Source organism: Pseudomonas sp. FP1762 (assembly GCF_030687105.1).
GTDB lineage: Bacteria > Pseudomonadota > Gammaproteobacteria > Pseudomonadales > Pseudomonadaceae > Aquipseudomonas > Aquipseudomonas siliginis.
Genome location: NZ_CP117458.1, coordinates 1,489,731 through 1,717,623, shown reverse-complemented (window position 1 = coordinate 1,717,623; position 227,893 = coordinate 1,489,731). Strand labels below are relative to the sequence as shown.

212 protein-coding genes, 1 tRNA gene and 2 pseudogenes (2 of these 215 only partly in view) are annotated in these 227,893 nt (G+C 60.3%); 70 read left to right on the top strand and 145 right to left on the bottom strand.

What is annotated here, in order from left to right; translation table 11 throughout:
- The 4 genes from ccmD to ccmA form a co-directional block, all read right to left on the bottom strand.
- Positions 1–38, bottom strand: partial view of a heme exporter protein CcmD gene (ccmD, locus tag PSH90_RS07560; protein WP_016771045.1) — the start only. Its footprint begins 139 nt before the window's first position; the window shows 38 of its 177 coding nt (coding positions 1–38); it begins with the start codon at positions 36–38; its stop codon lies off the left edge, out of view.
- On the bottom strand, positions 35–790 hold the full coding sequence (locus PSH90_RS07555) for a heme ABC transporter permease (protein ID WP_122506031.1): 756 nt from the start codon (positions 788–790) through the stop codon (positions 35–37). The genes ccmD and PSH90_RS07555 overlap by 4 nt, the downstream gene beginning before the upstream one ends.
- Before the next feature lie 97 nt (positions 791–887).
- On the bottom strand, positions 888–1,556 hold the full coding sequence (gene ccmB / locus PSH90_RS07550) for a heme exporter protein CcmB (protein ID WP_039763615.1): 669 nt from the start codon (positions 1,554–1,556) through the stop codon (positions 888–890).
- Positions 1,553–2,188 carry a cytochrome c biogenesis heme-transporting ATPase CcmA gene (gene ccmA / locus PSH90_RS07545; RefSeq protein ID WP_073472746.1) on the bottom strand — a complete coding sequence of 212 codons (636 nt, stop codon included), beginning with the start codon at positions 2,186–2,188 and terminating at the stop codon, positions 1,553–1,555. The genes ccmB and ccmA overlap by 4 nt, the downstream gene beginning before the upstream one ends.
- A gap of 196 nt (positions 2,189–2,384) precedes the next feature.
- Here ccmA and PSH90_RS07540 point away from each other — a divergent pair, with 196 nt between their 5' ends.
- Positions 2,385–3,959: a flagellar hook-length control protein FliK gene (locus PSH90_RS07540; RefSeq protein ID WP_305382453.1), complete on the top strand. Its 1,575-nt coding sequence runs from the start codon at positions 2,385–2,387 to the stop codon at positions 3,957–3,959.
- Entirely contained in the window at positions 3,956–4,285 is a 330-nt protein-coding gene (locus tag PSH90_RS07535) for an EscU/YscU/HrcU family type III secretion system export apparatus switch protein (protein ID WP_041479625.1), read from the top strand. The genes PSH90_RS07540 and PSH90_RS07535 overlap by 4 nt, the downstream gene beginning before the upstream one ends.
- Before the next feature lie 120 nt (positions 4,286–4,405).
- Here the strand turns inward: PSH90_RS07535 and PSH90_RS07530 are convergent, their stop codons facing one another.
- From PSH90_RS07530 to flhA, 14 genes are all read right to left on the bottom strand, one after another.
- The gene (locus PSH90_RS07530) at positions 4,406–4,801 is read right to left on the bottom strand and encodes a DUF2802 domain-containing protein (protein WP_042607551.1); all 396 of its coding nucleotides are present in this window, start codon (positions 4,799–4,801) and stop codon (positions 4,406–4,408) included.
- A 1-nt stretch (position 4,802) separates the two neighbouring features.
- On the bottom strand, positions 4,803–5,288 hold the full coding sequence (locus tag PSH90_RS07525) for a chemotaxis protein CheW (protein WP_016771050.1): 486 nt from the start codon (positions 5,286–5,288) through the stop codon (positions 4,803–4,805).
- Between the two features lie 90 nt (positions 5,289–5,378).
- Entirely contained in the window at positions 5,379–6,332 is a 954-nt protein-coding gene (locus tag PSH90_RS07520; protein ID WP_305382452.1) for a CheW domain-containing protein, read from the bottom strand.
- A 91-nt stretch (positions 6,333–6,423) separates the two neighbouring features.
- Entirely contained in the window at positions 6,424–7,212 is a 789-nt protein-coding gene (locus PSH90_RS07515; protein WP_024012121.1) for a ParA family protein, read from the bottom strand.
- 43 nt (positions 7,213–7,255) lie between these two features.
- Positions 7,256–8,146 carry a flagellar motor protein MotD gene (gene motD, locus PSH90_RS07510; protein ID WP_016771054.1) on the bottom strand — a complete coding sequence of 297 codons (891 nt, stop codon included), beginning with the start codon at positions 8,144–8,146 and terminating at the stop codon, positions 7,256–7,258.
- 12 nt (positions 8,147–8,158) lie between these two features.
- Positions 8,159–8,899: a flagellar motor protein gene (locus tag PSH90_RS07505; protein ID WP_016771055.1), complete on the bottom strand. Its 741-nt coding sequence runs from the start codon at positions 8,897–8,899 to the stop codon at positions 8,159–8,161.
- Complete coding sequence (locus PSH90_RS07500; protein WP_056783833.1) at positions 8,899–10,044, bottom strand: chemotaxis response regulator protein-glutamate methylesterase; 1,146 nt, start codon at positions 10,042–10,044, stop codon at positions 8,899–8,901. Before PSH90_RS07500 ends, PSH90_RS07505 begins: the two co-directional genes overlap by 1 nt.
- Positions 10,045–10,093: 49 nt before the next feature.
- Complete coding sequence (locus tag PSH90_RS07495) at positions 10,094–12,379, bottom strand: chemotaxis protein CheA (protein ID WP_305382451.1); 2,286 nt, start codon at positions 12,377–12,379, stop codon at positions 10,094–10,096.
- A 53-nt stretch (positions 12,380–12,432) separates the two neighbouring features.
- Complete coding sequence (locus PSH90_RS07490) at positions 12,433–13,221, bottom strand: protein phosphatase CheZ (protein ID WP_016771058.1); 789 nt, start codon at positions 13,219–13,221, stop codon at positions 12,433–12,435.
- Positions 13,222–13,239: 18 nt separating this feature from the next.
- Positions 13,240–13,611: a chemotaxis response regulator CheY gene (locus PSH90_RS07485; RefSeq protein WP_024012118.1), complete on the bottom strand. Its 372-nt coding sequence runs from the start codon at positions 13,609–13,611 to the stop codon at positions 13,240–13,242.
- A gap of 167 nt (positions 13,612–13,778) precedes the next feature.
- Positions 13,779–14,519, bottom strand: coding sequence for an RNA polymerase sigma factor FliA (gene fliA / locus PSH90_RS07480; RefSeq protein ID WP_016771059.1), 741 nt, complete (start codon positions 14,517–14,519; stop codon positions 13,779–13,781).
- A complete protein-coding gene (gene fleN / locus PSH90_RS07475; RefSeq protein ID WP_016771060.1) occupies positions 14,516–15,346 on the bottom strand; it encodes a flagellar synthesis regulator FleN in 831 nt (276 codons plus the stop codon). The genes fliA and fleN overlap by 4 nt, the downstream gene beginning before the upstream one ends.
- A 116-nt stretch (positions 15,347–15,462) precedes the next feature.
- Positions 15,463–16,803 carry a flagellar biosynthesis protein FlhF gene (flhF, locus tag PSH90_RS07470; protein WP_024012117.1) on the bottom strand — a complete coding sequence of 447 codons (1,341 nt, stop codon included), beginning with the start codon at positions 16,801–16,803 and terminating at the stop codon, positions 15,463–15,465.
- 11 nt (positions 16,804–16,814) lie between these two features.
- The gene (gene flhA / locus PSH90_RS07465) at positions 16,815–18,944 is read right to left on the bottom strand and encodes a flagellar biosynthesis protein FlhA (RefSeq protein WP_016771062.1); all 2,130 of its coding nucleotides are present in this window, start codon (positions 18,942–18,944) and stop codon (positions 16,815–16,817) included.
- 623 nt (positions 18,945–19,567) lie between these two features.
- On the opposite strand from flhA, the gene PSH90_RS07460 reads away from it, so the two are divergent.
- The 4 genes and pseudogenes from PSH90_RS07460 to PSH90_RS07445 form a co-directional block, all read left to right on the top strand.
- Positions 19,568–19,927 carry a DUF6124 family protein gene (locus tag PSH90_RS07460; protein ID WP_217850644.1) on the top strand — a complete coding sequence of 120 codons (360 nt, stop codon included), beginning with the start codon at positions 19,568–19,570 and terminating at the stop codon, positions 19,925–19,927.
- Between the two features lie 276 nt (positions 19,928–20,203).
- Positions 20,204–22,405: a hypothetical protein gene (locus PSH90_RS07455; RefSeq protein WP_305382450.1), complete on the top strand. Its 2,202-nt coding sequence runs from the start codon at positions 20,204–20,206 to the stop codon at positions 22,403–22,405.
- 193 nt (positions 22,406–22,598) lie between these two features.
- Positions 22,599–24,911 (top strand): Ig-like domain-containing protein, encoded by a 2,313-nt coding sequence (locus tag PSH90_RS07450; protein WP_305382449.1) that lies wholly within the window; start codon positions 22,599–22,601, stop codon positions 24,909–24,911.
- Between the two features lie 25 nt (positions 24,912–24,936).
- Positions 24,937–25,154: pseudogene (locus tag PSH90_RS07445) on the top strand (hypothetical protein); the annotation flags it as partial.
- Between the two features lie 237 nt (positions 25,155–25,391).
- Here PSH90_RS07445 and PSH90_RS07440 read toward each other — a convergent pair.
- The 52 genes from PSH90_RS07440 to PSH90_RS07185 form a co-directional block, all read right to left on the bottom strand.
- Positions 25,392–25,628 (bottom strand): hypothetical protein, encoded by a 237-nt coding sequence (locus PSH90_RS07440; protein WP_150636666.1) that lies wholly within the window; start codon positions 25,626–25,628, stop codon positions 25,392–25,394.
- A 139-nt stretch (positions 25,629–25,767) separates the two neighbouring features.
- Complete coding sequence (flhB, locus tag PSH90_RS07435; RefSeq protein WP_016771065.1) at positions 25,768–26,907, bottom strand: flagellar biosynthesis protein FlhB; 1,140 nt, start codon at positions 26,905–26,907, stop codon at positions 25,768–25,770.
- Between the two features lie 3 nt (positions 26,908–26,910).
- The gene (gene fliR / locus PSH90_RS07430; RefSeq protein WP_016771066.1) at positions 26,911–27,696 is read right to left on the bottom strand and encodes a flagellar biosynthetic protein FliR; all 786 of its coding nucleotides are present in this window, start codon (positions 27,694–27,696) and stop codon (positions 26,911–26,913) included.
- Positions 27,697–27,699: 3 nt separating this feature from the next.
- Positions 27,700–27,969, bottom strand: coding sequence for a flagellar biosynthesis protein FliQ (gene fliQ / locus PSH90_RS07425; RefSeq protein WP_016771067.1), 270 nt, complete (start codon positions 27,967–27,969; stop codon positions 27,700–27,702).
- Positions 27,966–28,724, bottom strand: coding sequence for a flagellar type III secretion system pore protein FliP (gene fliP, locus PSH90_RS07420; RefSeq protein ID WP_016771068.1), 759 nt, complete (start codon positions 28,722–28,724; stop codon positions 27,966–27,968). The genes fliQ and fliP overlap by 4 nt, the downstream gene beginning before the upstream one ends.
- Positions 28,724–29,176: a flagellar biosynthetic protein FliO gene (gene fliO / locus PSH90_RS07415; protein WP_305382448.1), complete on the bottom strand. Its 453-nt coding sequence runs from the start codon at positions 29,174–29,176 to the stop codon at positions 28,724–28,726. Before fliO ends, fliP begins: the two co-directional genes overlap by 1 nt.
- Positions 29,177–29,635, bottom strand: a complete 459-nt coding sequence (fliN, locus tag PSH90_RS07410; RefSeq protein ID WP_016771070.1) for a flagellar motor switch protein FliN — start codon at positions 29,633–29,635, stop codon at positions 29,177–29,179.
- Between the two features lie 55 nt (positions 29,636–29,690).
- Positions 29,691–30,659: a flagellar motor switch protein FliM gene (fliM, locus tag PSH90_RS07405; protein WP_003222890.1), complete on the bottom strand. Its 969-nt coding sequence runs from the start codon at positions 30,657–30,659 to the stop codon at positions 29,691–29,693.
- Positions 30,660–30,668: 9 nt separating this feature from the next.
- Positions 30,669–31,172 (bottom strand): flagellar basal body-associated protein FliL, encoded by a 504-nt coding sequence (fliL, locus tag PSH90_RS07400; RefSeq protein ID WP_016771071.1) that lies wholly within the window; start codon positions 31,170–31,172, stop codon positions 30,669–30,671.
- A gap of 338 nt (positions 31,173–31,510) precedes the next feature.
- The gene (locus PSH90_RS07395) at positions 31,511–32,875 is read right to left on the bottom strand and encodes a flagellar hook-length control protein FliK (protein WP_305382447.1); all 1,365 of its coding nucleotides are present in this window, start codon (positions 32,873–32,875) and stop codon (positions 31,511–31,513) included.
- 105 nt (positions 32,876–32,980) lie between these two features.
- Positions 32,981–33,328 carry an Hpt domain-containing protein gene (locus PSH90_RS07390; RefSeq protein ID WP_305382445.1) on the bottom strand — a complete coding sequence of 116 codons (348 nt, stop codon included), beginning with the start codon at positions 33,326–33,328 and terminating at the stop codon, positions 32,981–32,983.
- 30 nt (positions 33,329–33,358) lie between these two features.
- On the bottom strand, positions 33,359–35,062 hold the full coding sequence (locus PSH90_RS07385) for a fused response regulator/phosphatase (RefSeq protein ID WP_305382444.1): 1,704 nt from the start codon (positions 35,060–35,062) through the stop codon (positions 33,359–33,361).
- 5 nt (positions 35,063–35,067) lie between these two features.
- On the bottom strand, positions 35,068–35,373 hold the full coding sequence (locus tag PSH90_RS07380) for an STAS domain-containing protein (protein ID WP_016771075.1): 306 nt from the start codon (positions 35,371–35,373) through the stop codon (positions 35,068–35,070).
- A 190-nt stretch (positions 35,374–35,563) separates the two neighbouring features.
- Positions 35,564–36,013 (bottom strand): flagellar export protein FliJ, encoded by a 450-nt coding sequence (gene fliJ / locus PSH90_RS07375; protein ID WP_016771076.1) that lies wholly within the window; start codon positions 36,011–36,013, stop codon positions 35,564–35,566.
- 6 nt (positions 36,014–36,019) lie between these two features.
- The gene (gene fliI, locus PSH90_RS07370; protein WP_016771077.1) at positions 36,020–37,378 is read right to left on the bottom strand and encodes a flagellar protein export ATPase FliI; all 1,359 of its coding nucleotides are present in this window, start codon (positions 37,376–37,378) and stop codon (positions 36,020–36,022) included.
- Entirely contained in the window at positions 37,368–38,174 is an 807-nt protein-coding gene (fliH, locus tag PSH90_RS07365; protein WP_041479018.1) for a flagellar assembly protein FliH, read from the bottom strand. The genes fliI and fliH overlap by 11 nt, the downstream gene beginning before the upstream one ends.
- Positions 38,175–38,178: 4 nt before the next feature.
- On the bottom strand, positions 38,179–39,198 hold the full coding sequence (fliG, locus tag PSH90_RS07360; protein WP_016771079.1) for a flagellar motor switch protein FliG: 1,020 nt from the start codon (positions 39,196–39,198) through the stop codon (positions 38,179–38,181).
- Positions 39,191–40,978, bottom strand: a complete 1,788-nt coding sequence (gene fliF / locus PSH90_RS07355) for a flagellar basal-body MS-ring/collar protein FliF (RefSeq protein WP_041479017.1) — start codon at positions 40,976–40,978, stop codon at positions 39,191–39,193. The genes fliG and fliF overlap by 8 nt, the downstream gene beginning before the upstream one ends.
- A 14-nt stretch (positions 40,979–40,992) precedes the next feature.
- On the bottom strand, positions 40,993–41,322 hold the full coding sequence (fliE, locus tag PSH90_RS07350; RefSeq protein WP_016771081.1) for a flagellar hook-basal body complex protein FliE: 330 nt from the start codon (positions 41,320–41,322) through the stop codon (positions 40,993–40,995).
- A 125-nt stretch (positions 41,323–41,447) separates the two neighbouring features.
- Positions 41,448–42,830 (bottom strand): sigma-54 dependent transcriptional regulator, encoded by a 1,383-nt coding sequence (locus tag PSH90_RS07345; RefSeq protein ID WP_056783797.1) that lies wholly within the window; start codon positions 42,828–42,830, stop codon positions 41,448–41,450.
- Positions 42,831–42,835: 5 nt separating this feature from the next.
- Positions 42,836–44,047 carry a PAS domain-containing sensor histidine kinase gene (locus PSH90_RS07340; protein ID WP_305382443.1) on the bottom strand — a complete coding sequence of 404 codons (1,212 nt, stop codon included), beginning with the start codon at positions 44,045–44,047 and terminating at the stop codon, positions 42,836–42,838.
- 110 nt (positions 44,048–44,157) lie between these two features.
- Positions 44,158–45,633, bottom strand: a complete 1,476-nt coding sequence (locus tag PSH90_RS07335; protein WP_041479014.1) for a sigma-54 dependent transcriptional regulator — start codon at positions 45,631–45,633, stop codon at positions 44,158–44,160.
- Positions 45,634–45,805: 172 nt separating this feature from the next.
- The gene (locus tag PSH90_RS07330; RefSeq protein ID WP_016771085.1) at positions 45,806–46,102 is read right to left on the bottom strand and encodes a hypothetical protein; all 297 of its coding nucleotides are present in this window, start codon (positions 46,100–46,102) and stop codon (positions 45,806–45,808) included.
- Positions 46,103–46,113: 11 nt separating this feature from the next.
- On the bottom strand, positions 46,114–46,512 hold the full coding sequence (gene fliS / locus PSH90_RS07325) for a flagellar export chaperone FliS (protein WP_041479013.1): 399 nt from the start codon (positions 46,510–46,512) through the stop codon (positions 46,114–46,116).
- A gap of 129 nt (positions 46,513–46,641) precedes the next feature.
- On the bottom strand, positions 46,642–48,090 hold the full coding sequence (fliD, locus tag PSH90_RS07320; protein WP_095180716.1) for a flagellar filament capping protein FliD: 1,449 nt from the start codon (positions 48,088–48,090) through the stop codon (positions 46,642–46,644).
- Positions 48,091–48,172: 82 nt separating this feature from the next.
- Positions 48,173–48,529, bottom strand: coding sequence for a flagellar protein FlaG (locus tag PSH90_RS07315; protein WP_041479011.1), 357 nt, complete (start codon positions 48,527–48,529; stop codon positions 48,173–48,175).
- A gap of 72 nt (positions 48,530–48,601) precedes the next feature.
- The gene (locus PSH90_RS07310; protein WP_016771090.1) at positions 48,602–49,462 is read right to left on the bottom strand and encodes a flagellin domain-containing protein; all 861 of its coding nucleotides are present in this window, start codon (positions 49,460–49,462) and stop codon (positions 48,602–48,604) included.
- Between the two features lie 242 nt (positions 49,463–49,704).
- Positions 49,705–49,971, bottom strand: a complete 267-nt coding sequence (locus tag PSH90_RS07305; protein WP_252877687.1) for a hypothetical protein — start codon at positions 49,969–49,971, stop codon at positions 49,705–49,707.
- The gene (locus tag PSH90_RS07300) at positions 49,968–51,257 is read right to left on the bottom strand and encodes a motility associated factor glycosyltransferase family protein (protein WP_305382442.1); all 1,290 of its coding nucleotides are present in this window, start codon (positions 51,255–51,257) and stop codon (positions 49,968–49,970) included. Before PSH90_RS07300 ends, PSH90_RS07305 begins: the two co-directional genes overlap by 4 nt.
- 87 nt (positions 51,258–51,344) lie before the next feature.
- Positions 51,345–52,271, bottom strand: a complete 927-nt coding sequence (locus PSH90_RS07295) for a ketoacyl-ACP synthase III (protein WP_016771093.1) — start codon at positions 52,269–52,271, stop codon at positions 51,345–51,347.
- 227 nt (positions 52,272–52,498) lie between these two features.
- On the bottom strand, positions 52,499–53,551 hold the full coding sequence (pseI, locus tag PSH90_RS07290; protein WP_305382440.1) for a pseudaminic acid synthase: 1,053 nt from the start codon (positions 53,549–53,551) through the stop codon (positions 52,499–52,501).
- Positions 53,544–55,049 carry a UDP-2,4-diacetamido-2,4,6-trideoxy-beta-L-altropyranose hydrolase gene (gene pseG / locus PSH90_RS07285; protein WP_236167930.1) on the bottom strand — a complete coding sequence of 502 codons (1,506 nt, stop codon included), beginning with the start codon at positions 55,047–55,049 and terminating at the stop codon, positions 53,544–53,546. Before pseG ends, pseI begins: the two co-directional genes overlap by 8 nt.
- Positions 55,046–55,741 (bottom strand): pseudaminic acid cytidylyltransferase, encoded by a 696-nt coding sequence (gene pseF / locus PSH90_RS07280; RefSeq protein WP_150636646.1) that lies wholly within the window; start codon positions 55,739–55,741, stop codon positions 55,046–55,048. Before pseF ends, pseG begins: the two co-directional genes overlap by 4 nt.
- A 6-nt stretch (positions 55,742–55,747) precedes the next feature.
- Positions 55,748–56,911: a UDP-4-amino-4,6-dideoxy-N-acetyl-beta-L-altrosamine transaminase gene (gene pseC, locus PSH90_RS07275; RefSeq protein ID WP_150636644.1), complete on the bottom strand. Its 1,164-nt coding sequence runs from the start codon at positions 56,909–56,911 to the stop codon at positions 55,748–55,750.
- Positions 56,908–57,909 carry a UDP-N-acetylglucosamine 4,6-dehydratase (inverting) gene (gene pseB, locus PSH90_RS07270; protein ID WP_041479004.1) on the bottom strand — a complete coding sequence of 334 codons (1,002 nt, stop codon included), beginning with the start codon at positions 57,907–57,909 and terminating at the stop codon, positions 56,908–56,910. Before pseB ends, pseC begins: the two co-directional genes overlap by 4 nt.
- Before the next feature lie 28 nt (positions 57,910–57,937).
- Positions 57,938–60,850: a TIGR00180 family glycosyltransferase gene (locus tag PSH90_RS07265; protein WP_305382439.1), complete on the bottom strand. Its 2,913-nt coding sequence runs from the start codon at positions 60,848–60,850 to the stop codon at positions 57,938–57,940.
- 55 nt (positions 60,851–60,905) lie between these two features.
- Positions 60,906–61,643 (bottom strand): cephalosporin hydroxylase family protein, encoded by a 738-nt coding sequence (locus PSH90_RS07260; RefSeq protein ID WP_038860482.1) that lies wholly within the window; start codon positions 61,641–61,643, stop codon positions 60,906–60,908.
- A 17-nt stretch (positions 61,644–61,660) separates the two neighbouring features.
- Positions 61,661–62,731 (bottom strand): class I SAM-dependent methyltransferase, encoded by a 1,071-nt coding sequence (locus PSH90_RS07255; RefSeq protein ID WP_305382438.1) that lies wholly within the window; start codon positions 62,729–62,731, stop codon positions 61,661–61,663.
- Complete coding sequence (locus PSH90_RS07250) at positions 62,728–63,579, bottom strand: NAD(P)-dependent oxidoreductase (protein ID WP_305382437.1); 852 nt, start codon at positions 63,577–63,579, stop codon at positions 62,728–62,730. The genes PSH90_RS07255 and PSH90_RS07250 overlap by 4 nt, the downstream gene beginning before the upstream one ends.
- Positions 63,576–64,802, bottom strand: a complete 1,227-nt coding sequence (locus PSH90_RS07245; protein WP_258707775.1) for a class I SAM-dependent methyltransferase — start codon at positions 64,800–64,802, stop codon at positions 63,576–63,578. The genes PSH90_RS07250 and PSH90_RS07245 overlap by 4 nt, the downstream gene beginning before the upstream one ends.
- Positions 64,799–65,359 carry a dTDP-4-dehydrorhamnose 3,5-epimerase gene (rfbC, locus tag PSH90_RS07240; RefSeq protein ID WP_252877683.1) on the bottom strand — a complete coding sequence of 187 codons (561 nt, stop codon included), beginning with the start codon at positions 65,357–65,359 and terminating at the stop codon, positions 64,799–64,801. Before rfbC ends, PSH90_RS07245 begins: the two co-directional genes overlap by 4 nt.
- Positions 65,356–66,438, bottom strand: coding sequence for a CDP-glucose 4,6-dehydratase (rfbG, locus tag PSH90_RS07235; protein ID WP_252879641.1), 1,083 nt, complete (start codon positions 66,436–66,438; stop codon positions 65,356–65,358). The genes rfbC and rfbG overlap by 4 nt, the downstream gene beginning before the upstream one ends.
- Complete coding sequence (gene rfbF, locus PSH90_RS07230) at positions 66,420–67,193, bottom strand: glucose-1-phosphate cytidylyltransferase (RefSeq protein WP_041478997.1); 774 nt, start codon at positions 67,191–67,193, stop codon at positions 66,420–66,422. Before rfbF ends, rfbG begins: the two co-directional genes overlap by 19 nt.
- Positions 67,194–68,083: 890 nt before the next feature.
- A complete protein-coding gene (locus tag PSH90_RS07225) occupies positions 68,084–71,677 on the bottom strand; it encodes a glycosyltransferase (protein WP_305382436.1) in 3,594 nt (1,197 codons plus the stop codon).
- A gap of 109 nt (positions 71,678–71,786) precedes the next feature.
- Positions 71,787–73,355 carry a flagellar hook-associated protein 3 gene (locus tag PSH90_RS07220; protein ID WP_150636629.1) on the bottom strand — a complete coding sequence of 523 codons (1,569 nt, stop codon included), beginning with the start codon at positions 73,353–73,355 and terminating at the stop codon, positions 71,787–71,789.
- A 13-nt stretch (positions 73,356–73,368) separates the two neighbouring features.
- Positions 73,369–75,414, bottom strand: a complete 2,046-nt coding sequence (flgK, locus tag PSH90_RS07215; RefSeq protein WP_151550677.1) for a flagellar hook-associated protein FlgK — start codon at positions 75,412–75,414, stop codon at positions 73,369–73,371.
- Between the two features lie 25 nt (positions 75,415–75,439).
- Positions 75,440–76,747: a flagellar assembly peptidoglycan hydrolase FlgJ gene (flgJ, locus tag PSH90_RS07210; protein ID WP_305382435.1), complete on the bottom strand. Its 1,308-nt coding sequence runs from the start codon at positions 76,745–76,747 to the stop codon at positions 75,440–75,442.
- A gap of 11 nt (positions 76,748–76,758) precedes the next feature.
- Positions 76,759–77,847: a flagellar basal body P-ring protein FlgI gene (locus PSH90_RS07205; protein WP_024012083.1), complete on the bottom strand. Its 1,089-nt coding sequence runs from the start codon at positions 77,845–77,847 to the stop codon at positions 76,759–76,761.
- A 27-nt stretch (positions 77,848–77,874) separates the two neighbouring features.
- Positions 77,875–78,570 (bottom strand): flagellar basal body L-ring protein FlgH, encoded by a 696-nt coding sequence (flgH, locus tag PSH90_RS07200; protein WP_016771110.1) that lies wholly within the window; start codon positions 78,568–78,570, stop codon positions 77,875–77,877.
- A gap of 51 nt (positions 78,571–78,621) precedes the next feature.
- Positions 78,622–79,407, bottom strand: coding sequence for a flagellar basal-body rod protein FlgG (gene flgG / locus PSH90_RS07195; RefSeq protein WP_016771111.1), 786 nt, complete (start codon positions 79,405–79,407; stop codon positions 78,622–78,624).
- A 45-nt stretch (positions 79,408–79,452) separates the two neighbouring features.
- Positions 79,453–80,193 carry a flagellar basal body rod protein FlgF gene (locus PSH90_RS07190; RefSeq protein WP_016771112.1) on the bottom strand — a complete coding sequence of 247 codons (741 nt, stop codon included), beginning with the start codon at positions 80,191–80,193 and terminating at the stop codon, positions 79,453–79,455.
- Positions 80,194–80,536: 343 nt separating this feature from the next.
- On the bottom strand, positions 80,537–82,099 hold the full coding sequence (locus PSH90_RS07185) for a sigma-54-dependent phenylalanine hydroxylase transcriptional regulator PhhR (protein ID WP_016771113.1): 1,563 nt from the start codon (positions 82,097–82,099) through the stop codon (positions 80,537–80,539).
- Between the two features lie 393 nt (positions 82,100–82,492).
- On the opposite strand from PSH90_RS07185, the gene phhA reads away from it, so the two are divergent.
- The 6 genes from phhA to PSH90_RS07155 all read left to right on the top strand — a co-directional run bounded on the left by phhA (position 82,493) and on the right by PSH90_RS07155 (position 86,981).
- Complete coding sequence (gene phhA / locus PSH90_RS07180; protein WP_041478990.1) at positions 82,493–83,284, top strand: phenylalanine 4-monooxygenase; 792 nt, start codon at positions 82,493–82,495, stop codon at positions 83,282–83,284.
- A gap of 115 nt (positions 83,285–83,399) precedes the next feature.
- Entirely contained in the window at positions 83,400–83,756 is a 357-nt protein-coding gene (locus PSH90_RS07175) for a 4a-hydroxytetrahydrobiopterin dehydratase (protein ID WP_003222798.1), read from the top strand.
- The gene (locus PSH90_RS07170; RefSeq protein ID WP_252868994.1) at positions 83,756–84,949 is read left to right on the top strand and encodes an amino acid aminotransferase; all 1,194 of its coding nucleotides are present in this window, start codon (positions 83,756–83,758) and stop codon (positions 84,947–84,949) included. Before PSH90_RS07175 ends, PSH90_RS07170 begins: the two co-directional genes overlap by 1 nt.
- Before the next feature lie 347 nt (positions 84,950–85,296).
- Positions 85,297–85,428: a hypothetical protein gene (locus tag PSH90_RS07165; protein ID WP_016771117.1), complete on the top strand. Its 132-nt coding sequence runs from the start codon at positions 85,297–85,299 to the stop codon at positions 85,426–85,428.
- A 70-nt stretch (positions 85,429–85,498) separates the two neighbouring features.
- Positions 85,499–85,681 (top strand): hypothetical protein, encoded by a 183-nt coding sequence (locus PSH90_RS07160; RefSeq protein ID WP_039761215.1) that lies wholly within the window; start codon positions 85,499–85,501, stop codon positions 85,679–85,681.
- A 112-nt stretch (positions 85,682–85,793) separates the two neighbouring features.
- Complete coding sequence (locus PSH90_RS07155; protein ID WP_095180869.1) at positions 85,794–86,981, top strand: MFS transporter; 1,188 nt, start codon at positions 85,794–85,796, stop codon at positions 86,979–86,981.
- Here PSH90_RS07155 and arfB read toward each other — a convergent pair.
- Together arfB and PSH90_RS07145 are read right to left on the bottom strand one after the other, a co-directional pair.
- Complete coding sequence (gene arfB, locus PSH90_RS07150) at positions 86,978–87,391, bottom strand: alternative ribosome rescue aminoacyl-tRNA hydrolase ArfB (protein WP_016771119.1); 414 nt, start codon at positions 87,389–87,391, stop codon at positions 86,978–86,980. The two genes, PSH90_RS07155 and arfB, sit on opposite strands and share 4 nt — an antisense overlap.
- Positions 87,392–87,615: 224 nt before the next feature.
- Positions 87,616–89,028, bottom strand: coding sequence for an amino acid permease (locus PSH90_RS07145; protein WP_150742448.1), 1,413 nt, complete (start codon positions 89,026–89,028; stop codon positions 87,616–87,618).
- A gap of 891 nt (positions 89,029–89,919) precedes the next feature.
- Between PSH90_RS07145 and PSH90_RS07140 the strand changes: the two genes are divergently transcribed.
- Both PSH90_RS07140 and PSH90_RS07135 read left to right on the top strand, forming a co-directional pair.
- Complete coding sequence (locus tag PSH90_RS07140) at positions 89,920–90,057, top strand: hypothetical protein (protein ID WP_003222780.1); 138 nt, start codon at positions 89,920–89,922, stop codon at positions 90,055–90,057.
- Positions 90,058–90,128: 71 nt separating this feature from the next.
- Positions 90,129–91,094 carry a hypothetical protein gene (locus PSH90_RS07135; protein ID WP_024012077.1) on the top strand — a complete coding sequence of 322 codons (966 nt, stop codon included), beginning with the start codon at positions 90,129–90,131 and terminating at the stop codon, positions 91,092–91,094.
- Positions 91,095–91,290: 196 nt separating this feature from the next.
- Here PSH90_RS07135 and rluB read toward each other — a convergent pair whose 3' ends face one another.
- The 6 genes from rluB to PSH90_RS07105 form a co-directional block, all read right to left on the bottom strand.
- Complete coding sequence (rluB, locus tag PSH90_RS07130) at positions 91,291–92,511, bottom strand: 23S rRNA pseudouridine(2605) synthase RluB (protein WP_305382434.1); 1,221 nt, start codon at positions 92,509–92,511, stop codon at positions 91,291–91,293.
- Between the two features lie 142 nt (positions 92,512–92,653).
- Positions 92,654–92,845, bottom strand: a complete 192-nt coding sequence (locus PSH90_RS07125; RefSeq protein WP_016771121.1) for a DUF1289 domain-containing protein — start codon at positions 92,843–92,845, stop codon at positions 92,654–92,656.
- A gap of 126 nt (positions 92,846–92,971) precedes the next feature.
- A complete protein-coding gene (scpB, locus tag PSH90_RS07120) occupies positions 92,972–93,937 on the bottom strand; it encodes an SMC-Scp complex subunit ScpB (protein WP_252883364.1) in 966 nt (321 codons plus the stop codon).
- Positions 93,938–93,948: 11 nt separating this feature from the next.
- Positions 93,949–94,647, bottom strand: a complete 699-nt coding sequence (locus tag PSH90_RS07115) for a ScpA family protein (RefSeq protein WP_172828192.1) — start codon at positions 94,645–94,647, stop codon at positions 93,949–93,951.
- Between the two features lie 123 nt (positions 94,648–94,770).
- Positions 94,771–95,400, bottom strand: a complete 630-nt coding sequence (locus tag PSH90_RS07110; protein WP_041478985.1) for an L-threonylcarbamoyladenylate synthase — start codon at positions 95,398–95,400, stop codon at positions 94,771–94,773.
- A gap of 13 nt (positions 95,401–95,413) precedes the next feature.
- Positions 95,414–96,277, bottom strand: a complete 864-nt coding sequence (locus tag PSH90_RS07105; protein ID WP_039761090.1) for a PHP domain-containing protein — start codon at positions 96,275–96,277, stop codon at positions 95,414–95,416.
- 87 nt (positions 96,278–96,364) lie between these two features.
- Here PSH90_RS07105 and PSH90_RS07100 point away from each other — a divergent pair, with 87 nt between their 5' ends.
- The 6 genes from PSH90_RS07100 (at position 96,365) to PSH90_RS07075 (ending at position 100,693) form a co-directional block, all read left to right on the top strand.
- A complete protein-coding gene (locus PSH90_RS07100; RefSeq protein ID WP_024012071.1) occupies positions 96,365–96,961 on the top strand; it encodes a septation protein A in 597 nt (198 codons plus the stop codon).
- A gap of 1 nt (position 96,962) precedes the next feature.
- Positions 96,963–97,262 (top strand): YciI family protein, encoded by a 300-nt coding sequence (locus PSH90_RS07095; RefSeq protein ID WP_016771127.1) that lies wholly within the window; start codon positions 96,963–96,965, stop codon positions 97,260–97,262.
- A gap of 108 nt (positions 97,263–97,370) precedes the next feature.
- Positions 97,371–97,781 (top strand): translation initiation factor 2, encoded by a 411-nt coding sequence (locus PSH90_RS07090; RefSeq protein ID WP_305382433.1) that lies wholly within the window; start codon positions 97,371–97,373, stop codon positions 97,779–97,781.
- A 7-nt stretch (positions 97,782–97,788) separates the two neighbouring features.
- Positions 97,789–98,466: a response regulator transcription factor gene (locus PSH90_RS07085; RefSeq protein WP_016771129.1), complete on the top strand. Its 678-nt coding sequence runs from the start codon at positions 97,789–97,791 to the stop codon at positions 98,464–98,466.
- 259 nt (positions 98,467–98,725) lie between these two features.
- Complete coding sequence (locus PSH90_RS07080) at positions 98,726–99,178, top strand: Spy/CpxP family protein refolding chaperone (protein ID WP_305382431.1); 453 nt, start codon at positions 98,726–98,728, stop codon at positions 99,176–99,178.
- Positions 99,179–99,352: 174 nt separating this feature from the next.
- Positions 99,353–100,693, top strand: a complete 1,341-nt coding sequence (locus PSH90_RS07075) for a HAMP domain-containing sensor histidine kinase (protein ID WP_305382430.1) — start codon at positions 99,353–99,355, stop codon at positions 100,691–100,693.
- Between the two features lie 213 nt (positions 100,694–100,906).
- Here the strand turns inward: PSH90_RS07075 and PSH90_RS07070 are convergent, their stop codons facing one another.
- A complete protein-coding gene (locus PSH90_RS07070) occupies positions 100,907–101,473 on the bottom strand; it encodes a nitroreductase family protein (RefSeq protein WP_056783730.1) in 567 nt (188 codons plus the stop codon).
- 121 nt (positions 101,474–101,594) lie between these two features.
- Here PSH90_RS07070 and PSH90_RS07065 point away from each other — a divergent pair, with 121 nt between their 5' ends.
- On the top strand, positions 101,595–103,049 hold the full coding sequence (locus tag PSH90_RS07065) for a TrkH family potassium uptake protein (RefSeq protein WP_024012066.1): 1,455 nt from the start codon (positions 101,595–101,597) through the stop codon (positions 103,047–103,049).
- Here the strand turns inward: PSH90_RS07065 and PSH90_RS07060 are convergent.
- A complete protein-coding gene (locus PSH90_RS07060; RefSeq protein ID WP_202947690.1) occupies positions 103,006–104,067 on the bottom strand; it encodes an AraC family transcriptional regulator in 1,062 nt (353 codons plus the stop codon). The two genes, PSH90_RS07065 and PSH90_RS07060, sit on opposite strands and share 44 nt — an antisense overlap.
- 165 nt (positions 104,068–104,232) lie before the next feature.
- Between PSH90_RS07060 and PSH90_RS07055 the strand changes: the two genes are divergently transcribed.
- Together PSH90_RS07055 and PSH90_RS07050 are read left to right on the top strand one after the other, a co-directional pair.
- Positions 104,233–104,544 carry a DUF962 domain-containing protein gene (locus tag PSH90_RS07055; protein ID WP_095180692.1) on the top strand — a complete coding sequence of 104 codons (312 nt, stop codon included), beginning with the start codon at positions 104,233–104,235 and terminating at the stop codon, positions 104,542–104,544.
- A 14-nt stretch (positions 104,545–104,558) separates the two neighbouring features.
- Positions 104,559–105,149: an HD domain-containing protein gene (locus tag PSH90_RS07050; RefSeq protein WP_305382428.1), complete on the top strand. Its 591-nt coding sequence runs from the start codon at positions 104,559–104,561 to the stop codon at positions 105,147–105,149.
- Between the two features lie 110 nt (positions 105,150–105,259).
- On the opposite strand, the gene PSH90_RS07045 is transcribed toward PSH90_RS07050, so the two are convergent.
- Positions 105,260–106,075 (bottom strand): UDP-2,3-diacylglucosamine diphosphatase, encoded by an 816-nt coding sequence (locus tag PSH90_RS07045; RefSeq protein ID WP_197891284.1) that lies wholly within the window; start codon positions 106,073–106,075, stop codon positions 105,260–105,262.
- A 135-nt stretch (positions 106,076–106,210) separates the two neighbouring features.
- Here PSH90_RS07045 and PSH90_RS07040 point away from each other — a divergent pair, with 135 nt between their 5' ends.
- Entirely contained in the window at positions 106,211–106,975 is a 765-nt protein-coding gene (locus PSH90_RS07040) for an AraC family transcriptional regulator (RefSeq protein WP_305382426.1), read from the top strand.
- A gap of 72 nt (positions 106,976–107,047) precedes the next feature.
- Complete coding sequence (locus PSH90_RS07035) at positions 107,048–107,941, top strand: DMT family transporter (protein ID WP_305382424.1); 894 nt, start codon at positions 107,048–107,050, stop codon at positions 107,939–107,941.
- Here the strand turns inward: PSH90_RS07035 and PSH90_RS07030 are convergent.
- A complete protein-coding gene (locus tag PSH90_RS07030) occupies positions 107,935–108,222 on the bottom strand; it encodes a SelT/SelW/SelH family protein (protein WP_076566525.1) in 288 nt (95 codons plus the stop codon). The genes PSH90_RS07035 and PSH90_RS07030 overlap by 7 nt on opposite strands.
- A 71-nt stretch (positions 108,223–108,293) precedes the next feature.
- Here PSH90_RS07030 and PSH90_RS07025 point away from each other — a divergent pair, with 71 nt between their 5' ends.
- Entirely contained in the window at positions 108,294–110,483 is a 2,190-nt protein-coding gene (locus PSH90_RS07025) for a patatin-like phospholipase family protein (RefSeq protein WP_252885546.1), read from the top strand.
- 128 nt (positions 110,484–110,611) lie between these two features.
- Here PSH90_RS07025 and PSH90_RS07020 read toward each other — a convergent pair whose 3' ends face one another.
- From PSH90_RS07020 to recQ, 3 genes are all read right to left on the bottom strand, one after another.
- Entirely contained in the window at positions 110,612–112,420 is a 1,809-nt protein-coding gene (locus PSH90_RS07020) for a FimV/HubP family polar landmark protein (RefSeq protein ID WP_305382423.1), read from the bottom strand.
- A gap of 127 nt (positions 112,421–112,547) precedes the next feature.
- Positions 112,548–112,982: a MarR family transcriptional regulator gene (locus PSH90_RS07015; protein ID WP_016771142.1), complete on the bottom strand. Its 435-nt coding sequence runs from the start codon at positions 112,980–112,982 to the stop codon at positions 112,548–112,550.
- A gap of 132 nt (positions 112,983–113,114) precedes the next feature.
- A complete protein-coding gene (gene recQ / locus PSH90_RS07010) occupies positions 113,115–115,244 on the bottom strand; it encodes a DNA helicase RecQ (protein WP_024012058.1) in 2,130 nt (709 codons plus the stop codon).
- Between the two features lie 397 nt (positions 115,245–115,641).
- Between recQ and PSH90_RS07005 the strand changes: the two genes are divergently transcribed.
- The 3 genes from PSH90_RS07005 to PSH90_RS06995 all read left to right on the top strand — a co-directional run bounded on the left by PSH90_RS07005 (position 115,642) and on the right by PSH90_RS06995 (position 119,805).
- Positions 115,642–116,229, top strand: a complete 588-nt coding sequence (locus PSH90_RS07005) for a YecA family protein (protein ID WP_056783701.1) — start codon at positions 115,642–115,644, stop codon at positions 116,227–116,229.
- A gap of 10 nt (positions 116,230–116,239) precedes the next feature.
- Positions 116,240–116,635, top strand: a complete 396-nt coding sequence (locus PSH90_RS07000; RefSeq protein ID WP_056783699.1) for a YbaN family protein — start codon at positions 116,240–116,242, stop codon at positions 116,633–116,635.
- A gap of 149 nt (positions 116,636–116,784) precedes the next feature.
- Positions 116,785–119,805, top strand: coding sequence for an Ig-like domain-containing protein (locus tag PSH90_RS06995; RefSeq protein WP_305382422.1), 3,021 nt, complete (start codon positions 116,785–116,787; stop codon positions 119,803–119,805).
- A 167-nt stretch (positions 119,806–119,972) separates the two neighbouring features.
- Here the strand turns inward: PSH90_RS06995 and PSH90_RS06990 are convergent, their stop codons facing one another.
- A complete protein-coding gene (locus PSH90_RS06990; protein WP_305382420.1) occupies positions 119,973–127,820 on the bottom strand; it encodes a retention module-containing protein in 7,848 nt (2,615 codons plus the stop codon).
- Positions 127,821–128,352: 532 nt separating this feature from the next.
- Between PSH90_RS06990 and PSH90_RS06985 the strand changes: the two genes are divergently transcribed.
- The 3 genes from PSH90_RS06985 (at position 128,353) to PSH90_RS06975 (ending at position 133,404) form a co-directional block, all read left to right on the top strand.
- Entirely contained in the window at positions 128,353–129,711 is a 1,359-nt protein-coding gene (locus PSH90_RS06985; protein WP_016771146.1) for a TolC family outer membrane protein, read from the top strand.
- Between the two features lie 161 nt (positions 129,712–129,872).
- Positions 129,873–132,032, top strand: a complete 2,160-nt coding sequence (locus PSH90_RS06980) for a type I secretion system permease/ATPase (protein ID WP_252877675.1) — start codon at positions 129,873–129,875, stop codon at positions 132,030–132,032.
- A 10-nt stretch (positions 132,033–132,042) separates the two neighbouring features.
- A complete protein-coding gene (locus PSH90_RS06975) occupies positions 132,043–133,404 on the top strand; it encodes an HlyD family type I secretion periplasmic adaptor subunit (protein WP_039761043.1) in 1,362 nt (453 codons plus the stop codon).
- 118 nt (positions 133,405–133,522) lie between these two features.
- Here the strand turns inward: PSH90_RS06975 and PSH90_RS06970 are convergent, their stop codons facing one another.
- Together PSH90_RS06970 and PSH90_RS06965 are read right to left on the bottom strand one after the other, a co-directional pair.
- A complete protein-coding gene (locus tag PSH90_RS06970) occupies positions 133,523–134,119 on the bottom strand; it encodes a tRNA-uridine aminocarboxypropyltransferase (protein ID WP_305382418.1) in 597 nt (198 codons plus the stop codon).
- A 7-nt stretch (positions 134,120–134,126) separates the two neighbouring features.
- Positions 134,127–135,020, bottom strand: a complete 894-nt coding sequence (locus PSH90_RS06965) for a LysR family transcriptional regulator (RefSeq protein WP_095180681.1) — start codon at positions 135,018–135,020, stop codon at positions 134,127–134,129.
- Positions 135,021–135,416: 396 nt separating this feature from the next.
- Here PSH90_RS06965 and speB point away from each other — a divergent pair, with 396 nt between their 5' ends.
- The 4 genes from speB to PSH90_RS06945 all read left to right on the top strand — a co-directional run bounded on the left by speB (position 135,417) and on the right by PSH90_RS06945 (position 139,897).
- A complete protein-coding gene (gene speB, locus PSH90_RS06960; RefSeq protein WP_003222717.1) occupies positions 135,417–136,367 on the top strand; it encodes an agmatinase in 951 nt (316 codons plus the stop codon).
- 10 nt (positions 136,368–136,377) lie between these two features.
- Complete coding sequence (locus PSH90_RS06955; RefSeq protein ID WP_252877674.1) at positions 136,378–136,800, top strand: nuclear transport factor 2 family protein; 423 nt, start codon at positions 136,378–136,380, stop codon at positions 136,798–136,800.
- A gap of 51 nt (positions 136,801–136,851) precedes the next feature.
- Positions 136,852–138,354 carry a cytosine permease gene (locus PSH90_RS06950; RefSeq protein ID WP_056783681.1) on the top strand — a complete coding sequence of 501 codons (1,503 nt, stop codon included), beginning with the start codon at positions 136,852–136,854 and terminating at the stop codon, positions 138,352–138,354.
- Positions 138,355–138,517: 163 nt separating this feature from the next.
- Entirely contained in the window at positions 138,518–139,897 is a 1,380-nt protein-coding gene (locus PSH90_RS06945; RefSeq protein WP_041478965.1) for a sodium:solute symporter, read from the top strand.
- 161 nt (positions 139,898–140,058) lie between these two features.
- Here the strand turns inward: PSH90_RS06945 and PSH90_RS06940 are convergent, their stop codons facing one another.
- Positions 140,059–140,187: a PA1414 family protein gene (locus PSH90_RS06940; protein ID WP_003184145.1), complete on the bottom strand. Its 129-nt coding sequence runs from the start codon at positions 140,185–140,187 to the stop codon at positions 140,059–140,061.
- Positions 140,188–140,329: 142 nt separating this feature from the next.
- Positions 140,330–141,223 (bottom strand): LysR family transcriptional regulator, encoded by an 894-nt coding sequence (locus tag PSH90_RS06935; RefSeq protein ID WP_252887478.1) that lies wholly within the window; start codon positions 141,221–141,223, stop codon positions 140,330–140,332.
- 103 nt (positions 141,224–141,326) lie between these two features.
- On the opposite strand from PSH90_RS06935, the gene PSH90_RS06930 reads away from it, so the two are divergent.
- A complete protein-coding gene (locus PSH90_RS06930) occupies positions 141,327–142,508 on the top strand; it encodes an MFS transporter (protein ID WP_252868977.1) in 1,182 nt (393 codons plus the stop codon).
- On the opposite strand, the gene PSH90_RS06925 is transcribed toward PSH90_RS06930, so the two are convergent.
- The 3 genes from PSH90_RS06925 to PSH90_RS06915 form a co-directional block, all read right to left on the bottom strand.
- Positions 142,456–143,385 carry a DMT family transporter gene (locus PSH90_RS06925; RefSeq protein ID WP_041478962.1) on the bottom strand — a complete coding sequence of 310 codons (930 nt, stop codon included), beginning with the start codon at positions 143,383–143,385 and terminating at the stop codon, positions 142,456–142,458. The genes PSH90_RS06930 and PSH90_RS06925 overlap by 53 nt on opposite strands.
- A gap of 252 nt (positions 143,386–143,637) precedes the next feature.
- On the bottom strand, positions 143,638–144,030 hold the full coding sequence (locus tag PSH90_RS06920; protein ID WP_150636587.1) for a DUF2177 family protein: 393 nt from the start codon (positions 144,028–144,030) through the stop codon (positions 143,638–143,640).
- 96 nt (positions 144,031–144,126) lie between these two features.
- The gene (locus tag PSH90_RS06915) at positions 144,127–144,963 is read right to left on the bottom strand and encodes a S1 RNA-binding domain-containing protein (RefSeq protein ID WP_016771157.1); all 837 of its coding nucleotides are present in this window, start codon (positions 144,961–144,963) and stop codon (positions 144,127–144,129) included.
- 339 nt (positions 144,964–145,302) lie between these two features.
- On the opposite strand from PSH90_RS06915, the gene PSH90_RS06910 reads away from it, so the two are divergent.
- The 3 genes from PSH90_RS06910 to PSH90_RS06900 all read left to right on the top strand — a co-directional run bounded on the left by PSH90_RS06910 (position 145,303) and on the right by PSH90_RS06900 (position 147,358).
- Positions 145,303–145,491, top strand: a complete 189-nt coding sequence (locus PSH90_RS06910; protein WP_016985943.1) for a hypothetical protein — start codon at positions 145,303–145,305, stop codon at positions 145,489–145,491.
- 203 nt (positions 145,492–145,694) lie between these two features.
- Positions 145,695–146,411, top strand: a complete 717-nt coding sequence (locus PSH90_RS06905) for a TorF family putative porin (protein ID WP_095180675.1) — start codon at positions 145,695–145,697, stop codon at positions 146,409–146,411.
- Positions 146,412–146,488: 77 nt separating this feature from the next.
- Positions 146,489–147,358 (top strand): DUF6279 family lipoprotein, encoded by an 870-nt coding sequence (locus PSH90_RS06900; protein ID WP_056783661.1) that lies wholly within the window; start codon positions 146,489–146,491, stop codon positions 147,356–147,358.
- A gap of 120 nt (positions 147,359–147,478) precedes the next feature.
- On the opposite strand, the gene PSH90_RS06895 is transcribed toward PSH90_RS06900, so the two are convergent.
- Positions 147,479–147,871 (bottom strand): transcriptional regulator, encoded by a 393-nt coding sequence (locus tag PSH90_RS06895; RefSeq protein WP_095180673.1) that lies wholly within the window; start codon positions 147,869–147,871, stop codon positions 147,479–147,481.
- 174 nt (positions 147,872–148,045) lie between these two features.
- On the opposite strand from PSH90_RS06895, the gene PSH90_RS06890 reads away from it, so the two are divergent.
- From PSH90_RS06890 to PSH90_RS06880, 3 genes are all read left to right on the top strand, one after another.
- Complete coding sequence (locus tag PSH90_RS06890) at positions 148,046–148,789, top strand: thioredoxin family protein (RefSeq protein ID WP_305382416.1); 744 nt, start codon at positions 148,046–148,048, stop codon at positions 148,787–148,789.
- A 256-nt stretch (positions 148,790–149,045) separates the two neighbouring features.
- The gene (locus PSH90_RS06885) at positions 149,046–149,219 is read left to right on the top strand and encodes a YhfG family protein (RefSeq protein ID WP_110645024.1); all 174 of its coding nucleotides are present in this window, start codon (positions 149,046–149,048) and stop codon (positions 149,217–149,219) included.
- A 103-nt stretch (positions 149,220–149,322) separates the two neighbouring features.
- Positions 149,323–149,598: a hypothetical protein gene (locus tag PSH90_RS06880; protein WP_041478956.1), complete on the top strand. Its 276-nt coding sequence runs from the start codon at positions 149,323–149,325 to the stop codon at positions 149,596–149,598.
- 52 nt (positions 149,599–149,650) lie between these two features.
- Here the strand turns inward: PSH90_RS06880 and PSH90_RS06875 are convergent, their stop codons facing one another.
- Positions 149,651–150,991, bottom strand: a complete 1,341-nt coding sequence (locus PSH90_RS06875) for a DEAD/DEAH box helicase (protein WP_024012040.1) — start codon at positions 150,989–150,991, stop codon at positions 149,651–149,653.
- A 191-nt stretch (positions 150,992–151,182) separates the two neighbouring features.
- Here PSH90_RS06875 and PSH90_RS06870 point away from each other — a divergent pair, with 191 nt between their 5' ends.
- Positions 151,183–152,481 carry a mechanosensitive ion channel family protein gene (locus PSH90_RS06870; protein ID WP_056783642.1) on the top strand — a complete coding sequence of 433 codons (1,299 nt, stop codon included), beginning with the start codon at positions 151,183–151,185 and terminating at the stop codon, positions 152,479–152,481.
- A 106-nt stretch (positions 152,482–152,587) separates the two neighbouring features.
- On the opposite strand, the gene PSH90_RS06865 is transcribed toward PSH90_RS06870, so the two are convergent.
- The 3 genes from PSH90_RS06865 to PSH90_RS06855 form a co-directional block, all read right to left on the bottom strand.
- A complete protein-coding gene (locus PSH90_RS06865; RefSeq protein ID WP_217879511.1) occupies positions 152,588–153,454 on the bottom strand; it encodes a carboxylate/amino acid/amine transporter in 867 nt (288 codons plus the stop codon).
- A 619-nt stretch (positions 153,455–154,073) separates the two neighbouring features.
- On the bottom strand, positions 154,074–154,673 hold the full coding sequence (locus PSH90_RS06860) for an FMN-dependent NADH-azoreductase (protein ID WP_041478822.1): 600 nt from the start codon (positions 154,671–154,673) through the stop codon (positions 154,074–154,076).
- Between the two features lie 232 nt (positions 154,674–154,905).
- Positions 154,906–155,220, bottom strand: coding sequence for a hypothetical protein (locus PSH90_RS06855; RefSeq protein ID WP_016771198.1), 315 nt, complete (start codon positions 155,218–155,220; stop codon positions 154,906–154,908).
- A gap of 49 nt (positions 155,221–155,269) precedes the next feature.
- On the opposite strand from PSH90_RS06855, the gene PSH90_RS06850 reads away from it, so the two are divergent.
- The 4 genes from PSH90_RS06850 to PSH90_RS06835 all read left to right on the top strand — a co-directional run bounded on the left by PSH90_RS06850 (position 155,270) and on the right by PSH90_RS06835 (position 159,499).
- A complete protein-coding gene (locus PSH90_RS06850) occupies positions 155,270–156,193 on the top strand; it encodes a LysR family transcriptional regulator (protein WP_016771199.1) in 924 nt (307 codons plus the stop codon).
- A gap of 14 nt (positions 156,194–156,207) precedes the next feature.
- A complete protein-coding gene (locus PSH90_RS06845; RefSeq protein WP_252885531.1) occupies positions 156,208–157,011 on the top strand; it encodes an alpha/beta fold hydrolase in 804 nt (267 codons plus the stop codon).
- Between the two features lie 3 nt (positions 157,012–157,014).
- A complete protein-coding gene (locus tag PSH90_RS06840) occupies positions 157,015–157,578 on the top strand; it encodes a peptidylprolyl isomerase (RefSeq protein WP_305382414.1) in 564 nt (187 codons plus the stop codon).
- Positions 157,579–157,666: 88 nt separating this feature from the next.
- Entirely contained in the window at positions 157,667–159,499 is a 1,833-nt protein-coding gene (locus tag PSH90_RS06835; RefSeq protein ID WP_056783633.1) for an ABC transporter ATP-binding protein, read from the top strand.
- Positions 159,500–159,617: 118 nt separating this feature from the next.
- On the opposite strand, the gene PSH90_RS06830 is transcribed toward PSH90_RS06835, so the two are convergent.
- Positions 159,618–160,742 carry a GNAT family N-acetyltransferase gene (locus PSH90_RS06830; RefSeq protein ID WP_305382413.1) on the bottom strand — a complete coding sequence of 375 codons (1,125 nt, stop codon included), beginning with the start codon at positions 160,740–160,742 and terminating at the stop codon, positions 159,618–159,620.
- A 280-nt stretch (positions 160,743–161,022) separates the two neighbouring features.
- Here PSH90_RS06830 and PSH90_RS06825 point away from each other — a divergent pair, with 280 nt between their 5' ends.
- Positions 161,023–162,345: a putative porin gene (locus PSH90_RS06825; protein WP_305382412.1), complete on the top strand. Its 1,323-nt coding sequence runs from the start codon at positions 161,023–161,025 to the stop codon at positions 162,343–162,345.
- A 264-nt stretch (positions 162,346–162,609) separates the two neighbouring features.
- Here PSH90_RS06825 and PSH90_RS06820 read toward each other — a convergent pair whose 3' ends face one another.
- The 5 genes from PSH90_RS06820 to aceK form a co-directional block, all read right to left on the bottom strand.
- Positions 162,610–162,849 (bottom strand): anti-sigma factor, encoded by a 240-nt coding sequence (locus PSH90_RS06820; RefSeq protein ID WP_236167956.1) that lies wholly within the window; start codon positions 162,847–162,849, stop codon positions 162,610–162,612.
- Positions 162,843–163,454 carry an RNA polymerase sigma factor gene (locus tag PSH90_RS06815; protein ID WP_252885529.1) on the bottom strand — a complete coding sequence of 204 codons (612 nt, stop codon included), beginning with the start codon at positions 163,452–163,454 and terminating at the stop codon, positions 162,843–162,845. Before PSH90_RS06815 ends, PSH90_RS06820 begins: the two co-directional genes overlap by 7 nt.
- Positions 163,455–163,589: 135 nt before the next feature.
- Positions 163,590–164,711: a beta-ketoacyl-ACP synthase III gene (locus tag PSH90_RS06810; RefSeq protein ID WP_150636564.1), complete on the bottom strand. Its 1,122-nt coding sequence runs from the start codon at positions 164,709–164,711 to the stop codon at positions 163,590–163,592.
- 453 nt (positions 164,712–165,164) lie between these two features.
- Positions 165,165–169,076 carry an ATP-dependent RNA helicase HrpA gene (gene hrpA, locus PSH90_RS06805; RefSeq protein ID WP_305382411.1) on the bottom strand — a complete coding sequence of 1,304 codons (3,912 nt, stop codon included), beginning with the start codon at positions 169,074–169,076 and terminating at the stop codon, positions 165,165–165,167.
- 274 nt (positions 169,077–169,350) lie between these two features.
- Positions 169,351–171,072 carry a bifunctional isocitrate dehydrogenase kinase/phosphatase gene (gene aceK / locus PSH90_RS06800; protein ID WP_305382410.1) on the bottom strand — a complete coding sequence of 574 codons (1,722 nt, stop codon included), beginning with the start codon at positions 171,070–171,072 and terminating at the stop codon, positions 169,351–169,353.
- Positions 171,073–171,286: 214 nt separating this feature from the next.
- Between aceK and PSH90_RS06795 the strand changes: the two genes are divergently transcribed.
- Positions 171,287–172,195, top strand: a complete 909-nt coding sequence (locus PSH90_RS06795; RefSeq protein ID WP_236167958.1) for a DMT family transporter — start codon at positions 171,287–171,289, stop codon at positions 172,193–172,195.
- A gap of 113 nt (positions 172,196–172,308) precedes the next feature.
- On the opposite strand, the gene PSH90_RS06790 is transcribed toward PSH90_RS06795, so the two are convergent.
- Complete coding sequence (locus PSH90_RS06790; RefSeq protein WP_095180660.1) at positions 172,309–173,172, bottom strand: DMT family transporter; 864 nt, start codon at positions 173,170–173,172, stop codon at positions 172,309–172,311.
- 446 nt (positions 173,173–173,618) lie between these two features.
- Between PSH90_RS06790 and PSH90_RS06785 the strand changes: the two genes are divergently transcribed.
- Both PSH90_RS06785 and PSH90_RS06780 read left to right on the top strand, forming a co-directional pair.
- Positions 173,619–174,155, top strand: coding sequence for a hypothetical protein (locus tag PSH90_RS06785; RefSeq protein WP_056783608.1), 537 nt, complete (start codon positions 173,619–173,621; stop codon positions 174,153–174,155).
- Positions 174,156–174,198: 43 nt separating this feature from the next.
- Positions 174,199–174,375, top strand: a complete 177-nt coding sequence (locus PSH90_RS06780; RefSeq protein ID WP_191622380.1) for a hypothetical protein — start codon at positions 174,199–174,201, stop codon at positions 174,373–174,375.
- Between the two features lie 46 nt (positions 174,376–174,421).
- On the opposite strand, the gene PSH90_RS06775 is transcribed toward PSH90_RS06780, so the two are convergent.
- Both PSH90_RS06775 and cysK read right to left on the bottom strand, forming a co-directional pair.
- Positions 174,422–175,360 carry an aspartyl/asparaginyl beta-hydroxylase domain-containing protein gene (locus tag PSH90_RS06775; RefSeq protein ID WP_041478836.1) on the bottom strand — a complete coding sequence of 313 codons (939 nt, stop codon included), beginning with the start codon at positions 175,358–175,360 and terminating at the stop codon, positions 174,422–174,424.
- Positions 175,361–175,544: 184 nt separating this feature from the next.
- Entirely contained in the window at positions 175,545–176,519 is a 975-nt protein-coding gene (cysK, locus tag PSH90_RS06770) for a cysteine synthase A (protein ID WP_041478837.1), read from the bottom strand.
- Between the two features lie 141 nt (positions 176,520–176,660).
- Between cysK and PSH90_RS06765 the strand changes: the two genes are divergently transcribed.
- The gene (locus PSH90_RS06765) at positions 176,661–177,737 is read left to right on the top strand and encodes a DUF748 domain-containing protein (protein WP_056783605.1); all 1,077 of its coding nucleotides are present in this window, start codon (positions 176,661–176,663) and stop codon (positions 177,735–177,737) included.
- On the opposite strand, the gene PSH90_RS06760 is transcribed toward PSH90_RS06765, so the two are convergent.
- Both PSH90_RS06760 and PSH90_RS06755 read right to left on the bottom strand, forming a co-directional pair.
- A complete protein-coding gene (locus tag PSH90_RS06760; protein ID WP_305382409.1) occupies positions 177,734–178,231 on the bottom strand; it encodes a helix-turn-helix domain-containing protein in 498 nt (165 codons plus the stop codon). The genes PSH90_RS06765 and PSH90_RS06760 overlap by 4 nt on opposite strands.
- The gene (locus PSH90_RS06755) at positions 178,219–178,449 is read right to left on the bottom strand and encodes a DUF4160 domain-containing protein (protein ID WP_305382407.1); all 231 of its coding nucleotides are present in this window, start codon (positions 178,447–178,449) and stop codon (positions 178,219–178,221) included. The genes PSH90_RS06760 and PSH90_RS06755 overlap by 13 nt, the downstream gene beginning before the upstream one ends.
- Positions 178,450–178,647: 198 nt before the next feature.
- Here PSH90_RS06755 and PSH90_RS06750 point away from each other — a divergent pair, with 198 nt between their 5' ends.
- Both PSH90_RS06750 and PSH90_RS06745 read left to right on the top strand, forming a co-directional pair.
- Positions 178,648–179,493, top strand: coding sequence for a MoxR family ATPase (locus tag PSH90_RS06750; RefSeq protein ID WP_007911294.1), 846 nt, complete (start codon positions 178,648–178,650; stop codon positions 179,491–179,493).
- Positions 179,494–179,505: 12 nt separating this feature from the next.
- Complete coding sequence (locus PSH90_RS06745; protein ID WP_016771218.1) at positions 179,506–180,684, top strand: VWA domain-containing protein; 1,179 nt, start codon at positions 179,506–179,508, stop codon at positions 180,682–180,684.
- A 43-nt stretch (positions 180,685–180,727) separates the two neighbouring features.
- On the opposite strand, the gene PSH90_RS06740 is transcribed toward PSH90_RS06745, so the two are convergent.
- From PSH90_RS06740 to PSH90_RS06720, 5 genes are all read right to left on the bottom strand, one after another.
- Positions 180,728–181,258: a hypothetical protein gene (locus tag PSH90_RS06740; RefSeq protein WP_305382406.1), complete on the bottom strand. Its 531-nt coding sequence runs from the start codon at positions 181,256–181,258 to the stop codon at positions 180,728–180,730.
- A 118-nt stretch (positions 181,259–181,376) separates the two neighbouring features.
- On the bottom strand, positions 181,377–182,294 hold the full coding sequence (locus PSH90_RS06735; protein WP_305382405.1) for a biotin-dependent carboxyltransferase family protein: 918 nt from the start codon (positions 182,292–182,294) through the stop codon (positions 181,377–181,379).
- Entirely contained in the window at positions 182,291–182,995 is a 705-nt protein-coding gene (pxpB, locus tag PSH90_RS06730) for a 5-oxoprolinase subunit PxpB (protein ID WP_305382404.1), read from the bottom strand. The genes PSH90_RS06735 and pxpB overlap by 4 nt, the downstream gene beginning before the upstream one ends.
- Positions 182,992–183,744 carry a 5-oxoprolinase subunit PxpA gene (locus PSH90_RS06725; protein ID WP_305382403.1) on the bottom strand — a complete coding sequence of 251 codons (753 nt, stop codon included), beginning with the start codon at positions 183,742–183,744 and terminating at the stop codon, positions 182,992–182,994. Before PSH90_RS06725 ends, pxpB begins: the two co-directional genes overlap by 4 nt.
- A 62-nt stretch (positions 183,745–183,806) precedes the next feature.
- Entirely contained in the window at positions 183,807–185,093 is a 1,287-nt protein-coding gene (locus tag PSH90_RS06720; protein WP_016771221.1) for an MFS transporter, read from the bottom strand.
- 159 nt (positions 185,094–185,252) lie between these two features.
- Here PSH90_RS06720 and PSH90_RS06715 point away from each other — a divergent pair, with 159 nt between their 5' ends.
- Entirely contained in the window at positions 185,253–186,167 is a 915-nt protein-coding gene (locus PSH90_RS06715; RefSeq protein ID WP_305382402.1) for a LysR family transcriptional regulator, read from the top strand.
- A 285-nt stretch (positions 186,168–186,452) separates the two neighbouring features.
- On the opposite strand, the gene PSH90_RS06710 is transcribed toward PSH90_RS06715, so the two are convergent.
- From PSH90_RS06710 to PSH90_RS06700, 3 genes are read right to left on the bottom strand one after another with little or no spacing between them, the layout of a single operon-like run.
- Complete coding sequence (locus PSH90_RS06710) at positions 186,453–186,995, bottom strand: DUF2937 family protein (protein ID WP_024012023.1); 543 nt, start codon at positions 186,993–186,995, stop codon at positions 186,453–186,455.
- Between the two features lie 12 nt (positions 186,996–187,007).
- On the bottom strand, positions 187,008–187,784 hold the full coding sequence (locus tag PSH90_RS06705; protein WP_041478844.1) for a class II glutamine amidotransferase: 777 nt from the start codon (positions 187,782–187,784) through the stop codon (positions 187,008–187,010).
- Between the two features lie 15 nt (positions 187,785–187,799).
- Positions 187,800–188,297 (bottom strand): hypothetical protein, encoded by a 498-nt coding sequence (locus tag PSH90_RS06700; protein WP_041478845.1) that lies wholly within the window; start codon positions 188,295–188,297, stop codon positions 187,800–187,802.
- Positions 188,298–188,533: 236 nt separating this feature from the next.
- Here PSH90_RS06700 and PSH90_RS06695 point away from each other — a divergent pair, with 236 nt between their 5' ends.
- Together PSH90_RS06695 and PSH90_RS06690 are read left to right on the top strand one after the other, a co-directional pair.
- Positions 188,534–190,588: a S9 family peptidase gene (locus PSH90_RS06695; protein WP_305382401.1), complete on the top strand. Its 2,055-nt coding sequence runs from the start codon at positions 188,534–188,536 to the stop codon at positions 190,586–190,588.
- 200 nt (positions 190,589–190,788) lie between these two features.
- Entirely contained in the window at positions 190,789–191,262 is a 474-nt protein-coding gene (locus PSH90_RS06690) for a cyclic nucleotide-binding domain-containing protein (RefSeq protein ID WP_016771227.1), read from the top strand.
- On the opposite strand, the gene PSH90_RS06685 is transcribed toward PSH90_RS06690, so the two are convergent.
- Positions 191,259–191,543 carry a hypothetical protein gene (locus PSH90_RS06685; RefSeq protein WP_016771228.1) on the bottom strand — a complete coding sequence of 95 codons (285 nt, stop codon included), beginning with the start codon at positions 191,541–191,543 and terminating at the stop codon, positions 191,259–191,261. The two genes, PSH90_RS06690 and PSH90_RS06685, sit on opposite strands and share 4 nt — an antisense overlap.
- 80 nt (positions 191,544–191,623) lie before the next feature.
- On the opposite strand from PSH90_RS06685, the gene PSH90_RS06680 reads away from it, so the two are divergent.
- The 4 genes from PSH90_RS06680 to PSH90_RS06665 all read left to right on the top strand — a co-directional run bounded on the left by PSH90_RS06680 (position 191,624) and on the right by PSH90_RS06665 (position 193,841).
- Positions 191,624–192,310 carry a spermidine synthase gene (locus tag PSH90_RS06680; protein ID WP_056783581.1) on the top strand — a complete coding sequence of 229 codons (687 nt, stop codon included), beginning with the start codon at positions 191,624–191,626 and terminating at the stop codon, positions 192,308–192,310.
- A gap of 47 nt (positions 192,311–192,357) precedes the next feature.
- Positions 192,358–192,729: a YajD family HNH nuclease gene (locus tag PSH90_RS06675; protein WP_003222612.1), complete on the top strand. Its 372-nt coding sequence runs from the start codon at positions 192,358–192,360 to the stop codon at positions 192,727–192,729.
- A 182-nt stretch (positions 192,730–192,911) separates the two neighbouring features.
- On the top strand, positions 192,912–193,382 hold the full coding sequence (locus PSH90_RS06670) for an RNA methyltransferase (RefSeq protein ID WP_007911337.1): 471 nt from the start codon (positions 192,912–192,914) through the stop codon (positions 193,380–193,382).
- Positions 193,383–193,463: 81 nt separating this feature from the next.
- Complete coding sequence (locus tag PSH90_RS06665) at positions 193,464–193,841, top strand: DUF2892 domain-containing protein (protein WP_252877654.1); 378 nt, start codon at positions 193,464–193,466, stop codon at positions 193,839–193,841.
- Positions 193,842–193,962: 121 nt separating this feature from the next.
- On the opposite strand, the gene PSH90_RS06660 is transcribed toward PSH90_RS06665, so the two are convergent.
- The 5 genes from PSH90_RS06660 to PSH90_RS06640 form a co-directional block, all read right to left on the bottom strand.
- A complete protein-coding gene (locus PSH90_RS06660) occupies positions 193,963–194,412 on the bottom strand; it encodes a YcgN family cysteine cluster protein (RefSeq protein WP_016771232.1) in 450 nt (149 codons plus the stop codon).
- Between the two features lie 252 nt (positions 194,413–194,664).
- The gene (locus tag PSH90_RS06655) at positions 194,665–195,597 is read right to left on the bottom strand and encodes a D-2-hydroxyacid dehydrogenase (RefSeq protein WP_305382399.1); all 933 of its coding nucleotides are present in this window, start codon (positions 195,595–195,597) and stop codon (positions 194,665–194,667) included.
- Positions 195,598–195,702: 105 nt separating this feature from the next.
- Positions 195,703–195,996 (bottom strand): YcgL domain-containing protein, encoded by a 294-nt coding sequence (locus PSH90_RS06650; protein WP_041478850.1) that lies wholly within the window; start codon positions 195,994–195,996, stop codon positions 195,703–195,705.
- Complete coding sequence (gene rnd / locus PSH90_RS06645) at positions 195,993–197,126, bottom strand: ribonuclease D (RefSeq protein ID WP_305382398.1); 1,134 nt, start codon at positions 197,124–197,126, stop codon at positions 195,993–195,995. Before rnd ends, PSH90_RS06650 begins: the two co-directional genes overlap by 4 nt.
- Before the next feature lie 163 nt (positions 197,127–197,289).
- Complete coding sequence (locus PSH90_RS06640; RefSeq protein WP_041478852.1) at positions 197,290–198,939, bottom strand: phosphoethanolamine transferase; 1,650 nt, start codon at positions 198,937–198,939, stop codon at positions 197,290–197,292.
- Positions 198,940–199,342: 403 nt separating this feature from the next.
- Here PSH90_RS06640 and PSH90_RS06635 point away from each other — a divergent pair, with 403 nt between their 5' ends.
- Positions 199,343–200,515 (top strand): cyanate transporter, encoded by a 1,173-nt coding sequence (locus PSH90_RS06635; protein WP_305382397.1) that lies wholly within the window; start codon positions 199,343–199,345, stop codon positions 200,513–200,515.
- Positions 200,516–200,691: 176 nt separating this feature from the next.
- A complete protein-coding gene (locus PSH90_RS06630; RefSeq protein ID WP_056783567.1) occupies positions 200,692–201,627 on the top strand; it encodes a LysR family transcriptional regulator in 936 nt (311 codons plus the stop codon).
- A 3-nt stretch (positions 201,628–201,630) separates the two neighbouring features.
- Here PSH90_RS06630 and PSH90_RS06625 read toward each other — a convergent pair whose 3' ends face one another.
- From PSH90_RS06625 to PSH90_RS06600, 6 genes are all read right to left on the bottom strand, one after another.
- Positions 201,631–201,996 (bottom strand): 5-carboxymethyl-2-hydroxymuconate Delta-isomerase, encoded by a 366-nt coding sequence (locus tag PSH90_RS06625; RefSeq protein ID WP_041478855.1) that lies wholly within the window; start codon positions 201,994–201,996, stop codon positions 201,631–201,633.
- Positions 201,997–202,162: 166 nt separating this feature from the next.
- A complete protein-coding gene (locus PSH90_RS06620) occupies positions 202,163–203,083 on the bottom strand; it encodes a LysR substrate-binding domain-containing protein (protein ID WP_056783563.1) in 921 nt (306 codons plus the stop codon).
- A gap of 89 nt (positions 203,084–203,172) precedes the next feature.
- Positions 203,173–205,278: a DUF6311 domain-containing protein gene (locus PSH90_RS06615; RefSeq protein ID WP_305382396.1), complete on the bottom strand. Its 2,106-nt coding sequence runs from the start codon at positions 205,276–205,278 to the stop codon at positions 203,173–203,175.
- The gene (locus tag PSH90_RS06610; RefSeq protein WP_252877648.1) at positions 205,275–205,661 is read right to left on the bottom strand and encodes a GtrA family protein; all 387 of its coding nucleotides are present in this window, start codon (positions 205,659–205,661) and stop codon (positions 205,275–205,277) included. Before PSH90_RS06610 ends, PSH90_RS06615 begins: the two co-directional genes overlap by 4 nt.
- A complete protein-coding gene (locus tag PSH90_RS06605) occupies positions 205,658–206,368 on the bottom strand; it encodes a bifunctional 2-polyprenyl-6-hydroxyphenol methylase/3-demethylubiquinol 3-O-methyltransferase UbiG (protein WP_305382395.1) in 711 nt (236 codons plus the stop codon). The genes PSH90_RS06610 and PSH90_RS06605 overlap by 4 nt, the downstream gene beginning before the upstream one ends.
- A gap of 3 nt (positions 206,369–206,371) precedes the next feature.
- On the bottom strand, positions 206,372–207,337 hold the full coding sequence (locus PSH90_RS06600; RefSeq protein WP_150636528.1) for a glycosyltransferase family 2 protein: 966 nt from the start codon (positions 207,335–207,337) through the stop codon (positions 206,372–206,374).
- Positions 207,338–207,612: 275 nt separating this feature from the next.
- Here PSH90_RS06600 and PSH90_RS06595 point away from each other — a divergent pair, with 275 nt between their 5' ends.
- Positions 207,613–207,804, top strand: a complete 192-nt coding sequence (locus PSH90_RS06595; RefSeq protein WP_016771242.1) for a DUF1508 domain-containing protein — start codon at positions 207,613–207,615, stop codon at positions 207,802–207,804.
- A gap of 113 nt (positions 207,805–207,917) precedes the next feature.
- Here PSH90_RS06595 and PSH90_RS06590 read toward each other — a convergent pair whose 3' ends face one another.
- Together PSH90_RS06590 and PSH90_RS06585 are read right to left on the bottom strand one after the other, a co-directional pair.
- Positions 207,918–208,895, bottom strand: a complete 978-nt coding sequence (locus tag PSH90_RS06590; protein ID WP_041478857.1) for an SDR family oxidoreductase — start codon at positions 208,893–208,895, stop codon at positions 207,918–207,920.
- A gap of 152 nt (positions 208,896–209,047) precedes the next feature.
- Entirely contained in the window at positions 209,048–210,625 is a 1,578-nt protein-coding gene (locus PSH90_RS06585; RefSeq protein WP_305382394.1) for a histidine kinase famiy protein, read from the bottom strand.
- Between the two features lie 196 nt (positions 210,626–210,821).
- On the opposite strand from PSH90_RS06585, the gene PSH90_RS06580 reads away from it, so the two are divergent.
- Complete coding sequence (locus PSH90_RS06580) at positions 210,822–211,820, top strand: ribonuclease Z (protein ID WP_256809436.1); 999 nt, start codon at positions 210,822–210,824, stop codon at positions 211,818–211,820.
- A 23-nt stretch (positions 211,821–211,843) separates the two neighbouring features.
- On the opposite strand, the pseudogene PSH90_RS06575 reads toward PSH90_RS06580, so the two are convergent.
- From PSH90_RS06575 to dapA, 7 genes and pseudogenes are all read right to left on the bottom strand, one after another.
- A pseudogene (locus tag PSH90_RS06575) lies at positions 211,844–211,978 on the bottom strand (manganese catalase family protein); the annotation flags it as partial.
- Between the two features lie 40 nt (positions 211,979–212,018).
- A complete protein-coding gene (gene chrA / locus PSH90_RS06570; protein ID WP_305382393.1) occupies positions 212,019–213,374 on the bottom strand; it encodes a chromate efflux transporter in 1,356 nt (451 codons plus the stop codon).
- Positions 213,375–213,493: 119 nt separating this feature from the next.
- Positions 213,494–213,583, bottom strand: a tRNA-Ser gene (locus PSH90_RS06565).
- Positions 213,584–213,667: 84 nt separating this feature from the next.
- Complete coding sequence (gene purC, locus PSH90_RS06560; RefSeq protein WP_016771262.1) at positions 213,668–214,381, bottom strand: phosphoribosylaminoimidazolesuccinocarboxamide synthase; 714 nt, start codon at positions 214,379–214,381, stop codon at positions 213,668–213,670.
- A 28-nt stretch (positions 214,382–214,409) separates the two neighbouring features.
- Positions 214,410–215,171: an MBL fold metallo-hydrolase gene (locus tag PSH90_RS06555; protein WP_024012002.1), complete on the bottom strand. Its 762-nt coding sequence runs from the start codon at positions 215,169–215,171 to the stop codon at positions 214,410–214,412.
- A gap of 6 nt (positions 215,172–215,177) precedes the next feature.
- Positions 215,178–216,293, bottom strand: a complete 1,116-nt coding sequence (gene bamC / locus PSH90_RS06550; protein WP_016771264.1) for an outer membrane protein assembly factor BamC — start codon at positions 216,291–216,293, stop codon at positions 215,178–215,180.
- 17 nt (positions 216,294–216,310) lie between these two features.
- A complete protein-coding gene (gene dapA / locus PSH90_RS06545) occupies positions 216,311–217,189 on the bottom strand; it encodes a 4-hydroxy-tetrahydrodipicolinate synthase (protein ID WP_016771265.1) in 879 nt (292 codons plus the stop codon).
- A gap of 328 nt (positions 217,190–217,517) precedes the next feature.
- On the opposite strand from dapA, the gene PSH90_RS06540 reads away from it, so the two are divergent.
- Together PSH90_RS06540 and PSH90_RS06535 are read left to right on the top strand one after the other, a co-directional pair.
- Positions 217,518–218,078: a glycine cleavage system protein R gene (locus PSH90_RS06540; RefSeq protein ID WP_024012001.1), complete on the top strand. Its 561-nt coding sequence runs from the start codon at positions 217,518–217,520 to the stop codon at positions 218,076–218,078.
- A 10-nt stretch (positions 218,079–218,088) separates the two neighbouring features.
- Complete coding sequence (locus PSH90_RS06535) at positions 218,089–218,562, top strand: peroxiredoxin (protein ID WP_305382391.1); 474 nt, start codon at positions 218,089–218,091, stop codon at positions 218,560–218,562.
- Between the two features lie 119 nt (positions 218,563–218,681).
- On the opposite strand, the gene PSH90_RS06530 is transcribed toward PSH90_RS06535, so the two are convergent.
- Complete coding sequence (locus tag PSH90_RS06530; protein WP_016771268.1) at positions 218,682–219,752, bottom strand: AI-2E family transporter; 1,071 nt, start codon at positions 219,750–219,752, stop codon at positions 218,682–218,684.
- A gap of 32 nt (positions 219,753–219,784) precedes the next feature.
- Positions 219,785–220,024: a sulfurtransferase TusA family protein gene (locus tag PSH90_RS06525; protein WP_041478863.1), complete on the bottom strand. Its 240-nt coding sequence runs from the start codon at positions 220,022–220,024 to the stop codon at positions 219,785–219,787.
- 96 nt (positions 220,025–220,120) lie between these two features.
- On the opposite strand from PSH90_RS06525, the gene PSH90_RS06520 reads away from it, so the two are divergent.
- Positions 220,121–221,554 carry a M48 family metalloprotease gene (locus tag PSH90_RS06520; RefSeq protein WP_024011999.1) on the top strand — a complete coding sequence of 478 codons (1,434 nt, stop codon included), beginning with the start codon at positions 220,121–220,123 and terminating at the stop codon, positions 221,552–221,554.
- Positions 221,555–221,635: 81 nt separating this feature from the next.
- Here the strand turns inward: PSH90_RS06520 and PSH90_RS06515 are convergent, their stop codons facing one another.
- From PSH90_RS06515 to rpoE, 4 genes are all read right to left on the bottom strand, one after another.
- On the bottom strand, positions 221,636–223,069 hold the full coding sequence (locus PSH90_RS06515; RefSeq protein WP_150742398.1) for a DegQ family serine endoprotease: 1,434 nt from the start codon (positions 223,067–223,069) through the stop codon (positions 221,636–221,638).
- A 208-nt stretch (positions 223,070–223,277) separates the two neighbouring features.
- Positions 223,278–224,243 carry a MucB/RseB C-terminal domain-containing protein gene (locus PSH90_RS06510; protein ID WP_095180602.1) on the bottom strand — a complete coding sequence of 322 codons (966 nt, stop codon included), beginning with the start codon at positions 224,241–224,243 and terminating at the stop codon, positions 223,278–223,280.
- Positions 224,244–224,251: 8 nt separating this feature from the next.
- Complete coding sequence (locus tag PSH90_RS06505; RefSeq protein ID WP_008077804.1) at positions 224,252–224,839, bottom strand: sigma-E factor negative regulatory protein; 588 nt, start codon at positions 224,837–224,839, stop codon at positions 224,252–224,254.
- 30 nt (positions 224,840–224,869) lie between these two features.
- The gene (rpoE, locus tag PSH90_RS06500) at positions 224,870–225,451 is read right to left on the bottom strand and encodes an RNA polymerase sigma factor RpoE (RefSeq protein WP_003172477.1); all 582 of its coding nucleotides are present in this window, start codon (positions 225,449–225,451) and stop codon (positions 224,870–224,872) included.
- 557 nt (positions 225,452–226,008) lie between these two features.
- Here rpoE and nadB point away from each other — a divergent pair.
- On the top strand, positions 226,009–227,625 hold the full coding sequence (gene nadB / locus PSH90_RS06495; protein ID WP_305382390.1) for an L-aspartate oxidase: 1,617 nt from the start codon (positions 226,009–226,011) through the stop codon (positions 227,623–227,625).
- On the opposite strand, the gene PSH90_RS06490 is transcribed toward nadB, so the two are convergent.
- A protein-coding gene (locus tag PSH90_RS06490; protein WP_305382389.1) for a protein YgfX crosses the window boundary here: on the bottom strand, positions 227,594–227,893 show its 3' portion. It continues 153 nt past the right edge of the window; only the last 300 of its 453 coding nucleotides appear in the window; the start codon falls outside the window, past its right edge; the stop codon is at positions 227,594–227,596. The genes nadB and PSH90_RS06490 overlap by 32 nt on opposite strands.

The window sequence follows — 227,893 nt, the reverse complement described above, 5'->3', positions numbered from 1 at the left end:
CCCATGGCGAGAAAATCGCCGAATGAAGCAAAACTCATCGTGCCGCCTCCAGACTCTGCTGCACTTCGGCTTTCACCCAACTGGCGCGGGCCTCGCGCTTGAGTACTTCCAGACGCATGCGCAGCAACAGCACGGCGCCGAAGAAGCAGTAGAAACCCAGCACCGTCAGCAGCAGCGGCAGCCACATTTCCGCTGGCATCGCCGGTTTTTCCGTAAGTGTGAACGTCGCGCCCTGGTGCAGGGTGTTCCACCACTCCACCGAGTATTTGATGATCGGAATGTTGATCACGCCAACGATCGCCAGCACCGCGCAGGCCTTGGCGGCGCTGTCGCGGTTGCTGATGGCATTGCCCAGCGCGATCACACCGAAATACAGAAACAGCAGAATCAGCATCGAGGTCAGGCGCGCATCCCACACCCACCACGAGCCCCAGGTCGGCTTGCCCCAGATGGCCCCGGTGACCAGCGCCACGGCGGTCATCCACGCACCGATCGGTGCGGCGCATTGCAGGGCAACGTCGGCCAGCTTCATTTTCCACACCAGCCCGACTACGCCGCACACCGCGAGCATTACGTAGATCGACTGGGCGAGCATCGCCGCTGGCACGTGGATATAGATGATGCGAAAGCTGTTGCCTTGCTGGTAATCCGGCGGCGCGAAGGCCAGGCCCCAGACCACGCCAACGCCGATCAGCAGCAATGCTGCAATGCTCAACCACGGCAGGAACTTGCCGCTGATGCCGTAGAACCACTTGGGCGAGCCGAGCTTGTGAAACCAGGTCCAGTTCATACTGTTTCCATCACGGTTGCCGCTCATCATCGCGAGCTGGCAGAGGGTCATGCCTTTCTTCTGGAAGAAGTGGTCAATTTTTGACCAGGCCTCATTATTATTCGCCGACGCTGATCTTCAGGCCAGCGGCTATTGCAAAGGGTGTCAGGGTGATCGCCAGCGCTGTAAGGCTGGCCATCCACAACAGGTATCCGGTCGCCGGCATGCCTTGCAGCGCCGCTTGCAACGCGCCGCTGCCAAGGATCAACACCGGGATGTACAACGGCAGAATCAGCAGCGCGAGCAACAGCCCGCCGCGCTTCAGGCCGACCGTCAGCGCCGCCCCGACTGCACCGAGCAGGCTCAACACCGGCGTGCCCAACAGCAGCGACAACAGCAGCACCGGCAGGCACGCGGCCGGCAAACCGAGCATCAGCGCCAGCAACGGCGACAGCAGCACCAGCGCCAGACCGGAGAACAGCCAGTGTGCCAGCACCTTGGCCAAGACCAGAAGCGGCAGCGGGTGCGACGAAAGGACCCACTGTTCCAGCGAGCCGTCTTCGAAGTCACTGCGAAACAATCCGTCCAGCGACAGCAGGACCGACAACAACGCCGCCACCCAGACTAACCCCGGGGACAGGTTTTGCAAGACTTGAGTTTCCGGGCCGACGGCCAGCGGGAAAAGGGCAATGACGATGGCAAAGAAAATCAGCGGATTGGCCAGCTCCGCCGGGCGGCGGAACAGCAGTCGCGATTCGCGGGCAAGCAGCAGGCCGAAGACACTCATACCGCCCATTTCCCCAGATCGATATCGCGATAACCGGCCGGCATGCGGCTCAGGGTGTGGTGGGTGGTCAGCACCACCAGACCGCCGCGTTCGCAGTGGCCGGCCAGATGCTCTTCCAACTGAGCGACACCCTGCTTATCCAGCGCGGTGAAAGGTTCGTCGAGAATCCACAACGGCGGGCTGTCCAGATACAACCGCGCCAGCGCCACGCGGCGCTGTTGGCCGGCGGAAAGACTGTGGCAGGGAACGTCTTCGAAACCGCGCAATCCTACCGCTGCCAGCGCCTGCCAGATCGCCTCGCGTTCGGCGGGATGATGCAGGGCGCAGAGCCAGGAAAGGTTTTCTTCGGGAGTGAGCAGATCCTTGATCCCGGCGGCGTGGCCGATCCACAACAGGTTTCGCGCCAGTTCGCTGCGTTGCTCGGTCAGCGGCTGACCGTTGAGCAGCACCTGGCCGTCGGTGGGTTGCATCAAACCGGCGAGCAGACGTAAAAGGCTGGTCTTGCCGCTGCCGTTGGGGCCGCTGATCTGCACCATGTCACCACTGGCCAGGCGCAATTCGAGGTTTTCGAAAAGCAGCCTGAGGTCGCGTTCACACGCCAGGGCAACGGTTTGCAGGACAGGACTGGTCAAGGGATCACGGGCCTTATACGGTTCAAGTCGGCTCTAGAGCGGCCGTTAAAGAGATGCAGCATAGATGCTTTGATCGCTCGATCTGGCGAGCTGGATCAAACAATTGCCAGGTTTTTTGAACGAAGCGCACGACGCGCGGCATTATACATGCCGTGCCTACTCTCAAGAGCGCAATTTCCTCAGGTTGTGTCCGCGTATGACAGGCGAAATGAACATCCTCCCGCTGCCGCCCACCGTGCCGGCGAGCGCTCGCCCGCAGACGGGTGAACTGCTCAAGCTGCTGACGCCGGTCGAGGGCTTGATCGGCGCGGGGCAAAGCGCCAAGGCCGAGGTGTTGTCGCTCAAGCAGGCCGATCAGACCTTTGAATTGCTGTTGAAAGTGACCCTCGACAGCGGCCGTCAGACCACCGTGCAGGCCAGCAGCAACCTGCCGTTGCCACAGGGCACCAACCTGGCGATCACTCAGCCATCGGCCGGTAATCTGGCGATCACCGTACAGCAAGCGATCGCCAGCAGCGTCGCCACCCTCACCCGCATCGATACCGCGCAATTGCCCGCAGGCACCTTGCTGCAAGGCAAAGTCGTGACCTCGCAGGCCCTGCCGCAGACGCCGGGGCAAGCGGCGGTGTTTCGCTCGATGGTCACCCTGCTCAACACCGCATTGAGCGGCAGCACTTTGACCGTCGACAGCCCGCAACCGCTGCGCATCGGCACCTTGTTGTCGGCGCAGGTGCAGGATGCGCAAACCCTCAAATTCGTGCCGCTGAGCAGCCGTCAGGAGCAACTGGCGGTCAGTCAGCAATTGCTCGGTCAGCAAAGTCGTCAGGGCTCGCTCGATGGCCTGCTGAAGATGTTGCAGAACCTGCCGCCATCCAGCGATCAGACTTCGGCCGATCTGCGCGCGGTGGTCGACAAGCTGCTTGCCAGCCTGCCGGACCTGCAGCAAATGAGCACCGCCGAGGGCGTGGCGCTGGCATTGGCCAACAGCGGCGCGTTCCTCGAAGCGAAATTGCTCAGCGGACAAAACCCGACTCTCGCCCCGGACATGAAAGCCGACCTGCTCAAACTGATCGCGCAACTGACCCCGGGCCTGCCAAGCAACACCAATTTCAATGCAATCATCGCCGCCAATACCCTGGCCCAGGCACTGCCGAGTTTCGTCCGGAACGCCCTCGGCACCCTAGGCCAGGTCAGCGCCAAACCGGTGCCGAGCAGCTTCCCGTTGCCCGAACGACTGCTGGCGAAACTGGAAGGCGAAGGTGATCTCGAACAACTGCTGCGCCTCGCCGCCGCTGCGGTGTCGCGTCTCCAGAGCCACCAGCTGTCGAGCCTGGAACAGACCGGCGTCACCGACGATGGCCGCCTGCTCAGCACCTGGCAGCTGGAAATCCCCATGCGCAACCTGCAAGACATCGTGCCGTTGCAGGTCAAGTTTCAGCGTGAAGAAGCGCCAGAGCGCGAGCCGCAGCCCCACGAGCGCCGCGATGAGCGCGAAGCCAAACAGCAATTGTGGCGCGTCGATCTGGCCTTCGATCTGGAACCGCTCGGGCCAATGCAGATTCAGGCGCAATTGATCGCTGGCAGCCTGTCCAGTCAGCTGTGGGCCGAGCGGCCGTACACCGCGGACCTGATCGAGAACAACCTGTTCGCCCTGCGCCAGCGCTTGCTCGATTCCGGGCTCAACGTCGGCGACCTCGACTGCCACCACGGCACCCCGCCGCAAGGCAACCAAACCCGCCTCGAACACCGCTGGGTCGACGAAACCGCATGAACGATTCCACTGCCCCACGCCAGGCCATCGCCCTCAAATACGACGGCAACCACGCCCCGACGCTCACCGCCAAGGGCGACGAGGAACTGGCCGAAGAAATCCTGCGTATCGCTCGCGATTACGAAGTGCCGATCTACGAGAACGCCGAACTGGTGCGCCTGCTGGCGCGGATGGAACTGGGCGACAGCATTCCCGAAGAGCTCTATCGCACCATCGCCGAGATCATCGCGTTTGCCTGGAATCTGAAGGGCAAATTCCCCGAAGGACAAGACCCGAACGCGCCGATGGTCGAGAAGGACATCACCGCCCGTGGGGATGATTATTGAAGCCCAAAAGCAAAAGATCGCAGCCTTCGGCAGCTCCTACAGGGAAACGTGAATCCCGATGCAGGAGCTGCCGAAGGCTGCGATCTTTTGATCTTGCTTGAAGCTTGGAGCTTGAAACTCCTAGCTGCTCTTATGCAACTTGCGCATCAACTCCGCCTCAGCCTGGGTCAAGCCGCACGACTGAGTCAGTTCATCGACGCTGGCGCCCATGCCCACCAGTTTCGCCGCCTGGGCGAATGACAGGCTCGATGGGTCGCGTTGTTCCAGTGCAACGATCTTGTCCGGCAACGGACTCACCACCGCGCGCAACTCGTGCAGGGCTTCGCCCATGCGCACGTTGCCGTTCTGGTAGTCGTCGACGCGTTTGGCCAGTTCCTTGATGCGCTGATCACGCAGCGCATCGCCTTGGGCCTGCTGCGCAGCGATCACTCGCTGCGCCTTGATGTACGAGACGAACATCGCCAGCGTGCCGGCCCAGAACAGGAACAGAACAATTACCGCAACCTCGAGAATCAAATCAGATGCTCTCCAGTTCCGACCATTCTTCTTCGCTCATCATCTTGTCCAGCTCGACCAGAATCAGCAGTTCGTTGTTCTTGTTGCACACGCCCTGAATGAACTTGGCCGATTCTTCGTTACCGACGTTCGGTGCGGTTTCGATTTCCGACTGACGCAGGTAAACCACTTCGGCGACGCTGTCGACCATGATGCCGACGACTTGCTTGTCGGCTTCGATGATGACGATACGGGTGTTGTCGCTGATCTCGCCGCTGTGCAGGCCGAAGCGCTGACGGGTGTCGATCACGGTGACCACGTTACCGCGCAGGTTGATGATGCCCAGCACGTAGCTCGGTGCACCCGGCACCGGCGCGATCTCGGTGTAGCGCAGCACTTCCTGCACGCGCATCACGTTGATGCCGTAGGTTTCGTTATCCAGTTTGAAGGTCACCCATTGCAGGATCGGATCTTCAGAACCTTTTGCATTCGACGCCTGACTACTCATACCCTGACCCCTCGAAAAAACCGCCCCGGGCGGTGTGTGTTCTGTGTGGTGGCATTGGAAAATGCCATCGCCTGATTGTTATGTCGGCTGCTATGTCGGTTTATGTAGCGGCTTGTTGCCACTCAAGTGCTTTGCCCCGCCGCTGGCGATCAACTCGGCCAGTGCGGATACGTCAAGCAATGCACACATGTGCTCGATCACGGTGCCGGCGAGCCATGGCCGCTGACCCCGGTGACTTCTCCATTTGATTTCATTCGGGTCAAGGCGCAACGAGCGGCTGACCTGATGCACCGCCAGCCCCCACTCGTAACCTTGTACCGAAATCACGTATTGCAGGCCCTGCCGGAAGTCATCGCGGTAACGGTCCGGCATGACCCAGCGCGCGGTGTCCAAAACTTTCAGGTTGCCAGCCTGGCTCGGCAGAATGCCGAGGAACCACTCCGGCTGACCAAACAGCGGCGTCAGCTCGTGGCCGGCCAGCGAATAGATCGAGCCGAGGCACACCAGCGGCACCGCCAGGGTCAGCCCGGCAACGTCGAACAGCAAGCATTCGAAAGCATCGGCAGCCCAGGCCGGACGGCCATCGGGCTCGACCGGTGGCGGCGGGTTGTTCGGTGGCAGATGCACTTCGACCAGCGGCGGGACCAGCACCTTCGGCTCCGCAATCTGCGGCGCGGGTTCTGGCTCCGGCTCGGGTTCCGGCACGGTCAATAATTGCGTTTGCAGCAGCGGCGCCAAGGTCGACAGCGGCGCGCGCGGTTCGTCGATCAGCGCGACTGGCGCTTTGGCCACGGGGGCAGCAGCGGGCGCGGTAATCGGAGCGACGGATTTCTGCGCGTCGCGGGCCTGTTCTTCCAGCACGGCGGCCTGGAACTCGTCCATGGCCTCGGTGCTTTCCACCACTTCAGGCTGCGCCTGTTCGACGACTGGCGGCAGCGCTTCGACCGGCGCAGGCAAGTCCTCGGGCAGGTCGAGCAACAGGTCTTCCAGATAGGACTGCAAGGCCTGTTGCGGACGTGACGTGAGTTTCACTGGGCGGTTCATCGGTGATCAACGCCAGGCAGGGAAACCGCGTCGTCTGCTTCGCGAGCAGGCTCGCTCCCACAGGGTTCGGGCAAGCGAATAAAGATCATGCTCAGGCCACCTGCGGAACAAGTTGCTGCGCGAGCAGGTGCTTGAGCAGTGCGCGGTAGGCCAGCACGCCACGGCTCTTGCCGTCGAATTGCGAAGGCGTGACGCCCGCCCGGCTGGCGTCGCGCAGACGGGTATCGACCGGGATATAGCCGTGCCAGATGTCGTCGGGAAATTTGTCACGCAGCACACGCAAGGTGCCCATCGACGCCTGCGTGCGGCGGTCGAACAGGGTCGGCACGATGCTGAACGGCAGCGGTTGTTTGCGCGAGCGATTGATCATCGCCAGGGTGTTGACCATGCGCTCCAGACCTTTCACGGCCAAGTGCTCGGTCTGCACCGGGATCACCAGTTGCTGGCTCGCCGCGAGGGCGTTGACCATCAGCACACCGAGCAACGGCGGGCTGTCGATGATCGCGTAATCGAAGTCCTGCCACAGTTGCGCCAGACTCTTGGCGATCACCAGACCCAGGCCACTCTGCCCCGGCGACTGCCGCTCAAGGGTGGCCAGTGCGGTGCTCGACGGCAGCAGGGAAATGCGTTCGTCGCTGGTCGACAACAGCAACTGCCCGGGCAGGCCTTGCGGCACGCTGCCCTTGTGCAGAAACAGGTCGTAGTTGCTGTGTTCCAGGCTGTCGGGGTCGTAGCCGAAATAGCTGGTCATCGAGCCGTGCGGGTCCAGATCGACCACAACCACGCGCTTGCCCGCCTCGGCCAGCAATCCGGCTAAAGCGATGGAGGATGTGGTTTTACCAACACCACCCTTTTGATTGGCGACTGCCCAGACTCTCATTCAGTTCGTTCCTCCCGGCCAGGTTGATTGGCCGAGACATGCTTCAGCGTGTTAATGCGGGCGACGGAGAATTGACGGCACTCTCGCGTCCCGGCGTCTTGACCGGGGTCGGTGCAGTTTGTGTGCCAGCGCGCTTCAACGCCGCGTCCGGTTGCGCATTGGCGGTTCCGGTGCCCGTCAGGCTGCGGCGCACATCAAGATTGCGCGACACCACCAGCACCACGCGACGGTTCTTCGCCCGGCCTTCGACCGTGGCGTTGTTCGCCACTGGCTGGAATTCGCCGTAGCCCACCGACGCCAGTCGCCCAGGGTTTACGCCCTGCATGGCGAGCATGCGCACGATGCTCGCCGAGCGCGCCGAGGACAGTTCCCAGTTGGTCGGGTACTGCGCGGTGCGGATCGGTTGATCGTCGGTGAAGCCTTCGACGTGGATCGGGTTATCGAACGGTTTGAGGATCGCCGCGACCTTGTCGATGATGTTGAACGCGATGTCGCTCGGCATGGCATCGCCGCTACCAAACAACAGGCTGGAATTGAGCTCGATCTCGACCCACAACTCGTTGCCGCGCACGGTCATCTGGTTGGAGCTGATCAAATCACCGAAGGCGGCACTGATGTCATCGGCGATGCTTTTCAGTGGATCGCTGGCCCCGGAAATACCGGCGTCGACCTGTTCGGCATCCTTGACCAGCGGCTTGGCCGGAGTCACGGTTTTCGGTCGTTCGTCGCCGATCGGAATCGGTTTGAGCGAGCGGTCGGAGTCGGTAAACACGCCGATCAGCGCTTCGGAAATGACTTTGTACTTGCCTTCGTTGATCGACGAGATCGAGTACATCACCACGAAAAACGCGAACAGCAAAGTGATGAAATCCGCGTAGGACACGAGCCAGCGCTCGTGATTGACGTGTTCTTCCTGGTGGCGACGACGAGCCATGAGGTTATTCCCTTAGTCCATGAAGCCTTGCAGCTTCAACTCAATGGAACGAGGGTTTTCACCTTCGGCGATCGACAGAATTCCTTCCAGCAACATTTCGCGATAACGCGACTGCCGCAACGCGATGGACTTGAGCTTGGCCGCGACCGGCAAGAGGATCAGGTTGGCACTGGCCACGCCGTAGATGGTCGCGACGAACGCCACGGCAATCCCGTTACCCAGTTGCGACGGATCGGCGAGGTTGCCCATCACGTGGATCAGGCCCATCACCGCACCGATGATGCCGATGGTCGGCGCGTAGCCGCCCATGCTTTCGAACACCTTGGCCGCTTCGATATCGCGGGATTCCTGAGTGTAGAAATCCACTTCGAGAATGCTGCGAATGGCTTCCGGCTCGGCGCCGTCGACCAGCAGTTGCAGACCCTTGCGCGAATAGCTGTCAGGTTCGGCGTCGGCCACGCCTTCGAGGCCAAGCAAGCCTTCCTTGCGCGCCGTCAGGCTCCAATTGACCACGCGGTCGATGCCGCCGGCCAGGTCGACACGCGGCGGAAAGAAGATCCAGCCGAGAATCTGCATGGCGCGTTTGAACGCACTCATCGGCGATTGCAGCAGCGCAGCACCGACCGTGCCGCCCAGCACGATCAGCGCTGCCGGGCCGTTGGCCAGCGCGCCGAGGTGACCGCCTTCCAGGTAGTTGCCGCCGATGATGGCGACGAACGCCATGATGAGGCCGATTAGGCTGAGAACATCCATCAGATACACGCCTCGACGATGTGCTTGCCGATGTCGTCCAGACCATACACCGCGTCAGCCAGATCGGCTTTGACGATGGCCATCGGCATGCCGTAGATCACGCAGCTAGCTTCGTCCTGCGCCCACACCGAACTGCCGCCCTGCTTGAGCAGACGCGCGCCTTCGCGGCCGTCGGCGCCCATGCCCGTCAGCACCACTGCCAGAACTTTGTCGCCGTAAGACTTGGCTGCAGAACCGAAGGTAATGTCCACGCACGGCTTGTAATTCAAACGTTCGTCACCCGGCAGAATCTTCACCGCGCCACGGCCGTCGATCATCATCTGCTTGCCACCCGGCGCCAGCAGCGCCAGGCCCGGACGCAGGATGTCGCCATCCTCGGCTTCCTTGACGCTGATGCGGCAGAGCTTGTCGAGACGCTCGGCAAACGCCTTGGTGAACGCCGCCGGCATGTGCTGGATCAGCACGATCGGCGCCGGGAAGTTCGCCGGCAACTGCGTCAGTACGCGTTGCAGCGCGACCGGGCCACCCGTCGAGGTGCCGATGGCAACCAGTTTGTAGGCTTTGCGTTTCGGTGCCGGCGACGAAGCACTGGCAGCGGATGCACGGGCAGGCGCAGGCGCAGGTGCCGGACGTGCCGGGACAGGGCTGCTGTGGCTCGTGTGGCTGCCGTAGCTCGACGCTGCCGGAGCAGGCGTCGGCGCTGGCGCAGCGGCGGGAGCCGGCGCGCTGTAGGCACTGAAACGACGGTTACTGCGCGAGATGCTGTGGACTTTCTCACACAACAACTGCTTGACCTTTTCGGGGTTGCGCGAGATGTCTTCGAAATTCTTCGGCAGGAAATCCACCGCGCCGGCGTCCAGCGCATCGAGGGTTACCCGCGCGCCTTCATGCGTAAGCGAGGAGAACATCAACACCGGGGTCGGGCAGCGCTGCATGATGTGCCGCACTGCCGTGATGCCGTCCATCATCGGCATCTCGTAGTCCATGGTGATCACGTCAGGCTTGAGGGCCATGGCCTGATCGATCGCCTCTTTACCGTTGGTGGCCGTACCGACCACCTGGATGCTCGGATCCGCCGAAAGAATTTCCGAGACGCGGCGGCGGAAAAAACCCGAATCGTCCACCACCAGGACTTTGACTGCCATAAACACTCCATTAGGTGCAGCGGCGCGTCATCGCGCCGCCGCCCCGGATTCAAATACGCTTTGTGGCGTAACGCTTGAGCATGCTTGGAACATCGAGAATCAGCGCAATGCGGCCGTCACCGGTGATGGTGGCGCCGGACATGCCCGGAGTTCCCTGGAGCATTTTGCCCAGTGGCTTGATGACCACTTCTTCCTGGCCGACCAGTTGATCGACGACGAAGCCGATCCGCTGAGTGCCCACCGAAAGAATCACCACATGGCCTTCGCGCTGCTCTTCGTGAGCGGCGGAGCTGACCAGCCAGCGCTTGAGGTAGAACAATGGCAGCGCCTTGTCGCGCACGATCACCACTTCCTGACCGTCGACGACGTTGGTGGTCGACAGGTCGAGGTGGAAGATTTCGTTGACGTTGACCAGCGGGAACGCGAACGCCTGATTGCCCAGCATGACCATCAGCGTCGGCATGATCGCCAGGGTCAGCGGCACCTTGATGACGATCTTCGAACCCTGGCCCTTGGTCGAGTAGATGTTGATCGAACCGTTGAGCTGGGAAATCTTGGTCTTCACCACGTCCATGCCGACACCACGGCCGGACACGTCGGAGATTTCGGTCTTGGTCGAGAAACCCGGAGCGAAAATCAGGTTGTAGCACTCGGTATCGCTCAGGCGATCGGCGGCGTCCTTGTCCATCACACCGCGTTTTACCGCGATCGAACGCAGGACGTTCGGGTCCATGCCTTTGCCGTCGTCGGAGATCGACAGCAGGATATGGTCGCCTTCCTGCTCGGCCGCCAGCACCACGCGACCGCCACGGGCCTTGCCCGATGCTTCGCGTTCTTCCGGCGACTCGATGCCGTGGTCGACGGCGTTGCGCACCAAGTGGACCAGCGGGTCGGCGAGGGCCTCGACAAGGTTTTTGTCGAGGTCGGTTTCTTCGCCCACCAGTTCCAGGTTGATCTCTTTCTTGAGCTGACGTGCGAGGTCGCGAACCAGACGCGGGAAGCGCCCGAAGACCTTCTTGATCGGCTGCATCCGCGTTTTCATCACGGCGGTCTGCAGGTCAGCGGTGACCACGTCGAGGTTCGACACGGCCTTGGACATGGCTTCGTCGCCGCTGTTGAGGCCCAGGCGCACCAGACGGTTACGCACCAGCACCAGCTCGCCGACCATGTTCATGATCTCGTCGAGCCGCGCGGTGTCGACGCGCACGGTGGTTTCCGCTTCGCTGGCCGGCTTTTCTGCCGGGGCAGCAGCTGGCGCACGGGCCGCAGCCGGTGCAGCAGCGGCGGCCGGTTTCGGCGCCTCGGCTTTCGGTTCAGGCTTGGCGGCAGGTTTCGGCGCAGCAGCGGCAGCCGGAGCTTTCGCCGTTGGCGTGGCGACGCTCGACACGGAGCCGGCAGTCGCAGCGCTGGCGTCAAACTTGCCTTTGCCGTGCAATTCGTCGAGCAGCGATTCGAATTCGTGATCGCTGATCAGATCACTGCCGGCCGCAGCGGCTGCCGGTGCAGCAGGTGCTGACGGGGCCGAAGCGATGGCCGATTCCAGCGCGTCAACGGCGAAGTTGCCCTTGCCGTGCAACTGATCGAGCAAGGCTTCGAATTCGTCGTCGGTGATGTCCGAGCTGTCACCCGCAGCAGGCGCGGCCGGAGCAGCCGGCGCTGCTGGTGCCGCCGGAGCGACCGCATCGACAGCAAACTGGCCCTTGCCGTGCAGCTGATCGAGCAGCGATTCAAATTCGGCGTCGGTGATTTCATCGCTCGCCGCCGTGTCGGCAACCGGCGCGGGCGCCACAGCAGCGGCCGGAGCCTCGGCCTGGGCCTTGACGGCATTCAGCGAGTCCAGCAGTTGTTCGAATTCGTTATCGGTGATGTCGTCCGAGGAGTCGCTTTCAACGACCAGTTCTTCGATCATCTCGGCAACCGGCGAAGCCGGGGCTTCATCCGCCGATTGCGGTTCGGCCAGACGCGCCAGCGCGGCCAACAGTTCCGGCGTGGCAGCGGTGATCGGTGCACGCTCACGGACTTCGCTGAACATGCTGTTCACCGCGTCCAGTGCTTCGAGCACAACGTCCATCAGTTCTGCATCAACGCGACGCTCACCCTTGCGCAGGATGTCGAACACGTTTTCGGCGATGTGACAGCACTCCACCAGCTCATTGAGCTGAAGGAAGCCGGCGCCCCCTTTTACAGTGTGGAAACCGCGAAAAATTGCATTGAGCAGATCTGCATCATCCGGACGGCTTTCCAGCTCGACCAGTTGTTCGGACAGTTGCTCAAGAATCTCGCCGGCCTCAACCAGGAAATCCTGAAGGATCTCTTCATCGGCGCCGAAGCTCATTAATGGGGTGCTCCTACAGGTCTAAAAACCCAAAAAACCCGAATTCCGAAACTCTAGAATCCAAGGCTGGATAACAAATCGTCCACATCGTCCTGACCGGACACAACGTCTTCTCGTTTATCGGCATGAATCTGCGGACCTTCACCCTGCGAGAGATGTTTTTGTGGATCTTTTTCAGCAAGCATTGCGGCGCGGTCATGTTCGATGCCCGCAAAGCGGTCGACCTGACTGGCCATGAGCACGAGTTTGAGCAGATTGCTTTCGACTTCGGTGACCAGTTGGGTCACACGCTTGATCACCTGACCTGTGAGGTCCTGGTAATCCTGAGCCAGCAGGATGTCGTTTAGGTTGCTCGACACCGCACGGTTGTCCGTGCTGCTGCGTGACAGAAAACCGTCGACCCGGCGCGCCAGTTCACGGAACTCTTCAGCCCCGACCTCGCGACGCATGAAGCGGCCCCAATCGGCGCTCAACGTCTGCGCTTCATCAGCGAGACTGTTGACCACCGGCGTGGCGCTTTCCACCAGATCCATGGTGCGGTTGGCCGCGGCTTCCGTCAGCTTGACCACATAGCCCAGGCGTTCGGTGGCGTCGGTGATTTGCGACACTTCCTCGGCCTGCGGCATGTGCGGATCGATCTGGAAATTGACGATCGCACTGTGCAGTTCACGTGTGAGCTTGCCCACTTCCTGATACAGGCCGCGGTCACGGGTCTGATTGAGCTCATGGATCAGTTGCACCGCGTCGCCGAACTTGCCTTTTTCAAGGCTCTCGACCAGTTCGACCGCGTGTTTTTTCAGGGTCGATTCGAAATCGCCCTGTGATGATTCGTTATGCTCCATAGCTCCCCCGCGCATTCATCAGCCGATGCGTTCGAAAATCTTCTCGATTTTGTCTTTCAACGCTTGAGCCGTGAAAGGTTTGACCACGTAACCGTTCACACCGGCCTGAGCGGCCTCGATGATCTGCTCGCGCTTGGCTTCAGCAGTCACCATCAACACCGGGAGGTGCTTGAGTTTTTCATCGGCGCGCACGTGACGCAGCAGGTCGATACCGGTCATGCCCGGCATGTTCCAGTCCGTTACCAGAAAGTCGATGCTGCCGCTGTTGAGCACCGGAATGGCAGTGGTGCCATCGTCGGCCTCGACGGTGTTGGTGAACCCAAGATCGCGCAGCAGGTTCTTGATGATCCGCCGCATCGTTGAGAAGTCATCAACGATGAGGATTTTCATGTCTTTGTTCAATTCGACCTCCAAGCAGTCTTAAACGCGCCCAGCACCTGGACGCGCCACTTCAATCAATCGGCGCAGCACTTAAAGTTTGTCTGGAGCACAACGGATCGAGACCGGCGCCGCTTATCACCGCACCAGCCTCGTTTCGCAGTGTCCCCACACTGCCTTCAGCGCGCTCGCCACTCCCCCAAACGCCCCCGCAGACGGGCCGCGCACTGGCTGTGTAACTGGCTGACCCGCGATTCACTGACGCCAAGGACTTCACCGATTTCCTTGAGGTTCAGCTCTTCGTCGTAGTACAGCGCCAACACCAGTCGCTCACGCTCCGGCAAATTGGCAATCGCGTCCGCCAGCGCCGCCTGGAAGCGTTCATCTTCCAGATCGCGTGACGGCTCCATATGAGCACTGGCGCCATCCTCGTGCAGCCCTTCGTGTTCGCCGTCCTGCAACAGGTCGTCGAAACTGAACAGGCGACTGCCCAAGGTGTCATTCAGAATCCCGTAGTAATCGTCGAGACTCAATTGGAGTTCGGCCGCAACCTCGTGATCTTTAGCGTCACGGCCGGTTTTAGCTTCAATCGAGCGAATCGCGTCGCTGACCATCCTGGTATTACGGTGAACCGAGCGTGGTGCCCAATCCCCTTTGCGCACTTCATCGAGCATCGCGCCGCGGATTCGAATGCCCGCGTACGTTTCGAAACTGGCGCCTTTGCTGGCGTCGTATTTGGTCGAGACTTCCAGCAAACCGATCATCCCGGCCTGGATCAGGTCTTCGACCTGCACGCTGGCCGGCAGGCGCGCCAGCAAGTGATAGGCAATGCGCTTGACCAGTGGCGCGTAACGCTCGATCAATTCGTATTGCGCGTCACGCGCCGACTTTTTGTAAAGATTCATGCCACTGGCGGTCATATCACAGGCCCTGCGGTTTGCTGCACGAGACGCTCGACGAAAAATTCCAGATGCCCGCGCGGGTTGGCGGGCAGCGGCCAGGTATCGACCTTCTGGGCGATGGCCTTGAAGGCCAGTGCGCACTTGGAACGGGGAAAGGCTTCGTAGACGGCGCGCTGCTTCTGCACTGCCTTGCGCACGCTTTCGTCGTATGGCACGGCGCCGACATATTGTAGGGCGACGTCGAGGAAGCGATCCGTGACCTTGGTCAACTTGGCGAACAGGTTGCGCCCTTCTTGCGGGCTCTGCGCCATGTTGGCCAGCACGCGGAAGCGGTTCATGCCGTAGTCGCGGTTGAGCAACTTGATCAGCGCGTAAGCGTCGGTGATCGAAGTCGGCTCGTCGCAGACCACCAGCAACACCTCTTGCGCGGCACGAACGAAACTGACTACCGAGTCACCAATACCCGCAGCGGTGTCGATCACCAGCACGTCGAGATTGTCGCCGATGTCGCTGAACGCCTGGATCAGGCCGGCGTGTTGCGCCGGGCTCAAGTGCACCATGCTCTGCGTGCCGGAGGCCGCCGGCACGATGCGAATCCCGCCCGGGCCTTGCAACAGCACGTCGCGCAGTTCGCAACGGCCTTCGATAACGTCGGCCAGTGTGCGCTTGGGTGTCAGCCCCAGCAGAACGTCGACGTTCGCCAGGCCCAGGTCGGCGTCCAGCAGCATGACCCGACGGCCAAGCTCTGCCAGCGCCAGCGACAAGTTCACTGACACGTTAGTCTTGCCGACGCCACCTTTGCCGCCGGTCACCGCGATCACCTGTACGGGATGCATGCTGCCCATGTTATTTCTTTACCTTGTCTTGCATAGACGGAGGCCACATTACTGGCTGCGCGTTCCTGATCGGAACAATGCGTGGCAGACCATCGATGTAGGTACAAAAACTGTTCATGATTACCTCAGCCAACCTGCTTGGTCGGGCTGTGATAGATATCAGCGAACATGTCAGCCATGGCTTCTTCGCTGGGTTCTTCCTGCATTTGCACGCTGACGGCGCGGCTGACCAATTGATGACGACGCGGCAGATGCAGATCATCCGGAATCCGTGGGCCATCGGTCAGGTACGCGACCGGCAATTCATGACTGATCGCCAGGCTCAACACTTCGCCGAGACTGGCCGTTTCATCCAGTTTAGTCAGGATGCAGCCGGCCAGCCCGCAACGCTTGTAACTGTGATAAGCGGCGGTTAGAACCTGTTTCTGGCTGGTGGTTGCCAGGACCAGATAGTTTTTTGAGCGAATGCCACGCCCGGCCAGGCTCTCAAGCTGCATGCGCAACGCCGGATCACTGGCTTGCAGGCCGGCAGTATCGATCAAAACTACGCGTTTGCGTAGCAGTGGATCCAATGCCTGCACCAGCGACTGACCCGGATCGACGTGCGTTACCGGCACGTTGAGGATGCGCCCGAGGGTTTTCAATTGTTCCTGCGCGCCGATGCGGAAGCTGTCCATGCTTACCAGTGCAACGTTCTGCGCGCCGTACTTGAGCACATAACGCGCGGCGAGCTTGGCCAGCGTGGTGGTCTTACCCATGCCGGCGGGGCCGACCATGGCAATCACACCGCCCTCTTCCAGCGGCTCGACTTCCGGCACGGCAATCATCCGCGCCAGGTGGGCCAACAGCATGCGCCAAGCCTGACGGGGTTCTTCGATATCGGTGATCATCGCCAACAGATCGCGCGACAGCGGGCCGGACAGGCCGATGCGCTGCAGACGGCGATACAGATTGGCCTGGGCCGGACGGCTGCCTTGCAGCTGATTCCAGGCCAGGGTGCCGAGCTGCACTTCCATCAGCTCGCGCAAGCTGTTCAATTCAAAACGCATCGAATCCAGCGCACGCGGATCGACGCCCGCCGAGGCCTGCGCAGGCGCTGCGGCCGGGCGCGTCGGTGCGGCGTAGGTCGGCTCGCTCAGCGGTTCGGCAGCAGTCAGCGGCAGGCCTGCGGTCAACGGCAGCCCGGCGAACAACTGCTGATTGGTGTTGCCGTCGGCTTCGCCACGCAGGCTCAGCTCGGCCTGGGCAGTGACGATGCGCGACTGGGTCTTGCGCAGCTCGTCTTCGAGTTCCATGTTCGGAACCCGTGGCGCCAGCGCCGACAATTTGTAATCCAGAGCCGCCGTCAACTCGACGCCGCCGGCGATGCGGCGGTTGCCGATGATGGCGGCATCAGCGCCCAGCTCATCGCGAACCAGCTTCATGGCCTGACGCATATCGGCGGCGAAAAAACGCTTAACTTGCATAAACCACTACCTCAGCCGTTGGGCCCTACTGTCGCAACGATGGTCACTTGCTTGTTGTCCGGTACTTCCTGGTAGGCCAGTACATGCAGCCCTGGCACTGCGAGGCGGCCGAAACGCGAGAGCATCGCGCGAATCGGGCCTGCTACCAGCAGGATCACCGGTTGGCCTTGCATTTCCTGCCGCTGGGCCGCTTCGATCAACGAACGTTGCAGCTTCTCGGCCATGCTCGGCTCCAGCAGAACGCCCTCTTCCGAGCCTTGTCCTGCCTTCTGCAGACTATTGAGCAATATCTGTTCCAACCTTGGTTCCAATGTGATTACAGGCAGCTCGGACTCAGTGCCTACAATGCTTTGGACGATTGCACGGGATACGCCGACCCGCACAGCGGCGACCAGCGCGGCGGTATCTTGACTCTTCGCGGCGTTGTTCGCGATCGCTTCGGCGATGCTGCGAATGTCGCGCACCGGCACGTGCTCGGCGAGCAGCGCTTGCAGGACCTTGAGCAACTGCGACAGCGAAACCACGCCCGGCACCAGCTCTTCCGCCAGTTTCGGCGAGCTCTTGGCCAGCAATTGCATGAGTTGCTGCACTTCCTCGTGGCCGATCAGCTCACTGGAGTGCTTGTACAGAATCTGGTTCAAGTGCGTGGCGACCACGGTGCTGGCGTCAACCACGGTGTAGCCGAGCGATTGCGCCTGGGCGCGCTGGCTGATTTCGATCCACACCGCCTCCAGGCCGAAAGCCGGATCTTTGGCGTTGATCCCGTTGAGCGAGCCGTACACCTGGCCGGGGTTGATCGCCAGTTCGCGGTCCGGGTAGATCTCGGCCTCAGCGAGAATCACGCCCATCAGCGTCAAGCGATACGCGCTCGGCGCCAGATCAAGGTTGTCGCGGATGTGCACGGTCGGCATCAAAAAGCCCAGATCCTGCGAGAGCTTCTTGCGCACACCCTTGATCCGCGCGAGCAATTGCCCACCCTGATTGCGGTCCACCAGCGGAATCAGGCGATAGCCGACTTCGAGGCCGATCATGTCGATCGGCGTCACGTCGTCCCAGCCCAGCTCTTTGGTTTCCATGGCGCGGGCCGGCGACGGCAGCAGTTCCTGCTGACGCTTGACCTCTTCCAGCGCCACGACCTTGGCGACGTTCTGCTTCTTCCAGAACAGGTACGCGCCGCCTGCGGCCAGCGCGGCCATGCTCAGGAAGGAGAAGTGCGGCATGCCCGGCACCAGACCCATCACCGCCATCAAACCAGCGGCCACGGCCAGCGCTTTCGGCGAGGCGAACATCTGGCGGTTGATCTGCTTGCCCATGTCTTCCGAGCCGGAAGCACGGGTCACCATGATCGCCGCTGCTGTAGATAACAACAGTGATGGCAATTGCGCCACTAAACCGTCACCGATGGTCAGCAAAGCGTAAACCTTGCCCGCGTCGCCGAAGCTCATGCCGTGCTGGAAGATACCAACCGCCATGCCGCCAATGAGGTTGATGAACAGAATCAGCAGGCCGGCGATGGCGTCACCGCGGACGAACTTGCTGGCACCGTCCATCGAACCGTAGAACTCGGCCTCTTGGGCGACTTCCTGACGGCGCGACTTGGCCTGGTTCTGGTCGATCAGGCCGGCGTTGAGGTCGGCGTCGATCGCCATTTGTTTGCCGGGCATCGCATCGAGGGTGAAGCGCGCGCTCACCTCGGAAATCCGCCCGGCACCCTTGGTCACCACGACGAAGTTGATGATCATGAGGATAGCGAAGACCACGATACCGACCACGTAGTTACCGCCGATCACCACCTCACCAAAGGCCTGAATCACCTTACCGGCAGCGGCGTGGCCGTCCTGACCGTGGAGCATCACCACCCGCGTCGAGGCCACGTTCAAGGCCAGCCGCAGCAGCGTCGCCACCAGCAGAATGGTCGGGAACACGGCGAAATCCAGCGGCCGCAGCGCATACACGCAGACCAGCAGGACGACGATCGACAGAGCGATGTTGAAAGTAAAGAAGACGTCGAGCAGGAACGGCGGTACCGGCAACATCATCATCGCCAGCATGACCAGCAGCAACAACGGCACGCCCAGATTGCCTCGACTGAGGTCGGCAACGTTGGTGCGTGCTGTATTGAATAACTGAGTGCGATCCACCGGTTTTCCCCGTTCCTTTAAAGCAAACTTTTGACGCCCCGAACGGGCGCAGGGCGGCTACTGCAAGAAGCTTTCCAACTTTTGCCGGGGAATGAAATAGAGCGGTTTTACTTGGGATTTATCGGCTGATTGGGCTGGCCCCTTCGCGAGCAGGCTCGCTCCCACAGTTTGACATGCATTCCCAATCGGACATTTGGAATACGGCCCCTGTGGGAGCGAGCCTGCTCGCGAAGAGGCCTTCGAATGCGGCGCATTTTTTTCGATTTAAACGAAGCTGTTTACAAGACACCAGCAGACACGGTCTCAAGGCTACAAATCCTTGCGCCATTGCCTACAGCCAAGCCAGAATCCGCCGGCTTGTGCACCTGGGGGTCGGATTCTATTGTGGTCCGGTCGCTGACGAATCAGCGATCGGGTTTAGCGACTCGAACTCAAGTCAAAGGTGCATCAGCGTTCCAGGCTTCGTTGCGGATCTGTATTTTCGCGATTTCGTCATGGTGGCTGTATGCGGGAGACCTTCGGGTCTGCCGGGTGCCTTTGACCGGTTCGCTAACCCGCGTACAGCCGCCACCCTCCCTGTTTAGCGACAGGTTGTCGCGGCTCCATTTCAAAGGAGCTTCACCATGATCAAACCAACACCCAACCCGCCCGAATCCGACCCCACCTCCCCCTACGAATCCCTCGATTCAAAAAAACTCCACGAAGCCGCCGATCGCGCCCTCGACCACTACCTCTGCCCACCCGGCTCGACCCCACCACCCTTCAGCCCCCGCGCCATGTACGCCGTCACCGCCGACACAAAAAACGAAGACCTGCTGGCCAACGCCTGCGAAACCCTCGCCTCGGCCAAAACCATCGCCCAGGAATTCGCCGGGCTGGTCAAACCATCGCAGCGCCGAACGCTGATGGGGATTGCGCAACTGATCATGCTCGGGGAACTGGCGGTAAATCGGGTGCTGGATAATCTGGAGTTGCCTGGATGATGCGGTTCGGCTGAGTGATTCGAGTGAGAGAGCCGGCCTTTTGGCGAGCAAGCTCGCTCCCACATTTTGATCTTCTTGGATGCAAATCTTGCAGCGGCTGAAGATCCTGTCGAGTGCAGCTTGCGCGAGCTAGGCCTCTCGGCGGCGCAGGAGCGCCCACCCCTTCAGCGATACCATTGGTCGGATAACCGTCCCCACCTGTCAGATCTGACAGGTGACGGGCGCCTCGTTCTGCGTTGTGATGAACCTTGCCTGCCATTGTTCCTGGAGAACAGAATGAGCGTTCAAGTCCATTCAACCGAAGCCAACGCTGCCCTGGCCTTGTATCCCGTGTACCCCCCGCAATGGATAACACCGGTGCTGCCTCCAGGTACTGCTGATGGTGGCCTTCCTCTCTCGGCATTCACTCCATCTGGGGTCGAACTTGTCATCGACCCCATAACCGGCTTGCGGAATTGGGTCATGGCGGCTTATGACGTCGTGACTATTTTTGTCAACGGAGTCAACACCGGCATCAGCAAAACCATCTATCCCGGTGAGGAGCAGGAACGCATTCTTTTGCACGTGCCGGCGAGCTGGTTCACAAACGGTGTCAACGATGTCCGCTACAGAGTGACCCGAGCCAGCGGTAACGACGCTGACTCACCCACACTCAAGCTGCTCTACAACAACCCGGCGCCTACCGTCACCGTCAGCCATCCACCCAGCGTCGCACCGGGGCAGACGGCAGTCATCACGATCACCGTCGGTTACTCACGGCCTCACGACACGGTCACGCTCACCATAGGCACCTGGAGCATCACATTTCCCAACCCCACAAGCCCGCTCAACCACACCCTGACGGCTGCAGAATTGCAGTTGATAGGCGACGGCACCCATTCGGTCTTCGCCAGGGTGCGCGATCAATTGACCAACAACAATGAGTCGGCGACGACCCCGATCACTATCACCGCCAATCAGAAGGTGTACAACTCGCCGATAATCGCTGAGGCCGTGGACGGCATGCTCGACGTGGCCGCACTGAGGGGCCAGGACGCCACGCTACGAGCACGCAACTGGACGGGGATCCAGGTCGGTCAGCAGGTGTGGCTGAAGCTCACCGGCCAGAAACCCGACGGCTCGGCGCACGTCCTGCAATTCTGGAATGGTGACACCCACAAGGTGAATGCGACCTGGGTCAGTCAGGGGTTCTGGGATAAACCGCTGCTCATAGCTTTTCTGAAAGAATTGAAAGAAGGATCGCTGTTGAAACTGGAATTCTGGGTATCGGAGGACAAGAGCAATGACTTCGCTAGCGCCACGCGGTTTCCGGATCAGGTGTATACCGTCATTGGCCTGCAACTTGACCTGCCACCCCCGACCTTGAACCCGCCCACAGTGCCGATTGACGTTTTGGCTAATCCGGATGGAGTGAAGCTTCAGATAACAGGCTTCGCAGCAGAGAAAGACGATAAAGCTCAATTCGTCCAGGTGAACGCGCCGGCCGGTGCGCCGCCGTTTCCGGTGGTGGATTTTGTTGGTGGGATTGCAGAGATTTCATTGAGCGCTGCGTTTCTGGCGGCTTGGCATGGCAAGGCGATTGAGTTTCGGTGGGATTTGATTCGCGCTGGACAACCGGCCGGGGCATCAGCAATAGCCGGCTTTGATGTCAGGATTATCGCTGATGCAGATCCCCGCTTGCCAACGCCGAACGTGACCCAGGCACAGGATAATAAAACGTTAAACTTAAACAGCTTCACGGGCGATGCGGAAGTGACATTAGATCACTGGACTGGCATTTCGACGGATCAGATTATTAATCTACAGTGCATTGGAGTCGACAACTCTGGCACCCCCCATACAATCGAGCTTCTGACCAACCATCAAATCACTGCGGAAAATATCGAACACGGTTTTATAGAGAGCCTATCAAGAAGCGAGCTCAATAAACTTAAGGACAACGAAGAGATTCAAATTAAAGCATGGGTAGAATTTGCCTCAAGCAACGGCATTCCGACCATAATGCTTCCGACGTTAAGCCTCACTCTCATTATAATTCCAAACGAGATAATCATAAACTTTGATAATGAGCCGTCTCGAGCACTGTACACCGGGGAGTCACTCGAAACGCAGTATGTCACTATCACTAATATATCTTCGTCGCACCCCATATCAATATCGCCGGCAAGTGGCAGCGGTGACCCCCCATTACAAAACATTGAGAGGCAAGTAGTTTTTACATCACTGGGAACCTGCCAAATACACTTTAACTTTAAACATGCATTCACATACATCAGCTTTTATCAAGCCTGGGGAAACGTAACAAACAGGGCAAACTATTATGATTCAAAAGGATCTTTCCTAGGATATCAACTTCTGACTCCCACAGTAAAAGATCCCGCGCAACTTATCGAATTTAGAGGCACTGATGTTGCTCGAGTGGAAATAATCACAAATAATGACGCGATCGCCATCGACAATTTTAGATGTGTACGATAAGCCGCCCCGCACCTGAATCAATAAAAAAGGTTAATCCAAGCTCCGGAGTTCGCAAAAAAAACACACACAAAGCGATACCATTGGTCGGAAAACCGTCCCCACCTGTCAGATCTGACAGGTGACGGACGCCTCGTTCTGCGTTGTGATGAACCTTGCCCGCCATTGTTCATCACCAGTGTTCGAGGAGAACAGAATGAGCGTTCAAGTCTATTCAACCGAAGCCAACGCAGCCCTGGCCTTGTATCCCGTGTACCCCCCGCAATGGATAACACCGGTGCTGCCTCCAGGTACTGCCGACGGTGGCCTTCCTCTCTCGGCATTCACTCCATCTGGGGTAGAACTTGTCATCGACCCCATAACCGGCTTGCGGAATTGGGTCATGGCGGCTTATGACGTCGTGACTATTTTTGTCAACGGAGTCAACACCGGCATCAGCAAAACCATCTATCCCGGTGAGGAGCAGGAACGCATTCTTTTGCACGTGCCGGCGAGCTGGTTCACAAACGGTGTCAACGATGTCCGCTACAGAGTGACCCGAGCCAGCGGTAACGACGCTGACTCACCCACACTTAAGCTGCTCTACAACAACCCGGCGCCTACCGTCACCGTCAGCCATCCACCCAGCGTCGCACCGGGGCAGACGGCAGTCATCACGATCACCGTCGGTTACCCACGGCCTCACGACACGGTCACGCTCACCATAGGCACCTGGAGCATCACATTTCCCAACCCCACAAGCCCGATCAACCACACCCTGACGGCTGCAGAATTGCAGTTGATAGGCGACGGCACCCATTCGGTCTTCGCCAGGGTGCGCGATCAATTGACCAACAACAATGAGTCGGCGACGACCCCGATCACTATCACCGCCAATCAGAAGGTGTACAACTCGCCGATAATCGCTGAGGCCGTGGACGGCATGCTCGACGTGGCCGCACTGAGGGGCCAGGACGCCACGCTACGAGCACGCAACTGGACGGGAATCCAGGTCGGTCAGCAGGTGTGGCTGAAGCTCACCGGCCAGAAACCCGACGGCTCGGCGCACGTCCTGCAATTCTGGAATGGTGACACCCACAAGGTGAATGCGACCTGGGTCAGTCAGGGGTTCTGGGATAAACCGCTGCTCATAGCTTTTCTGAAAGAATTGAAAGAAGGATCGCTGTTGAAACTGGAATTCTGGGTATCGGAGGACAAGAGCAATGACTTCGCTAGCGCCACGCGGTTTCCTTATCAGGTGTATACCGTCATTGGCCTGCAATTTGTCCTGCCACCCCCAACCTTGACCCCGCCCACTGTGCCGATTGACGTTTTGGCTAATCTGGATGGAGTGAAGCTTCAGATAACAGGTTTCGCAGCAGAGAAAGACGATAAGGCTCAATTCGTCCAGGTGAACGCGCCGGCCGGTGCGCCGCCGTTTCCGGTGGTGGATTTTGTTGGTGGGATTGCAGAGATTTCATTGAGCGCTGCGTTTCTGGCGGCTTGGCATGGCAAGGCGATTGAGTTTCGGTGGGATTTGATTCGCGCTGGGGTACCAGCCTACGAATCACCATCTGCCAATTTTGATGTTATGAAAATCGCCGATGGAGACCCGCGTTTGCCGACGCCTGACATTGCCGGCAATACCGGCGACTTACTGAACACCACAGAACTCTCACCAGAAGCGCGGATTCTTGCGGCGCGATGGCCGCTGTTCGAACCAAGACAACCGATTTGGGTAACGTGTGCCGGCTTTGACAAGAATGGCAATGCCGTCAGCAAGCATGTGAGGTCGGGAGAGTTCAATGAATCAGCGAACGGCTTGTCAGTGGAAGCGCCAATTGAATGGCTCAAGGCTCTCAAGGACGGGACGAAGCAGACGACAACCGTGAAAGTAAACCTTGATGGGGTCGCCGATGCCGCTAAGGCGGTAGTTCTGCCGTCGCGTATTTATACCGTCAAGGCATTACATCCTTTCACCATAGAAACCGTCCTCATGGAGCTTAATGGTCTGAACATCAATGCTGACTTTCTTGCTCTGACCGGAACTCCAGCACCCGGAACAACCCAAACGCGCTCACCAACCTCTGGCGATGGTGACTATGCCTATTTCTCCAGTTCTACAGATGTAGCGACAGTCGACAGCAACGGACTGGTCAGCGGCTGCAAAAACGGCAGTGCGACTATTACGGTACGAGAAAACAGCACGCAACGAGAAGTTTCGTTCCCCGTCAGAGTGCAGAATGTTACTCGCCTTGTTATGACACCTACCCATACCTACAGCATCGGTGCAGCCATTAATTGGATGAATTCGATAGGTGGATCACCCGTTTCGAATGCAGCCATCGATGTTCTTAAAGTCAAATTCAGGCCACTGGTGTCCAGCGCAGGCGGCTGGTTATGCCGAACTGATGGATGCGGCGCTGGGCACTACCTTTCGGTAGTAACCAATAATCCAAATGCCTGGACAATTTCCTGCTTCACCGGCAACAACTCCCAAGCACATGGTTGGTGCTTGTTACCGGAATGAGTTTGACGCAGGAGCGGCGATCGCCTTGTATGCCGTTACCGCCGACGCCAAAAGTGAAGACCTGCTGGCCAACGGCTGCGACAGCCTTGCCTCGGCCAGAACCATCACCAATGACTTCGCCAACCTCAATCCGCATCACAGCGCAGAACCCTGCTGGGAATCGCGCAACTAATTGTGCTCGGCGAGCTGGCAGTGAGTCGGGCGGTGAGTCATGTGCTGGAGAATCTGGAGTTGCCGCAGTAGCAGGGATTTTTGACGAGCTTGAGTAAAGCGCTGTGGAGGCTGACGTCTTCACGAGCAGGCTCGCTCCCACAGAGATTGGCGTCGATCACAAACCTTTTGTCTAGACGACGGACCTGTGGGAGCGAGCCTGCTCGCGAAAGCGACCCGGTAGCCGATGCATGTCTTCAGGCATAAGAAAACGCCGCATCGTTGAATAAGGGCGGCGTTTTTTCGTTTCGGGGCTTTGCGATCGGTTGCTCAATACCGAAGGATTTTCACTTTCCCATTTTTGGTTCTGGGCAATTCGAACTCGACTTCGCCGCCCACTTTGATCTTCGCCTGCAAGGCCTCAGCCAATGGAACGCTGAATCGGTACTCTTTGGCAGTCAGAAAAAAACCCGTGGCTTCGGCAAAGGAAAGGCATCGTCCCGTCGGCTTCGGCGTGATGGTGCCTTTGCCGGTTTTTTCATCGTAGCTGCTGAAAATACCTTTCATCGTCGTGCTCCCTTGCACTCGCTCGCCTGACCGCGCCAGTACGCAGCTGCATCTTGCATCAAACTGCAAAATCACGGCGACTGCACCTGTCAGAGTTGACAGTAAAGGGGAATCTCAGACAAAAGGCTGCGCAGCAACGTCAGGAATCCCGACGCAAATCCGGCGGAATTGGCAGATCATCCTTCAACGGGTCCGGCCGCTTGCCCTTGCCCGCCTGGTGTTGGCGAATCTGATAGACGTAGGCCAATACCTGCGCCACTGCCAGATACAGCCCGCCAGGAATTTCCTGCTCAAGCTCAGTTGAGTAATAGATCGAGCGCGCCAGCGCAGGCGACTCGAGCAGCATGACGTTGTTGGCCACTGCGATTTCGCGGATTTTCAGGGCGATGAAGTCGCTGCCCTTGGCCAGCAGCACCGGTGCGCCGCCCTTCTCCGAGTCGTACTTGAGCGCGACCGCGTAGTGGGTCGGGTTGGTGATGACCACGTCGGCTTCGGGAATCGCCGCCATCATCCGTCGCTGGGACATTTCGCGCTGGGTCTGGCGAATGCGTTGCTTGACCTCCGGGCGGCCTTCCTGATCCTTGTGCTCGTCGCGCACTTCCTGCTTGGTCATCTTGAGCTTCTTCATGCTCTCCCAGATCTGCACCGGCACGTCGACGGCGGCGATGATGATCAGACCGCAGGCCAGCCACAGCGTGCTCCAGCCCACCAGCAAGACGCTGTGGATGATCGCCATGTCCAGTGGTTCGTGGGCGATGCGCAGCAAGTCGTCGACGTCGGCGGACAACACCAACAGCGCCACCCCCAAGGTAATCAGAAACTTGGCCAGGGCCTTGAGCAGTTCAACCACAGCCTTGAACGAGAACATCCGTTTGAGGCCGGCGGCCGGGTTCATCCGGCTGAATTTGGGTGCCAGCGAACTTGCCGCGAACAGCCAGCCACCCAGGGAGATTGGCCCGATGATGGCGGCGAGCAACAGGGTTATCATCACCGGCTGAATCGCCAGCAAGGCGATCAGGCCCGACTCCAGCAAAAACCGGCCCATGGCGCCCTGATCCATGACCACTTCGCGGGACAGGGTGAAGTTCAGGCGCATCACGTCCATCATTTCTTGCGCAAGCATGCCGCCGAAAATCAGCAGCGCAGAGGCGCCGGCCATCATCACGGCGAGGGTGTTGAGCTCTTTGGAACGGGCAATCTCACCCTTCTCACGGGAGTCCTTTTTGCGTTTCTCCGTGGGGTCTTCTGTCTTGTCCTGACCGCTCTCGCTCTCTGCCATGACTCAGCGCGCCCGTGCCAGTTCGCGTAGCAACTGCAAGGCCTCGCTGGCCAGCGGTTGATACTGGTTGAGAATATCCGCAAGGCCGACCCAGACGATGAACAGGCCGAGCACCAGGGTCAGCGGAAAACCGATCGAGAAGATGTTCAGTTGCGGCGCGGCGCGGGTCATCACGCCGAAGGCGATGTTGACCACCAACAGTGCGGTGACGGCCGGCAACACCAGCAGCAATGCGGCGCCGAGGACCCAGCCGAGTTTGCCGGCCAGTTCCCAGTAATGCGCAACCATCAAACCGCCGCCGACCGGCAGCGTGGTGAAACTTTCAGTGAGGACTTCGAATACCACCAGATGGCCGTTCATCGACAGGAACAGCAACGTCACCAGCATGGTGAAGAACTGCCCGATCACCGCCACCGAAACGCCGTTGGTAGGGTCGATCATCGAGGCGAAGCCCATGCCCATCTGGATCGCAACAATCTGCCCGGCGACGGCGAAAGCCTGGAAGAACAGTTGCAGGGAAAAGCCGAGTACGGCGCCCACCAGAATCTGCTCGCCGATCAGCAACAGGCCGCTGAGATCGAGTGGGCTGACGGCGGGCATCGGCGGCAGCGCCGGGGTGATGACCACGGTGATCGCCACGGCGAAATACAGGCGCACGCGGCGCGGGATCAGGGTGGTGCCGAACACCGGCATGACCATCAGCATCGACGCCACGCGAAACAACGGCAACATGAACGACGCCACCCAGGTGCTGATCTGGGTGTCGGTCAGCTGAAGCAGCGATTGCATGGCTTAGCCGATGACCATCGGAATGTTTTTGTACAGCTGGATGATGTATTCCATGAACGTCTGCACGATCCACGGACCGCCGATGATCAGGGTCACCAGCATCACCAGCAGACGCGGCAGGAAGCTCAGGGTCTGTTCGTTGATCTGCGTGGCGGCCTGGAACATCGACACCAGCAGGCCGACCAGAAGGCTCGGCACCACCAGGATGGCAACCATCATGGTGGTCAGCCACAGGGCTTCACGAAAGATATCGACCGCGACTTCCGGCGTCATGGCGAAACACCTCCAAAACTGCTGGCCAGAGTACCGATGATCAGCGCCCAGCCATCGACCAGCACGAACAGCATGATCTTGAACGGCAGCGAGATGATCAGCGGCGAGAGCATCATCATACCCATGGCCATCAGCACGCTCGCCACGACGAGGTCGATGATCAGGAACGGAATGAAGATCATGAAGCCGATCTGGAAGGCGGTTTTAAGCTCGGAAGTCACGAACGCCGGCACCAGAATGGTCAACGGCGCCTGATCCGGGCTGGCAATGTCGGTGCGCTTGGACAGGCGCATGAACAGCTCCAGATCGCTGGTGCGGGTCTGCGCGAGCATGAAGTCCTTGATCGGCACCTGAGCCTTTTCCACCGCTTGCTGGGCGGTGAGGGTTTCCGCCAGATACGGTTGCAGCGCGTCGTTGTTCACCCGGTCGAACACCGGCGCCATGATGAACAGCGTCAGGAACAGCGCCATGCCGGTGAGGATCTGGTTCGACGGCGTCTGTTGCAGGCCGAGGGCCTGACGCAATATCGAGAAGACGATGATGATCCGCGTGAAGCTGGTCATCAGGATGACCGCCGCTGGAATAAAGCTCAGCGCGGTCATGATCAGCAGGATCTGCAGACTGACCGAATATTCCTGCGCGCCGTCGGCATTGGTGCCCAGCGTGATCGCCGGGATCGACAACGGATCGGCGGCGAACGCCAGCGGCGCGGCCAGCAACAGGACCAGCGTCAAGACGATGCGGAGCGCACCCATTACTTCGTATCCTTTTGGTCCTTGCCAAGAATCTTCAGCAGATGCTGAGCAAATTCCGGCGTCGCTTTTTCACTGGCGGTGGGGACTTCGACCGGCTCTTTGAGCACGTGCAGCGCGGTGATGGTGCCGGGGCTGAGGCCGAGCAGAATCTGCTCGTTGCCGACCTGCACCAGCATCAAGCGGTCACGCGGACCGAGCGCGCGTGAGCCGATCAGCTCGATTACCTGGCCCTTGCCCGCTGGCCCCGCCTGCTGCACGCGGCGCAACAGCCAGGCGAGGAAGAAGATCAAACCCAGCACCAGCAGCAAACCGAACACCAGTTGCGTCAACTGACCGGCCACGCCGCTGTTGGCCATTGGCGCGGTGGCGGCAGGCGCGGCAGTGGTTGCGCCCGGCTCGGCAGCCAGCACGCTCAACGGCCATGCCAGCAGCACCCAGAGAAACCTTTTCACTCAGCGCAGCTTCTTGATGCGTTCGCTTGGGCTGATCACGTCGGTCAGGCGGATGCCGAACTTCTCGTTGACCACCACTACTTCGCCGTGGGCGATCAAGGTGCCGTTGACCAGCACGTCGAGCGGCTCACCGGCCAGACGATCAAGCTCGATCACCGAACCCTGGTTGAGTTGCAGCAGGTTGCGGATGTTGATGTCGGTACTGCCGACTTCCATCGAGATCGACACCGGAATGTCGAGGATCACGTCCAGGTTCGGACCGTCGAGGGTCACCGGATCGTTGTTCTTCGGCACGCTGCCGAACTCTTCCATCGGCAGACGGTTGGAGCTGGAAGTGCCGGCGTCGGCGGCCAGCAGTGCATCGATGTCAGCCTGGCCGGCATCACCGGTTTCTTCTAGGGCCGCAGCCCATTCATCGGCCAGTGCCTGGTCGTCCTGCGCGTTCATATCGTCGTTCATCATGTGTCCTCGGCGGGCAACAATTCGGTTAAATACGGGGGTGAAAAGCGCCGCCTCAGCGACGCTCGATCGGCTCGATCACCTGCAACGCGAGGTTGCCTTTGTGCGAGCCCATCTTGACCTTGAAGGCCGGCACGCCGTTGGCGCGCATGATCATGTCTTCCGGCATCTCGACCGGGATCACATCCCCCGGTTGCATGTGCAGGATGTCGCGCAGCTTCAACTGGCGGCGGGCTACGGTGGCACCGATCGGCACGTCGACATCGAGTACGTCCTGGCGCAGGGCGTTGACCCAGCGCTCGTCCTGATCGTCGAGGTCGGACTGGAAACCGGCGTCGAGCATCTCGCGCACCGGCTCGATCATCGAGTACGGCATGGTCACGTGCAGATCGCCGCCACCGCCATCGAGTTCGATGTGGAAGGTGGAGACCACAATCGCTTCGCTCGGGCCGACGATGTTGGCCATGGCCGGGTTCACTTCCGAGTTGATGTACTCGAAATTGACTTCCATGATCGCCTGCCAGGCTTCCTTCAGATCGACGAAAGCCTGCTCGAGCACCATGCGCACTACGCGCAGTTCGGTCGGGGTGAACTCACGCCCTTCGATCTTGGCGTGACGGCCGTCACCACCGAAGAAGTTGTCCACCAGCTTGAACACCAGTTTGGCGTCGAGGATGAACAGCGCGGTGCCGCGCAGCGGTTTGATCTTGACCAGGTTGAGGCTGGTCGGCACGTACAGCGAGTGCACGTATTCGCCGAACTTCATCACCTGCACGCCACCGACAGCCACGTCCGCCGAGCGGCGCAGCATGTTGAACATGCTGATGCGGGTGTAGCGGGCAAAGCGCTCGTTGATCATTTCCAGCGTCGGCATGCGTCCACGGACGATGCGATCCTGACTGGTCAAGTCGTAGCTTTTGACACTGCCGGGTTCGGCAGCATTATCGGTCTGTACCAGACCATCATCGACGCCATGCAGCAGCGCATCGATTTCATCCTGGGACAGCAGATCCTGCACGGCCATGTCGTGTTCCTACTGCAGTACGAAATTAGTGAAAAGCAACTGTTCGATGACCACTTTGCCCAGTTCTTTCTGCGCCACTTCCTGGACGCTGGCGGTGGCCTTCTGGCGCAACATCTCCTGGCCGACCGGGGTCGCCAGTGTGGCGAAATCCTGACCGGAGAAGAGCATTACCAGGTTGTTGCGGATAACCGGCATGTGCACTTTGAGCGCGTCCAGATCGGCCTGATTACGCGCCAGCATGGTGATGCTCACCTGCATGTAGCGCTGACGGCCGTTCTGGTTGTAGTTGGCCACGAAGGCCGGCGCCATCGGCTCGAAAATCGCCGCCTGCTTGCCGACCGGCGCTGCTTCAGCGGCCTCGGCAGGCTTGCTTTGCGCGCCGTGCATGAAGAACCAGGTCGCCCCGACGGATGCACCAATGGCCACCAGCAACGCCAGCACGATCACGATGATCAGCTTGAGTTTGCCTTTGGTTGCGGGGTCTTTTACTGCTGCAGCTTCGCTCTTCGCCATGCCAATAATCCGTCACTAATCGGGGGTTTCACAGTCGCACGGCAAGGCAAGAGCAAGTGTTATGCCAGAAGTGTCGGAGGTCGAGAACGACGCTAAAGTCAAAAGCACCCTCACCCCAGCCCTCTCCCGGAGGGAGAGGGGGCCGACCGAGATGTAATGGGGCTGGACATCGACCTGCACAACCGAGGTGATTGAAAGTTCAGAGCGGGAATCAACAGGCCGCCGAATGTCGAACGGATTCAGCGATGCTCGTTCAGGTCGGCGTAGTTCTTCAAGATTCCCCAATCGGTCCCCTCTCCCTCTGGGAGAGGGCTAGGGTGAGGGGGCTCTTGATTTGCTCAGGCGTAATAGTCGACCGCGCTGCTGCCAATCACGCTGGTAGTCTGCGCCGCCACTTCAGCGACAGTAGCCGGTGCCAATTCCTCATCCACCGAGTCAAGACGCCCACCCGCAGCACTGGTCCGGCCACTCTGCCCCTGCTGCGCCTGTTCCTGACCTTGCTGACCCTGCCAGCCACGGTTCTGGTCGGCGACGTTGACGTCGACCTGGCCCATGCCCTGCTGGTTGAACATGTCACGCAGGCGGTGCATCTGGCTGTCGAGCGCTTCACGCACGCTTGGGTGTGCGCTCATAAAGGTGACCTGGGTCTGCTGATCGGGAACCATGTTCACGCGGATATCCAGACGCCCCAGCTCCGCCGGCTGCAACTGAATGTCGGCGGCCTTCAGATTGACGCTGGACAGGTACATGACGCGGTTGACCACTTCTTCGGTCCAGCCGCTCTGGTGCATGGCGATCGGCTGATTCACCGGCAGCGCATTGGCGGTTTTCGGCGTAGCGGCCTGGGTCAGTGCCGCCAGACGGTTGGCGAAGTCATCGACGCGGGTGTCGCTGGTAGCCGATTTCAGATCCTTCAGACCATCGTCGATCAGCCCGCTGAAAGCTTGTTCGCCGCCCTGACTGGTGCTGTCCTTGTCGGCCTGCACGTCGAGCATGCTGGCCATGCCGGCGGCAAAGTTCTGCGCGGCGGTCAATTCACCGTCAGCCTGAGCTTGAGCAGGCGTGGCTTTCGGTTGCGCCTGACTGGCGGCGGAAATATGCCCGCCCTGCTCCATCGCCATGCGCACGGCCGGCATCGAGTCGAGCGGGTCGGCCGATGGATCGAAATCGCTGTCGGTTGCCGCCGGATCTTTGACCATGCCCGACACGACCGCCAATGCAGGCGTCTCGGTTTCCGGCTGGGCTGGCGTGGCGACTGTTGGCGTTTGCACCACAGGCGCTGCCACCAACGGCTGAACGACTTGCGCGAGGGCCGGATCCAGCGTCGGGTCTACAGGCGCGGCATCGGCCACAGGGGTTTGTACGGTTTCAGTGGTGTCATCGGCAGTCGCTGTCGCGTCGTCGCTCGCCGCCTTGTCGGCAGGCAACGCTTTGCCGCTATCGGCAACTGCTGGCTCGGGCGCGGCAGACTGCTCTTTGCCGATATCCTTTTTGCCGCTGCTGTCCGCGACCTTATCGCGTGCCGGCTTGACTGAATTGTCAGCGCTCACGGCGGGCTTGACCCGCGCCTGATCGGCAAACACTTTGGCGAAGCTGGAGGCCTTGTCCCCGGCGTCTGCGGCCATTGCCGACGATTTGGCAGCGGCGGCTTGCGCCTTGGCCTGAGCGGCGGTCTGAAGAAGAATGTTGGGGGTCGCAGGCATGACACGGTCTCCGCTGCACTGGGATCGTAGGTACAGTTGAGCAAGTTGACTGCAAGTGCCGGGCCAGTTTGGCCAGACACTTGCGAAAAGCGCCGGACGGCAGCTTCAGTGGATGTGGGCGTGGTGCTTTTCGCTTTCGTACACCGGACGTACTTCGGCGAATTCAGAATGGATATCGGCGACTAGCTGAGCGAGCGCTTCCGGGCTTTTGTCCTTCGCGTTCGACTCCAGGTCCTGGCACAACTCGGCCAGTCGGACCGCGCCCATGTTGCTGGCGCTGCCCTTGAAGCTATGCGCTACATCGGAAAGCGCTTTGGCGCTGGTGCTGTCCTGCAACTCGTGCAGACGGCTTTGCGAATCTGCCAGAAAAGTCTCCAGCAATTCCGTATAGCCGTCCTCCATCACCTCGCGCAAAGTATCGAGGACTTCGCGATTTACATGTCGGTCTGTCACTTGCTCACTCCTTGATCAAGAATGGGCGGATTATGCCTCAATCTCCCAGAAAAACTCCACGCTGGCACTACGACCCTGGTCTGACCAACTGGCGTTGCGCCCCAGTTGCCGGACCAGGCTGATGCCGCGTCCCGACAAGCGGACGTGATCCAGCGGGCGATCCATGACCCGCGCCACATCAAACCCCTTGCCGCTATCCTCGACGCGGATGACCAGCCGCCCACCCTCGCCTTGCGGCTGGACCTGCAAATGCACTCGCACGAAACCGTCTTGCAGCGCCTCCAACCGCGCCGCGCGCATTTCATAGTAGCGGGCGAAACCTGCCGCATCGCGTTTGAGGCTCGAGTCCAGCCCGAGCACGCCATGCTCCAGCCCATTGGAATACAACTCGGCGAGCACGCTGTACAGCGCCCCGCTTTGCGCGCGCAGGCCATGCACCTCAAGCAGCAACTGCAAGAGGAACGGCAATGGATTGAAGCGCCTGAGCGTGGCGCCGCGAAACTCGAAACTGGCCGACCAGTCCAGCGGGCACGACTGGCCGCTGTCGGAATACACCGGCGCTGCGCCGTGGGCCTGCGCCGACTCGAGCAGACTGACTTCGACCATGCTTACGTCATCACGGGCCTGTCCGCGAAAATCGCGCAACGCTTGCTCGATATCCTCGAATAACCGATCCGGCTCACGGTTCGCCGCAAACACCTGCTGCAAGCGTTCGACGCCGAACAACTGGTCATTGGCATCGCAGGTATCGATCACCCCGTCCGATAACAGAAACACTCGATCATCGACGGCCATCGGATACACATCCGTACGGTCATCGAAGGCTTGCGCGCTGAGAATCCCAAGGGGCAAATGCCGCGCCGGCAAGGGCACACGCTCGCCGCTGGCCATGCGGTGCAGGTAACCGTCGGGCATGCCACCATTCCACACCTCCACCGAACGGCTCTGGAAACTCAGACTGAGCAAGGTGGCACAGCAGAACATGTCCACCGGCAGGATGCGCTTGAGCTTGGCGTTCATCTCGCGCAGGGTTTCGGCCAGGCCATAGCCCTTGGCGGTCATCCCATAAAACACTTCGGCCAGCGGCATCGCCCCCACCGCTGCCGGCAAGCCATGCCCGGTGAAATCGCCGAGCATGACGTGCATGTCACCGGCAGGCGTGTACGCCGCCAGCAACAAGTCACCGTTGAACAGCGCATACGGCGATTGCAGGTACCGAATGTTCGGCGCACTCAGGCACCCGGAATGCGCGACCTTGTCGAACACCGCTTTGGCCACGCGTTGTTCGTTCAGTAGATAGTCATGATGTTTCGCGATCAGATCGCGCTGCTGCAGGACCGTGGCCTGAAGGCGACGCAAGCGATCCATCGCCTTGATTTTGGCGGCGAGTATCACCTGGTTGTACGGCTTCGCCAGAAAATCGTCACCGCCAGCCTCCAGACAACGGGCCAGCGCTTCACTCTCGGTCAGCGAGGTGAGGAAGATGATCGGCACCAACGCTTCACCCGCCAGCGCCTTGATCTGCCGCGCCGCTTCGAAGCCGTCCATCACCGGCATCAGCGCGTCCATCAATACCAGATCGGGTTGTTGCTGCTGGAAGCATTCGACCGCCTCCGCACCATTGGCCGCCGTCAGCACCTGATGACCTTGACGGCGGACAATGGTCGACAGCAGCAGCCGGTCGGCGGCACTGTCTTCGGCGATAAGGATAGTCAGCGACTCTTGCGCCTGCATGGGCGTCAACTGATGTCGAAGAGTTTGTCGAAGTTGGAAATCGCGAGGATTTTCTTCACATCGGAGCTGCTGTTGACGACGCGGATATCCGACTCGTCGCCACCGGCGTGATCACGCAGCAGAAGCAGCATGCCCAGCGCGGAGCTGTCGAGGTAAGTGGCCTCTTTGAGATCGACCACGATGGATTCGGGTTTGTGTGGGAGCCGTTCATACGACTCGCGAAATTCCTGATGGCGACCAAAATCGAACCGGCCTTTGACGGCGATCGTGAGCTTTTTCTGGTCTGGAGAGACTTCTGTAACGACTGACATTGACTGGCTTCCTTGTCATTGACGAACCTGTACAAGGTTTAGCACCTGGATAGGGTTGGGGCAAGGCGCAACAGTGGAACAAGTGTGGGAGCGAGCCTGCTCGCGAAAGCATTCTGTCAGTTGACTACAGGATTGACTGACACGGCGCTTTCGCGAGCAGGCTCGCTCCCACAGGGTTTGGCGGTGAGGTTTAGAAGGCATCACGCCGTGGCAGACGCTGCGACAGTTCATCGAGCAGCTTCTGCTCGCGCTTGTCTTCCAGGCGTTGCGCTTCATCACGATAGCGCTGCACCAGTTTGCGCAAACCCTCGACGCGGGCAAACGCCTGCTGCCATTCCTCACGCGCCTTGTCGAGCTTGTTCTGGTGCCAGACCAGGCTCTGCCGTTGCTGGTCGACGGCGGTGTCGAGTTGCGCCAGAAAGCCCTGAAAACCCAGCAGCCATTGCCCGGTCACGCCGGTGCTGCCGCGCACGATCCACTGCTGCGAGTAATCCAGACGAAAGGCATTGAGGTCGGCCAGTTTGCTTTCGGCAACTTTGACCTGGCCCTGAAAGTAGGCGAGGCGCTGCACGGCGGCTTTCTCGGCCTTCTCGGCCATGTCCACCACCGGTGCCAGGCGCGCGGCGCGGCTGACGGCCATGGCCGGTTACCCGCCCGCCGCAGGGGCGAACAGGGTTTCCAGATAGGCCTGGCTTTCACCCAGATTGATTTTGTCGTTGAGGCCCTGGCGCTGATACCTGACCAACTGCGGTTGCAGGGAAATCGCCAGATCGGTCTCGCGATCGCCACCGGCCACATAGGCACCGACGCTGATCAAATCACGGCTCTGCTGATAGCGCGACCAAAGCTGCTTGAAATACTGCGCGCGCTGCATGTGATCCGGCGAAACCACTGCTGGCATTACCCGGCTGATCGAGGCTTCGATGTCGATCGCCGGATAGTGGCCTTCCTCGGCGAGGCGCCGCGACAGGACGATGTGGCCGTCGAGCACGCCACGCGCCGAGTCGGCAATCGGGTCCTGCTGGTCGTCGCCCTCGGACAATACGGTGTAGAACGCCGTGATCGAACCGCCGCCCTTCTCCGCATTACCGGCGCGCTCCACCAGTTTCGGCAGTTTGGCGAACACCGAGGGCGGATAACCCTTGGTTGCTGGCGGTTCGCCGATGGCCAGCGCGATTTCCCGCTGGGCCTGGGCGAAACGGGTCAGCGAGTCCATCAGCAGCAGAACGTTCTTGCCCTTGTCGCGGAAATACTCGGCGATGCGCGTGCAATACATCGCCGCGCGCATACGCATCAGCGGTGCATCGTCCGCTGGCGAGGCAACCACTACCGAGCGTTTGAGGCCTTCTTCACCGAGGATGTGCTCGATGAATTCCTTAACTTCGCGACCACGCTCACCGATCAGGCCGACGACGATGATGTCGGCTTCGGTGAAGCGGGTCATCATGCCCAACAGCACCGATTTACCGACACCGGTACCGGCGAACAGACCCAGACGCTGGCCACGGCCGACCGTCAGCAAACCGTTGATGCAACGGATGCCGACATCCAGCGGTACGCTGATCGGATCACGGTTGAGCGGGTTGATGGTCGGGCCGTCCATCGGCACCCAGTCTTCGGCCTTCATGCCACCCTTGCCGTCCAGCGCGCGGCCGGCACCGTCAAGAACACGGCCGAGCATGCTCATGCCCATCGGCAAACGACCGGTATCGGCCAGCGGCACCACGCGCGCGCCCGGGGCAATGCCGGCGACGCTGCCGACCGGCATCAGAAAGACTTTGCTGCCGGAAAAACCCATGACTTCCGCTTCCACCTGAGACGGATGGTAGCTGTCGTCATTGATCACCATGCAGCGGGTGCCCATGGCGGCGCGCAGGCCTTCGGCTTCGAGGGTCAGGCCAACCATGCGCAGCAGCCGACCTTCAAGGATCGGCGCGCCGGCAATCTCGGTGGCCTCGGCGTAGGTGCTCAGGCGCTTGGCGAAACTGGTGCGTTCAAGGCGCATCGCTGGCGTCCGCGCGCGGCTCGTCAGAGTCGACAGCCGCTGGGGTGTCTTCAGGAATGTCCAGACTCAAGTCAGGCGCTGCCGGATGCAGAGCCTGCTCATGCAATTGGTCGAACAGCTTGGCCATGACCTGGGTCACCCGTGACTCGACGCTGGCGTCGATTCGGCTGTGCTCGGTTTCAACCCGGCAACCGCCCGGCAACAGCGACTCGTCCTCGACGATGCGCCAGGTTTCTTCGTGGCGTTCGCGCAGGGCTTTGACCTGGGCGAAATCCTGCGGATTAACGTACAGGCGCACGTTTTCCACGCCCAGCGGCAACAGCTTGAGGGCATCGCGCATGACGTGTTCGATCTGCGTTGAATCGATGGCCAGTTCGCGCTTGATCACCTGCTTGGTGATGTGCTGCACGAGGTCGACCAGCGACTTTTCAATCTGGGTGTCTTGCTCGGCGATCGGTTCGAACAGGTTGGCCATCAACAGCTCGAGGCTGGCGATTTTCGCCGCCAGCGCCGTTTCTGCTTCCTGACGCACCTTCAGCGTGGTGCTGTGAAAACCTTCCTTTTCACCAATGGCGAAGCCCTCGTTGTAAGCCTCCTGACGGATGCTTTCGAGTTCTTCCAGGGTCAGTGGCTGGACTTCTTCCAGCGGCACTTCTTCCATTTCCGGCGGTTCGGGCTCGGGTTCCGGCTCGGGTTCCGGTTTCGGCGGGTCGAAGCTGGGCAGCGCCCAGGATTCGAAACCACGAACATCGCGGGCGCGGATCAGATCCGTCACAGACTCGTCAGGCTTATCCATGGGCTTAGATCATTTCCTCGCCGCCCTTGCCACCGAGCACGATCTCGCCGGCTTCGGCCATACGACGGGCAATGGTGAGGATTTCCTTCTGCGCGGTTTCGACGTCGCTGACGCGCACCGGGCCTTTCGCCTCGAGGTCGTCGCGCAACAGTTCGGCGGCACGCTTGGACATGTTCTTGAAGATCTTTTCCTTGACGCCCTCGTCCGAGCCCTTGAGGGCCAGCACCAGCACATCGGAAGAGACTTCGCGCAACAGCGCCTGAATGCCACGGTCGTCGACGTCGGCAAGGTTGTTGAACACGAACATGAGGTCTTCGATCTGACCGGACAGGTCTTCGTCGACTTCGCGGATCGAGTCCATGAGCTGGCCTTCGATCGAGCTGTCGAGGAAGTTCATGATGTCGGCCGCACGCTTGATGCCACCCAAGGTGGTGCGCGAGGCATTCGAGTTGCCGGAGAACTGTTTCTCGAGAATCTGGTTGAGTTCTTTCAAGGCGGCCGGTTGCACGGTGTTCAACGACGAGACGCGCAGGATGATGTCCAGACGCACTTTATGGTCGAAGTTGCCGAGCACTTCACCGGCCTGATCCGGGTCGAGGTACGCGACCACGATTGCCTGGATCTGCGGGTGTTCGTAACGGATGACGTCAGCGACTGCGCGCGGCTCCATCCATTTCAGGCTGTCGAGGCCACTGGTGTTGCCGCCGAGCAGGATGCGGTCGATCAGGCCGTTGGCCTTGTCTTCGCCCAGGGCCTGGGTGAGCATCTTGCGTACGTAGTCGTCGGATCCGACGCCGAGGCTGGTCTGATCGCCGACGATGTCGACGAACTCGCTCATCACCTGCTCGACCTGTTCGCGATGGACGTTGCCCATCTGCGCCATGGCCACGCCGACGCGCTGAACCTCTTTGGGCCCCATGTGGCGCAACACTTGCGCAGCATCGGTCGAACCCAGGGACAGCAGCAGAATCGCGGCTTTGTCGACCTTGGTCAGTTTGACGGTGGCGGCTCGGTTATCACTCATCTGCGTTAATCCACTCTTTCACGACCTGAGCCACGCGACCCGGGTCTTCAGCTACCAGACTCTTGATTGCATTCAGTTGTGCGTCATAACCCTCGCTCGGGCTCGGCAACAGAATGCTCTGCGGACCACCGAGGCTCACGCGGTCGTTGGCCAGTTCGCCGTCCAGGCCGCCCATGCCACCGAGTTCCACGTCGCTGCCCAGACCGGCCAGCTCCTTGCCTTTGCCACCGCCGGTGATGTTGTTGAGCACCGGACGCAGCACACCAAACACCAGTACGAGGATGAACAGCACACCCAGCACTTGTTTGACGATGTCCCAGAACCATGGCTGGGAGTAGAACGGAATATCGGCAATCACTTCGCCGCGCTCGGCGGAGAACGGCATGTTGATCACGCTGACGCTGTCGCCACGGCTGGCGTCGAAACCGACGGCGTCCTGCACCAGACGGGTGAAGCGCGCCAATTCGTCGGCGCTCCACGGCGCACGGCTGGTTTCGCCGTTGGCCGGGTTGATCTTGACCTGATCGTCGACCACCACCGACACCGACAGGCGATTGAGACGGCCCTGCTGCTGCTTGGTGTGGCTGATCGAACGGTCGAGTTCGAAGTTCTTGGTCGATTGTTGACGCTTGTCGGCCGGGTACGGCGCGAGCATCGGCTGGCCGGTGGCCGGGTCCATGATCTGCTGGCCGTTGGCATCAACCAAAGGCTGACCTGGCTGAATCATCCCGGCCGGTGCGGCGGTGCCACCGGTGGTCTGCGGCGCCGAGGCTGGCGACGGCGGCTGGTTGCTCAGGGCACCCGGCACACCTTGCGGGCCATTGCTGGCGGTGCGTTGTTCGTTGACCGACTGCTCGCTGCGCAACGCCGGTTGGTCCGGGTTGAACTGCTCGGCGGTCGATTCGACGGCACTGAAATCGACGTCGGCGGAGACTTCAGCCTTGTAACGATCGTTGCCCAGTACCGGTTGCAGAATGTTGTGCACGCGCTGGGTGAGCATGCTTTCCATGCGGCGGCTGTAATCGAACTGCTTGCCGGCCATGGTCATTTCCGAGTTCTCCGCCTGATCGGAGAGCAGGTTGCCCTTCTGATCGACGACGGTGATCTGCGATTTGCTCAACTCGGGCACGGAAGTCGCGACCAGATTGATGATCGCCACCACCTGACCCGGCTCCAGCGAACGCCCGCTGTACAGCTCGACCAGTACCGAAGCGCTAGGCTTGCGCTCGTCACGGACGAACACCGAACTCTTCGGAATGGCCAGATGCACGCGGGCACCCTTGACGTTGTTCAAACTGGAAATGGTCCGCGCCAGTTCGCCTTCGAGGCCGCGACGATAACGGGTCGCTTCCATGAACTGGCTGGTGCCCAGACCCTGTTCCTTGTCGAGGATTTCGAAACCGATGTTGCCGTCGCTGGGAGTGACACCAGCGGCAGCGAGTTTCATCCGCGCACGGGACAGGTCGTCGGCCTTGACCAGCAAGGCGCCGGAATTGGGTTCTACGTTGTAGGGAATGTCAGCGGCGGCCAGGGTTTCCATGACCTGCTTGGCGTCCATGCCGGCAAGGCTGCCGTACAGTGGACGGTAATCCGGCTGCTGCGACCACAGCACCACGGCAAAGCCAATCGCCACGCTCGCCGCCAGACCGACCAACAGGCCGACCTGACGCAGCACGGTCATCTGGGAAAGGTTTTCCAGAAAGGACAGGCCGAACAGCGGCGGTTTGCCGTCGATCGGGGTGGCCTTGGCCGGAACGTTATCAGCGACTGCTTCTGCCATGACTTATTTCGCCCTTAAACCGGCATCTGCATGATGTCTTGGTAAGCCTGGACCAGCTTGTTGCGCACCTGGGTCAGAGCCTGGAACGACACGCTGGCTTTTTGCGACGCAATCATGACGTCAGTCAGGTCGACACCGCTCTTGCCGATCTCGAACGCGTTGGCCAGTTGAGTCGACGCCTGCTGGGTATCGCTGACTTTATTGATCGCCTGACCGAGCATGTCGGAAAAGCTGCTGCCCGCGATTTCAGGGACAGCGGCAGTCGATTTACGCGCAGACATGGCATCCACTTTCATGGCCTGCATGTCCATCATCAACCGATTAAATTCAATACCTTGGCTCATGGTCTACTCTCTTGGGCGGCCCGCAATTTTTTGACACTCACTCGGCGGGTACACAGGTATTAGCAACAAGGGTGCCAGCTGGGCACCCTCCTGAGAAAAGCATCTGGAATGTTTTGCAGCATCGATCAGGTGGCGAACAGATAACCTTCGACATCCATCCCGGCATCGCGCATTTGCGCCAGTTTGTAGCGCAGGGTGCGCGGGCTGATGCCGAGCTTTTCGGCAGCTTCCTTACGGCGGCCACGCTCGGCGCGCAGGGTGTCGATGATCATCTGAAACTCCCGGCGGCGCAGGTCATCGCCCAGCGCGCCGGAAGAATCCGCCTCGATTTCCACCTCGCGGATCACCGGTGCCGTGATCGGCAACGGCGCAAATGTCACCGCACCGCTCAGGCAGAAATCCTGCGGCTGAATCAAACCGCCCTGCTGCAGAATCAACGCGCGCTGAATGGCGTTGTCCAGCTCCCGCACGTTGCCCGGCCACGGGTACGCGGTCAGGCAAGCTTGAGCTTCGGGGGACAGCTTGGCTGCTGCGTGCTTCATTTTATTGACGTGTTTGGCCAACAATTTTTCCGCCAGCGGCAGGATATCGGCAGTGCGCTCGCGAAGTGGACGCCAGGCCAAGGGGAAAACCGACAAGCGGTAAAACAGGTCTTCGCGAAAACGCCCAGCCGCCACCTCGCCGGCCAGATCACGATTGGTCGTGGCGACCACGCGAATATCCAGACTGATCGGCTTGCGCGCGCCCACTCGCTCCACTTCACGCTCTTGCAGAACGCGCAGCAACTTGGCTTGCAGGGCCAGGGGCATTTCGGAAATTTCGTCGAGCAGAATGGTGCCGCCGTCCGCCTGCTCGAACTTGCCGGCCTGCGAAGCGATGGCGCCGGTGAACGAGCCCTTCTCATGGCCGAACAGTGTTGCTTCGAGCATGTTGTCGGGAATCGCCGCGCAGTTGATCGCAATAAACGGCTGGCTCGCCCGTCGCGATTGCTGGTGAATGTAGCGCGCCAGCACTTCTTTACCGGTGCCGGACTCGCCGGAGATCAACACAGTCGAGTCACTGCGCGCGACCCGTGCCGCCAGCTCAAGCAACTGCGCACTGGCCGGTTCAACGGCGACGGGGCCTTCCGCTTCGCCAGCATCAATGCAGCCCAGCGCATGCCGCGCCACCAGATCGAGCAATGCCTTGGGCTCAAACGGCTTGACCAGATAATCCGCCGCGCCTTGGCGCATCGCATCGACCGCACGCTCGACGGCGCCGTGGGCGGTCATCAATAGCACCGGCAATTGCGGCTGGCGTGCGCGCAGCAACGCAAGCAATTGATGACCGTCCATGCCCGGCATGTTGACGTCGCTGACCACCAGGCTGAAAGCTTGCTGCGCGACGGCCGTCAGCGCTTCTTCGGCGCTGCCGACGGCGTGATAGTCGTGGCCGGCGAGCAGCAGCGTATCGGCCAGCGCCTCGCGCAACGAACGGTCATCCTCGACCAGCAACACCTTGATGCCCATGACGTTTATTCAACTCCTTGTGCAGCGGAAAACAGCGGCAGACTGACCTGCGCGCAAGTGCCGCGCCCGACTCGCGAGCGCAGGGTCAATTCTCCCTGATGCGCACGCGCCACCGCTTTGACCACGGTCAGGCCGAGGCCGGTGCCGGTGACTTTGGTAGTAAAAAAAGGCTCGCCGAGGCGCGCCAAAACTGTCGGCTCAATGCCGCTGCCGCTGTCGCTGACACACAGACGCAGGGTGTTGCCTCTGGTGTAGCAATGCACTTTCAGGCGTGCTTCGCCGGCGCTGGCCTGAATGGCGTTTTCAATCAGATTCAGTAATGCCCCGACCAGTGTGTCGCGGTTGCACAGCAGCTCACCGGCATGGCTGTCGCACTGCCAGCGGATCGGCAGATCCTTCACATGGGTCAGCGCCGCTGCCTGCAGCGATTGCATCAAGGCATTGGGCGAAATGCGGTCGGTCAGCGGCAATTCACCGCGAGCGAACACCAGCATGTCGCGCACTTGATGTTCGAGTTCGTGCAGACGCTCTTTCAAGCGGCCGGCAAAGCGTTGCTGGGTTTCCACTGGCAGTTGCTGTTCAGTCAAATGACTGGCGTAGAGCAAAGCGGCGGACAGCGGCGTGCGAATCTGATGGGCCAGCGAGGCGACCATGCGCCCCAGCGATGACAAACGTTCGTGGCGCGCCAACTGGTCTTGCAGATGACGTGTTTCCGTCAAGTCGTTGAGCAGCACCAACTGCCCCGGCTCGGCATCCAGCGAGCGGGTGGAAATCGACAGGCGTCGACCGTTTTTCAAGGAGATTTCATGACCGTCGTCTTCACGCGGGGCGAAGCAGCGTGCAATCACATGGCGCCAGAGTTCGCCTTCGAGTGGCGAGCCGAGCAGATCGATGGCGGCCGGGTTGGCTTCGCGCACAAGACCGTGGCCGTCAATGACGATCACACCGCCGGGCAACAGGTCGAGGAGGTTTTGCAGGCGATTGGCCAGGCGTTCTTTTTCCGCCAGCTCCTGCATGCGCTGGGCGCTGACCACGGCCAGCTCACCCTTGAGTTCGGTGACCCGCGCTTCGAGCAGGCTGTAGGAGTCGGTCAGCTGGCTCGACATCTGGTTGAACAGCTGGAAGGCCTGCTCAAGTCCCTGACGACTTGCCTGCTCTACGGACGAGGGTTGCCCCACGATATTGGAGGCAGAAGAGATCTGGGCGGCTTGGGGCATTGGGCTCTCTCGCTTGGCTGACCGTCAGTGAAACGGAACGTTGCGAGGGCTATAGCAATACCCGTGCCTAAAAAAAACCGCTTATAAATGAAGCGCTTGAAAAACAGGCGTCAATCATCCGCCTGTTCATCTCCTCCGGCCCGGCTCATGCCGTACTTGCGCATCTTCTCGACCAAGGTTGTGCGACGGATGCGCAGACGCTCAGCGGCGCGGGCAACAATGCCATTGGCGTCGTCCAGCGCTTGCTGAATCAGGCCCTGCTCCAGGCCACCGAGGTAATCCTTGAGGTCGAGACCTTCAGGCGGCAGCAGTGCATTGGCGCTGAAGTCCGGCGTATGGCCGTTGATGGCCACGCGTTCTTCCAGATCGCTGCGCAGGCTGTCGACCATCTGCTCGTCTTCGTCGTCGACGTAGCGGAATTTCTTCGGCAACTCGACCACGCCAATCACCCCGTACGGGTGCATGATCGCCATGCGCTCGACCAGGTTGGCGAGTTCGCGGACGTTGCCCGGCCAGCCGTGACGGCACAGCGACATGATCGCCGCCGAGTTGAAACGGATCGAACCGCGCTTCTCGTGCTCCATGCGCGAGATCAGTTCGTTCATCAGCAGCGGGATGTCTTCGACGCGCTCACGCAGCGGCGCCATCTCGATCGGGAACACGTTCAGGCGATAGTAGAGGTCTTCGCGGAACGAGCCGATCTCGATCATGCTTTCGAGATTCTTGTGCGTTGCGGCAATGATGCGCACGTCGACGCTCTGGGTCTTGTTGCTGCCCACGCGTTCGAAGGTGCGCTCTTGCAATACGCGCAGCAGCTTGACCTGCATCGGCAGCGGCATGTCGCCGATTTCGTCGAGAAACAGCGTGCCGCCATTGGCCAGCTCAAAGCGCCCGGCACGGCTGGTGATCGCGCCAGTGAAGGCGCCCTTCTCGTGGCCGAACAGTTCGCTTTCCAGCAGCTCTGCAGGGATCGCCCCGCAGTTGACCGGCACGAATGGCGCGTCGCGGCGTTTGGAGTGATAGTGCAGGTTGCGCGCGACCACTTCCTTGCCGGTGCCGGACTCGCCGAGGATCAGCACGCTGGCGTCGGTGTCGGCCACTTGCTGCATCATCTGCCGGACGTGCTGAATCGCACGGCTGGTGCCGACAAGACTGCGGAAAAGATTGGGTTCGCGATGACGGCCGCGTTCGCGGGCCTGGTCGTACATTTCGCGATAGACCTGGGCGCGATGCAGCGAATCGAGCAATTTGCTGTAGCTGGGCGGCATTTCCAGGGTCGACAGCACGCGGCGACGCTGGTCTTCAGGCAGGTCAACGGAAGAATTATCGCCCATTAACAAAACCGGAAGGAACTCATCCCAGGTTGCGAGTGTCTTTAGCAAGCCCAAAAGCGCGCCAGGAGCATTAACGGTCCCGATCAGTACGCAAATGACTTCACGACTAGACGACAAAGAGCCGACTGCCTGCTGCCAGTCATGGCTGCCGCAGGGTAAATTTTCTTCGCCAAGAAAATTTAGAATCACCGCCAGGTCGCGGCGGCGGACGCTATCGTCATCGATCAGCAGAATTTTGGTTTCACGCCACATGCAATAGCAACTTCCCTAGTCAACTCAATGCCCGAAAAATGGGGCAAGCGAGACGCTTGCAGGACACCTTGTGCCTGTAGACGCCCTAAACCTGATAATAGCCACTAGTTAAGTCAAAAAACCGTGCACAGTCAAATTTATGGCGCACATCTCTGGTTCAACTGACGGTTAATCAACCAAACAGATGGTAAACCTTTGCAGCCTTTTGCGCTTGGGTGATCTGCGACATCTCGTTGGCTATCGCCTGCCGCTCGCCCATTGCCACCTCGAGAAGCTCTTTGTAGACGAATAGCAGCTCTTCAAGGTTATCGCGTAACGCAACTTCGTCCAGCGAAGCTTCCGCCATGACGTCTTCCATGCAGGAACGGCAAGCCAGATCCAGCTCGCCAATGGCTTCCCAGTTTCGCTCGGCCAATGCTCCGACCAACGCTTCACGGGTATCGGCAATTCGCTGCAATACAAGACTCATGGTGATCTCCTTCAGAACTGCGGAGCCGGCACGGGCGCGATGGCGTCCCAACCTTCTTTGACCGTGGTCAGCAGGCCGGCGACTTCGTCGAGTACACGGGGATCGCTGCTGATGTTCGCCTCGGCGAGGCGCTTCATCATGTAGATGTACAGGCCATCCAGATCGGCCAGTGCCTCTGCATTGTTTTCAAGGTCGAGACCTTCACGCAGGCCACTGACAATGCCGATGGCCTTGCTGATCGCCGTGCACTTGCCGGGAATATCCTTGCGCTCAATGGCGCCCTTGGCCTGCGCAATCCGGGCCAGGCCACCTTCCATCAACATTTGCACCAGGCGGTGCGGGCTCGCTTCGGACGTCTGCGCATGGGCGCCGACTTTCTGGTACTGCCGAAGGGCTAACATCGGGTTCATGTTCTACCTCATTGCCACGTTGACTCGTATAACCAGTGTATCGCCAACCGGCCCGAAAACTTTAGATCAAAAGACAAAAACCCGGCGCACGCCGATAAAGCGTAGCCGGGTTTTTGTCGTTACTGACTGTTACTTCGCCGACTGCTGAGCGTTCAGCGAGCTGAAGAACGACGTGATGTTGCTCGCCGTTGCCTTCATCTGCCCTACCAGCAAGTCCATGGCGTTGTACTTGGCGGTCAATGTCGACGTCAGGTTGGCAACCCGCAGATCCAGCGCCGCCTGCTGCTTCTGCAAGCCGCTCGTCAGACTCGCCAAGTTGGAGCTGCGCTGATCCAGCAGCCCACCGGTCTTGACGTACGGATCAACCGCCGCAGTCATACGCGCCAACAGACCATTCTTGGCGTCGGTGCCGCTGAAGAGCTGCTGAACCTGGCCAGCCATGCCTGGGATTTCCATACGCTTGTTGAACACTGCAGTATCGAGCGTCAGCAAACCGGTTTTACTGTCAGTCAACACACCCATCTGTGAAAGCACGGACAATTGGCCTGCTCCGCCCGCCCCTGGATCTGTCAACTGAGCGCGCACGTCCGCCATCAACGAACGCGGCAGAGCGTCACCAGTGAACGCCGCCGAAACGGTCAGATTGCCATCGGCATCCGGCGTTGCCTTGGACAACGTGTCGATGGTTTTCTTCAGGGTGTTATAGGAATCGATGAACGATTGCAGCGATGTCTGGATGCCGGCGGTATTGGTCGCAACCGATACAGTAGCCGGCGTTGGCACGCCGCCCACGACGGGACTCGCAGTGACCAGATTCAGCGTCATGCCGCTGATCGCACCGGTGACGGTGTTGGTCTTGCTGGTAACGGCCAGTCCGTCGATGGTCAGGCTCGCGTCCTTGGCCACATCACCGACCGCACCGGATGCCCCTGCCGCAGGACTGTCACCCATCTTCTGGGTGCCATCGATCTCGAGACCGGCGATACCGCTGACCTGCAGGTCCATGCCGGCGCCCGTCTTGTTGGAGCTCAGTACCAGACGCGAGGCGCCGGTACTGTCAGTCACGATGTTCGCGGAAATGCCATTGCTGGACTGCGCGGTGTTGATCGCATCGCGCGTGGACTGCAAGGTGGCATTGGCCGGAATCGCGACATTGTAATCAATGCCATTCTGACTGATTTTCAGAGTACCACTCGGAATGGCACTGGCGGCCCCGCCGGCAAAGGCGGCACTGGCAACTTTGGAGCCGGTGGCCAGGTTTTTCACGACTACGCTGTAAGTACCCGGCACGGCGGTTTTATCCGAAGTGGCACCGACGACAGTTGGCGTATCCGAGGTTGCAGTAAAACCGGCAAACGCCGGGCTTGTTGCCTTGTTCAGATCACCCATCGCTTTCTGATAGGCCGCCAGTGCACTTTTCAGCGAACCAACGCCGGAAATCTTCAGGCTGTTGCTTTTGGTCGCGGTATCGATCTGCGTCTGCTTGGCAGACTTGTCGGCGTTGACCAGCGCGGTCACGATCGCGCCGATGTCCAGGCCGGAACCCAGTCCGGAACCCGGTAAAATTGGACTTGCCATGTGCATCTCCCTTCAGATTGCTGCCATTCTTTTGACCGTTACACGCGTCCTGAGAACGAACAAACACTATTCATGCCATTTATCAGACCTTGGCGTCGAACAATACATGACTTGCATTGGCGAGGCTGTCGGCCAGTTTGAGGGCTTCGGCGGAAGGAATCTGTCGAACGACTTCACCCGTCTCGCTCGCGATCACCTTGACGATGACCTTGCCGGAATGCTCGTCAATCGAGAACTCCAGATTACGCTTGATCGACTGGACGAACTTTTCGATCTCTTGCACCGCCAGCTTCAACTTGGCGCCGTCCGAATCCTGATCCTTGGCAGCGACCGGTGCTTCAGTCTTTTGGACTTTAGGCAGCTCTGACGGTTTGTCAGCAACCGGTGTCACTGGCTTGGGAGCCGGATAAGACACGTTAAGCTTTACGCTCATGTCCATGCCCATCACCTCTTAACGTAAAAAAGCGAGAGAGCACGACAAGCGCACTCCCCCGCCTAAACTTGTTCCGGATTACTGAAGCAGCTTCAGTACAGCGGAAGGCAGTTGGTTGGCTTGAGCCAGTACGGAGGTCGAAGCTTGCTGCAGAGTCTGCTGCTTGGTCAGGTTAGCAGTTTCTGCGGCGAAGTCGGTGTCCTGTACACGACCCTGAGCAGCGGTGGTGTTTTCAGTGATGTTCTGCAGGTTGGAGATGGTGCTGGTCAGACGGTTTTGCGAAGCACCCAGGCTGGCACGGGTTGCACCGATTGCAGCGATAGCGGCGTCGATTGCAGTGATCGCGTTGTCGATGTTCTGCGAAGCAGAACCAGCACCAGTACCCGAAGTACCGGTCAGAACTACAGTACCGCTACCTACCGACAGGCTGACGGCGTCGAACTTGGAGCTCAGTACCAGGTCGATGTGGTTAGCCGAACCGGTGTTTGCGCCAACTTGCAGGGTCACAGTACCAGCCGAACCGTCCAGCAGGTTTTTGCCGTTCAGGTTGGTAGCAGCCGAGATACGGGTGATTTCGTCAGACATCTGAGCGAATTCAGCGTTGGTAGCGGTCTGGTCAGCGGTGCCGTTGGTACCGTTACGAGCTTTAACAGCCAGTTCACGCATACGCTGCAGGATGTCGGTCGAAGCTTGCAGAGCGCCTTCAGCGGTCTGGGCAACGGAGATACCGTCGTTGGCGTTCTGGATGGCCTGGGTGTTACCGCGGATCTGCGAGGACATACGGTTGGAGATCTGCAGGCCAGCGGCGTCGTCTTTGGCGCTGTTGATTTTCAGGCCGGAAGACAGGCGCTGCATCGAGGTGGACAGAGCGTCGGAAGCGCGGTTCAGGTTTTTCTGAACGTTCAACGATGTGGTGTTGGTGTTTACTGTTAAAGCCATGACGAATTCCTCGTTGGTTGGGTACTGCGGCTTCCGGCCCTGGCAACCGCCGGGTATGGCCTAGAGAACCTTCGTAATAGTTATCGTCGGGTTTGCAGGTTGCTTGAGGGCTTTTTGAAAAAATTTTGCCATCACCACGCCACCCCCGAGAAAACAAAGACTTAGCAGCACATCCAGCGCGAAAAAATGACGTCATAAAACCGCCTGTAACGCAAAGCCGCGGGCCAGCGCGGCGCAGCGGTTCAGCGCCTGGCACTTTCCAGCAATTCGACCAGTTCGTATTCCATATAGTCAGCCAGGCCCAACCAGTCCTGGCGCTCCTGACAGTCGAGCATTTGCGTGAGCACCTGTGCCCAGTCCTGCTGCACCTTCTCCGAGGCAGACGCCAGGCATAGTTGAGCCTGTTCGAATACATCGACCATCGTCAACGCCGCCTCGACATCACGCCCCAAGCGAAACAAAGCCGCGCACTGGCGGCACTGATGCTGACTCTGGTTCAGCGCACTCATTGCACGAACTCCGGATTGAAAGCGGTCCCGGCAATCGATGCACCGGCGCGGCTGCTGTTGAGAAACTCGACCTGCGGATGCGCAGCGATATAACGCTCAAGCACACATAGATAGCCGCGAAAATTTAGCTGAGTGCTGACGCGCTGACCATGACCATCGCGCACCCAGTGCCGCGCCTGGGCCAGCGGCGGGCCTAAATCGCCGTCGTCCCAACCGGCGTGGGTCTTGTTCATCGGGAAGGCGAAGTCGGCGCCGAACAGAGTGATTCGACTCGCGCCCATTTTTACCGCGAGATCCACCGCCGGATGGATCACGCTACCGCCGACATGCAGCTCACCGCGTGGATACTGTTCTCGCAGGTCGCTGTAGATCGGGCTGGCCGAATAGCCGCCATAACGCTTGCCCTTCCATGCCTTCAATACCTGCGGATCGCTCATCGGCAAGTACACCAGCGCAATGTTCTCGGACGCCTCGCACGGCAGATGCCGAAAGCCGATGCGCTGATCGATGCTCACCACCAGATCAGGCTCGATGCCGTGCTCACGCAATGGCCGATAGGCCGTATCAACGCAGATGAACAACGGCCGCTCAGCAAGCTGACGGATCGCCGCCAGACGTTCGAAATGCTGCTCCAGTGTCGGCCCGGTGGCGATCACGTAGACTTCGCGCCCGGCGCAGCTACCGAACAACTGCGCCACATCGGCATCGCCAAGCAACACCGGCAGACATTCCTGCAAGCGTTGCTGGATTTCTGGCGACTGCGGATCGAAATCGCGGTTGTTGAACGTCAGGTGCACTTCATTGATCAGCCGATCGCGGATCTTTGCATTGAAGTCATCGGCCAGCAGCATCTCGGCCGGCAAGGCAAAGAATGGCGTGAAGAAGTCAGGATGATCACCGGCGTAAAACAGCTCTACCCGAGGATCCTGCAGCCACTGGCGCTGATCGAGCAGTTGCAGCACCAGCGCGAACAGCGCACCGTTGAGGATGTGTACGTACAGGCGCTCGAGCCCCGCATGTTCAAGAAGCACGGCGGGCAAGTCGCCCAAGCCAGTGCCATAGACGTGAACATGCGGTTTTTCCGGCAGGCTCGCCGCCTGGATTTGCGCCTCATGCAGACGATCATGGCGACTGGTGAGCTGAATGCCATCGACGCTCAGCGTCGAGCCCAGTCCTTGCACGAGTTCGGCCTGCACGGACGCGCTGTCTTCAGCCATCAATCGCTCGAACAGCGCCGGCCAGCGCCGTTGCAATACCTCGGCATTGGCTTGGAAAAACTCGCTCATGGCGCCTCGCGCTCCTTCTCGGGCAAAAAAATAGCGTTCAAGGTTAACCTTGAACGCTATTTTTGTATCAGTGGTTTTTACTGCAGCTTACGGACGATAGATGATCGCCGAGCCCCACGACAGACCGACACCAAAACCGCTCAGCGCAACGCGCTGCCAGTCGGAATCGAGCACATGTTTTTCCAACAGCAGCGGAATGCTCGACGACACGGTGTTGCCGGTCTCGACCATGTCCTTGATGAACTTCTCCGGTTCGCCTTCAAAGCGTCGCGCCACGGCGTCGACAATCGCCGCGCTGCCCTGGTGAATGCAGAATGCGTCGATGTCATCAGCCTTGAGATTGGAATCGTCGAGCAGCTCGTGCAAGTGCGCCGGGACTTTCAGCAGAGCGAAGTTGAAGACCTGACGACCATTCATGAAGAACACGCCGTTGCTGACTTTCAAATGCGGTGCGCCGGAACCGTCGGTGCCGAACTTGGCCTTGCCCAGCGCCCAGGTCGGGTTTTCGCCCATCCAGGTGGCGGTGGCGGCATCGCCAAACAACATGGTGGTGTTGCGGTCTTCCGGGTCAACGATTTTCGAGTACGGGTCAGCGGTGATCAGCAGGCCATTCTTCAGGCCGGCGGCTTCCATGAAGCCCTTGATCGCGTAGATGCCGTATACATAACCGGAGCAGCCCAACGAGATATCGAACGCTGCGACATTGGTCGGCAGGCCGAGCTTGTCCTGGACGATTGCCGCTGTGTGCGGCAGGCCTTCTTCATCACCGTTCTGGGTGACGACAATCAGCGCGTCGATCGATTCACGCTTCAGTTCAGGATTGCTGGCAAACAGCGCATTGGCCGCTTCCACGCACAGGTCAGAAGTTTCCTGCTCAGCGTCTTTGCGCGGCAGGAACGCCGAACCGATCTTGCCCAGGATGAACTCTTCATCCTTTTCGAATTTTGCACCTTGTGCGTAATTGTCCACGCCGGCTACAGGAACGTAGCTCGCAATGCTTTTTATGCCAATCATTACGGCTTCCCAATAAAAAACAGCCCAAAACCACCGCTCGCAAGCATTCGAGGGGCGCCGACAAACAGAAAACGGCCGCCACAATGGGCAGCCACGGGAAGCGCAAAGGGCTATCACTGGAACCGCAAAACGGGCCAGGCGCCATCTCCCCGGTCAATACAATACAGTGAAGATGCGCGTTATGACTCGCAGGTCACGCTATTTTGCCGAATCGATGGCAGATTGGCCTATTCGACCAGCAACCAGTCCAGCGGCGTACCGCGCTTGATCGCGGTGCGCGCGCGGCGTCCGAGGACGGCATCGGTGTGCTTGGGCGGCAGGCCGAGGCCGGGACGAATGGCGCGCAGATTGTCCCCGGTAAAGGCTTCACCGGCAGCCATGTCAGCGGTGACATACAGCGAACGGCGATAGACCAGCGACTTGCGCTCGGCCTCGGTGACGCCGTAATGCACCTGGCCCATGGCCTGCCAGGCACGCTCTGTTTCGACGACCAGACTGGCCAGCTCCGCAGGCTCAAGGGAAAAACTCGCGTCGACACCACCGGCCGAACGATCAAGGGTGAAGTGTTTCTCCACCACCGTCGCGCCCAGCGCCACCGCCGCCACCGACACGCCAACGCCCATCGAATGATCTGACAGCCCCACCTCGCAACCAAACAGCTCGCGCAGATGCGGGATCGTGCGCACGTTGCTGTTGAGTGGCGTGGCCGGATAGGTGCTGGTGCACTTGAGCAACACCAGATCCTTGCAGCCGGCCTCGCGGGCGGCACGCACGGTTTCATCCAGTTCGGCGATGCTGGCCATGCCGGTGGAGATGATCAGTGGTTTGCCGGTCGCTGCCACTCGACGGATCAACGGCAGATCGGTGTTTTCAAAACTGGCAATCTTGTACGCCGGCACTTCAAGGCTTTCGAGAAAATCCACCGCGCTGTCATCGAACGGCGTCGAGAACGCGAGCATTCCCAACTCTTTGGCCCGAGCAAAAATCGGCGCGTGCCACTCCCACGGTGTGTGGGCTTTTTCGTAGAGATCGTAGAGCGACGTGCCGGCCCACAGACTGCCCGGATCCTTGATGAAGAATTCGCCTTCAGCCAAATCCAGGGTCATGGTTTCGGCGGTGTAGGTTTGCAGCTTCAAGGCATGCGCCCCGGCCTTGGCTGCCGCCTCGACGATTTGCAAAGCGACGTCGAGAGACTGGTTATGGTTGCCGCTCATCTCGGCAATGATGAACGGCGGCGCATCGGCACCGATGGTGTGGTGGCCAATCTTGAAACTAGACATGCGGGTGATCCTTCAAAACACGGCTGAACGCACAGGTTTCCTGGATGAATCCGGCGTCGCGGAAGACTTTCAATGAGGACTGATTGGCCGGCATGACCCGCGCAGTAATGCGCGTCAATTGCGGCCAGTGCGCAGCGACAAACGCTTCGCCACGGCTGAGCACTGCCCTGCCCCAACCGAGGCCGAAACGCCCCTCCAGCAGATAAATCGAGACTTCGGCTTCAAACCCGCGCAAGTCGTAACGCAGCACCCCGACCGGGCCGTCGTCCGCCTCGGCAATCAGTAGCAGTCGCTGCGGATTGCGCAGACTCGCCGTCAGCCAGTGCAGATGCTGCGCCCAATCGATAACGCCGGTTTCCAGCGACCAGCGCCGCACTGCTTCGGCATTGCGTCCATCGAACAGCAACTGCGCATCGTCCTGGGTCGCCGGGCGCAGTTTCAGCACCGCACCGGCCAGCGCCGCCGCCACACGCTCGGCACCGCGCCCGTCGACCAGTTGCCGCGAACGCTCGGCGAGGCTGCGGCGCAAAAAATGATTGTTCACGACGAAGCCGACCGCATCACGCAACTGCTCGACGCTGACCTGTTCCCGAGCACCCATGAACACATGCGCACCGGCAGCGGCCATGACTTCGCCGTTGGCCTGTTGATTGTTCGCCACGGCGATGCAGATGGTCGGCAAACCCAGCGCCGCGCGCTCCCAACTGGTGCCACCGCCAGCGCCGATAAACAGATCGGCCTCAGTCATGCGCTGATGGAAATCGCTGACGAAACTGTGCAGGCGCCAGTTCGGTCGCTTCTCGGCCAACGCTTGCATCTGCGTCCACGCCGGGTTGTCGGCGCCAGCGACGAAATCCACCTGCAACTCAGTGAAATCAGCCAGCGCCAGCATCGCGTGGTGAGTCTGCCTCGCCGCGTCGAAACCGCCGAAATTCACCAGCACGCGCCGGGCCTTCGGTTTGATCTCGATGGCATCGCAGTTGAATTCTTCGCGCAGCATGGCGTAGCGCGGGCCGAGCAAGGTGCGACAGCCTGGCGGCAGCAGCGCCGCGTAGTTTTCACTCAAGCCCGAGAGGTTCTGATTGAGCAGCAGATCGACGCTGTAACGCCGCGTGGCCAGATCATCCACGGCGGCGATTCGATGCGCCCAGCGCCGGGCAGCGGTTTGCCAGTGATGATCGAGGCCGTAATGGTCGACGATGATCCAGTCGAACGGTGCCTGCCCATCCAGCAGCAGGCCCAGTGCATCAATATCGAACTGCCACGGCAACATCGATTCGATAGCCTGCAGCGGGTCTTCGTCGCGATAGCGCTCGGGCAGTGCAAAGGTCTCGAAGCCTTCGGCACTCAAGGCTTCGAGTCGATGCCCCGGCAAACGCCGACAGGCAAACGCAACATGACTGCCCTGCCCGCGCAGCATCCGCGCCAGGGTCAGGCAGCGGGCAATGTGGCCGCTGCCGATGGTTGGCGAGGCGTCGGCGCGGATCAGCACTCTCATTGCAGTTCTCCGCCGGCTCTGAGTGCGGCGTACAGGTATTCGGCGCGTTGCCAGTCTTCGGGCGTGTCGATGTCCTGGACCAAATGACGCGGCAGGATCACCGGCAGACTCGCTGGCGAAAACAGCGTCTCGCCACGCAGCCACGCTTCGCTGCGCCCCCAGTAAAATTGCCCGGCATCCTGAAACGCTTCGGGCAGATCCTGCGAACGGGTGGTACGAAATTCGGGGTACATGGACATCAAAGCGCCCTCCTCGTCGAGGGTCAGTGCGCGCTGCACCGGGAAACCGAAACCGCACACCGAAAAGGCAAACGACTTGTGCGGATGCTGCTTGAGCAAATCCAGACCCTGACGCAGATAACGCGCCTGCAACAACGGCGCGGTCGCGTACACGCAGCAGGCGTAATCGAACGTCGGCAATTGCTGCAAAGCATGCACGATCACCGCAGCGGTACCGGTGAAATCATCGGCCAGATCGGCCGGTCGCATGAACGGCACTTCAGCGCCATGTGCTCGTGCGACGTCGGCGATTTCGTCATCGTCGGTGCTGACCACAACGCTCTCGAACAGCCCTGACTCCAGCGCCGTGCGAATCGTGCGGACGATCATCGGTACGCCGTCGAACGGTTTGAGATTCTTGCGCGGAATGCGCTTGCTGGCACCACGGGCGGGGATGATCGCGACGCAGCTCACGGTGCCTTACTCCTCAAGCAGCAGCCGACGCAGTTGCTCGACCACCTGATCCTGTTGTGCCTCACTGAGCAAAGGGAACAGCGGCAAGCTGAGCGCCTCGGCGTAATAGCGCTCGGCCTCGGGAAAATCGCCCTCGGCAAAGCCCAGCTCTCGATAGTAAGGCTGCAAGTGCACGGGAATGTAGTGCAGATTGACGCCGATGCCAGCGTTGCGCAAACCTTCGAACACTTGGCGATGACTGAGGTTGCAGCGCTCGGTCTGCAAGCGCACCACATACAGGTGCCACGCCGAATCGGCTTCCGGCTGCGCGCTCGGCAAGGTCAGCGGCAGGTAGGCGAGCAACTGATCGTAACGCGCGGCCAGTTCCCGGCGACGTGCGACAAACTCATCAAGTTTGCGTAGTTGCGACAGTCCCAGCGCCGCTTGCAGATCGGTGATCCGGTAATTGAAGCCCAGCTCGACTTGCTGGTAATACCACGCCCCGTGGCTCGGCTCGGTCATGTGCTCGGGATCGCGGGTCATGCCGTGGCTGCGCAGGCGTCGCAGACGTTCGGCCAGCACCGGGCGATTGGTCAGGACCATGCCGCCTTCGGCGCTGGTAATGATTTTCACCGGGTGAAAACTGAACACCGTCATTGCCGCAAACTCGCCACAACCGACCGGGCGGCCGGCGTAGCTCGCGCCCACTGCGTGGGAGGCGTCTTCGATCACGGTGAAGTTGTAGCGCACCGCCAGTTCGGCGATGCGCCGCATATCGCAGCTCTGCCCGGAGAACGCGACGGCGACGAGGACTTTCGGCAACGTGCCGTCGCGCTCGGCCTGTTCCAGCTTCGCTTCAAGGGCAAAGGCATCGAGGTTCCAGGTCAGCGGATCGATGTCGACGAAATCAACATCAGCGCCGCAATAACGCCCGCAATTGGCCGAGGCAAGAAAGGTGTTTGGCGAGGTCCACAAGCGATCGCCCGGCCCCAGGTCAGCAGCCAGACAGGCAATGTGCAGCGCCGCCGTGGCATTGCACACCGCTACGGCGAAATCCGCCTGACAGCGCTCGGCCATCGCCTGCTCGAAACGTTCTATGGTCGGCCCCTGGGTCAGCCAGTCCGATTGCAGGACTTCGACCACCGCGTCGATGTCCGCCTGATCAAGGCTCTGCCGACAGTAAGGGATCATACCGACAGCTTCGCGTGCAGATCGGCGATCTGCCCCACTGAAAGGAAATGCGGGTTGGTGTCCGAGCGATACTCGAAATCCTCGCCCACCGCACGGCCACGTTCACCGAGTTTATCGACGGCGAAATCGACGTCGACGCTGGTAAAACGAATCGACGGCTGAATCGTGTAGTGATCCTCGAACTCCAGGGTCATGCGCGCATCGTCCAGCGGCACCATCAGTTCATGCAGCTTTTCGCCCGGACGAATGCCGACGTTTTTGTGCGGCAGATGTTCAGCCATGCCGCGCGCCAGATCGACGATGCGGATCGACGGGATCTTCGGCACGAACACTTCGCCGCCGTGCATCCGCGCAAAGCTGTCGAGGACGAACTGCACGCCGTGGTCGAGGGTGATCCAGAACCGCGTCATGCGCTCGTCGGTGATCGGCAATTCTTGCGCGCCGTCAGCGATCAGCTTGCTGAAAAACGGCACCACCGAGCCGCGCGAGCCAGCGACGTTGCCGTAGCGCACCACGGCGAAACGGGTCTGCTGCTCGCCGGCAATGTTGTTGGCGGCGACGAACAATTTGTCCGAAAGCAACTTGGTCGCGCCGTACAGATTGATCGGGCTGGCCGCCTTGTCGGTGGACAGCGCGACGACTTTCTTTACGCCGTTATCGATCGCAGCGGCGATGATGTTTTCCGCGCCGTTGACGTTGGTACGGATGCATTCGGTCGGGTTGTATTCCGCCGCCGGCACCTGCTTTAGCGCGGCGGCATGCACCACGTAATCGATACCGCGCATGGCCTGACGCAAGCGGTCGGCGTCACGCACGTCACCGATGAAATAACGCATGCACGGCGCATTGAAGGTCTGCTGCATCTCGTACTGTTTCAGCTCGTCGCGGGAGAACACCACCACACGCTTGGGCTGGTATTGCTCCAGCAAGCGACGGATGAAGTTGCGCCCGAACGAGCCGGTGCCGCCGGAGATGAAGATCGATTTACCGTTGAACATTTTTTCAATTCCGTCCCTGTCGCCAGGCTTAAGCGAGCAACTGTGCCCAGTCCAGTGAAGCATTGTCATCGAGCACGAAGCCTTTGCCCTTCAGGCTCAGGTTCGCGTTGTAGGCCTGATCCTGAACGAATGCCGCCGGCCATTTTTCGCGCAGGGCCAGCAGCGCTTGCGGGGCGTCAGGCATACCGCCCTGATGGATGACTTGCACCGCCGGAGTCCATACCGTCAGATAACCGGCCTGCCCGGCGCTCAGGCACAGATCGACATCGCTGAAGCCTTCGGCAAATGTGCTTTCGTCCAGACCGCCGAGCGCCTCGTACAACTCTTTGCGGACCATCAGGCACACGCTCGATACCGCCGAGTAGTTCTGTTCCACCGCCAAGCGGTGCAGGTAACCGTCGGCATCGTGATCTTCACCGACGAAGGGCGAATCGACCCCGCCATTCATGCCCAGGATCAATCCCGCCTGGCTGATCTTGCGATCACGGTCGATCAGTTTTGGCCCGACCACGCCGACCTCCGGACGCAGAGCATGGTTGAGCAAAGAGTCGAGCCAGTTCGGATTGACCACTTCCGCATCGGCGGCGAGCAGCACCAGGTACTCGCCACGCGCCTGACGACTGCCCGCGTTGAATAATCCTGCTGCGCTCAACGTCCGATCAGTACGCAGCACCTGCACTCTGGAGTGCTTGTAAGTCCCGAGCCAGTCATTGATCTCAGCCGTCTGATCCGCAGTGGCGGCGATCAGCACTTCATAGTGATGGTAACGGGTACGCAGCAACACACCTTCAAGGCAACGTTGCAGCACCGCCAGATCGCTGCCCGCCGGAATAATGATCGACACCAGCGGACGATCACTGTGGTGGTAGTCGATCTGGTAAACCCCCGGAACCGCTGACGTCACTTTGCCCTTGTAACCGCGATTGCCCAAATGGCGCAGCAGCGCCAGGCGCTCATCAGCATTCTCGACCAGCTCTGGTGCCTGGCTGATCAATAGCGGCTCGTCGAGGTGAGCCAGGCTGTTGAGGCCGTGTTCTTCGATAAGACGCAGCAGCACATCGAGCTCCAGTGCCTGACTGAAATCAGCGCGATAGCCGCCGATTTCGACCAGCGCATCGCGCCGTACCAGCCAGTGCCGCGCCATCAGCGTTGGCAGGCTCAGCAGCAGATCAAGGTTGAAGCCCGGCCGGAACACGTCGGTCAGGGCACCGTTTTCCTGACGCTGGATTTCGTCGGTGGATACCGCGCGGCAATCGCCGGCGTTCATCAACTCCAGGCTGGCGCGCAACAATCCGCTGGCAGTGAACTCATCACCGGCTTCAGCCAACAGCAGCCAGTCACACGGCGATTGACGAGCGCTTTGATTGAGCTTGTCGATCAGATTGCCCGCGGTCACTCGGACAAAATGCAGGGTGTTCTGCGCCGTGGTCGCGGCGGGCGCTTCGCCGGTGGTGAACACGACAATGCGGAAGGCCTTGCACTGCCCTTCCAGCAAGCTGTCGAGAGACACCTGAAGCTTGTCGATGTCGTCGTCCAGATCCAGCAGAAAAATGCCGAACTGCGGCCCGCCGCCATTCACCGCCAGATGTTGGCCGATTGCCTCGAGGTGAGCGCCGGGCGCACGTGCGGCCAGCCAGTTGAGCAGGCGACCGGACTGCATCTTGTCCATGACCGCATGATGGTCATCGACGGTCAACGCTTCGAGACGCTCGATCCAGGCCTGCATCGCTTGCGCCTCTTCGGCTTGGCCCATCGCAGTCAGCTGAGCCGCCAGCCGCTTGATCACGGTGCGATTGAACGCATTGAGATCGTGAGCCTGCCACAAACGGTCGAGAACGCTTTCCGGCGTGTCGTTGTTGCGTGCTTGCAGCAAGTGCGCCTGACGGGTCCAGACGCCCTCCAGGCCTTCAAGCTGGATGCGCCCCGCCGGCATGGCGTGCAGCATGAATTCGAACTGCGCCAGGCGGTCGAAAAATGCCTCGTTGTAGAACGGCATTTCCACGTACTGCAAAGGCCCGAAACGACGATCCGGGTACTTGAGCTCCTGATTCCAGGTGGACTGGATGATCAGCTCCGCGGTCAGCGCTCGATTCGATTGCAGGCTGTCGACCATTGCCTCGAAGCTTTGCAGGGCAAGCGCTTTGCCCTGCTCGGCGTCCAGCCCTTTGATCTGGGTTGGCAGCGCGGCAAGGAACTCGGCAAAGGCTTCACGCTCGGCCACCGATTTGGCATCGACGTAGGTCAGCGAGTGATACACCTCGGTGCTGTGTTCGGAGGCACCGTAGTTGATCTCCCGAACCACATAAGGGATCGGCAGAATCCGTGCTTTGGCACTGGCCAGCAGGAAATAGACATGGCCGATTTCCTGCCACTGGAAGCTGGTGGCGGGTGGCAATGCCGAGTGCCAGGTCTTCATCAGATCAGTACGGGTCACCGCATAGAACGGCGGGATGTACTGGCTCATGTAATCGATGACCCGCTCCTGAGCCTGTTCAGAGCAGTAGTCTTCCTGGACCTTTTTGTCGCGGCGGTAGTAGCTGACGCCACCGGCCAGCGTCAGGTACATCAGGCAGTAGCCGTGGCACATGCCGTAATCCGGATTGGCCTGCAGGAAACCCACGGATTCGGCCAATGAATCATGCAGGATGAAGTCGTCATCGGCCGCCAGCACCATGTGCGGCGTGGTCAGTTGCTCGACACCATAGGCCAGTTTGGCCTGCATCCCCCAGTACGCGAATTGCGGCACATGATGGTAATCGACGGCGGAAAAATCGCCTTCCGGACGTTCCGGCGAGGAGTCGAGCACCATGATCTTGCAGGGCAAGTCGCTGTAATACTTCACAGCCCGACGCAGGAACGCCGGTCGGTTGTGGGTAATGAGCACCACCGTCAACAGCTCATCGAGCGGTAGCGTCAGTTCAGAACTGTACTTGCCTTGCATAACTTCTCTCCACAACCGGCGACTCGCCGAAACAACTCTGGGTAAATGTTGCGAATTAACGAACGCGACGCAGGTAGCCGTCCGGCGCCACGGTGATCAGCAGTTTGTTCTGCAATTGCTGGTCGATTTCGAAGTCCTGGTTCTCTTCCAGGTACTTCCACACGGCGGTTTTCGGGTTGTCGCCCGGGCCCCATGGACGATCCGGGAAGAAATCGGCCGGCATGTCTTCAACCACGGTGTCCATGACCACGCAATAGCTGTCGACCGACACCAGCGGCGCGTAGAGGCGCAGCTCTTCGAGCACGTGATCGTGGGTGTGATTGGAGTCGAGGACCAGAATGACTTTCTTGCCTTTGGCGGCGGCCTGCACCTGAGCGGCAATGGCCGGGTCGATGCTTGAGCCTTCGATCATCTTGATGCGCTTGGCCATCGGGTGGCTTTCGATGGCTTCACGGTTGTGCGGACGAATGTCGAGGTCGATGCCGAGCACTTCGCCGTGGCCTTGCAGCTCGAGCAGCGAGGCGTAGTAGATGATCGAACCGCCGTGGGCAATGCCGCACTCGATAACCAGGTCCGGCTTGACCTGCCAGATGATCTCCTGCATGGCCATCATGTCTTGCGGCAGCTGGATGATAGGGCGGCCCATCCACGAGAAGTGGTAGCTGTATTTGTGCTTGGCCGATTCGTTGAAGAAATCCCGGGCCAGGCCGGTCAGTTTCGGGTCGTCACCTTGCTGGGCGATCTGCTCGCGGCACTCGGCTTCGAAGGCTTGGTTGATGCTGTTGTCGGTCATGTTGGTCATCTCAAGGGTCACTGAAACGAAGCGCTGTCGACGGCGTGATAGACGTAGCGTCCACCGGTCATCCGCTTGATCTCTTCGAGGTAATTGGAATTCATCACAAACAGGTGCGCGCCTTCCGGCAGCGCATCCATGGCCTCTTGCGGCGAGGACACGCGCGCGCCGCTCAGCGGCAGATAACGCCCCTGCTTGGCCGGGTTGATATCGACTACGCGATCGACCGCAACGCCGGCGCGTTGCAGGTACAGCGAATAGATCACGCCTTTGGACGAAGCGCCCCAGATCGCTGAACCCTGCGCAGGCGCCGAGCGGATGATCTGCACGGCACGGTCGAGACTGGCGCTGAAATCTTCCGGCAGAGTCAGGCGCGGCACCGGTTGTTCGGGTATCAGGCGCAACGTCGACAGATCAGCGACGATGTACAGATATTGGCCGCCGAACAGATGCCCGGCCTCGTGCACCGTGCCGAACATCCGGCGCAGGTCATCGAGGCGGAAATAATTGACGTGTTCGTAGAACAGGTCGAACCAGGCCTTGTGCTCGAGGATCCAGTCCAGGCACGGCACTTCGATATAGATCTGCCCGCCCTGATTGGCCTCGGCGATCACGGCCAGAAAGCTCACCGGGTCTTCGATGTGCTCCAGCACATGACGCAGCACAATGGCATCTGCCGCCAGGCCGAGGCCGCGCGTAAACGGCGCCTTGATCACCTCGGAGTTTTCGCCTTCATAAGCCGGGTCGATGCCGGTAATCGAATAGCCGAGGCCTTTGAGCAGCTCGAGAAAGTAGCCCTTGCCGCAGCCGACCTCGATCAGCTCGCGGCCCTTGAAGTGCTTGCCGATGATGCCTTCGACATCGCGCAGGTGTTGCTGGAACTGGCCGGAGTGCGCCTGCTCGTTCTGATAGTCGGCGTCATAACTGAGCTTGTCGGCATCGAACGCGGCGTTGAAGACCAGACCGCTACGCTCGTCCTGAACAAGGACCATGTCGGCGCTGGCCGAGGCCCGCGCCGATTCGGCATCGGCGAAAGTGCGGTTCTGCAACACCGGCAGGCCGGTGGCCCGGTACAACTCGTGCCTCATGGCGACTCTCCCAATAACTGTTGCAAGCGCTCGGTGACGGCCCAGAACGCCAGCGGTTCGTGGGTCGGATACGGGTAATGGCCGAGGTTCAGATCCAGGGTTGCGCCACGCTCACGCAAGCGCTGTTCGACCAGCGCACGCACCGACACCGGATGGCCGCTGGCGCAGTTGATCACGCCACCAAAGTCGCGCTGATGGAGGATCGCGGCGAGATGACTCGCGGCGGTTTCAATCGCGAGGAAATCGCGCAACTGCTCACCGGCCGACATGTTGAACGACGCCTCGCCGCTATCGATGGCCCGATCCAGCGCGGCCAAAAGGCTGTTGGGGTTCTGCCCTTGACCATGCAGATAGAACAACCGCGCCCACTGCAATGTGAACGGTTGCTCCTGCTGCAGATTCTGCAGAAACAGGTGCAGCGTATGTTTGGCCAGACCGTATGGATTGCTCGGCCGTGGCTCGGTTGACTCGCTGAGCGGACCGCTCTGCATGCCGTATTCGAAGCAGGTGCCGGTCACCAGCACCTGCTGCACACCCGCCGCGACCGCGCATTTGATAAAGCGGTAATCCGCCATCAGGTTGTGCTCGAAATGAAACAGCGCCCGATAGTTCGGCAACCCCGGCCAGGCCAGATGCACGAGTGCGTCGATGCCTTCGGTCAGCGCGACGACATTCAGGTCGGCAGCGTGAATGTCTGCTGCGACGAATTCGACGTGGTTGATCCATGGCATGCCCTGCGCGGTTTCTGCGTTGCGCGCCACCGCGCGAACTTCGCAGCCGCGTTCAAGCAATGCAGCAACCAGATGCCGACCGACAAAGCCCGTGGCGCCAGTGACCAGAACTTTCACAGCACTTTCAACTCAGGCACGGCGATGACGAAGCGCCCGTCCCACTGACGCACCTGCGCCAGTTGCTGACTGACTTCGTGCAGCAGGTTCCAGGGCAGCACCAGCACGTAGTCCGGTTGCTCAATGTCGATCTGCGCTGGCGCAACAATCGGGATGCGACTGCCCGGCAAGAACTTGCCCTGTTTGTGCGGGTTGGCATCGGCCACCCAGGACAGCAGATCCGCTTTGACTCCGGCGTAGTTGAGCAAGGTATTGCCCTTGGCCGCCGCGCCGTAACCGACCACACGTTTGCCGTCGGCTTTGGCCTGCAACAGGAAGCGCAGCAGGTCATGTTTGATGCGTTCGGCAGCAGGCGCGAGGGTCGCGTAGAACTCGGCAGTTGTCACCCCGGCAGCGAGCTCGGCCTGCAGTTGTTGCTGAACTGCCGGGAGAACAGCGCGGCGCTGGCCGTCCTTGCGCTGCACGAATACGCGCAGCGAGCCGCCGTGAGTGCTCAACTGGCTGACGTCGAACACTTCCAGGCCATTGCGCTCGCACAGGGTCTGCACGGCGGTCAGCGACAGGTAGGAATAATGTTCGTGATACAGCGTGTCGAACTGCGCGCCAGCCATCAGCGTCAGCAGTTGCGGAAACTCGAAGGTGGCGACGCCGGTCGGCTTGAGCAACGTCGCGAAGCCGGCGAGGAAATCGTTGATGTCCGGCACATGCGCGAGCACGTTGTTGGCCGCCATCAGGTCGGCGCTCCAGCCTTCGTTGCGCAATTGCGTGGCGGTGTCGCAGCCGAAGAACAGCTCGCGAATTTCCAGGCCTTTCTCGCGTGCAGCCTGTGCGGTGCTGCGAGTCGGCTCGACGCCCAGGCATGGGATCCCGCGCGCGGCGACGTATTGCAGCAGGTAACCGTCATTGGCGGCGATCTCGACCACACGACTGTCGGCGTTAAGCCCGAAGCGCTCACTCATCTCGGCGACATAGCGCTCGGCGTGATTCAGCCAAGTGCTGGAGAACGAACTGAAGTAGGCGTACTCGGCATCGAACAGGCTGTCGGCACTGGTGTAGTCCTCGGTCTGCACCAGCCAGCATTGCTGGCACACCGCGACTTTGAGCGGGACCCATTGCTCGGCCTGTTCCAGACGATCGGCATGCACGTAGGCGTTGGACGGCGGCGAAGTACCGAGGTCGATCAGCGGCAGATTCAGCGGTGCAGCGCACCCACGGCAATTCATAGACGCACTCCAGCAAAGTGTTGATCGAGCGCAGGATGGCTGGAATCGCGCGCTGACAAATTATTGACAGGCAACGGCCAGGCAATCGCCAGCCGAGGATCGTTCACCGACAAGCCGCCCTCGTGCTCCGGCGCGTAATCGGCGCTGTGCAGATAGAGCAATTCGGCGTCGTCGGTGAGCGTCTGAAAGCCATGAGCGAAACCGGCCGGAATCAACAGGCTGCGGCCATCGCCCGCCTTCAAGTGCTCGGCGTGCCAGTGCAAAAAGGTTTCCGACTCAGGACGCAGATCCACCGCAACATCCCAGACTTCACCGCGCAGGCACGTGATCAGTTTGGCTTCCGGGGCGTTGGCATTCTGATAATGCAGGCCACGCACACTGCCCTTCTCGCGGGTGCAGGAGTGGTTGATCTGGCGGATATGAAATTCATTGCCGAACGCACTCAGGCTGCCCTCGCAGAACAACCGGGCGAAGTGCCCGCGCTGATCTTCGAAACGTTTGTGCTGAACGCTGAACAGACCGGCCAATGGCAACGCTTTCAGGGAAAACTCGCTCACAGCGCGCCTCGGTACAGATTCAATTGGCCCAGAGTTACAGCGCGCATGTCATCGCCGTTCTGCCACGCCAGATGCCAGTCGAGGGTCTGGGCCAGGCATTGCTGCAAGGTCCAGCGCGCTTGCCAACCCAGCAATTGCCGCGCACGGCTGCTGTCCAGGCGCAGCAGGCCGGCTTCATGCAGTTCGCTTTTTTCGATACGCAAACCAGGTGCCTGCGGCCAGCGGCTGGCGAGCAATTCGACGACTTCGCCGACGCTGCACATGTCCGCCTCACCGGGGCCGAAGTTCCACGCGCCGGCATACTCCGGACCTCGCTCATAAAGGCCTGCGGCCAATTGCAGGTAACCCGCCAGCGGTTCAAGGGCGTGCTGCCATGGGCGCACGGCTTGCGGGTAACGCAGGGTCACCGGCTCGTCGGCACTCCAAGCTTTGAGCACGTCGGGAATCAGTCGCTCCGGGGCAAAGTCACCGCCGCCCAGCACATTGCCGGCGCGTGCGGTCGCCAGGGCCAAACCATGTTCGGCATGTTTGTCCGCCGGGAAGAACGACGCGGCGTACGACTGCGCGAGCAACTCGCAGCAGGCCTTGCTGCTGCTGTAAGGATCGTGTCCACCAAGGGCTTCGTCTTCGCGGTACGGCCACAGCCATTCCTTGTTGGCGTAGACCTTGTCGGTAGTGACCAGCACGCAGGCGCGCACGCCGCCGACCTGACGAATCGCTTCGAGCAGGTTCAGCGTACCCATGACATTGCTTGAATAGGTGCCGAGCGGATCGCGATAGCCCTCGCGCACCAAGGGCTGCGCCGCCAGATGCAGGACGATCTCCGGTTCGGTCTCGGCGATGATTTCCAGCAAGGCGCCGAGGTCACGCAGGTCGCCGCGTTGATCTTTGATGCCTTCGTGCACGCGCGCCAGTTCGAACAGGCTCGGTTCAGTCGACGGATCCAGGGAAAAACCGCTGACTTGCGCACCAAGGCTTTGCAGCCAAAGGGTCAGCCAACTGCCTTTGAATCCAGTGTGTCCGGTGACCAAGACGCGCTTGCCACGCCAGAACTCCGCACTCAGGCCCATTGCTTCCATGGGGCCTCCCCGCTCTGCCACAGCGCTTCGAGATGGTTCTTGTCGCGAAGGGTGTCCATCGGATGCCAGAAACCTTCGTGCTCGAAGGCTTTCAGTTGTTCGTCCTGAGCCAGACGGGCCAACGGCTCGGCTTCCCAGGTGGTGCTGTCATCGCTGATGTAGGGCAGCACTTTTGGCGACAGCACGAAGAAACCGCCATTGATCCAGCCACCGTCACCACGGGGTTTTTCAGTGAAACCCAGCACTTGGTCACCTTGACGTTCAAGCGCGCCGTAACGACCTGGCGGCTGCACCGCAGTGACGGTCGCCAGGCGGCCGTGAGCCTTGTGATAGTCGACCAGCTCAGCAATATTGATGTCGGACACGCCGTCGCCATAGGTGAAGCAGAACGCCTCTTCATCCTTGAGATAACGCGCGGCACGCAACAGGCGGCCACCGGTCATGGTTTCCTCGCCGGTGTCGATGAGGGTCACACTCCACGGCTCGCTGTAGTTCTGATGGACGTCCATGCGGTTGTTGCGCATGTCGAAAGTGACGTCGGATGTATGCAGGAAGTAGTTGGCGAAGAAGTCCTTGATCGCGTAGCCCTTGTAGCCCAGGCAAATGACGAAGTCGTGGATCCCGTGGGCGGAATACTGCTTCATGATGTGCCAGAGAATTGGCTTGCCGCCAATCTCGATCATCGGCTTGGGCTTGAGGTGCGACTCTTCACTGATGCGCGTGCCGAGGCCACCCGCCAAAATTACTGCCTTCATCGTCTCCCCTCTCGTACGTCACCGGGCTGCGCACTGCTTTTTTGAGCGTCGCAGGCCTTCTGGCCAAACCTTCTGCCGCTACGGGCGCAGGAGGAAACACCGCGAGCGCTCGTTTTATGGCGATTTGCGGGGCACTTGCAGGAAACGCGCCAGCTCGTAGCCGGGTTTTGGGAGATAGCTGATAGAGGCTCGATGGAAGTGGCAACAGAATGACGGACGGGCTGAGGGCGTGGAGGGGCAAGAGATCAAAAGCCAAAGCAAAAGATCGTCCGATCGCAGCCCGAGCCTTCGCCAATTCCAACAGTTGGATCGCGTGCGTCCAGCAAGAAATGGGTCGGCGGTCAGGCCGCCTTCGCGAGCAGGCTCGCTCCCACAAAAGCAAGTGCAAAAGCAAGTGCAAAAGCAAGTGCAAAAGCAAGTGCAAAAGCAAAGCAAAGCAAATCAAATCAAAGCAGCGCAGCTGCCCGCGGCGAAGCCGCCCCACTCAACAATGAGCGCAAGCTCGAGTACCGCTTTTGATCTTGATCCACTGGCGACGTCGGAAGGCTGAGTGGAGGGATTGATCCGGGCGTGGGAGCGTAGCGACCGTTCGACGAAGTCGAACACAGCGGAAGGAGGTGCTGCGAAGCAAACCGGAGCCGCTGCGCCCGGATCAGTCCCGCAGCGAAGGAACCCGAGCCTGCGAGGGCCGAACGTAGGAGCAAGCCTTTTGGGTTACCTTTTTGGCGTTTGAAAAAGGTGACCCGCCGTAAGGGCGGAACCGTAATCAGCAACACCCGCAGAAACGGATCTACACCCAAAACCCCCAACAGCCTGGTCGGCCCAAAGGCCGCCAAGGCCGCCAAGGCCCCAAAAAAAAGGCAACCCCAAAAAGCCGCCTATATAAACGATCAATCCGCCAGCCAGCCATTCTCCCAATACCGCAGATTGTCACCACGCAACACATAATCGCGCATGACCACCTCGTGCAGCTCGTCACCCATGCGATAACTGGCGTCAGGGTCGGCCAGATGCATGCGAATCGCCTGCAGCCACTCATCAGTGCTGTTGGTCTTCACCCGCGTGCACGGCAGATAGCCCTGATAGGCTTCGGTGTCAGTGCAGATGACCGGGTAACCGCAGGCGCCGTATTCCAGCAAACGCAGATTGCTCTTGCAGTCATTGAAAATGTGAAACTCCAGCGGTGCCAGGGCCAGGTCGAGGTTCAGACTGGCCAGCTTGGCCGGATAGACGTCCAGAGGAATCACACCGTGGAACTCGTGCATGTACGGACGCAGGTCATCCGGGCACATGCCAAAGAATACCCAGTCGACTTCGTTGGCCAGCTCACGCACGACATCAGCAATCACCGCCAGATCGCCATGGTGGCTGGTGCCTCCGCCCCAACCCACGCGAGGTTTTTTCGAGGTGCGGCGCTGCCCCCGCAAACCGGTCCAGAGGTTTTGCGCGAGCATGTTGGGGACTACGCGAATGTCGTGGTGCATGTCCGACAGCGCATTGGCCAGTGGTTGAGTCGACACCACCACGCGGTCGCACAGGCTGATCGCCTGGCGCACCATCCGTTCCATTTCCTGCTTGCTGGGCATGTTGCGGATATGCGCATTGCGATGCGGAACATCAATCACATAGTCATCCAGCTCGAAGATGCGCCGGGCATGGCAGAACTTTTTCAGCGGCGGGATTTCATCGATCGCGCCCTGGGAATAGCGCCCTTGCAGGACGATGACATCCGGCGACTGACGCTCGATTTCAATGATCGACGGCAAGCCGTAACGAATACACCCTTCGGCCCGGTTCGCCGCTTCCAGCTCTATCAGCGGCTGACTCATGCGGTAATGGCCAATCGCTGAGGCATTGATCGGCACAGCGAGTACGTTGGGCAATTGCGGCCTGGAGAAAGCAGTCCACCCCGTACGCAGGCCCGGCTCAAGGCTGAAACTCGTCGCGCCGACGCCCTGCAAGGACAGGTTGACATTGAAGGCCGGATCGCGGGCAATGCGCGGCAGCCAGCGCTTGTAGAAGATCTCCTGCTCGTGCACATGTTGCTGGCCTTGCTCAGCTGTCGACTCGACAGTCGGGCGCACGCCCTGAGCCAGCAAGGCATAAGGCGTCCACACTACCAGGTAGCCTTCCTGGCCGATGCGCAGGCACAGATCCACCACGTTCAGCGCCTGCTTCAAATCCTCTTCATCAAGCCCTGCCACCGCCTCGAAAACCGTCTTGCGTACCATCAGGCAATCACCGCCGACCGCACTCAGATCGTGGGCGGCCTGGAGCCGGAACATATAACCGTCCGACTGCAGCGACTGTCCATAAAATGGCAGCCCGACCGCGCCCTGCATCCCCAGAATCATGCCGGCATGCAGCACATAACCATCCGGGTTGAACAACTTGGCGCCGACCACGCCGACTTCCGGGCGCTGCGCATGATTGAGCAGTTCGTCCAGCCAGTCGGCGTGGGTAATCACCGCAAAGGTATTGAGCAGCAGCACATATTCGCCACGAGCCTTGGTCACGGCAAAATTGTGCAGGGCAGCCATGTTGTCCGGCTGCGGGTACGTCAGCACGCGGATCCGGTCGCCACCCAATTGCGCGATGCCGTCCAGCCATGCTCTGGCCTCAGCGGTTTCGCTGCCGTTGTCGACCAGCAGCAGTTCGTATTCGGCGTAGGCAGTTTTTTCCAGCACGGTCTCGACACACCGCTGCAAGGCAGCGGTCTGATCCCGGGTGACGATGATGATCGACACAAGCGGACGGCGCGCGTGCCGATAGTCGACACGATTGAGCAATTGGCAACTGCCACGGCGGATTTCATGGGCAACGCCAATGCGTTGCAGATGCGCTTCGAGCACACGAGGGTTCTGTTCGATGACGCCTGGCTCGGCCAACCACCGCGACAGATCGAATGGCGACTCCAGCAGAACTTCGGCGACATGCCCGATCACTTGGGTGCCGTCGCTTTCGACCATGCGCCACAGCATGTCGTGAGGAGCCAGTTCGGTGAACGTCGTGTCAAAACCACCCAGCGCCAGAAAGCGTTCGCGCTTGAACGCCAAGGCGCGCCCGACATACGGGTAGCTGCGCATCAGATCAAGGTTGAAATCGGGTTTGAAGGCGGGTTCCACGGACTCACCATCGCGCAGACCGCCTTCATCGCTGTACACGCAACCGAGCGACGGCGAGTGCGCAATCCGGTCAGCCATGACCAGCAAGGCCGGCACCATCAGCCGGTCACCGGCCTGCAACAGGTAAAACCAGTCGGCGCCCTCCAGTTGGGGCAACAACGCGTTGATCTGACCCAGCCCGTCACCTTCCAGTGGCATGTGGAATACGCGGCCATCCAGCGTCGCCTCGTTACAGGAAGCGGACAGCACCAGAATCAGTTCAGGGGCATAGTCCTGCCGAGCAAGCGCCTCAAGCGTGCGCTCGACTCCATCGCGACTGCCCTGGGCATCAATGACGATCGGCACTATTCGCGGCTGTTGTGGCCAGGCGGCCAGAGTTTCCGGCAGTAACTTGCGCTGCCCTTCAGTGAGACTGCGGCACTGCAGCCAGTGCGCGTAGAGTTCGGCGAAGCTCCAGCTATCGATGCCGACGCACCACTCCTGGCGACTCTGCTTGGTACCCAGCGTTCGGCTCAGGGGCAGCTCTTCCCAGACGCGCGGCATTACGTCAGCCTTGGTCAGCGGGACATAGCGCACCCAACCCGGCGCTGGCGCCGACTCGCCGCTGCGCGCCTTGAGCATTTGCAGAATCCACTCGCGCTCGACCTCGACCGCGTCTTTCATCGGCTGCTGAGCACTCAAGCGCTCCGGATACAGCCGCTCGGCACTGAGCACGGTGTTCGACATCGCCAGATTGCCGCGCCGCAGCAGGCATACGTACAAGGCGAAATCCAGGGTGGCGACAAAGCAGTGGCCGTCCTGAGTCAGCGCCGGCAACAAGTCGACGAGGTCCGAACGACGAAACAAGGCGCTGGAGAAACCGCCCAGCACATTGACCGGAAATTTTTCGAAGATGCCCAGCAGGTCGTCACCCTTGAACAGACCGCTGGCCGGTGACAACGAAGTGTTTTCCAGGCGCGCCGGCAGAATGATGTCGTCGGCGTCCCAGAATAACCGCTGAGCCAGCACCAGGCTGACTTCCTCACGCAACATCTCGTGCGCCTGCTGCTCGATGCAGGCGGCATAGAGATGATCGTCGTCACACATGAACTTGACGAATTCACCCTGCGCCTGATCAAGGCACGCCTTGAGATTGCCGACCATGCCCAATGTGCGCGGGTTGCGCACATAGCGCACGGCAACACCCGAGCGCTCGGCCACAGCGCTGACAATCCCTTCGATCTCATGACCACGACTGTCGTCGCAGACAATGATCTCAAGAGGCGCGTATGTCTGGCTGACGGCGCTGTTCAATGCCCGCTCGAAAAAGCGCGGATTGAACGCAGGGATGGCAATGCTGACGAGGGGGAGTGAATTCACGGCGGGCTCACAGGCGGTACGAGCCCGCTCGCAAAAACGAGCCCTTGATACCGCAAAAAATCATTAACAGAGGGACAACGTTGGCGGGCGCGCACGCGCCCGCCAATCATCAGATCTTGTTGAACAGCCCCAACTGACTGATCTTGCTGAACGCCAGTTGCGCGGCTTGCAGCATGGTCTGTTGCAGGGTCAGACGGGTCATGACTTCAGCCGGATCGGAATCACGAATCGAACCCTGGGTCGTGCTGTTCGCCGTGGTCAGGCTGTCATTGGTGATGGTCTGCATGTCCAGCGCCTGGCCGCGGGCACCAATGGTGGTGACTGCGGTGCCGATCTGGTTGGAAGCGGCATCGATGTTGCCGAGGCCTGCCTCCATCGCGCCCTGCAATTTCTGCTTGGCAACCGGGTCACCGTCGACTGGCGTATTCAGCGCGGTGATCATCTGGCCCAGGGTGTCGAGCACGTTCTGGGTCTGATGATTGTTCGGCTGGATCGAGAACTGATCACCAGCGGCCGGCGCGCTGCCCAGGGCGAAAGTCACACCGGCAGCGGTGGCGTTACCGCCGGCAACCGTGCCCGAGGAAACCGGCTTGCTGTCGGCCGTCACCGGCGCGGCATACAGATCGAAATCGGTGGCGCTGGTGAACTTGAGCACTGCGCCGCCCTGCGGGAACGCTGCGGTGTAGGCTGCCTGATCGGTGATGGTCGAACCGGTGATCACGCTGGTCGACGGGTTACCCGGATTACGCGTGGTGGTGAACGAGTCCGGCGAGGCCGACAGCTGAAAACTGTGCCCTGCGATAACGGCGTCCGGATTGGTATCGCCAGCCTTCAGGTTGACGTTCAGCTTGAGGTCGACACCACGGAAGCTGACAGTCTGGTTGGCGCCGGTGCTGTTGCTGATCAGGCCATTCTGGCTGGCCTCGGCAGTCACATCGTTACCCAAGGCATCGGTGATTTTCAGCTGGGTGCTGCTGACGAAATCGATGGTATACGGCTGCCCGGCGGTGAACTTGGCGTCGTAGGTGGCGGCAGTGCCGACGGTGCCGTTGGACAGCACGACACGGCCGTCATCCACAGCTGGCGCAGTCATTTTGGTGTTGGTGCGGCCGGTGTTGATGGTCTGCTGGAACGCGTCCCAACCGGTGGTGTTGGTACCCACGGTCATGCCGTCGCCGATGCCCAGATCGATGGTGGTCTGGTCGCCGTTGTAGCTGAACGTGCCGTCAGAATTCTTGGAATACGGCGCGGTATCGGTTTTCGAACCGGAGAACAGGTAGTTGCCGTTGGCATCCTTGGCGTTCATCAGGCCCAGCACTTGCTGTTGGATCTCACCCAGTTCCGAGGCGTATGCCTGGCGGTCCTTGTCGGTGATGGTGCCGTTGTTCGCGGCCAAGGCCAGCTCTTTGGCTCGCGCCAACGCCGTGGTGATCGAATCCAGAGTGGACTCCTGCACGGTCAAGGCGCTTTTAGTGGTGTTGACGTTGGTCTTGTACTGATCGAGCATCGCCGCCTGCTGGCCCAGCTGCAGCAAGCGCCCGGCACCGATCGGATCATCGGCGGCGGTGTTGATGCGCTGCAGGCTGCTCGCCTCGCTCGCGGTGGCAACGGCCTTGTTGAAGTTACGCTGATAATCCGAAGCTTGCGTTCCGTAATACTGGGCGGTGGAAATGCGCATGAATTACGACTCCTTAAAGGCTGTTGATCAGCGTGGCGAAAGTTTCCTGCGCAGCTTTGATGATCTGCGAAGACGCTGTGTAGTACTGCTGGTACTTGACCAGGTTGCCGGTTTCTTCGTCCAGGTTGACCCCGGAAAGCGAATCGCGGGCACCCTTGGCGTTCTCCAGAATCGCCGTGGTCGCGGCGCTGTCGGACTTGCCTTGGGCGGTCTTGGTACCGACGTTGGTCACCAGGGTGTTGTAGGCGTCGGTCAGGCTGATGCCCTTGCTCGCCGAACCGGTGTCCACGGTCTGTTTGGTTTGCAACGCGACCAGTGCCTGGGCGTTGCGGTTGTCCGAAGACGCCGCACCGGTCAGGTTCATGGTGAAGGTCTCGCCGGTTTTCGGCGTGCCGCCCACGGTGGTCTGCACGGTGAAGGTCTTCTGCACGTTCGGCGTGACGGTAGTGTCCATCACCGGGTTGCCGCTGGCATCGACGATGCCGACTTTCAAATTCAGCGTGTTCGACTGGCCAGGCACGATGGTGCCGGTGCCGATGGTCGCGCCCTTGGCGTCGACCAGGTTGTACGACTGGCTGCCACCGCTGGCTGCACCGAATACCAGTTTGACCGGCGTTGAATTCTTCAGCGCCGCCTGCATGTCAGCCTGGGCGGTCGGGTTGTAGATGTCGATCTTGTCGCTGAGCGTCGGCTGAGTGTACGTGCCCAGACCGTTGGCGCTGGCGACGCCGGTCAGCGGACCTGCCGCAGCGATTTTCTTCGGATCACTGAGCACGGTCTGAATGCTCGCCGCCGCGTTGCGGGTCGGCGTGATTTTGAACGAGTCACCCGCGCTCAGCGCGCCGCCATTCAAGGCCAGGGTGAAACCGTCGATCACTGGCGGCGGATTGGTCGTGGTGCTGAATGCGCCCAGATCGGTGCCGTCGGAACGTTTGACGGTGTAATCGGTAGCGCTGGTGAAGGTCACCTGATAATCGCTGGTGGTCAGCTTGCCGGTGTCCTTGATGGTCACATCGAGGTTGCCCGAACCGGCGCTGTTGCCATCCTTCGCAATGCTGCGCTGACTGATCAGGGCGGCACTGTTGATGTTGTTGAAAATCGCCGCGCCGAAGTCACCGTTCTTGTCGATGCCCTGGGCTTGCTGGCTGTTGATCTGATCGGCAATCACCAGGGCCACGCGACCGAGCTCGTTGAGCGATGGGTCGAGGACTTCCTTGCGATAGGTCAGCAGACCGCCGATTTCGCCACCGCTGATCACCGAAGTGATGTCGATGGTGCTCGAACCGCGATCCATCTGGATCGACATGCGCGACGGGTCGGTCTTGCTCGCGACCATGCTCAGGCTGTTGGTGGTGTTGCCGATGACCAGCGGCTGGCCGCTGCCGACATAAATGTCGAAGCTGGTGCCGCGCTCGACGACTTGCGCACCGGTCAGCTCGGAGAGTTGACGCACGGCTTCGTTACGGCTGTCGAGCAGGTCGTTCGGCGCCCCGCCACTGGTGGAGATTTCGCCGATCTTCTGATTGAGATTGGCAATCGCCGTGGCGAGCTTGTTCACCTGGGCAGTCATGTCGCCGAGGCTGCCGTTGATCGTGGTGTTCTGATCGTTGAGCTGCTTGGCCAGGGTATTGAAACGGCTGGTCAGCGCCTGTGCACCGGTCAGCACCGACTGACGCGAAGTGTCATCGGTGGCCGACGTCGATACGCCCTGCATCGAGGTGAAGAATTTCTGCAGTACACCGGTCAGGCCAGTGTTGGTGTCCGACAGCATCGCGTCCAGCGGCGTCGCCTGCTTGAGGAAGGCAGCCGATTCGCTGTCCAGCGACGTCGCGGTGTGCAGCTGCGATTCCAGGTACGAGTTGTACACCCGGCGCACGTCGGCCAGGGTCGTGCCCGTACCGATGAAAACGCTGCCGTACTGCTGCGAGGACTTGGTGCCCTGCACGGTTTGCTGACGTGAATAACCGGCGGTGTCGACGTTGGCAATGTTGTTGCCTGTCGTAGCCAGAGAGGACTGGCTGGCCGACAGTCCCGACATCCCGATATTGAGCAAACTCATGGTTCAGACCTTATTACCTGGTGCCTTATAAAGGCGTGGTGGAGACACCCGCCGCAGCGTAGTTTTCAAAACTGTTCATCTGCTTGGCAATTTGCGAAATCTTCGTCGCGTAGTTCGGGTCGGTGGCGTAACCGGCCTTCTGCAACTCGCGTACAAACTGTTCTGGGTTATCGGCCGACTTCAGCACTTCTTGATAGCGATTGTTGCTCTGCAGCAACGTCACCAGATCGTGGAAGCTGTCCTTGTACGAGGCGTAGGAACGGAACTCGGCCGTCTCCTTGGCCATCGCGCCATTGCGGAACTCGCTGGTGATCGCGCGGGCCGAATCGCCCTTCCAGTTACTGCTCGCCTTGATGCCGAACAGGTTGTGGCTGCTGCTGCCATCCTGAGCGCGCATGACCGATTTGCCCCAACCGGTTTCCAGTGCCGCTTGCGCCACCAGATAACGCGGATCGACGCCGATGCGGTCGGCGGCTTCCTTGGCCATCGGCAGCATGGTATTGACGAATTCGTCGGCAGAACTGAAGGCTTTCTTCGCCGGTGCCAGCGGAATCTGCGCCATGGCGCGGCCGTAGACCTGCATCTGCCCGCCAGCGGCTTTCTGCTCTTCAGCACGGGCCAGCCAGTCACCGTTGTACAAGGCGCCTGAGCCTGTGACGGCGGTGGTCGCAGCCCGTTGTGGCAAGGCGTTGGTCGCTGCTGCTGCAGTGGCCACGCTCGGCGCCGACGGCACCAGACCGGCGAGCAAGCGATCGGCCAGTTTCGGCGGCAATGCCAGACGCCGCTGGTTGATCAGCGCCATGTCGTTGCGATGGGAAGTATCGGTGTTGTTCGGAGCATGCACCGAGCGCGATGCCCACAACGGACGCTCGCCGTTGACGCGGGACAGCGGACCGGTGGCGACGGTGCCAGCGGCAATCGGCGTCGGCACGGCGGCGGCCTTGGCCAGCGCTTCCTGCTGCTTGGCGGCGGACGCGGCGGCAGCCTCGCCCGGCGCCATCGGCTTGTTCTTGGACATCTGGCGGATCAGCACGTCGGCCAGGCCGATACCACCGCCCTCGCGGGACATCGAAACCGCCAGCTGCTGGTCGTACATTTCCTGATACTGCTTGGCCGCCGGCGTGTTCAGCGGGTTGTCCTGACCAAGCGCTTCGGTGGCCGAGCGCATCGACTTGAGCATTTCGCCGAGGAACAGCGACTCGAATTCCTGCGCAACCTTGCGCATGTTTTCGTCGCTGTTCTTGTCGCCGACCTTGAGCTGGTTCAGACGATTGAGGTCGGAGTAGGACCCCGAATCGCTGCTGCTGACCAGACCGCTTTTGCGCATATCCATGGTGGCTGGCCTCAGATCACGATCAGGTCGGCTTGCAATGCGCCGGCCTGCTTCAGAGCTTCGAGAATCGCCATCAGGTCACCCGGTGCTGCGCCGACCTGGTTCACCGCACGGACGATCTCGTCGAGGGTGGTGCCCGGGCCGAACTTGAACATCGGTTTGGCTTCCTGTTCGGCATTCACTCGCGAGCGCGGTACGACGGCGGTCTGGCCGTTGGATAGCGGGCCAGGCTGGCTGACGATCGGGTCTTCGGTGATGGTCACGGTCAGGCTGCCGTGGGTAACGGCGGCTGGCGACACTTTCACGTTCTGGCCGATGACGATGGTGCCGGTGCGCGAGTTGATGATGACTTTCGCCACCGCCTGACCCGGATCGATTTCGAGGTTTTCCAGAATCGACAGGTAGTCGACGCGCTGGCTCGGATCCAGTGGCGCAGTGACGCGCACCGATCCGCCGTCGATGGCTTGGGCGACGCCAGGGCCGAGCATGTCGTTGACCTTGTCGACGATGCGCTTGGCGGTGGTGAAGTCGGAACGGTTGAGGTTCAGCGTCAGGCTGTTGCCCTGGTTGAAACCGCTCGGCACCGCACGTTCCACCGAGGCACCGCCAGGGATGCGACCGGCCGACGGAACGTTGACGGTGATCTTCGAACCATCGCGGCCTTCAGCGTCGAAACCGCCAACCACGAGGTTGCCCTGAGCGATCGCATAGACGTTGCCGTCGATACCCTTGAGCGGCGTCAACAGCAAGGTGCCGCCGCGCAGGCTCTTGGAGTTACCGATCGAGGACACGGTGATGTCGACCTGCTGACCTGGCTTGGCAAACGCTGGCAGATCGGCACTCACCGACACCGCCGCGACGTTCTTCAACTGCACGTTGCCCGATCCCGGCGGTACCTTGATGCCGAACTGCGAGAGCATGTTGTTGAAGGTCTGCAGGGTGAACGGAGTCTGCGTCGTCTGGTCACCGGTGCCGTTAAGCCCGACCACCAGGCCGTAACCGATCAACTGGTTGGAGCGCACGCCGGAAATGCTGGCGATGTCTTTCAGCCGCTCGGCGTGTGCGGTGAACGCCGCAGACATCAACAACGCGGCCACCATAAGGCTTTTCAGATTCAACGTAGCCACCTAGAAAGGGAACAGCGGGCTGAGGAAGAAACGGTCGAACCAGCCTGGCTGACTCGTATCGGCAAACGCGCCGGTACCCGAGTAGGTGATGCGCGCATCGGCGACACGGGTCGACGACACGGTGTTGTCGGTCGCGATGTCATCAGCGCGGACCATACCGGCGATGCGCACCAGTTCGTCACCGGTGTTGAGCGTCAGCCACTTCTCGCCACGCACGGCGATGATGCCGTTGGGCAGCACGTCGGCCACGGTCACGGTGATCGAACCGGTCAGGCTGTTGCTCTGCCCGGACTTGGCGTCGCCCTTGGTCGAACGGTCGGCGCTGTAGCCGGCGTTGAGGCTCAGGTCACCGCCACCAATCGGGTTGTTGGTGGTCAGGCTGGAGCCGAACAACGAGGTCAGACCGATCGAGTTATCGCTGTTCTTGTCCATCTGCGAGTTGGCGTTCTTGCTCGCCTGGGTGCGCTCGTTCAGGGTGATGGTGATGATGTCACCGACCCGGAACGCCTTGCGGTCGCTGTACAGGTTCTGCTCGAAGCCGGCCTGATAGATCGAGCCGTTGTTGGCAGCCGCCGGCAACGGTGTGCGCGGCAACACCGGGGCGTAGTAAGGGTCATTGGGCTTGGGCGTCGGGGCGACGCAGCCCGCGAGCGAGACGACCCCACTCAATGCCAGAACAGATACAAAGCGCTTCATGACCCTACCTCACGGTGTTGCTGGCGACCTCAGGCCGCCCCAAAGACTGGATTACAGATTCTGCGTTACGAACGAGAGCATCTGGTCGGCGGTGGAGATCACCTTGGAGTTCATCTCGTAGGCGCGTTGAGTGGTGATCATGTTGACCATCTCTTCAACGGTGCTGACGTTCGAGGTTTCCAGGGTGTTCTGCAGCGTGGTACCGAAACCGTTCAGGCCCGGAGTGCCGATCTGCGGCGCGCCGGAAGCAGCGGTTTCCAGGAACAGGTTGTTGCCCACTGCTTGCAGACCGGCCGGGTTGATGAAGTCGGCGGTCTGCAGGTTGCCGATCACTTGCGAGGCCGGGTTGCCGGCGATGGTGATCGACACGGTGCCGTCACGGCCAACAGTGAAGGTCTGCGCATCGTTCGGGATGATGATCGCCGGTTCCAGCGCGAAACCGCTGGCGTTGACGATCTGGCCATTGGAGTCGAGGTGGAAAGTACCGTCACGGGTGTAGGACGTGGTGCCGTCCGGCTGCAGGATCTGGAAGAAACCGCGACCGTCGATGGCCATGTCCAGCGGCTGCTCGGTGGTTTGCAGGCTGCCGGCGGTGAAGTTTTTCTGGGTACCGACAATGCGCACACCGGTACCCACTTGCAGACCCGACGGCAGTTCGCTGTCCTGGGTCGACTGGGCGCCTGGCTGACGCTTGATCTGATAGAGCAAGTCCTGGAACTCGGCACGGTCACGTTTGAAACCCGTGGTCGAAACGTTCGCCAGGTTGTTGGAAATGGTGGTCAGGTTGGTGTCCTGGGCGGACAGACCGGTTTTGGCAACCCATAGAGCCGGAAGCATTCGATTCTCCTCGTGCGCCTGTTTTACGGCGCGACGTTCTGATAATTAGCTGATCTGCAAGACCCGAGCCATGGCCTGGTCGTCGTCTTTGGCGGTGTTCATCATCTTGACGTGCAACTCGAACTGCTTGGCCAGGGCCAGCACCGAAGTCATTTCTTCCACGGCATTGACGTTGCTCGACTCAAGGAAACCCGAGACCAGTTTGACGTTGGCGTCGGCTTGCGCCGGCTGGCCGTCCTTGGTGTAAATCGAACCGTCGAGGCCTTTGTTCATGTTCTTGATGTCCGGGTTGACCAGCTTGATCCGGTCGACTTCGGCCATGACGCGCGGACCTTCGCCCATTGCGCGAATGCTGATGGTGCCGTCTTCACCGACTTCGACCTGCTGCTCGGGCGGCACGGCGATCGGGCCGCCATTACCGATCACCGGCATGCCGTTGCCGGCGCGCAGTACTCCGAGGGCATCGATGTTGAGGCTGCCGGTACGCACGTAGCTTTCACCACCGCTGGGGTTTTGCACGGCGATGAAACCGTTGCCGGATACCGCGACGTCGAGTTCACGACCGGTCTGCACCAGCGAGCCCGGCGTGAAGTCGGTGGCAGGACGTTCGCTCATGGCAAACGCGCGCGCCGGAAAGCTGTCACCGAATACCGGCATCGAACGCGCCTGCTCGAGGTCGCGCTGGAAGCCGTTGGTGGAAATGTTCGCCAGGTTGTTGGCATGCGCCCGCTGCGCCAGTGCGTTCTGGCTGGCGCCGGTCATTGCCACATAAAGGTACTTGTCCACAGTGTTTCCTCTGCATGCCGGACGTTTGCCGCCCACCGCTGTACTGCTCAGCCATAAGCAATTTGCAGACCAACTTTTTATTGGCGGGCGAAGGCCCGGTAAACAGGGGACTTGGGGGGATCGGAGGGGGAATCTGAAATGGGTCGAAGACGAAAAACCGGCGGTGTCATGCCGGTTAGTGGCAATCCTGAGTTCGGCGGGGATGGCGATCCTGTGGCGAGGGGATTTATCCCCGTTCGGCTGCGCAGCAGTCGCCAAGCCTGCAAATGAGGTCGCAGTGAAGGAAAAGCGGGGCCGCTGCGCAGCCCATCGGGGATAAATCCCCTCGCCACAAAGGCTCTATTTAGCTTTCGGAGGTTTTGCCAACCTCATACTCACGCAACTTGTTGGCAATCGTCGTGTGCGACACACCGAGTCGCTTGCCCAACTGCCGACTGCTTGGATGCTCGGAATACAGCCGTTCCAGCACCGCTTTCTCGAAGCGCCCGACGATCTCGTCCAGACTGCCGTCGAGGGAAAAATCGCCAAGCGGCTGACGCACGCCGTAATCCGGCAGGCGAATATGTTCGGCCTTGACCGTGCCGCCGTCGCACAGGGAAACCGCCTGGAACAGCACGTTCTCCAGTTGCCGCACATTGCCCGGCCAGTGGTAATGGCTGAGGCGATCCATCGCCGCCGGGGCCAGTTTCGGCAGCGGACAGCCGATCTGCCGACTGGCCTGGTCGAGAAAGTGTTCAACCAGCGGCGTCAGGCCGTCGAGGCACTCGCGCAGCGGCGGGATGTGCAGCGACAGCACGTTCAAGCGGTGATAGAGATCCTGGCGAAACTCGCCGCGCGCGCACAATTCGGACAAGTCCACCTGCGTCGCGCAGATCACCCGCACGTCCAGATACACCTCTTCATCACTGCCGACGCGACGGAAGCAACCGTCCTGAAGAAAGCGCAGCAATTTGACCTGCAAACGCGGACTCATCTCGCCGACGCCATCGAGAAACAGCGTGCCGCCAGCGGTCAATTCGAGCAGGCCAAGCTTGCCTTCGGCCCGCGCACCTTCGAAGGCGCCGGGGCCGTAGCCGAACAACTCGGTCTCGGCCATCGACTCCGGCAGTCCGGCGCAGTTGAGCGCCATCAACGGTGACTGTCCGCGCGGGCTGGCGAGGTGGCAGGCGCGCGCCAGCAATTCCTTGCCGGTACCGGTTTCGCCTTCTATTAATAGCGGCGCATCCAGCGGCGCCATGCGCCGCGCTTCGCGGACCACGGCGGCCATGACTTTCGAACTTTGAAAGATGCTGTCGAACCCGCGCAGCTCTTGCTTGCGCACATTGTAGATTCGCTCGCCGACCCGATCGGCGCGGTGCAGGGTCAGTACGGCGCCGGCCATGGCCTCGCTGTCGTCGTGTTCCGATTGCAGCGGCGCGATGTCGGCGAGAAAGATGTCGCCCTTGACCTTGACCCGCATGCCGTTGATCCGCGATTTGTTGGCGCGCACCAATTCCGGCAAATCGAAATCCTCGGCGTAGCGCGACAGCGGAATCCCCGGCACCTCATCGACGCGCACCCCGAGCAACTGCGCCGCCGCGCGATTGGCCGCAACGATCGAACCGCCCATGTCGATCGACAGCACCGGAAATTCCAGCGCGCCGAGCAACGCATTCAGTTCCATGTGCCGGCGCTCGCTGGGCATCAGCCCGACGCGTTTGACCCCGAACACCCCGCCGATCGCCTCGAACTTGGGGCGCAACGCCTGGAACTGGATGTTGATCAGGTTCGGGCAGTGCAGGTAGATCGCATTGCCATGCTCACCACCCACCTCGCCGCGTGCGACGTTGATCCCGTACGCCACCAGCAGATTGAGGATGTCACGCAAGATGCCGATGCGATTCTGGCAGTGGACTTTGATGCGCATAGAAAAAGGTCCGACAGGTTTGAAAGATAAACACATGTCCTTGTGGGAGCGAGCCTGCTCGCGAAGGCGCCAGCACATCCAGTATCGATGTGTCAGACAGACCGCTTTCGCGAGCAGGCTCGCTCCCACAGGGTTCTCTGGCGCGCCCGGGGCAGATGTTTCTGTCGAGGCACGCAGATAGTTGTCAAGATTATGTGACAGCCCCGACCCTTTTCAAACCCGCCAATCACCGTAAATGCGCATTACCCGACAAAGCGTAACGATAACTTTACGAAATACGCAGAATTTTCCTACGCACACACCGGTCAACATGCTGCACGCCCTGTCACTCTCGGGTATTCCTTTAGCCATCGCTGGACATAACAAAAACGAATTTCCTAGCAGGAGAGCAGCATGAAGCAGACGCAATACGTGGCTCGCGAGCCCGATGCGCAAGGTTTTATCGACTACCCCGCCGAAGAACATGCGGTGTGGAACACGCTGATCACTCGCCAGTTGAAGGTGATTGAAGGTCGCGCGTGCCAGGAATATCTGGACGGTATCGAAAAACTCGGTCTGCCCCACGACCGCATCCCGCAACTGGCCGAGATCAACAAAGTCCTCGGCGAGACCACCGGCTGGCAGGTTGCCCGGGTGCCGGCGCTGATTCCTTTCCAGACGTTTTTCGAGTTGCTTGCCAGCAAGCAATTCCCCGTCGCCACCTTCATACGTACCCGCGAAGAACTCGACTATCTGCAAGAGCCGGACATCTTTCACGAGATCTTCGGCCACTGCCCGCTACTGACCAACCCCTACTTCGCTGAGTTCACTCACACCTATGGCAAGCTCGGCCTGCAGGCGACCAAGGAAGAGCGCGTGTATCTGGCCCGGTTGTACTGGATGACCATCGAATTCGGCCTGGTCGACACCCCGCACGGCAAGCGCATCTACGGCGGCGGGATTCTGTCTTCGCCGAAAGAAACCGTTTACTGCCTGTCGGACGAGCCTGAGCATCAGCTCTTCGATCCGCTGGAAGCCATGCGCACGCCGTATCGCATCGACATTCTGCAACCGCTGTACTTCGTCCTGCCCAATCTCAAGCGCCTGTTCGACGTGGCCCATGAAGACATCATGGCCATGGTCCGTCAGGGCATGCAGCTGGGCTTGCACGCGCCGAAATTTCCGCCGAAACCCAAAGCCGCCTGAACCGCGACTTTTGCTGACAATTGCGTCTGTCCGTGGCCGCCACTTTGCTTTAGCGTGACGGCATTGGCGGCACACGCGCTTTAATAAAAAACACACTCGTTTTCAGGAATCCACCATGTCGACTTTGAACCAAGCCCACTGCGAAGCCTGCCGCGCCGATGCGCCACAAGTCAGCGACGAAGAACTGCCGATCCTGATCAAGCAGATCCCTGACTGGAACATCGAAGTGCGTGACAGCATCATGCAGCTGGAAAAAGTTTTCCTGTTCAAGAACTTCAAGCACGCGCTGGCGTTCACCAACGCCGTCGGCGAAATCTCCGAGGCCGAAGGTCACCACCCGGGCCTGCTGACCGAGTGGGGCAAAGTCACCGTGACCTGGTGGAGCCATTCGATCAAAGGCCTGCACCGCAACGACTTCATCATGGCTGCGCGCACTGACGAAGTAGCGAAGACCGCAGAAGGACGCAAGTGATGCACTTCGACGCCATCGGCCGGGTTCCCGGCGACCCGATTCTCGGTTTGATGGAGGCCTATGCGCAGGATGCCAATCCGCGCAAGTTCGACCTTGGCGTTGGCGTCTACAAGGATGCCCAGGGCCTGACGCCGATTCCCGAAGCGGTGAAAATCGCCGAAGCGCGACTGGTCGAAAGTCAGGACACCAAAACCTACATCGGTGGCCACGGCAACCCGCTGTTCGGCAAGGTCATCAATGAGCTGGTGCTCGGTGCCGACTCACAACTGATCACCGAACAACGCGCCGGCGCCACCCAGACCCCGGGCGGCACCGGCGCCCTGCGTCTGGCTGCCGACTTCATCGCGCAATGCCTGCCGGGCAAAGGCGTGTGGTTGAGCAACCCGACCTGGCCGATTCACGAAACCATTTTCGCCGCCGCCAAGGTCAAGGTCAGTCACTACCCTTATGTGGGCAGTGACAATCGCCTCGACGTCGAAGCGATGCTCGCCGTGCTCAAGGAAGTGCCGAAGGGCGACGTGGTGCTGCTGCATGCGTGCTGCCACAACCCGACCGGTTTCGACCTGAGCCATGACGACTGGAAGCGCGTGCTTGAAGTGGTGCGCAGCCGCGATCTGCTGCCGCTGATCGACTTTGCTTATCAGGGTTTTGGCGATGGCCTGGAGCAGGACGCGTGGTCGACCCGGTTGTTCGCGGCGCAAGTGCCGGAGCTGCTGATCACCAGTTCCTGCTCGAAGAACTTCGGCCTGTATCGCGACCGCACCGGGGCACTGATCGTCTGCGCGACCAGCGCCGACAAGCTCATCGACATCCGCAGCCAACTGGCCAACATCGCCCGCAATCTGTGGTCGACGCCGCCGGATCACGGCGCGGCGGTGGTCGCGACCATCCTCGCCGATCCAGAGCTGAAAGCGCGCTGGGCCGATGAAGTGGAAGCGATGCGTCTGCGGATCGCCCAGCTGCGCAGCGGTCTGGTCGAAGCGCTGGAACCCCACGGTTTGCGCGAGCGTTTCGCACACATCGGTGTGCAACGCGGGATGTTCTCCTACACCGGCCTGTCGCCGGAACAGGTGAAAACCCTGCGCGAGCGGCACAGCGTGTACATGGTCAGCTCCGGCCGCGCGAACGTCGCCGGCATCGACGCCACCCGCCTCGCATCGCTCGCCGACGCCATCGCCGACGCCTGTAAATAATCCCCCCCGCCCGACTGATCGTTCCCACGCTCTGCGTGGGAATGCCTCTTCGGACGCTCTGCGTCCGCTTTGGGACGCAGAGCGTCCCCGGCTGCATTCCCACGCGGAGCGTGGGAACGATCAAATGCAGGGTCTGGGGCCGCTTCGCAGCCCATCGGGGATAAATCCCCTCGCCACGAAAGCCCACTCCCACATTTGGTTTTTGTGGTCGCCTCCCCTCCCTGCGGCCATCTGTCGCATTAATTTGAATTAAAAGTCTGATTGTCATTTTTCCTGCTGTATCCTGCGCAGGCTTTGTAAAGCGCGGAGCACCTGATCTATCAACAGACTTAGCGAGGAGCGCACCCATGCACGAGATTCCCAATCTCCCCTTCCCAAGCCTGCACGTACCTGAGCAGACGACCCCGCAACACGCCGGCGCTGAAAAGCCCGAGCCGCAGGAAGCCGCTGACAGCCGCAAAGCCGACAGCGAAGAGTAAGACCCGCCGTACAGACCGTGTGGAAAGCGCTAACATGCGCTTTCCACACTGCCTGAAACCCGAGCCCGCCATGACCGACGAATTCTCCGAAAGCCAAGCTGCCGTGCTGATCGGCGCCACCGAGAAGATGATCGAGATCTGGAATCGCCTCTCGCCCGAGAAGCAAGCTGCCCTGCTCGAACGTTTCGGCAGCGAAGAAAACGCCCTCGCCGCCCTCGTCACCACGCAACTGGTCGCCCCGGCGAAATCGTGAAAGCGCCGCCCGGCAAATAGTTTTACTTTTCCCCGCCCCTGAACGGTTCACGCCGGTATCATGAGCAGCCTATCTAATCTGCTGCTCCCGTGGATCGTTACCCATGTCGTCTATATCCGAGCCCCAGCGTCCGCTGGCGGTTACGCTGCAAGTAGTCTCCATCGTCCTCTTCACCTTTATCGGTTACCTGAACATCGGCATCCCGCTCGCCGTGTTGCCGGGCTATGTCCACAGTGACCTTGGTTTCGGCGCCGTGATCGCCGGGCTGGTGATCAGCGTGCAATACCTCGCCACCCTGCTCAGCCGCCCGTATGCCGGCAAGATCATCGACAACCAGGGCAGCAAACGCGCAGTGATGATTGGCCTCGCTGGTTGCGGCTTGAGCGGTGTGTTCATGCTGATTTCCGCGTGGACGCCGAACCTGCCGCTGCTCAGTCTGATCAGCCTCTTAATTGGCCGTCTGGTGCTGGGCAGCGCGGAAAGCCTGGTCGGTTCCGGTTCGATTGGCTGGGGCATCGGCCGGGTCGGCGCGGCGAATACGGCGAAAGTGATTTCCTGGAACGGCATCGCCAGTTATGGCGCCCTGGCGATCGGCGCGCCGTTCGGTGTGTGGCTGGTAAGCAGGTTGGGGCTGTGGAGCATGGGCGTGAGCATCATCCTCCTCGCTTTGCTCGGTCTGGCGCTGGCATGGCCGAAGACCGCCGCGCCGATCGTCGCCGGTGAACGCCTGCCGTTCATGCATGTGCTGGGCAAAGTCTTCCCCCACGGCTGCGGGCTCGCGCTGGGTTCGATCGGCTTCGGCACCATCGCCACTTTCATCACCCTGTACTACGCGACCCAGCACTGGGACAACGCGGTGCTGTGCCTGAGCCTGTTCGGCGCCAGCTTCATCGGCGCGCGGCTGCTGTTCGGCAACCTGATCAACCGCCTCGGCGGCTTCCGCGTGGCGATTGCCTGCCTGTCGGTGGAAACGTTGGGTTTGTTGTTGCTGTGGATCGCGCCGGATGCGCATTGGGCACTGGCGGGCGCGGCGCTGAGCGGTTTCGGCTTCTCGCTGGTGTTCCCGGCGCTGGGCGTGGAAGCAGTGAATCTGGTGCCGGCCTCGAGCCGTGGCGCGGCGGTCGGTGCCTATTCACTGTTCATTGATTTGTCGCTGGGGATCACCGGGCCGCTGGCCGGGGCGATCGCAGCAGGATTCGGTTTTGCTTCGATCTTCCTGTTCGCAGCCTTCGCTGCGTTGAGCGGACTTGGCTTGAGTGTCTATCTGTATAGGCACACGGCAAAATACCGCGAGGCTTAAAAATCCACTTTGCCGCGCCCGGCCTTGATACTGCCGCGCTTGGTTTTCGACTCCAGCCGACGCTTCTTCGAGCCGAGGGTCGGCTTGGTCGGGCGGCGTTTCTTTTCCACTTTGGTGGCGCTGAGAATCAGCTCGACCAGCCGCTCCAGCGCATCGGCGCGGTTGGCTTCCTGGGTGCGATATTGCTGCGCCTTGATGATCAGCACGCCGTCGCTGGTGATACGGCTGTCACGCAGCGCCAGCAGGCGTTCCTTGTAGAACTCCGGCAATGACGAGTTGGGAATGTCGAAGCGCAAGTGCATGGCGCTGGAGACCTTGTTGACGTTCTGCCCACCGGCGCCCTGCGCGCGGATGGCGGTCAATTCGATCTCGGCATCCGGCAGATGCACGTTGTTGGAAATCACCAGCATGGAAAAGCGTCCGTAATCAGAGCGTGCAGGATAACCCGATTCACTCAACCTCTGTGGGAGCGAGCATGCTCGCGAAGGCGGTGTGTCAGTCGATGCAGATGTTTCTGATGGACCACTTTCGCGAGCAGGCTCGCTCCCACAGGGTTCGGTGTGATGTCAGATTTTTCCATTTCAAAACAACAAACCCGGCACTCTGGCCGGGTTTGTCGTTTCTGCCTGCGAGGTTATTTCGCGGTCGTAGCCACCACCGGCTGCACACTGCGCTTGTTCTTGATCAGGTAGCAGACCCACATGAACACCACCCACACCGGAATCGCGTATACCGAGATCTGAATCCCCGGGATCAGCAGCATCACGCCGAGGATGAACACCACGAACGCCAGGCAGACGAAGTTGCCGTACGGATACCACAGCGCCTTGAACAGCGGCGTCTGTCTGGTCTGGTTCATGTGCTGGCGGAATTTGAAGTGCGAGTAGCTGATCATCGCCCAGTTGATCACCAGCGTCGCAACCACCAGCGACATCAGCAGTTCCAGCGCGTGCTGCGGGATCAGGTAGTTGAGCAACACGGCAACCAGCGTCACTGCCGCCGAAGCCAGAATCGAACGCACCGGCACGCCGCGCTTGTCGATCTTCGCCAGAGCTTTCGGCGCGTCACCCTGCTCGGCCATCCCCAGCAGCATACGGCTGTTGCAGTAGGTGCCGCTGTTGTACACCGACAGCGCGGCGGTCAGCACGACGAAGTTGAGGATGTGCGCGGCGGTGTTGCTGCCGAGCATCGAGAACACTTGTACGAACGGGCTGCCGCTGTAGGAATCGCCCGAGGCGTTGAGCGTTTCCAGCAGGCTGTCCCAAGGAGTCAGCGACAGCAGGATCACCAGCGCGCCGATGTAAAAAATCAGGATGCGGTAGATCACCTGGTTGATCGCTTTCGGAATCACGGTTTTCGGCTTGTCGGCTTCAGCGGCGGTGAAACCGAGCATTTCCAGACCGCCGAAGGAGAACATGATGATCGCCATGGCCATCACCAGACCACTCACCCCATTGGGGAAGAAACCGCCGTGGGACCACAGGTTGCTCACCGAGGCTTGCGGGCCGCCGTGGCCGCTGACCAGCAAGTAGCTGCCCAGGGCGATCATGCCGACGATGGCCACGACCTTGATGATCGCAAACCAGAATTCGGCCTCACCGAAGACTTTGACGTTGGCCAGGTTGATCGCGTTGATCAGCACGAAGAATGCAGCAGCGGAGACCCAGGTCGGGATGTCGGGCGCCCAGTAATGGATGTACTTGCCGACCGCTGTCAGCTCGGACATGCCCACCAGAATGTACAGAATCCAGCAGTTCCAGCCCGAGAGGAAACCGGCGAAACCGCCCCAGTATTTGTGCGCGAAGTGGCTGAAGGAACCGGCCACCGGCTCTTCGACGATCATTTCGCCGAGCTGGCGCATGATCATGAAGGCGATGAAGCCGCAAATGGCGTAGCCGAGGATCATCGACGGGCCGGCGGATTTCAGTACCCCGGCAGAACCGAGGAACAATCCGGTACCGATCGCGCCACCGAGGGCGATCAGTTGAATATGGCGATTTTTCAGGCCGCGTTTAAGCTCGCCTGATTGCGAGGGTTGTCCACTCATGAAAAGGTCTCACGCAAGGTTTGATGATGTTCAGTAGACGTTGCTGCAAGGTTGCGATTTCAGGCAGCCCCGATCAAACCCCAGCGCAGGCACCAGGAGTTCAGCTCATTTACAACGGTCATGCGTCACCTGTTTGTTTTTATCTGTGACGAAATCGAACCCGGCACGCTTGTGGCGCGGCGGAGTGAACAAGGCGGATAGCCTCGAGATTTTTGCGATTACGCAGAGGGTCACAGTTAAAACGCGGCGCATTGTACACCGCTAACCCCCTGCTGCCAGACCCGCCTGATCAGCGTGTCGGTTGCCGGGATTGCGCGTGTCCGCCTCGACAGTGCCGAGCGGCTGCAAAATATGAGTCAGGCCTTTGCAGGCCATCGACTGGGACGAGGAAAAAACCGTCCCACGGGGAGAAGTGGAAATCAGTCGCGGCGTACATTGCGCCTCCTTCTTGTTATTCGCCTGCACGACAGGCATGGGGCGCATAACACCCTGCCTGAAAGCTGGAAACAAGCGCGCCAGAGCCTTGCGCGGCAGCTGTTCTCCCGGCTTACGGAAGCTTTTCCTTACAACCGATGCGGAGGCGGGAAATCACCGCTCCGGCGGGGTCTATTCGTCACGTTTTGTTTACAACGTGTAACGAATATTTTCCGAATCAGAAATTTCCGAAGGATGTCTGCATATTGACGGTAGCTAGCTTGCTATCAATTTCGCCTGCCTAATTTTTTGTTTTCAAAAAAGAAAATCGATCCTGAAAAACAGAACAAAAAGTCTATTTAAAAATTAAATGGATAAAATTTTGCATTCGCAAAAAGCCTCAACTAGGTTTTTCACGTCTCACCGGCCACCTCGACCGGTCAGTCATAAACCGTGAAATTCTCTAGGAGATCGACCATGCAAGCACTGGAAAAAGACTTGGATACCGAACTGCAACTGGACGAATGGTTTGAAGCGCCAACCCATGAGGCCGCTGTGGAAATGATGCAAGCCGACGCGGTGGTTCCGTTCGGCACGGCGATGTGGCCTCTGTAAGACATCCCGGGCAGGCACGGTCCGGCCGGTCGTGCCTGCCGCTTCATTCCCCGGTCAGTCAGGGAGGATTCATGGACAAGCCCCGCGCCATCTCGCATTTCCTTTACTACCTCGAACATCACCCTGCCCTCGCCGGCCTCGACTCGGCGAAGGTCATGCTTGGCCACACCGCCGATTACGAAGCCCTGACCGGCGCCATTGCCGAACAGGCCGGCGAGCATCCGCGCTTTCAGTTCAGTGCCCGGCGTCTGGACCTGGAAAGCACCGCAGCGCTGTCCGAGGCAATTGCCGACAGCGATCTGTACATTTTCTTCTACGACTCTTCCACCCTGCCCAACCCACGCCCCGACGGCCCGGAATTCGTCCGCGCACTGCAAGCGGTGATGGCGGAAAACTGGAAGAAGTCGCTGCTGTTCAAGGATTACGGCGACTATTTCTACGACACCTTCAGCATCACCCCGCAACGCATCGCCGGACTCAACAGTCACTTGATCCAGCGCATGTCCCAGGCGACCACGCTGAGTTTCAAGGATGACCACGGCTCATGGTTCGAAACGCCGATGAGCAGCATCAAGAAGTGGACCGACATCAATGGCGTCGGCAACTTCGACCTCGCCCCCGGCGAAATCGCCACCCACAGCGAAGCCATCAATGGCCACGTGAAGTTCAAGGGCACCTTCCTCAGCACCATCCCGTTCGCGCGCAAGTACGGCGTGCTGGAATCACCGCTGGAGCTGTGGATCGAGAACTCGACCATCAGCCGCATCGCCACCGACGTGCCGGGGCTGGAACATGATTTCAACAAGTACCTGGATGCCAACCCGTCGAACCGGCGGATTGAGGAGTTGGGGATTGGCACAAACGAAGGCGTGAAGGATCTATATGCGCGCAATGCCGGGTTTGAGGAGCGGCATTGTGGGTTGCATCTTGGATTAGGCGGTGGCGCCAAGGGCAGTCATCACCTGGACCTGATTTTTTCTGGCGGGGTGTTGGCGCTGGATGACAAGCCGGTGTTTGACGGGCGGTTTGTGTTTTAGGCGACTGACGCCTTCGCGAGCAGGCTCGCTCCCACAGGGATTTATGTTCGACGCAACTCCAATGTGGGAGCGAGCCTGCTCGCGAAGAGGCCCAATCAGACGCTACATGAGTTTCGCCAGACGAAAAAAAACGCCAACCCTGAGGTTGGCGTTTTTGCTTCAGCTTGTAGCTTGCAGCTAGTAACTCACAGCTGCCTTATTCCGGTTTCTTGCGACCGAAACCCGGGCGCTGACCGGAACCAGCCGGTGCGCCGCGACGCTTGCCCGAGGGCTTGTCGCCGTCGACCAGTTTGATCCCCGGACGCTTTGGCGCCGGTTTGGCCGGGCGCTTGTTGGTGGTGTCGGCTGGACGATCCGCCACTGGCGTACCGCGACCGGCCGGTGCACGACCTTCGCCACGCTCAGTGCGACCGCTGGCCGGACGCGGTGCGCGCTCGCCGTCACGGGCAACTGGCTTGCGACCTGGACGCTCGCCTTCGATTTGCGGCTCGCGGCCCGGGCGTGGACCGGTCGGTGCGCCGGCGGCTGGACGCAGGGTACGTACGCGCTCGGTCTTGGCCATCGGCCGCGACGATTTGCGCTGCATGCGTTCGAGCTTGTCCTTGCTCTTGGCGTTCAGCTGCGGCATTGCCACCGGCGTCAGGCCGACTTCGGCGCTGAGGACGTCGACTTCGTACTGGCTCATTTCGCGCCAGCGGCCCATCGGCAGGTCGGAGTTGAGGAACACCGGACCGAAACGCACGCGCTTCAGACGGCTGACCACCAGACCCTGCGATTCCCACAGACGACGCACTTCACGGTTGCGCCCTTCCATGACCACGCAGTGGTACCAATGGTTGAAGCCTTCACCGCCCGGCGCCTGTTGAATGTCGGTGAAACGCGCCGGGCCGTCTTCCAGCACCACGCCGGCCTTCAGGCGTTCGATCATCTCGTCGTCGACTTCACCGCGTACACGCACGGCGTACTCGCGGTCCATCTCGTAGGACGGGTGCATCAGACGGTTGGCCAGCTCACCGTCAGTAGTGAACATCAGCAGACCGGTGGTGTTGATGTCGAGACGGCCGATGTTGATCCAGCGGCCTTCTTTCGGACGCGGCAGCTTGTCGAACACGGTCGGACGGCCTTCCGGGTCGTCACGGGTGCAGATTTCGCCGTCGGGCTTGTTGTACATGATCACGCGGCGCACCGATTCGGCGGCCTCTTCGCGTTTGATCACTTTGCCATCGATGGTGATGGCGTCGTGCATGTCGACGCGCAGGCCGAGGGTGGCGTCTTTGCCATTGACCTTGATCCGGCCCTGGCTGATCCAGGATTCCACGTCACGGCGCGAGCCGACGCCGATACGGGCGAGGACCTTCTGCAGCTTTTCGCCTGCTGGGCCGATTTCCTGGTCGTCTTTCTGACTGATGTCACTCATCTGGGCACCTCCCGGTGTGGTCTGTTCAGGCGGCGCCTGAAGTATTGAAAACTGGGTCCAGGCCGAAGGGATCGGCGAAGGGTCGCGAATCATACGCGGATGTGCGCCATCGCGCATCAGAGACTAGCTGATCGATTGCCGGTTATTTCTTTTTCCGCCGACCGGCACCACCGAGTTTGATCAGGCGCAGCGCGGCTTCGGCCAGCACCGTGCGTTTGTCGTCCTTGTCGAGCTTCTTCCAGGCCTTGATCTCGCGCTTGCTGCGACCGCAACCCAGGCAGATGTCGTCGGAGAATTTGCAGAGGCTGATACAGGGGTCTTTGGTTGAGCTCATCATCCTCTCCAGAAACACATCAAACCCTGTGGGAGCGGGCTTGCCCGCGATAGCGGAGTGTCAGTCAACATCATTGGATCTGACCCACGGCAATCGCGGGCAAGCCCGCTCCCACAAGGATCCGGATCAATCGTCGAACTCGCGCCGTTCGGCTTCGATCGCCTCGGCCAGTGCGCGGGCTTCGGCTTCTTCTTCGCTGAGTTCCGGTTCAGGCTGTTCGAGGGCGGCAACGGCGGCCAGGAGTTTCTCGCGGGCCTCGGCGACGCCCAGGACGTCCTCTTCCGGTTCGGCGTCAGGCGCCGCTTCAAGTTCAACTTCAGCTTCAACAACCGGCGCGATGATCTCAGGCTCAGACACCGGCGCTTCGCCATCCACCGCATCACGCAGCAAGTCGTCAAAGTCGGTTTTGATGCCTTCTTCCATGCTGTCCAGCTCCAGCAGCAGGGAATGGAAACTGGTTTCTTCCTTCTCCTCCTCCGGCTCGGCGCTGGCGTCGGCCAGTTCCTGCAGACTCTGCGGCACCGGCGCGTCGTCGAAGTCGAGCACCGGTTCGGCTTCCATCTCGCGCAGTTCGGCCAGCGGCGGCAGGTCTTCGAGGTTTTTCAGGTTGAAGTGGTCGAGAAACGCCTTGGTCGTGGCGAACATAGCCGGTTTGCCCGGCACGTCCCGATAGCCGACGACGCGGATCCACTCACGCTCGAGCAAGGTCTTGACGATGTTGCTGTTGACCGCCACGCCACGCACGTCTTCGATCTCGCCACGGGTGATCGGCTGGCGATAGGCGATCAGCGCGATGGTCTCCAGCAACGCACGGGAATAGCGCTGCGGGCGTTCTTCCCAGAGACGGCCGACCCACGGTGAAAACTTCTCGCGGATCTGCAAGCGATAGCCCGACGAGACTTCCTTGAGTTCAAAGGCGCGGCCCTCGCAGGACTTGCCGAGCAGGGTCAGGGCTTTCTTGAAGACCGCCGGCTCCGGCCGCTCGCCTTCTTCAAACAGTTCATACAGGCGCTCAAGGGATTGCGGCTTTCCCGAGGCCAACAGAAAGGCTTCAAGCAGGGACGCCAGCTCGCGGGGTTCAGTCAGGTTCATACAGGGACTCGTTATTCGGCTCGGGCTCGCACGTGGATCGCGGCGAACGGCTCATTCTGCACCAGCTCGACCAAGGATTCCTTGACCAGTTCAAGGATCGCCATGAAGGTCACCACCACACCCAGACGGCCTTCTTCGGCGGTGAACAGCTCGACAAACGGCACGAAGCCGCCGCCCTTGAGCCGTTCCAGCACATCGCTCATGCGTTCGCGGGTGGACAGCGCTTCGCGACTGACCTGGTGGCTTTCGAACATGTCGCCACGGCGCAGCACCTCGGCCATGCACATCAGAATCTCTTCCAGCGCGACGTCGGGCAACAGCTTGCGCGCCCGCGCTTCCGGGGCGTCGAGCTTGGGCACGATCACATCGCGACCGACCCGGCTCAGACCATCAATACCTTCGGCAGCGGCCTTGAAGCGCTCGTATTCCTGCAAGCGGCGGATCAGTTCGGCGCGTGGATCGTCTTCTTCATCTTCGACGGTTTCGGCGCGCGGCAGAAGCATGCGCGATTTGATCTCGGCGAGCATCGCCGCCATCACCAGGTATTCGGCGGCCAGCTCCAGACGCACCGATTGCATCAACTCGACGTAGCCCATGTACTGGCGGGTGATTTCCGCCACCGGAATGTCGAGGATATTGATATTCTGTTTGCGGATCAGGTACAGCAGCAGGTCGAGCGGACCTTCAAAGGCTTCAAGGAAGACTTCCAGCGCATCCGGCGGGATGTACAGGTCCAGCGGCATTTCCATGACCGCCTGGCCATAGACCATCGCGAACGGCAGTTCCTGCTGGGCGCCGGCCTGGGGATCGACCACGGTTTCCACTGCGGACATTCAGGCCTCGACCATGAACGGCGTCGGATCGCCGCAACCGACGCGGACCACTTCCGGGTCGTCGCCGGTCAGGTCAATCACCGTCGAGGCTTTGATGCCGCCGAAGCCGCCGTCGATGATCAGATCGACCTGGTGCTCGAGCAACTGGCGCATTTCGTAGGGATCGGTAAGTGGGTCTTCATCGCCGGGCATGATCAGCGTCACGCTCATCAGCGGCTCGCCGAGTTCGGCCAGCAGCGCCAGCGCAATCGGATGGCTCGGCACGCGCAGGCCGATCGTGCGTTTCTTCGGATGCAGCAACAGGCGCGGCACTTCGCGCGTGGCGTTGAGAATGAAAGTGTAAGGGCCGGGTAGATGCGCCTTGAGAATGCGGAAGGTGCCGGTGTCGATCTTGGCGTAATTGCCCAGTTGCGACAGGTCGCTGCAGATCAGCGCGAAGTTGTGCTTTTCATCGAGCTGACGCAGACGTCGCACACGCTCGATGGCGGTCTTGTCGCCGATCTGGCAACCAATGGCGTAGGACGAGTCCGTGGGATAAATCACCACCCCGCCTTTGCGGATGATCTCGACCGCCTGTTTGATCAGGCGCGCTTGCGGGTTTTCCGGATGTATCTGGAAAAATTGACTCACATTCTCTACCTGTTCAGACGGCGGCAATATCTGTGTCATGTTTGAACCGACACCACAGGGGTGGAAGGTCCTCGGGAACCGGCCGGTACTGGCCGATTTCGGACCAGCCGCCAGGGCCATGGAAGTCACTGCCGGCGCTGACCAGCAGACCGAACTCACGGGCAAGGATCGCCAGGCTGCCCACCTGTTCTGCGGGCTGATGGCCATTGACCACCTCGATAGCATGCCCGCCTGCTTGAATATAGTCGGCAATCAGCTTTCGGCGCTTGCTACGGGTGAAATCGTAGTGCCATGGATGCGCCAGGCTGACCCAGGCACCGGCGGCGCGCAGGGTGCCGACAGTGTCTTCCAGCGTCGGCCAGTGCAGTTTGACGTCGCCGAGTTTGCCGGCGCCGAGCCATTTGCGAAATGCCTCGGCGCGATCCTTTACATAACCTTCACGCACCATCCAGTCGGCGAAATGCGGCCGGGCCGGCGCGTTGCCGCTGTCGCCCAGTTCCTGCTGGATCTGCCGGGCGCCGTCGAGGGCACCGGGCATCCCCTTGAGGGCGAGCTTGCGGCTTATTTCTTCCGACCGCAGCCAGCGGCCATCGTGCAATTTGGCGATCGCTTCCACTAACGGCGCAGCGTTGACGTCGAAGCCGTAACCCAGCACGTGAATAGTCGCCCCGCCCCAGGTGCAGGACAATTCGACGCCATTGACCAGTTGCATGCCCAACTCGGTGGCGGCAGTACGCGCCTCGGCGAGCCCCTCAAGAGTGTCGTGGTCGGTCAACGCCAGGACTCGCACGCCGTTTTCGAACGCTCGCGCAACCAGAACCGCAGGCGCCAAGGCGCCGTCGGAGGCCGTGCTGTGGCAGTGCAAATCAACATTCACGGGGAGTTGTAACCTCAAATCAGCTGGCGCTATCGCGCGCCCATATGTTTGTTATTATGCCGCCACATCCAGCTTCTGGCTCTCACTGTGAAACAATTCATCGATTTCATCCCGCTTCTGCTGTTCTTCATCGTCTACAAACTTGATCCACGGGTCGTCGACATTGCCGGCCAGCAAGTGACCGTAGGCGGTATCTACAGCGCCACGGCGATGCTGATCATCAGTTCCCTGGTGGTGTACGGCGCGCTGTTCATCAAGCAGCGCAAGCTGGAAAAGAGCCAGTGGCTGACGCTGATCGCCTGCCTGGTATTCGGCAGCCTGACGCTGGCCTTCCACAGCGAAACCTTCCTGAAATGGAAAGCGCCGGTGGTCAACTGGCTGTTCGCTGCGGCGTTCATCGGTAGTCACTTCATCGGCGATCGCTTGCTGATCAAACGCATCATGGGTCACGCGCTGACCCTGCCCGACCCGGTCTGGACCCGCCTGAACATCGCCTGGATCGCGTTCTTCCTGTTCTGCGGCGCAGCCAACCTGTTCGTCGCTTTCACCTTCCAGAGCATCTGGGTCGACTTCAAGGTGTTCGGCAGCCTGGGCATGACCGTGCTGTTCCTGGTCGCACAGGGCGTCTACCTGTCGCGCCATCTGCATGACACCGATACCACAACGCCAAAAACCGAGGACTGACATGCTCTACGCCATCATTGCCACCGACGTTGCCAACTCGCTCGAAGCTCGCCTGTCCGCGCGCCCGGCGCATCTGGAACGCCTGCAAGCGCTCAAGGGCGAAGGCCGCATCGTGCTGGCCGGCCCGCACCCGGCCGTCGACAGCAATGATCCGGGCGCAGCGGGTTTCACCGGCAGCCTGATCGTCGCCGAGTTCGACTCCCTCAGCGCCGCACAGGCCTGGGCCGATGCCGATCCGTACATTGCCGCCGGCGTCTACGCCAATGTGATCGTCAAGCCGTTCAAGCAAGTCCTGCCTTAAGTCCTTCCACGCGATGAACCTTCTCGGTTCATCGCGCTCTCAATCGCTCATTATTCTCGTTTGCCTGCCGACAACCTGCCCAATATCCATTTGGAAACAGGTGTCGCGATGCGCAAGGGTCCGTTGTGTCTGATGTTGCTCACGTTGTCGATCATGGCCCCCGCCCATGGTGAGGAAACCACCGAAAGCGGCAGCTCCACGCCATTGTCATTGAGCGCCGGCAGCCAGATCACCGAGCTGCAACAGCGGCTCAAGACCAGTGAGCAGCAGCGCGAAGAACTGAACAAACAACTGCAAAATGCCGACAACACTCGCGAAAGCGCCCAGCTCGCCCGGCTGCGCCAGGAGAACCAGCGTCTGAAGCTGCAACTCAAGGAAGCCCAGGCCAGCCCGCTGCCGCGTTTGCTGACCGACCAACAGCAGTGGTTCGTCACTGGCGCCGGGGTAGCGCTATTGGCGCTGCTCTGCGGTATCTTTGCCAGTGGTGCAAGCCGAAAACGTCGGCAATGGCTAAATTGAGTGAGTCATGAGCGAGCTGTTACTGATTGATGATGACCAGGAGTTGTGCGAACTCCTGAGTAGCTGGTTGAGCCAGGAAGGCTTCCAGGTGCGCGCCTGCCACGACGGCCAGAGCGCCCGCAAGGCGTTGGCCGAAACCGCCCCGGCGGCGGTAGTGCTGGACGTGATGCTGCCCGACGGCAGCGGTCTGGAACTGCTCAAGCAGTTGCGCAACGACCACGCCGACCTGCCGGTGCTGATGCTGTCAGCGCGTGGCGAACCGCTGGACCGCATCCTCGGCCTCGAACTGGGCGCCGACGATTACCTGGCCAAACCCTGCGACCCCCGCGAACTGACCGCGCGCCTGCGCGCCGTGTTGCGCCGCAGCCATCCGGCCGCCGTATCGACGCAACTTGAGCTGGGTGATCTGAGTTTCAGCCCGGTGCGCGGCGTAGTCAGCATCGACGAAAAAGAACTGACCCTGACCGTCTCCGAAAGCCGCCTGCTCGAAGCCCTCCTCAAGCAGCCCGGCGAGCCGCTGGACAAACAGGAACTGGCGCAACTGGCCCTCGGCCGCAAGCTGACCCTGTACGACCGCAGCCTCGACATGCACGTCAGCAACCTGCGCAAAAAAATCGGCCCCCACCCCGACGGCCGCCCGCGCATCGTCGCGCTGCGTAGCCGTGGTTACTACTACAGCCTGTAAAACCATCTAGTTTCGTGTACGAGCTGCCCAAGGCGGCGATCTTCAGGCTGCAGGACGCAGAGCGTCCTCGGCTGCATTCCCACGCAGAGCATGGGAACGATCAGATCGCAGCCTTCAGCACCTCCTGCACTGGAAATGTGTAAGGCCGAGCGCGAAACGTCTTTACCGAAGCTTTACGCTGCGCTGACCGCCGCTGACCTTGATCTGCGTAATCTGCACTCATCCGGAACGTACCGGGAACGAGACAAGGAGATACACCATGCGCAAGACTCTTATCGCTCTGATGTTCGCTGCCGCTCTGCCAACCGTGGCCATGGCCATGCCGCAGGATGGCGGTCCGCTGGGTGGTCCGCTGGATGGCCCGCGCCACGGCGGTCAGATGCACGGTGGCATGCACGACAAAGGCCCGTACAGCCAGCTCGACCTGACCCGCGAACAGCGCGAGCAGATTCGCAAGATCATGGGCGAGCAGATGCACGAGCGTAAGCAGGTGGTCGACAAGTACCTGGAAAAACTCTCGCCGGCCGACCAGAAAGCCATGAAGGACGAGATCGCGGCCAACCACAAGAAAGCCGAGTCCGATGTCCGCGCACTGCTTAAGCCCGAGCAACAGAAGCAGTTCGACGAGATCCAGAAGAAACGCGCCGAACGCCGCGCCGAATGGGCCGAGTTCAAGGCCTGGAAAGCGCAGCAGGCACCAAAGGCGCAATAATGGCTTGACCCTGGGCCCGACGACTCACATCGTCGGGCCTGTTCCATTCAAATCGAATGTGGGAGCGAGCCTGCTCGCGAAGGCGGTGTATCAGCCAGCGATGAATTGACTGACACTGCCTTCGCGAGCAGGCTCGCTCCCACATTTGAACGGTGTAATTTTCGAGGAGTTTCTGTGCGTTCACTGTTCTGGCGGATTCTTGCGAGCTTCTGGCTGGCCATCGCTCTGGTAGCCGGGCTGTCGATTCTGCTCGGGCACATGCTCAATCAGGACGCATGGATTCTCAGCCGCCATCCCGGCCTCAACACGCTGGCGGCGGAATGGACGCAGACTTACGAAACCCAAGGCGAAGAAGCCGCCCAGGACATCCTCGAACAACGTAAACGCCAGTATCACATCGACGTTCAGGTGCTCAACGAAACCGGCGATCCGGTGGTGCGTGGCACCTTCCCGCGCCGGGCCGCCGCGTTCGAGGCGCGGCAGAACAACGACGATCGCCGTCTGCCGTGGCGCCGCCTGACCGACGAAATCACCAGCGAAAAAACCGGTGACACCTACCTGTTCATCTACCGCATCCCGCACCCGGAACTCGACGCCTGGCACCGCGAAAGTCTGCTCTGGCCACTGAGTGCGCTGGGTATTGCGCTGGTGGTGCTGACCCTGTTCAGTTTGCTCGTGACTTTCTCCATCACCCGCCCGCTCAGTCGCTTGCGCGGCGCGGTACATGATCTGGGGCAGACGACTTATCAGCAGAACAGTCTGGCGAAACTGGCCAACCGCCGTGACGAATTCGGCGTGCTGGCCACCGATTTCAACCGCATGGGCGCGCGCCTGCAAAGCCTCATCGGCAGTCAGCGCCAGTTGCTGCGCGATGTCTCCCACGAACTGCGCTCACCACTGGCGCGCCTGCGCATCGCGTTGGCTTTGGCCGAGCGTGCCAACCCTGAAGAGCGCGAAAAACTGTGGCCACGCCTGACCCGTGAATGCGACCGGCTGGAGGCGTTGATCAGTGAAATTCTGGTGCTGGCGCGAGTCGATGCCGACAATGCCAGCGCTGAAGAAGTGGACCTGAATGCGTTGCTCGCCACACTGCAAAAGGATGCGCAGCTCAGCTCCCCCGAGCAGACCGTGCGCCTGCAAGCTGAGTCACAAATGAATCTCAAAGGCTGGCCGACGATGATTGAGCGCGCCGTGGATAATCTGCTGCGCAACGCCCAGCGCTTCAACCCGAGCGATCAGCCGATCGAATTGCAGGCAGCGCGGCAGGGAGAGCGGATTGTCATCAGCGTGCGCGACCATGGGCCGGGGGTACAGGCGGAACATCTGAGCCAGTTGGCTGAACCGTTTTATCGCGCGCCGGGGCAGACCGCTGCCGGGCATGGCCTGGGGCTGGCGATCGCCAAACGCGCGGCAGAACGGCATGGCGGCACGCTGACGCTGGCCAATCATCCGCAGGGCGGCTTTGTGGCGAGTCTGGAATTGCCGCTGGTACCGGGAGTCGTGGTCCAGCCCTGAAAAAGCCCCTCACCCCAACCCTCTCCCGGAGGGAGAGGGTTGGGGTGAGTTGTCTGCCGTTGTGCATCGACCTTATGGATTCGCAGAAACCAGACGTCCGGTATCCCGACGCTGGATTCAGCGAAGGACGCTCAGGTCGGTGTAATTCCAAAGCATCCCCCAATCAGTCCCCTCTCCCTCTGGGAGAGGGTTAGGGTGAGGGGCTTTTGATCTTCAGACCTTACCTGGCCAGGCGCTGACGAACTCAGCCAGATCAACCTTCTCCGCCACGCGCGGCTCTTTCTGCGGCGTGCCGAGATAGAGGAACGCGATCACCTCCTCGCCTTCCACCAGCCCCAGGCCTTCGGCCACATGCTTGGAGTACGCCAGATCCCCGGTGCGCCACACCGCGCCAATTCCCTGCGCATACGCCGCGAGCAAAATCCCGTGGGCCGCACAGCCGGCCGTGAGCAGTTGCTCGGCCTTCGGATATTTCACGTGTTCCTGCAATTTCGCGATGACCACAACCACCAGCGGCGCGCGCAGTGGGCCGTTGCGCGCCTTGTCGATCATCGCGTCGGTGACTTCGCCGCCCTGCTGGCGGGCCGCCTCGGCCAGCAACTCGCCCATTTGCTCACGCGCCGCGCCTTCGACGGTCAAAAAGCGGTAAGGCTGCAAATGCCCGTGATCCGGGGCACGCAAGGCCGCGCCGAACAGGGCTTCGCGCTGCTCGGCAGTAGGGGCCGGTTCGACCAGGCGGGGAACGGAAACACGGTTGAGCAACGCGTCGAGAGCCTGCATCGGCCACCTCCTTTGAAAAATGTGCAGCTATTCTAGCTGCAACTGCGCAGCGCCTGCCGGTTTACATGCCTTGCCCCGCAGGTAGAATGGCGCCCTTGTTCAATCAGCCCGAGCGGATTTCATGGCGTTGCCGACCTTACGGATCATTGGTTTTATCATCGGCATCTTCCTGATAACCCTGGCTGTGGCCATGGTCGTGCCGATGGCCACGCTGGTGATTTTCGAGCGCACCAGCGATCTGCCGTCGTTCCTCTGGGCGAGCATGATCACCTTTGTCGCCGGCCTCGCTCTGGTGATACCCGGCAGACCGGAACACATTCACCTGCGCCCGCGCGACATGTATCTGCTGACGGTCAGCAGCTGGCTGGTAGTGTGCATTTTCGCCGCGCTGCCGTTTCTGCTGACCCAGCACATCAGCTACACCGACTCGTTCTTCGAAAGCATGTCCGGCATCACCGCCACCGGCTCCACCGTGCTCAACGGCCTGGACAACATGTCACCGGGGATTCTGATGTGGCGGTCGCTGCTGCACTGGATCGGCGGCATCGGCTTTATCGGCATGGCGGTGGCGATTCTGCCGCTGCTGCGCATCGGTGGCATGCGCCTGTTCCAGACCGAATCCTCCGACCGTTCGGAGAAGGTCATGCCGCGTTCGCACATGGTGGCGCGGTTGATTGTGGCGGCCTACGTCGGTATCACCATTCTGGGCAGCCTGGCGTTCTGGTGGGCGGGGATGAGCCCGTTTGATGCGATCAATCATGCGATGTCGGCGATTTCCACCGGTGGTTTTTCGACCTCTGACCAGTCGTTGGCCAAGTGGACACAACCGGCAGTGCACTGGGTGGCAATCGTCATCATGATTCTCGGCAGCCTGCCGTTCACCCTCTACGTGGCGACGCTGCGCGGCAATCGCCGTGCGTTGATCAGGGATCAACAGGTGCAGGGTTTGCTGGCGATGTTGCTGGTGACCTGGCTGGTGCTCGGCACCTGGTATTGGTGGACCACCAAGCTGCATTGGCTGGAAGCGCTGCGGCATGTGGCGCTGAACGTGACCTCGGTGGTCACCACCACCGGTTTTGCCCTCGGTGATTACAGCCTGTGGGGCAACTTCTCGCTGATGCTGTTTTTCTATCTTGGCTTTGTCGGCGGCTGCTCAGGTTCGACGGCGGGCGGGATCAAGATTTTCCGTTTTCAGGTCGCCTACATCCTGCTCAAGGCCAACCTTAATCAGCTGATCCACCCGCGCGCGGTGATCAAACAGAAGTACAACGGTCACCGCCTCGACGAAGAGATCGTCCGTTCGATCCTGACTTTCTCGTTCTTCTTCGCCATCACCATCTGCGTGATCGCCCTGCTGCTGTCGCTGCTCGGAGTCGACTGGATGACCGCACTGACCGGCGCCGCCAGCACCGTGTCCGGCGTCGGCCCGGGCTTGGGCGAAACCATCGGCCCGGCCGGCAACTTCGCGACCCTGCCGGATGCGGCGAAATGGATTCTGTCGTTCGGCATGCTGCTCGGCCGACTGGAGATCATTACGGTGTTTGTGCTGTGTATTCCGGCGTTCTGGCGTCATTGACCGCGTCCGGCACCTGCGTCAGGCGCAAGCGGTACTCGCCGGGCGTGGTGTCGAACCAGCGGCGAAACGCGCGGAAGAAGTTGCTCGGGTCAGCAAAGCCCAACAGGTAGGCGATTTCCAGCAAGGTCATGCTCGGTTGCGCCAGATATTGCTCAGCCAGCTCGCGCCGGGTGTCGTCGAGCAACTGCTGAAAACTGGTGCCCTCCTCCTGCAAGCGCCGCTGCAAAGTGCGCTGCGACAGGTGCAGCGTCTGCGCCACGGTGTCGCGCTTGGGCTCGCCTTGGGGCAGCAAACGACACAGCACCTGGCGTGCCCGGTGCGTCACGCGACTCTCGGAAAACCGCGCCAGATATTCCCCGGCAAAACGGTCATGCAACAGCGCCATGGCTTCGTTGGCTGTCGGCAGCGGCGCCTCCATATCGGCCCGTTCGAAGATCAACGCGTCGTATGGCGCGTTGAACACCAGCGGTGCGTGAAAGGCTTCTTTATAAGGTTGCAGATTTGTCGGCTGATCGCCCTGAACCAACACTTTGACCGGGTGCAGCGGGCGCCCGGTCAGCCAGCCGCACAGCGCCAGTGCACAGGCGAGTGACGCTTCGGCGCTCTGCCGGGTCGGCGGCAGATGATCGCCGTGCACGGTGAGAATCAGCGCGTAACCTTCATCGAGCAAGCGAAAGCTCAAGTCGGCGCTTTCGGCAATGATGCGTTGATAGCGCACCAGACGCTGGAAACCTTCGGCCAGCGTGTTGCTCGACATCAGCGCGTAGCCGGCGACATGAAACGAGGCCGGGCGCACCACTTTGCCCATGTTCAGGCCGATCGCCGGGTTGCCGGACACCTCGACCGCGCGCTGCCAGAGCCGGGTCATGGAGTCCTGCGGGAAGCGTGCATCCGGATCTTCAAGGGCGCTGAAATCCAGCCCCAGTTGCCTGAACAGAACCCGGCAATCCAGGCCGTCCATCTCCAGTGCTTTGACAATCCCCATCGCCCAGCTTGCAGAAGTCGTTCGTTCGCTCATGGTTGTTATTCTTTTACATGACGGGCTGCAGATAACCGCCCTATTTGCGAAGGATACTAAAGTGGCGCCGATTGTCACTGGCCCACGCCAATGATCACTCTAGACTCAAATAAGCTCCCCGCCGAACAACTTGTCGCCAGAACAATCACCACAGAGAGCGCGGTCGTGGAAAACATCAAGCAGTTCAACAGCTTCGCCGAGTTCTATCCGTATTACCTCGCCGAACACAGCAACAGCACCTGCCGTCGTCTGCATTTCATCGGCACTTCTCTGGTCATCTTCATTCTCGCCCTGAGCATCGCCAAAGGCGCCTGGCTGCTGTTGCTCGCGCTACCTCTGGCCGGTTACAGCTTTGCCTGGATCGGCCATTTCTTTTTCGAGAAAAACCGCCCGGCGACGTTTCAGTATCCGCTGTACAGCCTGCTCGGCGATTTCGTCATGTACCGCGACATGATTCTCGGTCGCGTGGCGTTCTGAATGAGGGTCTGCCAATGAATGCCCATGCTCGCTTCACCCATATGAAGGACGGCACCGAGGAAGACTGGGCGATTATCGCCGCCGATTTCAGTGCCTATGCCAGACAGCTGCCATCGCGGATCCTCGCGCATTTGAAGCTGCTTGAAGGCGACTTCGGTGGTTTCCCGGTGGATCGCCTGACCCACTCGTTGCAAACCGCGACCCGCGCCTTTCGCGACGGGCGTGACGAGGAATACGTGGTCTGCGCGCTGTTGCATGACATTGGCGACACTCTCGGTTCGTACAACCATCCGGACATCGCCGCAGCGATTCTCAAGCCGTTCGTGAGTGCGGAGAACCTGTGGATGGTGGAGAAGCATGGCATTTTTCAGGGCTATTACTTCTTTCATCACCTGGGCATGGACCGGCACTTGCGCGAGCAATTCAAGGATCATCCGCAGTTCCACGCCACGGCCGAATTCTGCGCCAAATACGACGCGGCGGCGTTTGATCCGGCGTACGACACGCTGGCGCTGAGTTTCTTCGAGCCAATGATGGAAAGGCTGTTTGCGCAGCCGAAGAACTCGATTTACAAGGCTGCGATGCAAGAACACAGCCTGGCCTGAGACCACATGTGGGAGCGAGCCTGCTCGCGAAAGCGCTGTATCAGGCACATAAGCTTTGTCTGACACTACGCCTTCGCGAGCAGGCTCGCTCCCACAGGGTGATCTTTGGCTCAGGCGATCTCGGCAACTTTGGCAGCTTTCAATTGCGCCTCCCGCGCCTGGGCATCCGCCAGCCGATACAACTCGATCGTGCCGTCCCAATGCTCGATCAGCGCCGTGCACGACTCGACCCAATCGCCGCAATTGAGATAGTCCACCCCGCCGACCTTGCGAATCTCGGCATGGTGGATATGCCCGCAAACCACGCCATGCAGTTCGCGCTTCACACATTCGTGGGCGATGGCTTCTTCAAAGTCGCTGATGAAACTGACGGCGGTCTTGACCTTGTGTTTCAGGTACGCCGAAAGCGACCAGTAACCGTAGCCATAGCGGGCACGCCAGTGATTGAGCCAGCGGTTGAGGGTCAGGGTGAATTCGTAGGCCGAGTCGCCGAGAAACGCCAGCCAGCGGTGATAGCGGGTGATCACATCGAACTGATCGCCGTGGATCACCAGCAAATGCCGACCGTCCGCCGTAACGTGCACCGCCTCGTCGACCAACTGGATATTGCCCAGAATCAGTTTCGAATAGCGCCGCAGGAATTCGTCATGGTTGCCGGTGACGTAAATCACCTCGGTGCCGCGCTTGCTCATGGTCAGCAATCGGCGGATGACGTTGGTGTGGGCTTGCGGCCAGTACATGCCGCTGCGCAGTTTCCAGCCGTCGATGATGTCGCCGACCAGATAGACCTTGTCGGCGTGGTAGCCCTTGAGAAATTGCGACAAGTGCTCGGCCTGGCAATCCCGGGTGCCCAGGTGCACATCGGAGATCCACAGGGTTCGCACCCGTTGTTTGCGACTGGGTCGGGCGAGCTCGGCGCTGGTCATGGGCAACCCTCTGCGATGTTTTCGCCAGCTTGCGCGCGCCCGGTTAATCGACCGTGACAAGCGTGAGTCAGTCGTGTGACAGCGCATCCGGCGTACGGCGGTGTAGACTGAGGGCCACTTCGGAGACAACCTGCCATGCGACCGATCCTCACCCTGCGTCAGTACACCCACGACTTGATTGTGCACAGCCACGAGCACCCGCAGTTGGTGTTCGGGCTGTCCGGTGCGCTGGATTTCGAGGTCGAGGGCTGTGGCAGCCAAGTGCGTCAGCAGAGTGTTGTGGTGGTTCCGTCCGGCGCTCATCATGCCTGCGACAGTCCCCAAGGCAGCAGCTGCCTGGTGCTCGACATCCCTGAAGGGCAATGGGTGCAGGAGTCGCTGGGCGCGCATGCCGAGGCCAGTCGGCGCTTGCTCGATCATCCGGGGCGGCTGTCGCTGGACTCGGGGCAGAGTCAATTGGTCAGCTGGCTGGCGAACAGTCCGGTCAGCGATCCGTTGATCGCGCAGCAAGGCGCAGTGTTGCTGCTGGCCAGTCTCAATCACGCGCAACCTGCCGAACTCCGCGCGCGTCGCTTGCCCTACGCCGCGCTGGATGCGCACATCGAGCAATACGCCGGCTATCCGCTGCAAGTGGCCGACCTGGCGCGCGTGGCCGGGTTGTCCAGTGCGCGCCTGCACGCTCGGTTCATGGCCGAATGCGGACAGACGCCGATGGATTACATCCGCAGTCGACGCCTGCATCTCGCGGTGCAACTGCTGCGCGACACTGCATTACCGATTGGTGAAGTAGCCAGTCGCGTCGGTTACAGCTCGCAAAGTGCGTTCTCGGCCGCAGTCCTACGTGAGTTCGGCTCGTCGCCCGGACATCTCCGGCGCGATTCCTACGACAAAAGACGATAGCCTGCCGACAGACTTGTAGGCCGAGACGCGGTTCAATGGCCCCATGAAGTTGAACCTGAAAAAAGGAATGCAATGACTCCGCGTACCGCCCTCGGCGCTCTGCATATCGGCGCTTTGATGTTTGGCCTGACCGGTGTGTTCGGCAAACTCGCTGCCGCATCCCCTGCTGTGATCGTATTTGGACGTGCAGCTTTCGCCGTGCTCGCCCTGGCATTTTTTGCCCGTTTCGCCAGCCAGCATGGTTGGCAGAAACTTCAGACCGTGGACTGGCGGCGCCTCGCCCTCAGCGGCGTGTTGCTGGCCGGGCACTGGGTGAGTTTCTTCATATCCGTGAAGATCGCCGGGGTGGCCATCGCCACGTTGGGCTTTGCCAGTTTCCCGGCGTTCACGGTGATTCTCGAAGGACTGATCTTCCGCGAACGTATTCGTGCCAATGAAATCGTCCTGGTGGTATTGGTCAGCATCGGTCTGGTGCTGGTGACGCCCGCATTTGATCTGGGCAGCGGCGCCACCGTCGGCTTGCTTTGGGCAGTGTTGTCCGGCCTGCTGTTTTCCCTGCTGTCGCTGACCAACCGCGCCAGTTCCGGGCGCATCCCGGCGGTGCAGGCAGCGTTGTGCCAGAACGTCGTCGTGGCTTTGTGTCTGTTGCCGGTCGCGGCGCCGCAGTTGAGTCAGGTCCGAGCGCTGGACTGGTTGTGGATCGCCCTGCTCGGAGTGTTCTGCACGGGCGTGGCGCACAGCCTGTTCGTCGCCAGTCTGGCGGTGATCAAGGCACGCACGGCGGCAGTGGTGTTCGCCATGGAGCCGGTCTACGGCATCACCCTCGCCTGGCTGCTGTTCAGTGAAACCCCGACCCTGCGGATGCTCATCGGTGGCGCGTTGATCATCGTCGCGATTGTGGTGTCGGCGCGGATGTCAGGCGGCAGCGACAAGACAACCGTCGCCGCCGAGGCCGCCTCTCACTGAGTGCGGTCGTTGTGGCCGAGGTCGCGGTCAGGATCGATCTGATCGCGCACTCGCTGCTTCAATACCTTGGCCTCAGGGAAACCACCGTCGGTCTTGCGCTCCCAGATCTGCACACCCGCACAAGTGATGTGAAACACCCCACCGGTGCCCGGCACCAACGACACTTTGCCCAGGTCGTCAGCGAAGGTGCTGAGCAATTCCTGAGCCAGCCACGCCGCGCGCAGCAGCCACTGGCATTGAGTGCAATAAGTGATGACAACTTCGGCTTTGGCGACGGTCATGATCGCTGAAACTCCTGAGACAGAGGGCGCCGCTATAATAGCCGGCTTTACCGCTTGCCCCGAGACTCACAATGCGCCGTTTGCTGTTTTGCCTGCTGCTTGGTTTCCTTCCCCTGCTGGTTCACGCCAGTGAAGCGCCACGACCGAAAGTCGGCCTGGTGCTGTCCGGCGGCGCTGCGCGCGGGCTGGCGCACATCGGCGTGCTCAAGGCGCTGGAAGAACAAGGCATCAGGATCGACGCGATTGCTGGCACCAGCATGGGCGCGGTAGTCGGCGGCCTGTACGCCTCGGGCTATAAGATCGACGAGCTGGAAAAACTCGCCCTGAGCATCGACTGGCAAGCGGCGCTGTCCGACGCGCCGCCGCGTGAGGACGTGCCATTTCGACGCAAGCAGGACGACCGCGATTTTCTGGTGAAGCAGAAACTCAGCTTCCGCGACGACGGCAGTCTCGGCCTGCCATTGGGGGTAATTCAGGGCCAGAACCTCGCACTGTTGCTGGAAAGCCTGTTGGCGCACACCAGCGACACCCGCGACTTCGACAAACTGCCGATCCCGTTTCGGGCCGTGACCACCGACATCGCCAATGGCGAAAAAGTGGTGTTTCGCAAAGGCCACCTGCCGCAAGTGATCCGCGCGAGCATGTCGATCCCGGCGGTGTTCGCCCCGGTCGAGCTCGATGGGCGCCTGCTGGTGGACGGTGGCATGACCGACAACATCCCGCTGGATGTTGCGCGGGAAATGGGCGTCGACATCGCCATCGTCGTCGACATCGGCACGCCGCTGCGCAATCGCAAGCAACTGACCACGGTGGTCGATGTGCTCAATCAGTCGATCACTCTGATGACCCGGCGCAATTCCGAGGAACAACTGGCGACTCTGCATGCCAATGACGTGTTGATCCAGCCTGCGCTGGCCGCGTTCGGCGTGACCGATTTCGGCAAGGCTCAGGAGATGATCGACGCCGGTTACCGCGCCACGCGGATCCTCGATGCGCGGCTGGCGCAACTCAAGCCGACTCAAACCCAGGACGCGGAACTGAACGCCGCCCGTCAGCCGGGACAGCGCACGCCGATCATTACCGCGATCCGCGTCGAAAATGACTCGAAAGTCGACGATGACGTGATTCGCTATTACATCCGCCAACCGATCGGCGCGCCGCTGGACCTGGGCCGCCTGCATTCGGACATGGGCACGCTGTACGGCCTCGATTACTTCGATCAAGTACGTTACCGCGTGGTGCACAAAGGCCAGGATCACACCTTGGTCATCAGTGCCAGCGGCAAGCGCAGCGGCACCGATTACTTGCGGGTAGGCCTCAATCTGTCGGACGACATGCGCGGCGACAGTGCTTTCAACCTTGGTGCCAGTTATCGCGTCAACGGCATCAACCGCCTCGGTGCGGAATGGCTGACCCGCGCGCAGATCGGCGACAAGCAGGAGCTGTACAGCGAGTTCTATCAACCGCTGGATGTCGGCTCACGTTACTTCGTCGCGCCCTACGGGTCGTTCGAGGCGCAGAACGTCGACTCAGTCCTGGATAATGATCCAATCGCGCAGTATCGCGTCGAGCGCTACGGCTTCGGCCTCAATCTTGGGCGGCAGATCGGCAACAACGGTGAAGTGCGACTCGGCGTCGGCCAGGCCTGGGGCAAGGCTGACGTGCGCATCGGTGATCAGGATCTGCCGAGCGAGAGTTTCAACGAAGGCTTCTATACCGTGAAGTATTCCTACGACTCGCTGGACAACGTCTATTTTCCGCACGAGGGCAAGGACGTCAGCCTGACCTTCACCCAGTTCGAACCGGGGCTGAGCTCGGACACGCGCTATCGCCAGTGGGAACTGAATTTCGACAAGGCCATGAGCCACGGGCCGGATACCCTGATTCTCGGCGGGCGCTACGGCCGCACGCTGGACGATGCCAATGTGGTCACCTCAAGCTTCCTGCTCGGCGGCGCGCGGCAGTTGTCAGGATTCCGTGAGGATGCGCTGTCCGGACAGAACGTCAGCCTGATGCGCGCTGTGTACTACCGCCGCCTGACGCCGCGCTCGTACCTGCCGCTGGACTTCCCGCTGTACGCCGGCGCCTCGCTGGAGCGCGGTCGGGCGTGGAACAATGACAATGAGTTCGACAGCGGCTACATCAACGCCGCGAGTGTGTTTATCGGCTTCGACACGCCGCTGGGGCCGTTGAACTTCACGTATGGGTTGAATGATGCGGACGAGCAGGCGGTTTATCTGAATCTGGGGCAGACGTTCTGACCTGAGACGGTGTTGGCCGATCTGACGCCTTCGCGAGCAGGCTCGCTCCCACAGGGAGAGCGCATTCCATTGTGGGAGCGAGCCTGCTCGCGAAAGCGGTCTCGGATGAACGCGAAATCCGTTGGCGCTCAGCGAATCCCCGCCAGCAACGTCCTTGCCGTCTGCTTCAACGGCTCATCCCCTTCCCTGAGCAATTCATTGAGCAGCGCGATCGCGCTGTCGATGTCGCCATCGTCGATGCAGGTTTGTGCCTGTTCGAGCTTGCCGGCGGCCTCGGTGTCGGTCTCGGTGGACTCGGGTGGTTGCAGATCCAAAGGTTCCAGCACCAGCGACGGCTCGGGATCGCCGAACTCATTGAGAAAGTCATCGTCGAGCGGCTGAGCGTCGGGTTCGGGGATCCATTCAAGTTCGGCCTCTTCGCCAGATGCAGCCTGTGGCAGGTCAAAATCGACAGGCAGCACCGACAGGCTGGTGCCCAGCTCCGGATCATCGATCGGCGGTGCGGCGGCATCGGTGCGGCTGTCGTTCAAATCCCAATTTGAATCCATCGACAGTTCGCCCAGATTCAATTCGAAATCATCCTCGAGAGCGCTGGGCGACGATGCGAGCGGCGCGGCTGCGGTCGCTGCCGTGGCCACGGACAGCTCAGGCGCGATTGGCGTTGCTGCAAATGCCGCCGGTGCGGCGCCTGCCAGTTTGGGATGGCGAGCGCGGGTTTCAATCAGTTCGCGCTCATCGACGCCAAGCGCACGCAGGCGGTTTTCCTGCTGTTCGTAAGCGGCGCTTTCACCCTGGCGCCCAAGAACCTCCAGCAACTGCAAACCGAGATCGGTGCGTTCAGGTTCCTTGTGCAAGGCATCGCGCAGCAGCCCGGCCGCTTCGCTGAGCCGGCCGTAGGCCAGATAGATGCCCACGGCCTCCAGCACATCGCCGGCACCGGGCTCGTCGCGATGATCGGTGGCCGCGTGCGCACCGACAGATTGTTGAAGCTCGGTCTCGTCGACGTCTTCTTCGGCGCTCACAGGCAATAGCGGCGTCGGCGTGCCATCTGCTGTCGAACGTTGCTGACGGCGACGTATGAGCAACGCAGCCAGCACGCCCAGCAGCAATAGAAGTCCGCCGAGCAGCGGCCAGTTCACGCCATCGTCTGCCGCCTCGACCGGAGCTGAAACAGCGGCCGGAACCGGAGCGACCACGGGCGGTGGCGGTGCTTTCTGCACTTCGGCCAAGCGGGTTTGCAAATCTTCGATCTGCTTCTTGCCGTCGGCTATCTGCACTTGCTGCTCTTGCAGCCTGAGGTTCTGTTCGTCGAGGGTCTTTTGCAGCTGCTGGGTGAGCAGCACGCTGGCGGCCAGTTGCTCGGCCTGCGCATCATTGGCAGGCGGCGCCGGCGTTGGCGGCACAGGCGCCGCAGTGCGTTTGCCCTGGGCAGCCTGGGGCGGTGCGGTAACCGGTTCGACAGCTGGAAATTCGGAGGATTGCGGGCGCGGATCCGGCTCGTCGGTGGCGGGCACGATGCCCGGCGAACCCGGCGGATCGATCAACACCGTGTACTCGCGCAGCAGACGGCCGTTGGGTTGATCGAGCTGCACGAGGAAATTCAGGAAAGGTTCGTTGACCGGTTTGCCGGACGTCACCCGGATCATCTGGCGGCTGCCGCGCAGGATCGGAGTGAACTTGAGGTCATTGAGAAAGAACACCCGCTCGACGCCCGCCCGGCCGAACTCATCCGCCGAAGCCAGGCTGGCCGAGAGATCGTTTTGCGTCAACGTACCGACATCGACCAGCGCGATGTCGGCCTTGAACGGCTGATTGAGGGCTGAGTGAACAGTGATTTCGCCCAACCCCAACGCCATCGACCAGGTCGAATAGCTGAATACGCCAGCGAGCAGCAGCCATTTGGCGCCCCCGCGCAGCACGTGCCGACTTGCGAGCATGAGCATCCCTTAAATAAGCAAAACCGGTTTCTATGCGTTCGCACATCCGGTACGAACACGATATTGCCCAGTAGTTCTTATAGTCGGCTCAGCGCGATCTCTCAAAAAATCGCCACCGGGATGTGCCTCAAGATTTTTCCAGGTTGGCCAGGATGTGACCGTGTACGCGCATGCACACCTTCAAATCCGCCTCATCGACGCCCTCGAACAATTCGTGGCGCAGTTGCGTGGCAATGGTTTCGATTTGTTCGATCAAGGGCAAGGCAGGTGCGCAGAGCACGATTTTTTTCGCCCGGCGGTCTTCCATCACGGACTGGCGTTGCACCAGTCCCTGGTTCTCCAGACTATCGAGCAAGCGCGCCAGGGTCGGGCCTTCGACGCCGACACTCTGCGCCAGTTCGCGTTGGGTCGGCGCCTCTTCGAAACGCGCCAGATGCAGCAGCACCAGCCAGCGCGCCTGCGACAGGCCCAGCCCGGCGAGGCGACGATCCAGTTCGGCACGCCAGCCACGGGACATCTGGGCCAGTTGCATACCAAAGCGATGTTGATCGGTTAACGGCATAAAACACTCACGGTTAGACTGAAAATACGGAAAATCTAATTATTAGTCAGCTAAGCATGGGCGGCAGTTATAGGCAAGAGTGGCTCTGTACTGAATCGTTACAACTGCACGGGGCTTGGCGCATACGTCGTTTCACATCTCGAATTCAGACTGCAACGCCGCCCGCACGCAATACAGCACGCCTTCCGGCACACGCCCGGCGAACAGCTCGGCGACTTCGGCGACGGACGGCAACTCGCCCTCACCATCGAGGAACGCGTCCTGCACTTCGCCCATTAATTCCTCAGGCAAATCCAGCGCCTGCTCCAGCGACAACTGCTGCTTGCCGATGGCTTCGGCGAGCATGGCGTAGACGTTCTTCTCCGAGCACTGCAACTGCCCGGCGATCTGCAGCGGGGTCATGCCGGCGCGGGCCAGGGTGATCAGCTCGTGACGGACATCGGCGACCACCTTCGGCGCCTCCGCCTCGCCGCCGAGCACTTCGAGGAAGGCTTCGCCATAGCGCTCCAGCTTGCGTGCGCCGACGCCGCTGACCCGGGCCATTTCCGCCAGAGACGTCGGCTGGCTGCGGAGCATTTCCAACAACGTCGAGTCGGGGAAGATGACGTAGGGCGGCACGCCGTGTTCTTCGGCCAATTTGCGCCGCAGTGCGCGCAAGGCTTCCCACTGTTCGCGTTCCTCGCCGCGCACCAGTTGGCTGGCCTGGCTCTTGCTGCCCGTTTTCGCGGTGACTTGCGGTTTCAGGTCGCGGCGCAGTTCCAGCTTCACTTCGCCTTTGAGCAGCGGCCGGCAACTGTCATTAAGACGCAGACCGCCATAACCCTCGTGATCGACATCGGCCAACCCACGCGCCACCAGCTGGCGGAACAGCGAGCGCCACTCGCTCTCGCTCAACGCCTTGCCAACGCCGAACACCGACAAATGCTGATGGCCGAAGCTGCGCACCTTTTCGTTGTCCTTGCCCAGCAACACGTCGACCAGATGACCGACGCCATAGCGCTGGCCGGTGCGGAAAATCGCCGACAAGGCCTGACGAGCAGGTTCGGTGGCGTCCCAGGTCTGCACGCCGTCGACACAGTTGTCGCAGTGCCCGCACGGTTCTGGCATGTCTTCATCGAAATAGGCCAGCAACGCCTGCCGGCGGCAGCGGGTTTCTTCGCACAGCGAGAGCATGGCGTCGAGCTTGTGCTGCTCCAGACGCTTGTGCCGCTCGTCGCCTTCGGAGTTCTGCAGCATCTGCTTGAGCATCACCACGTCTTGCAGACCGTAGGCCATCCACGCATCCGCCGGCAGCCCGTCACGGCCGCCGCGTCCGGTTTCCTGGTAATACGCCTCAAGGGATTTCGGTAGATCGAGGTGCGCGACAAAGCGTACGTTGGGCTTGTCGATGCCCATGCCGAACGCCACGGTGGCGACCATGATCAGGCCTTCCTCGTTGAGGAAGCGCTTCTGGTGATAAGCGCGCAGATCGTTGGGCAGACCGGCGTGATACGGCAGCGCCGGGAAGCCCTGCTCGCTGAGGAACGCCGCAACTTCTTCGACCTTCTTGCGCGACAGGCAGTAAACGATGCCGGCATCGCTGCGCCGCTCGGCGAGGAACGCCAGCAACTGTTTGCGCGGCTGCTCCTTGGGCACGATGCGATAGAAGATGTTCGGGCGGTCGAAACTCGACAGAAAGCGCTCGGCGTTCTGCAGGTGCAGGCGATCGACAATTTCTTCGCGGGTGCGCTTGTCGGCGGTCGCGGTGAGGGCAATGCGCGGAACGTTGGGGAACAGCTCGGCCAATTGACCCAGTTGCAGGTATTCGCGACGGAAATCGTGGCCCCATTGCGATACGCAATGCGCTTCGTCGATGGCGAACAGGGCGATTTCCAGGCTTTGCAGGAACGCCAGCATGCGTGGCTGCACCAGACGCTCGGGCGCGAGATAGAGCATTTTCACTTCGCCGCGCTTGATCCGCAGGGCGAGATCACGCTGCTGCTCGGCACTCAGCGTGGAGTTCAGCGCAGCGGCGGCGACGCCCAGTTCTTCAAGGGTGGCGACCTGATCGTCCATCAGCGCGATCAACGGCGAAACGACCACCGCCAGGCCCTCGCGCAACAGTGCCGGCACCTGGAAGCACAACGACTTGCCGCCACCGGTAGGCATCAGCACCAGCGCATCACCGCCGCTGGCCACGCGCTCAATGATCGCACCCTGACGGCCACGGAAACTGTCGTAGCCGAAGATGTCCTTGAGGACGCGTTGAGCCTGTTCGAGCATAAAAACTCCAAAAATCTACCGATACATCCCTGCTCAGGCTGGTTCAGAGCAGCCTCGGCTGCTTAAACAAAACGTAAGAACACATTGCATGACCAGCGCAGCGCCGGCAGGGATCGCAAAACGCGGCAGTATACCCGAGGCCTTCGCCGCACAGGGTGCCGCTGAGAAGACACCGCCCGACCGACACACAAAAAGCCCTTGTGGGAGCAAGCCTGCTCTCGAAAGCAATCGGTCAGTCAATGCAACAGTGCCTGACATGGCGCCTTCGCGAGCAGGCTCGCTCCCACATGGCTTTGTATACCGTCCGGCAATTACGGCAAATCTGCCAAGCGGCTGGCTAGAGCGCGCAAGAAAGCCTAGAATTCCCGCATTGTTTATTCCCCAAGGTAGCCCCGTAATGTCCTTCGCTGAGCAACTGACCCGCCTGCAAGTCTTCCTCGATGCCGACGAGCTGCACGACGAGGCGCTGGATTACGTCGCCGCCCACGGTTACCTGACCGCGCTGTCTATCTGCTCCGAAGACGTTCCGGAGCGCGAGTGGATCGACGCGCTGTTCGCCGAAGAGCCGCATTACGCCGACGAAGCCCAGCGTGCCGAAATCGAAGCCACACTGATCGGCCTCAAAGCACACATCGCTCGCCAACTGGCCTCGGATGAAGAATTCGAATTGCCGTGCGAACTGGATCTGGGCGAAGAGCCGGACGATTCCGAATTGCGCGGCTGGTGCATCGGTTTCATGGAAGGCGTGTTCCTGCGCGAAGCGGCTTGGTTCGAAACCGCCGAAGAAGAAGTCAGCGAAATGCTCCTGCCGATCATGGTCGGTTCCGGCCTGTTCGACGAGCAGCCTGAGTTCGAAGACATCGCCAAGGACGCCAACCTGATGGACGACATGATCGTTCAGATCCCGGAAGCCCTGACCGCGCTGTATCTGCTGTGCCAGGCCCCCGAAGAAAAACCGGCGATCCTCAAGCCTCGTCATCACTAAGAACCGGCCTATGGACAACCCCATAGGCAACCGCCCCCTGATGTTGCGCTACGTCCTGCTGGCCATCGGCTGGCTCAGCGTCGCATTGGGGGTGATCGGTATCTTCCTGCCGGTCCTGCCCACCACCCCCTTCCTCCTGCTCGCCGCGGCCTGCTTCGCGCGCAGCTCTCCGCGCTTCTATCGCTGGCTGGTCGAACATCCACGGCTGGGGCCATGGATTCGCGACTACCTCGAAGGCAACGGCATCCCGCTCAAAGGCAAGGTCTACGCGATCGGCCTGATGTGGGTGAGCATTCTGTTCTCGTGTTATCTGGTGCCGTTGGTTTGGGCGCGGGGGTTCATGCTGACGAGTGCGGTGTTGGTGACGGTTTATATTGTGCGGCAGAAGACCTTGAAAAAACGCTGATTGCTCCACCGTCGGCGGCACAACCGTTCATCCGATATCCGTCCGCACCTGTCAGAGTTGACAGGTGCGCGCTTTAACGTCGCATGCTTAATTCTTCCGTATCGGCGCTGACAGCCCAGGTAAGCGCCCCGTATGGAAGGCGAAAATTCATGACCAGCTCACAATACCTGATATTCCCTCCTGCGCCGCGTTCCGGTATCGGTGTGCTGGCCCTCTATCCGCCGCAACCACTCCTGCACAAGCTGCAAACTGACCAGAGCTACGGTATCAACATCGCCATGATTGCTCAGAACATTAACGGATTGGGCTTCAGTCTCCCGGCGTATCTGTCTCAAGCCCTCGGTGACCGTATCGAAGTCTTCCTCGATAGACCCGATGTCACCACCCCTTCGTCCGTGATTGATTTCGCCCTTACAGAGGACGATTTTGAGGCCGATGGAAAGACCCCTAAAACCGTACTTTTTTACATTACAGCTGAAACCCTCGAGGAGAAATTCCTGCCGTTTACCGACGTCAGGCTGGATTGCTGGATTAAAGTCACGAGACTGAGCGGCAACCCGGGGGAATCGCCACACTCACAACTCTGGTTCAAACATCCCGCTCCGGGCGAAGCGGACATTGACGGCGGCAAGCCTTCCAATCAGGGCCTCAAGCTGCCGATCGCATCGGAAAGTATCGTCGATCAGAACGTCATCGATGAGGGCATGGAAGTCACGGTCAAGCATTACTTCAATCAGCAGATCGGCGATACGGTCGTGCTGACATTTGGTTCGCTGCGGCTGGACTTTGTCGTTACCGACGACTCGGCCGACATCGTTTTCAAGCTGACGCCTGACTTGCTCGGCAAATTGCAACAAACCAGCAATCTGGTGGTGCGCTGGAGCGTTTATGACATTGTCGAGAACTCCAGTGGTTTTTCGGAACCGCTCATTCTGCCGTTCAAGCCCGTAATAACCCTGCTGACCGCGCCGATTTTCGAGCAGTCCGATGCCGACGACGTAATACACCATGACTGGCTTGCAGGCGGCCCGACGAACATTCTCCTGACGGGCAGTTTTGCGATCAACGATGTGATCGACCTGACACTGGAAGGATTCACCCGAAACAACGTGCCAGTCACTCATACCTATTCTTTAACGGTGACCGTAGACAGCAAGACACTGAACTTTCCCGTGGAAAATTTCCGCATTCAAAATGTGATAGGTGGAAGTTTACGGGCAACTTATATTCTGACCAGAGCAGGTCAGTCCAAACTTTCCAAACCTGCTGACGTCACCGTTGCGGGTAAATCCTTGCCACTGGGAGCACCGGAGGTCACCCCACTGGTGGAAGGTGAGCTGGCAGTCGACACTGCCAAAGCCTTTATAAATGTCGCCAGTTTCTGGCCCTTGAAACAAGGGGCAGAGGTCAAGCTGCATTGGCAGACCACAGACATCAACGGCAAGTTGGTACGGTTTACTTGGGGACAGCTTGTAACGGATCCTTCAAAGCCCATCGTTTTCGAGGCCGAGAACGAGTACATCAAGCCCTACGCCAGCGCGAGACTGGCCGTGCAGGCCACCATCACCAATCCCGGCGAAAGTGAAGTCTTTTCCGATATCGCGCAGTTGAAGATCGGCGATCCCAAGGAGCTTGTCCTCACGCCGCCCTCACTGGTATCGCCTTTCACTAATCCGCTTGATCCCTTGGCAGCGCTGCCGAGCATGCTGGTGGAATATCTCGATGCCAAGACCGAGAAGGTTCGCCTGGTGTGCACACCACTGCCCTTGGGATTTGATCGCTTCCCGCTGGTAGATCTGGATTCGGCCAAACAAGCCCGCTTTACGTTCGACAGGCGCCTCATTGTGGCGCTTCACGGTGAAACCGTGCGATTCAAATTCAACCTGAATCAGGACGGCAAGAAAATCGGATCTTCTCCGGAAACTGAGATTTCTTTCAAACTGATCGCTGATCAGGATCCCAGGTTTCCGAGACCGCGAATCATTGGCATTGATAACGCAATCCTGGACGTAAAAAAACTGACCAGCGCAGACAAATTGGCGGTCAACCTCTGGCACGGACAACGGCCGGGCCAGAGCATGACGCTGGTGCTGATCGGCATCGACAGCAAAGACAACCCTGTTCGCCACGTCATCATGAACGCGGAGGCGAGCGTCACCAGCGCCGGGCTGATACGGGAACTGTCAACGCCGACGCTGGAAGTGTTGAAAAATCTCAAAAGCGGCAGTACGGCGACATTGATATTTTCCGTGCGCCTGGGGTTGCGCGGCAATCCAGTGGAATTTCCCCACCAGACCTATCAGATCGAATCTCTGGTTGAGTTGCAGCCGGTCATCACACTGATTAAGGACTCGCAGAACAGGGAGATTCCGCATAGCGACCTGACGGTTGATCCGAATGTCACGATCGAGGGAACTGCGAGCGTAGAACAGCAGGTTGAAGTTCTGGTGAATGGCAAGTCGATAGAGACATTGACCACAGACAAGGACGGGAAATTTTCAACGCTATTGAAGGGGCTCGTTGTCGATGTACTGACAGTCGTGCAGATTCGAGCACTCTATGGCGACGGTCTTCTCTCTCCTTTACGCTCGTTCACGCTGCGCAAAGCGCTGCAAGTCAACAACAGCGCCATGGCCCTGTCAGGACTGAGAGTTTATGCATGGCGCCACACTCACAGTGCAGATTTTCCAAACAATACCCAAATCCGCGCCGCCGTCCCGTCTACAGGCGTCCACCCGATCACCTACAGAAGCAGTAATCCGAACGTGGCTTATGTCGACGGCAACGGGAAAGTCACGGGCATACGTAACGGCAATACGTACATTACCGTACAGGACCGATTCAGCTCATTTTCCTATTACGTCAGTGTGACGAATGTTTATCAGTTGGCTATCGGCGGCTACGGCATGACACACCAAGAGGCGCTCAACTGGCGATACAGCATTCCGGGCGCAGAACCGATGAGCAGAGCACTGCACGCCATGCAAGTTGTATATGGTCCCGATCCTTATTGGCCAATAGCCGCTGGAGGGATCTACAGGATGTGTGATGAAAGCGGTTGTCCTGGCAACCTGCGAGCGATATATGGACATGCCAACGGCGGAATTTATTGCCATTCGGACCTGAACGCCCGATGGGCTCCATGGTGTATCTATCCCATTTACGGATAAACCGGCCTCTTCGCGAGCAGGCTCGCTCCCACAGTTTCACCGCTCTCCCCTGTGGGAGCGAGCCTGCTCGCGAAGGCTGACTTAAAGACAACACGTCTCTACAGACAGACAAAACCCACCGTCCCGAATCAACCGGGGCGGCGGGTTTTGTCATTTCAGACCTCAGCTCAAACCGTATCCACCTTCAACGAATGATCATTGAGCATGCCGCTGATGATCGTCGCTGTGTCGTGACCGCTGGCAATCATGCCGCCTGCGCCCGGGGTCACGCCGTAGTGGCTGGCGAGGTTGACGCCGGCCAGGTCGATGGTCTGGCTCGGCGCGGCGCCGGCCATGGCGCTGACGTCGATGCTGGTCATCACCGAGGCGCCGCTGCCGCTGACGGTGAAGTGCAGATAGTCGTCCAGCGACGCGGTACTGGCGTTTTCGCCTTGCAGCAGTTGCGACAGATCGAGCCTGTCGGTACCGGGGGTGAAATCGGTAATCAGGTCATGGCCGCTGTTGCCCTTGAGCCACTGGAAGGTGTCGGCCCCTGCCCCGCCCGTCAGCGTATTGTTGCCCATGCCACCAATCAGTAAGTCATCGCCAGCGCCGCCATTGAGGAAGTCGTTGCCGAGGCCACCGTTGATCACGTTGTTGTTGCCGTCGCCGGTGAGGCTGTCGTTGAAGTTGGAGCCGAGCAGGTTTTCGATGCCGGTCAACGTATCGGTACCGGCGCCGAGGGTGTTCTGCGCACCCAGCAGGCCGAGATTGACGGTGACGGCGGCTGTGGCGTGGGCGTAGCTGGCGGTGTCGCTGCCAGTGCCGCCGTCGAGCAGATCGTTGCCCGCGCCGCTGTAGAGCAAATCGTTGCCAGCGTCGCCGTGCATTTCGTTATTGCCGGAGCCTGCCGTGAGTACGTCGTTGCCGTCGCCGGCATTGATCACGTTGTTGCCGCTGCCCGCCACCAACACATCGTCGCCAGCAGTGCCAGTCAGGGTGTGGCCGTCCTGATAGCTGATGCTGACGTTGGCCGTGTCGCTGCCGCCGTGGTTGTCGTTGGCGGCGTAAGTGCCGTGGTAGTCCGGCGTGATGTCGTGGGCCGCGGCGTAGTTGAGGGTCATGGTCAGCTGGTAGTTCTCCGCCGCATTCGGGTTGCCGCCACCATTACCAATGTTGGTGATGTGAATCTGGTAGACGCCGTCCGCCGAGGCGCTGAGGGTCTGGCCATCCGCCAGCGCCATCCAGGCACCGCCATTGAGCGAATACTCCATGCTGATCTTACCGGCACCCAGATTGTGATCCAGATTGAGGGTTTCGCCCTGACGCAGATTGACGGTAATGCGGTCTTCATCGTTGGCATTGCTGTTGCTCACCATGCCCAGATAACCGCTGACCACCAGCACGGCGGTCATGGTCGCGGCATTGGCGCTGAAGGCGCTGCGCACATTGGCCAGATTCTGGTTGGCTGCGTTATTGGTCTGCCCAGTGAAGCCGATCAGGCCGCTGCCGGTGAAGTCCGCCGCTTTCGACACCCAACCGGTATTGAAACTGGTGGGTGTGGCGTTGAGGGTGTCGCCGTTCGGATCGGTGTCATTGGCCAGCAACAGCTCGCCCGGCACCACGATATTGCCCGACAGCACGTTGGTGATGACGTGATCGTCCATCGCCACCGGTGGCGCGTTGGGGATCACTTTCACCGTCAGGGTGGAGCTGGCCAGATCGCCGTCGTTGTCGCTGACGGTGAAGCCGATGTTTTCGGTGATCACCACTGCGGTGGTTTTCTGCGAGGTGTAGCTGTATTCGCCGGTATCAAGATTGACCACCAGCGTGCCGCTGTTGTTGGTGGCAATGCTGACGCTGTTGTTGGCGGTATTGAAGGTGCCGTGATTGGCGCCGCCGCTCGCGGTCAACGAACCCTGGCCACTGAGGGCTTTCGGATCGTAGGTGTAGGTGGTGCCGTCGACCACGATCGACTTGATGAAACCGCCATCGGCGCCGAACGAACCGCCCTCGCCCAGCAGCGAACCGGTGACCGGCGCGCCCTGCACGGTGCCGGACAATACCGAGTTGAGCTGATTGAGATCGGTGACCACCACCGCATTGGTATTGGTGTGGTTGATGCCGTCGTAGGCCAGCGGATCGAGGTTGGCGTTGCTCACGCCACTGCCCAGACCAATGGCGTAGTTCTTGATGTTGTTGGCGTCGAGGAAGTTTTTCAGCGCGGCTTCGTCAGCCGTGCCGATGTCGCCCTCGTTGGGCTTGCCGTCAGAGAAGAAGTAGCCGACGTTCTGTGCCCCGGTGAGTTTGCCGGAGGTGTTGAACGCGGTCTGCATCACTGCTACGGCAGCATCGTAGTTGGTGCCGCCGCCAGCGTTGAGACCGGCGAGGAGTGTCTTGGCGGTGGCGACATCCACCCACACGGTGGTGCGGTCGGCGGCATTGCTGCTGAACGTCACCAGCTGCACTTTCACATCGCCCAGATCATCGTACTTGTCGAGCAAGGCACCAATGGCCTGCTTGGCCAGTGCCAGCCGCGACAGGCCCGGCACGCCAGAGGCATCAGCCATACTGCCGGAGATGTCGAGGACGATGAGAATGTTCGAATCGATCTCCACTGCGGTTACCGAGCGATCCGAGGCAACGGCTTTCGGTATGTCGTCGACGATGTTGACCACGAGGGTGCTGGTGGTGCTGTTGCCCAGTGCATCGGTGGCTTTGTAGGTGAACGTTTCGCTGAGGGTGTTCGGCCCGTCGTTGGCGTTCGGCGCGGTTTTCGGCGCCGAGGTCAGCGTGTAGGTGTAGGTGCCGTCAGCGTTGAGCAGCAGTTGCCCGTAGCTACCGGTGGCGTTGCCGACCAGGGTGTAAGTGATCGCGCCGCTGCCGCCACTGACCGAACCGACCAGCGTGCCGCTGGCGGTTTCACCGGTATTGCCCGGTTCGCTGCCGGTGACTGTGCCGGGGGCGAGATCCTGGCCATCCTTGTTCAGGTCGAGGGCTTTTTCATAGACCGTCACATCCTGATCGACCGAGGCGACCAGTTTGCTGTCGGCGACGTTGATGGTCAGCGTCGTGGTGCTTTCATCGCCATCGCTGTCACGGATGGTGTAGGTGAACGTGTCGGTCGCGCCCGGCGGGCTCACCGAGTTCGGGTTGCTGTGGTAAACCGCATTGCCCGCCGCGTCGAGGGTCAGGTAGCCGTAGTTGCCGTTGATGTTGCTGTTGAGCCCGCCGCTGGCTGATGTCGCGGTGTTGCTGCCGGCGCGCACGCCGACCACCGTTGCGGCACCATCGGCGCCGCTGAGGTCATTGCCGAGCACACTGACATTGACCGTGCCGCCCTCCGCTACCGAGCCGGTATCGGCGTTGGCAGTCGGCAAATCGTCGACGATATTGACGTTGATCTGACCGCTGGCGGTACTGCCATCGGTATCAGTGGCGACCACGTCGAAGCTCTCGCTGAGGCTGTTGGCACCGTTGGCGTTCGGATGAGCTTCGTTGTCGACCAGGGTGTAGCTGTAACTGACCACGCCGGTGGCCGGATCGTAACCGGTGATGGTGAAGGTGCTGCCCAGTGGCGAGACCACCGATTGCGGCAAACCGGCGGCGACGCCATTGCTGATCACCGCAATGCCGCCGACCGTGAGGGTTTGCAGGCCATCGAGGGCGGTCACGGTGAAGCTGCCGCTTTGGGTCAGCGCCGAGGTGTTGGGGCTGCTGCCGTCGCTGAGGTTTTTCTCGTAGACGGTGATTTCGCCGCCCTTCACATCGAGGCCGTCGAGGCACACCGGATCGTCGTTGTTATGGATGTTCAGCACCAGGTTGGCGGTGCTGGTGTCGCCGTCGGCATCGGTGATGGTGTAGGCGAAGGTTTCCGTGCCGTTGCCGCCGCCGTGGAGGTTTTTGAAGTCGGCGTCATTGGCGTCCAGCGTGTAGGTGTAAGTGCCGTTGGCGTTGAGCACCAGGGTGCCGTAAGTGCCGGTGAAAGTACCGGCGGTCACCGGGCCGCTGGCGACGCGGTCGGCGCCTTGCACATCGTTGTCGAGGACGTTGCCGGTCAGGGTCACCTGGGCTTCGGTCGCGTTGTCGGCATTGCTGTCATTCAGCGCCTTCGGCACGTCATCGACGATGCTCACAACGATCGTGCTGGTGACGACATTGCCCAGCGAATCGGTGGCCTGATAGGTGAAGGTTTCGCTCAGGCTGTTGGCGCCGTCGTCAGCATGCGGCGTGGTGGTCGCTGGCGAAGTCAGGGTGTAGGTGTAAGTGCCATTGGCATTGAGGACGATCTGCCCGTAATTACCGGTGGCGCTGCCGACCAGTGCATAGCTGATCGCGCCGACCGCACCAGTGACCGAGCCGACCAGGGTGCCGGAAGCGGTTTCGCCAGTGCTGTTCGGATCGCTGCCGACCACACTGCCCGCCGCCAAATCCTGGCCATCCTTGTTCAGGTCGAGGGCTTTTTCGTAGACGGTGACGTCAGTGTCGCTGACCGCTTTCAGGCAGCTGTTATAGACGTCGATGGTGATCGTCGTGGTGCTTTCATCACCATCGGAATCGCGCACGGTGTAGGTGAACACATCCACGGCACCCGGACCGTTCACCGCGTTGGGATTGCTGTGATAAACGGCGTTACCGTTGGCATCAAGCGTGAGGTAGCCGTAGGTGCCGTTGATCTGCGAATTGAGCCCGCCGATGGCCGAAGTCGAGGTGTCGGCACCGGCACGCACGCCGACCACTGCGCCGGTAATCGCCGGGCCATCCGCGCCGCCGATATCGTTATCCAGCACATTGCCGCTGACGGTGCCGCCCTCCGCCACCGAAGCCGCGTCCGCATGCGCGGTCGGTAAATCGTCGACGATGTTGACGTTGATCTGGCCGCTGGCGGTACTGCCATCGGTGTCCGTCGCGACGACGTCGAAGTTCTCGGTGAGGCTGTTGGCGCCGTTGGCGGTTGGATGGGCTTCGTTGTCGGCCAGGGTGTAGCTGTAACTGACTACGCCGGTCGCCGGGTCATAACCGGTGATGGTCAAGGTGCTGCCCAGGAGTGTGATCACCGATTGCGGGAAACCTGCGGCCACGCCGTTGGTGATCACCGCGATGCCGCCGACTGTGAGGGTCTGCAGACCATCGAGAGCGCTGACGGTGAAGGTGCCGTTCTGGGTCAGAGCTGGGGTGTTGGGGCTGGTGCCGTCGCTGAGATTTTTTTCGTAGACGGTGAGTTCGCCACCGTTGACGTCGAGGCCGTTGAGCAGCACCGGATCGTCATTGTTGTGGATATTCAGTACGAGATTGGCAGTGCTGCTATCGCCGTCGGCATCAGTGATGGTGTAGGCGAAGGTTTCCGTGCCGTTACCGCCGCCGGTCAAGGCTTTGAAGTCGGCGTCGCTGGTGTTCAGCGTGTAGGTGTAGGTGCCGTCGGCGTTCAGCATCAACGTGCCATAAGTACCGGTGAAAGTACCCGGCGTGACTGGGCCGGTCGGTACGCGATCGGCGCCTTGTATGTCGTTGGTGAGGACATTGCCAGTCAGCGTCAGTTGGCTTTCTGAGGCAGTGCCATTGCTGTCATCGTTGGCTTTCGGCAGGTCGTCGACGATGTTGACGTCGAGGGTGCCGGTGGCCGTCGTGCCGTTGTCGTCGACCACCGTGACTGCGAACTGCTCAGGCAGATTATTCGCGCCGTTGGCGTTCGGATGCGCTTCATTGTCAGCCAGGGTGTAGCTGTAACTGACCACGCCGGTTGCAGCGTTGAAACCGGTGATGGTCAGCGTGCTGCCCAGTGGCGTGGTGATCGATTGCGGGAAGCCTGCGGCGACGCCATTGGTGACCACGGCGATGCCGCCGACGGTCAGCGTGGTGACGCCGTCCAGTGCAGTGATGGTGAACGTGCCGTTTTGCGTCAGTGCGCCAGCGTCAGGGGCGCTGCCGTCGCTGAGGTTTTTTTCGTAGATCGTCAGCTCGCCACCGGCGACGTTCAGGCCGTCGATGGTGACTGGATCGTCGTTGTTGTGGATCTGCAGAACCAGATTGGCAGTGCTGGAATCGCCGTCGGCATCAGTGATGGTGTAGGCGAAGGTCTCTGTGCCGTTGCCGCCACCGGTCAAGGCTTTGAAATCGGCATCGCTGGTATTCAGGGTGTAGGTGTAAGTGCCGTCGGCGTTCAGAACCAAGGTGCCGTAAGTACCGGTGAACGTGCCGGGCGTAACCGGGCCTGTCGGTACGCGGTCGGCACCTTGCACGTCGTTGGTCAGGACGTTGCCGGTCAGGGTCAGTTGGCTTTCCGAGGCGGTACCGTTGCTGTCGTCGTTGGCTTTCGGCAGGTCGTCGACGATGTTCACGTCGAGGGTGCCGGTGGCCGTCGTGCCGTTGTCATCGACCACCGTGACTGCGAACTGCTCAGGCAGATTATTCGCGCCGTTGGCGTTCGGATGCGCTTCGTTGTCGGCCAGGGTGTAGCTGTAACTCACTACACCGGTTGCAGCGTTGAAACCAGTAATCGTCAGCGTGCTGCCCAGTGGCGTGGTGATCGATTGCGGGAAGCCTGCGGCGACGCCGTTGGTCACTACGGCGATGCCGCCGACGGTCAGCGTGGTGACGCCGTCCAGTGCAGTGATGGTGAACGTGCCGTTTTGCGTCAGCGCGCCAGTATCCGGAGCGCTGCCGTCGCTGAGGTTTTTTTCGTAAACCGTGAGCTCGCCGCCAGCGACGTTCAGGCCGTCGATGGTGACTGGATCGTCGTTGTTGTGGATCTGCAGAACCAGATTGGCGCTGCTGCTATCGCCGTCGGCATCGGTGATGGTGTAGGCGAAGGTTTCAGTGCCGTTACCGCCGCCGGTCAAGGCTTTGAAATCGGCATCGCTGGTGTTCAGGGTATAGGTGTAGGTGCCGTCGGCGTTCAGAACCAAGGTGCCGTAGGTACCGGTGAATGTACCGGGCGTGACTGGACCGGTGGGTACGCGGTCGGCGCCTTGTATGTCATTGGTGAGGACATTGCCGGTCAGGGTCAGCAAGGTTTCCGAGGCAATGCCGTTGGCGTCGTCAAACGCTTTGGGCACGTCGTCGGTGATATTCACGTCCAGCGTGCCAGTGGCGCTGTCGCCATTGCTGTCGGTGGCGATCACGGTGAACTGTTCGCTGAGATTGTTCACGCCGTCGCCGGCCGCGTGGGTTTCGTTGCCGTTGAGGGTGTAGCTGTAGCTGACCGTGCCGGTCGCCGCGTTGTAACCGGTGATGGTCAGGGTGTTGCCCAGTTGCGTGGTGATCGACTGGGGAAAGCCGATCGGCACGCCGCCAACAATCACGTTGATGCCGCCGATGCTCAGGCTGTTCAAACCATCCGCTGCCGAGACCGTGAAGCTGCCACTTTGCGTCAGCGCGCCTGGATTGGCCGCTGTACCGTCAGGCAGATTGGCTTCATTGAGGTTCAGCTCGCCGCCCGCCGCGTCGAGGCCGTTCAGGATGACCGGGTTGTTCACCGGTGGCGGTGGCACCACGACCGGCGCTGGCGTGTCGTCGCCATTGTCGATGTCCGCGTCGCGACGATACTCGGGAAATTCGGGAATGCCGTTGAAGCCGGCGGTGGGGAAACCGATGATCGGATCGACCCGGCCACCGACTTCGGTCAGCAGAACGAAGCTATGCCCGCCGCCCAGTTCACCGGTATTGCCGGTGGGCGCGTTGGGGCCGGCCGCAGTGGCTTCGGCAGTTTTGCTTGGGTCTTCACCGGCGGCGATGGCTTGCTGGATTTGCTCGACATCGGTCAGTTGCGCCTGGCTTGGGGTCTGCGCTTCGTCGACGTTCACCGGCACAGCCTGGTCGGCCAGCAATTGCCCGGTCATGGTGATGCTGCTGCCCCGACCGAGGGTCAATTCCTCGCCGTTTTGCAGTTTCACTGCCACCGCGCCTTCCGCGCCGGTGATCAGTTGATCGCCGGCGTACAAACGATCGCCTTCGAACAACGGACGCTTGATGCCGTCGCTCGCTTGAGCGAACACCTGACCAATGACTTTTGTGACCGTACCGATGAGCGCTGCCATGTGAAATCCTCCGCTGCCGACCACCGTCGGCACAGGTTCGCGAAGCAGCCCATGGCTCAATCGGGTTGCCGGGGGCGACGCTCGCACCCTCGACAGTTCGTTTCGCAGGCCCGGTTTGAGGTGAATTGTCAGCGCTATCAAGCACTTGCCAACCCTGTTCAATCCGCCGACCCACTAGCGCTACGTAACGGTGGTGAATCACCCGAGTGACAAAAATCTGTCGCTCATTCGCCGTTACGCGTCCCTCCCCTTCAGCAGTACTTCGCAGTGTCTCGCAAAGTGAATGGAACTTTCCTCAAGCCTTTTCGAGCTCCCTAAAGCGCATAAAACAAAGGCTTTCGAGCTGAACAATGTGCTGCTTTTGAAAAACCGCATAAGTTTTTTTTGGAATAAACCTTATGAAAATTTTTTCTTAGCTACGCTCTAGGATGTTCTTAGCTCTGTTGTTACAAGAGTGAAACGCTTATACCCAAAATTTACGTCAAATATTTGGCGACGGTAACACAACATTGAGATCCAGGGAGATGCACCCATGCGCGTTTTAACCCCCCTCTGCAGCGCGGTTTTGCTGGCCATGGCTTGCACTTCCCAAGCCCAGGCGATGAACCTCACCGAGGCGATTCAAAGCACCATCGCCACTCACCCGGAACTGGCGTCGCGCGTGGACGCCCGCTTGTCAGCGGATGAACAGGTGAAAGTGGCCAAGGGCGGGTTTTATCCGTCGGTCGATCTGAACGCTGCCTACGGGCGCGGCTACAGCGACAACACCAACACTCGCGCCTTCGGTAATCACAATACCGAAATCCTCAACTACACCCAGTCGGAGCTGCGCTTGCGGCAGATGATCTTCGACGGCTTCAACACCGCCAACGAAGTCGAGCGCACCAAGGGCGTGTCCAATTCGCGCGCCTACTACGCGCAAGGCACCGCACAGGATCTGGCCCTGCGCACCATCGAGGTCTACCTCGAAGTGCTCAAGCGGCGTGAACTGGTGACGCTGGCCAAGAACAACCTGCAGGCGCACTTGCGTGTCAACGATCAGATCGGCCTGCGCACCGAGCGCGGCATCGGCAGCACCGCCGACTCCGATCAATCGGTTGCCCGTCGTGCACTGGCGCAGAACAACCTCGACACCGCCGAAGTCGATCTGGCCGACGCCGAATCGAATTTCTACAGCGTGGTCGGACGCATGCCCGATGAGCTGGAAACCCCGGCCTCGACTCGCGGTGAGATGCCGCCGGACCTGCGTGAAGCGCAGCAGAGCATGGTCGACAACAACCCTTACCTGAAATCGGCCCAGGCTGACGTGCAGTCCGCCGAGAGCCAGTACGAAGTCGCCAAGTCGCCGTTCTACCCGCGCTTCGATGCCGAAGCAGCAGTCGGCGCAAACAACAACGTGCAGGGTGATGAAGGCCACGACAACGAATGGCGTGTCGGTGTGGTGATGAACTACAACCTGTTCCGTGGCGGCAGCGACAAGGCACGCCTGGCCGCGAATGCCCACGACATCAACCAGGCGATGGACATCCGCAACAACGCCCTGCGTCAGCTCAACGAGAACATTCGTCTGGCCTGGAACGCCATGGAAAACGCCAAGAAGCAGACGCCGACCGCTCGCGAATATGCCGAAACCACCAAACGCGTGCGCGCCGCTTATCAGGACCAGTTCGGCCTCGGCCAACGCACCCTGCTCGACCTGCTCGACAGCGAAAACGAGCTGTACAACGCCAACCGCCGCTACACCGAAATCCGCTACACCGAGGAATACTCGATGTACCGCGTGCTGGCGAACATGGGCCAGTTGCTGAGCAAACAGCGCGTGGTGCTGCCGGCTGATGCGATTGCCACGACCGAAGTAAAAAACCAGGCGCGCCTGCCGGAACTGAAGTAAACGGTGCAGGAACTGACTTTGCCCTGATCGTTCCCACGCTCTGCGTGGGAATGCCTCAAGGGACGCTCCGCGTCCAGTGACGCGGAGCGTCACGGGCTGCATTCCCACGCAGAGCGTGGGAACGATCCGATAACCGAGCCCGTTCAACAGAGGCAATCACTATGACCAGCATGGAACCCGGCGCCACCGGGGTCGATCCGCGCCTGAGCTTCGACGACCCGTTACTCGACGGCCTGCTGATCCTCTGCAAACTGCATGGCGCCACGGTCAGTCGTGCCAGCCTGAGCGCCGGGCTGCCCCTGAACAAACAACGCCTGAGCCTCGATCTGCTGCCCCGTGCAGCAGCGCGGGCCGGATTACAGGCGCGCTTGTTGCGCCGTGACCTGAAAGACATTTCACCGCTGAACCTGCCGATCCTGCTGCTGCTCAACGACGGCCGCACCGCTGTGCTGCGGCGGTTTGGCGAGGATGGCAAAGCCCTGCTGCTGCCCAGCGAAGCCGACGGCGGCGAGCAATGGGTGAGTCGCGAAGAGCTTGGCGAACACTACAGCGGCCAGGCCTTGTTCGCCCGCCCGCGCCACGAACTCGAAGACCTGCGCGCGCCGCTGGTGCCACGGGTAAATGCGTGGTTTCGCGACACTCTTAAACTGTCGAAATGGCTGTACAGCGATGCGATTCTCGCCAGTTTTCTGATCAATTTGCTCGGCCTGATGGTGCCGCTGTTCGTCATGCAGACCTACGATCGCGTGGTGCCCAATCAGGCGACCTCGACGCTGTGGGTGCTGTCGATCGGTTTGCTGATCGGCACCGGTTTTGAACTGGTGCTGCGCGTGGTCCGTGCGCACCTGCTCGACACCGCCGGCAAGAAAACCGACGTGATCCTCTCGGCGACGTTGTTCGAGCGCATCACCGGGATGTCGATGAAAGCGCGGCCGGCGACCATTGGCGGCTTTGCCCAGAGCATTCACGACTTCCAGGGCCTGCGTGAATTTCTCACTGCCGTGACCCTGACCAGCCTGATCGACTTGCCCTTTGTGGTGTTGATGCTGGTGGTGATCGGCCTGCTCGGCGGCTGGCTGGTGGTGATTCCACTGTTGGCGTTTCCGATCACGATCATTTTCGCCATGGTGATTCAGGTGCGCCTGCGTGACACCGTGCAAAAAAGCCTGAGCCTCGGCGCGGAGCGTCAGGCGGTGCTGATCGAAACCCTCGGAGGCCTGGAAACCCTCAAGGCCTGCGGCGCCGAAAGCGAGCGTCAGCACAAATGGGAAAGCACTCACGGCGCCCTCACCCGCCTCGACAGCCACGCGCGCAACCTGTCGGCGCTGGCCACCAACGGCACGCTGTTCATCCAGCAGTTTTCCGGGATGGCGACGATTGTTGCCGGGGTCTACAGCATCATCGCCGGCAACCTCAGTGTCGGCGCGCTGGTCGCCACCTACATGCTCGGCAGCCGCGTGCTCGCCCCGCTCGGCCAGATCGCCGGGCTGATCACCCGTTACCAGCAAGCGCAACTGACGATGAAAAGCACCGATGCGCTGATGGCCCTGCCGCAAGAGCGCGACGGCAAACAACGGCCACTGGAACGCACGCAGCTGCAAGGCGCCCTCGACGTCAGCGGCGTGACGTTTCACTACAACGGCCAGAATGCGCCGGCGCTGAGCGAGGTCAGCTTCAGCCTGAAAGCCGGCGAGCGGGTCGGTATCATCGGCCGCAGCGGTTCGGGCAAAAGCACGTTGGCGCGGCTGGTCATGGGCTTTTATGAAGCTGAGGAAGGCCAACTGCTGCTCGACGGCCTCGACCTGCGCCAACTGGACGTAGCTGAACTGCGCCAGCAGATCGGTTATGTCGCCCACGACCTGCCGCTGCTGGCTGGCAGCCTGCGCGACAACCTGACCCTGGGCGCGCGTTACATCAGCGACTCACGCATGCTCGAAGTCGCCGAACTGACTGGCGTCACCGAACTGGCCCGGCAACACCCGCAAGGCTTCGACCGACCGGTGGGCGAACGCGGGCAACTGTTATCCGGCGGCCAACGCCAGGCGGTGTTGCTGGCGCGCGCGTTACTGCTCGATCCACCGATCATGCTGCTCGACGAACCCACCAGCGCCATGGACAACAGCAGCGAAGATGCGCTGCGGCAGAAACTGCATGGCTGGGTGCAAGGCAAAACCCTGCTGCTGGTCACCCACCGCACCTCAATGCTGAGCCTGGTGGACCGGTTGCTGGTGCTGGACAACGGCCGGGTCGTCGCTGACGGCCCGAAAGAAGCAGTCATCGAAGCGCTGCGCAAGGGCCGTGTCGGCTCGGCGGCGGTCTAGGAGTTACGCCATGCCTGCTTCTTCCGATAGCAACAAGCGCGGCTACTTCGACAGCTTCGGCAAAAGTGCCGAAGCCGAGTTCATGCCGGAAACCGCCGGCGCGGCGTTGCAGGATTCGCCGCGCAAATCGCGGATCACCGTATGGCTGGCGGCAGCGCTGCTGATCGCCGCCCTGGTCTGGGCCAAATTCGCCGTGCTCGAAGAAGTGACCATGGGCGAAGGCAAGGCGATCCCGTCGAGCAAGGTCCAGGTGATCCAGAACCTTGAGGGCGGTATCGTCACCGAGATTTTCGTTCGCGAAGGCCAGATGGTCGGCAAGGGCGACACCCTGCTGCGTCTGGATGACACGCGCTTTCGCTCGAACAAGGGCGAGAGCGAGGCCGACCGTTACGCGCTAACCGCGCAGGTTGAACGCTTGTCAGCGGAGGCCGAGGGACGCCCCTTCAAACTCTCCGCTGAAGTCATCGCCAAGGCGCCGCAAGTCGCCGAGGACGAGCGCTCGCTGTACGAGCAACGCCAACGGCGGCTGGCCAGCGAGCAGCGCACCCTCAGCGAACAGCTGCGGCAGAAAACCCAGGAACTCGCCGAGTTTCGTTCCAAGCAAGGCCAGTTCAGCTCCAGCCTCGCGTTGTTGCAACAAGAGATGAACATGTCCGAACCGCTGGTGAAAACCGGTGCGGTGTCACCAGTGGAAATCCTCAGGCTCAGGCGCAGCGCCGTGGAGATCCGTGGTTCGCTGAACGCCACCACGCTGGCGATTCCCCGCGCCGAATCGGCCATCGCCGAGATCCGCAGCAAGATCGACGAATCCGAGCAAACCTTCCGTTCCGAGGCCGCCAAAGAGCTGAATGAGAAACGCACCGACCTGTCGAAAATCACCGCTTCGAGCATCGCCATCGACGATCGCGTCAGCCGTACCACGGTGACATCACCGGTACGCGGGGTGATCAAGCAGATGAAGGTCAACACCATCGGCGGCGTGGTCCAGCCGGGCAGCGACATGGTCGAAATCGTGCCGCTGGAAGACAACCTGCTGATCGAAGCCAAGGTCCGCCCGCAGGACGTCGCGTTCCTGCATCCGGGCCAGAAAGCCATGGTCAAGTTCAGCGCCTACGACTACACGATTTACGGCGGGCTGAGCGCCAAACTTGAGCTGATCGGCGCCGATACGATTACCGACGACAAGGGCAACAGCTTCTATCTGATTCAGGTGCGCACCGACAAGAATCACCTGGGCGGCGACGTGAAACCGCTGCTGATCATCCCGGGGATGGTGGCGACGGTGGACATCATTACCGGCGAGAAAAGCGTTTTGGATTACCTGCTCAAACCGGTGCTGAAAGCGCGGACCGAGGCGATGCGTGAGCGCTAGTGATCTTTGAATTGCGGTGATTGATCTGGCGCTTTCGCGAGCAGGCTCGCTCCCACAATTGGAATGCATTCCCCTGTGGGAGCGAGCCTGCTCGCGAAGAGGCCCGCACAGACAATGATCATCTGTCGCCATGGTTACGCTGAAAGGTCTCCTCCCCCATCGCCGCAATCTGCCCTTCGATCAGCGCTTCAAACGGTTTCAGTAACGGCGCAAACGTCGTCGGTGCTTCGAGGGTTTCCAGCGCCTGGACGATCGCCTCGATCGTCGATAGCGCTCCCGGCCCCGGCGCCTTGCGCAAGCGATAGCGCGACACGCCGCCCTCGGTCAGGGTCACCCGTGGCAGTGCTGCCAGCAGCGGGTTGAGGTGCAGCATCTTGCGCGCTTTGCGCCAGGTGCCGTCCGGGACGACCAGCAACATTGGCTGATCATTTGGCGCGTAAACCTGCAACGACTGCGCATCGTCAGCCGGGAACAGCAAGCGCGCCTGATAACCCGGCTGGTTCAACAGTTTCGGCAAATCTTCGAATACCTCGCCGACAATCAGCTCGGCATTGCTCAGTCCCAGCGCCGCCAGCCGCGCGGTATTGAGCGCGTGACTGACCTCGCTCGGATGCTGCAGCAGCAACACCCGGGTGCGGCTATCGAGGTGCGGAATCAATGGGCACAGGCAATGGGTCTGGGGGCGCAGGCAGCGCGGGCATTGGGGTCGGGACATTTTTTTCTCAAGCCTGATTGAGCTGCGCTTTGAGCAAATCGCGGAAGGTCTGGATCAGCGGCTCGCGGCTGCGGCCCCTGCGCATGATCATCGAAAACGGCGCCTGATAACCGAAGGTCGCTGGCAGCAGAACGCGCAGATCGCCCTTGTCGGCCCAGGCCTGCGCGTAGTGTTCCGGCAGGTAACCGATGTAGGCGCCGGAGAGCACCAGAATCAGCTGCGCTTCCATACTTTCCACGGTCGCGGCACTGTGTTTGAAACCGTGGCGGGCCAGTTCCGCCTGACTCCAGTAACCGCGCCCGACCATTCGTTGCTGAGTGATGACCTGCTCGGGGATGCGCCGCTCGTTGAACAACGGGTGACGACTGCTGCAATACAGCCAGTGCTGCTCGCGGTACAGCGGCATGTAGACCAGACCGCTCATGCGCGTGGAAAACGCACCGATGGCCAGATCGAGGCGATTGTCCTGCACGCCGAGCTGCAATTCGTAAGGGCTCATCACCGACAGGTGCAGATGCACCGCCGGGTGTTCCTGGCTGTAGGCGCCGATGGCTTCGGCAAACGGCAGGGCCTTGTCGCTGACCGTGGAATCGATCACGCCAAGGTTGAGCGTGCCGCGCAGTTCGCCCTTCAGCGCGGCGGCGTATTGCTCGAAGCCTTCAAGCTCGGCGAGCAGGCGCAGGGTTTCCTGATGGAACAGCTCGCCCTTGCTGGTCAGGCTGAAGCCACCGCGCCCGCGATGGCACAGCACCAGACCGAGCGCGGTTTCGAGCTGGCTCATGTAAGTGCTGATCGCCGAGGTCGACAGGTTGAGTTCCTGCTGCGCGTTGGCAAAACCCTGATGGCGCACGACGCTGACGAAGATGCGCAGGAGTTTCAGGTCGGGTAAAGCGTTGGCCATGTCTACTCCGGGCTTTGCAACTGTGTGTATGTGGGAAAAGCCCCTCACCCCAGCCCTCTCCCCGAGGGAGAGGGAGCCGATCTCCATGGCTTTCAAATCCTGAGTTCGACTCGATTTTTCAGGTCGATGCAGATTCCGCCAACAACTCGGTCGGCCCCCTCTCCCTCTGGGAGAGGGATGGGGTGAGGGCAACAATCTTCAGCCCTACACTTCATTCGAACCCACCAAAGTCTAATCCCACCTCTCCCATTAGTTTAGAAAAATCTGAACTAAGTTTTTGCCCGTAGCGATTCTTCCCCGTCACTACATTTCGCATGATCGGCCCCACAGCGGCGTCCGAACCTGTGCTCAACGGCGCGCCGGCATAAATAAAACAAAGACGATGAGGCCCTACCCGTGGACAAGATTCTTCACCAACCACTGGGCGGCAATGAAATGCCGCGCTTCGGCGGCATCGCCACCATGCTCCGACTTCCCCATGTACCGACCGCAGCCGGCCTCGACGCTGCCTTCGTTGGCGTGCCGCTGGACATCGGCACTTCGCTGCGCCCCGGCACGCGCTTCGGGCCGCGCGACATCCGCACCGAATCGGTGATGATCCGCCCGTACAACATGGCCACCGGCGCCGCGCCGTTCGACTCGCTGTCGGTTGCCGACATCGGTGACGTGGCGATCAACACCTTCAACCTGCTCGACGCCGTGCGCATCATCGAAGAAGCCTACGACAACATCCTCGAGCACAATGTCATCCCGATGACCCTGGGTGGCGACCACACCATCACCCTGCCGATCCTGCGTGCGATTCATAAAAAGCACGGCAAGGTTGGCCTGGTACACATCGATGCCCACGCTGACGTCAACGATCACATGTTCGGCGAGAAGATCGCCCACGGCACCACGTTCCGTCGTGCCGTCGAAGAAGGTCTGCTCGATTGCGATCGCGTGGTGCAGATCGGTTTGCGTGCGCAGGGCTACACCGCTGACGACTTCAACTGGAGCCGCGATCAGGGCTTCCGCGTCGTTCAAGCCGAAGAGTGCTGGCACAAGTCGCTGGCGCCGTTGATGGCCGAAGTGCGCGAGAAGGTCGGTGGCGGTCCGGTGTATCTGAGTTTCGACATCGACGGCATCGACCCGGCTTGGGCGCCCGGCACCGGCACCCCGGAAATCGGCGGCCTGACCACCATTCAAGCGATTGAAATCGTCCGTGGCTGTCAGGGCCTCGACCTGATCGGCTGCGATCTGGTAGAAGTCTCGCCCGCTTACGACACCACCGGCAACACCTCGCTGCTGGCCGCCAACCTGCTGTACGAAATGCTCTGCGTACTGCCTGGCGTGGTTCATCGCTGAGGGTCGGGTCATGCACGCACGTGATCAGGTTCTGCACGCGGCCGCCAAGTTGGTCGCCGCGTTTGCGCGTAACGATCGCGAAGCTTACTTCGGCGCATTCAGCACCGATGCCAGCTTCGTCTTCTACACCCTCGACCAGCCATTGCTGTCGCGCGATGCCTATCAGGCGTTGTGGGACCGCTGGCGTGCCGAGGATGGTTTCGAGGTGCTGTCGTGCACCTCGAGCAACGCCTTTGTCAGCCTGCAGGGTGACGTGGCGGTTTTCATCCATGACGTGGCCACCGAGCTGCGCATGCAAGGGGAGCAACACTTCAGCCAGGAGCGCGAGACGATTGTTTTCAGAAAACAAGCGTCGAGCCTAGAACAACAAGGCCTATGGCTGGCCTGTCACGAACATTTGTCCGCAATGCCGGAAGGGCTGCCACCCCCTTAGCCAATGGTGACGCTCACGCACGATGAGCGCGCCTGATGATCGGAGCAGATCATGAATAACAACAACAACGAAAAAAGCCTTAGCAGCATCGAAACAAACGGGGTCGAACAGATCCCGGATCATGAGCGCGACGCCCGACCCAGCGACCTGTTTCGCTTGATCTTCGGCGGCGCCAATACGTTTGCCACCGCTGTGCTCGGCAGTTTCCCGGTGCTGTTCGGCCTGTCGTTTCAGGCCGGTGTCTGGGCGATTGTCCTGGGTGTGGTGGTCGGTGCACTGATCCTCGCGCCGATGGGTCTGTTCGGCCCGCTCAACGGCACCAACAACGCCGTGTCTTCCGGTGCGCACTTCGGCGTGCACGGGCGGATTGTCGGGTCGTTCCTGTCGTTGTTGACGGCGATCGCGTTCTTCTCGCTGTCAGTGTGGAGCTCGGGTGATGCGCTGGTCGGCGGCGCCAAACGCCTCGTCGATTTGCCGGAAACCGACCTGACCCTGGGCCTGGCCTACGGTCTGTTCGCGCTGCTGGTGCTGACCGTGTGCATCTACGGTTTCCGCATCATGCTGTGGGTCAACCGCATCGCCGTGTGGGCCGCGAGCCTGTTGTTCCTGCTCGGCATCTTCGCCTTCGCCCCTGCTTTCGACAGCCAGTACGCCGGCAGCGTGGCGCTGGGTCAGGCCGGGTTCTGGGCGGCATTCATCGGCGCGGCACTGGTGGCGATGAGCAACCCGATTTCCTTCGGTGCGTTCCTCGGCGACTGGTCGCGCTATATCCCGCGTGAGACGCCGAAGGGCCGGATCATGCTGGCGGTGATCGCCGCGCAACTGGCGACGTTGATCCCATTCCTGTTCGGCCTCGCCACCGCCACCATCGTCGCGATCAAAGCGCCGGACTACATCGCCGCGAACAACTATGTCGGCGGCTTGCTGGCCGTGTCGCCGAGCTGGTTCTTCCTGCCGGTGTGCCTGATTGCGGTGATCGGTGGCATGTCCACCGGCACCACGTCGCTGTATGGCACCGGGCTGGACATGTCCAGCGTGTTCCCGCGCGTGCTTTCCCGGGTCAAGGCGACCTTGCTGATCGGCGTGCTGTCGATCGCCTTCATCTTCATCGGCCGTTTTGCGGCGAACCTGGTGCAGAGCGTGTCGACCTTCGCCGTGCTGATCATCACCTGCACCACCCCGTGGATGGTGATCATGATCATCGGTCTGCTGGTGCGGCGCGGCTTCTACTGCCCGGATGACCTGCAAGTGTTCACTCGCGGCGAACAGGGCGGACGCTACTGGTTCAACCACGGCTGGAACTGGCGCGGTCTGGGGGCGTGGATTCCGAGTGCGCTGGTCGGCCTGTGCTTCGTCAACCTGCCGGGGCAGTTCGTCGGCCCGCTGGGCGAACTGGCCGGTGGCATCGACATCAGTTTGCCGGTGACATTGGGCCTGGCGTCGGTGGTGTATCTGACGCTGCTCAAGCTGTTCCCGGAACCTCGGGAGGTGTTTGGGCCAACGGATGTGCGCAGTGAAGCCGCCATAAAACCCGAACTACGTCACGCCGCCTGAATAAACGCAAAACCCTGTGGGAGCGAGCCTGCTCGCGAAGACTTCAGCACATCCAACGTTGATGTGACTGACAGACCGCCTTCGCGAGCAGGCTCGCTCCCACAGAAAGCATTGCAGACCCCATTTGCTTGACCATAAAAAAGACAATCGGAGACACGCCATCATGGCTTTGGATTTATTCGTCGTACTCATTTATGCCGCTGCGATGCTGATTCTCGGCTACTACGGTATGCGCAAGGCCAAGACCCACGAAGACTATCTGGTTGCCGGGCGTAATCTGGGGCCGTCGCTGTACATGGGCACCATGGCAGCAACCGTACTCGGCGGCGCGTCCACCGTCGGCACGGTCCGTCTGGGCTACGTGCATGGCATTTCCGGTTTCTGGCTGTGCGCGGCACTGGGCTGCGGCATCGTCGCGCTGAACCTGTTCCTCGCCAAACCCTTACTGAAACTCAAGGTATTCACCGTCACCCAGGTCCTGGAGAAGCGCTACAACCCGATGGCGCGCACCGCCAGTGCGACGATCATGCTCGCTTACGCGCTGATGATCGGCGTGACCTCGATTCTGGCGATCGGCACCGTGCTGCAAGTGTTGTTCGGTCTGCCCTTCTGGATTTCCGTACTGCTGGGCGGCGGTATCGTGGTGACTTATTCAACGATCGGCGGCATGTGGTCGCTGACCCTGACGGACATCGTCCAGTTCGGCATCCAGACGGTGGGCCTGATGTTTCTGCTGCTGCCGATCTGCCTGTACCGCGTCGGCGGCTGGGATCAACTGGTCGCGCAACTGCCGGCGGCCAGCTTCAACTTCACCAGCATCGGCTGGGACACGATCATTACCTACTTCATGATCTACTTCTTCGGCATCCTGATCGGCCAGGACATCTGGCAGCGGGTGTTCACCGCCAAAAGCGAAAAGGTCGCCAAGTACGCCGGCACCTCGGCCGGGATCTACTGCATCATTTACGGTCTGGTCTGCGCCTTGATCGGCATGGCTGCGCATGTGCTGATTCCGGATCTGGACAACGTCAACAACGCGTTCGCCGCCATCGTCAAAGTCTCGCTGCCCGACGGCATCCGTGGCCTGGTGATCGCTGCCGCACTGGCGGCGATGATGTCCACCGCCAGCGCCGGCCTGCTCGCCGCGTCCACCACCCTGACCGAAGACCTGCTGCCGAAACTGCGCGGCGGCAAACAGTCCAACGTCGCGGTCAGCCGTCTGTTTACTCTGCTGACGGGGATCGCGGTGTTGGGCATTGCTCTGGTCGTCAATGACGTGATCAGCGCGTTGACCTTGGCTTACAACCTCTTGGTCGGTGGCATGCTGATTCCGCTGATGGGCGCGATTTTCTGGAAGCGTGCGACTACTGCCGGGGCGATCAGCGCCATGACGCTGGGCTTTGTCACTGCGCTGGTGTTCATGGTCAAGGACGGCATGGACGCGAACACGCCGATCTATTACAGCCTGGGTGTCAGCCTGGTGAGCTTCGTACTGGTGAGCCTGTTCTCGCCGCGCCCGGCGACCGTGGCCACTGCGGTGTGAATCGACTGTAACGAGGTGATGTTTTCTTCAGCGGGTGTGGCGTCGGTAGCCACACCCGTTTTTTTCGCTTGGCGAAAAGCAAAAGATCGCAGCCTTCGGCAGCTCCTACCATTTGTAGAAACTGCCGACGGCTGCGATCCTGAAATCTCTGATCGGAGGTATTAACGGCGACGTGGCTGGCGCCGACGCTGTTCGTCGTCCGTGCGAATCGGTACCGGTTGCAGAGGCGGTTCGATCAAACCGAGGGCAACTCCCAAATCGTGCAGCCAGTTCTGGATTTTCTCTTTCATCGTCATGCCCCCTTCAGGGTGGTGCTGAGCGGCCGGAATTCTGAGGCCGCTTCGCACTGATAATAGTCCGAAGTCCTACGCAATGCTCGGCCAAATCCGCAATGATCTGTTACTGAATTGAACAGAATCTGTTGCGATTGGTTCACGCGGTTTCCCGCACTTCATGCAAAGCCACGGGATAGACCGCTTGCTGCACGTCGATCCAGGCATTCAGGTTGGCCCCGGCCATACCCTTGCGCCACATGAGCCACGTTGTCGCACCCGCGAACGGCTCGGCCAACGGATGCACGGCGACGCTTTCGCGACCCGGCAGGCTGGCCAACATCGACTCGGCCATCAACGCCACACCACTGCCGGCAATCACACAGGCGAGCATGCCCTGATACGACTCGATCTCCATCGCCCGGCCCATCGCCGCATGGTAGTGAGAGAACCATGCCTCCAGGCGCATGCGATAGGAACAGCCCTGACGGAAGGTGAATACCGAACGCCCTTCCACGTCCCGCGCGGTGCGTACCGGTGGATGGTCGATTTCGGTGATCAGCACCAGCCGTTCCTCGCACAACGGCACGCCATCGAGCCCGGCCAGTTGCAGCGGTCCGTCGACCAATGCCGCGTCGAGGCGGCCGGTGAGCAAACCTTCGAGCAATTCGCCGGTCGGTGCCGATTGCACCTGCAAATTCACTGTCGGGTATTGCTTGTGATAACGCGCCAGCAGCGCCGGCAGATGGATCGCCGCCGTGCTGTACATGGTGCCCAGCACGAAATCCCCGGCCGGTTGCCCGCCCATCACCGCCGCACTGGCCTGATCGCGCAGGGCAAACAGTTTGCCGGTGTAGTCGAGCAGCACCTTGCCCGCCGGCGACAACTGCAAACGCTGCCGTTCGCGGACGAACAGCTCAACGCCCAGTTGCTCCTCAAGCTGTTTCAGCCGCGTTGACAGATTTGATGGCACCCGATGCAGGCGCTCGGCGGCGCGGGTGATCGAGCCTTCCTCGGCGACCGCCTGAAATATCCGCAGCTGGCTGAATTCCACAATCTTCTCCTGAACAGAACAAGTTACTCACTATTATTCAATTTTAAAGAAAGTCAATCGGTCCTAGCCTGACGGTCATCGCTCCGTTGAAGGAAGCCCGACCATGTCGCCGCTGATACGTTTATCCGCCTGTTTCGTTGCCCTGATGATGGCCATGGGCATCGGCCGTTTCGCCCTGACGCCACAGATGCCGCACCTGCTCAGCGAAGGGCAGATCGACCTCACCGCCGCCGGGCTGATCGCGGCGGCCAACTACCTCGGCTATCTGCTTGGTGCTGTGGATGCGATGTTCGCGCAGCGGCCGCAGCAGGTGCAGCGACGGCTGCATGGCGGGCTGTGGCTGTGCGTGCTGCTGACACTGGCGTCGTTCTGGGCCAGCGGTTTCTGGTCGCACCTGCTGTTGCGCTTTGGCACCGGGGTGGCGAGTGCCTGGGTGCTGGTGATGATTACTTCGCTCAGCCAGCCGCTGGCGGCGGCAGCGGGTCGCCCGCGCTGGGGTGCTCTGGTTTTTGCCGGGCCGGGTCTGGGGATTTTTCTCACAGGCTTGCTGGCGCTGGTCTCACATCGATTGCAGCAGACATCGGCAACCCTGTGGCTGATTTACGCGGCGGCTGCGCTGCTGATGATGCTCGGCGTCTGGCGGTTGTTACCGCAGCCCACGGCGGCAGCGAGGCCAGCGACAATGCATGTGAAAACAGCGAATCGAGGCATTGGCCGACTGGCGCTGGTGTATGCGCTGTACGGCATCGGCTACATCATTCCGGCGACGTTTCTGGCGCAAATGGCCAACGCGCAGTTTCATGGCCAGTGGCAGGCAGATCTGTTCTGGCCGTGTTTTGGCCTCGGCGCGGCGATCGGTGTGTGGCTGGTGAGCTTGCGTCGGCATGATCCCGAGACCACGCGGCACTGGCTGATGGCGACGCTGTGGCTGCAAGCGGCCGGAGTGTTCGCCTGTCTGCTGGGCAGCGGCCTCGGCCTGGCGTTGGGGGTGATCCTCTGCGGCACGCCGTTTCTGGCGTGCATGCAACTGGTCATGCAGCGTTCGCGAGAGCTGGCGCCCCACGACACTCAGCGCAACGCCGGGATGCTCACGGCGTGCTTCGCTGTCGGCCAGCTGAGCGGCCCGCTGCTGGCGGCGCTGAGCAGCCATTTCAGCGGCGGTTTGCAGCCGGCGCTGCTGATCGCCGGCGCCGGCCTGTTGCTGGCCGGCGCGCTGGCGATGCAGGCCAAGGCTACTGGCCCAGCGCCTTGCGCAAACGCCGACGCAGCCACTGCTCGGCGCTGACGAAGGTGATGCCGAGCAGCACCAGCACGGCGCCGATGACGAAGTTCAGGCTCAACTGTTCGCCGAGCAGCAGCACGCCGAAGGTCACGCCGAACAACGGCGTCATGAACGAAAACACCGCAAGGTTGGCCGCCAGATAACGGCGCAGCAGCCAGAACCACACCAGGTAGCTGAAGAACGACACCACCAGGCCCTGGAACAGCACACTGGCCACCGCCACGGTGGTCAGGCTGACGTGGGTGATCTGGCCGCTGAACAGCGCGATCAACAGCAGGCCGATGAAACCGACCAGCAACTGATAAAACAGGGTCAATGTCACCGGCGCTTCCGACAGTCGCGAGGCCCGCACCACCACGGTGGTCGCGCCCCAACAAGCGCCGGCCAATACGCCGAAGGCATCGCCCAGCAGCATGCGCCGATCAAGGTTGTCCCACGACACACCGCCGGCGAAGGCAATCGCAATGCCGATGAACGCCAGCAGAATCCCCAGCCATTGCAACGGGCGCAACCGCTCGCTGGCGAGCAGGAAATGCACGCCCAGTGCGGTGAAGATCGGCGCGGTATACAAGAACACCGACATGTGCGCGGCGGTGGTCAATTGCAGGCCTTCGGCGATGAACAGGAATTCCAGACCAAACAGCGCACCGGCCAGCAAACCGCCGCGCCAGGTGCTGCCGACCTGATCCCAACCGCCCTTCCAGCAGATCAGCAAACCGACCAGCAAAGCCGAGATTCCTGAACGCCCTGCCGCTTGCATCACCGGCGCGATGTCAGTCGCCGCCCATTTGATCAGGACTTGCTGCACACCCCAGATCAGGCACAGGCCGATCATCACTTGCAGGGCAAAACCGTCGGCATTGCGCCGCTCGGCACTCACCGCAACACCTCGAACACACACAACATGGCAGGCCATCCATTGGTCAGGAAACAGTGTCGGGGATTATCAATCAGATGCGCGGAAAAAGCCGTCTGGAAAAGACCTTTATTTGGTCAGTGGCGTCAGCGCTGAATGGTTGACGGCTGCGCCGTCATTCGCGGGCAAGCCCGCTCCCACAGAGGGTTCGGTGAACATGTGGGAGCGAGCCTGCTCGCGAAGAGGCAGCATTGCCAACACAACTGCCGGAGCAGCTCAGGCAAACCGCTTCGCAACCAAATAACCCACCGTGCAAGCAACCGCCGTCGCCACTGTCCCCCACGCCCAATCCATCAAACTCACCTGCACCGACCAGTCGCGCAATGTCGCCCAATTGGTCAGGTCATAAGTGCCGTACGCCACCAGCCCCAACAGCGCACCCAGCTTCGCCGCTCGCTGCCAGCTCAGCGCCGGCAAGACCACGAATACCACGCAGCCAATAACGTACAGGCAATAAAAAACCGCTGCGGGCAACAGCAGCGGTTTATCCAGCATCAGCGAACCGAGCAGTTCGCGATAGGTCGGCGCCATCAGCAGCCCGAGCCAGATGCCATCGAGCAGCAGAAACGTCAGTAGCGTCGAGACGTATGCGATCAGCGCCTTTTTCATTGGCTCACCCCTTTTAGATGTGGGAGCCGCCGATTTTCAAGATCAAGATCAAAAGATCGCAGCCTTCGGCAGCTCCTACCATGGGCCTGCGGTGAGTCAGGTTAGTTCAATACGATCGGCGTGGATCACGATCTTGCCTTCCTTGTACAGCGAGCCGATGGCTTTCTTGAAGTTGCCCTTGCTGACGCCGAACAGGCTGCTGATCAACGCCGGATCACTCTTGTCACTGACCGCCAGGGTGCCGTCGTTTTCGCGCAACTTGCCGAGGATCTTCGAACTCAGGCTGCTGGCCGCTTCCTGGCCAACCGGTTGCAGGCTCAGGCTGATCTTGCCGTCGGCGCGCACTTCCTTGATGAAGCCTTTCTCGCGCATGCCCGAACGCATGAACTTGAAGATTTCGTTCTTGTGGATCAAGCCCCAGTGCTTGTTGTTGATGATCGCCTTGAAGCCCATGTCGGTGGCTTCGGCAACCAGCAGATCAACTTCCTGGCCCGGGCTGTAGGTGGCCGGGGTCTTGTCCAGGTAACGATCGAGGCGCGCGGTGGCGGTGATGCGGCGCGTGTGTTTGTCGAGGTAGACGTGCACCACGCAGTATTCGCCAGCGGTCATCTGGCGCTTTTCTTCCGAGTACGGCAGCAACAGATCTTTCGGCAGGCCCCAGTCGAGGAACACGCCGATGCTGTTGACTTCAACCACTTTCAGGCTGGCAAACTCGCCGACCTGAACTTTGGGTTTTTCCGTAGTGGCGAGAAGTTTGTCTTCGCTGTCCAGATAGATGAATACGTTGAGCCAGTCTTCATCTTCGCTGGGAATATCTTTGGGGATATAACGGTTGGGCAAAAGAATTTCGCCGTCGGCACCGCCGTCCAGATATAAACCGAAGTTAGTGTGTTTAACCACTTGCAAACTGTTGTAACGCCCGACTAAAGCCATTTCCGAAACCCTCAATACGTGGGCGGCATTCTACCCGTTTTTGCCGCAGACGTCGGGCGACAGATCCTCGCAGCGGAAAATCTGCGTCAACCTGTTGATTTTGCTTGATCACTGCCCGGTGAGGTGCCGCTCGTCAGTCCGGCCGGGCGGCTTACGGCTGCGCACAATTGCCTCACGCCGATTCGATGTTCTTATTTAAAACAGGGAGTTAGCTAAAAATTAACAGTGTCGATCAGGCAATAATACAGCGCTGGGCTTGGTTATTCCGGGGGATATTTACCAAGCTATTGTCAAGTTATTCCTGTACGATGCCTGGCCGAGTTACTTTTCTAAAGGTTAATGGCCGCCATGCGTGTAAAAGCATCCACCAGCAAAGCAAAGCCAGCTCCAGCCGTTGAAACCAGCGAATCGATCAACGATCAGATCGCAGCATTCCTCAAGTCCGGCGGCGAGATCCAGCAAATTGCCAAAGGCGTCAGTGGCCAGACATTCGGCCCGTCCAAGCAGATCAGCCTGGGCAAGAAGTAACACCGGTTTTACCCCGTCCAGAGGCGCTTTGAGCTTCGAAGCGCCTGGACTGGCACCGCGCAATCCCCCTTCGCTTTAAACAATAATCCTCAAAAATCGACGAACGGCCATCAATGCCGGTTATTCGCCGGTATCCTTGCACGCGTCTAGATCAAGCGTTTCAGCAGGCCTTCGCCCTGCGCTCGCGGTTCATGGAGTGACGCATGCGCCCATTTTCCTGTTTATTGTTCGTCAGCCTGCTGTCAGGCGCGACCGCGCACGCGCAGGTTTTTCAGGGTGAACTGGGCGACTTCGATCTCAAGCTCGGCACCACGCCCAGCCGCAGCATGGCCCAGGGTCTGGTGAAACCGGCGGCGGTCGGCTCGTTTCACGGCGGCCTCGACCTGAGCCACGACAGCGGCGTGTATTTCGGCCAGTACGCGCCGAGCATGGGCATCAGCCCGGGCAAGAACCTCGAGATCGATTCCTACGTCGGCTTCAAGCAGCCGTTCGATCAGGTGCTCGGCTATGAAGTCGGGATGATCCATTACAGCTATCCCCGCGTGGACACCCTCGACAGCCAGGAGCTGTTCGGCGGTCTGACTCTGCTCGGCAGTCGCTTCGGCATCGCATTGAGCAACGACCCGGATAAACAGAACAACACCTTGTTTGCCGACCTCACCGGCAATCAGCCGTTCGGCATCGGCGTGAGCATGAAATACACCACCCATCAACTGAACACACCGGTGGCGGTGGACGGTGGTTATGTCAGCAGTTTCACCGATTGGTCGGTGAAGCTGTCGCGACCATTCATGGGCGTCGATCTCGATCTGATCTACAGCAATTCCAGCCTTAGTGGCAGCGATTGCTCGGCCTATTCCGGGCACAACAGCGAGTGCGACGGCCTCGTCACCCTCAAGGCTGTACGCACGTTCTATTGATCGGCTGAACTGCCGCGCGCATCCTGCATCACATAAGAATCAGATTTCCGACGCCAGGCTCTCGCAAGGATTTGCCCATGTCTCGCTGGTTCAAACAGATTGCCGCCCTGCTGATCTTCACCCTCGCCCTCGGCGCTTGCAGCCGCGTGGGCCTGGCCTACCGCAACCTCGACGTGATTATTCCATGGTCGCTGAGTGACTACGTGGACATGAACGGCGAGCAGAAAGACTGGTTCAACGACCGGCTCAAAGAACACCTGAGCTGGCACTGCACCACGCAGTTACCGGGTTACCTCGACTGGCTGGACCGATTGCAGGCCATGGTCGAGAGCAATCAGGTCAGCGACGTCGCCCTGCAGGAGCGCACCGCCGAAGCCAAGCAGGCCATTGCCGAAACCGCCCGGGAAATCACCCCTTCGGCCATTGAGTTGCTGCAGGGCCTGGACGATAAACAGGTCGCAGAAATGAACGACGCGTTTGCCAAGGATTTGCGCAAACGTCAGCAGGAATACGTGAAACCGCCGTTGGCCCAACAGATCAAGGAACGCGGCGAGCGCATGGAAAAACGCCTGAACGACTGGCTGGGTCCGCTCAGCGACACACAGAAACAACGCGTCGCGGCCTGGACCAACGCCTTGGGCGACCAGAACACTCAATGGATCGCCAACCGAGCGCACTGGCAGCAACAGTTCAGTGCCGCCGTTGCGCAACGCCAAAGCCCGGAATTCCCACAACGCATCGAGACACTTCTAGTCAACCGCGAGCGGTTGTGGACAGCGGACTACCGCGAGGCCTACGCCAACACTGAAGCCCAGGCACGCTCGCTGTTTGTCGATCTGATGGCGCAGAGCACGCCGCAACAGCGTGAGCGGTTGTTGAAGAAAATCGAGAAAGTGCGTAAGGACTTCAATGACCTGAAATGCCTGAAGGCCGCGCAGAAACCTTGAGATTACTGGAATCCAATGTGGGAGCGAGCCTGCTCGCGAAAGCGGTGTATCAGACAGTTCAATGTCACTGACAAACCGTATTCGCGAGCAGGCTCGCTCCCACAGGGGGATTTCGCTGGCTCAGGCGATTTGAGCCTTTGAAGCGACTTCATCAAATGTCACCTCATCCAGCGCATCCTCCTGCTCATCCAGCACCTGACGCGGGTGGTCGTTGCCGGGGATGCTGCTGTCGATCAGGCTCAGCAGGCTGGAACCGCGCTGCGTCAGAATGAAATTGTTGCCGGTACTGCCTTCATGATCCGGACGCGGCTCGATATAACCACGGTCAAGCAGCAGACTTTCATACTCACAGGCCAGCGTTTTCAAATGGTCGAGATTCTCGATCGGCTCGCCGGCGCTGGCTTTCTCGGCCGCGTAGGCTTCGGCATAAGCGCGGGGAGCGAAGCTCTGTCCAGCGCTGTTCTGCACTTCATGCAGCAAACGTTCAATCAAATCCCAGTTATAAGTTGTCATCCTGGTTCAACCTCCGGTGCGGGTGATTTGTGCCGCTTTCAAAGGTTGTGACCCAAGCGCTGCGCAGCCGTTCAGCCGCATATCTTCGCGGCGACCGACCGGCGGTCTGTCGATTCTCTCGCTGGTTAAACGACTAGTCTGAAACAGCCGGTTCAACCCGCAGGAGACATGGTCATGAACGTTGCAAACCATCCGGTGGTATCACGCGAAGAATGGCTCGCTGCCCGTCAACAGCATCTGGCCCACGAAAAAGCCTTCACCCGGGAACGCGATCGCCTCAGCGCCGAGCGCCGCGCCATGCCGTGGGTGAAAGTCGACAAGGACTATCATTTTCAAGGGCCGAACGGCGAGCTCAAGCTCAACGACCTGTTTGGCAACAACAGCCAGTTGGTCATCTATCACTTCATGTTTGCCAAAGGCTGGGAGCAAGGCTGCCAGGGCTGCTCGTTCCTCAGTGACCACATTGATGGAGCCAACCAGCACCTGGCCCATCACGACGTCGCAGTTGTCGCCGTTTCCCACGCGCCGTTGCGCGAGTTTCAGGCGTTCAAACAACGCATGGGCTGGAAATTCGACTGGGTCTCGTCAGAAGGTTGCGATTTCAATTACGACTTCGGCGTCTGCGCCCGGGCTGAAGATGTCGCCGAGGGCAAGGCTACCTACAATTACGAAAAAACCGACAGCGCCGAGGAAGAAATGCCGGGGCTGAGCGTGTTTTATCGCAATGACGAAGGCGAGATTTTTCACACCTATTCAACGTACGCACGCGGTCTGGACATGCTGGTCGGCGCTTACCACTACCTTGATCTGACGCCCAAGGGCAGGAATGAAGACGAGATCATGGAATGGGTGCGACATCATGATCGGTATGACGGTGTGCCGAAGTCGGGTTGCTGTCATGGTGAGCAGCGATCTTGAGTTCACTGTGGAGAAAACACACGAGGACCTGTGGGAGCGAGCCTGCTCGCGAAAAACGATTACACGACAAGGCGGTGCTAACGTGTCGCCTGTTTCGCGAGCAGGCTCGCTCCCAAGGAGAACAATGTCTGGTTGGGAATTTGGCACGCACGTCGAAATGTTGTTCAACGCTGTATCGTTTGTGCCGTATTAAGCCGACAGGGCTCTGCGGATGTGCGTCCGCTATAATACGAGGTTCTGACATGGACAGGCGCCAATGCAAAAGCTCAGTTTAGAAACCAAAAAAATCTGGTTTGCCAAGCATCGCAAAGCCAACTTCGCAGCGAGTTTGCGTCTTGAAGGTTTCGTTCCGTCTGCTTGTGAAGGCGAGATCAAGCTGCCGACGCGAGAGGCCGCGTTGAAAGCTATCTTGCAATTAGCTGAAACGTAGCTGTGGACTTTGATCCGCATTCCTCCTGCGAAGCTTACTGAACTTTTGCCACGCTTCAGCCCTCAACCGGTTAACCCGCCTTAACCGGAACTGAGGCCTGCCCATGAAAATCCTGATCAAGCTCTCCCTCGCCGCCACTCTCGCCTGCGCCCTGCCCGTCTGGGCCTGCACGCCGGAAGAGGCGACGATCAAACGCGAACAACTGGCCAAGGAAGTCTCCAAGCTCACCGAGCAGAATCCGGAAAAAGCCAAGGAGATTAACGCCGAGTTGCAGAAAATGGATCTGGGCACGGCCAGCGCCGATCTGCCGGACAAGTGCCAGTTGATCGATCAGCGTTTGAAGGAACTGGGGTCGGCAGAGAAAAAAGCCGACAGTTGAGGACGAAAAAAAAACCGGACATTGTCCGGTTTTTTTATGCGCGTTCTAAAGCTTACTCAGCCGCAGGTTCTGCTGGCTTGCGACGCTTGAGCGGGGCCATGCCGTCGCTGCTCACCAGAGAATCCGGCTTTGGACGGTTGACGCTCTTGCGCTTGGTCGGCGTCTTGGCGGCGGTTTTCTTCTTGTCGCCCTTGGCGTCGGTCTTTTTCTTTTTCACGCCGACGGCTTTGCCCGAGGCCTTGACCTTTTTCGGCCCGCCGTAGGTGCCTTTGACTTCCTTGATCGTGCGGCGCTCGAAGCTTTGCTTCAGGTAGCGCTCGATGCTCGACATCAGGTTCCAGTCGCCGTGGCAGATCAGCGAGATCGCCAGGCCATCGTTGCCGGCGCGGCCGGTACGACCGATGCGGTGCACGTACTCGTCGCCGCTGCGTGGCATGTCGAAGTTGATCACCAGATCCAGACCGTCGACGTCCAGACCACGGGCCGCAACGTCAGTCGCGACGAGGATCTTTACGCCGCCCTGTTTCAGTCGATCGATCGCCAGTTTGCGATCCTTCTGGTCTTTCTCGCCGTGCAGCACGAACGCCTTGTATTCCTGGGCCACGAGGCGGCCGTAGATGCGGTCGGCCATGGCGCGAGTGTTGGTGAAGACGATGGCCTTCTGGTAGGTCTCGTTGGCCAGCAGCCAGTTCACAATCTGCTCTTTGTGCTGATTGTGGTCGGCGGTGATGATTTGCTGACGAGTCGTCGAGTTGAGCTGGCTGACCGCGTTGAGCTGCAGGTGCTCCGGGTTGTTCAGGACCTTGGCGATCATTTCGCGCAGACCGGAACCGCCGGTGGTCGCGGAGAACAGCATGGTCTGCTGACGGTTCGGGCACTCATCGACCAGACGCTGCACGTCTTCGGCGAAACCCATGTCGAGCATGCGGTCGGCTTCGTCGAGCACCAGCACTTCGACTTCTTTCAGGTCGAGGTTGCCGGCATTGAGTTGCTCGATCATCCGTCCCGGGGTGCCGATGAGGATGTCCGGCACTTTGCGCAGCATGGCGGCCTGCACCTTGAAGTCTTCGCCGCCGGTGATCAGGCCGGACTTGATGAAGGTGAACTGCGAGAAGCGTTCGACTTCCTTCAAAGTCTGCTGGGCCAGCTCACGAGTCGGCAGCAGGATCAGCGTCTTGATGCTGACGCGGATCTTCGCCGGGCCGATCAGGCGATTGAGGATCGGCAGGACGAAAGCGGCGGTTTTGCCGCTACCGGTTTGCGCCGTCACCCGCAGATCACGCCCCTGGAGCGCCAGCGGGATGGCCGCGGCTTGCACTGGCGTTGGCTCGACAAATTTCAGCTCGGCCACGGCTTTGAGCAGGCGTTCGTGCAGGGCGAATTGGGAAAACACGGGTGCTACCTCGAAGATATGCAAAAAAACAGCTGCATAGGTTACCGGTTTCGAGCGCTCAGGCCGAGTTTCTTTGTGCAAACGCCGACAATCAGTGGTTTTTTTGTTGCCCGATTTGTCACTCGCTGCAATACACAGCGTCTTAAATGCTCTAATCGGCCCTCGCGTCTTACAGAAGAAACGTTTCGCTCATGGATATCAAACAGCTCTGGCTCAAAGCCCAAGGCCTCTGGGGCACGCTCGAAGAGCACCCACTTCTGCAATCGGGACTGGCGCTGCTGGTGCTGCTGGTCATCGCGCTGGTGCTCGGGCGAGTGGCGCGTTACCTGATCCTGCACGCCAGTCGCATGCTCGGCCGCCAACCGGCGCTGCACTGGATCAACGACTTTCGCCACAACAAGGTGTTTCAACGACTGGCGCAGATGACGCCGTCGCTGGTGATCCAGTTCGGCCTGCACCTGGTGCCGGAGCTGAGCAAAACCGCGATGAATTTCCTCGGCAACGTCGCGCTGGCCTTCACCATTCTGTTCCTGCTGCTGGCGGTCAGCGCCCTGCTCAACGCCCTGCTCGACATCTACGCGCGCACCGAGCATGCGCGTACACGCTCGATCAAAGGCTACGTGCAACTGGCGAAAATGGTTTTGTACGTGTTCGGCGCGATCATCATCGTCGCCACTCTGATCGACCGCTCGCCGCTGTTGCTATTGTCCGGTCTGGGTGCGATGTCGGCAGTGATTCTGTTGGTCTACAAGGACACGCTGCTGTCGTTCGTCGCCAGCGTGCAGCTGACCAGCAACGACATGCTGCGGGTCGGCGACTGGATCGAGATGCCGCAAGTCGGCGCCGATGGCGACGTGGTCGACATCACGTTGCACACGGTCAAAGTGCAGAACTTCGACAAGACGATCGTCTCGATCCCGACCTGGCGCCTGATGTCCGAATCATTCAAGAACTGGCGCGGCATGCAGCAGTCCGGCGGTCGGCGGATCAAACGCAGCCTGTTCATCGATGCCAGCGGCGTGCGCTTCATCCGCGACGACGAGGAAGAAAAGCTTTCGCAGGTGCACCTGCTGACCGACTACATGGGCCGCAAGAAAGCCGAGCTCAAGGCCTGGAATGAGGCCCAGGGCAATGTCGCGGCGATGTCGGCCAACCGCCGCCGCATGACCAATATCGGCACCTTCCGCGCCTATGCGCTGGCGTATCTGAAGAGTCACCCGGAGATTCAGCCGAACATGACCTGCATGGTCCGGCAGATGCAAACCACCGCGCAGGGCATTCCGCTGGAAATCTACTGCTTCACCCGCACCACGGTGTGGGCCGATTACGAGCGGATTCAGGGGGATATTTTCGATTACCTGCTGGCGGTGTTGCCGGAGTTTGGCTTGAGTCTGTATCAACAGCCGAGTGGCGGGGATTTGCGCGCCGGATTGCTGCCGGCGGTGTTGGGCTCGGCGAGTATTCCCGAGCCGGAAAAACACCTGATGTAACCCAAAGATCAAATGTGGGAGCGAGCCTGTTCGCGAATGCAATGTGTCAGTCGACCCATACTTATCTGACCCAGCGCCTTCGCGAGCAGGCTCGCTCCCACAGGGGTTATGCGGCGGCCGGGGATTTGCGGATACCCAACCGGCTGATCCACACAGCCGCCAGAATCACACCCCCGCCAAGGAACAACCGCCCCAGTTCCTCATGCTGATTCCAGATCAGCAGATTCAACAACAATCCCACCGGCACATGCAGGTTGTTCATCACCGCCAGGGTACCGCCGTTGACCATGCACGCGCCCTTGTTCCACCAGTACAGACCCAGCGCCGTCGACACCAGTCCGAGAAACAGCAACACCGCCCATTGCAGCGGCGCTTCCGGCAGGAAGTTCGACTTGCCGAACAACAGGAACGCTGGCAGCACAACCGCCAATGCGCCCAAGTAGAAATAACCGAAGCGGCGGTAATGCGGCAGGTCACTCGGATGCTTCGCCACCAGATGCTTGTACAGGACCTGCCCGGCGGCATAAGTGAAGTTGGCCAGTTGCAGCAGCAGGAAGCCCATGAAGAAGTCGGGACTGATGCTGTCGAAGCGAATCACCGCCGCACCCCCGACTGCTACCAGCGCAGCTATCAACGCCCACGGGTTGAAGCGGCGGTTCAGCGCGTCTTCGATCAACGTCACGTGCAGCGGCGTGAGAATGGTGAACAGCAACACCTCCGGCACCGTCAGCACGCGGAAGCTCAGGTACAGGCAGACGTAAGTCACCCCGAACTGCAACGCGCCGATGAGCAACATGCCACGCATGAACGCCGGCTCCACCGAACGCCAGCGCGTCAACGGAATAAACACCAGCCCGGCCAACACCACACGGACCAGCACCGCAAAGTAACTGTCGACATGCCCAGCCAGGTATTCGCCGATCAGACTGAAGGAAAACGCCTGGATCAGCGTGACAAAAAGTAGATAGCCCATGCTCGCCTCGAAAATCGAATGGCGGCGACGATAGCGGTTTTTCGGATGGGCTCCAACAGCAAACGGCGCCGGAATCAAAAGCCCCTCACCCTAGCCCTCTCCCGGAGGGAGAGGGGACTGACCGAGGTGGTTGGGCAAGCTACGCCGACATGAAATACCGCATCGAATCCAAAGAAGCCAAAAACCGGCCCTCCACCGCTCAACACAATGAGCGCAAGCTCGAGTACCGCTCTTGATCTTGATCCACCCGCCCCGTCGGCAGGCTGAGCGGAGGGATCGATCCCGCAGCGAAGGAACCCCGAGCCCCAGCGAGCGGGCCGAACGTTGGGGCACAGACCTTTGGTTACTTTGGGGCGTTTGCCAAAGTAACCCGCTGTAAGAGCGGAACCTCCAGCCGCAACACCGCAGTAACGGATATTCACCCAAAACCCCAAGAGCCTGGTCGGCCCAAAGGCCGCCAAGAAAACCCAGACAAAAAAAAGCCCGATCTCGCTAAAGCGTTCAATCGGGCTACAGCACTCAGGAGCAAAAGTGCAAAGGGAGGTTCGATGCGCGTGGAACCTTGAAGGGGTTGCGCCAGGTCACTTAAACAATCGGCGATTATCTGGCGATTAACCGATCAAGCGACCTGAGACAGTTTGGCGTTGGCCTGATTCAGGCCCTTCTCCTGGAAGTCACCGCCCAGGTTCATGCCCTCAGCATGGATAAAGGTCACGTCGTTGATCCCGATGAAACCCATCACCTGACGCAGGTACGGTTCCTGATGATCCGCCGGGCCACCGGCATACACGCCACCGCGAGCGGTCAGGACAAAGGCGCGCTTGCCGCTGAGCAGACCTTGCGGGCCGGTTTCGGTGTACTTGAAGGTCACCCCGGCACGCAGCACATGGTCAAGCCAGGCCTTGAGCGTGCTCGGGATCGCAAAGTTGTACATCGGTGCAGCCATCACCAGCACGTCGGCGGCGAGCAGCTCATCAGTCAATTGGTTGGAGCGGTCCAGCGACGCCTGTTCGCTGTCGTTGCGCTGTTCGGCGGGCTTCATCCAGCCGCCCAGCAAGTTGGCGTCCAGATGCGGCACCGGGTTGGCGGCGAGGTCACGCACGGTGATCTGATCGGCAGGGTGCGCGGCTTTCCACTGAGCGATGAAGGTCTGGGTCAGTTGACGGGAAACCGAGTCTTGCTGGCGGGCACTGCTTTCGATGATCAGAACGCGGGACATGGTGTGTAGCCTCCATCCGAGAATGTTGTAAGTCGATGGAGTGAAGGTTAAACAGAGTCGAATCGATGAAAAAGCGCAAATATCCGCTGTAATCCATCGATAAATTCGTTTATAAGCTAGACCCATATCCCCTGTGGGAGCGAGCCTGCTCGCGAAAGCGGAATGTCAGTCACATCATCTCTGGATGACACTCCGTCTTCGCGAGCAGGCTCGCTCCCACAGGGAAATAGCGTTATTTCGGGGTGCAGGTCAGTTTGATGCGCAGCTTGATGATCTCGCGGGTGAACTTGGCCGTGGCGTTTTTATGCTTGCCCGCCGGGACATCGATGCTGCGCGTGCGCGGTGCTTCCGGGCCGTTGCTGAACACCGCACGGCAGGTCGCGTCGACATCACCGTAGTTGGCCACGCGGATCGAGCCGATGTCGTTGTCCGTGTCGTAAGTCTCGTAGTCGATCTTCATGCCGTTGAGATCCTTTTGCACATCGATCGGATAGGCAAACGCGGTCAACGGCAGCAGCGCCAGCACCACACAACAGAATTTTTTCATTCGGCAGTCTCCATGAGGGACGGCCAGCTTAGGACAAGAGGAGCTATTGATGAAAGCGCCCCGCGTGACCCTTGATCAATGGCGAACGTTGCAGGCCGTGGTCGACCACGGCGGATTCGCCCAGGCCGCCGAGGCCCTGCACCGTTCGCAATCGTCGGTGAGCTACACCGTCGCCCGCATGCAGGATCAGCTCGGCGTGCCGTTGCTGCGCATCGACGGGCGCAAAGCTGTGCTCACCGAGGCCGGCGGCGTGTTGTTGCGCCGTTCGCGGCAATTGGTCAAACAGGCCAGCCAACTCGAAGACCTCGCCCATCACATGGAGCAAGGCTGGGAAGCGGAAGTGCGGCTGGTGGTCGACGCCGCCTACCCGAGCGCGCGGATCGTCCGCGCGCTGACCGCGTTCATGCCGCAGAGTCGCGGCTGCCGCGTGCGTCTGCGCGAGGAAGTGTTGTCGGGGGTCGAGGAAGTGCTGCTCGAAGGCGTGGCGGACCTGGCGATCACCGGCCTGAGCATTCCGGGCTACCTGGGTGCGGAGTTGAGCGATGTCGAGTTCGTCGCCGTTGCCCACCCTGATCATCCGCTGCATCGGCTCAACCGCGAGCTGAGCTTTCAGGATCTGGAAACCCAGATGCAAGTGGTGATCCGCGACTCCGGCCGCCAGCAGCCGCGCGATGTCGGCTGGCTCGGCGCCGAGCAGCGCTGGACCGTCGGCAGCCTTGCCACCGCCGCGACCTTTGTCAGCAGCGGCCTGGGTTTTGCCTGGCTACCGCGACACATGATCGACCGCGAATTGAAGGATGGTTCGCTCAAGCTGCTACCGTTGGATCGAGGCGGCAGCCGCAATTCGAGCTTCTATCTGTATTCGAACAAGGACAAACCCCTGGGCCCGGCCACGCAGATCCTCATCGAACTGCTGCGCACCTTCGACACCTTGCCGCTGGACGCACCGTTCGCCGCACCTGAACAAGCCTGACACGGAGTTCACCGATGGCGTATTTCGAGCACGAAGGTTGCAACCTGCACTACGAGGAATATGGCCACGGTGCGCCGCTGCTGCTGGTTCACGGGCTCGGCTCGAGCACCCTGGACTGGGAAATGCAGATCCCGGCGCTGGCCGCGCACTACCGGGTGATCGTCCCGGACATTCGCGGCCACGGGCGCTCGGACAAACCCCGCGAGCGCTACAGCATTGCCGGGTTCAGCGCCGACCTGCTGGCCTTGATCGAGCACCTGCGCCTCGGCCCGGTGCACTACGTCGGGCTGTCGATGGGCGGGATGATCGGTTTTCAGCTGGCCGTCGATCAGCCGCAGGTGCTCAAGAGCCTGACCATCGTCAACAGCGCGCCACAAGTCAAATTGCGCACCCGCGACGACTACTGGCAGTGGTTCAAACGCTGGAGCCTGATGCGCCTGCTCAGCCTGGAAACCATCGGCAAAGCCCTCGGCAGCAAACTTTTCCCCAAGCCGGAACAGGCCGATCTGCGACGGAAAATGGCCGAACGCTGGGCAAAAAACGACAAACGTGCTTATCTCGCCAGCTTCGATGCGATCGTGGGCTGGGGCGTTCAGGAACGACTTTCCCGGGTGTCCTGTCCAACGCTCGTCATCAGCGCCGACCGTGATTACACACCGGTGGCGTTAAAAGAAACCTATGTAAAACTGCTGCCGGATGCGCGGCTGGTGGTCATTGACGACTCGCGCCATGCCACCCCGCTCGATCAACCCGAACGCTTCAATCACACGCTGCTGGATTTTCTCGCCACAGCCGACCTTCACTCTCAGGATCACTGACCCATGCTGAAAAAACTCGCCCTCGCCGCCAGCTCCGTACTGTTTGCCGCCAACCTGATGGCTGCTACCCCGGCCAAGGCGCCCCACGTGCTGCTGGACACCACCAACGGCCAGATCGAAATCGAACTGGACCCGGTCAAGGCACCGATCAGCACGAAGAACTTCCTTGAATACGTCGACAGCGGTTTCTACAACAACACCATTTTCCACCGCGTGATCCCGGGCTTCATGGCTCAGGGCGGCGGCTTCACCCAGCAGATGCAACAGAAAGACACCAAGGCGCCGATCAAGAACGAAGCCAGCAATGGCCTGCACAACGTTCGCGGCACCCTGTCGATGGCGCGTACTTCCAACCCTGATTCGGCGACCAGCCAGTTCTTCATCAACGTTGCCGACAACGCATTCCTCGATCCGGGCCGTGACGCCGGTTACGCGGTGTTCGCCAAAGTGGTCAAGGGCATGGACGTCGTAGACGTCATCGTCAACTCGCAGACCACCACCAAACAAGGCATGCAAAACGTGCCTGTCGACCCTGTGATCATCAAGTCGGCCAAGCGCATCGACTGAGTTTCGCCGGGCATATCGAGCGGCGCCGGGCTGAGCCTGCGCCGCTCGCACTGATAAAAGGAGAGCCCGGATTCCGGGCGGTTATCTGATGCTCTATCGCCGTTTCGAACAACTTATCGATATCTTCCGCGACGCCCCGACGGCGTCCCCGCCGGACCGCGTCTGGCCCTTCTACGTCTATTACCTGAAGCAGGTCTGGCCGAGTTTCGCTGCCCTGCTTGTTATCGGCCTGTTTGCCTCATTGATTGAGGTTGCGCTGTTCAGTTACCTGAGCCGCATCATCGATCTGGCGCAAGGCACGCCCAACCCGAATTTCTTCAGCGACCACGCCCTCGAATTGACCTGGATGCTGGTGGTCGCTCTGGTGCTGCGACCGATCTTCTTTGCTCTGCACGACCTGCTGGTGCATCAGACCCTTAGCCCCGGCATGACCAGCATGATCCGCTGGCAGAACCACAGTTACGTGCTCAAGCAGAGCCTGAATTTCTTCCAGAACGACTTCGCCGGGCGCATAGCCCAGCGCATCATGCAGACCGGCAACTCGCTGCGCGATTCCGCCGTGCAAGCGGTGGACGCGCTGTGGCACGTGGTGATCTATGCGATCAGCTCGCTGGTGCTGTTCGCCGAGGCCGACTGGCGCCTGATGATCCCTTTGCTGACCTGGATCGTCGCCTACATCGGCGCGCTGTATTACTTCGTGCCGCGCGTGAAAGAGCGTTCGGTGGAAGCCTCTGACGCGCGCTCGAAATTGATGGGCCGTATCGTCGACGGCTACACCAACATCGCCACGCTGAAACTGTTCGCTCACACCAACTTCGAACAGCACTACGCCAAGGAAGCGATCGAGGAACAGACCGTCAAAGCGCAGATGGCCGGTCGCGTGGTGACCAGCATGGACGTGGCGATTACCACCATGAACGGCCTGCTGATCGTCGGCACCACCGCGCTGGCATTGTGGCTGTGGACGCAGTCGCTGATCACCGTCGGCGCGATTGCCCTGGCCACCGGCCTGGTGATTCGCATCGTCAACATGTCCGGCTGGATCATGTGGGTGGTCACCGGCATTTTCGAAAACATCGGCATGGTCCAGGACGGTCTGCGCACCATTTCGCAACCGGTCAGCGTCACCGACCGCGAGCAGGCCAAACCGCTGGCCGTGGCCTCGGGCGAAGTGCGTTTCGAGCACGTGGATTTTCACTACGGCAAGAAGAAAGGCATCATCGGCGACCTCAATCTGACGATAAAACCGGGGGAGAAAATCGGCTTGATCGGCCCGTCCGGCGCCGGCAAATCAACCTTGGTCAACCTGTTGCTGCGCCTGTACGACGTCGAGGGCGGGCGCATCCTGATCGATGGGCAGAACATTGCCGAAGTCGGCCAGGAAAGCCTGCGTGCGCGGATCGGCATGATCACTCAGGACACCTCGCTGTTGCACCGCTCGATCCGCGACAACTTGCTTTACGGCAAACCCGACGCCACCGACGCTGAACTGTGGGAGGCGGTGCACAAGGCTCGCGCCGATGAGTTCATTCCACTGCTGTCCGACGCTGAAGGCCGCACCGGTTTCGATGCCCATGTCGGCGAGCGCGGGGTGAAACTGTCGGGCGGTCAGCGCCAGCGCATCGCGATTGCGCGGGTACTGCTCAAGGACGCGCCGATCCTGATCATGGACGAAGCCACTTCGGCGCTGGACTCGGAGGTTGAAGCGGCGATTCAGGAAAGCCTCGAGACCTTGATGCAGGGCAAAACCGTAATCGCCATCGCCCACCGTCTCTCGACCATCGCGCGCATGGACCGTCTGGTGGTGCTGGAAAACGGCAAGATCGCCGAGAGCGGCACCCACGCCGAACTGCTCGCCCATCGTGGCTTGTATGCACGGTTGTGGGCGCACCAGACCGGCGGGTTTGTCGGCATCGACTGATGCCTGGCGGTGCGGTGAAAAAACTGTGGGAGCGAGCCTGCTCGCGAATGCGGTGGATCAGCGACAAATTCGTCAACTGACCCGACGCTTTCGCGAGCAGGCTCGCTCCCACAGGGATCTATGCTTGGCGATAGGGCAAGGCGGTTTTCGCTTCTTCGGCATAGGCGAGGATGCCGGCGCGTTCCTGTTGCAGGAAATCCTTCACCGCTGCTTTCAACCCCGGATGGCGCAGGTAATGCCAGGAATGGGTGATCACCGGTTCGAAGCCGCGAATCAACTTGTGCTCGCCCTGCGCCCCGGCATCGAAACGCTGGATGCCATGGGCAATCGCGTAATCCATGCCCTGATAAAAACACGTCTCGAAATGCAGCCGATCAAACTCGGCCAGGCAGCCCCAATAACGCCCGTAGAAACTGTCGCCACCGACCAGGCTGAACGCCATCGCCACCGGCCGGGAGCCCTGTTTGGCCAAGACCACGCGAATCGCTTCGGGCATACGTTCGGCCAGCAGGCTGAAGAACTCGCGCGTCAGGTACGGCGCCTGACGCCGCACCGCGTAGGTGTTGGCATAGCAGGCGTACACGAAATCCCACTGTGCCTCGTCCAGCTCACGCCCCTCCAGCCACTCGAACTCGAAGCCCTGCCCCGCCACCTGCTCGCGTTCCTTGCGCATCTGCTTGCGCTTTCGCGAACTGAGGGCGTCGAGGAAGTCCTGAAAGTCGCGGTAACCATGGTTCTGCCAGTGATATTGACAGCCGATGCGCTGCAGCCAGCCCGGTTGCTCGGCCATCGCCGCATCGGTAAACGGATCAGTGAAATTGATGTGCGCGCTGGACAGTTCTTCGATCTGCAGATAGCCCGGCAGGCTTTTCAGCAGTTCGAAACCGTCCTCGACCTTCGCCGCCAGCAAGCGCGGACCGCTGACCGGGCTGAAGGGCACAGCAGTCAGGAGTTTGGGGTAGTAATCGATGCCGGCACGCGCGCAGGCATCGGCCCAGCCGTGATCGAAGACGTACTCGCCGTAGGAATGCCACTTGCGATAACTGGGCAGTGCGGCGATCAGTCGATCATCTTCGATGTGCAGTAAATGTTCGGGCTGCCAGCCCGAATGCGGGCCGACACTGCCGCTGTCTTCCAGCGCACTGAGAAAGGCGTGGCGCAGGAACGGCTGGTTGTCCGGCACCAGCGCATCCCAGCTTGCCGGGGCGATTTCTGACAGGTCTTGCAGGCGTTGCAACGGCATTCACTGGCACTCCACAGCTTGGCGACAAAGCCCGCCGAGTATCGCTGATCGCGACCCGGTTGCACACGCTCAATCGGCCGACAGCGCTCTAACTCGATAGTTCACGCCTGATACGCATCGTCATCAACCTGCCATCACTGTGCCACCGCTCTGTCATAAACCATCGCGATACTGGCGCCTGTTTTTAGAGCGCCGGGTTCTAACCCGGACACAGTTTTCCGGCCTTCAGCCGGTTGTGCCCAGGATGGTTCAGCCATCCCCTTCATCTTCGGAGATTGCTATGCGTCTTGCTTCCACGAAAACTGCAGCGGCCCTGTGCGGCGGCTTGTTGCTGGCCATGAGCGTTCCGGCCAGTGCTGCAGTCGACGCCAAACTGCTCGACATGCTCAAGGCCAACGGGTCGATTTCCCAGGCGCAGTACATCGAGCTGCAAACAGAACTGGCCAAGGATCAGAAGGCTCAGCAAATCGCCCAACAGGCGCAGCAGGAAACCAACGAACAAGTGGCGGCGGTCGCGAAGAAGACCAACGAACAGAGCCTGTTCGACCAGAAACTGGCTTGGGCGGCGAAGACCCAGCTCAAGGGCGACGTACGTATCCGCCAGGAAACCATCAAGATCGACGGCGAGCCGAACAACGGCGGCCGCGACAAGGATCGCCAGCGCATCCGTGCGCGTCTGGGCGCCTACACCGAGATCAACCCGCAAGTCGACACCGGTATCCGCATCGCCACTGGCGGCGGTGACGACGCGCGTTCGACCAACCAGGATCAGGACAACTACTTCGACAAGAAGCAGATCTGGCTCGACCTCGGCTACATCGACTATCACCCTGATCAGATCAAGAACCTGCACGTGATCGGCGGCAAGATGCTGCAACCGTGGGTGAGCATGGGCGACGTGATCTGGGACAGCGATATCAACCCGGAAGGTCTGGCCGTTACCTACAAGTATCCATTGGGCGGCAGCGCCGAATTGTTCGGCAGCCTGGGTAACTACAACCTCAAGGACAACGTTGACGGCGACGGCGTGCAATTCCGCCACGACCTGCGCCTGACCGCTGGCCAGTTGGGCAGCCGCTTCAACATCACCGACAACCTGAAAATGACCGTCGGCGGCAGTGTCTACGCCTACCAGAACGACGAAGACAGCCGCTGCACCGGCACCTCGACGCCGTGCGCGCTGGCAGTCAACGGCAACTCGGCGAACAACGAATTCCGTCTGTATGAAGGGTTCAGCCAGATCGACATCGGCGGCCTGCCAATGCCGCTGTCGTTCTACGGCCAGTACGTGAAGAACAACGATGCCGTGACCGATCAGGACACCGCATGGTTGCTCGGCGCCAAGTCGAAAGTCTTCGGCTTCAACCTCGACTACAACTATCGCGACGTGCAGCGCAATGCCGTGGTCGGCGCCTTCACCGACTCCGACTTCGCCAACGGCACCACCGGTTCGCGCGGGCACAAGTTCAAGGTCGGTTACGACATCGACAAGAACTTCGCCGTCGGCGCCACGTACTTCCTGACCAAGGCCGACTTCGCCAGCCGCAGCCAGCGCGATGCAGACGCCAACACCCTGCAGCTGGATGCTGAAGCGAAGTTCTAAAACGGCAGCTGCAAGCTACAAGCTACAAGCTACAAGCCAAGAGCTGCGAGTGAATGCCTTTACTTGCAGCTTGAGGCTTGAAGCTTGAAGCTGCCTCACTCCGGAGCGGGCGGGACGATCCCCATCATCCGTTCGTTTCACCCGCACCGGGTTATTTCTGCAGGATGCAAAAACCCCTGTAGGAGCTGCCGAAGGCTGCGATCTTTTGATCTTGATACTGAAAACAAGATCAAAAGATCGCAGCCTCGTTTCACTCGACAGCTCCTACAGGGGGTTGTCTTTTCGTCGTTGCTCGGCCAGGCGTTCGGCCAAGGCATCGACGTTCTCGTCCGGTTTGTCCGGCATCGCCTTCAGGGTTGCCTGCATCACGCGCATCTGCCGCATGAAGCGCCGGCAGTTGGGGCAGAACAACAGGTGATGACGCACCATCAGCGTCTCGCGAAAGCTCAGTTGGCCGTCGAGATAATCGCTGGATCGTGCCACTTGCTCCTTGCAGGTCAACATTCTCCTGTCTCCTCAAAATGTTCCACGGTCGCAAAGACCTTCAAGCGTGCCCGGTGCAGCAGCACGCGGACATTGGAGAGCGAGATCTCCAGAAGATTACAGATATCTTCCAGCTCCAGGCCCTGGCGTTCGCGCAACAGCAGGACACTGCTCTGCAACTCGGACAGACTCAGCAAGGTGTGCTCGAGGCATTCGCGCAGTTCGTTTTCGGTGAGTAGCGCTTCGGGGGTGTCCTGGTGCCAGGCGAACGGCGCGACCAGCCAGTGGCCATCGCTGGAAGAGAAGCGATCGTCACCGATGGTGCCGTGGGGCGATGGCAGGTCGTCGAGCAGGACTTCCCGGCGATTGAGCTTGTAGCGATTCTTCGCCGAATTGGCGGTGATGGTCAGCAACCAGGTCTTGAGGCTGGAACGGCCTTCGAAGCTGGCCAGATGACGCACCACCGACAGCCAGGCATCCTGCACCACTTCCTCGACATGACGCTGGCCGACAATCGCGTAAGCCACAGCGCGCATGGCGCTCTGATACGTGGTGACCAATTCCTTGAAAGCCTTTTGCTCCCCCGCCAGCAGGCGCGTGAGCAGTTGGGTGTCGTCAGCCGCCATCCATCAATCCCCTTGTCCGGACTTCGAAAATGAACGCGGCAGGTGTGCACCTGCCGCGACGTCCGAAAAATTACAGCGTTTCAATCGCTTCGGATGTAGGAAAGATCGACGCGATTAAGGGGAAATTAACCTGTTTCAGCGCTTGCGCAGCAACACGCTACCGATCGAATAACCGGCACCGAAGGAGCTGAGCACCGCCAGCGAACCCGAGGCCAGATCATCCTGATATTTATGGAAAGCAATGACAGAACCGGCCGAGCTGGTGTTGGCGTAGCTGTCGAGAATCACCGGAGCTTCTTCTTCGGTAGCTTCGCGGCCGAGCAGCTTGCGCACGATCAAGTGGTTCATACTCAGGTTGGCCTGGTGCAGCCAGAAACGCTTCACGTCGCCAACGTTGAGCTGGTTCTCTTCCAGGTGCTCGCCAATCAGCTCGGCGACCATCGGGCAGACATCCTTGAACACCTTGCGGCCTTCCTGCACGAACAGCTTGTCGCGGGAACCGATGCCCTCTTCTGCCGCGCGGTTGAGGAAGCCGAAGTTGTTGCGGATGTTGTTGGAGAACTTGGTCAGCAATTTGGTGCTGACCACGTCGAACTGGTACGGGGAGGTCGCCAGATCCGCGCGCTCGATGATCACCGCAGTCGCGGCATCGCCGAAGATGAAATGGCTGTCGCGATCACGGAAGTTCAGGTGCCCGGTGCAGACCTCCGGGTTGACCATCAGGATCGCCCGCGCCTGGCCCAGTTGCACGCTGTTGGCGGCGGCCTGGATGCCGAAGGTGGCGGAAGAACACGCCACGTTCATGTCGAAACCAAAACCTTCGATGCCCAACGCTTCCTGGACTTCGATGGCGATGGCCGGGTAAGCGCGTTGCAGGTTGGAGCAGGCGACGATCACGCCGTCGATGTCGGCTGCGGTTTTGCCGGCTCGCTGCAAGGCTTGCTCGGCTGCGCCAACGGCCATCTGGCAGAGCACCGACCATTCGTCGTTGGAGCGCTCGGGCAGACGCGGGGCCATGCGTTGCGGATCGAGGATGCCGTCCTTGTCCATGACAAAGCGGCTCTTGATGCCCGAGGCTTTTTCGATGAACGCAGCGCTGGATTCGGTCAGGGCCTGGACTTCACCGCTGGCAATGGCCTCGGCGTTATCGGCGTTGAACTGGGCGACATAGGTATTGAAAGACTGCACCAGCTCTTCGTTGGAGATGCTGTTGGCCGGTGTGTACAGGCCGGTGCCGCTGATGACGACATTATGCATGGTCGTTTCTCTAATCTGTTCAGGCAGAAAGTGCTGGAACCGTCGTACCAACACGCAAAGGGTCTATTCCCATCCGGGGGACGCAAACCTGGCATCGTTTTATTCCGCAGCGCGACACCGCCGAAGGCTCTGGGTCGCGAAACGGCGGGTTATGGTGGCGAAGTTTGCCATAAACCCGAGGTTTTGGCGCCTTTCTCCTGCTCAACTCGATCCCTGCAGGAGCTGCCGAAGGCTGCGATCTTTTGATGATCGTTCCCGCGCTCCGCGTGGGAATGCAGCCCGTGACGCTCCGCGTCACTGGACGCGTAGCGTCCCCAGAGGCATTCCCACGCAGAGCATGGGAACGATCGATGAACCGAGGTTGCAGGTTTTGGGGCGGCTTCGCCACCCAACGGGGATAAATCCCCTCGCCACAAAGACCGCTTCCACAGGGGGATTGTGTATGGCTGCAGGTCAGGGCTCGACTTGGCTCCACTGTTTGCTCAGGCGCTTGTCGGAGATCGGCACTTTCGTCCCCAACTGTTGCGCGAACAACGACACGCGGTATTCCTCCAGCCACCAGCGGTACAACTCCAGCTGCGGATCACGCTTGCCTTCCTGCGCATGCTTGGCCGCGCGGGTCTGGTATTGCGCCCACAGGCCAGCGAGTTCGCCACTCCAGACGCGATCCTTCTGCACCTGCGCACCGAGCTTCTCGAAACGCTGCTCGACCGCTTTCAGGTAACGCGGCAACTCTTTGAGCCACTGCATCGGCGTCTCGCGGACGAAACACGGATAGACCAGATTGCCGATCTGCTGCTTGATGTCGTTCAATGCCACCGCTTGCGCCAGATCGATCTTGCCCTTGAAGCGTTTTTGCAGACCGTGCCAGATCTTGAGGATTTCCAGCGTCAGCCGCGCGACACGCTCGGCGTGCTCGGTCCAGTTGCCGCGTTTGCGTTCGGCCAATGCCGCCAATCCGGCGCCATCGCGGGGCAACGGGTCTTCACCTTCGAGAATGCAGCTGTCGAGGCTGGCCAGCAGAATGTCTTCGACCAGCGCATCGACGCGGCCCAGTTCGCGATACAGCAAGCCCAGTTCAGTCTGCCCCGGCAACTTGCCCCGGAGGAATTTCGCCGGCTCGGCCAGTTGCTGCATCAACAAACGCTGCAAGGCCCGACGATGCTGGAACTCGGCTTCGGCCGGGGTCGAGAAGCGCCCTTCCTTGACCGCGCCGCCCTCTTCCACCAGCGCCGGGTACACCGTCATCGACAGCCCGGCGATCTTCTGCTGGGTCTTTTCCGCCACCGGGGCAAAGACTTTTGCCTCGACCGGTTGCTGACTTTTCGCACTCTGCGGCACCGCCAGCGCGGCCTGGCTGGCTTCGGCGAAGCGTGCGGTCAGCTCAGCCAGATCGCGGCCTTCGCCAAGGAACTTGCCCTCGCCATCGACAATTTCCAGGTTCATGCGCAGATGGCTTTCAACCTGCTGCGCCGCTTCCGCCCACGCCTCATCACTGACCCGCGCGCCGGTCATGCGCAGCAGCTCGCGACCGAGCGCTTGCGGCAGCGAACCTCCGGCGAAAGTCATGCGCTGCAACGCGGCCTTGATGAAGTCCGGCACTGGCACGAAGTTCTTGCGCAGGGCTTTCGGCAGGTTGCGCACCAGAGCAATGCACTTGGCCTCAATCAGCCCCGGCACCAGCCATTCCAGACGCTCCGGCGGCAACATCGGCAGCAACGGCGCCGGCACGCGCAAGGTCACGCCGTCGCGCGGGTGATTGGGTTCGAAATGGTAGGTCAGCGCCAGTTCCAGATCGCCGATGTGCAGGGTGTCCGGGTAATCACGGGCGGTGACTTCACTGGCCTCGCGGGCCAGCACGTCTTCTTCGCGCATGATCAGCAGCTGCGGGTCTTTCTGGCTGTTGACCTTGTACCAACTGTCGAAGGTCGCGGTCTGGTGGATCTCCGCCGGCAGACGTGCATCGTAGAAGGCGTACAAGGTTTCTTCGTCGGCGAGAATGTCGCGACGGCGAGCCTTGGCTTCCAGTTCGTCGAGCTGTTCGAGCAGTTTCTGATTGGCGCTCAGGCACTTGGCCCGCGACTGAATCTCGCCGCGCACCAGGCCTTCGCGGATAAACAGCTCACGCGACACCACCGGATCGACCGGGCCGTAATGCACCGGGCGGCGACCGACCACGATCAGGCCGAACAGGGTGATCTGCTCATAGGCTACGACCTGACCGCGCTTCTTCTCCCAATGCGGCTCGAAGTGATTCTTCTTGATCAGGTGCCCGGCCAGCGGCTCGATCCAGTCGGCATCGATCTTGGCGACCATGCGCGCGTAGAGTTTGGTGGTTTCGACCAGCTCAGCAGTCATCAGCCACTGCGGACGCTTCTTGCCGATGCCCGACGACGGATGAATCCAGAAGCGCCGTTGCCGCGCGCCGAGGTAATCGCCGTCTTCGGTTTTCTGGCCAATCTGGCTGAGCAAGCCGACCAGTACCGCTTTGTGCAGCTTCGGATAATCCGCCGGCTCTTTGTTCAGACTCAGCTGCATGTCGCGGCAGATCAGGCTCAACTGACGGTGAGAATCACGCCACTCGCGCAAGCGCAGGTAATTGAGGAAATTCTTCCGGCACCAGTTGCGCAGCGGGTTGGCGGTCAGCGCCTGACGTTGCTCTTCGAAACCACGCCACAGATTGACCAGCCCGGCGAAGTCCGAATCCGGATCCTTCCATTGCGCATGGGCCTGATCCGCCGCTTGCTGACGCTCCGGTGGACGCTCGCGCGGGTCCTGAATCGACATGGCGCTGGCGACGATCAGCACTTCCTGCAGACTGCCAAGCCTGGCCGCTTCCAGGAGCATGCGGCCCATGCGCGGGTCGACCGGCAAGCGCGCCAATTGTCGACCGAGTGGCGTCAGCTGACTGTTGCGATCCACTGCCGAAAGCTCTTGCAGCAGGTTGAAACCGTCGCTGATCGCCTTGCCGTCCGGCGGTTCGATAAACGGGAACGCGGTGATTTCGCCGAGGCGCAGATGGAGCATCTGCAAAATAACGGCGGCGAGGTTGGTGCGCAGAATTTCCGGATCGGTAAATTCCGGGCGGCCGAGGAAATCCTCTTCGCTGTACAAACGCACGCAGATGCCCGGCTCGACCCGCCCGCAACGACCTTTACGCTGATTGGCGCTGGCCTGGGAAATCGCTTCGATCGGCAAGCGCTGCACCTTGGCCCGATAGCTGTAGCGACTGATGCGCGCGGTGCCGCTGTCGATCACATAGCGAATGCCCGGTACGGTCAACGAGGTTTCGGCGACGTTGGTCGCCAGCACCACACGACGGCCCGGGTGCGACTGGAAGATGCGCTGCTGTTCAGCCGGCGACAGGCGCGCGTACAGCGGCAGGATTTCAGTGTGCTTGAGCTGGGCCTTGCGCAGCATGTCGGCAGCATCGCGAATCTCGCGCTCGCCGGGCAGGAACACCAGCACATCGCCGGGGCTGCGCCGTTCGCTGCGCTCGTAGGCGGCGATTTCGTCGAGGGTGGCGAGAATCGCCTGATCGACGGTCAGGTCATCCTCGACCCGGTTGCCCTCCTCGTCCTGCTCAAGCGTCAGCGGCCGGTACCAGGTTTCCACCGGGAAAGTACGCCCCGACACTTCGACGATCGGCGCGTCATCGAAGTGCTTGGAGAAGCGCTCCAGATCGATGGTCGCCGACGTGATGATGACCTTCAGGTCGGGACGGCGTGGCAGCAGGGTTTTCAGGTAACCGAGGAGGAAATCGATGTTGAGGCTGCGTTCGTGGGCTTCGTCGACGATGATCGTGTCGTAGCGTTCCAGATAACGGTCGTTCTGGGTTTCCGCCAGCAGAATACCGTCGGTCATTAGCTTGATCAGGGTGTTGGCATCGCTCTGATCCTCGAAGCGCACCTGATAGCCGACCAGCGCTCCAAGCGGCGTGCCGAGTTCTTCGGCGACGCGACTGGCGACACTGCGCGCGGCGATCCGACGCGGCTGGGTATGGCCGATCAGACCGTGCTGGCCACGACCGATTTCAAGGCAGATTTTCGGCAACTGGGTGGTTTTACCCGAACCGGTTTCGCCAGCGATGATCAGCACCTGATGTTGCTCCAGGGCCTTTTTGATTTCGTCGCGCTTGGCCGCGATCGGCAAACTGTCGTCGTAACGAATCACCGGCAGGCTCGCGCGACGCGCCAGTACCTGATCACAGGACGCCTGCATGCGCGTCACCCACTGGGCCAGTTTGGCCTCGTCGGGTTTCTTGCGCAGTTCAAGCAACTGCCGCCGCAGCCGGTGACGGTCGGCGAGCATGGCGTGATCGAGGTTTTTCAGCAGTTTGTCGATGGAGGGCGATTCGTCGGTCATCGGGTAGGCAATTCGGTCGTCTATTTATGCAGGGGCGGATTGTCGCAGATTTGGGGGGGTTGTGGCGTGTCAGGGGGATTGCGACCCTCACCCTAGCCCTCTCCCAAAGGGAGAGGGGACCGATTGGGGGATGCTTCAAAGGTACATCGACCTGAAAGAGCTTTGCCGAATCCATAATCGCCGAGCTCTTTCAGGTCGGCGTTTGACCCAAGACACCTCGGTCAGCTCCCTCTCCCTCTGGGAGAGGGCTTGGGGTGAGGGGCTTTTAAAAGAGCTACTCGTTGTCGAGGCCCTTGCGCCGATATGGGAAGACGTCTATCACCTTCCCCGCCCGAATCGCCTCCTGCAAGCCCTTCCAGTAATCGGCGTTGTACAACTCGCCATGCAACTGATCGAACAGCTTGCGCTGTCCGGCATCGGCAAACAGGAACGGTGGAAACTCTTCGGGAAACACGTCCAGCGGGCCGATCGAGTACCACGGCTCAGAGGCCATTTCATCCTCCGGCGTGCGCGGTGCCGGGATGTGGCGGAAGTTGGCTTCGGTCAGGAAGCAGATTTCGTCGTAGTCGTAGAACACCACCCGGCCGTGTCGAGTGACGCCGAAGTTCTTCAGCAGCATATCCCCGGGAAAAATATTCGCCGCCGCCAGCTGCTTGATCGCCAGGCCGTAATCCTCAAGCGCTTCACGTACCTGGGCGTCGTTGGCATTTTCCAGATACAGGTTGAGCGGGGTCATCCGGCGTTCGGTCCAGCAGTGGCGGATCAGCACGGTTTCGCCTTCGACCGAAACCGTCGACGGCGCCACCTCAAGCAGTTCTTCGAGGCACGCCGGATCGAACTTGCTCAGCGGAAAGCGAAAATCAGCAAACTCCTGGGTATCGGCCATACGCCCAACCCGATCGACGCTTTTCACCAGTCGATATTTTTCGATCACCGTGGCGCGGTCGACGTTCTTCGACGGTGAGAAACGGTCCTTGATGATTTTGAACACGGTGTTGAAACCCGGCAAAGTGAACACGCTCATGACCATGCCGCGCACGCCCGGGGCCATGATGAACTGGTCGTCAGTGTTGGCCAGGTGATTGATCAGCGCGCGGTAAAACTCCGACTTGCCGTGCTTGTAGAAGCCGATCGAGGTGTACAGCTCGGCGATGTGCTTGCCCGGCAGGATGCGCCGCAGAAATCCGATGAACTCCGCCGGCACCGGGACATCGACCATGAAATACGAACGGGTAAAAGAAAAGATGATCGACACATCGGCTTCGTCGGTGATCAATGCATCGATCTGAATGCCCCGGCCTTCGCGGTGCAACAGCGGAATCACCAGCGGCCATTGCTCGTCGCGGGTGTAGATGCGTCCGACCAGATACGCGCCCTTGTTGCGGTAGAGCACCGAGGAAAACAGCTCGACACTCAGTTCCGGGTCCTTGCACACCCAGTCCGGCAGGTTCTCGCGCAATTGCGCTTCGAGCCGCAGCAAGTCGCCGGGCAAATCAGCGTAATCCTCGCTGAAGCGGTAATCGGCGAAGATGCTGGCGAGCATCCCGGACAACTGGCCCTGCGGCTTGTACGTACGGGTTTGCGCGGCGCGGGCACGGCGCAGGCTAGGACGCGTGGTGTGGATGAACATGCAGCCGTCGCTGATCAGGTCGTGGCTGAACAGCCCGCAGAAAATCGAGTTGTACCAGGTTTCGGACAGCTCATCGTCGAAGCGCAGGTCGATGACACTGATATAGGCGCTTTTCACCAGCGGCCAGCAGTTGACGTTCATCAGGGTCTCTTCGTCGAAATACTCGCGCAGGCGAGCGACGGTTTCGCCGACCTTTTCCTCATACAGACTGATCCGCGCCGCCGACGCGGCCTGCGCCTCCTGCCAGCGCGCCTGTTCGAAGCGCTCCCGCGCGCCATCGGTGATGCGGCGGAAATGCTCGCGGTAATCGTCGAAGCCGGCGAGGATCATCCGGGCGATCTCGGTGGCTGGCCATTGCTGCGACATAAATGAAACCTCGGCGGGAATTCGGTTGGTCTGAGCTTAGTCACGGAAGCGCTCGCAGGAAAAGCGCAATTTCTGCCAAAACCGATACAGCGCTGACCGTTGACGGTGTTTCTCGCGCAGGTTAATCCCAAGGCAGAATTAAAAGCCCGAATAGCGGTTGCCATGATCCGGACGCTCGGCAACACTCTCGTCCCGATCAAGCAAGGAGCCCGCCGTGAGCCCTGTCGATATTTTCCGCATGTTGTCGCTGGCCGCTATCTGGGGCGCGAGTTTTCTGTTCATGCGCATCATTGCCCCGGTGATCGGCACGATCCCGACCGGGTTCTTTCGCGTGTCGATCGCGGCTGCCGGGCTGCTGGTGATCCTTGGGCTGATGCGCATCAGTTGGGACTTCAAGGGCAAGCTGAAGACCGTGATGCTACTGGGCGTGATCAACTCGGGGATTCCGGCGACGCTGTATTCGGTTGCCGCCCAGGTATTGCCGGCCGGCTATTCGGCGATCTTCAACGCCACGACGCCGCTGATGGGCGTGTTGATTGGCGGTTTGTTCTTCAGCGAGAAACTGACGATTGCCAAGCTGGGCGGTGTGTTCCTCGGCCTGTTCGGCGTCGGCGTGCTGACACGCGCCGGTCCCGTGGCCTTCGACCTGCAACTGCTGATGGGCGCGGTCGCGTGCCTGCTGGCGACCACTTGTTATGGCTTTGCCGGTTTCCTCGCGCGGCGCTGGCTGGATCAGGCCGGTGGGCTGGACAGCCGTTTGTCGGCACTGGGCAGCATGCTCGGGGCGACGTTGTTTTTGCTGCCGCTGTTCGCCTACAGCGTGATCACTGCGCCGCCGGTCAGCTGGGGCGGCTGGCAGGTCTGGCTGTCGCTGCTCGGCCTGGGCCTGGGTTGCACGGCGTTTGCCTACATCATCTATTTCCGCCTGCTCAGCTCGATCGGCCCGGTGAAATCGATGACCGTGACCTTCATGATCCCGCCGTTCGGCGTGTTGTGGGGGGCGTTGTTGCTGGATGAGCCGTTGTCGATGGCGCACATTTATGGCGGGGTGCTGATTGCGGCGGCGTTGTGGCTGGTGTTGAAGCCGGCGGTGGTGAGGCCTGCAAAAGTGTCAGTCCGTTAGATTTTCTGCCGCAGATATTCGCGAGCAGGCTCGCTCCCACAGAAAAATACATTCCAATGTGGGAGCGAGCCTGCTCGCGAAAGGCGGCGCAACAAGCGCCACCTGCCTATCGGCTATCCGGTTTTACGGAACACAAATACCAATCCAACAATGATCAGCAGCATCCCCAGCACACTCAACGCCGCCAGACGATTACCGAAAATCAGGTAATCCATCACTGCCGTCACCGCCGGCACCAGATAGAACAGGCTGGTGACATTCACCAGATTGCCCCGCGCGATCAGTCGATACAGCAACAGCGTCGCCAGCACCGACACCACCAGGCCCATCCATAACACCGGGACAATAAAGCCTGCGCTGTGCTCGAAGTGAAACGGCTGGAACGGTACGAACACCGCGCACAGCAACAGGCCGGCCAGGTACTGCACTGGCAGCGTACCGAGCGGATTGTCGGTGATGCGTTTTTGCATGATCGAGCCGAGCGTCATGCTCGCCAGCGCCAGCAAACCGAACAACATGCCAGCCCAGGACATTCCGGCCAGACCGATGCCCTGATAAACCACCATGATCAGCCCTGTCAGCCCCAGCGTCAGGCCGAACAGGCGGCTCGCCGAACGCTGGCGCTCCATCAGCACCACGGTGAGAATCGGCTGAACGCCCATCAGAGTGGCCATCACCCCCGGCGTGACTTTGCAGTCCAGCGCCAGCAGATAAAAGATCTGATAGGCGCCCAACAGCACCACGCCGGTGGCGATCGCAAACAGCATCGGTTTGCCGCCCTTGGGCAACTTGAGTTTGAGCAGCGGCGCCAGCAACACCAGCCCGCACAGGGCGATGGCGAAGCGAATCAGCAGAAAGGCAAAGGGCGAAGCATGGGCCAGGCCCCATTTAGAGAAAATCGCCCCGCTGCTCCACAGCAGAACGAACAGGCTCGTGGACGTCGCCGCGAGCGCGGACTGTTTCGAAAGGACAAACATGAATACCACCTGTAGTCAGGCAAGAAGCCAACTCAGCCGAAGCTGAAATTCAGTAGGTTTTTCTGGCGGGCGCGGGGTTCAGCAGAAACTGCCGATCAGCCCCGAACACCAACGCCCGGCGGCGAAACGACTGCGCACACCGGCGTGCTACTGACAGGTGGAGGGTAATGACTGATCTGCACAGGCTGCCGATTCCCGCACGGCACGACGCCAGCGTTGACCGCTGAATCGACTACCGCGTTGATGAGGGATGCAGGCATGGATGCTGATCTTTATTGAGGAAATGAAGGCGTGAGCATGGCGCTCAAGCGGGCTGACTATAACCAGCCCGGGACACAGATTGCAATGACTTGGGCAATGGGCCGGTAGCGACAGTGCGGCGCCGGGTGGTTAGGGTTATTGGCGTGGCAACGGATTGTCAGGAGACATGGAATGCAAGAGATCATATGCCAAGGAAACGGACGTATTTGCGGTATCAGGTTTATCGGTCGGAGGCGAGGAAGCGGGCGGCAGTTACATTTGCGAAGCTACACAGCGAACTCGAGGCGCGCGCAATTGTTGACGTTGATTATTCCAAGGTTCGCTTCGAGGCTATTGATGCGTCCGCCATGAAAGCTTATGAGCAATGGCTCGATCCGCATTTCTGCTGGGAGGAAATTGTCCGATGGAAAGCCAAAGAACCAATGAGCTTCGATCTGGCAATCTGGTTTGATCGTGAACTGTGCGGACTTTGTTTCGCCAATCCGAACCAAAGCCGACTGAGAGTCAAGATTGTGCGTCTTGAGGGGCACCCAAACGAACACCCGCTCAAGGGCCGCATAGCGACCTTCGCCCTGACTGCCGTCACTCATTTCGCACGTATCATCGGCAGCCAGCAAATCGAAATTCAGGAGCCTCTTTCGGGAGCTATACCTCTATACCGTCAACTGGGTTTCGAATTCGACTCTGAGGGCCGTCTTGTGAAGCGTATTGACCAAGTCTAGTATCTGAGCACCTGCTCATTTAGTGATCAACGTGGGAGATCCCATGAAAGCTGTCGTTGAAAAGAAAGCATCAAACTTCAAATCCAGAAAGATGGAGAAAAAGCAGCCATCTGTTGAATTATCTGAAACCGAGATGCATCGCATCAGGAATGCACTGGTCAATCCAGCCGTTGAAGAGCCAAGCGGCGCATTAGCCGGGTCGTCCTTTTCCTTCCGCTAATGAAAAACCGCTCCCAAACAGCGGTTTTCTATTGTCTGATCCAGCCTCAACCAAACAACCAGTACCCCAGCAACGTCAGCACCAGCACCGCCAGCACCGGGCGCATTACCCTGTAGGCCTTGGGATGGCGGCGCTTCCACTGCTTGACCACGCCGCTGAAACGGTCGCTGAAGTTCTTGCTCCAGGCATAAGCCTGGTTGATGCCGCCAACGCGTTCGTCATCAAGATTCTGCGGCGCGGTGGCGCGGCCGAGCCAGCCGCTGATGAAGCGGTTGATCCGGGTCATCAGGCGGTTGCTCAGCGGGCGTTCGATGTCACAGAACAGAATCACTCGAGTCTGAGCAGTTTCATTCTTGACCCAGTGCACGTAGGTCTCGTCGAACATCACGTCATCGCCGTCGCGCCAGGCATAGACCTGACCGTCGACGAAGATCCGGCAATCATCGGAGTTGGGCGTCGACAAACCGAGGTGATAGCGCAGCGAGCCGGCGAACGGATCGCGGTGCGGGTTGAGGTGACTGCCGCCCGGCAGCAGCGCAAACATCGCGCCCTTGACGTTGGGAATGGCGCTGACCAGCGCCACGGTTTTCGGGCACAGTGCTTCGGCCGATGGCAACGGTTTGTCGTACCACTTCAGATAGAAACGCTTCCAGCCTTTCTTGAAAAACGAACCGAAACCGGCATCGTTATTCTTTTCGGCAGCGCGAATGTAGCCTTCGTCGAACAGGTGCATGGCTTCGTCGCGGATGGTTTCCCAGTTGTCGCGCAGAACATCCAGTTCCGGAAACTTGCTGCGATCCAGATACGGTCTGGATGGCACTGCGGAAAACAGGTACATCAACGCGTTGTAGGGCGCGAACAGCGCGGAGTGGTTGACGAACTGGCGCAATACCGGCAAACGCGCCTTGCCGCGCAAATGCACATAGAGCGTGCTGCCCAGAAACAGCAACAGCACAAACGCCTTGGCGGCAAACGAAACGGTCATCAACAACTCCTTGAATAAAGACAACGCTGCGCAATGCCCTTTACCCGGCATGGCAGCCGGCCATGATAAACACTACCGGCTCCGGGAAAAACCCGCCTGACGCAAGATTCAGTGTTAAGCATTACGCAACAAAGCCTTTATTAACATGCAGCACCTGAACCTCGGCTGACCTGAATCAACAGGCTTACTGCTGGTTCTCCTGCTCGGTAAACAGGTCACTGAACAGCATGCTCGACAGGTAACGCTCACCCGAATCCGGCAGCACCACGACGATGGTTTTACCCTGCATCTCTGGTTTCTCCGCCAGACGCACCGCCACCGCCATGGCAGCACCGCAGGAAATGCCGCACAAAATCCCCTCTTCCTGCATCAGGCGCAGAGCCATGGCCTTGGATTCTTCATCGGTCACCTGTTCGACACGATCGACCATCGACAGATCAAGGTTCTTCGGCACAAAACCGGCGCCAATGCCCTGAATCTTGTGCGGGCTCGGCTTGATCTCGGCGCCGGCCAGAGCCTGGGTGATGACGGGCGAAGACGCCGGCTCGACAGCCACCGACAGAATCGGTTTACCGGCGGTGTTCTTGATATACCGCGAGACACCGGTAATGGTTCCGCCGGTGCCGACGCCAGCCACCAGCACATCCACGGCGCCGTCGGTGTCGTTCCAGATTTCCGGGCCGGTGGTCTTTTCGTGAATCGCCGGGTTGGCCGGATTATCGAATTGCGCCGGCATGAAATATTTATCGGTATCGCTGGCGACGATTTCCGCAGCTTTCTCGATGGCGCCTTTCATGCCCTTGGCCGGCTCGGTCAACACCAGTTCCGCGCCCAAGGCTTTAAGAACCTTGCGGCGCTCGATGCTCATCGATGCCGGCATGGTCAGCATCAACTTGTAGCCCCGCGCAGCGGCGACAAAGGCCAGACCGATACCGGTGTTACCGGAAGTCGGCTCGACAATGGTCATGCCCGGCTTGAGTTTGCCGCTGCCTTCGGCGTCCCAGATCATGTTGGCGCCGATTCGGCATTTGACCGAGTAACCGGGATTGCGCCCCTCGATCTTGGCCAGAATCGTAACCCCGCGCGGCGCGATGCGGTTGATCTGGACCAGCGGCGTATTACCGATGGAATGGGCGTTGTCAGCGTAAATACGGCTCATGGCTGGGTCCTTATGCAGCGTTGAATTCAGCCTTCCAAGGTAAGCCCGTTGCCGATCACAGTCCAGTCGGGTCGAACGTCTGCAAACGCGCGGAGTCAATCGCTTTGAATCGTCAAGCCACACTCTTGAAGGAACAATGGCATGAAACGTCGTTACAGCTGGCCGCTCTGGACCCTGGCGGGTGTCGTGGTGCTGCTGGTCGCCCTGCATTTCGCCCTGCCCTATCTGGTACGCGACTACCTCAATGACAAGCTCGCGGACATGGGCGATTACCGTGGCCAGATCACCGACGTCGACCTCGCGCTGTGGCGTGGTGCGTACAAAATCAACGGCCTGAAAATCGTCAAGGTCGACGGCAAGGTCCCGGTGCCGTTCGTCGATGCGCCGTTGATCGACCTGTCGGTGAGCTGGCATTCGTTGTGGTACGACCATGCCGTGGTCGCGCAGGTGCAATTTCTCAACCCCGAAATCAACTTCGTCGACGGCGGCCCCAACAAGCAGAACTCGCAAACCGGTCAGGGCACCGACTGGCGTGAACAATTGGGCAAGCTGCTGCCGATCACCCTCGATGAAGTGCAGATCAACGACGGCCGTATCACCTTCCGCAACTTCAATTCCAAGCCGCCGGTGAACATGAACGCCAGCAACGTCAACGCCAGCATCTACAACCTCACCAATGTGGTCGACAAGGAAGGCAAACGCGACGCCCGCTTTGAAGGCAAGGCCTTGCTGCTGGGCCACGCGCCATTGGAAACCACCGCCACCTTCGATCCGCTGAGCAACTTCGAAGACTTTGAATTCCGTCTGCGCGCTCGCGACATCGAGCTCAAACGCATGAACGACTTCGCCGCCGCCTACGGCAAGTTCGACTTCAACGCCGGCCACGGCGACGTGGTTATCGAAGCGAAAGCGGAGAAAGCCCGACTCACCGGCTACATCAAACCCCTGCTGCGCGACGTCGACGTTTTCAACTGGCAGCAGGACGTCGAGAACAAGAACAAAGGCCTGTTCCGCTCAATCTGGGAAGCGCTGGTCGGCGGCACCGAGACCGTGCTGAAAAACCAGAACAAAAACCAGTTCGCCACTCGCGTCGAACTCAGCGGCAATGTTCACCAGCAGAACGTCAACGCCTTCGAAGCGTTTTTGCAGATTTTGCGCAATGGCTTCATCCAGGCATTCAATGCGCGATATGAGCGGCCGAAGCCGGATGAGGGTTAATTTTTGCGGTTGACGACATATCGACCTGTGTCTTCGGCCGCTATCGATGAACGCTGTTGCAGCGAATCCCAGCCCAGGCAGGCCAAGGCCAAAGAACGTGGCACTGCTTCACGCCCATTGCTGTAACGGCTGATGCTGCGAGCGCTCACACCGAGCGCTTCGGCCGCATCATTGAGAGAAAGTCCGGTACGGGCGCGCCAATCGATAAAAATGCGCGTGTTCTCATCCTGGGCATTTTGCGCTAGCGCATCCATATACAAGGTGTCTGCACCGATCTGTACGTCGGGTTCAACCCATTCAACGATCCAACCCTCGTCCCCGACTACGGCAGTCGCAAAGACTTCGCGATCAAGCAGTGGCCGCAGACCTGGATAAGTATGAATATCCATCCCCAAACCAACTGTCAGTTCCTGACCATTGATAAATGTCAGCGCCAACCTGAAATCCGACAGGACGTGCGCAGATCGCAGACGCGGCCGTTTCATGGGTAACATCGTTTCCACTCCTTCAGTAGTTGCGCCTGATGTGCGCCCACCCAAGCCAACGCTTCTTTGACGATCAGCGGCGGGGCCTTACCCATCATGACTTCGATCGTTTCCAGGCTGAGTATCACGTCAACGCCGCCACCGGTCAGGTGGACATGGGGCGGTGGGTGATCTTTCTCACGCAGTTGTATGCGGTATTTATCGCGAAATCGGTATTTAGTAGACATGGATCACAAGCTATCGCCAAATCGGCGATACCGGAATACTGGCCATCCGCCGAGACTGAGTCAACATGTGACGCTCCATTCAGAGACTGAATAAGCCGTCTGCGTTCACATTCGACCGGCGTGCGCGTTATAGTCGGGCATCCGATTATTCGCCCCGCCCTGCCCGCAAGGTCAGCGTTACCGTTCGAGGATTTGCAGATGAAGTTCGAAGGCACCCAGGCCTACGTCGCCACCGATGACCTGAAGCTGGCGGTCAACGCCGCCATCACCCTGGAACGGCCGCTGCTGGTCAAGGGTGAGCCGGGCACCGGCAAGACCATGCTCGCCGAGCAACTGGCCGAGTCGTTCGGGGCCAAGCTGATCACCTGGCACATCAAGTCCACCACCAAGGCCCATCAGGGTCTGTACGAGTACGACGCGGTCAGCCGTTTGCGCGACTCGCAGCTGGGCAATGAAAAAGTCCACGACGTGCGCAACTACTTGAAGAAAGGCAAGCTCTGGGAAGCCTTCGAGTCCGAAGAGCGGGTGATTCTGCTGATCGACGAAATCGACAAGGCCGACATCGAGTTCCCCAACGACCTGTTGCAAGAACTCGACAAGATGGAGTTCTACGTTTACGAGATCGACGAGACCATCAAGGCCAAGAAGCGCCCGATCATCATCATTACTTCCAACAACGAGAAAGAGCTGCCGGACGCCTTCCTGCGCCGCTGCTTCTTCCACTACATCGCCTTCCCCGACCGCACTACCCTGCAGAAAATCGTCGACGTGCACTACCCGGACATCAAAAAGGACCTGGTCAGCGAAGCGCTCGACGTGTTCTTCGACGTGCGCAAGGTACCGGGCCTGAAGAAAAAGCCTTCGACGTCCGAGCTGGTCGACTGGCTGAAACTGCTGATGGCCGACAACATCGGCGAAGCGGTGCTGCGCGAGCGCGATCCGACCAAAGCCATTCCGCCGCTGGCAGGCGCACTGGTGAAAAACGAACAGGACGTGCAACTGCTTGAGCGCCTGGCGTTCATGAGCCGGCGCGGCACCCGCTAAGAGGCTGCTGCCATGTTGCTCAACCTGTTCAACGAAATGCGTGCAGCCAAGGTGCCGGTGTCGGTACGCGAGCTGCTCGACCTGATCAACGCGCTGAAACAGCGCGTGACCTTCGCCGACATGGACGAGTTCTACTACTTGTCGCGGGCGATTCTGGTGAAGGACGAGCGCCATTTCGACAAGTTCGACCGCGCGTTCGGTGCCTACTTCAATGGCCTGGAGAAACTCGACGATCACTTGCAGGCGCTGATTCCCGAAGACTGGCTGCGCAAGGAATTCGAGCGTTCGCTGAGCGACGAAGAACGCGCGCAGATCCAGTCCCTTGGCGGGCTGGACAAGCTCATCGAGGAATTCAAGAAGCGTCTGGAAGAACAGAAGGAACGTCACGCCGGCGGCAACAAGTGGATCGGCACCGGCGGCACCAGCCCGTTCGGTTCCGGCGGTTTCAACCCGGAAGGCATCCGCGTTGGCGATGCCGGCAAGCGTCAGGGCAAAGCGGTCAAGGTCTGGGATCAGCGCGAGTACAAGAACCTCGACGATTCGGTGGAACTGGGCACGCGCAACATCAAGGTCGCCCTGCGTCGTCTGCGCAAGTTCGCCCGTCAGGGTGCGGCGGAAGAACTCGACATCGACGGCACCATCGACCACACCGCCAAGGATGCCGGCCTGCTGAACATCCAGATGCGCCCGGAACGGCGCAACACGGTGAAGCTGCTGCTGTTGTTCGACATCGGCGGCTCGATGGACGCGCACGTAAAGATCTGCGAGGAATTGTTCTCGGCCTGCAAGACCGAGTTCAAGCATCTTGAGTATTTCTACTTCCACAACTTCATTTATGAATCAGTGTGGAAGAACAACATGCGCCGCACTTCCGAACGCACCTCGACCCAGGATCTGCTGCATAAATACGGCGCCGACTACAAAGTGATCTTTATCGGTGACGCCGCCATGGCGCCTTATGAAATCACCCAGGCCGGTGGCAGCGTCGAGCACTGGAACGAAGAGCCGGGTTACGTGTGGATGCAGCGCTTCATGGAAAAATACAAGAAGCTTATCTGGATCAACCCGTATCCGAAGGACACGTGGGGCTATACCTCGTCGACCAACATCGTCCGCGATCTGATCGAGGATCAGATGTATCCGCTGACGCTGCGCGGGCTTGAAGAAGGGATGCGGTTCTTGTCCAAATGACCGCCTGATCATTCCCACGCTGAGCGCGGGAATGATCAAAGAATTACCAGCCCGATTTGATGTAGGCCACGCAAAGTCTGTCCATGAAGGCTCGGTCATCCGTTTCGCAAACAGGCGGAGGAGACACGCCGCGTTGTTTCGCCTGCCGCACGATTTCATTGCGCTGCTGAGCTTCGCGCTGTAAACGGTTGGCCTTTTCCTGCCGGGTTTCCGGCCTTGTCAGCAGTTCCTCTTGCATCTGACCTTGCGCATCAAAGAAGCGAAACCGCACACCGGTAGCCGGACCTTGCGCAACCCTGCCCTCGGCAATCAGCTCCATACAGGCGCCGTTCTGTCCGGTTTGAAGGTGCCTGACAAACATGCGCCGGATATCGGAATTGGCGGTAGACAGAAATTTTTCGATCGGGTCTGTCATTGCTTCGCTATCGGCGTCACCGGCGTCTACCCGTTGCAGACTACCAAAACGATCGACTCTGGCCTTGTAGACCACATCAGCTCTGGCGCGATCATGGAACTCGACGACGCTCACGGCACCTTCCGCGCTGGTTTGGGCACTGACTTTCATATAACGCATCTGTAACTTCCTTGTGAGAGATGAAGGGCAATCGTTTCATATGCTCACAGTCACGACTGTAAGGCGACGTACTTAGCTGCCAGGAAGCGTCTCGGTTTTGGGTACGAAACCATGCACGTTACGCGTAGGACCTCAGATAGTTCTGATGCGTTTTCCAGGCTTGCTCCTGCATTACCGGAATGAATCGCACCGTTGCCCCTGGCAGACATTGCGCCAGCCTGGCCAGCGCCAGCGGCGTCAAAGCGCCCAGGCGCGGGTAACCGCCAATGGTCTGGCGATCATTGAGCAACACGATCGGTTGGCCATCGGGCGGTACCTGCACAGCGCCCAAGGGAATGCCCTCTGAAATCATCGGCGCGCCCTGATATTGCAACGCCGAGCCGAGCAGGCGGATGCCCATGCGGTCGGCGCGACTGTCGATGGTCCAGGCGCTGTTGAAGACATCGAACAGGCTCTGCCCGCTGAACTGGCCGATCTGTGCGCCGAGCACCAAGTCCAAAGGCGCGTGCGTTTTGAAATCCGGCCGCAGCGCCGAAGGCATTTCCCGTACTGCCAACGCTTCGCCGCTGTAACCGAGCACCGCCCCTTTGGCGAGCGGAAGGCCCATGCCATCAAGCCCGCCCAATTCTTCGCGCACCACCGTGGCAATGCTGCCCAGCACCTTAGGCGCAGTAAACCCACCGGGGGCCGCCAGATAAGCTCTAGCGCCAAGCAACGGCTGGGTAAATCGCAATGTCTGGCCTTTCGCCAATTTGAAACTGCGCCACGGCGCCAGCGGCTGGCCGTCGATCTGCGCGCCGAGATCCGCTCCCGCCAGCGCCAGCAGGCAATCCTCTTCAGCCACAACAGCAAACCCGCCGAGGGTGATTTCAACCACTGCTGCATCCAGCTCATTGCCGAGCAGCCAATTGGCCCAGCTCATCGAACACCAATCCGCCGCGCCGCCTTGAGTCACGCCCAGATGCCGCACGCCAAACCGCCCGGCATCCTGCAACAGGCACAGCGGTGTGCTGGCTTCGATCGTCAATCGACTCATGCCAACGCCTCCAGTGGTGTGTCATCGCCGCCCAAGCGTATGAATTCGGCGTGATCGACGGCTTCGAAGCGCACCGTGTCGCCCGGTTGCATCAGGCTGTAGCCGTCGCGATGGCGATCAAACAGTTGCGCCGGGGTGCGCCCGATCAGGTTCCAGCCACCGGGCGAGACCACCGGATAGGCAGCGGTCTGCCGCTCGGCGATACCGACGCTGCCAGCGGCGACTTTCTTGCGCGGCGTGCTCAAGCGCGGCGCGGCGAGCATTTCTTCGACCAGACCCATGAAGGCAAAACCCGGCGCAAAGCCCAGCGCGAACACCTGATATTCCCGTGCGCTGTGGCGACGAATCACCTCCTCCACCGCGAGACCGCTGCGTTCAGCCAGCAGGCTCAGTTCCGGGCCGACACTCAAGTCGTACCAGACCGGCAAGACGTGGCGCTGCCCGGCACGGCGCGCATTCGGCGTCAGATCGACCAGCGCTTCGGCGATCAAGTCACGCGCCTGAGCAGGACTCAACAGCGTCAGGTCGTAATGCACCATCAACGTCGTGTAGGACGGCACCAGATCGATCAGCCGGGCGCCAAACACCGTGCGCAAACGCTCGCTGGCGGCGAGCAGCCACGGCATGTTGGCTTCGGCGATTTCATCGAACAGACGCAGCATCAGGCAGTCGAGCGCCACCACTTCAATCCGTGGGTTCATGACGCACTCGACTGCTGCAAGGCCTGGCGAATGCGCTGCACGGCGGCCACGGAACTGGCGTTGTCGCCGTGGACGCACAAGGTATTGGCGCGCAGGTTCAAAGCGCTGCCATCGCTGGCGGTGAGCGCGCCGCCATTGGCGATGGTCAGCGCTTGCTCGACGATTTTTTCGGCATCGTGATGCACGGCGCCCGGCAATTGCCGGGAGACCAGCCGGCCGGCGCTGTCGTAGGCACGGTCGGCGAACGCTTCAAACCACAGCGTTACGCCGTATTCATCGCCAATTTGCTGCCCCGCAGCGTTGTCTCGGGTCGCCATCAACATCAGCGGCAGATTGCGATCATAAGCGGCCACGGCCTGCACCACCGCGCGCAACTGCGCAGGGTTGGCCATCATGTCGTTGTACATCGCGCCGTGGGGTTTGACGTAGCTCACGCGCCCGCCCTGCGCCTTGCAGATGCCGTCGAGGGCACCGATCTGGTAATGCAGGATGTCTTGCAGCTCTTGCGCGGAATAGGCCATGGAACGTCGGCCGAATCCGACCAGATCCTGATAGGCCGGGTGCGCGCCAATCTGCACGCCGTGCTTGAGCGCCAGCGCCACGGTTTTGCGCATGATGCTCGGGTCGCCAGCATGGAAACCACAGGCAACGTTGGCGCAATCGATGAAGGGCATGACTTCGGCGTCCAGACCCATGGTCCAGCTGCCGAAGCTCTCGCCAATGTCGCAATTCAATAGCAGGCGGCTCACGGTGAACACTCCTGTAGCTGCTGGTCTTTTTATCTGTAGGAGACTTCTGCGCAGGGTATCAGTTACTGCGCGTCGAGTTGCTTGCCACGGGTTTCCGGCAGGCTCAGCGCCGCCAGAATCACCACGCCATAGGAGACCGCCGCGAAGGCGCCGATGCCCATGCTCAATGGCACTTTCTGGCTGAGCAGGCCGATCAACAGCGGGAACAACGCCGCCAGTGCGCGGCCGATGTTGTAGCAGAAACCCTGGCCCGAGCCGCGAATCCGCGTAGGGAACAATTCGGTGAGAAACGCGCCCATGCCGCTGAAAATCCCCGAGGCGAAGAAGCCCAGCGGAAAGCCCAGCCAGAGCATCACCCCATTGCTGACCGGCATCTGCGTGTAGAGCAGAACGATAGTAAACGAGCCGACGGCAAACAAAATGAAGTTCTTTTTCCGCCCCAGCAGGTCGGTCAGATACGCGCTGATCACATAACCGACATAGGAACCGACGATCACCATCGCCAGATAACCACCGGTGCCGAGCACGCTCAGACCGCGCTCGTTTTTGAGGAAGGTCGGCAGCCAGGAGGTAATCGCGTAGTAGCCGCCCAGCGCACCGGTGGTCAGCAAGGAAGCGCGAAACGTGGTGAAGAGCATTCCCGGTGCGAAGATCTCGTAGAACTTCGCCGGGTTTTCCGGAGTTTGCGCGGCTTTGGCTTCGCGATATATCTCCGGATCTTTCACCAGGCGACGGACAAAAATCACGAATATCGCCGGCACGATGCCGAGGATGAACAGCGCGCGCCAGGCATCTTCCGCTGGCAACACCGAAAACAGCAGCGCGTACAGAATCGCCGTCAGGCCCCAACCCAGCGCCCAGCCGGATTGCACCATGCCCACCGCTTTGCCGCGATCCTTGGCGCGGATCACTTCACCGATCAACACTGCGCCAGCGGTCCATTCACCGCCGAAACCGAAGCCCATCAACGTGCGCGCGATCAACAATTGTTCGTAGTTTTGCGCGAAGCCGCAGAGGAAGGTGAAGAAGGCGAACCACAGCACCGTCAGTTGCAGGGTGCGCACACGGCCGATGCGGTCGGAGAGAATCCCGGCGACCCAACCGCCGATGGCCGAGGCGATCAGGGTGCTGGTGTGAATCAGCCCCGCTTCGCCCGTGGTGATGCCCCACATCGCGATCAGCGTCGGCACGACGAAGCTGAGCATTTGCGTGTCCATACCGTCCAGACCGTAGCCGATCTTGCAGCTCCAGAACGTGCGGCGCTCCTGCTGGTTGATGTTGCGGTACCAGTCGAACGGCCCGGGGCGCGCCGCAGGCTTGGATAACGGGAGGGTATCGGGAGCACTCATGGCAAATCTCCGCAGGGCTTTTATTGGTCTTGTTCGAAGCTCCGACGACGCCTATCGTGGGAACCGGATGCGCCGATTTTTCGTCGCCCTGCCCTGCGCCGTCCAACGAATAAAAACCCGCCTTAGGCATAAGAAAAATTTGTCAATCGAGCCTTGTCCATGAATCTGAAGTTTCTCGAGACCTTTGTCTGGGTCGCGCGCCTGAAGAGTTTTCGCCTGACCGCTGACAAGCTGTTCACCACCCAGGCATCGATTTCCAGCCGCATTGCGGTGCTCGAAGGCGAGCTGGGCATAAAGCTGTTTTTGCGCGACTCACGCGGCGTCAGCCTGACCCCGGAAGGCCTGAAAGTGCTCGACTATGCCGAGCAGATGCTCGACACCATGGCGGCGCTGAAGCAGTCGATCGAGACCCGTTCGAGCAAGGTCGGCCGGGTGCGTATCGGCGTGATGGACACAGTGATCCATACCTGGCTGAGCCCGCTGGTGGCGCAGATGACCGATCTGTACCCACGGGTGGAAATCGAATTGGTCGCGGATACCGCGCTGAACCTCTGCGATCAACTGCAAAAAGGCTTCCTTGATCTGGTTCTGCAAACCGATCTGGTCCGTCACGAAAGCGTGCGCAGCCTCGAGCTGGCGAGCCATCCGCTGGGCTGGATCGTCGCCAGCAATTCGATCTACAACCGCGACTACGCCGACCTCGCCGAACTGGCGCAGGAGCGGATCATCACCTACTCGAAAAACTCACGACCGCATCAGGATATCGTCGCGCTGATGCAGGCCAGCGGCGTCATGGCGCCACGCTTGAATTGCGTGAACTCGGTGTCGGCGATCACCCGGTTGTTGCGCGATGGCTTCGGTATCGGCGCGCTGCCGCCGGTGCTGGTGACCGAGGAGCTGGCACGGGGCGAATTGATCTTGCTCGACATCGAGCAGCGGCCGGCGAATCTGCCGGTGGTGGTGTCGTGGCGGGTCGGGGTTGAGTGGGTCGAAGAGATCGTGACGTTGTGTCAGCAGGTCCTGGCGGGGTATGCGCACAAGGTCGGCAAGGACTGCATCACCCTCACTGAATGATTAGTGGCGAGGGGATTTATCCCCGCTCGGCTGCGCAGCAGTCGTGATTGCGGCCAACGCGGTCTTTCAGTGCAGGTTTTGGGGCTGCTGCGCAGCCCAACGGGGATAAATCCCCTCGCCACAGAACTCATTCATCACAGAACCCACTCGCCACGGAACTCATTCGCCACAGAACCCACTCCCCCCATAGCCCATTCACCACAGAACCCACTCACCCCAGAGCCCACTCACCACAGAATCCCCCATGCCATAAGGCCTCTCTTGCCAGAGGGGATTGTGCAAGTCTTACAAACCGCGCACATCGCGATCTTCGATCGGCCGGCTCTGGCGCAGGCGGCGGCCGCCGAGGACGACCCAGTCGATCAGGCGGAACAGGCATTCGACGCCGAACGACAGCAGCAACGCGCCGCTCATGCCCCAGATCATCGCCTCTGGCGTCAGCAGGATCTGGTAGCTGTAGCCGTTCCAGGTTTCCTTGCGAATATCCGGATCGGCGGCCAGCACCACTTGCAGGAAGCGCACATACCACGGGCCTTGCATCGCCTGGAATTGCTTGTCCAGCGCGACCTGGCGGGTGAGCAAGGTGTTCAGGCTGTCGGCATCGCTGCGAAAAATCGGGTCTTCGCTGGCACGGTAATGTGCGACCAGCGCCTGCATATCGCCTTTGAAAAACTGATCCGCCGTGCCCTGGAAACCACGCAGACCGGTCTGCGCTTCGATCAGGTGCGCTTCGACACGCTGGGCGTAATCGTTGATGAACCCCGGCACCTGGACACCGATCAACAGGCCCGCCGCAAACAACACCAGCCGTAGATAACTGAGCAACATGGATGCAAATCCTTATTCGGTCTTGCCCTGGCTGACGCATTCGCCGCGTCGCCACAGGCTCCATTGGCCCGGTTCGTAACGGGTCCAGGTTTCGTTTTCGGTCAAAGGCTCGGTGGCAATCACCGTGACCACGTCGTTGGGCGTGGTTTCGGCCTGGAAGTCGACGATCACATCGACATCCTTGAGCCGCGCCGGGCCAAACGGGGCGCGGCGGGTGATCTGGGCGAGTTTGGTCGAGCAATAACAGAACAGCCAGTCACCGTCGCTGAGCAGGCAATTGAACACGCCTTTGCTGCGATATTCGGCGCACGCTGCGACCAGATCCGGCAGCAGCACTTCGATATCGACCGGCTCGGGGAAGGCTGCGCGTACCCGGTTGAGCAAATCGCAGAACGCCGCTTCGCTGTCGGTATCGCCGACCGGTCGGTAGAAACTCTTGATCGCAGTGAAGTCAGCGAGCTGGCCGTTGTGCGCGAAACACCAGTTGCGCCCCCACAGTTCGCGGACGAACGGGTGGGTGTTGGACAGGCAGACCTTGCCGACGTTGGCCTGGCGAATATGGCCGATGACCACTTCGCTCTTGATCGGATAACGCTGCACCAGGTTGGCAACTTCCGACTCGCTGCTCGCTGCCGGGTCCTGAAACAGCCGCAGGCCCCGCCCTTCGTAGAAGGCAATGCCCCAGCCGTCGCGGTGCGGGCCGGTACGGCCGCCGCGTTGCATCAGGCCGGTGAAGCTGAACACGATGTCGGTCGGCACGTTGGCACTCATGCCCAGTAATTCACACATGTGCGGACTCTCGGGTTACAGACGCGGCTCGACCCGCATGCGCTGCGGATTGTTCGGCACCGGCGGGCGACCGTAGCGGTCGTCACCGGCGCCGCCGAACGGTTGATCATCGTCGCGCTCTTCGGCACGGGCCGCAGCCTTGGCGGCCTCGGCGCGTTCACGCCGTGCTGCCGAGGCACGCTCGATCGGCAGGCGGATCAAGACGAAAACCAGATACACCCCGAAGGCGATCATGCCGTACATGAACAGATCGGAAACCGCGCGCCAGGCGTTGTTGCCGACCTTGAACAGCATGTCCAGGGCGGTGATGGCGATAGCCGGTGCAACTTTGGCTTTCACCGGATCGACGATGGTCGGGCTGAACAGCAACACCGCCATCAGCACACGCAGCGGCTCGCGCAGCCAACGCCACATCCAGGTGGTCAGGCGCATCCATACCAGCAGGCAGCCCACGGCGGCAAAGGCGTAAAGGCCCCAGGCGATCAGATAGTCGTTCTCGGTCATGGTGTCCATGGCAAGGCAGGCAAATAGGCGCTTATAGTAACGACTTTTCGCCCATGCGGCTTGTCCCAATACCAGACGGCCAGCAGCCGCCCCTGTGGGAGCGAGCCTGCTCGCGAATACGGACTGTCAGTTGCAACAGCGTTGCCTGACACACCGCTTTCGCGAGCAGGCTCGCTCCCACACGGGCTGCGGCGCTTTCAAGACCTGCGAAAAACCCAATTCCGAATATTGTCCGAGAGCCTTCCATGCCCCAATCCGCCAATGTCATGACTGCCCCGATTGCCCACCGGGCGCCCGGCGCCGACCCGTATGCCTGGCTGCAGGAACGCGATACCGACGCGGTGCTCGACTACCTCAAGGCTGAAAACGCTTATCAAGAGGCGCAGATCGCCGATCAGGCCGAGCTGCGCGAAAACCTGTTCAATGAGATCAAGGGCAGGATTCTGGAAACCGACCTGTCCCTGCCCTCGCCCTGGGGCCCCTACCTGTATTACACGCGCACCACCGCCGGTGACGAATACGCCCGGCACTACCGCTGCCCGCGTCCGGCGGACGACAGCCTGACCCTCGATGAAAGCCGCGAACAATTGCTGCTCGACCCGAATGCGCTGGCCAATGGCGGTTTCTTCTCGCTCGGCGCTTTCAGCATCAGCCCCGATCACCAGCGCCTGGCCTACAGCGTTGATGCCTCGGGCGATGAGATCTACACGATGTTCGTCAAGGAGCTGTCCAACGACAAGGTCAGCGAACTGGAATTCGAGGACTGCGACGGCAGCATGACCTGGGCCAACGACAGCCTGACCCTGTTCTTCGGCGTGCTCGACGACACCCATCGCCCGCACAAACTGTTCCGCTATCGCCTTGATGGCACTGCCGCCGAAGAGGTTTTTCACGAGCCGGACGGGCGTTTCTTCCTGCATTGCTACCGCGCCAGCTCCGAACAGCAATTGCTGCTGTCGCTGGGCAGCAAGACCACCAGTGAAGTCTGGGCGCTGGACGCCAACCAACCGCACCTGCCGTTCAGCTGCCTGGCGCCACGGGTCGAAGATCACGAATACGACGTCGACCACGGCCTGCTCGATGGCGTCTGGACATGGTTTATCCGTACCAACCGCGACGGCATCAACTTCGCCCTGTATCAGGCCCCGGACACTGGCGTGCCGCCGAGCGAGGCCGACTGGCAGAACCTGATCCCGCACAACGAAGAAGTGATGCTCGACGGTGTCAGCCTCAACACCGAGGCGATGACTTTGAGTCTGCGCGAAGGTGGCCTGCCGATCATCGAGGTTCACCCGCAGGGCTCGGCGCCGTATCGCGTGCAATTGCCCGATGCGGCCTACAGCCTCCACGTGCAAAACAGCTTGGAATTCGAGAGCGACCGCATTCGCTTGCGCTACGAAGCATTGAATCGCCCGGCCCAGGTGCGCCAGTTGATTCTTGCCAGCGGCGAGCAAACGGTGCTCAAGGAAACCCCGGTACTCGGCCAATTTGATGCCGACGCCTATGTCAGCCAACGCCTGTGGGCCACCGCCCCGGACGGCACGCAGGTGCCGATCAGTCTGGTGATGAAGCGCGAAATGGTCGGTAAACCGGTGCCGCTGTATCTGTATGGTTATGGCGCTTACGGCTCCAGCCTCGATCCGTGGTTTTCTCACGCCCGCCTGAGCCTGCTCGATCGCGGCATGGCCTTCGCCATTGCCCACGTACGCGGCGGCGGCGAGCTGGGCGAAGCCTGGTATCGCGCCGGCAAGCAGGAACACAAACACAACACCTTCAGCGACTTCATCGCTTGCGCTGAGTTTCTGATCCTCAACGGCATCACCACGGCGGAAAAACTGGCGATCAGCGGCGGCAGCGCCGGTGGCCTGCTGATCGGCGCGGTACTCAATCAGCGCCCGGACCTGTTCGGCGTGGCGATTGCCGAAGTGCCGTTCGTCGACGTGCTCAACACCATGCTCGACCCCGATCTGCCGCTGACCGTCACCGAATACGACGAATGGGGCAACCCGCAAGAACCGGACGTCTATGATCGGATCAAGGCTTACGCACCGTACGAAAACGTCACCGCGCAGGCTTATCCGCCACTGCTGGTGATCGCCGGCTACAACGACAGCCGCGTGCAGTACTGGGAAGCGGCCAAGTGGGTAGCAAAATTGCGCGCAACCAAGACCGACGACAATGTGCTGCTGCTCAAGACCGAACTGGGCGCCGGGCATGGCGGTATGAGCGGGCGCTATCAGGGATTACGTGACGTAGCGCTCGAATATGCATTTGTGTTCAAGGTTTTGCAGATTGCCTGAGGAACTCTGAGGGTGGCTTGGGTCTTAACAGCAGACCGCGCAGGCCGATACACCGGATCTTTCTGTGGGAGCGAGCCTGCTCGCGAATGCGCTCTGTCACTCACCTCATCGGTGACAGACGAACCGCTTTCGCGAGCAGGCTCGCTCCCACAGGGAATGGGTGTAACCCTTGAAATGTGAAAACAAAAGACCGCATCGACATGTCCGAACCGACCTTCCTGAACAACGAAATCCGCGACTGGCTGATGGACTGTGGCCTGTTCGATCAATTGCAGCTGGCCGACTTCGCGGCCGCTTCCGGCTATTTCAGCATCAGCACCGTGGCTGAAGGCGAGGCGATTTTTCGCGAGGGCGATGCCGGCAGTTTCATGTGCATCATCCACACCGGCCAGGTCGCCGTGCAGAAAACCGGCGCTGACGGCCAGGTCATCACCATGGCCACCCTGCGCAGCGGCCGGGCCTTCGGTGAAATGGCCGTGCTTGATGGCGAACGTCGTTCGGCCACGTGTATCGCGGCGAGCAACTGTCAGTTGCTCAACCTGGGCAAGGATTCGCTGGAGAAAATGCTCAACGACGCACCGAAAATCGCCGCGAAGATCATCCGCGCCCTCGCCGTCTCGCTGTCCAAACGCCTGCGCATGGCCGACGGCCAACTCGCCGCGCAACAGGTTTAGCCGCCGGGGGATTTGACCTTGTTGCCGTTCGGCTCGATGCCCGGCACCGGTTGATCCTTGCTCGGCGGGCTGGGCATTTCGATCGGTACCAGCGGCGGGCTGCCGCTGCCGGCGCCCGACTTGGGCAGGGTGATCGGGGTGATCTGCGGATACGGCGTCGGCGTCGCGGTGCCGGGCGAACCGGGTTGCGGCGTTGGGCTGACCGGAACGCTCTGCTGGGCCTGCACTGCAGTAATCGCGAGCGCGGCCAGGGTAATGACCGTTAGAATGGTGCGCTTCATCAAGGGCTCCGTTTGGCCTTTAGTCTGTGCTCAGGCTACTCCCAACGCGCCTGCTTGCCTTCCCCCCTTTAGAGATTTCCATGAAACGTTTCGTTCTGCTCGACACCACCCCGATCCCTGAAAACGGCGGTGCCCTGTGCCTGTTCGAGTATGGCGAGGATTTCGTCATCAAGATCCAGGGCGGCGACGGCGGACAGTTGATGAACACGCGCATGCACGGTTCCGAGGACGCACTGGCAGAAATTCCCTGCCGCAAGGTCGCCGGCCGGTCGAATTCGCGGGTGTTGATCGGTGGCCTGGGTATGGGTTTCACCCTCGCCTCGGCACTCAAGCACCTGGGCAAGTCCGCCGAAGTGGTGGTCGCTGAGCTGGTGCCCGGCGTAGTCGAGTGGAATCGCGGCCCGCTCGGGGAGAAGTCCGGTCGGCCATTGCTCGACCCGCGCACGGTGATCCGTCAGGAAGATGTGGCCAATGTGCTGCAAAGCGAGCCGAACGGTTTCGATGCGATCATGCTTGACGTAGACAACGGCCCCGAAGGCCTGACTCAAAAGGCCAACAGCTGGCTGTATTCCGCCGCAGGTCTGAATGCCTGCGCCAAGGCGCTGCGCCCCAAAGGTGTGCTCGCGGTATGGTCGGCCAGCGCCGACCGACAGTTTTCCGACAAATTGAAGAAGGCCGGTTTCAAAGCCGAAGAAGTCCAGGTCTTCGCCCACGGCAACAAGGGCACCCGTCACACGATCTGGATTGCCGAGAAGCTCAAGGGCTGAGCTAAACTGCGCATAACCGTCATCAGTCTTTCTGCAAAGGTGAACCCATGAGTTCGTCCACCCCCACCAACACGTCGAAGCTGGACCGCATCCTCGCCGACAACCAGCGCGACAAGGAAATGGGCTACCGCGACAAAGCCCTGAAGATGTACCCACACGTCTGCGGCCGCTGCGCCCGTGAGTTTTCCGGCAAGCGCCTGAGCGAACTGACTGTGCATCACCGTGACCACAACCACGACAACAACCCGCAGGACGGCTCGAACTGGGAGCTGTTGTGCCTGTATTGCCACGACAACGAGCACTCGCGTTACACCGATCAGCAGTATTTCGGCGACGGCTCGCTGAGCACACCGAAGATCGCCAAGGCCACGCATAACCCGTTTGCGGCCCTGGCTGGCTTGATGAAAAAAGAAGATTGAAGATCTTCATCGCCTGAGCTGGCCCTTTCGCGAGCAGGCTCGCTCCCACAGTTGAAATGCGTTCCCCTGTGGGAGCGAGCCTGCTCGCGAAGGCGGCCGGCCAGGCACCACAAATCTCGAATCTGCCCGCCCTCCCCCAATCCCCGTATAATCGCCCTCTTTTTCCCGAAGGCACCCCGCTCGTGGCAGACAAACGGTACAGCTGCATTGGTTTGTATAACCCCAAATCACCGGAGAACGTCGGTTCGGTGATGCGCGCCGCAGGCTGTTACGGCGTGGCGTCGGTGTTCTACACCGGCAAGCGTTATGAACGCGCGGCCGATTTCGTCACCGACACCAAGCGCGTGCACTACGACATCCCGTTGATCGGCATCGACGACCTGAAAAAAATCCTTCCGCTCAACTGCGTGCCCGTCGCGGTAGAGCTGGTCGAAGGCGCACGGCCGCTGCCGGAATACACCCACCCCGACCGCGCCCTCTACATCTTCGGCCCGGAAGACGGCTCGCTGGATAAAGAGATTCGCGACTGGTGCGAAGACGTCGTGTACATCCCCACCACTGGCTGCATGAATCTCGCCGCCACGGTCAACGTCGTGCTCTACGACCGCATGGCCAAGGGCCTGAACACGCGCTCCGGGCCGAAATTCCGCTGAAGCGTCGCACATTCGATGGAACAAGCTGACGGCCCCGGCAGTCAGCTTATCTATCAATCGCACCCTGCCTGGAGATAGATCATGAGCGAGCTCAAACGCGTAGAACGCATCGAATCCACCCCGTTCCAGTCGCCTTCGCACAAGAATGTGCATGGCTGGGAGCGCGTCGGCTCGTTGACCGGCGGCGTGCTGATGGTCGGCAAGGGCCTGCGCCGTGGCGGCGTATTCGGCCTGCTGCAAGTGGCGCTCGGCGGCATGGCCGTAGCCCGTGGCATCACCGGACACTGCTCGGCGAAAAGCCTGTTGGAAAAAGGCCGTCAGGACATGAGCAACGTGCGGGCGAAGATCGAACGCGCCGGGGAAGAACTGAGCAAGTTGAAGACCAATGCCGAAGTGGCCACGGAAACGGCGACCGTCACCGGCAATGATTCGCTGACCTCGCCGAAGGCCGGCGTCTGAGGCTTTAAAGCAAAAGATCGCAGCCTGCGGCAGCTCCTACACGGAATCACGTTTTCCATTGTAGGAGCTGCCGAAGGCTACGATCTTTTGATTTTTACGGGTTCAACAACTCACCACCTCATCAACCCGCGCGAAAAATCAGATGATCTTCCCAGTCATCCTCCGGCACGCTGCCTTCGGCGAGCATGCGCCCGGACTGGGAAATCCGCTCATGGTGCACCGCGTCGCGGTCGCCACACACCAGGTGATGCCATAACGGCAGATCCTTGCCCTCGCTGACCAGACGATAACCACAGGTCGGCGGCAGCCACTTGAATTCCTCCGCCTGACCCGGCGTGAGCTGAATGCAGTCAGGGACAAACTTGATCCGGTTCGGATAATCGCTGCACTGGCAGGTTTTCAGATCCAGCAGTTTGCAGGCGATGCGCGTGTAATAGACGCTGTTGTCTTCTTCGTCCTCGAGCTTTTGCAGGCAGCACAGACCGCAGCCGTCGCACAGCGATTCCCATTCCTCGTGATCGAGTTGATCGAGGGTTTTGCGTTTCCAGAACGGTTCGACTATGGCGGCCATGGCTCAAGCATCAACATCAAGGTGGTGAAAAGGCCGCCAGTCTAGTGCCAGCGGGCGCGGGGGCCAAGCGCTGGCGACTGCCGGTAAATCCGCTTGTCAGCGCCAGCGCCGCCCACTGAGCAACCTGGTGACTACCCTTTGAAACCAATGTGGGAGCGAGCCTGCTCGCGAAAGCGCTGTGTCAGGCACGCTGTTGTCGACTGACACGCCCTCTTCGCGAGCGGGCTCGCTCCCACGATGATCGGCGCTGGATCAATAACCGCGGGTGAAATCCACTTCCCCACTCAACGCCTCACCCGCCTCGTACGCCTTGAGGTTCTGCACAAACAAATCCACCATCAGCGCCGGCGAGGTCGGTGCCGAGCTGTGCCCGGTCAGGAGCAAGCCCCACGCGGTCCAGAATGGATGGCGTTGCGGCAATGGTTCCTGACGGCAGACGTCGATCACCGCGCCGGCCAGATGCCCTTCCTTCAAAGCTTCAACCAGATCGGCATCGACCACTGCCACACCGCGTCCAGCGTTGATGAACAGTCCGGTCGGTTTGAATTGCTTGAACAACGCCGCGTCGTAGATATCGTGGGTGTGTTCGGTGTTCGGCAGCAGATTGACCACGTAATCCACTTCGCCCACCAGACGCGGAAGATCGGCCAGCGCGCCGACTTCGACAAATGGTGCCTGTTCGCGGGCACTGCTGGCGATGCCGTACAGCTCGACGCCGAACGGCCGCAGAAACTGCGCAACGCTCTGGCCGATGTCACCGGTGCCAACGATCAGCACCTTGCGCCCGACCAGACTCTGGCCGCTGCGGTTGTCCCACTTGCGCTCGACCTGGCTGACCAGCCGCGCCAGCACTTCGCGCTCGTGGCCGAGGATGTAGGTCAAAACATATTCGGCCATGACCTGACCGAAGATTCCCACGGCGCGGGTCAGGCGATAGTCGCGGCGCAGGCCGTCGGCGAGCAGCGGCGTGATGCCGGCCCAGGTCGATTGCAGCCATTGCGGTTGATGGCCCTGGCGCAGCAAGGTCGCCAGCAGATCCGGCTGGCCCAGCCACACCGGGCAATCGGCGGCCTGACGCGCCAGTTCGGCGGAGTCGCCGCTGGTCAGGATTTCAAGCTCGGGCAGCGCCTGACGCAGCAGGCGGGCGTATATCGCGTAGTCGTGTTCGGCAATCAGAACGCGCATCTTCAAACCTTTCGCAAACCGTGCAGACAGCCGCCGGGGTCGGGCCGGCCATCGCGGTAAAAACAGTTCCAGGGTTAACCGAGGCCCAGAACAGGGCCTCGCGGGTCAGACCGGGTCGTTGCGTCGCAGCAACTCTTCGGGCAAGTGCTCGATGTACTCGTCCTCGGCCGGTGGCATTTGCAGGTGATAGCCCTGCTTGTCGAGGTTTTCCAGAACCACGGTGATGTCTTCGCTGGCCAGCTTGCGCTCGGGCGACAGCACCAGATCGAAGGAATGCTTCGCTTTGCCAAAAGCCGTCATCAGCGCTTCCGGCACGCGCTCGAGCGCATCGCTCTTGAGCACGTAGAGATACATGCCGCTGCGCTTGGAGCTTTGGTAGATGGAGCAAATACGTTTCAATGCTGTTCTCCGGCGGTGGCCAGGCTGTCGAGCAGCTTCTGGCCGAGCAATTCGCGGCGCCAGCCACGCAGCGAATCGGGCAATTGGTAAGGCCCCTCGGGGAAGCCGCTTTTGACCAGGGCTTCGAGGGTTTTCTTGCGCAGCATCAGTTCCGGGGCAATACCCAGGCGTTCGGCCTCGGCCTGACCCAGCGCGCGCAGTTGCTTGATCAGCGCAGCGGCTTCGATCGGCAACGGCTCCGGCACTGCCGGCGGCCATTGATCTGGCCCCACACTGCCAGAGCGCTTGATCAGATCAAGCAGAAACTGACCGTCCTGACGTACGGTACGCGGGTGCATGTCTTCAATCTTGCCCAGCGCCGCGAGGTTATCCGGCTGCGTGCGGGCCAAGGGCCACAGCGAGTGTTCACGGACGATGCGGTTGCGCGGCAGGTCGCGGGCGCGGGCTTCTTTTTCGCGCCAGGCGCACAGCTCACGCAGCACGGCGAGTTGTGCACGGGACAACTTCCACGCCAGTTTCGCCTCGCGATACACCTCGTAAGGATCAGTTTCGCGGCGCAGGTTGGCGACCAGTTCGGCGCCATCCTCCAGCACCCAGGCGAACTTGTCGTCGGACAGCTTGGGCCGCAACTCGACGAACACCTCGGCCAGATGCACGGCATCTTCGGCGGCATAGCTGATCTGGGTTTCGGACAGCGGGCGCTGCAACCAGTCGGAACGGGTTTCGCCCTTTGGCAGGTCGATGCCGAGCACCTCCTGCACCAGACGCGAGTAGCCCATCGAAAAGCCGAGGTTCAGGTAAGCGGCGGCCAGTTGCGTGTCGAACAGAGGCGCCGGCAGGCTGCCGGTCAGGCGCAACAGTACTTCGAGGTCTTCGCTGCAGGCGTGCAGGACTTTCAGCACCGCCGGGTTTTCCAGCAACTCGGCCAGCGGTTGCCAGGCGTTGATGGTCAGCGGGTCGATCAGGTAGGCGCGTTTGCCGTCGCCGATCTGCAACAGGCCGGCAATCGGATAGAAGGTGTCGACCCGCATGAATTCGGTGTCGAGGGCAACGAACGGCAGCTGCTGCCACTCGGCGCAAAACTGCGCGAGGCTTTCGTTGTCGCGAATCCAGTGAATATCGATAGCCACACGGCTCTCCCTTGAAGAATGGCGCGCAGTATATATCGCCACCGACGATTTACGCGCCTTTGAAGGGCAAGAGCTGTAAGGAAATGTCTTGCCTGTCAGCAAGAATAGTCTGACAGCAGAAACAGAAAGGCCCGTCGCATTGGCGCGACGGGCAGGAAACGCTTCACTGCTTGGCCAACACGCCGTCGATCACCGCGCCACGACAGCCGGCAAACATGTCCAAGGCAGGTTGATAGACGCTGCTGCGCACTTCCAGCAGGCCGAGCATCGAGTGGAACAGATTGTCCTGGCTCAGCGGCTTGTCCCGGCTCAGTTGCAGGCAATGGGTGTCGACCGAATAGGCCTTCTGATAGCTGTCAGAGAACCACGCCAGCATCGCTACATGCTTCTGTTGCTCGGGCGCCAGCATATAAGGCGTGCCGTGCAGAAACAGGTTGTACTCGCCCAGCGATTCGCCGTGGTCCGACAGATAGAGCATGGCGGTGTCGACTTTGTCCTGATTGCTGCGCAGCACATCGATCAGGCTCGCCAGCACATGGTCGGTGTAGACCAAGGTGTTGTCGTAACCGTTGACGATACTTTCGCGACTGCAATTGTTCAGCGCGTTACTTTCACAGACCGGAGTGAAGTGTTCGTACTCCTTGGGATACCGCTTGAAGTAGTCCGGGCCGTGACTGCCCATCTGGTGCAGAACCAGGACGGTGTCCTTGTCCAAGTGATCGATAAAACTTTGCAGCCCTTGCAGGAGGATTTCATCGCGACATTCGCTGTTGGCGCACAGCGCAGGGTCTTGCAACTTGCTGACATCCTGCACCGTGACGCGGTCGCATGTGCCTTTGCAGCCGGACTGGTTATCGCGCCAGATCACATCGATGCCGGCACGCTTGAGCACATCGAGCAAGCCCTCTTCATTCCTGGCCTTGCTGGCGTTGTAATCCTTGCGACCCATGTTGGAGAACATGCACGGTACCGAAACGGCGGTTTCCGTGCCGCAGGAATGCACGTCAGTGAAAGCGATCAGCCCGGCCTCTTTGTCCAGTTGCGGGGTGGTGTCTCGGTCGTAACCGAGAATGCCGAAGTTCTGCGCTCGCGCACTTTCCCCTACCACCAGCACGGTGAGGGATTTGCGTGGCTGTAGCTGCAAGTCGGGGTTGCGCTGGGCATCTTCGCCGATCTTGATGAACGGCTGCTGCGCCGAGACAACTTGCTCTTGCAGATAACCAATGGATGCGCCGATGTAATTGCTCGGCACCAGCATCAGGCGAATTTCGTGGTGATTGCGAAACAGCGACGACAAACCTTGATAGTTGGCCAATGCCACAACACCGATTACCGCCGCCGAGGCAACACTGACAATAACTTTGCTGAACAACTCGCGATGCCAGCGCCGATAATTGACCGGTACTTTCCACAACAACAAACACGGCAAAACACCCAGCAAGAGAATATAAGCGAACAACTTCAACGAGAGCAGATCACGCACTTCCGTCGCGTTGGTCTCGGCAAAGTTGCGCAACATGCCCGCATCAATCATGACGCCATATTGGCTCATGAAATAAGCCACGCCGGCGCTGACTAAAAACAAAAGAGTCAAAAGTGGTTTAAGCAGTGGCCGGAACGCGAATATCGTCAGCACGATATTGAACGCGGCAAGGATCATCACGCCGAACGCCACGCGCATGGCGATGCCCTTGCCATCGGCGGCGGTGATCTCGAACAGGTGTTGCCAAAGCACCAGATTGAAACCGAGCAACAAAAAGGCGCTGGCAAACAACGTCACCCATTCCGGGCGCACGGCTTTTAACTTCAACATGATGAGTGACTGTTCCTGAAAGAAGAGCCTCGTCGATTGTGAAAAATTCATTCACCGAGGCATGCCAAACTTTAGGCAGGCATGGATCAATTTTTCGTGAAAAAGATGCTAATGATTAGTTGCCTCGGAGTACGAACGTGAAAGTTTGCGAGTATTTGAGAATGGTTCAGGGTTTATTCAGTTTCAGGCACTTCACAATGTCCTCTGTGGGAGCGAGCCTGCTCGCGAAAGCGCAGTGTCAGCAAATGATTGTTGGTCTGGAGTAACGCATTCGCGAGCAGGCTCGCTCCCACATCGGGACAGCGGTGTTATCGAGTTTTTAGGTCTGGCCCGGCATTTTCTGATTTGCCGATGCGCGCGACGCCACGCCTAATCATCAGCCTCTGCACTCAAAGGCCCGCTGATGAATCACTCCCGCCCCGCCGCTTGGCTGATACTCGCGATCATTCTTGTCGCACTTAATCTGCGCCCCTCAATGGCAGCCATCGGGCCGCTGCTGTCGGCGATCCGTGGCGATATACCGTTGAGCTTCACGCTTGCCTCTTTGCTGACGATGCTGCCGGTCATGGCCATGGGGCTGGCGATGTTCTTCGGCCTGCGCATCAGCCAGCGTCTGGGCGAACAACGCACGGTGCTGCTGTCGCTGCTTGTCATCGGGCTGGCGAGCCTGTCACGGCTGTTTATCGATTCTGCGGGCGAGCTGATCGTCAGCGCGATACTGGCCGGTATTGGCATAGCCCTGATTCAGGCATTGATGCCGGCGCTGATCAAGACGCGCTTTGCTGACAACGTGGCGTTGTGCATGGGCATCTACGTGACTTCGATCATGGGCGGCGCCGCGATTGCCGCATCGTTCGCGCCGCTGGTGATGGTGCAGACCGGCAGTTGGCGCGTGGGGCTGGCCATCTGGGCGGCGTTGGCATTGGTCGCATTGCTGGTCTGGTGCTTGCAGCCAGCGCAAGCCCTATCAAGGGTGACCCAGCGGGAGCCTTTCATCACGCGCCGTCGCGCCTGGTTGCTGGCGATTTTCTTTGGCCTCGGTACGGCGTCCTACACCTGCGTCCTCGCCTGGCTGGCCCCGTACTACGTAGAAAAAGGCTGGAGTGAACAAACCGCCGGGTTGATGTTGGGTTTTCTTACAGCGATGGAGGTCATTTCCGGGCTGGTAGTGCCGGCGATCGCCAATCGCAGCCGTAACCGGCGTGGGATATTGGCGGTTCTGCTGTTGCTGATCATCGGCGGTTTCTGCGGGCTGATTCTCGCCCCGCCATCTCTGGCCCTGTTATGGCCTTGTCTGTTGGGGTTGGGGATTGGCGGTCTGTTTCCGATGAGCCTGATCGTTGCACTGGATCACTGCGACGAGCCGCAGCGCGCCGGTGGCCTGACCGCGTTTGTACAGGGGATCGGTTATCTGATCGCAGGACTGTCGCCGCTGTTGGCAGGGATCATTCGCGATCGGCTGGGCAGTTTCGAAGGTGCGTGGTGGGCGCTGACTGCGGTAATGGTGCTCATGCTGCTGATGGTTGTGCGCTTCAACCCTCGCGACTACACACGTCGCTTGCCCTGCCCGGGCTAGAGGCCTCTGGCCATCTTTTGCGCACGAGATTGGCAACGTCGTGTTGCTAAAAGTTTCTGTCCCACATGTGTCCGTGAAATGTCCTACAAAGGTTTCTCCTGGCACCATCGTTCCGTTAGGATCGTACGCACACGTTTGCGCGAATTCTGCGCAAGGGGCACAGCGAGACGGAACTCATGCTGAACAGTAATTTGCTTCGCAAGCTCGATATGCAGGACTTGATGGTATTCGTCGCCGTGTACGAGCAGAGCAGTGTCACCGATGTCTCGGAAACCCTGTTCGTCAGCCAGTCCACCGTCAGTTATTGCCTGAAGAAACTGCGCACCAGTTTCGAAGACGAACTGTTCATCAACACCCGCACCGGCATGCGCCCGACCTACAAGGCCTGCAGCATGTACGGCCATGTGCAGAAAATCCTCGAAAGCATCAACCTCTGCCACGCCGGTGCCCCGGCCTTCGACCCGAGCCGGCAGGCGGTGACTTTCAACATCTGCGCCCCGGAATACTTCGAGCAATTGATTCTGCCGCGTCTGTTGAAGCGCTTCGACTTCGATGACTTACCGGTGATGGTCAACATGCACAAATTCGAAACCGACGTTCCGGCCGAAGAGTTGCGCGACGGCAGCCTCGATCTGGTGATCAGTTTCGGCCCGCACTTTCACCGCCAGCATGCGGATCTGAAATCACGGATGTTGCTGGAAGATGACCTGGTCTGCGTCTTCGACAAACGCGCCACACCACTCGAACCGCGCCTGAGCCTGCAAGCATTCACCGAACGTCGGCATGTGTTTCCAACGCCGTGGACTTCAAGCACCAACATGGTCGACGGCTGGCTCGCACGGCAAGCGCAAAAACGTCAGATTGTCGCGCGATCGAACAGCTACAGCGCCGCGTTGAAGATGATCACCGGCACCGATTTCATCCTCACCCTGCCCCGGCGTATCCAGCGTCTGCTGACCAACGACGCGGTGTTCAACCACTGCGAAGCGCCCAACGGCCTGCCGGGTTTCACCCTCGACATGCAGTGGAGCCAGAACGCCGATCAGGACAGCGCCAACGTCTGGCTGCGCGAGCAGGTGATTCAGGTGTGCAGCGAGCTGGACAACGCCTGAACGTCAGATGCCGATCGCGGCTTTGCTGTACGACTCGCGATCAATGTCGAGCAGTTCGACGCACAGTTGGACTTCGAGCCCGGCCGGCCATTCGCAGAGTTCCTGCAACACCGCCAGCAGGCTTTGCGAGAGCTGCTTCTTTATCTCCGCCGAGCGCCCGCTGAGCAAGGCCAGTTTCACATGGACGAAGGCGCGCTCGCCCTGCGCCGTGCCGACCTTGAAGTTGTCGATCTTGATCGCGCGGCTCTTGATATCGAACTCCGCGCCGAACTGACCGGAACCGACCAGCGTGTTGTTGAGCCGGATCAGGGCGATGTCAGCGTTCAACTGCGTCAGGTTGGCGGTGTATTCCATGTGCAGGTGTGGCATTGCGGATCTCCAGTCGGCGGATGCGGGGGGCGTACATATACCACAATCACACAGCGTCATTTGGGGGAGCGAGCCTGCTCGCGAAAGCGTCCTTTCAGTTTGCACACCCGCGCCTGCCGAACCGCTTCGCGAGCAGGCTCGCTCCCACAGGGATACGTGGCATCTGTTAGATCTGAATAAGCGGCCGTTCACTCATGAATGCTTCCAGCCGCGAGCGCAGCCAGCGTTCGGCAGGGTCGCTGTCGACGTGGCTGAGCCAGACCATCGACAGGTCCAGTGTTGGCGTCTTGAACGGGAACGGTTCCTGGAACAGCGCCCCGGACGCCGCCATCGCCGCTGCGGTGTAATCCGGCAGGCTGGCGATCAGGTCGGTGCCGGCCAGCAAAGCCGGCAGTGCGCTGTATTGCGGCACCGACAACACCACCTGCCGCGTGCGCCCCAGTTCCGCCAGCCACTCATCGGCGTAGCCACTGACATTGGCCGTGTGCGACACCAGCACATGCGGGCGAGCGCAATATTCGTCGAGGGTCAGCGGCGTATCAGAGGCATCGGCGCGCAGGATGCTTGGCTGGATATGCCGCAGCAGTTTGCGTTTGGCGTTGGCCGGCAGGCCACGGGTCTGGCTGATGCCGACGGTGATATCGCCGGCAGCGAGCAGGTCGGGAATGCGCCAGTAATCGACATGTTGCACCACGAACACCACGCTCGGCGCCTCTTGGCGCAACGCGCGCAACAGCGGCGGCAGCAGGCCGAATTCGACGTCGTCGGACAGGCCGATGCGAAAGGTCATGGTGCTGGTGGCGGGATCGAAATCGCGGGTCAGGCTCAGCGCCGCCGAGAGTGAATCCAGTGCCGGTTTGAGATGGCGGTAAATGTCTTCGGCACGAGCCGTCGGTTCCATGCGATGGCCGACGCGGATGAACAGCGGATCGTTGAGCATCGTGCGCAAACGGTTGAGCGCCGAGCTGATGGTCGGCTGGCCAAGAAACAGCTTCTCCGCCGCGCGGGTCACGTTGCGTTCGAGCATCAGGGTCTCGAACACCACCATCAGGTTGATGTCGGCCTTGCGTAGTTCATTGCGGTTCATCCTTTGCCCCTGCTCCCCGGAATAGCGGCAGTGTAGAAAGGCCCAGGAACCGCGTCTATGGGCCGCTGCGCCGAACAGTCACTGAAGGGTCAATGAAGCGTCAACGCCAGAATGCCAATGGCCAGTTTGCGCGGATCGAGTCCCATGCCCAGCGCTCTCGGGCTGACGGCATCGGCGTGCTGGAAACGAATCACCAGCACGCCTTCACGCTCAATGCGCTGCTGGACTTCAGCTGGCAGGTCAACGGCGACAACGTTCGCTTCGGCCTTGAGCAAGCGGGTGGAGAGCACCGGCACATCGTTGACGCTAATCTCCAGCCCCTGTTCGGTATGCGCCGACGCAATCAAAGCGTTGGCTTCCAGCACAAATGATCTCACCGGGGCCTCGGGCCGCAGAATGATTTGCGATTCACTGCCCTCGGACCACGTGCCCCACGGTTCGCTTTTCGACCATCCGCTGCCGAGGAAAAACGTCGCCAGGCTGGTAACGTTGAAGGTCACGCGCTCGTTCGACTTCATTGACGAAATCAGCGTAAGGGGATCAGAGGCCACGATAGGCGGGCAATCGGCGCAACGCTTCCAGCCGGGCGCCAGCACGTTCAAACCGTCGATTCTGGCGAGTACGTCAGTCTCGCGATTGAGAGTCAGCGCGGCCGGCAGCACAGTGCGGCTATCGAGTACATACAGCGTATCGGTGGCGTATTGACCAGAGCTGACCATCTGGTCGGCCACAGCTTGGGCCGCCTCGGTGGCCTTGGTACTCATGCGGCCGAGGTAGACCGCATTGGTCGGCAGATGATGGCGTCCCGCATACTCGGCCAGCGTTCGCCACTGCTCCGGATAATTCTCCGGGCGCAGCCAGCGCACCGCCTGATAATGGCGGGCTGCCTGATCCCAGAACGGATCAACCAGTGGCGTCGGCCATTGTGGCGCCGGCGTGGCCATGAACAGGTTGCGCGACTCTCCCCAACCGGAACGCGTATCCGCCACTTGCAGCAACAGGGCAATGCTCAGCAGAATCCGTGCCGTGCGCGAAGTATGGCCGCGAATCACCACGTACAGAATGGCGAAAATCGCCATGTACATGACAGGCCAGATCATCCGCCCCGAACCGCGAAAAATTGTCGCCACCGCCACCACCGCATCCGGCAGCGGGATGTGCAACTCGAATGGGCCGACCCCGATGTTGTTGGAAAACGCAAACAGCGCCAGGCCGGCGAGCGCGAGCAACAGCAACGGGTAGCGACGTGGCTTGAGGTGAACATCCGTGCCGCGTTGCAGCCATGCCGCGAAGGCGCAGATGAACAGGAACACCACACCCAAACCAAGGAAAGCAAAACCGTCACCATCGCCCAACACACCGGGCATGTCGCGCAGGGCAAACGACCAGGTTCCCGGGTCGAAAAAGCTCAGCACATTGGCGCGGAACAGACCGTAGCCCATCAGTGCCAGGCCGTCATCGCCGACGCTGAAGTAGCCCGCCTGCCAGCAACACAGACTCACCAGCAAAAACAGACCGATCAGTTCGGCCACAGCTTTGCGCGGCGCCAGATGTCGCCGCAGGGTGTGTGCTGCGAGATCGGCGAGCCAGATCAGCGCAATCATCGCCAGCAAATAGGCGTGAATCAGCGCGGCCGCCGCCAGCAACGTTCCCCAGGCCAGAGAGCGTTTTGGCGTGAATGGCCGCAGCGCCAGGTACAGCGCGGCCAGCAACATGAAATGCCCGCCCAGGGACAGGTGCACGCTCATGCGGATCAGCATGGCCGGAACGAATAAAAACAGCCCGGTGCCGAGCAATCGCAGAACCGCGTCGCGGCTCACCAGGCCGAGCAGTTTCCAGGCAAACCAGCTCTGCAGAATGAAGCAGGTCAGCAACCACAGTCCGAAATACTGAAACGGCTCCGGCAACAGCGCCGAAAACGGCTTGAACAGAAAGGCAAACAGCGGATTGGAATCGGAAAAGATCAAGCCATTGCTCAATTCAAGTCCATAAGACGGATTGAGCCCCAGCGGAAAGCTCCATGGCGAGTGCCGGAAAAACACCCAACCCTGGTAATGGGTGGCCGGGTCGCCGTCGCCCAGCCAGGCAATGTTCATCGGGTTCAACGCCCGTGGGCCGACCACGATAAAAAAGGCCAGAATGCCTAGCAGCACAGGCAACAGCGCAGCCGCCCGAGAGGTTGAGCAAAGCTTCATCGATACGTCCAGAAATTATGCAAAACGAATGTGAACGCCGGCACCGTCATGGCCACGGCACCGATCCCGAGCAGATAATGCAACCCCGCCACTTGCGCCGCCCAGGCAACCAGCATCGCCAATAGAAAACCGCCCGCCGAGACCGACACAAAGCGCAGTAACGTGCGCCCGTGCAGGCGAGCTGAAAAGCTCCAGGTGGTATTGATCACATACGACACAACGGTCGCCACGGCAAAGGCGAAACCATTGGCCAGCGGCGGTTCGGGCGCGATGAAGCGGATGAACATCACGGCCACCAGCGCATGCAGCGCAGTGACGAACAGCCCGGTCAGGGCAAAGCGCAGACCACGGCGAACCAACGCTGAACGATCACTGTCGATCACGGTTTCTGCGCCAGCACGAAGACGCTCAAACCGGCCAGCCGGTTGCTGCCCATCAACGGCAACTCCAGTCGGCAAAGAGTCTTGAGCACGCTGTTGACCCACGGGTGATGACGCTTGAGTTGCGACTGCGGCCGTGCGGTTTGCGAACCTTGAGGTATCAGGCGCAACGCTGCGGCGATAGGAAACACCGCACCGAAATAGTAGGCGCCGCGCTGCACGGTCAAACCGGCATCGCCCGCCAGGGTTTCGAATTGCGCGAGGGTGTAGCGTCGCTTGTGCTCAAGAAAATCATCATGACCGCTCCAGAGAAACTGGAACGCTGGCACTGTCATCAGAAAACGGCTGCCCGAAGGCACTTTATCGACATAGCTTGTGAGCAGGCCGAGGTCGTCGTCGACATGCTCGAGCACGTCCATCAGTAACACCAGATCGGCATCGATGCTGTCGATGCCGCGGCGGTAATGCACCGGTTTGCCCGCGGTGGTGGCGCTTGAATCGGCGGGGTAACTGATGTCGACGCACCACGCCTCATGCGCGTCGGTGTGGGTCAGCAGATGATGCGAGAAAAACCCCGAGCCGGCACCGACATCGAGTATTCGTCGGATCGGCATGTTACCCAGCAATCGCCGGGTCGCCGCCGCTTTGCAGCAGTAATACCAATGCTCATCGATGCTGTCGCCGAGGATGTCGGTTTCCTTGAGATCCATCTGTCAGTCCTTGGGGTCGTAAACGCGACGCACCAGAAAAACCGGCCGGCGTTTGGATTCGATATAGGTGCGGCCAAGGTATTCGCCGAGTACGCCAATGCCGATCAATTGCAGACCGCCAAGGAACGTGACTGCAACCATCAGCGAGGCATAACCAGGCAAGTCGACACCGTGGATCAGTGTGCGCAGGACAATGAACATGGCGAACGCAAACGACACCAGCGAAACCGTTGCCCCCAGGTAAGTCCAGACCCGCAGCGGCTCGGTGCTGAAACTGGTGATGCCTTCGAGGGCGAAGTTCCACAGCCGCCAGCCATTGAATTTGCTTTGCCCGGCCACGCGCTCGGGGCGCTCGTAGTCGACATGAGTGGTGCGGAAACCGACCCAGGCGAACAGACCTTTCATGAAGCGTCGCGACTCAGGCAGGGTCAGCAAGGCATCGACCACGCAGCGGTCCATCAAGCGGAAGTCGCCAACGTTCTCCGGCAACGGCTGTTCGGCGATGCGGTTGTGCAGGCGATAGAACCAGTGGGCCGAGGTCGATTTGGCCCACGTGTCGCTGCGGCGGCTGACACGATGCCCCAGCACCACTTCGTAACCTTCGCGCCAGCGCTCGATCATCTGCAAAATGACTTCCGGCGGGTCCTGCAGATCGGCGTCGATCGGAACCACGATCTGCCCGGTGGCCATTTGCAGACCGGCCGACAACGCCGCTTCCTTGCCGAAGTTGCGGCTTAGATCGACGATGCGCAGACGCGAGTCTTGCCGCTGCCGCTCAAGCAAGCGCTCAAGGGTGGTGTCGGTGCTGCCATCGTTGATGAAGACCAGTTCAAGATCGATCAGTGCCTGCGTCTGAAAGACGTCGTCGATGCGCGAAAGAAAGCTGTCGAGGCTGTCGGCCTCGTTGAAAACGGGGATCACCAGCGACAACGTCACCTGCCCGGCCTGTTGCGTTCCGTGCTCAGTCAAAGGAGTGCTCTTTTTATAGTTTGTCGGTCATCGAAAGTCTTTCGAGGCCATGAGCCGTGCCGTATTAAGCAGCAGCCGGCACGCACGTGCAAGCAGGACACGGCGTCATATCGGCCAATTCGCCGGGCAGTCGCGGCGCTCTGGTCAGCGTCTTTCAGAAACATCCGCGAACGATTGGAAACAAATCCGCGATAGCCAAAAAAACCCGCTGCGCTAGGCTTGCGTCGATGCGCCACACAGGTTGGCGCGCCTTTCTATCGCAGGGAGCGAACCCCATGTATTTCGAAATCTACCGACAAACCCGAGGCACCCCCAGCACTGGCAAAGGCCAGTGGCGCTGGCGTCTGCGTGCGCGCAACCACGAGACGGTGGCCAGTGGCGAATCGTATGTGAACAAGGCTGATTGCCTGCACGTGATCAACCTGATCAAAGCCGTTCAAGGCGAGACGCCGATCAAGGAGATTTGAGCGAAACCACATTCATCAAAGGTGCATGTGCTGCATTTGTTGCTTCCATGCACCCCAGCGCCTCTAGCAGCGCGCGCAGAGATGCGTCGACAGTGGAGCGAACCGGGAAAGCATCAGAGCTGTAATAGAACCACGCCGACCAATATGGCAATCACTGCCGATATCGCCAGCACTTGCGTCGAGGTCAAGGCCAGCGCTGCATCCCTGGAACGGCCGACGAAGCGGCCGCGAATCTGATGCCGATCCGGCTGCGCTTCGAACAGGTTGTCCGGGTGCTCGTTGTCTTCAGGCTCATTGGTCTGCTGACCGGACCATGCACTTCGCGCCATCAAACGGTCGAGCAGACCGGGCATGACCGACTGCCCAATAATCGCTTTGATCGTCGACCACCCTAGCCACAACTCTCGCGGAGGATGCTTTACCACACTGAAAATCGCCCGTGCCGCTACGTCGGGGTCGTGAATCGGTGGCACAGGTTGGGGACGCTTGGGCAATTTGTTGCGCGCCCAGTCGAACTGCGGGGTATTGATCGCGGGCAATTGCACCATGCACACGCGAATATGGCTGCGCTCATGCAGCAACTCACAGCGCAACGAGTCGGTAAAACCGCGCACGGCAAATTTTGCCCCGCAGTAAGCGGCCTGCAACGGAATGGCCCGATAGGCCAGCGCCGAGCCGACCTGAATGATCAATCCTTTGTTACGCGGACGCATCAACGACAGCGCTGCCAACGTGCCATGAACCGTGCCGAGATAGGTCACCTGAGTAACCCGCTCGATCTCGGCGGCAGACAATTGTTCTATCGGCGAAAGCACCGTGACCATCGCCGCGTTAACCCATACCGCCAGCGGCCCGAGCGCGGTTTCCAGTTGCTGGGCGGCCTGCTGCACGGCGAGCGCATCGGCGACGTCGACGCTGACTGTTTCAACCTGAACGCCATACGCTTGCAGTTCCTCTTGCGTGGCGGCCAGGCCCGCCGGATCACGCGCCAACAGTCCGATGCGGTAGCCGCCAGCGGCAAACCGATGGGCCACCGCGCGCCCTACGCCAGCACTGGCGCCGCTAATCACCACCAAAGATTGCTCCTGCATGAACCGTCCTCGTCGACGCTCAGTCGATCGGCCCGTTATTGATCATCAAGTCATCGCTCACTGCCAATATCTCCTCGGGGATCGGGTCCCTCACTGGTTGTTCAATGCAGTCTTTAGGATGGACGCCGAACGTGCGCCGTCAGTTCGTTTTTTCAGCCGAGCATCGAGCGCAGCTTGCGCAAAAGGTCCACCGGCGCGTAGGGCTTGGCGATCAATTCGAACTCATTGTCAGCCAGCTCATTGGGCGTCGACTTGTCCGCGCAGTACCCGGTCGTCAGCAGGATCTTCATGGCCGGATAGCGTTGGCTGATTTCCCGCGCCAGTGCCAGCCCGTTCATGTCGCCCGGCATGACCAAATCGGTGAATACCAGGTCGTATTCGCTACTCTGCAGCACGGCCAGCGCCTCGCTCGCATCTGCAGCGAGGTCGGTGTGGTAACCCTGTTCGGACAATACAAAGCGCGCCAGTTCAGCGACTTCGGCGCGATCCTCGACGATCAGGATGCGCTCCGTGCCCTTGAGATTTTCTGCGGCTTCAGCGGAGCCAGGTGCCGATAGCTGACTGTCATCCGCAGGGAAGAACAGGCGCACCGTGGTACCGAGCCCCGGCGTCGATTCGATTTTGACCACACCGCCGGATTGCTTGACGAAGCCGTAGACCATCGATAGCCCGAGGCCAGCGCCGCTACCTTCCTCTTTCGTGGTGTAGAACGGCTCCATGACCTTGTCGAGATCGTCGGCGGCAATGCCCACGCCGTTATCGGCGATCGCAATGCAGACGTAACGCCCCGCCGCCAATCCGCCCTGGTGCGGATCGGTCGCGTCCGGGACCACGACGTTGCGGGTCAGCACGGTAATCGCTGGCTGTTGCCGGTCAACCAATGCGTCGCAAGCGTTGGAAAGCAAATGGTTCAGCGCCATCTCGGCCTGCGCCGGGTCGAGCCGGCAGTTCCACAAGTCCTCGGCCAGTTCGAATCGCGGTTCCAGATCGGCGGATTCATGCGTCGGCAGCGCAGAGCGCTCAAGCAAGGCATTGAGATTGATCACCCGGCCTTCGAGCCGTTGTCGGCGGGAGAATGCCAGCAGATGCTGGGTCAGCAAACGTGCTTTTTCCGCCGCCGCGCGAGCGTGGCCGGCGCCTACCACGATGCGTTGCGGATCAATGCTCGGCCGCTTGGCGGTGTGCTGGATCAGCTCGATGTAGCCGATCATCACTTGCAACAGATTGTTGAAATCGTGGGCGATGCCACCGGTCAACTGGCCCAGCGCTTCCATGTTCTCGCTGTAGCGCAGGCCGTCCTCGGCGTCGCGTCGGCGGCTGACGTCCATTTGCGAAGCGAAGAAATACACCAGTTGCCCGCGCTCGTTGAACAACGGCGCGATGAACAGCTCGTTCCAGAACGACGATCCGTCCTTGCGATAGTTGAGCACCTCCACGCAGGTTTCGTGTTGATGTTTCAGCGCTTGCTTGACCCGTTGCAACACCGCGCGATCAGTCTGCTCGCCTTGCAGAAACCTGCAGTTACGCCCGAGCACTTCTTCCAGCTCGTAGCCGCTGAGTTCAAGAAACGCATTGTTGGCAAAAATGATGGGATCGTCGGGCTGCGCTGGATCGGTGACAATCATGGCCATGCGGCTGACCTGCACCGCCGCGAAAAACACATCTTTGCGTTCTTGCGAAAGGGTCGCCGCATCGGCGCGGTCGACGATCGGCCTGGATTTTCTGGGCAAGTTGACCTCCGCTAAGTGACTCCGTTTCGCTGTGACCATCATCAGCGAGCGAAGTGCCGAGGCCGGACACCGCCAGGGCGGGTGTCCGATGAATTGTCGCATTCCATCGATGGATCCGAATCGCCTCGCTGATTGTCGAAAGCTCACCGAGAACTGCACGCAAGATCTGAAATCCGATCCGCCAGGGAGAACCACCGTGGATTTGTTGTTTCTGGGCACGTCTGCCGGCGTGCCGACCCGCCAGCGCAACGTCAGCGCGACTGCATTGATCGCCTCTGCCGGCAAGGGCTGGTACCTGATCGATTGCGGTGAAGGCACTCAGCATCAGGTGCTGCGCACGCCGCTGTCGCTGAGCGAGTTGCGGGCGATTTTCATCACCCACGTGCATGCCGATCACTGCCTGGGCTTGCCGGGTCTGTTGGCGAGCACCGGCATGTCCGGACGCACGCGGCCACTGGACATTGTGCTGCCAACATCGCTGCATCCATGGCTGAAAATGAGTCTGGAGGTGACGCAATCGTATCTGCCGTTCGAGATCAACCTGCACGCTGTGGAAACGCTCACGGAGTGGCGCAACGTTAACGTTCAGGTGCAGACCGTCGAACTGTCACATCGGGTGCCGTGTCACGGTTATGTGTTCACCGAGTCCGACCCGGAACCGCGTCTGGACGTGCAGCGCCTGGATGCCGAGGGTATCGAACGCGGCCCGCTTTGGGGTCAGTTGGCCCACGGTCAGGACGTGGAGGTTGACGGGCGGATGCTGCACGCTCGCGACTATCTGCTGAGTTCACGACCTGATCGACGCATCATTGTCTGCGGCGATAACGATCGGCCGGCACTGCTGGCCGAAGTGGCGCAATCGGCGGATGTGCTCGTGCATGAAGCGACATTCGTGCAGGCAGCAATCGACCGCGCTCGTGCCAGTTACGGCCACAGCAGCGCCGCCGCTGTCGCTGGATTTGCCGAATCAGCCGGGGTGCGCAATCTGGTATTGACGCATTTCAGCGCGCGCTATCAGGCCAATCCGGCGGTGAGCCCGTCGATCGAGGATGTGCGCAACGAAGCGGCAGCGTTGTATCACGGCCAACTGATTCTGGCGCGGGATCTGCAGCGCTATCACCTCGACCGTTTGGGGCATTTGCAGCCCGTAGCGATCGAGCGCAAATCTTTGCAAGTCACCAAGATTTCACAGTGATTAACCGGGGCGCGCCGCCTGATGTCAGGCGCGCGCCCCATCAAGCGCTCATAGACGATCTTCGCCCGTGCTTCAGCTGCGATGTTGGAGCGCATGTCGGCGCCCTTGTTGAGCATGACGATGATCGAGCCAATGATCTCCAGGTGACTGAGTTCTTCAGGCCTCCAGCGCGCGACTCGATTTCCGGCGCCGCGACCACTAACGCAGCAAATGCACCACCAACCCAACCAACGCACAGCCCAGCAACACCTGAATCACTCCGCGCTTGAAGCGAAACAGCGCAATGGCCGCCGCAAGCGCAATCAACGCCGACGTCCAGTCCAGGCTGCCGCTGAAACCCTGCGGCCAGAGCACGTGGTAGCCGAAGAAACACGCCAGGTTGAGAATCACCCCTACCACCGCGGCGGTGATGGCGGTCAGCGGGGCGGTGAATTTGAGTTCGTCGTGCGTCGACTCCACCAGTGGGCCGCCGGCGAGGATGAACAGGAATGAGGGCAGAAAGGTAAACCACGTCACCAGCGCGGCGGCGACCGCTCCGGCGAGGAACACCTGATCGGCGCCGAACACCTGCGACACATAAGCCCCGACAAAACCGACAAACGCCACCACCATGATCAGCGGCCCTGGCGTGGTTTCGCCCAGCGCCAGGCCGTCGATCATCTGTGTCGGGGTCAGCCAGCCGTAGTGACCGACCGCACCTTGATAGACATAGGGCAACACCGCATAAGCTCCGCCAAAGGTGAGCAGCGCTGCCTTGGTGAAGAACCAGCTCATTTGCGTCAACGTGCCCTGCCAGCCGAATAGCGCGGTCAACACGCCCATCGGCAATGCCCACAGCGCGGCGCCAATCACGGCGAGCATGGCCAGTTTCGTCCAGCTGAAACGGGCATGGGCCGGTGTTGGCGTGTCGTCGTCGATCAACGCCGGACCGAAAGACTTCTTTGCCGCACTATGCCCGCCGGCCCTGAATTTCTCCGGCGCCATTCGACCGCCGAAATAGCCAATCACCGCCGCGCCCAGCACGATCAGCGGAAACGGCACATTGAACGCAAAAATCGCCGTAAACGATCCCGCCGCAATTGCCCACAGCCAATTGTTCTTCAGCGCCCGCGAACCGATCCGATGGGCCGCCTGCACGACGATGGCCGTCACCGCAGGCTTGATCCCGTAAAACAGCCCGGCCACTACCGGCACCTCACCGAAGGCGATATAGAGCCACGACAGGAAAATCAGGATGAACAGCGAAGGCAACACGAACAACGCCCCGGCCACAATCCCGCCCCAGCTTCGATGCATCAGCCAGCCAATGTAGGTCGCCAGCTGCTGCGCCTCCGGCCCGGGCAGCAACATGCAATAGTTCAAGGCATGCAGAAAACGCCGCTCGGAAATCCAGCGCCGGCGCTCGACCAGTTCCTGATGCATGATCGAAATCTGCCCGGCCGGCCCGCCGAAACTGATAAAGCCCAGCTTCAACCAGAACCAGAACGCCTCGAGCAAACTCACGCTCTGCGGCCTAACGTCATCATCACCCGCCAACGGCTGAACTTCACTCATCGAGCTGTTCCTTTATGCAGTCGGCAGGTTGTACCCGAAAAGCATTGCGAACAAAACGCCAGAAACGAAAAAGCCCCCGTAATCAGCAATGATTACGGGGGCTTCGTCTTGTTCAATAATGGCGGAGAGATAGGGATTCGAACCCTAGGTACCGGTGAAGGTACAACGGATTTCGAATCCGTCCCATTCGGCCACTCTGGCATCTCTCCAACGGCGCGCATCATAACAACACTTTCGTTGGTTGCGAACCCCCCAAACGAAATTTTTTCCGTGCTATCAGATGCTTGCGTCGATTAAAGCGGTACGCCCAGACGAGCGGCGACTTCTTCGTAGGCTTCGATGACGTCACCGAGGCCCTGGCGGAAGCGGTCCTTGTCCATCTTCTTCTTGGTGTCCTTGTCCCACAGACGGCAGCCGTCCGGGCTGAACTCGTCGCCGAGGACGATGGAGCCGTCGCTGAACACGCCGAATTCAAGCTTGAAGTCGACCAGCAGCAGGCCGGCGTCGTCGAACAGTTTGCTCAGGACTTCGTTGACCTTGAGCGACAGTTCCTTCATGCGCGCCAGTTGCTCGGCGGTGCCCCAACCGAACGCCACAACGTGGGATTCGTTGATGAACGGGTCGCCCTTGGCGTCGTCCTTCAAGAACAGTTCGAAGGTGTACGGGTTGAGCTTCATGCCCTCCTCGACGCCCAGACGCTTGACCAGGCTGCCGGCGGCGTAGTTACGCACGACGCATTCGACCGGGATCATGTCGAGCTTCTTCACCAGGCATTCGTTGTCGCCCAGCAGTTTGTCGAACTGGGTCGGCACGCCGGCCGCTTCGAGTTTCTGCATGATGAAGGCGTTGAACTTGTTGTTCACCATACCTTTGCGATCAAGCTGTTCGATGCGCTTGCCGTCGAACGCCGAAGTGTCGTTGCGAAACAGCAGGATCAAGCGGTCAGCGTCGTCGGTCTTGTAAACCGATTTGGCTTTGCCGCGGTAGAGTTCTTCACGTTTTTCCATGATGGGCTCCGCTTGCTAAGTAGGTGGGCTAGGCGATGTGGCGCCAGTCGAGCCCTGAATCTTGATCGGCCAGTTGCAGCCAGTCCGGGTCGCACCCGAGGGTGTCGACAAAACATTGCCGGGCCAGCTGCGGCAGGTTGTTCTTGCTGCTCAGATGGGCCAGCACCAGGTGTTGCAAACCCTGCCAGCCCAACTCGGCCACCAGGAATGCCGCCTGATGGTTGTTCAGATGTCCGCGTTCGCCGCCCACCCGCTGCTTGAGAAAGTACGGGTAGTGACCACGGGCCAGCATGTCGCGGCAATGGTTGGACTCGATCATCAATGCATCGAGGTCCCGATAGCCATCCAGCACCCGCTCGCAGAACGATCCCAGGTCGGTCAGCAGGCCGAAGCGCCGCTGTTCCTGATCGCTGAAGACGTACTGGGTCGGCTCCTGCGCGTCATGGGCCACGGCAATGACCCCGACGTTCAGTGCGCCGATCTGCAGTTGCTCGCCGCCGGCCAGAAAGCCTGCCGGTTCCAGCGGTTTGCGCATCCCGCGCAGTGTGCCGCGACTGAGGTAGACCGGCAGATTGTAGCGCCGAGACAGCAAACCCACGCCATGCACGTGGTCGGCATGTTCGTGGGTCACGAGTATCGCGCTCAGTTGCGCCGGGTGCACACCCAGGCGCAACAGACGTCTTTCGGTTTCCCGCAGGGAAAAACCACAATCCACCAGCACGTACGTATCAGCACTGGCGATCAGCGTGCCGTTCCCTTGGCTACCGCTGCCGAGAACGGCAAAACGCATATCGGATCAGCCCAGGTTGTCCTGAATCACGCTCAACACTTTACGCGCGACATCGGCCGGCGCGACGGTGTTGATGTTCTTTTCGACGGTGACCTGGATGTTCTCGCCCACCTTGCTCAGGCGAACCTGATAACGCTCGGCGCGGGCTTCGACTTCTTCCTTGCTCGGCGCACTGCCGAACAGGCTGCTGAAGAAGCCAGGCTTGTCGTCTTTCTTCTCGGCTTTTTCGGCCAGGTTGATGTAGTAAAGGCCCAGGCTGCGGTTGATGTCTTCAACGCGCCATTCGCCCTGTTCCAGCGCACGGCCGACGCTCGACCAGGCGCGGTCCAGATCGGTACCGACGTTCAACACCGGGTTGCCGCTGCCGTCTTCGTTCAGGCTGACACGGCTCGGCGCGTCGAAATCACGCGAGGCCAGCATCGACACCGAGCCGCCCTTCTCGGACGTTCGGCTCATGCTCGCGAGCATGTCGTCGACCAGCGCAGCGTCCAGGCCAGTATTGACCGAACGGTTGGTGAAGGCCACGTCGGCCGTGCTGCCGGCAGGACGCTCGGCGCTGACTACGTAGATTTCACTGGTGTTGCGCTGCACGCCCGGCTCGATACGTACGCGCACACGGGTTTCGCTGTCGCTGGCGATACCGGCCGCACTCAGGCGCTTGGCCATCGAAGCGGACAGCTCGTCGGAGTGCTGCCAGGTAGTGGTGAACTCGCCGGTCTGCGGACGCTGTTCATCCAGACGGAAACCGTTGTCCTGGAAGAACTGCAGCGCCACTGGCCAGACTTCGGCCGGTGGATGCTGGGCTACGACCCAACGCGAATCACCGCTCTTCTGCAGCGAGTAATCTGTGGCATCGGCAACCGCCGAAAGCGGCTGAGGACGCGGCACGACGTATTCGCCCGTCGCGGTGTCATCGGCCACGTTGCGCGGGATCGGCAACAGCGGATCGAGGCGCTTGGCAGTGCTCACATCCGGCGGCAATTGCATCGGTGCAGTCTGTTGCGCTTGCAGGTAATCGCTTCCACGGTCGCGGAAATAACCTTCCGGCCCCCAGACCCATCCGCAGCCACTGGTGCTGGAGATAATCAAGGCAAGTGCGGAAAGTCCGGCCATTCGCTTCATGCGTTGTACTTCCTCAATTAAACCAGGACGTTGCACTGGCGCAGGGCCGAGCGCAGCGTTTCATGACAAGGGGTGCTCAGCCAGGTCAGTGGCAGGCGGATGCCTTCGTGCATCAGGCCCATTTCGACCAAAGCCCACTTCACCGGAATCGGGTTGGCTTCGATGAACAGGTCCTTGTGCAGCGGCATCAGTTTTTCGTTGATTGCGCGTGCGGTATCGGCGTCGCCCTTCAGCGCGGCCTCGCACAGGTCAGCCATTTCGCGCGGGGCGACGTTGGCGGTGACCGAAATGTTGCCTTTGCCGCCCAGCAGGATCAACTCGACAGCGGTCGGATCATCGCCGGACAGCACGATGAAATCCTTGCTCACGCCATCGATGATCGCTTTGGCGCGTTTGAGGTCGCCGGTGGCTTCCTTGATGCCGATGATGTTCGGCACGGTGGACAGGCGAATCACCGTCTCGGCCTGCATGTCGCAGGAGGTGCGGCCGGGAACGTTGTAGAGAATCTGCGGAATGTCGACCGCTTCAGCGATGTGCTTGAAGTGCTGGTACAGACCTTCCTGGGTCGGCTTGTTGTAATAAGGAACCACCAGCAGGCAGGCATCGGCGCCGGCAGCCTTGGCGTTGCGGGTCAGCTCGACGGCTTCGCGGGTCGAATTGGCGCCGGTGCCGGCGATGACCGGAATGCGCCCGGCAACCTGTTTGACCACGGCTTTGATGACGGCGATGTGCTCTTCTACATCAAGGGTGGCCGACTCGCCGGTAGTACCGACGGCGACGATGGCATGGGTGCCGTTCTTGAGGTGGAAGTCCACGAGTTTGCTGAGGCTGTCCCAGTCAAGACGCCCTTGTGCATCCATGGGAGTGACCAGTGCCACCATACTGCCCGCAATCATGAAACCGCTCCTGCCGGAAAAAGAGAGCGGTAATGGTACTGGCGCCAAGATGCTTGCACAAGCGAAGTACTGCGCCGCCGCCATTCCCCTTGGCGCCGCTTTTCGCTACCCTTCAGACTTTGATCGGTACAGATCAGCTTGTACGCCGGGTTTCAGCCTCCCCTTTCGGCCTCCCAGGCCCCGTTCCTGCGTCGCATCGACGCGCTCCCGCACAGTGGAGCGAGCCGCGAACGCTGGCCGGGGCTCTTTATACGGACCGCCAGAACAGGCACGCCCGGCCACCAACGCCCGTCGACCTACCGACCGCTCATCGCTTTAGGAATGCTGCATGTCCACCCCCACAGTTCGCGAACAATTCCTTGTCATCAGTGCCCTCGGCGCCAACCCCATGGAGCTGACCAACGTCCTGTGCCGCGCCAGCCATGAAAACCGCTGCGCCGTCGTCACCTCTCGCCTGACCCGCCACGGCGAGTGCAGCGCTCTGGTGCTGGAAGTTTCCGGTAGCTGGGACGCCCTCGCGCGCCTCGAAGGCAGCCTGCCATTGCTGGCCAAGCGTCACGCTTTCACCGTCAACGTGGTGCGCAGCGCCGCTCTGGAAAATCGCCCGCAGGCGCTGCCTTACGTGGCTTACGTCAGCTCGGCGTATCGCCCGGACATCATCAATGAGCTGTGCCAGTTCTTCATGGACCACAACGTCGAACTGGAAAACCTCACCTGCGACACTTACCAGGCTCCCCAGACCGGCGGCACCATGCTCAACGCCACGTTCACCGTGACCCTGCCGGCCAACACCCAGATCAGCTGGCTGCGCGATCAGTTCCTCGATTTCGCCGACGCGATGAACCTGGATGCCCTGATCGAGCCTTGGCGCCCACAAAACCCAATGTAAGGAAGCTTTCATGGCCGTTGTCATCGACCAACCGGTTGCGGATTTCACCGCGCCTGCGACCAGCGGGCAGAACGTCAGCCTGTCCGAACTCAAGGGCAAGCAAGTGGTGATCTACTTCTACCCGAAGGACAGCACCCCGGGCTGCACCACTCAAGGCCAGGGCTTTCGCGATCAATATGCGGCATTCAAGGCTGCCAACACCGAAGTCTTCGGCATTTCCCGCGACAGCTTGAAGTCGCACGAAAACTTCAAAGGCAAACAGGAATTTCCGTTTGAGCTGATCAGCGACAAGGACGAAGCGGTTTGCCAGCTGTTCGACGTGATCAAGCTGAAAAAGCTCTATGGCAAGGAATACCTGGGCGTTGATCGCAGCACTTTCCTGATTGATAAGGACGGTGTGCTACGTCAGGAATGGCGTGGTGTGAAGGTGCCGGGGCATGTTGATGCCGTGCTGGCGGCGGCTGAGGCTCTGAATAAAGCCTGATGTTTTTGCTGCGTCGTCACCGACGCCATCGCTGGCAAGCCAGCTCCCACAGGGTTCAGCACATACAAAACCTGTGGGAGCTGGCTTGCCAGCGATGAGGCCAAAAGCCTCACCCCGATCTAAAGCAACGGCGCCACCACCGGCTCCTTCCGCGGCCACGCATCGAGCACAGCCTTGAACAGCGTCGCCAGCGGGATCGCAAAGAACACACCCCAGAATCCCCACAATCCGCCAAACAGCAGCACCGCGCAGATGATTGCGACCGGATGCAGATTCACTGCTTCCGAAAACAGCAATGGCACCAGCACGTTGCCGTCCAGCGTCTGAATGATTCCGTAGACCGCCATCAGGTAGATGAACTGATCGCTCCAGCCCCACTGGAACAGCGCAATCAGCAGCACCGGCACGGTCACCACTACCGCACCGACATACGGCACCACCACCGACAAACCGACGAGCAACGCCAGCAGCGCCGCGTAGTTCAGGCCCAGCGCGATGAAGGCGATGTAGGTCACGCCGCCGCAGATCACTATCTCGATGCCTTTGCCACGTATGTAATTGGCGATCTGCCGGTTCATTTCCTGCGCGACGCGGGTGATCAGCGCGCGCTCGCGAGGCAGATAGCCACGCACCCACTCGCCAATCATCGCCCGATCCTTGAGGAAGAAAAACACCAGAATCGGCACCAGCACAAGGTAGATCATGATGTTCACCAGCAGCGGCAAACTCGACAACGAGAAAGTCAGCGCCCACTGACCGAACTTGCCAATCTCGCCCCGCGCCGCCTCGATGGCTTGCAAGACTTGCTCGTCGGACACCAGATGCGGATAGCGCTCGGGCAATAGAAGCAGCAGCGACTGCCACTTGGCGAGCATGCCCGGCAACTCGTTGAACAGCGTGATCAACTGATGCCACAGCAGCGGCAGCACCACGACAATAAACAGCATCAGCGCGCCCATGAACAGCGCAAACACCAGCCCCACCGCCACGCCGCCGGGCACACGCAGCCGCTCAAGCGTCACCACCAGGCCTTGCATCAGATACGCCAGCACCATGCCCGCCAATACGGGCGCGAGCATGCCGCCGAGGGTGAGCACGGCGGTGAAGGCGAGAAACAGCAGCACTGCCAGCACCACGGCTTCTTCATCGGAGAAGTAGCGCTGAATCCAGTCGCGTAACACTTTGAACATCAATAATCCCTTCGATCGTTAACGCGCTCGCGTCAGGCTTTTTTCAACCAGTAACGGTAGACGCCAGCCTCGTCTTCTTCGCGCAACAGCGCATGACCGGCCAGTTTGGCAAAGGTACGGAAGTCGCGTTGCGAGCCGGCATCGGTAGCGATCACCTTGAGCACAGCGCCGCTGTGCAGTTTGTTGAGTTCCATTTTTGCCTTGAGCAACGGCAACGGACAGTTCAGGCCACTGGCGTCCAGTTCCACGTCATGGGCTACAGCGTCAGTCATTGCGTCACTCCGGTTCGTTGTCGAGCTGCCTAGAATATCTGGTCGCGGCTTCGGTGTCCGGCTACAGTAAGGTCTTTGTCCTCCAAGGCTTTGTGCATGACTTTTCTGCGCCCTACCCTGCTGACGCTCGCTTGCCTGCTCGCCTCACCAGGCTTTGCCGACGATCTGCCGTCACTCGGCGACGCCAGCTCTGCCATTGTCTCGCCGCAACAGGAATACCAGCTCGGCCGCGCCTGGCTGGCCATGCTGCGCAGTCAGGTTTCCCAGCTCAACGATCCGCAGCTCAAGGACTACGTCGAATCCAGCGTGTACAAGCTGGTCGAGACCAGCCAGGTTTCCGACCGACGCCTGGAATTCATCCTGATCAACAGCCCACAACTCAACGCCTTTGCAGCGCCGGGCGGCGTGGTCGGGGTCAACGGCGGCCTGTTCCTCAACGCCCAGACCGAAGGTGAATACGCCTCGGTGCTCGCTCACGAATTGGCGCACTTGTCGCAACGCCACTTTGCTCGCGGGGTGGAAGCTTCACAAAGAATGCAGGTGCCGATGATGGCCGCGTTGCTGGCCGGCATTGTCATTGCGGCGGCCGGCGGCGGTGATGCCGGCATCGCCACCATCGCTGGCACCCAGGCTGCGGCGTTGCAGGAACAACGGCGCTTCTCGCGACAAAACGAACAGGAGGCAGATCGCATCGGCATCCTCAACCTGGAAAAGGCCGGTTACGATCCGCGCTCGATGCCGACCATGTTCGAACGCCTGATGCGCCAGTACCGCTTTGACGCCAAACCGCCGGAATTCCTCCTGACTCACCCGGTCACCGAATCGCGTATCGCCGATACCCGCAACCGCGCCGAGCAGGCGAAACCGGGCGGCATCGAAGACAGCATGCGCTACCAGTTGATCCGCGCGCGGGTGCAGTTGATCTACGAAGAAACCCCGGGACTGGGCGCCAAGCGTTTCCGCGCCCTGCTCGATGAGAACCCGAAAAACGATGTGGCACGTTACGGCCTCGCCATCGCCCAGATCAAGGGCGGCCAGCTCAACGAAGCGCGAGAGAACCTCAAGCAATTGTTGGCCAAGTCGCCAAACGAGATCATCTACAACCTCGCTCAGGTCGATCTGGACATCACCAACAATCGCCTGCCCGATGCGCAGTCACGGGTCGACCGCATGCTCACGCAGTTCCCGGGCAACTATCCGCTGAATCAGGTGCGTGTCGATCTGCTGTTGAAACAGAATCGCGCCGCAGATGCCGAGAAGGCGCTGGACAGCCTGCTCAAGTCCCGCCCGGATGACCCGGACGTCTGGTATCAGGTTGCTGAAACCCGTGGCTTGTCGGGCAACATCATCGGCCTGCACCAGGCGCGAGCCGAGTATTTTGCGCTGGTCGGCGATTACCGCCAGGCCATTCAGCAGCTGGACTTCGCCAAGCGCAAGGCTGGCAACAACTTCCCGCTGTCTTCGCGCATCGATGCCCGCCAGCGTGAGCTGATGGAGCAGGAACGCATGGTCAAGGACATGATGGGCTGAGTCTTTCCAGGCAAGACAAAAACTTCAGACACAAAAAAACCGCCTCTTTCGAGGCGGTTTCTTTTTTACCTTGTTGCTGGCTTATTCAGCCAGTTTAAAGGTGATGAAGCTGGCACGGCCCTGACGCAGCACGCGCATCGACACCGAACGGTTCTTCGGCAATGCCTTGGCAATGTCGGTGAACTCCTTGGCCGAGCCGATGGCCTGGTTGTTCAGATGAGTAATCACATCACCCGGCTGCAGACCGATCAGGGCCGCAGGACCGTCCTGCACTTCCTTGATCACCACACCACCTTTGAGGTCGTAGGCTTTCTTCTGCTCGGCGGTCAATTCGCCGACCGCAACACCCAAGCGGTTGCTGCTGCTTTCCGCGCCGGATTTCGGCAGTGCGTCCAGCTCTTTATCCTCGTCCGGGATTGCGCCGACAGTCAGCTCGACGTTCTTGCGCTTGCCTTCTCGAATCACTTCCAGATTAGCTTTGGCGCCAGCCTTCAGCGCGCCGACCAGATGCGGCAGATCGGCGGACATGACGATCGGCTGACCGTTCATGCTCAGGATCACGTCGCCAACCTGCAGGCCGCCCTTGGCCGCAGGGCCGTCATCCTGGATCTGTGCAACGAGCGCGCCAGCTGGCTTGTCCAGACCGAACGACTCGGCCAGATCCTTGTTCACTTCCTGGATGACTACGCCCAGCCAGCCGCGGCTGACTTTGCCACCGCTTTTGAGCTGATTGGAAACGTCCATCGCCACGTCGATCGGGATGGCAAACGAAACGCCCATGAAGCCACCGGAGCGGGTGTAGATCTGCGAGTTGATGCCGACCACTTCACCATTCAGGTTGAACAGCGGGCCACCGGAGTTGCCCGGGTTGATCGGCACGTCGGTCTGAATGAACGGCACATAGTTTTCGTTTGGCAGGCTACGACCGACGGCGCTGACGATGCCTTGGGTCACGGTGTGGTCAAAGCCGAATGGCGAACCGATCGCGACGACCCACTGGCCAGCCTTCAGATCCTGAGATTTGCCGAGCTTGAGCACCGGCAGATCCTTGCCTTCGATTTTCAGCAACGCCACGTCGGAACGTGGATCGGTGCCGACCAGCTTGGCTTTCATCTCACTGCGGTCAGCCAGGCGGACGAGGATTTCGTCAGCATCGGCGATCACGTGGTTGTTGGTGAGGATGTAGCCGTCCGGCGAAATGATGAACCCCGAACCCAGCGATTGCGCTTCACGCTGACGCCCGTCGCCACGCGGTGAGCGCTGCTGAGGCGGCATGCCGCGCTCGAAGAATTCGCGCAGCATCGGTGGCAGGCCTTCCAGATCCGGCATCTGCTGATTCACGCGACGGTCCGGCAGTTTCTGCGTGGTACTGATATTCACTACCGCTGGCGACGCTTGTTCGACCAACTGGGTGAAATCAGGCAGATCGGCCGCTTGCGCAGCAGGGACCGCCTGACCGAGCAACAGCACGGTGGCGAAGATGGAAAGATAAGATTTCAAACTAGGTATCGACATACAGCTCCCGTTACGACGAGCAGGGTTAAGCGATATGGAGCAAAGGAACACCGGAAACCACAGACCGGTATTTTTGTTCCGGGAACAACAAACAAGGCCAGAGCCGTGAGGCTCTGACCTATAAAAAATTTTCAGGGGTTTTGCAAATGAAAATGCTCAGCAAACATTTCGACGTCTCGACGACGAGGTGGAAATGACTGAAATCAGCTCACTGCTTGCTGGTCGCAGCGCCATCGTTGTTACGCATCGATAGAGCGATTCGTTCGGCGGTGCCAATCGGGATTTCGCCAACCACCGTGACCATCATTTCACCTTGCGGTGTAGTCAAACGACGGGATACCGCGACGGTAGGGCCCAACTGGGTACGAGTATCGGTGACGGTTGCACCGTTCAACGGCTCAAGGAACACGGAGAAACGCGCCAGGCCATCGTCATACATCAGGCTGCTGACCTGGGTATTGGTCTGCGCATCCTTGTGCGAACTGCTGCTGGTCAGCTCGAAGCCGGGCGGCAGCCAGTCCGAACGCCAGTTTTGCACGGTCTTCGCCGCAGAGGCCTTGTCGCTTGCGATGTTGATCGGCTTGCAATCGGCGTCAGCGAGCAAATCCTTGTCCGACGGGACTTCATCGGTGTCGAGGCTGGTGAACTGAAAGCGCTCGAGCAATTGCCCTTTATCGTTCAACAGCAACGACTTGAGCGGCAGGCCGGTTTTCTTGTCCAGATGCAGCTCGAAACCGTATCGGTGCTGATCACGAGGGGTCAGCGACACGATCACTGCATCACGACCGGCCACGCGCGACTTGCCAATGACAGCAAGGTCATACCAATTCTTCAGCTTTTTGGGGTCCAGCGCACGGGCGGCAGCGTTGGGCGAGTCACCCAATCCCGCAATCAGTGTGCCGCTGACGCATTGAGTTCGTCCATCAATGCGCACGACTTCCTGAGCCGAACCGTCGAGCTGCAATAACCGCTCGCGGACCTGGCCATTCTGGACACGATGCCAGATGTTGTGCGTGGAAAAACTGCCGTTGCGCTCGTAAACGAAAGTACCGTGAAAGCTTTGCTGCTGCTCGGCCTGGCCCAGACGGGTCAACCAGTCCTGGGCCTCGTCAGCGTGGGCTGGAACGATGAACCAGCCACTGAGCAGAAGCGAAAGTAGAGGGATGGCGCGCATGGTCCTCCTTAACGGTTTTCCAGGCTTGCGGCACGTGCGTATGGCAGCGCGCTTTCAGTTCCTTTGAGTGCAGCCTGCTGAGCGTGCTGACGCAGATAGCCTGGCAGACGCTGATCATGCCAGCCTGGCTGGCCTTGCAGAACGCCGTTAGCCATAGGACCAGTCGCTTCCGAGCTCTCGCTGTAACCAGCCAGAACTGCCGGACCTTTGACCTGTGGAGTGGCCAGAGTAGGCTGGTTCGACTGCTGGGCCAGTTCAACACCAGCGATTTCGTCCTGGTTGTACAGGCGAACACCTGCCAGAACGGCCACGGTTACCGAAGCGGCAACAGCGAGGCGACCCAGGTTACGCCATGGGCTGCGGGATACTTTGGCCGGAGCCGTTTCGTCTTCCAGCGCAGCGGACACTGCCGCAGCGATATCCAGACGCGGAAGCAGCAGATCCTTGTGCATGGCTGCCCGAGCGATCTGGTAACGAGCCCAGGTCTCACGGGTATCAACATCATCCAGTGCGCTGAGCACTCGACGCAATTCCAGTTCGTCCGCTTCGTTATCCATCACTGCGGACAGCGATTCCTGCAGGGCTTCACGACTCATGGCGTTCCTCTCTTGGCTGTCGCCGCTGTCTCAGTTTTCCTGCAACAACGGTTGCAGGGCTTTGTCGATGGCCTCCCGAGCGCGGAAAATCCGGGAGCGCACGGTACCCACCGGACACTGCATGACGCTCGCAATGTCCTCGTAACTCAGACCATCGAATTCACGTAAAGTTAAAGCCGTACGCAAATCCTCTGGCAGTTGCTGGATGGTCCGATGGACGGTGCCTTCGATCTCATCCCGCAGCAATGCACGTTCTGGTGATTCGAGATCCTTGAGGCCGTGATCGCCATCGTAGAACTCTGCATCCTCTGAACTCACATCGCTATCCGGCGGCCGACGGCCGCGGGAAACCAGGTAGTTCTTTGCCGTGTTAATGGCAATACGGTACAGCCACGTATAAAACGCACTGTCACCGCGGAAATTTCCAAGTGCCCGATACGCCTTGATAAAGGCTTCCTGAGCAACGTCCTGGGCTTCATGGGTGTCGTGCACAAAACGCACGATCAACCCGAGAATTTTGTGCTGATATTTCAGCACCAGCAGATCGAAAGCTCGCTTGTCGCCACGCTGTACGCGTTCGACCAGCTGCTGATCCTCTTCCTGGGTTAGCATGAACACTCCTCGATAAGCCCGGAGGAGACTTGCATTACTAAACGACCAGACTTGCAAACATAGACTCGGGCTTTTCGCAAAAGTTCTCCCCCTCCAAGCAAGTTTCCTGCGGGCTCTGATTTGGCACGCACGAAAAACGCAGCGCGGGATAAACCGGCTGCGCGAATAATCTTGTTATCGGTTTCGCCGGCAGGAATCCAAACGCAGATTCCGCACTGAAGCCGACACTGTCCCTGGTTTCTGGCACCGTCTATTGATCTTGGGCCTTTGGCAAAAGTTCCAATTATTTATAGCCGTACCCACCTGACATTGCGCAACCCTGCTCGGAAAAGACTGTTTCAGCGCCGATACAGGTGTCATTTTTCAAAACCGATGAAAAAAACTTCCGACGAAGCACAGCGCTTTTTACTGCGCAGTAGTCTCACAATGCCATCTGGGCCTGGCTATTGTGCCGCCCAACCCCTCTATATACTAGTGGGCTGTGTGGCTGTCTTGACTCGCCGATCCAGCTGTCTTGCGCCAACCCCGACCCGGGTCGCTTTGAGCGGAATCCTGAAATGAGCCAACAGTTCCAACACGATGTTCTGGTGATTGGCAGCGGTGCTGCCGGTTTGACTCTCGCTTTGACCTTGCCCGGTCATCTGCGCATTGCCGTATTGAGCAAAGGCGATCTCGCCAACGGTTCGACCTTCTGGGCCCAAGGCGGCGTGGCCGCGGTGCTCGACGATACCGATACTGTCGAATCCCACGTCGACGACACCCTCAACGCTGGCGGCGGCTTGTGTCACGAAGACGCGGTGCGTTTCACCGTCGAGCACAGCCGCGAAGCCATCCAATGGCTGATTGACCAGGGTGTGCCGTTCACCCGCGACGAACAGTCCGGCACTGAAGATGGTGGTTTCGAATTTCACCTGACCCGCGAAGGCGGCCACAGTCATCGGCGCATCATCCATGCTGCAGACGCCACCGGTGCCGCGATCTTCAAAACCTTGCTGGCCCAGGCCAAAGAGCGCGAGAACATCGAACTGCTGGAACAGCGGGTGGCCGTTGATCTGATCACCGAGCGCCGCTTGGGCATGGAAGGCGATCGCTGCCTCGGCGCCTACGTGCTGAACCGCGCCACGGGCGAAGTCGACACCTACGGCGCACGTTTCGTGATTCTGGCTTCGGGCGGCGCGGCCAAGGTCTACCTTTATACCAGCAACCCCGACGGCGCCTGCGGTGACGGCATCGCCATGGCCTGGCGTTCCGGTTGCCGGGTGGCGAACCTGGAATTCAACCAGTTCCACCCGACCTGCCTGTATCACCCGCAAGCCAAGAGTTTCCTGATTACTGAAGCGCTGCGCGGCGAAGGCGCGCATTTGAAGCTGCCCAACGGCGAGCGCTTCATGTATCGCTTCGACAAACGCGCCGAGCTGGCGCCTCGTGACATCGTCGCGCGGGCCATCGACCATGAGATGAAGCGTCTGGGTGTCGACTGCGTATATCTCGACATCAGCCACAAGCCTGAATCGTTCGTAAAAACTCACTTCCCGACTGTTTATGAACGCTGCCTGGGCTTCGGCATCGACATCACCAAACAACCGATCCCGGTGGTCCCCGCCGCGCACTACACCTGTGGCGGGGTGATGGTCGATCAGCACGGTCGCACCGACGTGCCCGGCCTCTACGCCATCGGCGAAACCAGCTTTACCGGCCTGCACGGCGCCAATCGCATGGCCAGCAACTCACTTCTGGAATGCTTCGTTTATGCCCGTTCGGCAGCGGCGGACATTCTTGCGCAACTTGATGAGATCGCGGCGCCAAACGCCCTGCCCGCTTGGGACGCCAGCCAGGTCACCGACTCGGATGAAGACGTGATCATCGCGCACAACTGGGACGAGTTGCGCCGATTCATGTGGGACTACGTCGGCATCGTGCGCACCAACAAGCGCCTGCAACGGGCGCAGCACCGGGTGCGTCTGCTGCTGGATGAGATCGATGAGTTTTACAGCAACTATAAAGTCAGCCGCGACCTGATCGAGTTGCGCAACCTGGCACAGGTTGCCGAATTGATGATCAGCTCAGCCATGGAACGCAAGGAAAGTCGCGGGCTGCACTACACCCTCGACTATCCGGATATGCTGCCCGAAGCGCTCGACACTATTCTGGTGCCGCCCACCTACGCCGGCTGAACTTGAGCCGCACTCGCAGGCGTCGGTGCAGATCCGCCGCCTGCGAGTCACGTGGTACGCAGATCGACCTGACCCGCCACTCTCCGCGCAGGCGAAAGCGCAGCACCACGATCAACGGCAGCGCCAGACTGTCCGGGCGCAGTTGCACCGCTTGCCAGCCATCAGCCTGATTCCAGACCTGCCAGCCATCGCCGTCGCGCCGCAACCCGCAAAATGCTTGCGGATGACTCAGCAGAATCTGCCGTGGCAGCACCCAAAAACCATGCAG

What these genes read in the sequence shown, in the direction of transcription:
- PSH90_RS07555 (WP_122506031.1), bottom strand. Translation starts at nt 790, where the DNA reads ATGAACTGGACCTGGTTTCACAAGCTCGGCTCGCCCAAGTGGTTCTAC.
- ccmB (WP_039763615.1), bottom strand. Translation starts at nt 1,556, where the DNA reads ATGAGTGTCTTCGGCCTGCTGCTTGCCCGCGAATCGCGACTGCTGTTC.
- PSH90_RS07540 (WP_305382453.1), top strand. Translation starts at nt 2,385, where the DNA reads ATGACAGGCGAAATGAACATCCTCCCGCTGCCGCCCACCGTGCCGGCG.
- PSH90_RS07535 (WP_041479625.1), top strand. Translation starts at nt 3,956, where the DNA reads ATGAACGATTCCACTGCCCCACGCCAGGCCATCGCCCTCAAATACGAC.
- PSH90_RS07525 (WP_016771050.1), bottom strand. Translation starts at nt 5,288, where the DNA reads ATGAGTAGTCAGGCGTCGAATGCAAAAGGTTCTGAAGATCCGATCCTG.
- PSH90_RS07520 (WP_305382452.1), bottom strand. Translation starts at nt 6,332, where the DNA reads ATGAACCGCCCAGTGAAACTCACGTCACGTCCGCAACAGGCCTTGCAG.
- PSH90_RS07515 (WP_024012121.1), bottom strand. Translation starts at nt 7,212, where the DNA reads ATGAGAGTCTGGGCAGTCGCCAATCAAAAGGGTGGTGTTGGTAAAACC.
- motD (WP_016771054.1), bottom strand. Translation starts at nt 8,146, where the DNA reads ATGGCTCGTCGTCGCCACCAGGAAGAACACGTCAATCACGAGCGCTGG.
- PSH90_RS07505 (WP_016771055.1), bottom strand. Translation starts at nt 8,899, where the DNA reads ATGGATGTTCTCAGCCTAATCGGCCTCATCATGGCGTTCGTCGCCATC.
- PSH90_RS07500 (WP_056783833.1), bottom strand. Translation starts at nt 10,044, where the DNA reads ATGGCAGTCAAAGTCCTGGTGGTGGACGATTCGGGTTTTTTCCGCCGC.
- PSH90_RS07495 (WP_305382451.1), bottom strand. Translation starts at nt 12,379, where the DNA reads ATGAGCTTCGGCGCCGATGAAGAGATCCTTCAGGATTTCCTGGTTGAG.
- PSH90_RS07490 (WP_016771058.1), bottom strand. Translation starts at nt 13,221, where the DNA reads ATGGAGCATAACGAATCATCACAGGGCGATTTCGAATCGACCCTGAAA.
- PSH90_RS07485 (WP_024012118.1), bottom strand. Translation starts at nt 13,611, where the DNA reads ATGAAAATCCTCATCGTTGATGACTTCTCAACGATGCGGCGGATCATC.
- fliA (WP_016771059.1), bottom strand. Translation starts at nt 14,519, where the DNA reads ATGACCGCCAGTGGCATGAATCTTTACAAAAAGTCGGCGCGTGACGCG.
- fleN (WP_016771060.1), bottom strand. Translation starts at nt 15,346, where the DNA reads ATGGGCAGCATGCATCCCGTACAGGTGATCGCGGTGACCGGCGGCAAA.
- flhF (WP_024012117.1), bottom strand. Translation starts at nt 16,803, where the DNA reads ATGCAAGTTAAGCGTTTTTTCGCCGCCGATATGCGTCAGGCCATGAAG.
- PSH90_RS07460 (WP_217850644.1), top strand. Translation starts at nt 19,568, where the DNA reads ATGATCAAACCAACACCCAACCCGCCCGAATCCGACCCCACCTCCCCC.
- PSH90_RS07455 (WP_305382450.1), top strand. Translation starts at nt 20,204, where the DNA reads ATGAGCGTTCAAGTCCATTCAACCGAAGCCAACGCTGCCCTGGCCTTG.
- PSH90_RS07450 (WP_305382449.1), top strand. Translation starts at nt 22,599, where the DNA reads ATGAGCGTTCAAGTCTATTCAACCGAAGCCAACGCAGCCCTGGCCTTG.
- PSH90_RS07440 (WP_150636666.1), bottom strand. Translation starts at nt 25,628, where the DNA reads ATGAAAGGTATTTTCAGCAGCTACGATGAAAAAACCGGCAAAGGCACC.
- flhB (WP_016771065.1), bottom strand. Translation starts at nt 26,907, where the DNA reads ATGGCAGAGAGCGAGAGCGGTCAGGACAAGACAGAAGACCCCACGGAG.
- fliR (WP_016771066.1), bottom strand. Translation starts at nt 27,696, where the DNA reads ATGCAATCGCTGCTTCAGCTGACCGACACCCAGATCAGCACCTGGGTG.
- fliQ (WP_016771067.1), bottom strand. Translation starts at nt 27,969, where the DNA reads ATGACGCCGGAAGTCGCGGTCGATATCTTTCGTGAAGCCCTGTGGCTG.
- fliP (WP_016771068.1), bottom strand. Translation starts at nt 28,724, where the DNA reads ATGGGTGCGCTCCGCATCGTCTTGACGCTGGTCCTGTTGCTGGCCGCG.
- fliN (WP_016771070.1), bottom strand. Translation starts at nt 29,635, where the DNA reads ATGAACGACGATATGAACGCGCAGGACGACCAGGCACTGGCCGATGAA.
- fliM (WP_003222890.1), bottom strand. Translation starts at nt 30,659, where the DNA reads ATGGCCGTGCAGGATCTGCTGTCCCAGGATGAAATCGATGCGCTGCTG.
- fliL (WP_016771071.1), bottom strand. Translation starts at nt 31,172, where the DNA reads ATGGCGAAGAGCGAAGCTGCAGCAGTAAAAGACCCCGCAACCAAAGGC.
- PSH90_RS07395 (WP_305382447.1), bottom strand. Translation starts at nt 32,875, where the DNA reads ATGCCTGCGACCCCCAACATTCTTCTTCAGACCGCCGCTCAGGCCAAG.
- PSH90_RS07385 (WP_305382444.1), bottom strand. Translation starts at nt 35,062, where the DNA reads ATGCAGGCGCAAGAGTCGCTGACTATCCTTATCGCCGAAGACAGTGCC.
- PSH90_RS07380 (WP_016771075.1), bottom strand. Translation starts at nt 35,373, where the DNA reads ATGTCAGTCGTTACAGAAGTCTCTCCAGACCAGAAAAAGCTCACGATC.
- fliJ (WP_016771076.1), bottom strand. Translation starts at nt 36,013, where the DNA reads ATGGCCGTCAGCCGCGCCGCGCGCCTGGCACCGGTGGTGGACATGGCC.
- fliI (WP_016771077.1), bottom strand. Translation starts at nt 37,378, where the DNA reads ATGCGCCTTGAACGCACCAGTTTCGCCAAGCGCCTGAGCACCTACGCC.
- fliH (WP_041479018.1), bottom strand. Translation starts at nt 38,174, where the DNA reads ATGGATAAGCCTGACGAGTCTGTGACGGATCTGATCCGCGCCCGCGAT.
- fliG (WP_016771079.1), bottom strand. Translation starts at nt 39,198, where the DNA reads ATGAGTGATAACCGAGCCGCCACCGTCAAACTGACCAAGGTCGACAAA.
- fliF (WP_041479017.1), bottom strand. Translation starts at nt 40,978, where the DNA reads ATGGCAGAAGCAGTCGCTGATAACGTTCCGGCCAAGGCCACCCCGATC.
- fliE (WP_016771081.1), bottom strand. Translation starts at nt 41,322, where the DNA reads ATGAGCCAAGGTATTGAATTTAATCGGTTGATGATGGACATGCAGGCC.
- PSH90_RS07345 (WP_056783797.1), bottom strand. Translation starts at nt 42,830, where the DNA reads ATGGGCATCAAGGTGTTGCTGGTCGAGGATGACCGTTCGTTGCGCGAG.
- PSH90_RS07340 (WP_305382443.1), bottom strand. Translation starts at nt 44,047, where the DNA reads ATGCCCCAAGCCGCCCAGATCTCTTCTGCCTCCAATATCGTGGGGCAA.
- PSH90_RS07335 (WP_041479014.1), bottom strand. Translation starts at nt 45,633, where the DNA reads ATGTGGCGTGAAACCAAAATTCTGCTGATCGATGACGATAGCGTCCGC.
- PSH90_RS07330 (WP_016771085.1), bottom strand. Translation starts at nt 46,102, where the DNA reads ATGAGTCTTGTATTGCAGCGAATTGCCGATACCCGTGAAGCGTTGGTC.
- fliS (WP_041479013.1), bottom strand. Translation starts at nt 46,512, where the DNA reads ATGAACCCGATGTTAGCCCTTCGGCAGTACCAGAAAGTCGGCGCCCAT.
- fliD (WP_095180716.1), bottom strand. Translation starts at nt 48,090, where the DNA reads ATGGCAAGTCCAATTTTACCGGGTTCCGGACTGGGTTCCGGCCTGGAC.
- PSH90_RS07315 (WP_041479011.1), bottom strand. Translation starts at nt 48,529, where the DNA reads ATGGACATGAGCGTAAAGCTTAACGTGTCTTATCCGGCTCCCAAGCCA.
- PSH90_RS07310 (WP_016771090.1), bottom strand. Translation starts at nt 49,462, where the DNA reads ATGGCTTTAACAGTAAACACCAACACCACATCGTTGAACGTTCAGAAA.
- PSH90_RS07305 (WP_252877687.1), bottom strand. Translation starts at nt 49,971, where the DNA reads ATGAGTGCGCTGAACCAGAGTCAGCATCAGTGCCGCCAGTGCGCGGCT.
- PSH90_RS07300 (WP_305382442.1), bottom strand. Translation starts at nt 51,257, where the DNA reads ATGAGCGAGTTTTTCCAAGCCAATGCCGAGGTATTGCAACGGCGCTGG.
- PSH90_RS07295 (WP_016771093.1), bottom strand. Translation starts at nt 52,271, where the DNA reads ATGATTGGCATAAAAAGCATTGCGAGCTACGTTCCTGTAGCCGGCGTG.
- pseI (WP_305382440.1), bottom strand. Translation starts at nt 53,551, where the DNA reads ATGTCTAGTTTCAAGATTGGCCACCACACCATCGGTGCCGATGCGCCG.
- pseG (WP_236167930.1), bottom strand. Translation starts at nt 55,049, where the DNA reads ATGAGAGTGCTGATCCGCGCCGACGCCTCGCCAACCATCGGCAGCGGC.
- pseC (WP_150636644.1), bottom strand. Translation starts at nt 56,911, where the DNA reads ATGATCCCTTACTGTCGGCAGAGCCTTGATCAGGCGGACATCGACGCG.
- pseB (WP_041479004.1), bottom strand. Translation starts at nt 57,909, where the DNA reads ATGTTCAACGGTAAATCGATCTTCATCTCCGGCGGCACCGGCTCGTTC.
- PSH90_RS07265 (WP_305382439.1), bottom strand. Translation starts at nt 60,850, where the DNA reads ATGCAAGGCAAGTACAGTTCTGAACTGACGCTACCGCTCGATGAGCTG.
- PSH90_RS07260 (WP_038860482.1), bottom strand. Translation starts at nt 61,643, where the DNA reads ATGACCGACAACAGCATCAACCAAGCCTTCGAAGCCGAGTGCCGCGAG.
- PSH90_RS07255 (WP_305382438.1), bottom strand. Translation starts at nt 62,731, where the DNA reads ATGAGGCACGAGTTGTACCGGGCCACCGGCCTGCCGGTGTTGCAGAAC.
- PSH90_RS07245 (WP_258707775.1), bottom strand. Translation starts at nt 64,802, where the DNA reads ATGAATTGCCGTGGGTGCGCTGCACCGCTGAATCTGCCGCTGATCGAC.
- rfbG (WP_252879641.1), bottom strand. Translation starts at nt 66,438, where the DNA reads ATGGAAGCAATGGGCCTGAGTGCGGAGTTCTGGCGTGGCAAGCGCGTC.
- rfbF (WP_041478997.1), bottom strand. Translation starts at nt 67,193, where the DNA reads ATGAAGGCAGTAATTTTGGCGGGTGGCCTCGGCACGCGCATCAGTGAA.
- PSH90_RS07220 (WP_150636629.1), bottom strand. Translation starts at nt 73,355, where the DNA reads ATGCGCATTTCCACCGCCCAGTATTACGGAACGCAAGCTTCGGATTAT.
- flgK (WP_151550677.1), bottom strand. Translation starts at nt 75,414, where the DNA reads ATGAGTTTGCTCAATATCGGGATGTCGGGACTGTCGGCCAGCCAGTCC.
- flgJ (WP_305382435.1), bottom strand. Translation starts at nt 76,747, where the DNA reads ATGGATATGCGCAAAAGCGGTCTGGTCAGCAGCAGCGATTCGGGGTCC.
- PSH90_RS07205 (WP_024012083.1), bottom strand. Translation starts at nt 77,847, where the DNA reads ATGGTGGCCGCGTTGTTGATGTCTGCGGCGTTCACCGCACACGCCGAG.
- flgH (WP_016771110.1), bottom strand. Translation starts at nt 78,570, where the DNA reads ATGAAGCGCTTTGTATCTGTTCTGGCATTGAGTGGGGTCGTCTCGCTC.
- flgG (WP_016771111.1), bottom strand. Translation starts at nt 79,407, where the DNA reads ATGCTTCCGGCTCTATGGGTTGCCAAAACCGGTCTGTCCGCCCAGGAC.
- PSH90_RS07185 (WP_016771113.1), bottom strand. Translation starts at nt 82,099, where the DNA reads ATGCGCATCAAAGTCCACTGCCAGAATCGCATCGGCATCTTGCGTGAC.
- phhA (WP_041478990.1), top strand. Translation starts at nt 82,493, where the DNA reads ATGAAGCAGACGCAATACGTGGCTCGCGAGCCCGATGCGCAAGGTTTT.
- PSH90_RS07175 (WP_003222798.1), top strand. Translation starts at nt 83,400, where the DNA reads ATGTCGACTTTGAACCAAGCCCACTGCGAAGCCTGCCGCGCCGATGCG.
- PSH90_RS07170 (WP_252868994.1), top strand. Translation starts at nt 83,756, where the DNA reads ATGCACTTCGACGCCATCGGCCGGGTTCCCGGCGACCCGATTCTCGGT.
- PSH90_RS07165 (WP_016771117.1), top strand. Translation starts at nt 85,297, where the DNA reads ATGCACGAGATTCCCAATCTCCCCTTCCCAAGCCTGCACGTACCTGAG.
- PSH90_RS07160 (WP_039761215.1), top strand. Translation starts at nt 85,499, where the DNA reads ATGACCGACGAATTCTCCGAAAGCCAAGCTGCCGTGCTGATCGGCGCC.
- arfB (WP_016771119.1), bottom strand. Translation starts at nt 87,391, where the DNA reads ATGCTGGTGATTTCCAACAACGTGCATCTGCCGGATGCCGAGATCGAA.
- PSH90_RS07145 (WP_150742448.1), bottom strand. Translation starts at nt 89,028, where the DNA reads ATGAGTGGACAACCCTCGCAATCAGGCGAGCTTAAACGCGGCCTGAAA.
- PSH90_RS07140 (WP_003222780.1), top strand. Translation starts at nt 89,920, where the DNA reads ATGCAAGCACTGGAAAAAGACTTGGATACCGAACTGCAACTGGACGAA.
- PSH90_RS07135 (WP_024012077.1), top strand. Translation starts at nt 90,129, where the DNA reads ATGGACAAGCCCCGCGCCATCTCGCATTTCCTTTACTACCTCGAACAT.
- rluB (WP_305382434.1), bottom strand. Translation starts at nt 92,511, where the DNA reads ATGAGTGACATCAGTCAGAAAGACGACCAGGAAATCGGCCCAGCAGGC.
- PSH90_RS07125 (WP_016771121.1), bottom strand. Translation starts at nt 92,845, where the DNA reads ATGAGCTCAACCAAAGACCCCTGTATCAGCCTCTGCAAATTCTCCGAC.
- scpB (WP_252883364.1), bottom strand. Translation starts at nt 93,937, where the DNA reads ATGAACCTGACTGAACCCCGCGAGCTGGCGTCCCTGCTTGAAGCCTTT.
- PSH90_RS07095 (WP_016771127.1), top strand. Translation starts at nt 96,963, where the DNA reads ATGCTCTACGCCATCATTGCCACCGACGTTGCCAACTCGCTCGAAGCT.
- PSH90_RS07090 (WP_305382433.1), top strand. Translation starts at nt 97,371, where the DNA reads ATGCGCAAGGGTCCGTTGTGTCTGATGTTGCTCACGTTGTCGATCATG.
- PSH90_RS07085 (WP_016771129.1), top strand. Translation starts at nt 97,789, where the DNA reads ATGAGCGAGCTGTTACTGATTGATGATGACCAGGAGTTGTGCGAACTC.
- PSH90_RS07080 (WP_305382431.1), top strand. Translation starts at nt 98,726, where the DNA reads ATGCGCAAGACTCTTATCGCTCTGATGTTCGCTGCCGCTCTGCCAACC.
- PSH90_RS07070 (WP_056783730.1), bottom strand. Translation starts at nt 101,473, where the DNA reads ATGCAGGCTCTCGACGCGTTGCTCAACCGTGTTTCCGTTCCCCGCCTG.
- PSH90_RS07065 (WP_024012066.1), top strand. Translation starts at nt 101,595, where the DNA reads ATGGCGTTGCCGACCTTACGGATCATTGGTTTTATCATCGGCATCTTC.
- PSH90_RS07060 (WP_202947690.1), bottom strand. Translation starts at nt 104,067, where the DNA reads ATGAGCGAACGAACGACTTCTGCAAGCTGGGCGATGGGGATTGTCAAA.
- PSH90_RS07050 (WP_305382428.1), top strand. Translation starts at nt 104,559, where the DNA reads ATGAATGCCCATGCTCGCTTCACCCATATGAAGGACGGCACCGAGGAA.
- PSH90_RS07045 (WP_197891284.1), bottom strand. Translation starts at nt 106,075, where the DNA reads ATGACCAGCGCCGAGCTCGCCCGACCCAGTCGCAAACAACGGGTGCGA.
- PSH90_RS07040 (WP_305382426.1), top strand. Translation starts at nt 106,211, where the DNA reads ATGCGACCGATCCTCACCCTGCGTCAGTACACCCACGACTTGATTGTG.
- PSH90_RS07035 (WP_305382424.1), top strand. Translation starts at nt 107,048, where the DNA reads ATGACTCCGCGTACCGCCCTCGGCGCTCTGCATATCGGCGCTTTGATG.
- PSH90_RS07030 (WP_076566525.1), bottom strand. Translation starts at nt 108,222, where the DNA reads ATGACCGTCGCCAAAGCCGAAGTTGTCATCACTTATTGCACTCAATGC.
- PSH90_RS07025 (WP_252885546.1), top strand. Translation starts at nt 108,294, where the DNA reads ATGCGCCGTTTGCTGTTTTGCCTGCTGCTTGGTTTCCTTCCCCTGCTG.
- PSH90_RS07020 (WP_305382423.1), bottom strand. Translation starts at nt 112,420, where the DNA reads ATGCTCGCAAGTCGGCACGTGCTGCGCGGGGGCGCCAAATGGCTGCTG.
- PSH90_RS07015 (WP_016771142.1), bottom strand. Translation starts at nt 112,982, where the DNA reads ATGCCGTTAACCGATCAACATCGCTTTGGTATGCAACTGGCCCAGATG.
- recQ (WP_024012058.1), bottom strand. Translation starts at nt 115,244, where the DNA reads ATGCTCGAACAGGCTCAACGCGTCCTCAAGGACATCTTCGGCTACGAC.
- PSH90_RS07005 (WP_056783701.1), top strand. Translation starts at nt 115,642, where the DNA reads ATGTCCTTCGCTGAGCAACTGACCCGCCTGCAAGTCTTCCTCGATGCC.
- PSH90_RS07000 (WP_056783699.1), top strand. Translation starts at nt 116,240, where the DNA reads ATGGACAACCCCATAGGCAACCGCCCCCTGATGTTGCGCTACGTCCTG.
- PSH90_RS06995 (WP_305382422.1), top strand. Translation starts at nt 116,785, where the DNA reads ATGACCAGCTCACAATACCTGATATTCCCTCCTGCGCCGCGTTCCGGT.
- PSH90_RS06990 (WP_305382420.1), bottom strand. Translation starts at nt 127,820, where the DNA reads ATGGCAGCGCTCATCGGTACGGTCACAAAAGTCATTGGTCAGGTGTTC.
- PSH90_RS06985 (WP_016771146.1), top strand. Translation starts at nt 128,353, where the DNA reads ATGCGCGTTTTAACCCCCCTCTGCAGCGCGGTTTTGCTGGCCATGGCT.
- PSH90_RS06980 (WP_252877675.1), top strand. Translation starts at nt 129,873, where the DNA reads ATGACCAGCATGGAACCCGGCGCCACCGGGGTCGATCCGCGCCTGAGC.
- PSH90_RS06975 (WP_039761043.1), top strand. Translation starts at nt 132,043, where the DNA reads ATGCCTGCTTCTTCCGATAGCAACAAGCGCGGCTACTTCGACAGCTTC.
- PSH90_RS06970 (WP_305382418.1), bottom strand. Translation starts at nt 134,119, where the DNA reads ATGTCCCGACCCCAATGCCCGCGCTGCCTGCGCCCCCAGACCCATTGC.
- PSH90_RS06965 (WP_095180681.1), bottom strand. Translation starts at nt 135,020, where the DNA reads ATGGCCAACGCTTTACCCGACCTGAAACTCCTGCGCATCTTCGTCAGC.
- PSH90_RS06955 (WP_252877674.1), top strand. Translation starts at nt 136,378, where the DNA reads ATGCACGCACGTGATCAGGTTCTGCACGCGGCCGCCAAGTTGGTCGCC.
- PSH90_RS06950 (WP_056783681.1), top strand. Translation starts at nt 136,852, where the DNA reads ATGAATAACAACAACAACGAAAAAAGCCTTAGCAGCATCGAAACAAAC.
- PSH90_RS06945 (WP_041478965.1), top strand. Translation starts at nt 138,518, where the DNA reads ATGGCTTTGGATTTATTCGTCGTACTCATTTATGCCGCTGCGATGCTG.
- PSH90_RS06940 (WP_003184145.1), bottom strand. Translation starts at nt 140,187, where the DNA reads ATGAAAGAGAAAATCCAGAACTGGCTGCACGATTTGGGAGTTGCCCTC.
- PSH90_RS06930 (WP_252868977.1), top strand. Translation starts at nt 141,327, where the DNA reads ATGTCGCCGCTGATACGTTTATCCGCCTGTTTCGTTGCCCTGATGATG.
- PSH90_RS06920 (WP_150636587.1), bottom strand. Translation starts at nt 144,030, where the DNA reads ATGAAAAAGGCGCTGATCGCATACGTCTCGACGCTACTGACGTTTCTG.
- PSH90_RS06915 (WP_016771157.1), bottom strand. Translation starts at nt 144,963, where the DNA reads ATGGCTTTAGTCGGGCGTTACAACAGTTTGCAAGTGGTTAAACACACT.
- PSH90_RS06910 (WP_016985943.1), top strand. Translation starts at nt 145,303, where the DNA reads ATGGCCGCCATGCGTGTAAAAGCATCCACCAGCAAAGCAAAGCCAGCT.
- PSH90_RS06905 (WP_095180675.1), top strand. Translation starts at nt 145,695, where the DNA reads ATGCGCCCATTTTCCTGTTTATTGTTCGTCAGCCTGCTGTCAGGCGCG.
- PSH90_RS06900 (WP_056783661.1), top strand. Translation starts at nt 146,489, where the DNA reads ATGTCTCGCTGGTTCAAACAGATTGCCGCCCTGCTGATCTTCACCCTC.
- PSH90_RS06895 (WP_095180673.1), bottom strand. Translation starts at nt 147,871, where the DNA reads ATGACAACTTATAACTGGGATTTGATTGAACGTTTGCTGCATGAAGTG.
- PSH90_RS06890 (WP_305382416.1), top strand. Translation starts at nt 148,046, where the DNA reads ATGAACGTTGCAAACCATCCGGTGGTATCACGCGAAGAATGGCTCGCT.
- PSH90_RS06885 (WP_110645024.1), top strand. Translation starts at nt 149,046, where the DNA reads ATGCAAAAGCTCAGTTTAGAAACCAAAAAAATCTGGTTTGCCAAGCAT.
- PSH90_RS06880 (WP_041478956.1), top strand. Translation starts at nt 149,323, where the DNA reads ATGAAAATCCTGATCAAGCTCTCCCTCGCCGCCACTCTCGCCTGCGCC.
- PSH90_RS06870 (WP_056783642.1), top strand. Translation starts at nt 151,183, where the DNA reads ATGGATATCAAACAGCTCTGGCTCAAAGCCCAAGGCCTCTGGGGCACG.
- PSH90_RS06865 (WP_217879511.1), bottom strand. Translation starts at nt 153,454, where the DNA reads ATGGGCTATCTACTTTTTGTCACGCTGATCCAGGCGTTTTCCTTCAGT.
- PSH90_RS06860 (WP_041478822.1), bottom strand. Translation starts at nt 154,673, where the DNA reads ATGTCCCGCGTTCTGATCATCGAAAGCAGTGCCCGCCAGCAAGACTCG.
- PSH90_RS06855 (WP_016771198.1), bottom strand. Translation starts at nt 155,220, where the DNA reads ATGAAAAAATTCTGTTGTGTGGTGCTGGCGCTGCTGCCGTTGACCGCG.
- PSH90_RS06850 (WP_016771199.1), top strand. Translation starts at nt 155,270, where the DNA reads ATGAAAGCGCCCCGCGTGACCCTTGATCAATGGCGAACGTTGCAGGCC.
- PSH90_RS06845 (WP_252885531.1), top strand. Translation starts at nt 156,208, where the DNA reads ATGGCGTATTTCGAGCACGAAGGTTGCAACCTGCACTACGAGGAATAT.
- PSH90_RS06840 (WP_305382414.1), top strand. Translation starts at nt 157,015, where the DNA reads ATGCTGAAAAAACTCGCCCTCGCCGCCAGCTCCGTACTGTTTGCCGCC.
- PSH90_RS06835 (WP_056783633.1), top strand. Translation starts at nt 157,667, where the DNA reads ATGCTCTATCGCCGTTTCGAACAACTTATCGATATCTTCCGCGACGCC.
- PSH90_RS06830 (WP_305382413.1), bottom strand. Translation starts at nt 160,742, where the DNA reads ATGCCGTTGCAACGCCTGCAAGACCTGTCAGAAATCGCCCCGGCAAGC.
- PSH90_RS06825 (WP_305382412.1), top strand. Translation starts at nt 161,023, where the DNA reads ATGCGTCTTGCTTCCACGAAAACTGCAGCGGCCCTGTGCGGCGGCTTG.
- PSH90_RS06820 (WP_236167956.1), bottom strand. Translation starts at nt 162,849, where the DNA reads ATGTTGACCTGCAAGGAGCAAGTGGCACGATCCAGCGATTATCTCGAC.
- PSH90_RS06815 (WP_252885529.1), bottom strand. Translation starts at nt 163,454, where the DNA reads ATGGCGGCTGACGACACCCAACTGCTCACGCGCCTGCTGGCGGGGGAG.
- PSH90_RS06810 (WP_150636564.1), bottom strand. Translation starts at nt 164,711, where the DNA reads ATGCATAATGTCGTCATCAGCGGCACCGGCCTGTACACACCGGCCAAC.
- hrpA (WP_305382411.1), bottom strand. Translation starts at nt 169,076, where the DNA reads ATGACCGACGAATCGCCCTCCATCGACAAACTGCTGAAAAACCTCGAT.
- aceK (WP_305382410.1), bottom strand. Translation starts at nt 171,072, where the DNA reads ATGTCGCAGCAATGGCCAGCCACCGAGATCGCCCGGATGATCCTCGCC.
- PSH90_RS06790 (WP_095180660.1), bottom strand. Translation starts at nt 173,172, where the DNA reads ATGTTTGTCCTTTCGAAACAGTCCGCGCTCGCGGCGACGTCCACGAGC.
- PSH90_RS06785 (WP_056783608.1), top strand. Translation starts at nt 173,619, where the DNA reads ATGCCAAGGAAACGGACGTATTTGCGGTATCAGGTTTATCGGTCGGAG.
- PSH90_RS06780 (WP_191622380.1), top strand. Translation starts at nt 174,199, where the DNA reads ATGAAAGCTGTCGTTGAAAAGAAAGCATCAAACTTCAAATCCAGAAAG.
- PSH90_RS06775 (WP_041478836.1), bottom strand. Translation starts at nt 175,360, where the DNA reads ATGACCGTTTCGTTTGCCGCCAAGGCGTTTGTGCTGTTGCTGTTTCTG.
- cysK (WP_041478837.1), bottom strand. Translation starts at nt 176,519, where the DNA reads ATGAGCCGTATTTACGCTGACAACGCCCATTCCATCGGTAATACGCCG.
- PSH90_RS06765 (WP_056783605.1), top strand. Translation starts at nt 176,661, where the DNA reads ATGAAACGTCGTTACAGCTGGCCGCTCTGGACCCTGGCGGGTGTCGTG.
- PSH90_RS06760 (WP_305382409.1), bottom strand. Translation starts at nt 178,231, where the DNA reads ATGTTACCCATGAAACGGCCGCGTCTGCGATCTGCGCACGTCCTGTCG.
- PSH90_RS06755 (WP_305382407.1), bottom strand. Translation starts at nt 178,449, where the DNA reads ATGTCTACTAAATACCGATTTCGCGATAAATACCGCATACAACTGCGT.
- PSH90_RS06750 (WP_007911294.1), top strand. Translation starts at nt 178,648, where the DNA reads ATGAAGTTCGAAGGCACCCAGGCCTACGTCGCCACCGATGACCTGAAG.
- PSH90_RS06745 (WP_016771218.1), top strand. Translation starts at nt 179,506, where the DNA reads ATGTTGCTCAACCTGTTCAACGAAATGCGTGCAGCCAAGGTGCCGGTG.
- PSH90_RS06740 (WP_305382406.1), bottom strand. Translation starts at nt 181,258, where the DNA reads ATGCGTTATATGAAAGTCAGTGCCCAAACCAGCGCGGAAGGTGCCGTG.
- PSH90_RS06735 (WP_305382405.1), bottom strand. Translation starts at nt 182,294, where the DNA reads ATGAGTCGATTGACGATCGAAGCCAGCACACCGCTGTGCCTGTTGCAG.
- pxpB (WP_305382404.1), bottom strand. Translation starts at nt 182,995, where the DNA reads ATGAACCCACGGATTGAAGTGGTGGCGCTCGACTGCCTGATGCTGCGT.
- PSH90_RS06720 (WP_016771221.1), bottom strand. Translation starts at nt 185,093, where the DNA reads ATGAGTGCTCCCGATACCCTCCCGTTATCCAAGCCTGCGGCGCGCCCC.
- PSH90_RS06715 (WP_305382402.1), top strand. Translation starts at nt 185,253, where the DNA reads ATGAATCTGAAGTTTCTCGAGACCTTTGTCTGGGTCGCGCGCCTGAAG.
- PSH90_RS06710 (WP_024012023.1), bottom strand. Translation starts at nt 186,995, where the DNA reads ATGTTGCTCAGTTATCTACGGCTGGTGTTGTTTGCGGCGGGCCTGTTG.
- PSH90_RS06705 (WP_041478844.1), bottom strand. Translation starts at nt 187,784, where the DNA reads ATGTGTGAATTACTGGGCATGAGTGCCAACGTGCCGACCGACATCGTG.
- PSH90_RS06700 (WP_041478845.1), bottom strand. Translation starts at nt 188,297, where the DNA reads ATGGACACCATGACCGAGAACGACTATCTGATCGCCTGGGGCCTTTAC.
- PSH90_RS06695 (WP_305382401.1), top strand. Translation starts at nt 188,534, where the DNA reads ATGCCCCAATCCGCCAATGTCATGACTGCCCCGATTGCCCACCGGGCG.
- PSH90_RS06690 (WP_016771227.1), top strand. Translation starts at nt 190,789, where the DNA reads ATGTCCGAACCGACCTTCCTGAACAACGAAATCCGCGACTGGCTGATG.
- PSH90_RS06685 (WP_016771228.1), bottom strand. Translation starts at nt 191,543, where the DNA reads ATGAAGCGCACCATTCTAACGGTCATTACCCTGGCCGCGCTCGCGATT.
- PSH90_RS06680 (WP_056783581.1), top strand. Translation starts at nt 191,624, where the DNA reads ATGAAACGTTTCGTTCTGCTCGACACCACCCCGATCCCTGAAAACGGC.
- PSH90_RS06675 (WP_003222612.1), top strand. Translation starts at nt 192,358, where the DNA reads ATGAGTTCGTCCACCCCCACCAACACGTCGAAGCTGGACCGCATCCTC.
- PSH90_RS06665 (WP_252877654.1), top strand. Translation starts at nt 193,464, where the DNA reads ATGAGCGAGCTCAAACGCGTAGAACGCATCGAATCCACCCCGTTCCAG.
- PSH90_RS06660 (WP_016771232.1), bottom strand. Translation starts at nt 194,412, where the DNA reads ATGGCCGCCATAGTCGAACCGTTCTGGAAACGCAAAACCCTCGATCAA.
- PSH90_RS06655 (WP_305382399.1), bottom strand. Translation starts at nt 195,597, where the DNA reads ATGCGCGTTCTGATTGCCGAACACGACTACGCGATATACGCCCGCCTG.
- PSH90_RS06640 (WP_041478852.1), bottom strand. Translation starts at nt 198,939, where the DNA reads ATGTTGAAGTTAAAAGCCGTGCGCCCGGAATGGGTGACGTTGTTTGCC.
- PSH90_RS06635 (WP_305382397.1), top strand. Translation starts at nt 199,343, where the DNA reads ATGAATCACTCCCGCCCCGCCGCTTGGCTGATACTCGCGATCATTCTT.
- PSH90_RS06630 (WP_056783567.1), top strand. Translation starts at nt 200,692, where the DNA reads ATGCTGAACAGTAATTTGCTTCGCAAGCTCGATATGCAGGACTTGATG.
- PSH90_RS06625 (WP_041478855.1), bottom strand. Translation starts at nt 201,996, where the DNA reads ATGCCACACCTGCACATGGAATACACCGCCAACCTGACGCAGTTGAAC.
- PSH90_RS06620 (WP_056783563.1), bottom strand. Translation starts at nt 203,083, where the DNA reads ATGAACCGCAATGAACTACGCAAGGCCGACATCAACCTGATGGTGGTG.
- PSH90_RS06615 (WP_305382396.1), bottom strand. Translation starts at nt 205,278, where the DNA reads ATGAAGCTTTGCTCAACCTCTCGGGCGGCTGCGCTGTTGCCTGTGCTG.
- PSH90_RS06605 (WP_305382395.1), bottom strand. Translation starts at nt 206,368, where the DNA reads ATGGATCTCAAGGAAACCGACATCCTCGGCGACAGCATCGATGAGCAT.
- PSH90_RS06595 (WP_016771242.1), top strand. Translation starts at nt 207,613, where the DNA reads ATGTATTTCGAAATCTACCGACAAACCCGAGGCACCCCCAGCACTGGC.
- PSH90_RS06590 (WP_041478857.1), bottom strand. Translation starts at nt 208,895, where the DNA reads ATGCAGGAGCAATCTTTGGTGGTGATTAGCGGCGCCAGTGCTGGCGTA.
- chrA (WP_305382393.1), bottom strand. Translation starts at nt 213,374, where the DNA reads ATGAGTGAAGTTCAGCCGTTGGCGGGTGATGATGACGTTAGGCCGCAG.
- purC (WP_016771262.1), bottom strand. Translation starts at nt 214,381, where the DNA reads ATGGAAAAACGTGAAGAACTCTACCGCGGCAAAGCCAAATCGGTTTAC.
- PSH90_RS06555 (WP_024012002.1), bottom strand. Translation starts at nt 215,171, where the DNA reads ATGCGTTTTGCCGTTCTCGGCAGCGGTAGCCAAGGGAACGGCACGCTG.
- bamC (WP_016771264.1), bottom strand. Translation starts at nt 216,293, where the DNA reads ATGAAGCGAATGGCCGGACTTTCCGCACTTGCCTTGATTATCTCCAGC.
- dapA (WP_016771265.1), bottom strand. Translation starts at nt 217,189, where the DNA reads ATGATTGCGGGCAGTATGGTGGCACTGGTCACTCCCATGGATGCACAA.
- PSH90_RS06540 (WP_024012001.1), top strand. Translation starts at nt 217,518, where the DNA reads ATGTCCACCCCCACAGTTCGCGAACAATTCCTTGTCATCAGTGCCCTC.
- PSH90_RS06535 (WP_305382391.1), top strand. Translation starts at nt 218,089, where the DNA reads ATGGCCGTTGTCATCGACCAACCGGTTGCGGATTTCACCGCGCCTGCG.
- PSH90_RS06530 (WP_016771268.1), bottom strand. Translation starts at nt 219,752, where the DNA reads ATGTTCAAAGTGTTACGCGACTGGATTCAGCGCTACTTCTCCGATGAA.
- PSH90_RS06525 (WP_041478863.1), bottom strand. Translation starts at nt 220,024, where the DNA reads ATGACTGACGCTGTAGCCCATGACGTGGAACTGGACGCCAGTGGCCTG.
- PSH90_RS06520 (WP_024011999.1), top strand. Translation starts at nt 220,121, where the DNA reads ATGACTTTTCTGCGCCCTACCCTGCTGACGCTCGCTTGCCTGCTCGCC.
- PSH90_RS06515 (WP_150742398.1), bottom strand. Translation starts at nt 223,069, where the DNA reads ATGTCGATACCTAGTTTGAAATCTTATCTTTCCATCTTCGCCACCGTG.
- PSH90_RS06510 (WP_095180602.1), bottom strand. Translation starts at nt 224,243, where the DNA reads ATGCGCGCCATCCCTCTACTTTCGCTTCTGCTCAGTGGCTGGTTCATC.
- PSH90_RS06505 (WP_008077804.1), bottom strand. Translation starts at nt 224,839, where the DNA reads ATGAGTCGTGAAGCCCTGCAGGAATCGCTGTCCGCAGTGATGGATAAC.
- rpoE (WP_003172477.1), bottom strand. Translation starts at nt 225,451, where the DNA reads ATGCTAACCCAGGAAGAGGATCAGCAGCTGGTCGAACGCGTACAGCGT.
- nadB (WP_305382390.1), top strand. Translation starts at nt 226,009, where the DNA reads ATGAGCCAACAGTTCCAACACGATGTTCTGGTGATTGGCAGCGGTGCT.